Below are 205,577 nucleotides of genomic sequence, written 5' to 3'. Positions count from 1 at the left end.
CCCCCCCCCCCCCCCCCCCCCGCGGCGCGGGGGCGGCCCCGCGCGCGGCCGCCCCCCCCCCGGGCCCCCCCCCCCCCCCCCCCCCCCCCCCCCCCCCCCCCCCCCCGTCGCGCCTATTCAAGAAGCCCCGGCCCAACGGCCAGGGCTTCATGCTCACGCCTCAGCGTGTGCGTCCGCGTGGACCTCCGAATCGGTGCTGCCACTTGTATCGACGCTGCCATCGGCATCACCCCCGACCTCGCGCCCCGCCTCCGCTTCGACTTCGACAGCCGATTCCTTCCCCCTGAACATTACCGGCAGCCACCCCGTCCCCGCAGCCAGCCGCTCGGCCTCGCTCGCAATCTCGGCCTTCCTGAGCTTGCCCAGCCGGTTCACCTGATCGGGCGCAAACACCTGCACCGCTTCCAGCGCTTTGGCTTTCGAGACATGCTCGAAGTAGCCTGCGGCGGTCGGGGTCCACCAGTCGTGCATGTCGAGGTCCACCGCCTGAGCCAGCGCGGTGGCGGGGACTTCTCCTTCTTGCGACGCCAGCGCGCTGACCGTGGAAGCCACACAAACCGCCAGCAGTGACAGCAACTCCTGCTGCGGGAAAGCCAGCAGTTCCACGAACAGCGCGTCCGAATCGTTGGGCAGGCGATGGGCCCAGGCGTCCCGCACCTTGCGCATGCCCACGGCTGCTGGGGCACCTGCCATGTCGGGCGCATGCAGTCCAAGCCCATCCTGTGGTGTCGCAGAAATGTTGACTGCCGAGTCTCCCACCCCGTAGCTCTCCACGACCACCCGCAGCGCAAGGCGATGCACCAGGGCGACCAGTGCAACGTGGGGACGCCGCGCCACCTCGGCCTGCAGCGCTGCCGTGCGGTGCGCACTGAGGCGCTTGGCCAGCTTCTCCGAGATTCCTGACTTGGCGGGCTCGTCGGTGTCGGTATCCGGGTTGCCGCCCGCCCCGCCCTCCTCCTGCCGCTCCTGATCCCGCAGGGCCTTGGCCTGATCCTCCCGCAGCAGGCCACGGTGCACCACGACCCCGCCCATGGAATCGACCGACACGATGGCACCGGCCAGCGCCACCACGGCGGGCGGGTACTCGACCAGTTGGCGCTCCATGGCCTCCAATTCATTGCCAAGTGCGTCCATGGCGTCGTGCAGCGCCTGTGCCTGCTCGTCGGACATGTCTTCGTTGTCGTCGTCCAGTTGCTCCTGCAGCTTCACCTGCTGGTCTTCGAGCTTGGCGATGCGCTTGGCCTCGGTCTTGGTGGGTTCCCGCCGTGTGCTGCGCGCCCGCTGGAACTGGTAGAGGTCAGATGCCGAGGCACGCGGAGCGGCATCTATCCAGGCCCAGCCTTCGGCGCGCACCTGCTCAGCCACAGGGGCGAGCTTGTCCCGCGCCAGGGAGTCCAGCAGTGCACCATCGGTCAGGAAGATGCCGTTGTGATCATCCGCGAACAGGTCGCGGCGCACGCCGCCGCCCGCCTGTTCGTAGGCCTCCAGTCCGACAAATCGCGCCACCGCATCGCGACTGGCGTCCACCTCTTCACTGGTCAGGTGATCGCGTAGCGCATCCGGGCTGCGCTGCCATTGCGGCGATTCGTAGAACGCGGCCTCCTGCGCCGCGTGGTCGTCGGTGATGGCCAGCGCCATCAACTGCTCCAGCGTCACGGCCTGCGTACCGAAGTCAGCCAGCAGCCGGGGCGATACATTGGCAAGCTTCAGGCGCCGCTGCACCACCAAGGGTGTCACACCGAAATCTGCAGCAATGTCCTCCACGGGCCGCCCCTCGGCCACAAGTTCTTTCCAGGCAAACAGCTCTTCAATGGGGGACATGGCCTCGCGCTGGACGTTCTCCGTCAGGCTCACGGTGCGTGCCGCATCATCCTGCACCAGCAGGCAATGGACCACGGTGTCGCCGCACACCAGTCCGTTCTGGCAGACGAAGCGGAACATGCCCGCCAGCATCTGGTAGCTGCTGGTCCCGTCATGGGAGTTGAGCAGGATGATTTCGTTGGCCTCACGGCCATTGATCTGGCTGGCATGGCGCAGGCGGATCATGTGTTTGGTGAAGTCGCGCCGCCCCTCCTGGCGCACACGGGTCTGGCAGACCATGAAGGGTTGGAAGCCCTCCCCTCTCAGCTCCTGCAGTACGGTGGCCGTGGGGATGTAGCTGTAGCGCTCGGAGCGGCTGCCGTGCGGGGCCTGCGCAAAGATGGACGGGGCCACGGCCCTGATCTGGTCATCCGACAAGGGATGTTCAGAGCGAAGCACCGGCGATTGCGGCGCGAAACGGGATGCGAGTTGCATGGTGATTTCTCCAGACGAAGTTGGCTGTTGAAGAAAATCCTCACCGGATTCCTAGATTCAGAGCCCTCTTCGGGCTTCCGGTGGGGTCGGCACGAAGAACCCGGTTGGCCTCGTTGCCACCGTCTTTCCTGAGTTCATCGCCCGCGGCCAAAGGAGCGCACGCCGGGGTGCCGTCAAGGAAGAAGCGCCAGGAGTGGTGCGGCCCGCAGCCGAAGGCGAGGACACGGCCTGGCGCGCCTTGACGGCACCCCGGCGCGGGCTACGGTCGCGAAAAAGGTGATGAGGGAAGGAAAGACGGCTGAACAGGCACAGGCCCGCCATGCACGCCGACCTCACGCAAGCGAGAGCGCGCAGCGCCGAAGGCGCGAAGGGGCCGATCCGGCGCAGCCGGTTCGGCGGTATTCAAAGGGGCGCCAAGCGCAGTGCGGCGGGGATGGGCTGACCAGCCGATCCCCTGGAGGCAAGCGCAGCGCGCAGGCCTGGCTCAACGGTCGGGCCGAAGGCGTCAGCCGAGCGAGGCGAGTGAACGATGGAAGCCCGTAGGGGCGAGACGCCATAGGTGGCTCGATGCGCAAGCACGACAGCGCGGCCGGCCATTTTCAGATGGCTGGAGACGCCCGGAATCGGCTACCTTCGGGGCTACATCAAACCAGCATGGAACACCGGATGAGCGCAACTCCACCGACCAGCGAAACACGCGTTGCCGTCCTTGTCGACTGCGACAACGTCCCACCCGATATCCTCGATCACGCGCTGCGCATGGTGGCCCAGTTTGGCCGCGTGGTGCTGCGCCGCGGCTACGGCAACCAGGGCACGCTGGGCAACAAGTGGCAGGACGCCCTGGTACGCTTGGCATTTACCCCTTGCCTGCAGTACCAGTACGCGGCAGGCAAGAACACTGCCGACATCGCTCTGGCTCTGGATGCACTGGAAGCACTCTTCGACCACAGGGCCGACACCTTCTGCCTCGTCACCAGCGATTCCGATTTCGCATACCTGTGCCGCAAGTTGCGCGAGCGCGGCGCCACCGTCTGCATCGTCGGGGAGCCCAAGACACCCGACGCCCTTCGCAATGCAAGCGACCAGTTTTTTGAATGGGTGCGTCCCGAGCCTTCTGCGGATGCAACCATCGAGATCGCCCCAAAAGCATCTGCGAAGGCAGATCCGGTGAAGGCCGATCCACCAAAGCAGGAACAGCCCAAGCCGACAGTGAAGCGTCGGCCACGATTTCTCGTTGAGGCCGTGGCGCTACTCGTCAGCGACACGGCCGAAGGCAAGGTGGGGCTTGGTGGTCTGGGCCAGTACCTCAAGCGCATGGACCCTGCGTTCTCACCCGAGACCTATGGCCACTCAGGGCTGCTCAACATGGTCAAGACCTATGACCTATTGGCCCCCCAACAAGAACAGGGTGGCCACTGGTCGGTGAGCCTGCGACCCAAGACCGAGGGGGCGGCTGAAGCCGAAACGCCTCGTGCATAGGTGCTGAATTGCCGCCGAAGTCGAATGCAGCCGGCGTTTTAGAAGCCCCGTTCGGCGCTCAGCGGGAACGTGAAGAGAGCAGCAAACGGCCAGATACGCCCTGGTGCGCCTGACAACGCTTGAGCAGGTTCACCATTCCCACAAGAGCTAGCACTCTTGCGGCATCAGTAACGCTCACAAAGTGCAGCCCATGTCGCATTCTCAGGACACCACAACCGCCCCATCCGAAACTGAACCGGCCTTCTACCGCTTGGCCGACGTCATCCGCATCACCGCCCTGAGCCGGTCCAGCATCTACCGCCGCGTCGCAGCCGGTGAGTTCCCGCCGCAGGTATCGCTCGGCGGGCGGGCAACGGGCTGGCGACGTGCTGCCCTTGAAGAATGGATCAGTGACCCTTCAGGCTTTCGCCTACTGGTCAAGTGCGATGTAAAGCGTACATCGTCCGGCGCTCGTGTCCGCCACGTTTCCTCAGACCCGGGCAACCGGCATGCCAGGTGCGACTGACGGTAGCATGGGCAAAGCTGAATGCACTCCGGCACACCATCCTTGATCGCTCCAGCGCAATCATTGAGTATGGGGTTTCAATTTACGCACTAGAAGCTGTAAAATCAATTTACTGCCTACAATGCGTAAATTACCAATACAGCCTGAGGTTTGTATGTCTGGGTTTACGGTACGCACAGCCGATCAGTTGCCCTCCCTGCTGCAGGGCTTTCGCAAGGAGACTGGCCTCACGCAAAGTGAGGTGGCCCTGCGCCTGGGTGTGACCCAGCAGACCTATTCAGCATTGGAGCGCAACGCCGAGAATATTGGGGCGGCCCGACTGTTGAAGCTGTTGGGCATCCTCGGCGTGGAAATGGTGCTCGACAAGCCGGGACCGCTACGCACTACAGTAGGTCAGTCTGACACAGACCTGCCAAGCTGGTGAGCCATGGGACGCCGCTCACACAAGCGCGCTTTGGGACTCTGGATGAACGGCGCTTTCGTCGGCACCTGGAGCCTGGCACCGAACGCGCCGGACATGTTGCAGTACGACCCCACATGGGCCCACTCAGAGCAAGGACGTGCACTGTCATTGTCCTTGCCCTTTACCCCTGGCAACGTCCCTCATCGCGGAAACAAGGTTCGCGCCTACTTCGAGAACCTGCTCCCGGACAGCAAGGACATCCGTGAACGGGTCGCTCGCCGCTACCGCACCGGTTCCACCGACGCATTCGATCTGCTGGCCGAAATCGGCCGAGACTGCGTGGGTGCGCTGGAAATCCTGCCCGAAGGCCAAGCCTCGACGGGAATCGCGCCCCTGCAAGCTGAGCCCCTGAGCGATGCGCAGCTAGCCGAGGTTTTGCGTGGGACCACGACCCCGAACACCCTAGGACTGGCGGGCAGCGACGACGACTTCCGGATCTCCATCGCCGGCGCCCAAGAAAAGACAGCGCTGCTGCATCACAACGGGCAGTGGCACCTGCCTCGCGGGAGCACGCCCACCACATACATCCTCAAGTTGCCCCTGGGCCTGATCGGCGGCATGAAGATCGACATGCGCGACTCCGTCGAGAACGAGTGGCTGTGCTCGCTGATCCTGCGGGAGTTCGGCCTGCCCGTAGCAGAGTGTGAGCCCGTGCAGTTCGAAGACGTGAAGGCGCTGGCGGTCGAACGCTTCGACCGCGCATGGTGGGACAGTCCTGCAGGTGACCGCCGCCTCGTTCGCCTTCCGCAGGAAGACCTGTGCCAAGCCACCGGCACCCCTCCAGGAGCAAAGTACGAAGCCGATGGCGGCCCAGGCATGGATCGCATCCTAAACGTGCTGGAGGGCTCGATGGCGCGGGAGCAGGACCGCCGCACTTTCTTCCAGGCGCAGGTGCTGTTCTGGATGCTGTGCGCCACGGACGGCCACGCCAAGAATTTCAGCCTATTTCTACGCCCGGGCGGGCGCTACCAGCTAACGCCACTTTACGACGTGCTGTCGGCCTATCCAGTGCTAGGTGAGGGACCGGGGAAGATTTCACCGTTCAAGGCCAAGATGGCTATGGCGGTGCGCTCGAAGAATGCGCACTGGAAGATGCGGGACATCCTGCGCCGGCACTGGCTCGCATTGGGCACGCGCCACGGCATCGTGAGCGATAACGGCCGGCAAGTCCAGTTCATCCTCGAAGACTTGATCGCGCGAACGCCGGCGGTGGTGAATGCGGTGCGGGCAAAGCTGCCGGCGGACTTTCCTGAGCAGATGGCCGACAGCATCCTGAGCGGCTTGCGAAACGCCGCAAAAAGGCTCACACAGCTAGGTTCACTGAACGACTCATACAACTAGACTTACCCTCCAGTCACGAGCCAGGACCACTTTGCTTCTCGACGGAAGAGGCAGATTCAGCCCAGCTAGCTGGGTGAATTCCTTGTAGAGACTACGAACTTAGGCGGAAAAAAATGAGATCAGATGAAGCCGGTAAGGCGGCCCTTGAGCACTTGGGATTTTCAGTACGAAAGCTGCCCGAGATGGAGGAACAAAAGAGAGCCGACTTTATTGCGACGCTCGGTGACGTTACCCTGTTGGTGGAGGCAAAGTTACGCCGGGACAACCCGACCGAGCTCAAGCGCATGAATGCCGTGCTTGCTGAAGGTGAGGTATACGGGTCCACGCACAAACTCGGACGAAACAACTCCCACAGCAAGAACATCCGGGATGGCTTCGAGCAACTGATGCAGGAGCGGGAAGAGCAACACGACTACAAAGTGCTTTTGTACGTGGCCGACTGCGAGAACATCTCAGTGGTGTGTGAGCAGATCGTAGACACCCTATACGGTGCGACTAGTGCCTTCGTTACCACGAACGGCGGCGTGAAAGAGACCAGATGCTACTTCTACGATCCGAGTGAGTTCTTCGACAATAAGGAGGTAGATGCTGCGATCGTGGGATATCGCTACGACGACAACTGGCATCTTGTGCTGTGCTTAAATTCTTTCTCCGACCGATTTATCAATCTCCGCAGATCCGCACTTGGTCAACTCTTCCTGGGAAGCACCATTGATCCGCTTGCCGACGAGGCTCGAGGTGATGCGTTTATCGTAGGCAACGACGCCCCGCGCCTCGCCGGTGGCGATAAGGCGTTCGCACGGCACTTCCCCTCTATGGACCCGGTGCTTCGCCATTTGGAATCGAAGTATGACCTCCCGCCTAACACGGTGGTGCAGGGCAACATGAATGCGCCGCTTTTCATCGTACGACGTGCTGGGGATTCTGGTTGAATGCAGTCCGTGAACTCCACTGAATATTGACCTTATGGGATGCCACGCTGGCTTCCCGAGTTAGGCGCGGCCCCCAGCGTCAGCGGGGGCGGAAACCGGTCTTCGGCGATCCGTCGGTAGATCGTCGAACAGCTCAGGCGGAAATGTGTATGACGTTACGCAGCCGGTAGAACGCGGGTACCCTTCGCACCGCGTGCTGCATGGTGCTGTAGTGGTGGTACTTGAGCACCATAGACGCTGGAGCGTCGCGCAGCCGTGCCAGCTTTTTGCGCAGCTTCTCGCTGGGCACGGGCATCGGAATGCGGATTCCCATGAACTCTTCTTCGAAGCCCATGCAGGTCGAGTAGTCCTGTTCGTCCTCAAGCTTCTTTTCTGCCTCCACCACCATCAGGTGCGGAGCGGCCTGCGCGGGGCTGGCAAAAGTCTGCGTGAAGGCTTGACCACCACCGATCGACAAGCGAATCTCAATGGGGCCGAACGGTGCAGGCGCCAGGGCCGGCGCCGTGGGCGTGCCCTCTGATGGTTTCACCATAAGCTCGTCGTGCACCTTCGGCACCGGCGCAGTCTTGAAGGGGCGGCTATCGCTATACGCCGGGCTGTTGAATACGTTGATCAATGGATGCAGGGCGACAGTGCTGGCAGGGGAGCGAAGGTACGCAAGTATGGTGCTGATGCGAATTCCGCGATTGCTCAGCCAGACGATCCGGGCTTCTTCGATTTGCCCGTGCTCGACGGGGATGATCTGTTCATCCTTGTCCAGGTAGTTGCCCTGCCCATCCTTCTTCGCGACGCCTGCGCTGTGCAGTGCAATTACTTGCCATTCGTTGTTGAAGACGGGCGCTCCGCTGCTGCCGGGGGCAGTGTCGCTCTTGTATATCAAGACATCTGCCAAGTCATTGGCCAGAATCTCATTGTTGCGCAACGCCACTTGTTTATCTTCTCCGTCGGCATGCTGAATGATGGTTGCGAAGTCTGCGGTGCCTGCCTTTCCGATCCTGCCATTGAGGATCAAATAGCCTTGATCGCTCAGCTGGCGATTTCCCGACATGTCGATTTGGCGAACGGCGACCAACGCCAGGTCGAGTGCCTTCGACGTGTGAAGAAACGTCTCGGGGTCCAGCGCATGCGCCACCGGTTCCCCGCGCTTGCCCCTTAGGTCGAATTCGTAGCCGAACTCGATGACAGCATCGTCGGCGAACGCAGCGAACTCCGCTGCGTTCGCTACGGGGAAGACGTGGTGATTGGTCATCATCAGGTCAGGAGTGACCATGAAACCTGTTGCGTAGGCGGTTTTGTGTTTGACTCTGTCGAAGTACTTGATGCGCCCTACTGAGCGAGATCGCATGAATCCTGTCAGCAGATAGTTCACCGGCAGGAGGTCATTTGTCCCGAGATAGCGTTCGAATGCAGGATCGAAATCCTCCCTGGCGGACATCGCGATCATGGATCGACGCAATTCAAAATGCGCCAGGCCATCCAGATCCACCGCCGCAGTTGACGCATGGGTGGTACGAATGTTCGAAATATCCGCTGTGGTCTTCGGAAACTCCGCTTCGGCGGCTTGGAGCAGTTCGACTGGCAGCTTCACGATCGCACCTCCGTCATTTGGTGAGCTTCACCGGACCGGCGCCATCCAGTTCAGGCGCGTCCTTCTCGGCGAAAGCAACCGACACGTCAACGGCCTTCTTGACAGCCGATGTCCAGCCACGCGCACCTTGCAACTCAAAGCTGCAGCTGTCGCGATCGCCCGCTTTGCGCCGACCCTTGACTGCCGCGATCTTGCAGGTGCCCTCCATCTGAGCGGGCTTATCCTTTACATCATCAATGACCACGCTAGCGGTGATCTTGGCCGCACCGCCGGCGAATGCGGTGAACGCCTGGCCGGCATTGAGAGGAAGGTCGATCTTGAACTTCAGCACCTGGGCTAGCTTGTTGGGAGCTACCAGCCTTGCCTTCAATTCATCAGCCTTCTTGTAGAAGACCACCGGCTTCCGCACGTCGAAAATCTCGGTCCCGCCCGACTTGCCGTGCTTGACTGCGAGCGAAATTGCAATTAGGTCGCCACTGATCAGATTCGGCACGGTCTTTTCCGGCAGGGTGAACAGAATGTTTTTGCGGTCTGCGGCGACTTGCGTGGTTGCGGTGAGTTGTACGTTGAGCGAAGTGTCTTGCGGCGACGTCACCTGGAGAATGGCCTCGTCAGTCACGGCCAGTGCATTGTTCAGTTCAATAGCTTGCTGGGCCTCGGCGACGATACGCGCAGGCATGCCGCTGATCTTGAGCGGGGCGGGATCATCCTTCGCGGCAGCGGTCTTGGATTTGACCGTGACGGCGCCGGCTAAAACGTCGCCTTCGGAGGTTTGAAGCGTTAACTTGACGCGGCCATTCTTCATTTCACTGCCAGCACCCGAGGCAATCTTGTCAAAGTTTGCCGTGATGCCCCGCCGGTCCGGATGGATGGTAATGAGATCAGCACGCTGGGCGCCGATGTGCACTGCGGTTGAGCGCCAGAGATCGCGCCCGCGGATGTTGACGGCCGCTGGAGCATCCTCGGTGACCTGAATATCTTGGAACTCGTCCACGCGAGGCTCGCGTTCGTGATGGTCACCGACGCCGGCAAAGACGTCGCCATAGCGGGAGGGCAGTGGCACGCGGTAGTGAGTTGGCGATATCCCGGTAGGGACTGACTGGAGATCAGCCTCGCGAATCCAATGCGTGTTAACTTCCACCGCCATCCCGTCCACCCAGGCCGGCAGCGAGAGGGAAGCTGCGACAGTCTTGCGAGCGGTGGCATGGCGGAAACGGGTGCTTTTGCCATCGCTAGACAGCACAAACGATGGGCCGAAGATCCACCCAAATTCGAGCGCTTCTGCGCAGCTCGTATTGCTGCAGGTGTTCCCGCGGCGCGTGAATGCAACGACAAGAGGTTGGCGGCGAAGCGCCTCATACTGGGCTGTGTTGGACTTGATGCTTTGAAGCGCAGCGTTTAGCCCAACGTTGCCTTTGCTAGCCGCCAGCCCTAATAACAGTTCGGCCGACTTACGGTTGGAGGACACTTCCGAAAGCTGCTGGACAGTCTCCTTCGGCACTACCTCGTAGACCGATGCCTTGAGATTGGCCAGCAGCTTCGTCTTGAGTTGCTCACCTATCGGCCCGCGACGCGCCTGCAAGACATAGGGAAAGTGGCCTGGTTGGGAAGAGTCCACGACGAGCGTCGCGTACTGCGACGCGGGAGATGCCTGAAACTCTGCTTTCGTCTGCGCGTCAAAAATCTGGGCGACACGGATTGCCCACTCTGAAAACTTTGCTTCGGCTTCCGGGGTATCGTTCTTTTCGAGATATAGCGAGCCGATGCTCGTGCGTCTCGCCTTAAGCCAGTTGCAGTCTGGGCCACAACTCAGGACTTGGGTGTTGGCGATGACTCCAGCACTGAGGTGCCGTTCCAATGCTGCGCGGAAGTTGCTCCCTAGATCACTGGTCGCGCATCTGAACGCCTTCGCGAACACGCCGAAGTCGTCGCCCCCCTTTGCGGCGGTTGCCGCCTTGCTTGCGCCGGCCCAACACTCTTTGCCGAGCGCGCGCATCGTCACGCGGTAGGACCTCTCGTTCGTTTGCGTGATGAGTGCCGCCTGCCGTAGAAGCGAGTTGGCCAGCAGCTTGGTGTAGTCGATGCCATCAAGCTGGGGACGAAGTTTGATGGTGACGACTGCCCAAGCGCTAGTGTCGTTCGTTGGAAGGACAGTCGTGTCGAACGCCAGGCGGTAGAGCGTGTTGCCATCGAGGTCGTGCACGTCGTCCCCGCGCGTTGCAAAGATCTCGCTGTCAATTGTGTCGTAGGCTGCGAGGCGATCATAGAAGTCTTGCACCGGCGTCGAGGACAGTTGCGTGGGAGCGGCAGGTGCTGCTGGCGCTGTAAGCACATCCTTGTTGGCCGTGATCAGTGTGCTGCTGGGCGCTGAGGCCGCCGGGTTCGATGTCGTTGCAGTGGGAGTATCTCGTGGCGTGGCCGCGGCGGTCAGACCGATTTCCTTGAGCTGCTCGTCTAACTGTTTGGCGGTGATTTCCTTTTTGTTGTATTTCGCGATGATGTCATCGCGCACAGTCGCACGAACGGCGTCCAGCGCCTTTTGATCGTTGGCTTGGCTTTGCGCGGCTTGGATGTCGCGCGCGATGTCGATGTTTTGCAGCCCTCGTAGCGGGTCAATACTCACGTTCGCCTGCGCGCCAATGAAGGACATGCTGGTCAGAGACGTCAAGCCGCTGACCCCCAATTTCGCGTCCCTGACTTCATTGCGGCGCAACGTAAGCCAATGCTCCTTCTCTCGGCGGTCGTTGATTAACCGGTCGCTTGTTTCCACGCGAGGGCTGTCCACCGTGATTTCCCCAAAGCCAGTTCCAGGCTCGTTTCGGGGAAAGCTGGTGCATCCCGCCGCCACGGCGGTGCAGCCAAGCGCGACCAACTTAAAAACGCGACGCGTGCCATTCCATCGAGCTGACATAACGGATCCCTCCTTGTACAAGCCCGTGGCGCGCTTACGTGGCACCGCCACTGGATCAAATTGAATGTAGCAATCTGTTTTGGCCTTTGCTATCCCCAAAATTGACTATGCCGATGGTCGGCTTTATCTGATATCAGGCGAACCCCTCTTTGGCTTCACCATCCGTCAACCCTCATCGACGGAGATGTGGGTCATGGAACCCAACGGATGCCATTTGGGAATCAAGGATTCCATTTGCCCATCCTCGCGAAGAAAGTGATGCGCCGCACCAGGCAGCATCATGGGATGTAGCGGCACCGTGGCCTTTGGGTTGTGATAGACGTCCATGCCCTCAATCCAACTCTCATGGTACTCGGCCGCATTGATGTTGAAGGAGAATTGGACCGGTTCGGCGGCGTCTGCCTCGTTGCTCGTGGCGATGCCCATTCTGCGCAGCGCGACCCGCTTGGAGCCGAATCCCGCAAGAACGCCCATGCGGTTGAACTTGGAAATTGTCGCGCTCGGATTCGACAGGACCGCGCTGATGTTCTCCGAGTCCGGCAGGTTGAAAAAGCCCGACGGCACTGTCTTGGAACCCCATACATGCTGGTCTACGGCGACAACCTCAATGGACATAGCGCCTGACGCGTTTTGTTTGAGAGTCCAGCAGCGGCCATACAAATAAATGGGCAGGGCAGAGCTACTTATGGCCATTGAGCCAGGGGCATGAAAGTCTTGGATCGCAAACACGAGCGGGCGCCCTCGGACGTGTTCTCTCTCCCAATACTTCTTCTTCAATTTCGTGGTTAGCGGTCCTGCATAGCGGATGGGCATGTAGTGCCGATCAAAGGCTACGAATTGCTCCATAGTCTCTACCACGGGCGGCGGAACCATGACGCCTGCAGCGTCGCGACTGGGGTTCACCGTCGTCGCTTCAATACACAACTCCGCGAAAGCGCTGCGAGCGCAGAAGTCGGGCATCGGCATCGACTTGTCAAAGACGTACCCAGACTCCACGAGCGCCGCAAACAGGTACAGCTCCCACAGCCGCGTATCGAACCCGGTGGTCTGGAACTGTTCGACGAAATTCCCATCGGCATCCTCGTACCACCGCATCATGGGCTTGATGATCTCAACCGCAGGGGAATAGCCTTCCAAAGTTGCGATGGTGACGAAATCGGCATTGATCTTCTCACCACCAACGATTGGGGTGAAGAAGTCAACCGGCTTGCCTTTTTCGTCGCCTTGAGCGCGTTCCGCGTCCAAGTTGTCGTGAACTGCTTTAACTGCAACTGGCACCTCGGCCATTACTTCTTCGACGCTCTCGAAGAATGGTGTGTCTCCAACCCATCGATAGCGCTCCTTAAGATCTTTGGCGAGCAGGAGCGCACTGTAGTCGCCATCGGTCACGTCTTGAATGATGACGATCAGAATGTCCTCGTCATGGGCTTGCAGCCAGCGCACCTCGTGAGCGGCAACAAGGGCATACGGCTGCCTGCAGTAGCCGGCGAGGGCGTTGAACCGAATCTCACTGATGTCCTTCATCACTTTGCCCCGGTGTTTGGTTCTTGGCGCGGCGTTCCGCAATCGCCAGCATCGCTCTTTTCGCGTTGGCAAGCAGTTTTTCCACGTCCCGCATCTGCGCCACTTCTCCGCTATACGTCAGCGAAATTGTCCAAGAGATGAAGTACGGCATCATTTCGTTGTACAACCTTTCCATGTGCTCCGAAGCAGGCCGGGAGCTGCTGCTCTTCATCAGACCTTCAACGAGCGGTTGATTGGTCTCCCATCCAAGGTAGGTGACAAATCCGAACTTGCGTGTCGCCAGATTCCTCTTCGCAATGCGTACGTGGTCTTTGATAAGGCGATGGAATAGCCACGCCATTGTTGGTTCAGCGCAGTCATCCAACGTCCACTGCATGACGGGTGGCCCAATCTTGACTCGCTCGTCATCAGCTGACATCAAATCGATCCAGTTTCCCTTATCGGAGAAATCGATAGTGACCTTCTTGCGCGCGTGATTCATGATGTACGCCTCAGACAGCTCATGCGCGCAGAAAAAGCGAAGAATGCCTGCCTTGCGGTCCACCGACGCGTAGAAGAGCGGAAGGTCAAGCTCGAAGAGCCACTTGACCTGATCGCCTTCGTATACAACCTCTGTAACGCTCTCAGACTTGATCTGCACGAAGAGCGAGTCTTCGGCGATAACCCGCTTGCCATCGTAGTCCCGCAATAGCGTGACTACGGCATCGGTTCCCACATCCTCGGTCCTGGGAACAGGTGCGACAAGCGCGAACGACTGCAACATCATCAAGGCAAGCGATTCTGCGAGGTCGCCGACCTGAGGTTTTTAGAACGAAAGGACGGCATACAGTCTCCCTATTTTGTCTTTCGCAATTCTGCCGGTGAGAAGGGACGTATCCACTGAACGCCTGACCCTGGCTTGCTCCCGGCGTTTCTCCGCCGGGCTCGCAGGGTGCCGCCCAATGCCTGGAGCAGCAATCGACAATCAAACAACCTATGTGCCCGAAAACTTGACCAGGACAAGATCCTGCAGCGTTTGACGGCAGCTTGCGGGGATAGGGGTCCCAAACAAAACGGGCTGCTATTGGGGAATTACGGCCTCTCAACGTACGTCTGTGTCGCAATTCGCGTCAACACTAGGCATGACGAGTATCTCGGGAGCGCGGCCTCACGAATCGCAGTACGCTATCGCCGCCCTGCGAAGGCAACTTGCCAGCCTCCAGGTCGTCCAAGAAATCCGCCCATTGCTGCACCATTTTCTTGCGCTGGGCCAGGAAAGTCGTGCGGTCGTAGCTACCGCCAAGCTCCTCGTCGGACACATGCGCCAAATGACGCTCGATCACATCAGGATCCCAGCCTAAGTACTCCCGGATCATGGTTCGAGCAGTGGCTCGAAAGCCATGGCCGGTGATCTGCTCCTTCGTGTCGTAGCCCATCGTACGCAACGCCGCGTTGATGGTGTTGTCGCTGATGTATCGGCTCTTTTCAGAACGTCGCGACATGCTGCGGAAAATCGGCCCCGCCGGGCCAGTCAATGGATACAGGTCCCGAAGAATTCCCATCGCTTGTCGCGGAAGCGGAACCAGGTGTGCAGGCGTGCGGCTGTCCCGCTTTTGCCATTCGCGCAGCTTCATCTTTTCGGGCGGGCAACGCCAAAGCTCATCATCGAGATGTATGTCCTCCCATTCAGCAAGCCTCAACTGACCAGGTCGCTGGAAAATCACCGGCGCAAGCCGCAATGCGCAACGAGTGATGAACGCCCCGTTGTAGTCCCGGATGTCACGCAGCAACTGCCCAAGCTCCGCAGGATCGGTGATGGCTGCGTAATGCCGGGTACGTGGTGCCGGCAGGCCGCCGGTATTCTTGTTGACGAAATTTTTGGACGGCTCCAGAGCGCCGACGTCCACCGCGTACTGGTACACGTGCTGCACCGCCTCCCGCACGCGCTGAGCAGTCTCCAGGTTGCCGCGGTCCTTGATCCGGTGCAGGCATCGCACAATCTCGGTTGGCGCGATCTTCTCGACAGGCCGATCACCGACCCAGGGAAAAATGTGAATTTCCAGGTGTCGGATGACCTTGTCGGCGTAGCCACTCGACCATTGCCGGTCTTTCCTGGCATTGGCGACCCAAGCTCGGGAGAGCAACTCGAAGGTATTCAGCGCAGCGACGCGCTCCTGCTCTTCACGCTGCCGTCGGACCTCCTTGAGGTCATGTCCGCCTGCACGCAGGCTGGTGGCCTCATAGGCCTTAGAACGCGCCTGTGCAAGCGTGACCGCAGGGTAAGGCCCCAGCCCAAGCTTTATGGTCTTCCCGTCCTTGTCATAGCGATAGATCCACGTCTTCCCGCTGGTGCGCACGCGCAGGAACAGGTTGTCGCCATCGTTGAGAAAGAACTCCCTCAATGCAGGCTTGGTCGCCTTGATTTGCGTCTCGCTTAACAGTCCCATTTCGTATCCCGTACCCTCGAAGGGCGTTTTTCATGGGATTACTCTAGGGTACGGCTTGGGGTACGTGCAAACGCGGGATGTAACGGTACAACCTGGGACGTAATGAGCCACATTTCGCAGCTAAGTCCTTGTTGCACAAAGAAAAACGCCTAGTCTGGAGGGACTAGGCGTTGAATAAGTGGTGGCCTGGCGCGGAATCGAACCACGGACACGCGGATTTTCAATCCGCTGCTCTACCAACTGAGCTACCGGGCCCACGAGTTGAATTATAGCCCGAAAAAAAGGGCGCTTTTTCAAAAAACTGAAATCAGTTCTTTTTATTGCGGCTCAGGTCCACGCCCAGCTGGCGCAGCTTGCGGTAGAGGTGGGTGCGCTCCAGGCCGGTCTTCTCGGCCACGCGGGTCATCGAGCCGCCTTCGCGCGCCAGGTGAAACTCGAAGTAGGCCTTCTCGAAGCCGTCCCGTGCCTCGCGCAGCGGCCGGTCCAGGTCAAAGCCCTGGTGGGCATTGGGCGCGGCGTCCGCTGCAGCTGCGGTGGCGACCGAGGCAACCACCGGCGCGCTGTAGCCGCTGGGGCTGAAGGATGGCACCGCCTTGCCCGGTACGGCAGCCGCTGGCGCCGCAGCGGGTGCGGGCACATTGCGCTGCAAGCCCTGCTCGACTGCCTTGAGCAGCTTTTGCATCGTGATGGGCTTTTCCAAAAAAGAGAACGCGCCAATGCGCGTTGCTTCGACGGCGGTATCAATGGTGGCGTGGCCACTCATCATGATCACGGGCATCGTGAGCAGGCCGGTCATCGACCACTCTTTGAGCAGCGACACACCATCGGTGTCGGGCATCCAGATGTCGAGCAGCACCAGGTCGTAGCCGCTTTCGTTGCGGGCCAAGCGCGCCTGTGTGGCGTTCTCCGCAACGTCCACGCTGTGGCCTTCATCGTTCAAGATCTCCGACAGGAGATCCCGAATTCCCAATTCGTCATCGACAACCAGAATATTTGCCATATTTTTTGAAAATCCAGTGCAGCAGGTGTGAGAGTTATTTCAAATCATCAACTCTTTTTCGATAGAGAATGATAACGACACTTGGGCACCTAAGATTTTTTCCCCCTCGACTCGATTAGAGATTTCTACGCGAGCGCCATGCTCGTCCGCAATTTTCTTGACGACGGCCAGGCCCAGGCCGGTACCTCGGGGCTTGGTCGTCACGTAGGGCTCAAATGCCTTTTGTAATATATGTTCTGGAAAACCGCAACCGCAGTCAGCAATTGTCAAACGCACGCGTTTGCTGTTGCCACTGAACCGGGTGGAGATCCGCACCGCCGGTGCTGATGCCTCCTGGCCCACCCAGGCCTGTTGCGTTGCATCCTGCGCATTTTGCAGCAAGTTATGGATGACCTGCCGCAACTGCTGCGCATCGCCCATGATACGTGGGGCCGCATTGTCCAGCTCTGCCTCCACCGGTATCACAGCATTTTCCGCGCCATATAAATGCAGCACGTCCATCACCAGTGCATTGAGGTCCACGGCCTGCAGCTCGGCGGCCGGCAGGCGGGCATAGTCGCGGAACTCGTTGACCAGGCGCTTCATCGCATCGACCTGGTCGACGATGGTGGTGACAGACTTTTTCAAAATCGCCTGGTCCTGGCCTTCGAGCTTGTTGCCCAGCTTGATCTCCAGCCGCTCAGCCGACAGCTGTATCGGTGTCAGCGGGTTCTTGATCTCATGGGCCAGGCGCCTGGCCACCTCGCCCCAGGCCTGGGCGCGCTGCGCCGAGACGATTTCGGAGATGTCGTCGAACACCAGCAGGCGGCGGTTGTCGGGCAAGGTGGCACCGCGCGCCACCAGGTTGATGCTGTTCTGGTTGGGCAGCTGGCTGTCGCCATGCAGCTCATAGGGCTGCTGCCAGTGGTCCAGGTAGTGCTCGTCGGTCACATCGTGCAGGCGGGCAAACTGGCGGTCCACCTCTTGCGCAAAGGCCTGCAGCCCGGGCAGATCGCGCAGCGGGCGGCCTTCAAACGCGGCCAGCGGCGCACGCAGAATGCGGGTGGCCCCGGGGTTGCTGGAGTGGATGACGCCCTCTCCATCAAGCACGATGACGCCGGCGGTGAGGTTGTCCAGGATGGTCTGCAGGCTCTGGCGCGCCTCATCGGTCTGGCGCATGCCGCGCTCGACGGCACGGCGCGCGTCGAGCAGCTGCTGGGTCATCTCGGCAAAGGAGCGGGTCAGGCCGCTTAACTCGTCCTTGCTGGGCAGCACCGGTTTGGGTCGCAGATTGCCCGATGCCACCTCGCGCACGCCTTCGGCCAGCACCAAAAGCGGGCGCACCAGCTGGTTGCCCAGCAAGGCGGCCAGCACCACGGCGCCAAAGACGGCCAGGAACAGGCTCAAGGTGAGCGTGCCGATGTACATGCGGCGCAGGCCGTCCCGCGCCAGCGCGCGCTCCTGGTATTCGCGGTTGGCCTCCTGCACCTTGAGGGCGTTGACCACCAAGGCCGCTGGCAGCGGCATGGTGGCCTGCAAAAAGCGGCCATCGGGGATCACCCCCACATCGCCATTGGCGACCTGCACCAGGGTTTTGACGCGCACCTTGGACGGGTCGCCGGTGATGGCGCCGTTGATGTCGGACACCTCTTCGAGGCCATCGATCTGATAGGCGCGCTGCTGCTGGGTGGCGGTGCGCAGCAAGGCGGCCGAGGGCTTGTCGGGGTTGAGCACAAAGCGCGACTGGCCGGTGCTGGCAATGGCCTGGGAGCTGGCCGACCACAGCACCACGTCATCGGCGCCGAGCTGGTCCTTGATGCGCTCGAGCACGAGGCCCGATGCGGCATCCGATATCTGGGACAGCTGGCTGCTGGCCGTGCGGGTGCGCTCGGCCATCGCCGTGGAGGTGGTGTCGAGCGTGATGCGCGCGAGGTTGACCCCGGCGTCCAGCGCGCCTTCGACCTTGACATCGAACCAGCTCTCGATCGAGCGCGAGACGAACTGGTAGGAGACGAAATAGATCACCACGCCGGGCAGCACGCCCACCAGCGCAAAGGTGGCGGCCAGCTTGAGCAGCAGCTTGCTGCCAAAGCGCCGGGCCACAAGGCGCCGCACCAGGATGGCTACGCCCCACAGCACCACCATGCTGAGCACACAGGCCACGCCGATGTTCACACCCAGCAGCACGCCGTAGTAGCGCTCGTAGAGCACGCGGTTGTTGGTGGCGAAAGACAGCAAGAAGAGCAGCACCAGGCCGATGCCGATCATCGCCGACAGGCCCACGATCACCGACCAGCGCGCACGGCTGGGCGTGTAGGCCACGCGCATCGACGATGATTTTTCGATTTTCACTGCGCGCTCGCCTCGGGCAGCGGCAGCTGGCTTCTGAGCTGCAGGTTCAGGCCGCCATTGCTGAACGGCGCGAACTGGAAGATGCGCGGCAGCTGGCTGCTGTCGAGCCGGAAGCTGAACTTGACCAGGTAGTCCCCATCGCTTGCGAGCTCATCGGCGCTGGCGATCTTCCAGTTGCGCACGCGCTTGACCACGAGCATCACTTCTTCGAGGCTGTCAAAGCTCTGGCCCAGCGAGGTCACCGCGCCGGCATCGGTCAGCGGCATGCTCGAGACATGCAGGCGCCAGCGCCGGGTCAGCGGCTGGTAGCTCACGCGCAGGTAGCGGGCGGTTTTCTTGACGGTCTTGTCGCGCCAGTACCAGCGCTCGGAGATGATCTCAGCCTCTTGCACAAAGTACAGCGCCACGCCTTTATTGAGGGCATCTTCGATCTGGTCGGGCAGCGCAAACTGCAGCGCCACCGAGGCAAAGGCACCATCGGCATTGCGCACCAGCTGCAGCTCGACCTTTTTCTCATTCTCCGACGCCATGGCCGGTGCCGCTGCGGCACAGCACAGCATCAGCGCAAGGAGGAAATGGTGGATCAATCGCATACGGACGGGCTCAACGAAGCGGCTTGTGCAGCAGCGCGTAGTAAAAACCGTCATGGTCGCGCGCCAGGCTGCCCAGGCTATTGTGACCGGCCTCGCGCAACTGTGGCAACAAATGCCCTGGCGCAGGCAGGCGTTGGGCATCGGCATGGCGGCTGAGGAACTGCGCCACCTGGCCCTCGCCCTCTTCATGGAAGACCGAGCAGGTGCAGTACAGCAGCCGGCCACCGGGCACGACCAGGGGCCACAGGGCTTCGAGCAGCTGGCGCTGGATGGCGGCGAGCTGCGCGATGTCGGTCGCGCGGCGCAGCCAGCGCACATCGGGCTGGCGGCGCACGATGCCCGAGGCCGAGCAAGGCGCATCCAACAAAATTGCATCAAATTGCTGCATTCCGTGGCGCGCTTGCACCGCCGGCAGCCAGCTGGCCACTTCGCTGCCGCTGGCCACCACCACATCGGCCTGCAGCGACAGCCGCGCCAAGGTATCGCCAATGCGTTCAGCACGCTTGGCATCGATCTCCAGCGCCACCATGTCGATGGGGCGCTGGGGCGTGGCGGCTTCCAACAGATGCGCGGTCTTGCCGCCGGGCGCGGCGCAGGCATCGAGCACATGCAGCGCGCGGCCATCGTGCGGCTGCAAGCCATCGAGCAGCAGCGGCGCGGCCATCTGCGCGGCGCTGTCCTGCACCGAGACCCAGCCCTGCGCAAACTGCGGCAGCTGGTCCACCGGCACGCCACGCGTCAGCACCAGGCCGGCCTCGCCCACGCCCACCACGGCCTCGATTCCTGCTTCATCCAGCAGCGCCAAATAATCGGCGCGGCTGCAGCGCTGCAGGTTCACGCGCAAGGCCATCGGCGCCTGCGCATTGTTGGCCGCCACAATGGCTTGCCAATCCTGCGGATAGTCCTGCTGCAAGCGTTTGAGCCACCACTGCGGGTGGTTGTACTGCGCCACCGGCTCCTGGGCCACAGCGCGCAGCAGGTCTTCGCGCTCACGCAAAAAGCTGCGCAGGCAGCCGTTGATGAAGGCCGATTGCGACTTGGTGGCCGAGCGCTTCTTGGCCGCATCCACCGCCTGGTTCACCACGGTGAAGGCGTCGTAGCGCGGCACCTCGGGCAGCAGCAAGGCCAGCGCCGTGCACAGCAAGGCATCGACCGCGCTGGCGGGCTTGCGCGGGGCCAGCTCGGCACGCAGCGCCTCTGCGGTGCCCAGCACGCGCAGCACATCCATCAACAGGGCCTGCACGCCGGCGCGCAGCGCGGGCTCCACCCCGCCCAACACGGCGCGGGCAGATTGGCCCTGGCGCACGTCCTGCAAGGCGCGCGCCACCGCCAGCAGCTGGGCGGACAGGCTGGGGCCCTGGTTGGTGGTGGGCGCTGTGGCGGCCCGGGAGGGTTGTCGTGGACGGGAAGGGAGGTTCATGCCAAAGGAGTGCAAAGGCCTGGGTGCCTCTGCGGATCAAAAGGAATACTAATCGATATGCCCCAGGAGGCCTCTGCACGTGCAGAGCCTGCCTGGTAAAGACGCTGTGCAAAGCGCCCTGCCCGGCTCCAAAGGTGGAACCGGAAGGAAGCTTGGCACAGAGCCATCTCCATCCTGCGGGACATTAAAAAACCCGTAATTCCGCGGCGCGAAATTACGGGTCTTGCTCATCCCAACCTGACCGGCTTGCACCGGTCAGGGATTGGCGGCTTAGTCAGCAGCAGGGTCTGCAGCGCTATCGGCAGCGGCCACCGCTTCTTCCGACACACCGGCCAGATCGGCCGCTTCTGCATCGGCGATGGCGCGGCGCTCGGCCTCGTCCATCTCGTCCTTGGCCTTGCGTGCCTGGTGGTAAGCCAGACCGGTACCAGCGGGGATCAGACGACCCACGATGACGTTTTCCTTCAGGCCACGCAGCTCGTCGCGCTTGCCCATGATGGCAGCCTCGGTCAGCACGCGGGTCGTTTCCTGGAAGGAAGCGGCCGAGATGAAGGAGTCGGTCGACAGCGAAGCCTTGGTGATACCCAGCAACACGTTGGAGTAGACCGCGGGGATCTTGCCATCGCGCTGTGCAGCTTCGTTGGTGTTGAGCACTTCGGAGCGCTCGACCTGCTCACCCTGGATGTAGGAGGTATCACCTGGGGCTTCGATGACCACGCGGCGCAGCATCTGGCGAACGATCACCTCGATGTGCTTGTCGTTGATCTTCACGCCTTGCAAGCGGTACACGTCCTGCACTTCGTCGACGATGTAGCGCGACAGCTCTTCGATACCCAGCAGGCGCAGGATGTCCTGCGGATCGGCTGGGCCGTCGACGATCAGCTCGCCCTTGTTGACCACCTGGCCTTCGTGCACCAGGATGTTGCGTTCCTTTGGAACCAGCTCTTCCCAGACCTTGCCTTCCAGATCGGTGATCTGCAGGCGCACCTTGCCCTTGGTTTCCTTACCGTAGGACACGGTACCGGTCATCTCGGCCAGCGCACCCTTGTCCTTCGGCGTACGGGCTTCGAACAGTTCGGCCACACGTGGCAGACCACCGGTAATGTCGCGGGTCTTCTGGCCTTCCATTGGAATACGGGCCAGCACTTCGCCGGGGCCCACTTCCTGGCCATCACGCACCTGCAGCAGAGCGCCGACCTGGAAGCCGATCGTCACCGCGTGGTCGGTACCAGGAATCTTGACTTCCTGGCCGTTGGCATCAGCCAGCTTGACCTGCGGACGCACCACCTTGGCAGAACCACGGTGCTTCGGATCGATCACCACCAGGGTGGACAGACCGGTCACTTCGTCGACCTGCTTGGCCACGGTCAGACCTTCTTCCACATTCTCGAACTTCACCTGACCGGCGTATTCGGTAATGATGGGTCGGGTCAGCGGATCCCAGTTGGCCAGCACGGTACCTGCCTTGATCTGTTGATCAGGCTTGATCGACAAGATAGCGCCGTAAGGCATCTTGTGACGCTCGCGCTCGCGGCCGTACTCGTCCTGGATCACGATTTCGCCGGAGCGGGAAATCACGACCAGTTCGCCCTTGTTGTTGGTCACATAGCGCATCTGTGGGTTGAAGCCCACGATACCGTTGGACTTGGCTTCCACGCTGGAGGCCACAGCCGCACGCGAAGCCGCACCACCGATGTGGAACGTACGCATAGTCAGCTGCGTGCCAGGCTCACCGATCGACTGGGCAGCGATCACACCGACGGCTTCGCCGAGGTTGATCATGCCGCCACGGCCCAAGTCGCGGCCGTAGCAGGTCGCGCACAGACCAAAGCGGGTTTCGCAGGTCAGTGCGGTGCGCACCTTCACTTCGTCCACGCCAGCCGCTTCCAGATCTTCGATCAGGTCTTCGTCCAGCAGGTCGCCGGCCTTGGCCAGCACCGCGCGGGTCTCAGGGTGCAGCACTTCGTCCGCAGCGGTACGGCCGAGGATACGGTCGCGCAGCGATTCGATCACTTCACCACCTTCGACCACAGCGCGCATCAGGGTGCCGTTGTGCGTGCCGCAGTCGAGCTCGGTGATCACCAAGTCCTGCGTCACATCCACCAGACGACGCGTCAGGTAACCGGAGTTAGCCGTCTTCAGCGCCGTGTCGGCCAGACCCTTACGGGCACCGTGGGTGGAGATGAAGTACTGCAACACGTTGAGGCCTTCGCGGAAGTTCGCGGTAATAGGCGTCTCAATGATCGAGCCATCGGGCTTGGCCATCAGACCACGCATACCTGCCAGCTGGCGGATCTGCGCGGCCGAGCCACGGGCGCCGGAGTCGGCCATCATGTAAATCGCGTTGAACGATTCCTGATCGACTTCGTTGCCATGGCGGTCAATGACCTTTTCCTTGGCCAGCTGGGCCATCATGACCTTGGAGACTTCGTCACCGGCCTTGCCCCAGATGTCCACCACCTTGTTGTAGCGCTCGCCAGCCGTGACCAGACCGGAGACGTATTGCTGCTCGATTTCCTTCACTTCGGATTCGGAGCGGGCAATGATCTCGGCCTTTTGCGGCGGCACCAGCATGTCGCCAATGGCGATCGAGATACCGGAGCGGGTTGCCAGACGGAAGCCGTTTTGCAGCAGCTTGTCGGCGAACACCACGGTTTCCTTCAAGCCACACTTGCGGAACGAGATGTTGATCAGCTTGGAGATTTCCTTCTTCTTCAACGTCTTGTTGATCGAAGAGAAAGGCATACCCTTGGGCAGAATCTCGGACAGCAGCGCGCGGCCCACGGTGGTTTCCACCAGCTTGGTCGTAGGCTCGAACTCACCCGAGGCCTTGTTCTTGTTCCACTCGGTCAGACGCACGCTGATCTTGGTGGCGCGCTCGACCTGCTCGGCATCCAGTGCGCGTTGCACTTCGCCGATGTCGGAGAACACCATGCCTTCGCCCTTGCCGTTGATCCGCTCGCGGGTGGCCTGGTACAAGCCCAGCACCACGTCCTGAGAAGGAACGATCGAGGGTTCGCCCGAAGCGGGGAACAGCACGTTGTTGGAGGCCAGCATCAAGGTGCGGGCTTCCATCTGTGCTTCCACCGACAGCGGCACGTGAACAGCCATCTGGTCACCGTCGAAGTCAGCGTTGAATGCCGCGCAAACCAGCGGGTGCAGTTGCAGGGCCTTGCCTTCGATCAGGATAGGCTCGAACGCCTGGATACCCAGACGGTGCAGCGTAGGCGCACGGTTGAGCATGATCGGATGCTCGCGGATCACCTCTTCCAGGATGTCCCACACCACGGGGGTGCCGGTTTCGACTTCCTTCTTGGCGGCCTTGATGGTCGTGGCGATGCCACGCGCTTCGAGCTGCGCGAAGATGAAAGGCTTGAACAGCTCCAGCGCCATCAGCTTGGGCAGACCGCACTGGTGCAGCTTGAGCGTTGGGCCCACGGTAATCACGGAACGACCGGAGTAGTCGACGCGCTTACCCAGCAAGTTCTGACGGAAACGACCGCTCTTACCCTTGATCATGTCGGCCAGCGACTTGAGGGCACGCTTGTTCGCGCCGGTCATGGCCTTGCCACGGCGGCCGTTGTCCAGCAGCGAGTCGACCGCTTCTTGCAGCATGCGCTTTTCATTGCGGGCAATGATCTCTGGGGCCTTGAGCTCCAGCAGGCGGCGCAGACGCGAGTTACGGTTGATGACGCGGCGGTACAGGTCGTTCAGGTCGGAGGTCGCAAAGCGGCCGCCGTCCAGCGGCACCAGAGGACGCAGATCGGGAGGCAGCACGGGCAGCACTTCCATCACCATCCAACCGGGCTTGATGCCGGACTTCTTGAACGCTTCGAGGAGCTTCAGACGCTTTGCGTTCTTCTTGACCTTGACTTCGGAGCCGGTCAGGTCGTTGCGCAGGCGCTCGATTTCCGAGTCGATCTCTATGCCTTCGAGCAGGTCCTTGATGCCTTCGGCGCCCATCTTGGCCACGAATTCATCACCGTACTCTTCGACGTTCTTGTCGTACTCGTCTTCCGACATGATGCTGAACTTCTTCAGCGGGGTCATGCCGGGGTCGGTCACCACATAGGCTTCGAAGTACAGCACGCGCTCGATGTCGCGCAGGGTCATGTCCAGCACCAGGCCCAGGCGCGAAGGCAGGGACTTCAGGAACCAGATATGGGCGCAAGGCGCGGCCAGGTCGATGTGACCCATGCGCTCGCGGCGCACCTTGGTCTGCGTGACTTCAACGCCGCACTTCTCGCAGATCACACCGCGGTGCTTCAAGCGCTTGTACTTGCCGCACAGGCATTCGTAGTCCTTGATCGGGCCAAAGATCTTGGCGCAGAACAGACCATCGCGCTCGGGCTTGAAGGTACGGTAGTTGATGGTCTCGGGCTTCTTCACTTCACCGAAAGACCACGAACGGATCTTTTCGGGCGAAGCCAGGCCGATTTTGATGGCATCGAAATGCTCATCAGGCGTGAATTGTTTGAACAGGTCGAGTAGCGATTTCATAGACTCTTTCCCCCTTCAATTAAGAACGTTCCAGTTCGATGTCCAGGCCCAGGGAACGGATTTCCTTGACCAGCACATTGAACGACTCCGGCATGCCGGCTTCGATAGCGTGTTCGCCCTTGACGATGGATTCGTACACCTTGGTACGGCCCACCACGTCATCGGACTTCACGGTCAGCATTTCCTGCAGCACATAAGCGGCGCCATAAGCTTCCAGCGCCCACACTTCCATTTCACCGAAACGCTGACCACCGAACTGGGCCTTACCGCCCAGAGGTTGTTGCGTCACCAGCGAGTAAGGACCGGTGGAGCGGGCGTGCATCTTGTCATCGACCAAGTGGTGCAGCTTGAGGTAGTGCATGTAGCCGATGGTGGTGGGACGCTCGAAGCGCTCACCGGTGCGGCCGTCATACAGGTAGGCCTGCGTGCGTGGCTCGGTCAGACCCTTGCGTGCCTGGATGTCATCCGGGTACGCCAGCTTGAGCATGTCCTTGATTTCCTGCTCGGAAGCACCGTCGAACACCGGCGTTGCGAAAGGCACGCCGTTCTTCAGGTTCTCCGCCATGAACATGATCTGGTCATCGGACAGTTGCTTGAGGTCTTCCTTGCGACCGCGGCTGTTGTACACCTCTTCGAGGAAGGAGCGCACTTCAGCGGCACGGGCTTCGGCCTGCAGCATGTCACCGATACGCTGGCCCAGGCCCTTGCCGGCCCAGCCCAGGTGGACTTCGAGCACCTGACCGATGTTCATGCGCGAAGGCACGCCCAGCGGGTTCAGCACGATGTCGGCGGTGGTGCCATCAGCCATGAAAGGCATGTCTTCCACCGGGACGATCTTGGAGACCACACCCTTGTTACCGTGACGGCCGGCCATCTTGTCGCCAGGCTGCAGACGGCGCTTGACAGCCAGGTAGACCTTGACCATCTTGAGCACGCCAGCGGGCAGCTCGTCGCCTTGGGTCAACTTCTTGCGCTTTTCTTCAAAAGCCAGGTCAAAGTTGTGGCGCTGCTGCTCGATGGAGTTCTTGATGGACTCCAGCTGGGCGGCGACGTCGTCTTCGGCAGGGCGGATATCGAACCAGTGGAACTTCTCCACGCCGTCCAGATAGGCCTTGTCGATCTTGGTGCCCTTGGCCAGCTTTTGCGGGCCGCCATTGGCCACACGGCCGTTGAGCAGCTTGGCGATACGGTCGAACGCATCGGCTTCCACAATACGCAGCTGGTCGTTCAGGTCCAGACGGAAGCGCTTGAGCTCGTCGTCGATGATCTGCTGGGCGCGCTTGTCGCGCGTGATGCCTTCACGGGTGAAGACCTGCACATCGATCACGGTACCTTGCGAGCCCTGGTCCACGCGCAGCGAAGTGTCCTTGACGTCGGACGCCTTCTCACCGAAGATGGCGCGCAGCAGCTTTTCTTCTGGGGTCAAGGTGGTCTCGCCCTTTGGCGTGACCTTGCCCACCAGCACATCGCCGGGTTGCACTTCTGCACCCACGTAGATGATGCCGGACTCGTCCAGACGGTTGAGTTGCTGCTCGGACAGGTTCGGGATGTCGCGCGTGATTTCCTCGGCACCCAGCTTGGTGTCACGGGCCATCACCACCAGCTCCTCGATGTGGATCGAGGTGTAGCGGTCTTCCGCGACCACGCGTTCGGAGATCAGGATCGAGTCTTCGAAGTTGTAGCCGTTCCAGGTCATGAAGGCGATCAGCATGTTCTGACCAATGGCGATTTCGCCCAGGTCGGTCGATGCACCGTCGGCAATCACGTCACCCTTGGCCAGCTTGTCGCCGCGGCGAACCACAGGACGCTGGTGGATGTTGGTGTTCTGGTTGGAACGCTGGTACTTGATGAGGTTGTAGATGTCCACACCCACTTCACCGGCCACCGCTTCTTCGTCGTTCACACGGATCACGATACGGGTCGCGTCCACGTAGTCGACGATACCGCCACGGGTAGCCGTCACGACGGTGCCCGAGTCGACAGCAGCAACGCGCTCGATACCGGTACCGACCATGGGCTTTTCAGGGCGCAGCACAGGCACGGCCTGGCGCGACATGTTGGCACCCATCAATGCGCGGTTCGCGTCATCGTGCTCGAGGAACGGAATCAGCGACGCAGCCACCGACACGATCTGTGCGGGCGACACGTCCATGTACTGCACGCGCTCGGCGGACAGCAGGGTCGATTCACCGTTTTCACGGGCAGAGACCAGGTCACCGGTCAGGCGGCCTTCGGCGTCGAGCTCGGCATTGGCCTGCGCGATCACGTACTTGCCTTCTTCGATGGCCGAGAGGTAGTCCATCTGGTCGGTCACCTTGCCATCGATCACGCGACGGTAAGGGGTTTCGATGAAACCGTACTCGTTCAGACGCGCGTACAGAGCCAGCGAGTTGATCAGACCAATGTTGGGACCTTCAGGCGTTTCGATCGGGCAGACGCGGCCGTAGTGGGTCACGTGCACGTCACGCACTTCGAAGCCTGCGCGTTCGCGGGTCAGACCGCCTGGGCCCAGAGCGGAAACACGGCGCTTGTGCGTGATTTCAGCCAGCGGGTTGGTCTGGTCCATGAACTGCGACAGCTGCGAGGCGCCGAAGAATTCCTTCAGCGCAGCCGAGATCGGCTTGCTGTTGATCAGGTCGTGCGGCATCAGGGGCTCTTGCTCAGCCTGGCCCAGACGCTCCTTCACAGCCTTTTCGATACGTGCCAGACCGGTGCGGTACTGGTTTTCGGCCAGCTCGCCCACGCAACGCACGCGGCGGTTACCCAAGTGGTCGATGTCATCGACTTCACCCTTGCCGTTGCGCAGATCGACCAGGATCTTCACGACTTCGAGGATGTCTTCGTTGGACAGCACCATGGGGCCGATCGCGGTGTCGCGGCCGATCTTGGCGTTGAACTTCATACGGCCGACACGCGACAGATCGTAGGTGTCTTCGTTGTAGAACAAACGCTGGAACAGTGCCTGCACGGCGTCCTCGGTGGGAGGCTCACCAGGGCGCATCATGCGGTAGATGGCAACGCGTGCAGCGAACTCGTCAGCGGTTTCATCGGTGCGCAGGGTCTGCGAGATGTAGGCGCCGTGGCTCAGCTCGTTCGTGTAGATGCAAGCCAGATCCTGGATGCCGGCAGAGCGCAGCTTCTTGAGCAGCGCTTCGGTCATCTCTTCGTTGGCCTTGGCGATGATTTCACCGGTGTCAGGGTCAACGATATTCTTGGCAGCGACGCGGCCGAGCAGGAAGTCTTCAGGCACGCTGATGAACTTGGTGCCCGATTGCTCCATCTCGCGGGTGTGGCGCGCGGTGATGCGCTTGTCCTTGGCGACGACGACCTTGCCCGACTTGTCGGTGATGTCAAAGCGCGCAACTTCACCCTTGAGGCGGTCAGCCACAAATTCCATTTGCGCGCCGCTGTCCATCAGGCGGAAGTTGTCGTTCTCGTAGAACGTCGCCAGGATGGACTCGGGCGTCATGCCGATGGCCTTGAGCAGAATCGACACCGGCATCTTGCGGCGGCGGTCCACACGGAAGAACAGCAGGTCCTTGGGGTCGAACTCGAAGTCCAGCCAGGAGCCGCGGTAAGGGATGATGCGTGCCGAGAACAGCAGCTTGCCCGAGCTGTGCGTCTTGCCCTTGTCGTGTTCAAAGAACACGCCTGGCGAGCGGTGCAGCTGCGAGACGATCACACGCTCGGTGCCGTTGACGATGAATGAACCTTTGTCCGTCATCAGGGGCACTTCGCCCATGTAGACTTCCTGTTCCTTCACTTCCTTGACCACCTTGGATTGGGGCGTGGAGGATTCACGGTCATAGATAATCAACTGCACCTTGGCGCGCACAGCGGACGAGAAGGTCAGACCACGGGTCTGGCATTCGCGCACGTCGAAAGCGGGCCTGGCGAGGTTGTACTCGACAAACTTCATCTCCACAAAACCGTTGTGCGAGACGATGGGGAAAGCCGAGTTGAAGGCAGCTTGCAAGCCTTCATCAGTACGCTTTTTGGGGGCCGAGTCTGCTTGCAAAAATGCGGTGTAAGCATCTTTTTGCATTTGCAGCAGGTAAGGCACTTCGAGCACGCTATCGCGGCTGCCGAAACTTTTGCGGATTCGCTTGCGTTCGGTGTAAGAATAGGCCATGAGATCTCCGGGCAAAGACATGAGTCCTGGGTCTTCGACGACACCCCCGCGAGGGGGTTGCAGCTTGGTGGGTTGGCCACTACCAACCATGGCAGACGGTGGTGCATTGCACACCACCCGAACCAAGGGGTTTTCTAGTGTCGGATGTTAGAAAACACTAAAAATCAGCCATCAACGGCCAGTTTTTGGTGTGCTCTAGCGAACGATATTCCAGAAGCGCCAAAGGCTGGAGCACCTTTTCGGGTACTCCAGCCTTGAAAAAGCCCTCAATTACTTGAGTTCGGCCTTTGCACCAGCGTCCACCAGCTTCTTAGCAGCGGCTTCAGCGTCAGCCTTAGGCATAGCTTCCTTCAGAACCTTAGGAGCGCCGTCGACCATGTCCTTGGCTTCCTTCAGACCCAGACCGGTGATTTCACGCACGGCCTTGATCACGCCAACCTTGTTAGCGCCGGCTTCCAGCAGCACCAGGTTGAACTCGGTCTTTTCTTCAGCAGCAGCAGCGGCACCGCCACCACCAGCAGCAGGAGCGGCCATAGCAGCAGCGCTCACGCCAAACTTCTCTTCAATTGCCTTGACCAGGTCGTTCAGTTCCAGAACAGTCATGCTGTCCAGGGAGGTCAAGAATGCGTCTTTATCGAATGCCATTTTGATTTCCTAAATATATCGGTTGGTTTTGCCGCGCTTAAGCTGCAGCGACTTCGGCGACTTCCGCGCCTTCGCCCTTTTTGGCCGCCAGTGCGCCCAGCACAACGGCCGTACGCGAGATTGGCGACATGAGCAAGCCACACAATTGGGCCAGCAGCACTTCCTTGGAAGGCACGCTTGCCAGTTGCTTAACGCTGTTAGCGTCCAACGCCTTTCCTTCGAATGCACCACCGCGAATCACCAACTTGTCGTTGGTCTTCGCGAAATCGGCCACTACCTTGGCAGCGGCGATTGCATCTTCAGAGAAACCGTAGATCAGCGGGCCGGTCATCTGGTCAGCGACCACTTCAAAGCTGCTACCAGCAACAGCGCGACGAGCCAGGGTGTTCTTCAGAACACTCAGCGTCACGCCTTGCTTGCGTGCTTCCACACGCAGCTTCGTCATGTCAGCGACCGTGATGCCGCGGTATTCCGCGAACACAAGCGTTTGAGCTTTAGCGGCGAGGCTGGTCACTTCATTGATGACCGCTTCTTTCTCACTGCGATTCAGACTCAAGGTCTACTCCTTCAAATGCGCATTAGGAGCGAACTCCACCTGCGCGCTCTTGTTGCAGCGACCAACTGTTTTGGAAATTCATCCATCTGCAGCGGGATCGCCATCTGCGTTGGCAAAAAGATTTAAGTGATCGAATCACACCAACGGTCTTGGATGGCCTGGCATGGCGTTTTTTTCAAAACCCCTTGCCAGCCCACCACACCAGACAGGTGCAAGCACCTGCCTGACGATTTTTTAGCAATTACGCTGCGATGGTCTGTGCATCGACGCGCACGCCGATACCCATCGTCGACGACACCGCCACCTTGCGCAGGTACAGACCCTTGCTGGTAGCTGGCTTTGCCTTGTTCAGAGCGTCGATCAGGGCTGCCAGGTTGCCTTGCAGCTTGTCGTTCTCGAACGAGCGGCGGCCGATGGTCGAGTGAACGATACCAGCCTTGTCAACGCGGAACTGCACCTGACCTGCCTTGGCGTTCTTCACAGCCGTAGCGACGTCGGGAGTCACGGTGCCCACCTTGGGGTTAGGCATCAGACCACGTGGGCCCAGGATTTGACCCAGGGTACCAACGATACGCATGGCATCAGGCGCAGCGATCACGATGTCGAAAGGCATGTCACCAGCCTTGACCATCGCGGCCAGCTCGTCCATACCCACGATATCGGCACCAGCGGCCTTGGCTTCTTCAGCCTTGGCGCCTTGTGCGAACACGGCCACGCGGGTGGTCTTGCCGGTGCCGTTAGGCAGCACGACAGCGCCACGAACCACTTGGTCCGACTTCTTCGCATCCACGCCCAGCTGGATAGCCACATCGATGGATTCGTCGAACTTGGCCGTTGCTGCGTCCTTGACGATTGCAACTGCATCAGCGAATGCGTACAGCTTGGTGGTGTCCACCTTGCCTTGCAGGGCCTTTTGCTTCTTGGTCAACTTTGCCATCTTAGAGGCCCTCCACCGTAACGCCCATCGAACGGGCGGAACCAGCCAGCGTGCGCACAGCGGCGTCAACGTCAGCAGCGTTCATGTCCTTCAGCTTGGTCTTGGCGATCTCTTCCAGCTGAGCGCGGGTGATCTTGCCGACCTTCGTGGCCAGAGGGTTCGAAGAACCCTTGTCCAGCTTGATCGCCTTCTTGATCAGCACCGTTGCGGGTGGGGTCTTGATGACGAACGTGAAGCTCTTGTCCGCAAATGCGGTGATCACCACAGGCAGTGGCAGACCTGGCTCGACACCTTGGGTCTGGGCGTTGAACGCCTTGCAGAATTCCATGATGTTGAGACCACGTTGACCCAGCGCTGGACCAATGGGTGGCGATGGATTGGCTTTACCAGCTGGCACTTGCAGCTTGATGAAGCCGACAATTTTCTTTGCCATTTATAGCTCCTTACGGGTAAAAACGCCCGCACTGCATAGCGCGGGCTCCCCGGGGGTTAAGACTCTGTTTAGGCACCGAGTCCGTAAGTGCATGAAAATGAATCAGGTTTTTTCGACCTGCGCAAATTCCAGCTCAACCGGAGTTGAACGGCCAAAGATCATAACAGAAACGCGAAGTCGACTCTTTTCGTAGTTTACTTCTTCGACAGATCCGTTGAAGTCCGTGAACGGACCTTCCTTGACGCGGATGAATTCGCCCACGGTGAATTCGATCTTGTGGCGCGGCTTGTCCGAGCCTTCTTCCATCTGCAGAACGATCTTCTGAACTTCTGCTTCGGAGATGGGAGCCGGACGGTTCTTGGCACCGCCCACAAAACCCGTCACCTTGCTGGTGTGCTTGACCAAGTGCCAGGTGTCGTCGTCCATGACCATCTCGACGAACACATAACCGGGGAACAGGCGGCGCTCGGTGGTCTTCTTCTGACCATTGCGCACTTCCACCACTTCCTCGGTAGGCACCAGGATGCGACCGAACTTGCTTTGCATGTCCGAGCGGTGAATGCGCTCCAGGATATTGCGCTCGACGGCCTTCTCCATGCCCGAGTAGGCATGCACGATGTACCAGCGCAGATCGGGATTAGCAGCACTCATAGGCGCCTCAGCGCCTGTGTTGGTTGTTTCGTCCGTGTTCGACATTACTTCCTCCAGCCCAGAACCAGGTCATACAAGACCCATTCCAGCGTTTTATCAGTCATCCACAAGAACAAAGACATGATGACCACAAACGCGAACACGTAGGCGGTCATCTGCAGCGTCTCTTTACGCGAAGGCCAAACAACCTTCTTGACTTCACGCCAGGAGTCCTTGGCAAAACCAACAAATTGCTTACCTGGTTCAGACACCAGAAAAACGGTGACAGCCGCAATGAGAGCCACAATCAGTACGGCCCACTGGGCAATCGCACCTTGTTTGGCCAACAGGTAAAAGCCGGCGATACCGGCGATAACCAATGCAGCTACGGCGAACAGCTTGAGCTTGTCCGCACCAGAACTAACAGTTTCAACTTGTGTAGCAGCCATGTCGACAATTCAGAGATGAAAATAGGCATCACTCAAGACGCCGAAGCCCGCCTTGTAATCAGGCGGGCTTGGTTGACCACTTATTCAGTGGCAGGGGCAGTAGGAATCGAACCTACAACCTTCGGTTTTGGAGACCGACGCTCTGCCAATTGAGCTATACCCCTACGAAATCAATACTTACGCAATGATCTTGGCAACCACGCCAGCGCCCACGGTACGGCCGCCTTCGCGAATAGCGAAACGCAGACCTTCTTCCATAGCGATGGGGTTGATCAGCTTGACGGTGATCGACACGTTATCGCCAGGCATAACCATTTCCTTGTCAGCTGGCAGCTCGATAGCGCCGGTCACGTCCGTGGTACGGAAGTAGAACTGAGGACGGTAGTTGTTGAAGAAGGGGGTGTGGCGGCCGCCTTCGTCCTTGCTCAGCACATACACTTCAGCGGTGAAGTGGGTGTGTGGCTTGATCGAGTTAGGCTTGCACAGCACTTGGCCACGCTCCACGTCTTCACGCTTGGTGCCGCGCAGCAGCAGGCCAACGTTGTCACCAGCTTGACCTTGGTCCAGCAGCTTGCGGAACATTTCCACGCCGGTCACGGTGGTCTTGACGGTGTCCTTGATACCGACGATTTCGATTTCTTCGCCGACCTTGATGATACCGCGCTCGATACGGCCGGTCACCACGGTACCACGACCGGAGATGGAGAACACGTCTTCCACGGGCATCAGGAAAGCACCGTCCACAGCGCGCTCTGGCGTTGGGATGTAGGTGTCCAGCGCTTCAGCCAGACGCAGGATAGCGGGTTCACCCTTGTCGGATTGGTCGCCTTCCAGAGCCAGCTTGGCCGAGCCGCGGATGATGGGGGTGTCGTCACCTGGGAAATCGTACTTGTCCAGCAGTTCGCGGACTTCCATTTCCACCAGCTCCAGCAGCTCTTCGTCATCGACCATGTCGCACTTGTTCAGGAACACGATGATGTAAGGCACGCCCACCTGGCGAGCCAGCAGGATGTGTTCACGGGTCTGGGGCATGGGGCCGTCAGCAGCCGAGCAAACCAAGATAGCGCCGTCCATCTGGGCAGCGCCGGTGATCATGTTCTTCACATAGTCGGCGTGGCCAGGGCAGTCCACGTGAGCGTAGTGGCGGTTAGCCGTTTCGTACTCAACGTGTGCGGTATTGATGGTGATGCCGCGAGCCTTTTCTTCAGGAGCAGCGTCGATTTCGTCGTACTTCTTGGCTTCGCCGCCGAACTTGGCAGACAGCACGGTTGCGATAGCAGCCGTCAGCGTGGTCTTGCCATGGTCCACGTGACCAATGGTGCCCACGTTCACGTGCGGCTTGGTGCGCTCGAATTTTCCTTTTGCCATTCTAGACTCCGAAAAAACCTAAACCTAATGGGATATAGCGCAACAAGAACCGTGCGCACTTAAATATGGTGCCCATGGGCAGGATCGAACTGCCGACCTCCCCCTTACCAAGGGGGTGCTCTACCACTGAGCCACATGGGCAATTTTTTCAAATTGCAACAGGATCGCTTTACTGCAGACTGGAGCGGGAGACGGGAATCGAACCCGCGTCATTAGCTTGGAAGGCTAGGGTTCTACCATTGAACTACTCCCGCATCAACCGCGCCAGAAGCGCAATTGCTGCAAAGCTTTCTTCTTCAACCATTTCTGGTGGAGGGGACTGGATTCGAACCAGTGTAGGCGTAAGCCAACAGATTTACAGTCTGCCCCCTTTAGCCACTCGGGCACCCCTCCGAAGAAGAACTAGATTGTAGCATCATTTTTGGCTGTTTTTAGAAACTTCCGATTTCTCGCAAATTTCTTCAAGGGACGCAACCCGAACAAACCCGAAAACAATGCTTCACTCTATATAAAAAGCCCCGAGACCTGAATCTCGAGGCTCTTAACTGGTGCGGCTGGCAGGAATCGAACCCACGACCCCTTGGTTCGTAGCCAAGTACTCTATCCAGCTGAGCTACAGCCGCTAAGCTGCGTATTGTAGGCGGTTTTTGGGCACCTCGGACGAATCGGCCAGGTTTTTTCAAAAAATCGTGCGGAAAGCGGGCGATCCGTCGCAACGATGGCGCATATGGGGCCTCTTTGGCGCCTGCAGAGACACATCGCAACACCCGACCAGCGGAACGCAAAGGCCTGGTAGCCACTGCTGCGCAACACCCCTCCGGAGAACGCAGCCCGATCTGCAGCGGCGCAAGCCAACAGCTGCACGCCAGGCAGCACCCAACAGGCACCAGACAGCAAGCCACAGGCACCAGGCAACAAAAAACCCGCGCTGCGACTCCACAGGCGGGTTGGTGCTGCTCTGGCAGAGCACAAAAAAGGCGTTGGTGCTGGCGGGGATCGAAAAAACAACAAAACACCGCATGGAAAATAGGCTTCAGAAATCCATTTTCAAAAGGTGCCAACAAAAGTACCAACAAAATAAAAAGTGACCTTCAATCCTTGCGTCCGCCCCAGTCGGCGGATCCAGCCTTCAGATCGATGCCCCTAGACCTTTTCAGGTCATGATCTTCAGCTCGTTGGAATCATACCGACCTATATCTTCGGTAGATGCCCTGCACCGCAAACTCCCTCAACGTCATCCACCTAGAACCACCTTCCAGACTGTTCAACTTGCCATTCACTTCCTGAAGTCAATTTCTTTCGTCCAAGATCATCTATAGGCGGTCGTTCCAACCGCCTTCCCTGTCTCATTGTCGATGTCTGGTTTCCCGTCCCCCGATACGTCGATACGACGGCACCGAGGCGAATTCCGGCAGGCAATTAAACAGCGCCTGCAACTGTACTTATGGAAGGGGAGTTTCAGAAGAACGACAAAGGCGCTGGCAGCTTGAAACGGTGCATCGCATCTTCATTGAAGTGAATGATGTCCAGAAGAATCGAGTCTTCTATGTCTTCCTTCGTGCGGCCTTTCAGGAGGTATTCGATCCAGCCAGCATCCCTGTACTTCGTGAAGTCGTGGTTCTTGGGGTCAGCCCATGGAAGGCTGACCCATTCGGTTTCGCATATTTCAGCCCAATGATCAGCACGTATGCCATTGGGAACTTCGATCACGCCATGAAGGTGAAATTGGGTTGCCGTATGGTCGTGACGACTGATCTTGCCTTCCTTGACCACCACCTGTTGAAGTTTGACCCGATTCCTACGGGCAATGGCCTTCGCGCCGAACGCCTTACGGCATAGGCCGTTGTACCACCGCAGATACGTCGCAATCGCCTGTTTTACGGTCAAACCCTCCGAATTGCAATATGTCGGAATTCCCGTATGTTCATCTAGCAGCCACTTCCCCGGCTGGCGCTGCCTGAAGTTCAGTGTGAAGGCGATAGTTTTCCTACCTTCAAACGCACCAGCGAACCAGATTTCAAACTCTTTCTTGATTTCACGCTTCATAAATTTCTCCGAAGTTGGTTTTCGGAGGTACTTACGAAAGTTGATGTATAAAATGTAATCCAATCAATAATTACAATTTATATTTCATGAAATTTGTCGCCTATTACCGCGTGTCTGAAATGCATGGGCTTGCGTTGAATTCCTTGAGAAATTCGGTAGAAAGGCATGTCACGCAAGAAGGCGGAAAACTGATCCGCGAATTCGTCGAAACCGTGACGGACTTTGGGCAGGTTGGGGAAGTGTTTGAAGCTGCTGTTCGGCAGTGCCGCCGCGACAAGGCCGTGCTCGTCTTGGCGGAATCAGACCCACTGTCGCGTCAACTGGGCATGCTGGCGAGACTGGTACAGCAACACGTATCGCTGTCTGCCGCTGGTCATTCGGATGTGAACAAGGTACTGGAACCGTTGTTCACTGATGCAAGGGCGGATGGTGGCTCCGGCGCCACACAATCGAAGGCGAAAAAGAAGTCTTCATGCAATGCGATGCGCGGTAACCCAGACCTCGAATGCGCCCGAACCACCTCCTCTGAAGTAAGGCGGAAAAAGGCGGATGAATTTGCCGTGAAGTACTACGATGATGTTTTGCAACTACGAACTCATGGACACTCGTTTGCAGCAATCGCAGAGTTATTCAATGCAGCGGGAAGACAAGGGCCAAGGGGAGGGGCTTGGCATGCAACCTCAATCTCCAATTTAATGAAGCGATGCCAAGGCGATTCACAAAAGAGACCTACAGACTGAAGTCGTCCGTGCCAGCACCCTTGCCGACTTCATACTTTTACAAGCTTTGCCGCGTGGCGATCATAGATGTAGTTAGTGATGCTACCGTCCTTGATACGTTCAACGGCTTCATCGATGACAAACAGGGGAACCAAGAACCATTCTTCTGGCTGAACCGGATGCCCGAAGCGATCATTGATCGTAATGTTCAGACGAGCAGGTGCAAAAAGCCTGTGGAATAGACCTTCCATGCGCGTTCGGTTGATGCCTGCAAGTTTGTATGTAGCGACAACTTCAACCTTCGCCAATAGATAGGTAGCCTGGTTCTCCGCATTGGCGATACGTGTCTCCACTCTGCCGCCGGTTACGCCCAATTTGTGAAGAATTTTGCGGTTTTCTACTACATAGGGATGATCCGATAGAGACCGGAGCACATAGATGGTGCCACTTTCGACATCATCCGCATCAAGTTCCCCGCCAAAGGAAAGCTGACCACTTTCGGGCGAAACCAACTTGCGCGCAGATTGGTCGTCGTAAAACGCTCGCTGGAGTGAACGCAGGAGCAAATTGCTTTCTGTTCCGTTGGAAAAAATTAGGCGCAACCGACGATCTACTTCCCTTGCTGTGGTCTTCAGCGGATCGCCGACTTCAGCGACATACACCATGATGCCATCCAGAATGAAGAAATCACCGACTTCAATTCTCCGGTTGCTTGCGGTAATAGGCTGCGATTGACGAAGTCCCGTCGACATTTCCGTTTGCACCTGTTCAAACAACGGACGGAAAGACTCATAGTCCTCACAAGGCTTGCGATCCGCAATCTCTTCAGCAGCGCGTTTTTCCGCGTTGGTACGGACATGACGCAACACCGTGATGTCTTCAGCGCCATCGACACCGGCTAGCTCGGCAGCCAAGTCCTCGATATTCAATTCCGATTCTGCGTTCACGGCAGTGCCCAGCAACCCTTGGTGGTCTATGGACTCAAGTAAGGCGCGGTAGTCTGGCAAAGCGCGCAATCGGTCGAGACGCACGGCATACAGTCGTTCAAAAATGTCTCGGTCTTCGCCGTGCTGAGGCAGTCGCCCGTGTTGCTCCACATATCGTTGGATTTCTTCAAAACCCGCAATAACTCGCTCCTCGCTAGCCGAGCGTCCAGCTTTCTTCTCAGCTGGCGCGAACTCTGAAAGTTCTGACGCAAGCTCATCAAGGTCAGAGTCACGCATACTTTCCCTCCGCTTTGAAGCGCATAAAGGCCGCAGCCCCTTCCGCAAGGTGCTTCTCCCAGCTGTCTGATGCGGTTACCAAAGGAACTCTTCCACGTTCACGCTTGAATTCAACCGCTCGAATAGCAATGACTTTGGCCTCGTCCGGCGTGAGGTTCGTACGCTTTCCAGAAATGGTCGCTGCCACTTGCTTCAGACTTTCCTCGCTCATAGATTTCGCGAGAATCGCGTAGGCTTCTCCAAATGGATTGATGCGGTCGATCAGGTCAATATCCAACTCGCGCACGTCCATTGCGAAACGGCGAACACCGTCAATCATCGCGGTATTGGGCGAGCCTTCAGTACTCTCTTGGGTCACGGCACGCTTGGCCTCTTGAGTCAGGTTCAGTGCCGCAATGGCGTGTTGGCGCACCGCCTCTTGGTCTTCTACATCCAAATCAGGGTATTTGTCTTTGATGATCTTGCCCATTCGAACCTGCGTCAGTTCCTCCGGCACCAGTTCTTCATCAAATAGCCCACGTTCGATGTTTCGTTTGTCTTGAACGAATGCTGCGATGACTTCGTTCAAGTCTTCTTGGCAAATTCGAGTGGCTTCCCGACTCTTGGGTTCTGCAAGGCCACTGATTTCAATCTGATAAGCCCCCGTTTGTTCATTGACCCCATAGTTGCAACGCTCGGAGTCATATCCGCTATCTCCGTAGTGATAGCCCGGTGTTGGAGTGTTATCGGGATTTTTGGCCCTGAACTCAAAACGTGGGGCAAGCACTTGCTCCATCAATAGGCTCGCCGCAATCGCTTTCAACGTATCGTTCACGGCCTCTGTAACCGCATCTTCACTGGCGTCAGGTTGGGCAATCAAGTTGGTGAAACGGGCTCGGGATTTCCCCGGTGCGTCGCGGGTTGCGCGACCGATGATTTGTACGATTTCTGTCAGGCTGGCGCGGTAACCCACCGTCAGTGCGTGCTCGCACCATATCCAATCGAATCCCTCTTTCGCCATACCCAAGGCGATGATGATGTCAACGTGGTCTCGGTTGTTCTTCTGCGTTGGATTCTTCAACGCTGCAGAGACGCGGTCACGCTTGGCGACATCGTCGTCTACAAGATCCGCAATGCGCAGGATACAGCCATCTGGACGTTTGACCAATTGGAAGCCCGTTGCAGAGTCTATACCTTGCCATTCGCCTAGTGCTTCAATGATGTGTTCCACCTCCCGCACTTTGTCTTTCGTACTTTCGCGCGAATTAACGTTGGGGATGTGAATGATGGTCTTCTGGGCTGGATCGAGAACATTCAGAATGTCATCGGCGTACGAACCGCTGTAGAAGAAATAGCCGATATCGAGTTGTTTAAGGTGTTCGTAACCATTGAGTTGTTCGTAGTAGGTATACGTTACGGTATCGAACTTAGCTTCATCTTGAGGGGCAAGAACGGCCTCAGCGTCTCCACGGAAGTAGGAGCCTGTCATGGCGACGATATGCACCTTACCGCGCCCGATGAACTCCCCGAGATGTGCTCCCAACTTGTTATCAGGGTTGGCAGAGACATGGTGAAATTCATCGACTGCAATCAAGCGGTCATCGAATGCTTCAATGCCGTAGGCATCGACAGCGAAACGGAATGTCGCATGGGTGCAGACCAGTACCTTATCGCTACTTTCGAGGAAAACGCCCAATGACCTCACCTTGCCGCCATTGTCGTTGCCGGGGGCGTTGCAAAGGTTCCATTTGGGTTCGACTATCCAATCGGCCGAAAAACCGTACTTTGTCAACGGCTCGTCATTGAAACTGGAACCGATGGATTTTTCCGGCACCACAATAATGGCTTGCTTCACGCCTTGGCTGTTCAGCTTGTCCAGCGCAATATACATCAGGGCGCGGCTTTTGCCGGAAGCCGGAGGCGATTTGATCAGCAGATATTGCTCTCCACGCTTCTCATAAGCCCGCTCCTGCATAGGGCGCATTCCAAGGGCATTGGCCTTGGTCGATACGCCGCTGCGAGCGTAGGTGACGGAAACGGAAGGAACGGATTTGATTTGTTCACTCATGCGTTGGCTTTCACGTTGCGCTTTCCAGCCAAGGCTGGAGAAACTTCGGCGGTCATCTTGGAATAAAAGTCAAACAGCTTTTCCAGCCGTTCTGTATCATTTTTGAAGCGTCGTCCGATGTAGATCCGCTCCAGCACTTCGTCATTGCGTTCATGCGCTGCGACTAGGTCGGCAGGCATGGTTTCGGGACCATAAAGATCTGCAATACTGGCCGGGAAATGGCGCTCCCGCTCCAGCAAGATCTCCTCCGCGCAGCGCGTCAAATCAGCTTTATTTTTTTCCGTCAAAAGTGGAATTGGGAATGCGTTGTAAGTAAGAAGAGATGAATATCGAATACCTGAACCGAGGCCGCCAGATACGGCTTCTGCCCATACGCGATGCAAGGTAGATGACAGTATGGCTAATACCCAAACTTCACTAGTGAATGTTACAAACGCAAGATCAGTTGTAATCGTGTTGCTTGATACAAAGTCCGGCGTTAAATAGGGGAGTCCTTCCGTTGTATTTTTTGGAACTACTATCGAACTCGACTCTTTATGACAACGCTGCGCAAATCGATGTGGAATGCGCGAATAACCAATGGTTGTTGGCGCACTGGATTGCGCTCTAAAAACGCGAGTTGCCTCAATTCGATTTCTTACGGCCTCAATCGACATCGCGAAATCAATTTCATTGTCGTCTACCCAAATGCACCAGCGACGAATACCCTGTCTGATTTCAGTTGTACCAATTAACGGCCGAAGTATTGGTCGTGCATTCGGTGAATCCACAAGCAGCGCTCGCTTTTCTTCCTCAGTAAAGATTAGATTGCCGCCATCTCTTGCCATGTTTCCTGAAACCAGCTTTGGAAGCTGCGTTGCCAGTGCCCGACTTGCCTGTCGAATGTAATCTTCTTTACCCGATATCAAGTATGGAGAAATTGACGTAACTTGTCGGACCACATCTACTTCAAAGATACGCCGAACTTTAGATTTATCTCGCGAGACACCGACGATGACACACCATACACCTGCATTCAACTTTGCATTATTCGACCACCTGAACTGGGTATGGCCAAAAAAAATCGAGTCGCCATTTGAATATAGCCGAGACCATAAATGTTCGACCTGCTCACCTCTGGAAATAGAGTTTGTAGATACGAATGCAAAGTCAGTTGGCGCGACATTCGAAAAATTCGATGCTTTGATGTACCACGCCGTCACATAATCACAATCCTTGTAGGCATTCCCTCCGCCAAATACCAACTCTAAATCAGATTTTTGAGCAGCGGTCTGCTTTCTAGCTCCTTTAAAAGGAGGATTCCCACAGATGTAAGTTTCGCCACCTTCGTTTTCGAAATCGATTTCACTTGAGTTGATCGGTGTATCGAAGAGGCCTTCACCCTGAATTTTTACGCTTCGCCCTGTTGGAGGGCAGACACTTATCCAGTCTAAACGTAGCGCATTTCCTGAGATAATCCAGTTCTCATGCCGTAATGGAAGGAACTCGGCAAGCGCCAGTCTTTGACCACGATATAGCACGTCACATTGATATTCAGCAATAACCAAAGCCAAGCGTGCAATTTCTGCAGGAAAATCACGCAGTTCGATACCACGGAAATTGGTAAGTGGAATTCCAGAAGGTCGATCTGGCTCGTGACGTCTTCTGTTTATTTCAGCCTCGATAGCTCGCATTTCCTTGTACGCGATGACTAAAAAATTCCCTGAGCCACAGGCTGGATCAAAAATTCTTACTCGGGAAATTCGCTTGCGAAGGTTAAGCAGGACTCGAGCGTTATCGCCAGCTTCTGCCAATTTGTCTCGCAATTCGTCGAGAAACAATGGATTCAACACCTTCAGAATATTCGGCACGCTGGTGTAATGCATTCCCAGCTCTCCACGCTCCTCGTCGTCAGCAACCGCTTGAATCATGGAGCCGAAAATATCTGGATTGATTTGGGTCCAGTCCAACCCACCTACGTGTAGCAGATAGGATCGAGCGATCCTGCTGAAAATTGGCACGTCATTCGCGCCAGAAAACAATGCACCGTTAACGTAGGGGAAATTTGCGGCCCATCGAGGCGTTTGACTTACCACCCGATCTTCGGGCCTTGTGTTCATGACTCGAAACAGTGTTGCAAGCACTTCATGCGTGTTGGATGAGTCCTTCGCACTCATCCGAGCAACGGTATCAGTAAAACGTCCTTGGCCGACAAAGATATCCGTATCTTCCGCAAAGAAACAGAAGATCAGTCGGGCCATCAACTTGTTCATGTCGTGGCGCCGTTCTGCAGCTCCCCACGCGGGGTTGTCCTTTAATAGTTCGACATACAGTCGGTTCAGGCGGCTAGTTGCCCGGATATCGAAGGCGTTTTCACTGATCTGACGGACAGTACTGATACCCGCCAAAGGTAGGAAGAACCCGAAATAGTCAGGAAAATCTTTGAAGGCGCAGGCGATGGTGTCGCCACTGGTCAGGTCTTCGGCCTCAAAGTCTGTGCCGTCTGTTGCCAGGACGAATTTGGCCTTGGCCTTAGTGGTAGCGGGGCTTTCTTTGAGTGCTTGGAGCGACGCTGTCACCTGACCCACATCACAGGCAAGAAGGTGAATGTGGTTAGTCTGTAGAACGCCGTTCAGATCAGACTTGTTGGAGGCACCAGCCCGCAGGCGCTTGATCGTAGTTGCCTTGTTGCCAAAGGCCTCCAAAAAGGCATAGGGAAACTCAGCGGGGTCAAAAGGCCGCTCCGCAAGGTCGGTGATAGCTTGTTCAATTTCTACGGCGTTCATTGGCTGGACTCTTTACGGGCAAGCCCGTCAGCTTACTATCTTTCTTATGACCGTTTGGCGTTGCCCTGACCCTCGCGGGCAGCGTCGTTCCCTGCCGAGTTATCGATGGACATTCGAGATTTCATTGACGATGGCATCGAGACGATTGCTGTCAGTACCTGACATCAGGCAGTCTTCCCAGAACCACTTTTCGAACACCTGGACTATGGCTGGTCGTAGTGGTGTTCCGGCGGCTACTAGGGACGCAATTTCTTCAGCTTGAAATTCGTATTCATCGCGCATGTTTTCGTCGCCAGCGCACCCGGTTCGCATGGGGTCAAGCTGCCAAAGAACGTTGGATATCTTGTTTGTGTTCATGTGTTTTTTGGGTCAAATTTATTCCTGCTGTAAGGCTTATGGGCGACACCAAAACAACCTGCTTTCTCATCTTCGGATCGTCTGGCATTGATATCTTGTGCAAATTTTTCAGCGGCCTCCTCGCTGGAAAATTCACTAGTGCCTTCAAAACGATCCCCCCATCCCACTTCACACTCATAAACATCAACACACCAAACCAGCGGCCCTGCTGGCGGGGAGACTGCTTTGGGCTTTTTCCCAAATTTCGACTTCATTTTGGACATCGCTGACTCCTTCTCGACATGTTCTAAGCGAACTCTCACGCAGGCAGTCAACAATTCCGGATAGCGACCGAGGACATATCAGTCATTGCTGTTTCGGCGCAGCATGTCTGTTGGATTGGGCATATCCGTGACCTCGTCCCTTTGTGATAAATTCATGACATCAACCCACTTTCCTAGGTACGAGAAAGCCCGGTGACAGTGCGGCACTACCCGCGTCATTCAATTCACTGGGGGCGGCTAGCCGTAAGCGGATTTCATGCCCCCGCATGCTAGCGTCTGGACTGCAATCCACCTGCCATTGACGCATAACATAGCCTGCAACAGCGCTGCGTAGCGAGACTTTTAACTTCCCGTCTTGCATCCCGAAGTCTTTCGCTATGGCCTCGGGATGCGGGCGTGATGGATGGGGGATCAGGGTCAGCGCGAGCATGCGATTCCAATGTGTATCTGCGCCGATCAGTTCCTGCTGTGTAGGGGGACTGCAATCCGCGAAGGCGTGTACATCCTCCATGCGCGTCAGTACCAGATCACGGAAATGCCCCTTTGTCCGGTCAAAAGCCCTGACATGCCAACGTAAACCAGAATCCACCAGCGAATGCGGCACGATGACTCGTGGACTTGGGCCTTTTTTCATGGACAGGTAGGTCAACGCCAACACCTGACCCGAATGGATGGCTCGGGTGACCGTCGCCAAAGTGTTCAGGTCTGGCTGATTCAAGCGTTTGGGCGCAGCGTGGGAAATGGTTTCACTGCTGGTTCCAGCATCAGCCGCCGCTGTGCCTGTGGTCAACGCAGCGAGCACTTTTTCGGGATCGTGCTGGAATAGGGGCTGGAAGGTCTGCATGTAGCGATAGTGCTTTTGCTCGTAGCTAGCATTTTGGGGCGCCAGTTGTTTGTAGAGCATCAGATCGCGGGTTCCGGCCGCCGTTGCCACTTCAAAGCGTTCAAGCACATGCTTGCGCGCTACGTCGCCATAAAACCAGATGCGAAATTCAATGAATGCCAGCCTCTGGCGTTGCGCTGCGGACAGTGTGGCGGGTAGGTTGTCTTGTTCCATGACTGGAAATTTTTCAGATGTTTCCGGCAGCCAGCAACAAGGCCAGCACTCGCTCGTACTCACGGCATCGCGCGTAGTCCTTTTCAGTAGGATTCCGGATGCGCGACAAGTCCATATTTTCGGCATTGTCCGCCAGCTTGACTACTCGCGCGATTGGGTCGGCTGCGGCACGCAGTGCAGCTTCAAGGCGTGTTTCACCGGGTCGCTTCGTCAGCGCATCAATGGCTTGTAGAACTACATCGGGAAAGCCTTCGCGCTCAAGGTTTTCAAGGGTGATGGCCGTGTCCTCCACGACATCATGCAGAACCGCGGCCATCTTTTCGTATTCGTCACGAACACGATTCATGACTTGAATTGGATGGAAGATGTAAGGCCTGCCAGCCTTGTCCAATTGTCCTTCATGGGCGGCAATTGCAATTTCGATGGCTCGCGCCAAAGTTGACATGAGGCTCCTTGAATCTGTTGTGACAAGGGCATCATACAACATAAGATCAAAATGATCTTATTTTTCGGATCATTTTGATCCTATGTTGCTTTTTGATGTACTAGTGCAAACTCTTTGACCCGTGAACTGGCGGCGCGGCATCACGCCAGTTCTGTAGTTCGATGATACTGAAGACCGTACAGCGCGGGCCGAGCTTTCGGGCCTTCGGAAAGTCACTTCTGTCCTTTGACCACCGCCACAGCGTGCTGACCCCGATACCCAAGAATTCGGCGGCGGCTTTGGGGCGAATGGATGAATTAATTTGATGCATTGATGAGCTCCATATTGATGTCCGCCATAACTCGTGTTGGGCGGTATGAAGCAATTTCAGCATGCAATTCCTGAATTCGAACTGGCACCATGCTGGCATCGTCATGACGCTGCAGGCGGGGTCATGATGTTGCTGGCGGACTCATCTTGCCATTCGCGGCACCAGCGCCGAATGACATCTGGATTCTCCAAGTCTTCGTACTTGGACAGCATGTCCCGGGCGAAGGCCGTAGCACTTTTGTAGTTCTGCGGCGCGGCCTGCCACATCTCCCAGCATTCTTTAACTTGTTGCTTCGCGATGGCTTTCGGATCATTGATCCATCTGGCTTCCGCAGCGGATTTAGCCATGACGCGTCTTGCGTCCTTCAGGACTTCCGCTTCAATCTCGCGTATCCGATCTGTTGTAGCGGTCGGGAGCCGCGCCAGCATCTGTTCTCGCTCGGCGATGCAGACCATTTCCATGGCCTCGGTGGCAAGCATGGACGCTTGAAACATGGATTGATCTGTGGATCGTCCATTCTTGCTCCGTTCGGAAAATAAGACATCAACCATGAACACCTTTTCCAGCGCAATCAGGGCGTAGCACTGGGCGTCTGTCGGTTGGCCGTCCTGTGGACTCCGGCGCCGTTGATGAAGAATTTCTTCCAGGATTTCGATGTCTGAAAACTGCTGATCAGGGCATCCATCGGGCAACCACGTCGGATCGGGCCAGTTTCCCAGTAGCGCCGCCGCATCGTCGGCGGTGAAGTTCCATGTACCGTTTTCGTCGCGCATGTAGTCAGGAAAGAATTGAAGTTCCCAGCCCCCATCCTGAATCAGACGACGCGCGAATTCACCGCTGAACTCTTCCAATTCTTTGCTATGCAGGCTGACCTTCAACGCGTCCATTTCTGTTCGCAGTGTGTTCGTGCTGGCTTGCCATTGATTGCGATTGCAATTCTTCAGAACATGGCTTGCGCGTTGATAAATTGCGTCCGTCAGCGGAAACCGCTTGTGCGGGTGTTGACTCATAGGATTGCCATCCAACTTCATCAACGCTGGCCGACTGACTTGAATGGAGTCACGTCAGCGCCAGCCTTCAATTTGTCCAAGTAATCCGCCCATGTCCGCATCATTGTTCGGCGCTGATCCATGAACTCGGCCCTGTCATATGCGGCACCTAGCGGGCCAGACTTGCCGTGCGCAAGCTGGGCTTCAATAACGTCGGTATGAATTCCGGGCAACCGTTCAATGATCAATGTGCGCGCCATCGCACGGAAACCATGGGCAGTCATTTCATCGCCGGAATAACCAAGACGGCGCAGCGCGGCGTTAATCGTCATGTCGGACATCGGGCGGCCCTCCCCCCGAGTGGAAGGGAAGACAAATGTTCGATACCCGGTAAGTGGTTGAATCTCGCGCAGCACCTCCACGGCTTGCGGAGCCAGCGGAACAAAGTGCGGTCTGCCATTCAACTTCTGTGCGACAGTGCGCTTCATGGATGCTGAAGGAATGGTCAGCATTCCAGCGTCAAGGTCGATCCAAGACCATTCCATCTTGCGAATGTTGGCTGGGCGCTGGAATAAAAGTGCCGACAGTTGCAGCGCCGCCTTGGTGATGGGCTGACCACTGTAGGTGTCGAAGGCCCGCAGTAGCTCTCCAACCTTCAATGGTTCCAAAACGGCAGGCATGTGTTTCACGACTACTGGTTCCAACGCGCCGCGCAAGTCTGGCATAGGGTTGTGCGTACAGCGGCCAGTCTGGATGCCATACCGAAACACTTGCCCTGAATTCTGGGTCAAGGTATGTGCTGCGTCGCGGTTGCCCCGCTTCTCGACCTTTCGCACTGCGTTCAGCATCATCGGCGCGGTGATGCCAGATAACGGCAACGGACCGACATAGGGAAAGATGTCCTTCTCAAGCCCTCGGAGCCACTTCTCGGCGTACTTTTCACTCCATCCCGATTTTTTGACGCCATGGTATTCACGGGCTACCGCTTCGAACGTACTTTCTCCGGCAACAACACGGGCAGCTTTTTCTGCCTGTTTAACGATGCCGGGGTCAAGACCTTCAGCGATTTGGGCCTTGGCCTCATCCCTGCGCTTTCTGGCCTGCGCCAGAGTGACGGCAGGGTAGACCCCAAGCGCCAATGTCTTTTGCTTGCCCCCGAACCGGTAGGCCATCCGCCAATACTTGCTTGCGGCCTTGATGTGAAGGTACAGGCCACCGCCATCACTATGTTTGTCGCCTGCGGGCTTGCCCGAATGTTTGGCCTGCTTGATGAAGGTGTCGTTCAGTGACATTGTTGGTATCTAGGGCTGTTGGTACGTCAGATACCAACAAAAATACCAAGAAAATGTTGGTATGTCCATAGACCAAATGAGACTACCTTAGACAACAAAAAACCCGCAATGCTAGAAAACATGCGGGTTTCGAGATGATTCGAGACAATCTGAAGTGACTCGTTGGTGCGGCTGGCGGGGATCGAACCCACGACCCTTGGCTTCGGAGGCCAATACTCTATCCACTGAGCTACAGCCGCACAAGCTGCAGACGCCATGCGCTGCAGATCAACCCGCAGATTATGGCATGGCTTGGATGCCCTGGCCGTTCAGTTGTCGCCCGGGCATCGCGCCAGGGGCAGCCCATCAAAAACCTTTAGCGGCCTGCAGCCAGCTTGCCGGGGCCAAAGCCCAGGCCGGCCAGATAGGCCTCGACCGCTTTTTCACCCATGCTGCGCAGTGGAAAGTTGCCCTCATTGAGCACCCAGCCATGGATCAGCCCAACAAACAGGGAGTGCAAGCCCAGCGCCGCCTCCTGGGGCGTCATCTGCATCTGCACCTGGTCCCGGCTGGCGGCCTCTTCCAGATCTGCGGCAAATTTGCGCTGCGAGCAGGCAAAACTCTCGACATGGCCTTCGCGCACACTCTCGAGCTCACCGACGTATTCGAGCTTGAACAGCGCCGTGTCAAACACCTTGCGGCGGCGTTCATCCCCATCCATACTGTCAAACACCGCATAGATGGACCGGCGAATGCGGTCCAGCGGCGCGAGGTCACCGTATTTGTCGTCACAAATTTCCTCGAAGGGCATGCAAATGCGATCGAGCATCGATGAAAACACATCGACCTTGTCTTTGAAATGCCAGTACACCGCCCCGCGGGTCGCACCTGCCCGCTGGGCGATTTCGTTGAGCGAGGCGCGCGCAACGCCCTTCTCAAAGAACACCTGTTCTGCCGCATCCAGCAGCTTGATGCGGGTCTCATCTGCCTCTGCTTTAGTACGTCGGGCCATCGCTTGTATTCCGTTCTTGCAATCACATGACCCCTGTTTGTCAACCCAAAGGCCGTGCGTTATTTATCAAATTTCGACAATTATACATTTGCGCATGTATGTATAATCGCGCAGCAATTTCATGGGAATTGAGGATCATCCGCGCCCGGATGTGAGACAAGCCCTAGAGGGACCTCCGGGTTCTCCATCTTTACCATTTCTCATCTACCGAAGGGACTTTCATGCAGCAGATGTATGAAGCAAACCAATCTACCGGGAACCGCCCAGCCGCTACCAGCCCACGCCGTACAACCGGTGTGCTGGCTCTGACGCTGGTGGCTGCCCTGGTCTTGACCGCCTGCGGCAACAAGAAAGACGAACACGCAGCCCAGCAAGGAGGCGCACCCAAGCCGCCTGAGGTCAGCGTTCTGACGGTGAAGCTCGAGAGCATCCCCGTGGTCTCCGACCTGCCCGGTCGCCTGGAGCCCGTGCGGGTGGCCCAAGTGGGTGCACGCGTAGCCGGCATCTTGCAAAAGCGCCTGTTCACCGAAGGCTCGGACGTCAAGGCCGGCCAGGTGCTGTTCCAGATCGATAATGCGCCCTACCGGGCCAACTTGGAAAGCGCACAGGCGACTCTGGCCCAGGCCCAGGCAACGTTGGCCCAGGCCGCATCCACCGCCCGCCGCTACAAGCCCCTGGTCGAAGCCAACGCCATCAGCAAGCAGGAATACGACGTTGCCGTCGCCAACGAAAAGGCCGCACTGGCCCAGGTCGCGGCCGGCAAAGCCGCTGTCACCAACGCCAACATCAACCTGGGCTATGCCTCGGTGACGGCACCGATCTCCGGCCGCATTGGCCGCTCTTTGGTGACCGAAGGCGCGCTGGTGGGCCAAAGCGGTGTGACCGAGCTGGCCGTGATCCAGCAGATCAACCCGCTGTATGTGAACGTGACGCAGTCCTCGTCCGACATCCTGCGCATGCGGGAGGCGCTCAAGTCCGGCAAGCTGGCCAAGGCTGGTGACAACGCCGCCAAGGTCATCGTCTACACCGACGACGGCAAGCCCTATGCCCACCCCGGCAAGCTGCTGTTCACCGATCTGACGGTGGACCCAGCCACCGGCCAGGTGAGCGTGCGCGCCGAGCTGCCCAACCCCGAAAACCTGCTGCTGCCGGGCATGTATGTGCGTGTGCACATCCAGGAAGCCCAAGTGGACAACGCCGTGCTGGTGCCCCAGCAGGCCGTGACCCGCAATGAAAAGGGCAACACCGTGATGATCGTCGCCGCCGACGGCTCGGTCAGCCCACGGCCCGTGCAGATCAGCCAGTCCAAGGGTACGAACTGGGTGGTGAGCGAAGGCCTCAAGGCGGGCGACCAGGTCATGGTCGATGGCTTTATCAAGCTGGGCATGGGCGCGACACACGTCACGCCAGTGCCATGGAAGAACCCGAGCGACAAGGCGGCAGCGCCAGCGGCTCCCGCAGCGGGGGCAGCGCCCCAGGCTGAGGCACCCGCTGCGGACAAGCCCGCCGCCTCGCCAGAAGCTGCAGGCAACACCGCCGCCAGCAAATAAACAGGACACAGCGGAATGTCAAAGTTCTTTATTCACAGACCGATTTTTGCCTGGGTGATCGCGATCTTCGTGGTCCTCGCAGGTATCGTGTCCATTACCCGACTGCCGGTGGCGCAGTTCCCGAGCGTGGCGCCGCCCACTATCACGGTGACGGCGACCTACCCTGGCGCAACCGCGCAGACCCTGACCGACTCGGTGCTGCAGCTGATCGAGCGGGAAATCAACGGCGCCGAAGGCCTGATGTACATGTCGTCGTCTGCCTCTGCCACCGGCAGCGGCGAGTTGACCGTGACCTTCGAGCCCGGCACCAACCCCGACCTGGCCCAGGTGGATGTGCAAAACCGGCTGGCCCGCGCCACGCCGCGCCTGCCCAGCATCGTGCAATCGCTGGGGGTGCGCGTCGACAAGTCGATGAGCAACTTCCTGATGATTCTGACTTTCCAGTCGGACACTGGCGAAACCTCGCGTGACGAAATCTCCGATTACGTCAACCGCAATGTGGTGCCGGAAATCCAGCGTCTGAACGGCGTGGGCAAGGCCCAGCTGTTTGCGGCCGGCCGCGCGATGCGCGTCTGGGTCGATCCTGCCAAGCTGCAGGGCTACAGCATGTCGATCGCACAGATCAATGCCGCCATTGCCGCGCAGAACCAGCAGATCTCCGGTGGCGCGCTGGGCGATACGCCGAGCCTGCCGGGCACCATGATGAACGCCACCATCGTCGTGCCGGGCCAGCTGTCCACGCCCGAAGAGTTTGGCGAGGTGGTGCTGCGCTCCAACTCGGACGGCTCGACCGTGCGCCTCAAGGACGTGGCGCGCGTGGAGCTGGGCTCCGAGAGCTATGCCACCAACTCGCGCCTGGATGGCAAGCCCGCCGTGGCGCTGGCCGTGCAGCTGACCTCGACCGCAAACGCGATGGCCACCGCCAAAGAGGTCTACAGCAAGATGGACGAGCTCGAACCCTTCCTGCCAGCCGGTGTGAAGTGGGCCGCGCCGTATGACACCTCGAAGTTCGTCAAGATCTCGATCGAAAAAGTGCTGCACACCCTGCTCGAAGCCATCGTGCTGGTGTTCATCGTGATGCTGATCTTCCTGCAGAACATCCGCTACACCCTGATCCCGACCATCGTCGTGCCCATTGCGCTGCTCGGGGCCTTTGCGGTGATGTACAGCGTGGGGCTGACCATCAATATTCTGTCGATGTTCGCGATGGTGCTGGTGATCGGTATCGTCGTGGACGATGCGATCGTGGTGGTCGAGAACGTCGAGCGGATCATGTCCGAAGAGGGCTTATCGCCCAAGGAGGCAACGATCAAGGCCATGGGCCAGATCCAGGGTGCCGTGGTCGGTATTACCGTGATTCTGGTGACCGTGTTCATCCCGCTGGCCATGTTCTCGGGCGCGACCGGCAATATCTACCGCCAGTTCTCGCTGGTGATGGCGATCTCGATCTTCTTCTCGGGCTTCTTCGCACTGACCCTGACGCCTGCGCTGTGCGCCACCATGCTCAAGCCCATTCCCAAGGGCCATGCGCATGACAAGAAGACCGGCCTGCTGGGCCCCTTCTACAACTGGTTCAACCGCATGTTCGGCAAGGCCACCAAGGGCTACCAAAAGACCCTGGTCGGCGTCGTCAAGCGCACGTTCATGGCCTTCCTGGTCTATGCAGCGGTGATCGTTGGTGTGGTGTTTGGCTTCAAGGCACTGCCCACTGCGTTCCTGCCGGTGGAAGACCAGGGCTATGTGATCTCCCTGGTGCAGCTGCCCCCGGGCGCCACCCAGGAGCGCACCAGCGAGACCATGAAGCAGCTCGAAGACTTTGCCCTGGCGCAACCCGAGACGGCCAACATCGTGAGCATTCTGGGCTTCAGTTTTGCCGGTCAAGCGCAGAACATGGGTCTGGCCTTCACGGTGTTCAAGGACTGGTCCGAGCGCACCGCGCCGGGCTCGGACGCCTCGTCGTTCGCAGGCCGTGCCATGGGCGCGATGATGAGCCTGCGTGACGGCTTCATCTACACCCTGGTGCCACCGTCGATCTCCGAGCTGGGCAACAGCGATGGCTTTACCTTCCGTCTGCAGGACCGGGGCAACCATGGACACGCCGAGCTGCTCAAGGCCCGCAATGACCTGATCGCCAAGGCGAGCAAGAGCCCCATCCTGACCGGTATGCGCTTTGACGGTGTGGACGACGCGCCGCAGTGGCAGGTCGATATCAACCGCAATGCGGTATCGGCACAAAAGGTCAGCATGGGCGATATCGCCACCACCTTGTCGACGGCACTGGGCTCGAGCAACTCGACCGACTTCCCGAACAAGGGCTATATGCAGCGCGTGACCATCCAGGCCGACGCCGCCACCCGCATGCAGCCCGAGGACGTGCTGAAGCTGACCGTGCCCAATGCGGATGGCAAGCTGGTCGAGCTCTCGACCCTGGTGACCGCCAAGTGGATCACCGGCCCGATGCAGATGTCGCGCTACAACGGCTATCCGTCGATGAGCATCACCGGCCAGGCCAAGCCCGGCTACACCACCGGTGACGCGATGGCAGAGATGGAAAAGCTCTCGGCCGAGCTGCCCCAAGGCTTTGGCTACGAGTGGACCGGCCAGTCGCTGGACGAAAAGAAAGCCGGCTCGTCGGCGATGATCCTGTACGCGTTCTCGATCCTGGCGGTGTTCCTCTGCCTGGCAGCGCTGTATGAGAGCTGGAGCATTCCGCTGGCCGTGCTGCTGGTGGTGCCACTGGGCGTGCTGGGCGCCGTTGCCGGTATGCACCTGCGTGGCATGCCCAACGACATCTACTTCCAGGTGGCGCTGATCACCGTGATCGGCTTGTCCGCGAAGAACGCCATCTTGATTGTGGAGTTCGCCAAGGACCTGCACGACCAGGGCATGAGCGCGCTCGATGCAGCGCTCGAAGCCGGCCACCTGCGCTTCCGCCCGATCCTGATGACCTCGCTCGCCTTCATCCTGGGTGTGGTGCCGCTGTACATCGCCTCGGGCGCCAGCGCCGTGAGTCAGCACGAGATCGGCACCGGCGTGTTCTGGGGCATGATCATCGGCACCTTCCTGGCCGTGTTCCTGGTGCCGGTGTTCTTTGTCGAGGTCTTCCGTCTGTTTGGCCGCAAGGGCGAGCAGGACAAGGGACCGCAAGGCAGCCCGCCCGCGCCGCATTCGCCCGATAGCGGACACGACGCCGTTCTGTCTGCCAATGTGGGGAAAGGAACCCACCATGAATAAGAAACTGATACCAACCGTTCTGGCTGCGGCCCTGCTGGCCTCGGGCTGCTCGCTGATTCCATCACTGGATAAGCCTGCCACCCCGGTGGCTGCGCAGTACCCGGTGGCCACGGAAGAGACGCAGCAGGCCGCTGCCGATATTCCCTGGCAGAACTTCTTCACCGATACGCGCCTGCAGCAGCTGATCCAGACCGCGCTGGACAACAACCGTGACCTGCGCGTGGCGGTGCTCAACATCGCCCAGGCCCGTGCGCAATACCAGATCCAGGACGCCCAGCGCTTTCCGGAAGTGGGCGTCTCGGGTGCAGCCTCGCGCCAGCGCAGCCAGATCACGGGCGGCTATGCGAATGCCTTCAGCGTAGGTGTCGGCATCCAGAGCTGGGAGATTGACTTCTTTGGCCGCATCAGCAGCCTCAAGGAGCAGGCTCTGGCCCAGTACCTGGCCACCGAAGAAGGCCGCAAGTCGGCCCAGATCAGCCTGGTGGCCTCGGTCGCCAATGCCTGGCTGACCCTGCAGGCCGACGAGGAGCTGATCGACATTTCGCGCCGCACGCTGGAGACGCGGGAAGAGTCGATCAAGCTGTCCAAGCTGCGCCTCGACGCCGGCGTGGCCTCGGAGCTGGACTACCGCCAGGCCCAGTCGCTGACGGAAAACGCCAAGGCCACCCTGGCCCAGCAACTGCGCCAGCGCGCGCTGGATGTCAACGCCCTGACCTTGCTGCTGGGCCAGACGCCACCGGCCGAGCTGCTGACCAGCCTGCAGGGCAAGCGCCTGACCGATCTGCCGGTGATGGCCGATGTGCCAGCGGGCCTGCCCTCGGACCTGATGCTGCGCCGCCCCGACCTGCGCCAGGCCGAGCAGACCATGATCGCCGCCAATGCCAACATTGGCGCGGCGCGCGCGCTGTTCTACCCGGCGATCTCGCTGACGGCCAGCGCCGGCTTTGCCAGCTCCGAGCTGTCCGACCTGTTCGACTCCAAATCCAAGGGCTTCACGATCGCGCCTTCGCTGTACCTACCGATCTTCAATGCCGGCCGCAACCAGGCCAACCTGGAAGTGGCGCAGGTGCAGACGCAGATTGCTGCAGCGCAGTATGAGAAAGCCATCCAGACGGCGTTCCGCGAAGTGTCGGATGCCCTGGTCAGCCGCCAGACGCTGTCCGACCAGCTGCAGTCGCAGCAAGCCCAGGTCGAGGCCGAGTCGGCACGCCTGAAGCTATCGGACCTGCGCTACAAGAACGGCGTGGCCAGCTACCTGGACCTGCTCGATGCGCAGCGCTCGCTGTTCACCTTGCAGCAAGCGGTGGTGCAAGTGCGCCTGACCCAGCTGCAAAACCAGGTCGGCCTGTACAAGGCGCTGGGCGGCGGCTGGACCGATCCGGCACCGGCCGACACTGTCGCACAGGCGGCGCCCACTGCTGGCAAACCATAGGTTAACGCCCGCAGTTGCGGCCCCACAATGGCTTGCCAGCCCCCTGGCAAGCCATTTTTTTATGCGCCGGCGCCGCAAGTGTGGCGGTTTGCCTGCAGGTATTAGCCCGGAGGCCATGCCAAAAAACCCGTCGATATAATGATTTTGGCCTCTGCACGATGAACAACAAGCCCCCAAAGAATTTGAGGAAGCCATGAGCGACATCCAGCAAGAAGAAGCACACACGGGCCCGGTCAGAACACCCAAGCAGTTTTTGTGGACGGTGATCTTTGCTTTTGTGATTCCGGTTTTTGCCATCATCGGTCTGGTGACCTATGTGACCTCTGCCAACAAATCCGGCCCCGGCGCCGCCGATAACGCGGGCTCCATCGAAAGCCGGCTGCAGAAAGTGGGCTCGGTCGAAATACGCGACGCCAACCGCCCCCTCAAATCCGGCCAGGAGGTCTACCAGGCCCAGTGCGCCACCTGCCATGCCACCGGCACCGCCGGCGCCCCAAAGTTTGAAGATGCCGCTGCCTGGGCGCCGCGCATCAAGACCGGCCTCGAAGCGCTGCTGCACTCGGCCCTGGCCGGCAAGGGCGCCATGGCCCCGCAAGGCGGGGGTGACTTTGAAGACGCCGAAATCGCGCGTGGCGTGGTCTACATGGCCAATGCCGCAGGCGCCAAATTTGACGAACCCCAGCGCCCTGCCGCGGCCAGCGCCGATGCGGGCAGTGCCGCCCCCGCCGCTGCTTCTGCTGCGGCTGCACCGGCCGCCACCAGTGCCCCTGCTGCGGCAAGCGCCGAGCCTGCAGCCGCTGCAGCCGCTGCCCCTGCCGCCGCTGCTCCCACAGCCAACGCCGCCGTCAATGGCAAGGCGCTGTATGACAAGGCCTGCTTTGTCTGCCATGCCGCTGGTGTGGCGGGCGCGCCCAAGTTCGGTGACAAGGCCGCCTGGGCACCCTATATCGCCCAGGGCATCGACAGCATGGTGAAGATCGCCATCAGCGGCAAGGGCGCGATGCCCCCACGCGGCGGCTCCAGCGCATCGGATGAAGAGATCCATGCGGCGGTGCAGTACATGGTGGAGCAAGCGCAATAAGCAGGCTGTCCACTGCGCCCGCTAAAAGATCAAGCCTGGCCCGCCGCCTTCAGCGCAGCGGGAGAGCGCACAAAGCCATAGCGCTTTTCCAGCAGCACGCTGGCTACCTCGGTCGGCTCGGGCAGCAGGCCCTGCTCCAGGGCCTGCGACACATCCAGCACATCCTGCGTATGCACAATGCCCAGCCCCTGGTCCATGTGCAGGTAGACGGCGCCTTGCTCATCAGCCAGCACCGCCTGCACCTGCGCAGGCGCCAGCACCGCGCCAGTATGGGCATGCAGCAGCAGGGCTTCATCGCGCCACTGCGCGCGCCAGACCCAAGGGGTGGCCTCCAGCTCCACAAACACCTGCTGCGGGCCATTTTGGAAATACCAGCAGCCCTGGGCATCGGCGAGGTAATTGCGGGCAATGAACTGCGCGAGCTTGTCATGCTCCACCCGCGAGCCCTTGGCGCCTGGCAGGCCACTGGCAAAAGCGCCGGCGGCCTGGGCCTGCGCATCGCGCAGCCACCAGTTGCCGCGCGCATCCAGCGCCAGCCAGCCCCAGCAGGCGGGCACGTTGGGCCATTTGGCCATGGCTTGTTTCACGATATCGTCCATCTGGCGATCCTACTGCATGCGCCGACGCAGGCATGCCGGTCATGCACCCCTCAGACCGTCAATAATCGCTGACAATGGACCGCTGCCAGATCGGTAACAATGGCGGCTCTGAACATGGCGAGGAGCCCTCATGAACGCATGGAAACGATTTCTGGTGGTAGCAGCCGCAGCGCTGGCACTGACGGGCTGCGGCTATAACGATTTTCAGCGCCTGGACGAAGAATCCACGGCCGCCTGGAGCGAGGTGCTGAGCCAGTACCAGCGCCGTGCGGACCTGGTGCCCAACATCGTGGCCTCCGTCAAGGGCGAGGCCAACTTCGAGCAGGATACGCTGACCAAGGTGATCGAGGCACGGGCCAAGGCCACCTCGATCCAGGCCACGCCCGAGCTGGTGAACAACCCCGAGGCTTTCAACAAGTTCCAGCAGGCCCAGGGCGAGCTGTCGAGCGCGCTGTCGCGCCTGATGGTGGTCTCGGAGCGCTACCCCGAGCTCAAGGCGAACCAGGCTTTCCGCGATCTGCGCGTGACGCTGGAAGGTACAGAAAACCGCATTGCCGTGGCGCGGGACCGCTACATCGGCACCGTCAAGGCCTACAACATCAAGGCCCGCGTGTTCCCCACCAACCTGACGGCCAAGGTCTTTGGCTACCAGCCCAAGGCCAATTTCACGGTGCAGAACGAGGCCCAGATTTCCCAGCCGCCTAGCGTCGACTTCTCGTCCGAGCGGAAGTAAGCGCATGGCCCGGATGCCCGCTTGGCGCCCGCCGCTGGCCTGGGTGCTGGCCCTGGCAGTGGCCGTGCTGCTGCCCTGGCTCAGCGCGCCAGCGCGCGCTGCCGTGCAGCCGGTGCCGGCGCTCAGCGCCCATGTGATCGACCAGACCGCCACCTTGAGCGCGCAGGACCAGGCCCAGCTCGAAGCCCAGTTGACGGCGCTGGAGCGCGACACCGGCGCGCAGGTCGTGGTGCTGATGGTCGCCAGCACCAGCCCCGAAGACATTGCCGCCTATGCCCAGCGTGTGGCCAGCACCTGGAAGATTGGCCGCAAGGACGTGGGCGATGGCCTGCTGGTGCTGGTGGCCAAGGACGACCGGCGCATGCGCATCGAGGTCGCCAAGACCTTGGAAGGCGCGATTCCCGATCTGCGCGCTGCGCGCATCATTGACCAGACGATGGCGCCGGCTTTCCGCGCCGGCTACTTTGCCGCCGGCATTGGCGACAGCCTGGCCCAGATCAGCGCGCTGATCAAGGGCGAGGCGCTGCCGCCGCCCCGAACCACAGCGCCCAGCCGCAACCAGGCGTCGTCGGCCTTGCCCGATGACCCGGCGCAGCTGCTGCTGTTCTTCTTTATCTTTGTGATGGTGGGCGGCAGCGTGTTGCGCAGCATGCTGGGCCGCGCGCTGGGCTCGCTGGCCACCGGCGGCGCAGCAGGCCTGGTAGCGGCCTGGCTCACCTCCAGCGTGCTGCTGGGCATTGGCGCGGGCGTCGCTGCGCTCTTTGTGGTCTTGCTGGCCGGCACCATGCGCGGGGGCAGCTCAATCGGCGGGGGCGGCGGTGGCTTTGGCGGCGGAGGCGGCTTTGGCGGGGGTGGATTTGGCGGCGGCGGCGGATTCAGCTCCGGCGGCGGCGGCAATTTTGGGGGCGGTGGCGCCTCGGGGAGTTGGTGATGGGCCATTGGTTGCAACGCTGGGGCAGGCAACTGCGCCACCGCTTTCTGGAGCGCGATGCCTCCCATGCCTTGCCCGATGACGCCCGGCAGCGCCTGGCGCAGGCCATCGCGGCTTCAGAGGCCAGGCACAGCGGCCAGATCCGCGTCTATGTGGAAAGCGCCCTGCCCTGGAGCTATATCCGCCGTGATGCGCCTGCGCGCGAGCGCGCGGTGATGCAGTTTGGCAAGCAGCGCGTCTGGGATACCGAACACAACAATGGCGTGCTCATCTACCTGCTGCTGACCGACCATGCGATCGAGATCGTCGCCGACCGGGCGGTATCGCGCTGCGTCAGCGGCCCGCAGTGGCAGGCGATGGTCGACAGCCTGGCCAGCGACCTGCGCAGTGGCCAGTACGAAAAGGCCTTGCTGGCGGCCATTGGCCAGGTTTCGCACCATCTGGAGCAGCAGTTCCCACGCGGCGCCGCACCCTCGGCGGCAGGTAACGAACTCGATGACCAGCCGCTGATCGGCTGAGCACGGCGCACGGGCGGCGAATTTCTGCCTCCCAGCCCAACCGGGCAGTCGATATAAATGATAATGCGCAATCAATATCATTTGATACACCTTTCGCCCGCCCTTCTCGCCTGCCTTCTCCATGTCCTCCGACACCCCCATCCTCTCCCGCAGCCCTGCTGCCGGTCTGCCGGGCGCCAGCCGCCTGCAATCGATTGACGCCCTGCGCGGCCTGGTCATCCTCTTCATGCTGATCGACCATGTGCGCGAGACCTTCTACCTGCACCACCAGGTGCCCGATCCGATGGATGTCTCGGCGACGGCCCCGGAGCTGTTTTTCAGCCGCTTGCTCGCCCACCTGTGCGCGCCGGTGTTTGTGCTGCTCACGGGCCTGTCAGCCTTTTTGTACGGCAGCAAGTACGAAGACGGGCGCGCGGCGGCCTCGGGCTTTCTGTTCAAGCGTGGGCTGTTTCTGGTGCTGCTGGAGGTGACCGTGGTCAACTTTGCCTGGACCTTCCAGTTCCCGCCCACCAAGATCTTCCTGCAGGTGATCTGGGCCATTGGCCTGTCGATGCTGATGCTGTCGGCCCTCGTGTGGCTGCCGCGCCGCCTGATCATTCCGCTGGGCCTGCTGCTGGTCGCCGGCCACAACCTGCTCGACCACCTGCACTTTGCGCCCGACCATGCGCTGCACACGCTCTGGGCCGTGCTGCATGACCGGGGCTGGATCGATGTGAGCAGCAGCCTGCGCCTGCGCACCTCCTACCCGCTGCTGCCCTGGATCGGCGTGATCGCGCTGGGCTACGCGATGGGCCCCTGGTTTGCCAAGGGGGCCGATGCACTGCAGCGCCAGCGCCGCCTGCTGACCTGGGGCCTGGGCCTGTTGGTGGGCTTTGTGCTGCTGCGTGCCGCCAACGTCTATGGCGACAAGCCTTGGGTCGTGGCCGATTCGTTCCTCGTCAGCGCCATGGGCTTTTTGAACATCACCAAGTACCCGCCATCCCTCTTGTTTCTGGCGCTGACCCTGGGCATCGGCCTGCTGCTGCTGTGCGCCTTTGAGCGCCGGCCACAGATGCGCTGGCTGGCACCGCTGACCGTGTTTGGCGCCGCGCCGATGTTCTTCTATGTGCTGCACCTCTATGTGCTCAAGTTCCTCTACCTGGGCGCGCAGGCGATCTGGGGCAACAACCAGGGCGAGGTGTTTGGCTTTGATGCGATCTGGATGGTGTGGATCACCACGGTGGCCATGGGCTTTGCGCTGTACCCGGCGGTGAAGGCCTTTGCCGCCTTCAAGGCCCGCAGGCGCGATATCACCTGGCTCAAGTACCTCTAAGCCGCTTTTTACGCTGCCTCAGGCTGCAGGCCCTGCACCGCTGAGGCAGTCCTTGCACTGGCCGTACAAGGTGATCTCATGGCCCTCGACCAGAAAGCCCGGCGGCGCCATGCCCTTGAGGTCGCCCGGGCAGGCCTGGATATCAAACACCCGGCGGCAGCTGTTGCACTGGAAGTGGTGGTGGTGGTCGTGCGTCGCCGGCTCATAGAGCGGCAGGCCACCGGGCAAGGTGACCACGCGCAGCAGGCCCTCTTCCGTCATCAACTTGAGGTTGCGGTAGACGGTCGCAATGCCCAAGGCCGGCAGCGCAGCACCCGCAATCTCCAGCACCTCTTGGGGTGAGAGTGGACGGCCTTGCGATGCAAAGGCATCGGCGATGGCGGCGCGCTGGCGGGTAGGACGTTGCATGGTCTGACAGGGACGTTCCGAAGAACGGATGGGCAATCGGGGGAGCGCCCATCATAGCCGCTTGGGCTGCGGCCTGCAGCCAGGCAGCGCTGGCCGCCATTGCCCTCCTTTGCCGCGCTACTACCTCAGAAAATCTGCAAGGGCATCTCCGCCAGCAGCCGCACCTGGTTCACATTCAGCTCGCCCTGGGTTTGGTTGGCCCGGTGCACGCCGTAGCGCAACTGCAGCGCCAGCCCCTTGGCCTGGCCTTGCTGCACGGTGTAGCGCAGCAGCATGTCGCGCTCCCAGTGTCGGCCGCCACGGCCGCTGGCGCCCAGGTAGTTGGCATACACGCTGCCGGCACGGCTGTAGTCAATGCCCGAGCCGCGTGTATAGGCGACGCCCGCGCGCAGGCCCGGCGTCAGCCACTGGCCCAGATCGGCCTCGTACTTGAGCTGCCAGGACGCCTCATGCGGCGCATTGAAGTCCGACAGCTGCATCGCGTTGTCCAGCCAGATGGAGCCCCGGTTGACATAGTCGAATGGCGTATCGCCATCGACCTTCTGGTAACCCAGGCCCAGCTGGTGCATGCCGGCCGCATAGGTCGCCATCAGGCTCCAGGTCAGGTTGTCCACCCGGCCAGCCTTGGCCGCGCCGGTGTCCTTGTTGCGGTACAGGTTCAGGCTCAGCGAGAGGCTTTGCTTCTCGGCCAGCGCCTTTTTGTAGACGCCGCCCAGGTACCAGGTGTTCCAGACATCCTCGTATTGGCCGACGTAGCTTGACAGGCTCAGCCCGCTCCAGGGCGTGGCCCAGCTGCCACCGGCAAAGCTGAAGGCATCGCCTTGCACGCCTGAGTAATTGGCCAGCAGGGGCTGGCCGTTCTTGCGCGCATTGCGGTCGGCCCAGCGGGTAAAGCGGCCGGCCTGCAGCGTCAGTTGCGCAATATCGTTGCTGCTGATCTGCCAGCCCCGGTTGGTCTCGGGCAGCAGGCGGGTGTCGGAGGAGTGAAAGATCGGGTTCTTGCTGCGCATCTCGCCCACTTTCAGCTCGGTCGACGACCAGCGCAGCTTGAGCGCCGCCCCTGCGCGGCCAAAGCTGTCCTGCAGGTCCGTGCCGTCTTTGGCGATATAGCGCGGGTTGCTGCGCACCTTGTCGGCGTCCGAGCCCAGGTTGATGCCGCCATAGGCATGCGCATCGAGCCCCAGGCCGACCACCCCTTGCGTGTAGCCCGAGCTGAAGTTCAGCATCAGCCCATAGCCGGCTTCGGCGGCCTTGTCCGAGCGCGCGCCGCCAGACACCACGCGGGTGCTGTCGCCACGCCGGTAGTCCAGCTGCTCATAGACCATGCGGTTGACCATGCCCAGGCTCGCGCCTTCGATCAAGCCCTTGGCCTCGTCCTGCGCGCCGGCCTGCGCATGGCCTGCCGCCAGGGCCAGCGCCGCCAGGCCGCTGCTGCGCGCCATCCATTTGAAATAAGTCATTGTCTGGTGTTGCCCAAAATTGCGATAGCGGTTCAGCGCGGCACCGAGGCGCGGCTGACGATGTCCTTGAAGCGCTGCTGCGCGCGCTCGGGCACCTCGGCAGGTACCTGCAGGCCGGGCAGCGGCGCATCGCCCACCTGCACCAGCATCACCATGCCCATCGCGTAATGGGGCAGGCACTGCACGCCATAGAGGCCCGGGGCATCAAAGCTGACCTCGATCTCCTCGTTGATCTTGCCCTTGAAGGGCTTGGCACCAGCGGGCGCCATGCCCGGGATGCTGACCGCGTCGTGCCCGCTGCTGCTGGCCAGGAACTTGATCTTGTCGCCCGGCTTGATCTGCAGGAACTCGGGTTCATAGGTCATCGGACCGGTGGCACTGCGGTTGCGCATCTTGACTTCAAAAGTCTCGGCACCCGCCTGGCTGCACAGCAAGGCGCTCAACACAACAGGTAGCCAGGTTCGGTGGTTCAGGGTGGGCATATCGGCTCACAGTCAGGAAGAAGAAAGCGGACGAAAACGCAGCACGCGGCTGCCGTCCCAGGGGTCGACCAGCGCGCTGGCCTCGACGCGAAAAACCTGCGCCAGCAGCGCGGCATCAAGCACCTGCTCGGGCCGGCCCAGTGCGACGAGCCGGCCTTGCTGCATGACGGCCAGCCGGTCGCAGGCCAGCGCCTGGTTCAGGTCATGCAGGGCCACGACCTTGGTGACGGGCAGGCTGCGGATCAAGGCCATCAGCGACAGCTGCTGGTGGATATCGAGGTGGTTGCAGGGCTCATCGAGCAGCAGCACACCGGGCTGCTGCGCCAACGCGCGTGCGATATGCACACGCTGGCGCTCGCCACCCGAGAGGCTGTGCCAGGCGCTGTGGCGGCGCTCCGCCATGCCCACGGCATCCAGGGCCTGCTGCACGGCCTCCCAGTCCTGCGCGGCAAAAGGCTGCAGCGCCGAGAGCCAGGGCGTGCGCCCCAGCGCCACCGCGTCTTCAACGCTGATGGCATCCTGCGTCTCGGCCATCTGCGCCACCAGGGCCAGCTCGCGCGCAATGGCGCGGCGCCCCATCTTGTGCAGCGGCTGGCCCTGCAGCAGCACCTGGCCCTCGTTGGGCCGGATCACACCGGCCAGCAAGCGCAGCAGGCTGGACTTGCCCGAGCCGTTGGGGCCAATCAGCCCCAGCATCTCCTGGCGCTGCACCGGCAGGCTGAGCTGCTCGACAACCGGCCGGCCCTGCAGGCGCAGGCCCAGCGCGCAGGCCTGCAACACCGGTTGATCCGCCGTGACCAGAGCTGCCGCCGTCATCCGCGCCTCCGCTGGCTTTTGAGCAGAATGCAGGCAAATACTGGCGCGCCGACCAGGGCGGTGATCACGCCAATCGGCAGCACCTGGCCCCGGATCAGGGTGCGCGAGAGCACATCGGCGGCGATCAAAAAAACGGCACCCATCATCGCGCTGGCAGGCACCAGGCGGCCGTGGCTGACGCCGACCAGCATGCGCGCGGCATGCGGAATGACCAGGCCGACAAAGCCGATCGCGCCGACGATGGAGACCATGACGGCCGTCATCAGCGCAGCGGCCAGCAGCAGCACCAGTTGCACCCGGCGCACCGGCACGCCCAGCGCGGCCGCCGATTCGCTGCCAAAGCTGAAGGCATCGAGCGCGCGCGTATGCAGCAGGCACAGCAGCAGGCCGGTGATCGCAATGCAGGCGGTCAGCACGGTATCGGGCCAGCGCACGCCGCTCAGGCTACCCAGCAGCCAGAACATGATGCCCCGGGCCTGCTCGGCACTGCCCGACTTGGTGATGATCAGCGAGGTCAGTGCATTGAACAGCTGCGAGCCCGCAATGCCGGCCAGCACAATCTGGCCGCTGTTGCGCAGGCCACCGCTGCCGGCGGCATGGGCCAGCAGGGCCACCAGTGCAAACGCGCAGAGCGCACCAAAAAAGGCGCCCACGGTCATCGATATGGCGCCCGCACCGATGCCGACGACAGTCACCAGCACTGCGCCGGTGGAGGCCCCGGCCGAGATGCCGAGCAAATAGGGCTCGGCCAGCGCATTGCGCAGCAGCGATTGCAAAATGACGCCGGACACCGCCAGACCCGCGCCGCAGCTGGCCGCCACCAGCGCGCGGGGCAGGCGGTAGTTCCAGACAATGCCCTGGCTGATGGGATCGATGGCATAGCTGGCACCTGCCAGCTTGTTGGCCAGCACCTGCAGCACCAGGCTGGGCGACAGCGCCGTCTCGCCAACGGCGATGCCCAGCGCCACGCTCAGCAGCAGCGCCAGTGCCGCGCCCAGGCACCAGGCGGCCCCATGCAGCGGCCGGCGCAGCGCCGATGGGCGCGCGGATGCCGTTGCCACCATCATGCAAGGCCTTGCATCAGCGGCTGATCAACGCGCGGCCGCCGGGCCGAGCTTGCGTACCGCATCGCTGATCTGCTCCATGCCATCGACCAGGCGGATCGAGCCTTGCAGCGCATCGGCATCGACGATGACGATGCGGTTGTTCTTGACGGCATCCATGTGCTGGGTGACCGGGTCCTTCTTCAAGAACTCCAGCTTCTTCTGGTAGTCATCCGCAGGGAAGCGGCGGCGGTCCATGCGGGCGATCACCAGGATCGATGGATTGGCCTTGGCAATGGTCTCCCAGCCCACGGTGGGCCACTCTTCGGACGAGTCGACGATATTGCGCAGGCCCAAGGTCTGCAGCATGTAGCCGGCAACCCCGTTCTTGCCCGCCATGTAGGGGTCGATGGCCAGATCGGCGCTGGAGAACCACAGCGCAGCCGTCAGATGGGGCTGCTGCGCGGCCTGGACCTTGGCGACCGCCTTGGCCTGGCGCTCGCGCAGGTCCTTGACCAGGCGCTCGCCCTGGGGCTGCACATCAAAGAGCTGTGCCAGTTGGGTGATGCTCTTGTAGAGCGCCTGCACATCGTAGGCCGCGGTGCGGGTGCCATCGGCGCCCTTGAGGTTGTTCTTGCCTTCGCAGTCGGAGGGCATCGCATAGGTGGCAATGCCCAGGTCATGGAACTGCTCGCGCGTGCCCACGACGCCGTCCTTGCCGACCATCCATTCAAACTGCGACACCACCAGCGCCGGGCGCTTGCCGATCACCGACTCAAAGCTCGGGTCGTTGTCCGCCAGGCGCGGCACCTTGTCATTGATGGCCTTGAACTGGGGCAGCACGGCATTGAACCACAGCGAGGTGCCCACCAGCTTGTCGCCCAGGCCCAGCGCATACAGCATCTCGGTGCCGGCCTGGCCGATGGTGACGACCGACGCGGGCGCCTGCTTGAGGGACACCTCGTAGCCGCAGTTGTGCAGCTGCATCGGATAAGGGGCGGCCCAGGCGGACAGCGGCATGAATACACAGGCAGCCAACAGGGCAGGCAGCGCAAAACGGCGAACAGGCATCGGAATCGTCTCTCCAGGTAGAGGCTGGGCATGCGGGCCGTGCGAGCCGATCCGGTGCTGGGCGCTGCCCGGTGGAGCCAGGACAGCCTTGCGCAGACGAGACGCTGCTCACCGCCCGGACACCCCGCCGGTCATGATCAAAACACACGCACATCCGCCATGAATGGGTTTGCCGCACCGGCGCTTGCGTCGTTCGCCTTGCAGCGCGCACAACCGGTGGCATGCCTGTTTCTCTGTGCAAACCGGGGGCTTGCCAGTGGATTGTGAATGCATGACCTTGGCAGGTCTCCTGACTGGCCGGTCTGCGCAGACCATCGCCTTCCCGAACCGCAGTTCAGTGGCGCATGGATGGCCTGCTCGCGGCCTACAGTTGCGGGGGCAGTTCCGTTTGGGGCGCTGGCTGCCGGCTCGCGCTCCCTGGATTCCCTCATGCCCCGGCACCCTGCCGTGCGCATGTTCTTGCGAAACCAAAGTGGCTGTACTGTAGCCGATTTACAGGGCCTGCATGCTAAGCTGCAGGCCGTTTGATGGCCATGAACCACCCACCCACTACACCCAGCGCATACGGCATCCGCCGCGTTCAGCATCTCGCGCCGGTGGCGGCCTTTTTGCAGGCGGCGCGCCAGGCCATGTTTGGCGATCGGGTCGATACCAGCACGCCGCAGGCCGATCTGCGCGACTTTGCCTCGGTCTATGCACCGCCCGGCGGCTGCATGCTGGCGGCCTGGCAGGGCGACCGCATCATCGGCAGCATTGCCTACCGCGCCTATAACGGGCGCTTTGCCCACCTGGCCGTGCCCAGCGCAGGCACCGCCGAGGTGGTGCGCCTGTATGTGGACCCGGCCTGGCGCCGCCAAGGCCTGGCTGGCGCGTTGTTCGCGCAGCTGCGGCAGCGGGCGCTGCAGCAGGGTGTGCAGCGGCTCTACCTGCACACGCATCCTTTTTTGCCGGGCGCACAGGCCTTTTGGCAGCGCCAGGGCTTTGTCAGCCTGCACCAGGATGCCGACCCGCTGTGGCAAACCATTCATATGCAGCAGGTGCTGCAGGCCGGTCCCACTCCGACCCATCCGCTACGGGCGTAAAAAAACCACCGCATGCGGTGGTTTTCCTGTGGCAGTTGCGCAAACAGCGGATCAGCGCTTCTTGCGGTATTTTTGCAGGGCGGCAATCTGGGCGGCCATGACGGACAGCTCGGATTGGGCCTTGGCCAGGTCAAGCTCGCCCTTGGCGTTCTTGAGGGCTTCTTCAGCCTTTTGCTTGGCTTCAACCGCTTTTTGCTCGTCCAGGTCCTTGCCGCGCACAGCGGTGTCGGACAGCACGGTCACGCAGTCGGGTTGCACTTCGAGAATGCCACCAGCCACGAAGATGAACTCTTCGCCGCCGTCGGCCTTCTCAATGCGCACCGAACCCGGCTTGATGCGGGTGATCAACGGCGTGTGGCGGGCGTAGATACCGAGTTCGCCCATTTCACCAGGCAAAGCCACAAAGCGGGCTTCGCCGGAGAAAATGGATTCTTCAGCACTGACCACATCAACGTGGAAGGTGTTCATCTTTGATCCTCAGAGTGAAAAAGAAACTAGTTCGCGAGAGGGGCTGCGTGCGGCAGCCCGTTCTGCAAAGCTTAGATCTTCTTCGCCTTCTCGATGGCTTCGTCGATCGTGCCAACCATGTAGAAGGCTTGCTCGGGCAGGTGGTCGCACTCGCCGTTGACGATCATCTTGAAGCCGCGGATGGTTTCCGACAGCGGCACGTACTTGCCTGGAGCGCCCGTGAACACTTCAGCAACGTGGAAAGGCTGCGACAGGAAACGCTGGATCTTGCGAGCGCGGGCCACGACGAGCTTGTCTTCGGGAGCCAGTTCGTCCATACCCAGAATCGCAATGATGTCGCGCAGTTCGGTGTAGCGCTGCAGGGTACCCTGCACTTGGCGGGCTACCGAGTAGTGCTCTTCACCCACCACTTGGGGGTCCAGCTGGCGGCTGGTCGAAGCCAGTGGGTCCACCGCAGGGTAGATACCCAGCGAAGCGATGTCACGCGACAGCGCCACGGTGGAGTCCAAGTGGGCGAAGGTCGTTGCTGGCGATGGATCGGTGTAATCGTCCGCTGGCACGTAGACGGCCTGGATCGAGGTGATCGAACCCACCTTGGTCGAGGTGATACGCTCTTGCAGACGGCCCATTTCTTCGGCCAGCGTAGGCTGGTAGCCCACGGCCGAAGGCATACGGCCCAGCAGCGCGGACACTTCGGTACCGGCCAGCGTGTAGCGGTAGATGTTGTCCACGAAGAACAGCACGTCCTTGCCTTCGTCACGGAACGCTTCAGCCATGGTCAGGCCGGTCAGCGCCACGCGCAGACGGTTTCCTGGTGGCTCGTTCATCTGGCCGTACACCATGGCAACCTTCGAGTCGTTGAGCGACTCCTGGTTCACCACACCGGCGTCCGACATTTCGTGGTAGAAGTCGTTACCTTCACGGGTACGCTCACCCACGCCGGCGAACACGGACAGACCGCTGTGCGCCTTGGCGATGTTGTTGATGAGCTCCATCATGTTCACGGTCTTGCCCACACCGGCACCACCGAACAGACCGACCTTACCGCCCTTGGCGAACGGGCACACCAGGTCAATCACCTTGATGCCGGTTTCCAGCAGTTCCTGTGCAGGGGCCAGCTCGTCATAAGCGGGGGCCTTGCGGTGGATGGAAGCGGTCAACGACTGGTCCACAGGACCGCGTTCGTCGATGGGGTTACCCAGCACGTCCATGATGCGGCCAAGGGTTGCCTTGCCCACGGGCACGGTGATCGCCTTGCCGGTGTTGGTGACCATCAGGCCACGCTTGATACCGTCCGACGAGCCCAGCGCAATGGTACGCACCACGCCGTCGCCCAGCTGCTGCTGCACTTCCAGCGTCAGGGCAGTGCCTTCGAGCTTCAGTGCGTCATACACGTTAGGCACGCTGCCGTGGGGGAACTCAACGTCCACCACCGCACCGATACATTGAACAATCTTGCCTTGTACTTGAGCCATTTGTTGCTCCAATATTGATTTCAGTCGAGCTGTATTACACAGCCGCGGCGCCTGCGACGATTTCCGACAACTCGGTCGTAATCGCAGCCTGACGCGTCTTGTTGTAGATCAGCTTCAACTCGTTGATGACGTTGCCGGCGTTGTCGGTAGCGGCCTTCATGGCCACCATGCGTGCAGACTGCTCGGAAGCCATGTTGTCTGCAACGGCCGAATAGATCAGCGACTCCGCATAACGCACGAGCAGCTCGTCGATCACACTTTGCGCATCGGGCTCGTAGATATAGTCCCAGCCGTGGGATGCAGCCGGTGCCGAGCCCTGGATCGCTTCTTGCGACAGGGGCAGCAACTGCTCCACAACCGAGTCCTGCTTCATCGTATTGATGAACTTGGTGTAGCACAAATAGACCGCGCTCAGCTTGCCCTCAGCGTACTGGTCGAGCAAAACCTTGGCCGGGCCGATCAGCGCATCCAGATGCGGCGTATCGCCCAGGGCGGTAGCGTTGGCCACCACCTTGACACCGACGCGCGTCAGAAAGCCCAGACCCTTGCTGCCAATGGCCACGGCTTCCGTGCTGACACCCGCAGATTGCAGTTCCTTGAGCTTGTTCGTCACGGCACGCAGCACATTGGTGTTCATGCCGCCGCACAGGCCCTTGTCAGTCGTCACCACGATCACGCCCACCTTCTTGACGTCATTCGACACCATGAAGGGGTGGACATATTCGGGGTTTGCCTGGCTCAGGTGAGCTGCAATTGCGCGAATCTTCTCGCTGTATGGACGGGCTGCCTGCATCCGCTCCTGCGCCTTGCGCATTTTGGATGCGGCAACCATTTCCATGGCCTTGGTGATCTTCTTGGTGTTTTCCACCGATTTGATCTTGCCGCGTATTTCCTTGCCTGCTGCCATGATGACTCCTCGACCGGATTAAGCGAAGGACTTCTTGAATGCAGTGATGGCTGCAGTCAGTTCAGCTTCGTCCTTGCCTTCCTTGTCGAAAGCCTTCTTCTCGTTCAGACGGTCCACCAAGGCGCCGTAGCTGGTCTTGAGGAACTGGTGCAGACCCGATTCAAAGGACAGAACCTTCTTGACTTCGATGTCGTCCATGAAACCCTTGTTCACGGCAAACAGCGACGAAGCCATCAGAGCGACAGGCAGAGGGCTGTACTGGGCTTGCTTGAGCAGCTCGGTCACGCGGGCACCGCGGTCCAGTTGCTTGCGGGTTGCATCGTCCAGGTCAGAAGCGAACTGTGCGAAAGCAGCCAGTTCACGGTACTGCGCCAGATCGGTACGGATACCGCCGGACAGGCCCTTGATCAGCTTGGTCTGAGCGGAACCACCCACGCGGGACACCGAGATACCGGCGTTGATAGCGGGACGGATACCGGCGTTGAACAGGCTGGTTTCCAGGAAGATCTGGCCGTCGGTGATCGAGATCACGTTGGTAGGCACGAAGGCCGACACGTCACCCGCTTGGGTTTCGATGATAGGCAGAGCCGTCAGCGAACCCGTCTTGCCCTTGACTTCACCCTTGGTGAAGGCTTCCACGTAGTCCGCGTTCACGCGGGCTGCGCGCTCGAGCAGGCGGCTGTGGAGATAGAACACGTCGCCAGGGAACGCTTCGCGGCCTGGTGGACGGCGCAGCAGCAGCGACACTTGGCGGTAAGCCACCGCTTGCTTGGACAGGTCGTCATACACGATCAGGGCGTCTTGGCCACGGTCGCGGAAGTACTCACCCATCGTGCAACCCGAGTAGGCCGACACGTACTGCATGGCAGCGGATTCAGAAGCGGTAGCGGCCACGACGATGGTGTATTCCATCGCGCCGGCTTGCTCCAGCGCACGCACCACGTTCTTGACCGACGAAGCCTTCTGACCAATGGCCACGTACACGCAGGTAACGCCTTGGCCCTTTTGGTTGATGATGGCGTCGATCGCGACAGCGGTCTTGCCGGTCTGGCGGTCACCAATGATCAGCTCGCGCTGGCCACGGCCCACGGGCACCATCGCGTCGATGGACTTGATACCCGATTGCAGGGGCTGGTCCACGGATTGACGGGCGATAACACCAGGCGCAACCTTTTCGATCACGTCGGTCATCTTGGCGTTGATAGGACCCTTGCCGTCGATTGGCTGGCCCAGTGCGTTCACCACGCGACCGACCAGTTCTGGGCCCACGGGCACTTCCAGAATACGGCCGGTGCACTTGACGATGTCGCCTTCCGAGATGTGGGTGTACTCACCCAGAATCACGGCGCCAACAGAGTCACGCTCCAGGTTCAGAGCCAGACCGTAGGAAGGTTGACCGTCGGCGGTGGCTGGGAATTCCAGCATTTCGCCGGCCATCACATCGGACAGGCCGTGCACGCGCACGATACCGTCGGTCACCGACACCACCGTACCTTGGTTACGGATATCGGAATTGCCTGACAGACCCTCAATGCGGCTCTTGATCAGTTCAGAAATTTCTGCGGGATTGAGTTGCATTACTCACTCCTTTTCATGGTTTAGCCGAATCCTCGAACTGCATTACGCAGTGAGGGTTGCTTTCATTTGTTCCAGACGGGCCTTGACCGAGGTGTCAAGCACCTCGTCACCCACCACAACGCGAACGCCGCCAATCAGCGACTCGTCCACGGTGGTGCTCAGATTCAGTGGGCGGCCAAAGCGTTTTTCCAGCACGGTGCCCAGCGCATTCAATGCGGAGTCATCCATGGGGAAGGCGCTGTACACCAGCGCATCCGACGAACCGTTGTTACGGTTCACCAGCGCGCGAAATTGCGAGGCCACTTCAGGCAGCGCATCCAGACGGCGGTTTTCCACCACCGTACGCAGGAAGTTGCGCGCCAGGTCTGACAAGGCCCAACCGCGTGCCAGCGTCACACCGGCCATCACATCGATCACCTGTTCGTTGGTGACGTTGGGATTGTCGGCCAGCAGGCGCATTTCCGGATCGGCGGCAATCGCCGCCAGTTCGTCCGTCCAAGACAGGGCGTCGCTCAAGCCGGCACCTTTGTCGGTGCAGGCCTTGAACAAGGCTTCAGCGTAAGGACGGGCAATGGTGGCGAGTTCTGCCATTTCGTTGCTTCCTTACAGCTCAGTCTTCAGGCGATTGAGCAAATCACTGTGTACCGCAGGATTGACTTCCTTGCGGAGAATCTGCTCAGCACCCTTGACAGCCAAAGCTGCAACTTGCTCGCGCAGCGATTCGCGCGCCTGGATCACTTGCTGCTCGGCATCTGCACGAGCGGCGGCAATGATCTTGTTGCCTTCTTCGGTAGCACGGGCCTTGGCCTCTTCTACGATTGCTTGGGCACGACGGTCTGCGTCCGCGATACGCGACGCTGTCTCATTGCGGGTTGCGGAAAGTTCTTCCTCAACGCGCTTGTTCACAGCTGTCAACTCGGACTTTGCCTTATCGGCAGCAGCAAGACCATCGGCGATTTTCTTTGCTCGCTCATCCAACGCCTTGGCAATAGGTGGCCACACGAATTTCATCGTGAAGAGCACCAGAATCAAGAAGACAATGGCCTGAACGAACAGGGTCGCGTTAATACTCACGGCAACACCTTTCTATCTACGGCGTTGATCGGAGCTTAGGCCAGTTGGAATGGGTTGGCGAAAGCGAACAGCAGAGCGATAGCAACACCGATCAGGAATGCAGCGTCGATCAGACCAGCCAAGATGAACATCTTGGTTTGCAGTTCGTTGATCAGCTCAGGCTGACGTGCCGACGATTCCAGGAACTTGCCGCCCATCAGAGCAATACCGATCGAAGCGCCGATAGCGCCCAGACCAACAATCAGACCACAAGCCAGAGCGACGAGACCGAGAACGTTTTCCATGATGACTCCTGAGAAAAAAAAGAAAGGTTAAGAGAAAAAGGAAAGGGAACAGTTAGTGAGCTTCATGTGCCTGGCCGAGGTAAATCAGCGTCAGCATCATGAAAATGAAGGCCTGCAGAGTAATCACCAGAATGTGGAAGATCGCCCAGATCGTGCCTGCAATGATGTGCCCCACGGGGAGCAACACACCAGAGAGCGACATAGCGGCTGCGCCACCCATCAGGGCAATCAGCATGAACACCAACTCACCAGCGTACATGTTGCCGAACAGTCGCATACCGTGCGACACCGTCTTGGCAACGTATTCAATAATCTGCATCAGCAGGTTGACGATGCCGAGGATCACGGCAAAGACAGGATTCTTGCTGGTACCAAAGGGTGCGGACACCAGTTCGTGCGCCCAGCCGCCCAGACCCTTGATCTTGACGCTGTAATACAGGCACAGGATCAGCACGGCCGTCGACAGACCCAGGGTGGTCGACAGATCGGCGGTAGGCACGACACGCAGATAAGCGTGGTGGTCACCGGTGGCGCCTTGCCACAGCAGAGGCAGCAGGTCGACCGGCAGCATGTCCATCGCGTTCATCAGGAAAATCCAGACGAAGACGGTGAGCGCCAGAGGAGCGATGAACTTGCGCGATTGGGCATTGTGGATATTGGCCTTGGCCTGGTTATCCACCATCTCGACCAGCATCTCGACTGCGGCCTGGAAACGACCAGGCACGCCGGAGGTGGCTGTGCGCGCGGCCAGCCACATCACGAAGATGCCCAGCACGCCCAAGATCACGCTCACTGAGATCGAATCAAGGTTGACCACCGAGAAATCGATGATCGACTTTTGCTTGATATTCTGAAGATGCTGCAAGTGGTGAACGATGTATTCACTTGCAGTGGGTGCATTCGCTTCTGCGGCCATCGGACAACTCTTCTTCTCAATTACAAAATTTTTGCAGATCTGGTCAGCAGCCAAAGCGCCAACCAGTACGTCTTCATCACTACAACCAGACCCAACACCAGCGCCAACCAGTTGAGTCCCGGCACCACCAGTGGCGCCAGCAGTAGCAGCACCACGGTCAGCACCAATTTTGCGATCTCCAAACCAAAGAACCGGACCATCGCAAGATTCTCTTGCCCAGCCCCCAGATGCAGCCGCAATCCACGTGCAAAAAAGGCAGCAGGAATCACCACCGCCGCCGCACCGTATGCCACCGACCACATCCATCCGGCCCGCTGCGTCACCAGACCCACCAGCACGGTGAGCACCACCCCGACGACCAGCTGCCACTTCACCACACGCACCACCGATACCGGCGGATGGCGCTGGCGCCACTCTGCTGCTTCTTGTGCAGTCAGGGGCTTGAAGTCCGATTCTTCGGCCACATGTTCTTCTTGTGGAGCATTTGTTGTCATAGTGTTGGCTCCCGGGCAGAACAACCTAGCCAAAGCCTGCGATTATAAGGATAAACCCGTTGCAAACGGGAAGCGTTTTGTTGCGCGTCTGTTTTTTTGCGGCACACAAGCCTCCCTACAGCCCCTTTTGGCGTCAGTTGTATCCGACAAATTCCACACCAGGAAGATGGCTTATCGTCTGATGGCACATCACTTGCAAGCTTCTGTTTTAATAGCAAAATGAGCACCAATACACCTGCTGCAGACCCCAGCGATTCCGGCACCGATCCTCGCAAAGATTCCCTGATCGAATACCCCTCAGACTTTCCGATTAAAGTGATGGGGCTCAATCAGGACGGCTTTGTCCACGCGGTCACCGCCATCGCCAAGGAACACGACCCCTTCTTTGATGCCAGCAAGATAGAGTTGCGCCCCAGCAGCGGCGACAAGTACCTGGGCGTCACCATCACCGTGACGGCCACCAGCCGCGAACAGCTCGACAACCTCTACCGTGCGCTCACCTCCAGCCCCCTGGTCAAGGTCGTACTGTAAGCGGGCCTTGTTGTCACCTTTGTGAACCTTGCCGGCCCTTGGTGGCCGCTTTTCGCCATGCAGACCCGCTTTCTTGGCCAGGCCGATTACGAGCCCACGCTGCAAGCCATGCAGCAATTCACTGCGCAGCGCACGCCGCAAACGCCCGATGAGCTATGGATTTGTGAGCATGCGGCCACTTTCACCCAGGGCATTGCGGGCCTGCCCAGCCATCTGTTGCATACAGGCGACATTCCGGTGGTGCAAACCAACCGGGGCGGCCAGGTCACCTACCATGGCCCGGGGCAAGTGGTCGCTTACCCGCTGATCGATCTGCAGCGCGCCGGCTACTTCGTCAAAGAATATGTGTTCCGCATTGAAGAAGCCGTGATCCGCACCCTGGCCTCCCTGGGCGTGACCGGCCACCGCGTGGCAGGGGCCCCGGGCATCTATGTGCGCCTCGATGACCCCTTCTCCCACGCGATGCTGGCCCAGCGCCCGGTGCAGCGCGATGGCGCCAGCCCCGCAGCCGAGCCGGTGTTTGACGGCCTGGGCAAGATTGCCGCGCTGGGCATCAAGATCAGCCGCCACTGCAGCTACCATGGTGTGGCCCTGAATGTAAAGATGGACCTGGAACCCTACCACCGCATCAACCCTTGCGGTTATGCCGGGCTGCAAACCGTCGATCTTTCTACAATTGGGGTTAACGCCGACTGGGAGGACGTGGCCAAGACCTTGGCGCGCGAGTTGTCCTCCCGCTTGGCGACTGCCGGTTCTGCATAAGCGGGTGCCGCAGCGCACGCCCTATTCCCCACTAAGGGGCGGCGCAGCAGCCTCGGGCCGTTCTTGCTCAGAGCCTACGGCCCCTCCGGGTTTGTGCGTGCCTCTCGCACAGAACGCGGTGAAACAACTAAAGTGAGCATCATGAGCACCAATGAAGTCGTGCGCGAAGCACAGTCCGCTGCCACCTACAACCCGCTGGCCAAGCAAAAGGCGGCCGCCAAACTGGCGCGCATCCCCGTCAAGGTCCAGCAAGCCGAGGTGCTGAAAAAGCCCGATTGGATCCGCGTCAAGGCCGGCAGCCCCACGACCCGTTTCTACGAGATCAAGGACATCCTGCGCCAGAACAATCTGCACACCGTCTGTGAAGAGGCCAGCTGCCCCAACATTGGCGAGTGCTTTGGCAAGGGCACGGCGACCTTCATGATCATGGGTGACAAGTGCACGCGCCGCTGCCCATTCTGCGACGTGGGCCATGGCCGCCCTGACCCCCTTGATCTGAACGAGCCGCTGAACCTGGCACGCACCATTGCCGCGCTGCGCCTCAAGTACGTGGTGATCACCAGCGTCGACCGCGATGACCTGCGCGACGGTGGCTCGGGCCACTTTGTCGAGTGCATCAAGAACATCCGCGAGCTCTCGCCCACGACCCAGATCGAGATCCTGGTGCCGGACTTCCGCGGCCGCGATGACCGCGCGCTGGAAATCCTCAAGGCCGCCCCGCCCGATGTGATGAACCACAACCTGGAAACCGCACCGCGCCTGTACAAAGAGGCCCGTCCCGGCTCCGACTACCAGTTCAGCCTGAACCTGCTCAAGAAGTTCAAGGATCTGCACCCTACCGTGCCAACCAAGAGCGGCATCATGGTGGGCCTGGGCGAAACGGACGAGGAAATCCTGCAGGTGATGCGCGACATGCGCGCCCACAACATCGACATGCTGACGATTGGCCAGTACCTGGCGCCCTCGAACAGCCACCTGCCTGTGCGCCGCTATGTGCACCCCGACACCTTCAAGATGTTTGAAGAAGAAGCCTACAAGATGGGCTTCACCCACGCCGCCGTGGGTGCGATGGTGCGCTCGAGCTACCACGCTGACCAGCAGGCACACGCTGCAGGCGTCTAAACACTGAGCGCCCTCGACAAAAAGGCTGCCCCTGACGAACAGGAGCAGCCTTTTTGCTTGGGCGTGTGCGACGGAAGGACAGTTTTATCCCAGCGCCGCGCTGCTGCCCACCACCACCGCATACAGATCACCAATTGTGGCCATCGCGCTTTGGTGCAACTGCGCGGCAGAGACCGCGCCGGCGGCCGATTGCAGTGGACGGGTAGCGCAGGCATTGGCCACGACGGTGGCACGTTTGCCGCGCAGGAAGGCGCCTTCGGCAGTGAAGGTCACGCACATATGGCTCATGAAGCCGATGATCACCAGCTGCTCGTTGCCCGCAGCCTCGACCTGCTGGGCCAGGTCGGTGTTGTGGAAGGAGTTGGGGGCCGTCTTGACAACGACGGGCTCCCCGGCTTGCGGCGCCACGCTGGCATGGATCTGGCCGATCTCGGCGCGGATGTCATAGGGTGAGCCCTCGCCACCATCGTGCTGCACATGGATCACCTTGGCGCCCACAGCGCGGGCCTGGGCCAGCAGGCGGGATGCGGCGTCCAGTGCCGGCTCCCAGCCTTCGAGCGCCATCACGCCCCGGGTGTAGGTGTTCTGGTAGTCCACCAGAATCAGGGTCGACTGGGCCAGGACGGCGGTCTTGGCGTCGAGTTGGTTGAGTTCGCGTAAAGTGCGGGTATGCATGGTGCTTGCCTTGTTAGGAGGTTGCTGCCACCGGCAGTGGTGGCGGCATGGAGGCATCTTAGGGACAGCCCCCGCAGCGGACAATGCCGTCTTTGCCGCAGAAACCGACACCGGCCTCGAATGAAAGAACGCATGCCGCACCCTGAACGCCTGATGGTGATCGTGTTGTTTGACCGGGTTGACCTGCTCGACATCAGCGGCCCGCCCGAGGTGTTTGCGCTGCTGCAGCGCGAGATGGACGCGCCCTGCGGCTACCAGGTGCTGCTGGCGGCCGAGTCGCTCGAGCCCGTCACCACGGCTGCGGGCGTGCGCGTGCTGCCCGACATACGCCTCTCCAGCCTGCAGCACCAGGCGATCGATACCTTGATCGTGCCGGGCTCGGTCGACACCGATGCCCAGGGCCGCGTGCAGGCGCTGGCCGATCCGGCCGTCGTGCAGTGGGTGCAGACGCTGGCGGGCCAGTCCCGGCGCGTGGCCTCGGTCTGCGTCGGCGCGCATATCCTGGCAGCCGCCGGCCTGCTCAGCGGCAAGGAGGCCACGACGCACTGGTCCACCGCCGCGCAGCTGGCCCAGGACCACCCGGACATCCACGTGGATGCCGACCGCATCTACATCCAGCAGGGCCGCATCTGGACCGGAGCGGGCCTGACCACCTGCCTGGACCTGGCGCTGGCCCTGGTGGCCGAGGATTTTGGCAATACGCTGGCGACGCGTGTGGCGCGCCAGCTGGTGATGTTCCTGAGGCGCCCCGGCGGCCAGAGCCAGTTCAGCGTGATGCTCGAGCCGCTGTCGAGCACGCGCCGCATGGACAAGCTGCGCCAGTACATCGCCGAGCACCTGGGCCAGCCGCTGTCGATGCCCGACCTGGCCGAGCAGATGCATGTGAGCGACCGGCAGCTGGCCCGCATCTTCAAGACCGAGCTGGGCATGACGCCGGCCGCCTACCTGGAAGCGGCGCGGGTGGAGGCGGCCCGCCAGCAGCTCGAAGCCACCGATGCCCCGCTGGAGCGGGTAGCCCAGACCTGCGGCTTCAACACCTCCGACACGCTGCAGCGCGCGTTTCGCCGCCAGCTGGGCACCACGCCGGGCCAGTACCGCAGCCGCTTTCGCACGCCCACAGAATGAGTCGGGGCCGAGGCCTTTAACTCTCCAGCACGCCAGCCGGATCTTCTGACGCAATCACCTGCTGGGCCCAGCCGACCAGGCGCCGCGTGTCGGCCCGCAGCACCTGCTGCTTGATGGCCAGGATCTGCGCGGGCTGCATCGAAAAGCTGCGCAGGCCCAGGCCCAGCAGCAAGCGGGTCATCGCGGTATCGCCGGCCATCTCGCCGCAGACGCAGACATCCTTGCCGGCGGCATTCGCCGCCTGGATGACCTCGGCCACCAGGCGCAGCACGGCGGGGTGGAAGGGGTCGTAGAGCTGCGACACCGCCTCATCGGCCCGGTCGATCGCCAAGGTGTACTGGATCAGGTCGTTGGTGCCGATCGAGAGGAAATCGAAGTACTTCAAAAAGGTGCGCACCGTCAGCGCTGCGGCCGGTATCTCGACCATCGCGCCGAGCTTGACCAGGCCCTGGGGCACATTGCGCTCGCGCAGCTCCTGCGAGGCTTGCTCGACCAGTGCCAGGGTCTGCTTGATCTCGCTGACATGGGCGAGCATCGGAAACAGCAATTGCACCGGGCCATGCGCTGCTGCGCGCAAGATGGCGCGCAGCTGGGTGCGGAACATGTCCGGATCAGCCAGGCTGAAGCGGATGGCGCGCAAACCCAGCGCCGGGTTGAGGTAGTAGTCCTTGGGCTGGGCCTTGTCCAGCGGCTTGTCGGCGCCCACGTCGAGCGTGCGGATCGTCACCGGCATGCCCTGCATGCCTTCGAGCGCCTCGCGGTAGGCGCGGTACTGCTCTTCTTCATCGGGTACCTTGCCGCCCCGGCCCATGAAGAGAAACTCGGTGCGGAACAGGCCCACGCCCACGGCACCGGCTTTCACCGCCGCCGGGCCATCGCCGGGCTGCTCGATATTGGCCAGCAGCTCGATGCGCTCGCCATCGATGGTGATGGACGGCGTATCGCGCAGGCGCGAGAGGCGCTCGCGTTCCAGGCGCATCTGGCGCTGCTTGAAGCGGTACTCCTCCAGCAGGATCGGCGAGGGGTCGACAATCACCTCGCCGGCATCGCCGTCGATGATGACCCAGTCATCGGCGCGGATCAGCTGGCTGGCCGTGCGGGCACCCACGACGGCCGGAATATCCATGCTGCGCGCGACGATGGCGGTGTGGCTGGTCTTGCCGCCCACCGCCGTGACAAAGCCGGCAAACACGCTTTGCTTGAACTGCAGCATGTCGGCGGGCGAGAGGTCATTGGCGATCAGCACCATCGGCGCATCGCGCTCATCGGCCACCCAGTCGTGCTGCCCCTCCTGCACGCCCAGCGGCGTGCTGACCGGCGCCGCCACCGGGCTGGAGACGCCGCGCATATGGCGCAGCACGCGCTCGACCACCTGCTCGAGGTCGCCTTTGCGCTCACGCAGGTACTCGTCGTCCATCTCGTCGAACTGGCGGCACAGCAGCTCCAGCTGCGCGGTCAGCGCCCATTCGGCGTTGTAGAGGCGCTCGCTGATCAGCTGGCGCACACCCGAGGACAGCATGTCGTCCTGCACCAGCATCAGGTGCACATCCAAGAGCGGCTCGAGCTCCTGCGGCGCATCGACCCCCAGGTCGCCACGCAGGCGCTGCAGCTCTTCGATCACCGCCAGCCGGCCTTTGCGCACACGCTCTATCTCACGCGCCACCTGGTCGGGCTCGATCAGGTAATGGGTCACCTCCAGGTGGCTGGACGCCGCCATGACGGCCCGGCCAATGGCAATCCCCCGGGCCACTGCGATTCCATGGATGGCAAATGTCATGCGGAACTTCCTCTTCGCTGGCGCGCTGTTGCGCCAAGCTGATTTATACGCCTGTCTCAGAAGACTGTACAAGCTCGGGGGCTGGTAAAGCGCGGGGAAAGGCGGGCAGTCAGGTAAAGCGCAGCGCATGCCAGTGCCCGCATGGGCAACCCTCTAGCACCGGCCGGCAGCGACGTGCCGGGTGCTTGGTCCGTGGTGCTGGTGTGCGGCTCCTGATCCGAAAAGCGAGCCCGCGCCGCTGCAGACGCCAGGCCGCGCCTTACTCGCCTTCGCCGAACTTGTCGTTGATGAGGGCCAGCAAGGCGTCCATCGCCTGCTGTTCATCGGCGCCGTCGGTCTCGATGCTGACCTCGGTGCCAATGCCGGCGGCCAGCATCATCACGCCCATGATGCTTTTGGCATTGACGCGGCGCTCACCCCGCGTGATCCAGACCTCGCAGGCAAAGCTGCCAGCGAGCTTGGTGAGTTTGGCCGACGCGCGGGCATGCAGGCCCAATTTATTGCTGATGGTGACTGCGGTCTTGATCATGTGCTCGGATATTTTGGTTCTGTGGCGTGTTCTGCGTCACCTGCATGATGCCCTGGCTGCCCCCTGCAATGGCCCGGGCCACGAGGCTGTCCAGCGTCTCTTGGCGATAGCACAGCGCACGCAGCAGCATCGGCAGGTTGACACCGGCCACCAGCCGGGTGGATGCACGGCGCTTGGCCAGCTCCTGGGCAATATTATGCGGGGTCGCGCCAAACACGTCGCTCAGCACCAGCACCGGGCCGCTGTGGCTGTGGTCGAGCATGGCCTGCGCCTCCTGCAGGCAGGCCACCGGATCGGCGCTGGCAGGCACATCCAGCGCCATCAGGTGCTCTCCGCTGTCGGGGAACACATGCGCAGCGCATTGCGCCAGCGCCTGGGCCAGCGGTGCATGGGCGATCAACAATATCCGGTTGCTCATCAAATCAAAAACCAAGAAGTTCTGTGAAGGGCGCGCGGCTGGCCGCCTTCCTGGCCCAGCCGCACCCTGTCCCAGTGTAGCGATTTTGCGGCACTGCAACATTGGTAGTGTTGCTTAGCCGAGGGTCAGGGTGGGTCCGCACCCTAGCGCAACTGCAGTCCTTTGACAAAGCTCTGCAGCGCCTCAGCAGCCAATGGCCCAGGTGACAGCACCAGCGCCTGGTACACGCGCACCTGCGGCCCTTCGCTGCGCGCAAACCAGCGCGCATTGGCATACACCGTCTGGCCTTGGCCATCGCGGCCCTGCCACTGCAGCTGGCGCGCCTGGGGTAGCTCCAGCGTACCGGGCAAGACAAAGGCCTGCCCGGGCAGCGGCTGCCAGGCATCGGTCCTCTGCAACTGCTGGTGCAGTGCCTTTTGCCAGTCCGTCAGTACCGTGGCCGCGTCCTGCGGCTGCGCCAGGGCCACATGGGCCAGCGCATAGGTGGCGCCACCTGCCTGGCAACCCACCATCGATACGGCCAGGGTCTGCGCGCCCCAGGCCACATCACGCACCGCACGGTCGGGCTTGCAGGGCAGCATCAGGTCCAGTGGCGCATCGGCCAGGGCCACCACGCGCCAGTTCAGCGCCGGGCTGCAGGCGGCCAGCAACAAGGCAGTGGGGAGGATCAGGCGGGGGGCCAGGGGCATCCGGCCATTATGGGCACGGCACTGCGATGGTCAAGCGGGACGCGCAGGTATGGCCGCTGCGCTGCGCCCGCCAGCAGCCCTGGTCGCATAATGGCCACAGCGCCGAACTTTCGGCACCGCTTTGACTCCGAGCACCATGTCCCGAAAAACCACCACCACCGTCCTCACCACGCTGGCCATCGCTGCGGCGATTGGCATCGGTGCCTTTGTCTACCAGGGCACGGGGCAGGCGGCCGCGCCCGAGAGCCGGTTTGTGCTGCTCAACGGCAGCACCCAGACGACGGCCGACATGAAGGGCAAGGTCACCCTGGTGAACTTTTGGGCCACCAGCTGCACCACCTGCGTGGCGGAAATGCCCGAGATCATCAAGACCTACGACAAGTACAAGGACCGGGGCTACGACACCATGGCGGTCGCCATGCACTACGACCCGCCCAGCTATGTCGTCAACTTTGCCGAGTCGCGCAAGCTGCCCTTCAAGGTGGCGATCGACAACACCGGCCAGATTGCCAAGGACTGGGGCGACATCCAGCTCACCCCGACCACCTTTGTCGTGAACAAGCAGGGCCAGGTGGTCAAGCGCTATGTAGGCGCCCCCAATTTTGAGGAGCTGCACAAGCTGATCGACAAGCTGCTGGCAGAGACCTGAGCCTTTGCAACACCCCCCCAAGAAAACCGCCCTCGATAGGCGGTTTTTCGATGGCGCCTGCGATGGTGCGGGCGCTACACTGCACATTCCTTGACTAAGCGCCGCCGCTGTGGACCGACCTGAGATAACGTTCCTGCACCCCACCACACCGGAAGAGCTCGCCGTGACCCGCGAGATCTTTCGGGAATATGCCCAATCACTGGATATTGATCTGGGCTTCCAGGGTTTTGAGGATGAGCTGGCCGAGCTGCCCGGCGAATATGGCGACCCGCGCGGCGACCTGGTGCTGGCGCTGGTGGAAGGCTCGGTCGCCGGCTGCTGCGCGCTGCGGCCCATGGACGATGTGGACTACAGCAACGCCTGCGAGATGAAGCGCCTCTATGTGCGCAAGGCCTTCCGGGGCTTTGGCCTGGGCCGCCAGCTGGTGGACTACACCATGGCCAGCGCCATCCGCCTGGGCTATGACTGCATCCTGCTGGACACGCTGGACAGCATGGAATCGGCCCGCGCGCTCTATGCCGATTTTGGCTTTGAAGAGATTCCGCCCTACTACCACAACCCCGTCGCTGGCACGCACTACCTCAAGGCAGACGTCCATCCCTGACCGCTGTGCATGACGCTCAGCCCGCAAAAAAGCACGCCTAGGCGTGCTTTGTGCATTCAGGCCAGGCCCTGCGATGCCTTACGGCACCACAGCAGCCCGGTGTGGCCTTAACCCTGCTTGGCTTGGGCCAGGATGGTGTCGGCATCGCTGACCGTGAACTGGCCAGGGGCTTCCACGTTCAGCTGCACCACCTTGCCATCCTTGACCAGCATGGAGTAGCGGTTGCTGCGCAGGCCCAGGCCCTTGCCGTTGAGGTCCAGCGTCAGGCCGGTGGCCTTGGCAAAGGCGGCGTCGCCATCACCAATCATGCGCACCTTGCCTTCGGTGTGCTGGTCCTTGCCCCAGGCGCCCATCACAAAGGCGTCATTGACGGACAGGCACCAGATTTCGTCCACACCGGCGGCCTTGAAGGCTTCTGCCTTTTCCACGTAGCCAGGCAGGTGCTTGGCCGAGCAGGTCGGCGTGAAAGCGCCGGGCACCGCAAACAAAGCGATGGTCTTGCCAGCCGCTTCCTTGCTCACATCAAAGGCGTTGGGGCCCAGGCTGCAGCCATTGCCCTCGACCGCCACAAACTCGCTCAGGGTTGCAGAGGGAAGCGAATCGCCAACTTTGATCATGGTGTACTCCTTGTAAATTGCCCATCAGGCAGTGATCCCGCCGGCCGGAGGGCCAAAACGGGCATAAAAAAACGACCCACAGATTGTGGGTCGTTTTTGAAGTTACGTTGGTGCAAGTCGCAAAAGACTTAAACCAAAGCAGCCTTTTGCACCAAGCGGGTAGCCACCCAGTTCTTGGTCTTGGAGAGCGGACGGCTCTCGGTGATCTCGATCGTATCGCCGGTGTTGTACTCGCCCTTTTCGTCGTGGGCGTGGTACTTGCTGGACTTGATCATGATCTTGTCGTAGATGGGGTGCTTCACGCGACGTTCTACCAGAACGGTCACGGTCTTTTCACGCTTATCGCTGACCACCTTGCCAATCAAGGTGCGCTTGAGGGATTTTTTAGCTTCCGTCATGTCGGCTCCTATTACTTGGCGGCTTGCTTTTCAGCAAGAATGGTCTTGGCACGTGCCACATCGCGGCGGGTAGCCTTGATGGTAGCGGTGTTGCCCAGTTGTTGCGTTGCCTTTTGCATGCGCAGACCAAAGTGAGCCTTTTGCAAGGACTTGATCTCGGCTTCCAGGCCAGCAACGTCTTTTTGGCGCAGTTCAGCAGCTTTCGTCATATCGATTTCTCCTGAATTTAAGCGCCAAGCTGACGGGTAACGAACGTGGTGCGCAGCGGCAGCTTGGCAGCAGCCAGGCGGAACGCTTCGCGGGCCAGTTCTTCGGGCACGCCAACGATTTCGAACACCATCTTACCGGGCTGAATTTCAGCCACGTAGTACTCTGGGTTGCCCTTACCGTTACCCATACGGACTTCGGCTGGCTTGGTCGAGATTGGCTTGTCAGGGAACACGCGGATCCAGATACGGCCACCACGCTTGACGTGACGGGAGATTGCACGACGTGCAGCCTCGATCTGGCGGGCCGTCAGGCGGCCACGGTCCGTGCATTTCAGGCCGAAATCACCGAACGCTACCGTGTTACCACGGGTTGCGATACCAGTGTTGCGACCCTTTTGCTCCTTGCGGTATTTGCGGCGAGCAGGTTGCAGCATAGTTATTCTCCTTTACCGTCCGCTGCTGTAGCGGGCGCGTCAGTCTTGCGAACGCGCTTAACGGAATCAGCACCAGCGCCGGCGGGCTTGTCGCTGCCGTCTGCAGGAGCCGTGTTACCACCAGCGGGGCGACGAGGGCCACGCGATGGACGATCGCCATTGCGGTTGTCACGACGAGGACCACGTGGACGACGCTCTTCTTCAGGACGTGGCGTTTCTGCGGCTGGCAGATCGTTACGACCCAGAGTGTCACCCTTGTAGACCCACACCTTCACGCCGATCACACCGTAGGTGGTCTTGGCTTCGGAGGTGCCGTAATCGATGTCGGCGCGCAGGGTGTGCAGTGGCACACGACCTTCGCGGTACCACTCGGTACGTGCGATTTCGATACCGTTCAGACGGCCCGACGACATGATCTTGATACCTTGAGCGCCCAGACGCATCGCGTTCTGCATCGCACGCTTCATGGCGCGACGGAACTGGATACGCTTTTCGAGCTGCTGGGTGATCGAGTCAGCGATCAGCTGGGCATCGATTTCAGGCTTGCGCACTTCTTCGATGTTCACAGCGACTGGCACGCCCAGGCGAGCAGCGAGTTCCTTCTTCAGGGCCTCGATGTCTTCACCCTTCTTGCCGATCACCACACCAGGACGAGCCGAGTAAATGGTGATGCGGGCGTTCTTGGCAGGACGCTCGATCAGAACGCGTGCCACGGCAGCGTTCTTCAGCTTCTCTTTCAGGTACTCACGAACCTTGATGTCTTCGGCCAGCATGCCGGCGAAATCACGGTTGCTTGCGTACCAGCGGCTAGACCAGTTACGGCTGACCGCCAGACGGAAGCCGGTAGGATGGATTTTTTGTCCCATGTTCTTCCTTTAGGCCTCAGTTACCCACGGTCACATAAATGTGGCAGGTAGGCTTGCTGATGCGGTTGCCGCGGCCCTTGGCGCGAGCGGTAAAACGCTTGAGCGTGGTGCCTTGCTCGACGAAGATGGTCTTGACCTTCAATTCGTCGATGTCAGCGCCGTCGTTGTGCTCAGCGTTGGCGATAGCGGACTCCAGAACCTTCTTGACGATCACAGCAGCTTTTTTCTGCGTGAATTCGAGAATGTTCAGAGCTTGGTCAACCTTCTTGCCGCGAATCAGATCCGCAACCAGACGGCCTTTGTCAACCGACAGGCGAACGCCGCGGAGGACTGCACGTGTTTCAGACATGGTCTACTCCTTATCGTTTCGCTTTTTTATCAGCGGGGTGACCCTTGAAGGTGCGCGTCAGGGCGAATTCGCCGAGCTTGTGGCCCACCATCTGGTCGGTTACATATACCGGTACGTGTTGCTTGCCATTGTGCACGGCGATGGTCAGACCGATGAAATCGGGCAGAACCATGGAGCGACGCGACCAGGTCTTCACTGGTTTCTTGTCCTTGGTGGCGATGGCCTTTTCGACCTTTGCCAGCAAGTGATGGTCAACAAACGGACCCTTTTTAAGAGAACGAGTCATTTGCTACCCCTTACTTCTTACGGCGCGACACGATCATGGTCTGTGTGCGCTTGTTGTTACGGGTACGGTAGCCCTTCGTCAGATTGCCCCATGGGTCAACTGCGTGACGGCCTTCACCGGTCTTGCCTTCACCACCACCGTGTGGGTGATCGACAGGGTTCATCACCACACCGCGAACGGTAGGACGAATACCCATCCAACGCTTGACACCGGCCTTGCCCAGTTGGCGCAGGCTGTGTTCTTCGTTGGCGACTTCACCGATGGTTGCACGGCATTCGATATGGATCTTGCGAACTTCGCCCGAACGCATACGCACTTGGGCGTAGACGCCTTCGCGAGCCAGCAGGGTAGCCGAGGTACCAGCGGAACGGGCGATTTGTGCGCCAGCGCCGATCTTCAGCTCGATGCAGTGAATGGTCGAACCCACAGGGATGTTGCGGATCGGCAGGGTGTTACCCACGCGGATCGGTGCTTCAGAGCCACTGATGATGGTTGCGCCCACTTCCAGGTTACGCGGAGCGATCACATAACGACGCTCGCCGTCTGCGTAGCACACCAGAGCGATGTGAGCGGTACGGTTTGGATCGTATTCAATGCGTTCCACCTTGGCGGGGATGCCGTCCTTGGTGCGCTTGAAGTCCACCACACGGTAGTGGTGCTTGTGACCACCGCCCTTGTGACGGGTAGTGATGTGACCGTTGTTGTTGCGGCCTGCCTTTTGGAACTGAGGTTCCAGCAGAGGAGCGAAACCTTCGCCCTTGTGCAGATGGCCACGGGTCACCTTCACCACATGGCGTTGGCCGGGCGAAGTTGGTTTGAGCTTAATAACAGCCATGATTACGCAGCCTCCCCAGAGAGGTTCAGCTCTTGACCTGGCTTGAGCAGCACATAAGCCTTGCGCACGTTGTCGCGGCGGCCGATGGTCTTGCCAAAGCGCTTGGTCTTGCCCTTGGTGTTCACCACAGACACGCCCTTCACTTCGACCTTGAACAGCAGCTCAACAGCGGCCTTGATCTCGGGCTTGGTGGCGTTCTGCAGCACCTTGAATGTCACAGCGTTGGACTTTTCAGCAACCAGCGTGGCCTTTTCGGACACGATAGGAGCAACCAGCACTTGCATCAGACGACCTTCGTCGAACTTGCGTTCGGCGGGAGTAGGGTTCACACGGCTCATGCGAACATCTCCTTGAGTTTGTCGAGAGCGCCCTTGGTAACGAGCACTTTCTTGAATTGCACCAGCGACACTGGATCAGCGTAACGTGGCTCAACCACGAACACATTCTTCAGATTGCGCGAAGCGAGGTACAGGTTTTCGTCCACTTCGTCGGCGATCACCATCACCGAGTCCAGGTTCATGGACTTGAACTTGTCAGCCAGTACCTTGGTCTTGGGCGAATCAACCGTCAGCGAATCAACCACAGCCAGGCGGCCTTCACGGGCCAGCTGCGAGAAGATGGATGCCATACCGGCACGGTACATCTTCTTGTTGATCTTCTGCGTGAAGTTTTCATCAGGCAGATTCGGAAAGATGCGACCGCCGCCACGCCACAGAGGCGAAGACGACATACCAGCACGTGCACGGCCAGTACCCTTTTGTTTGAAAGGCTTGGCGGTGGTGTGACGGACTTGTTCGCGGTCCTTTTGAGCGCGTGTGCCTTGACGGCCGTTGGCGCGGTAAGCAACGATGATCTGGTGAATCAGGTCTTCATTGAAATCGCGACCAAACACGGTCTCAGGAGCGTCCACTTGGGAGGCTGCCTTACCTTGTTCGTTCAGGAGTTCGAGCTTCATTAGTTCGCTCCTTTAGCAGCTGCCTTGACAGCAGGACGCACGGTCACGAAGCCATTCTTCGAACCGGGGATTGCGCCCTTGATCAGCAGCAGTTGACGGGCTTCGTCGATGCGAACCACGTCGAGATTCTGGGTAGTCACGGTCTCATCGCCCATGTGACCGGTCATGCGCTTACCGGGGAACACGCGACCTGGGTCTTGTGCCATACCGATCGAGCCGGGAACATTGTGCGAACGGCTGTTACCGTGAGAAGCACGTTGCGACTTGAAGTTGTGACGCTTGATGGTACCGGCGTAGCCCTTACCGATCGAGGTACCTTGCACGTCGACCTTTTGGCCCACTGCGAAGATCTCGGTCACTGGCAAGGATGCACCTGCGGCGTACTTGCCGGCGGTGTCAGCTTCAACGCGGAATTCCTGGGTGATTTCACCAGCTTCCACGCCTGCCTTGGCCAGGTGGCCAGCGGCTGGCTTGGTCACGCGCGAAGCGCGGCGTTGACCAAAGGTGACCTGCAGGGCCACGTAGCCGTCGTTCTCTTGGGTTTTGACCTGGGTCACGCGGTTGTTAGACACATCCACCACGGTGACAGGCACTGCATCGCCGTCATCCGTGAACAGGCGCATCATGCCTACCTTACGGCCCAGCAACCCGAGGGAGTTGCTTTGACTCATTTGTTGCTCCAAAACTTCCGCCACCGAAACTGCAATTGGCTCGGTGTTGCCCCTGGGTTTGACGCCACAGGCACGAAAGAAGGTTAATAAAAACTTCGTCTCTTACCACCAAAATGCCAGGCAAATTGGATGTATAGATCACGAAGCCATAAATTCTAACGCGAACTTCCCAAATAGGCAAGTTCGCGTTAGAAAGGACAAGCAGCCACACCGGCAGGTGTGGCTTTCAGGCCTTATTGCAGTTTGATTTCGACGTCCACGCCGGCAGCCAGGTCCAGCTTCATCAGCGCGTCAACGGTCTTGTCGGTAGGATCGACAATGTCCATCAGGCGTTGGTGGGTGCGGATTTCCAGCTGGTCACGCGAAGTCTTGTTCACGTGGGGCGAGCGCAGAATGTCAAAACGCTTCATGCGGGTTGGCAGGGGCACTGGACCCTTGACAATCGCGCCGGTGCGCTTGGCGGTTTCAACGATTTCAGCAGCGGACTGGTCGATCAACTTGTAATCGAAAGCCTTCAGGCGGATGCGGATTTTTTGCTTGGACATGGTTAATTCCCAGTTGTGCTAAGAATTAAGCAATGATCTTGGCAACCACGCCAGCGCCCACGGTACGGCCGCCTTCGCGAATAGCGAAACGCAGACCTTCTTCCATAGCGATGGGGTTGATCAGCTTGACGGTGATCGACACGTTATCGCCAGGCATCACCATTTCCTTGTCAGCTGGCAGCTCGATGGCGCCGGTCACGTCCGTGGTACGGAAGTAGAACTGAGGACGGTAGTTGTTGAAGAAGGGGGTGTGGCGGCCGCCTTCGTCCTTGCTCAGCACATACACTTCAGCGGTGAAGTGAGTGTGTGGCTTGATCGAGTTAGGCTTGCACAGCACTTGGCCACGCTCCACGTCTTCACGCTTGGTGCCGCGCAGCAGCAGGCCAACGTTGTCGCCAGCTTGACCTTGGTCCAGCAGCTTGCGGAACATTTCCACGCCGGTCACGGTGGTCTTGACGGTGTCCTTGATACCGACGATTTCGATTTCTTCGCCGACCTTGATGATACCGCGCTCGATACGGCCGGTCACCACGGTACCACGACCGGAGATGGAGAACACGTCTTCCACGGGCATCAGGAAAGCACCGTCCACAGCGCGCTCTGGCGTTGGGATGTAGGTGTCCAGCGCTTCAGCCAGACGCAGGATAGCGGGTTCACCCTTGTCGGATTGGTCGCCTTCCAGAGCCAGCTTAGCCGAGCCGCGGATGATGGGGGTGTCGTCACCTGGGAAATCGTACTTGTCCAGCAGTTCGCGGACTTCCATTTCCACCAGCTCCAGCAGCTCTTCGTCATCCACCATGTCGCACTTGTTCAGGAACACGATGATGTAAGGCACGCCCACCTGGCGAGCCAGCAGGATGTGTTCACGGGTCTGGGGCATGGGGCCGTCAGCAGCCGAGCAAACCAAGATAGCGCCGTCCATCTGGGCAGCGCCGGTGATCATGTTCTTCACATAGTCGGCGTGACCTGGGCAGTCCACGTGAGCGTAGTGGCGGTTAGCCGTTTCGTACTCAACGTGTGCGGTATTGATGGTGATGCCGCGAGCCTTTTCTTCAGGAGCAGCGTCGATTTCGTCGTACTTCTTGGCTTCGCCGCCGAACTTGGCAGACAGCACGGTTGCGATAGCAGCCGTCAGCGTGGTCTTGCCGTGGTCCACGTGACCAATGGTGCCCACGTTCACGTGCGGCTTGGTCCGTTCGAATTTACCTTTTGCCATGAGAATTCTCCAAATAAAGAGCAAAACCTGTGTTGGGTTTAACGTCTACACCGAATTGCTGGGTCGCTTCGCACAGGAAACAAAGCGGCACCCGGTCGTAGACAAAAAGCGATCCGCACCTGGCAAGCCAGGTGCGGGCGCATATTTTAGGCCTTTGCGCGGGAAGCGACAATAGCCTCGGCCACGTTGCGTGGGGCTTCAGCGTAGTGCTTGAACTCCATCGTGTACGTAGCGCGGCCTTGCGTTTGCGAACGCAGCGACGTGGCGTAGCCGAACATTTCGGACAGTGGCACTTCTGCCTTGATGGCCTTGCCGCCACCAACCATGTCGTCCATGCCCTGCACCATACCGCGGCGGGAAGACAAGTCACCCATCACGGTACCGGCGTAGTCTTCAGGCGTTTCCACTTCCACGGCCATCATGGGCTCGAGGATCACGGGGCTGGCCTTGCGAGCAGCTTCCTTGAAACCGAAGATAGCGGCCATCTTGAACGCCATTTCGTTCGAGTCCACGTCGTGGTACGAACCGAAGGTCAGCGTCACTTTGACGTCCACCACAGGGTAGCCAGCCAGCACGCCGGAGGTCAGCGCTTCGATCACACCCTTTTCCACCGCAGGGATGTATTCGCGAGGAACCACACCGCCCTTGATGGCGTCGACGAACTCAAAGCCCTTGCCTGGCTCTTGCGGCTCAACCGTGAACACCACGTGACCGTACTGGCCCTTACCGCCGGACTGGCGAACGAACTTACCGTCCACGTCCACCACCTTTTGGCGAATCGTTTCGCGGTAGGCCACTTGGGGCTTGCCCACGTTGGCTTCCACGTTGAATTCACGCTTCATGCGGTCAACGATAATTTCCAGGTGCAGCTCGCCCATACCGGCGATGATGGTCTGACCCGATTCTTCGTCGGAGCGCACGCGGAACGATGGATCTTCTGCAGCCAGACGCGACAGAGCGATACCCATCTTTTCCTGGTCGGCCTTCGACTTGGGTTCCACAGCCTGTGCAATCACGGGCTCTGGGAACACCATGCGCTCGAGCACGATAGGCGAAGCCACGTCACACAGGGTTTCACCGGTGGTCACGTCCTTCAGGCCCACGCAAGCGGCGATGTCACCGGCGCGGATTTCGTCCACTTCGATACGGTCGTTCGCCATCATCTGCACGATACGGCCGATACGCTCTTTCTTGCCCTTGACCGAGTTGTACACGGTGTCGCCCTTGGACAGAACGCCGGAGTACACACGCACGAAGGTCAACTGGCCCACGAACGGGTCGGTCATCAGCTTGAACGCCAGAGCGGAGAACTTCTCGCCGTCGTCCGCCTTGCGGGTCAGCTTCTTTTCTTCGTCTTCTGGGTCGGTACCAGCCACGTCAGGGATGTCCACTGGCGAAGGCAGGTAGTCGATCACGGCGTCCAGCATGCGCTGCACACCCTTGTTCTTGAACGCGGTGCCGCACAGCATTGGCTGGATTTCGGTCGACAGCGTGCGGGCGCGGATACCGGCCTTCACGTCTTCTTCGGACAAGGTACCTTCTTCCAGGTACTTGTTCATCAGGTCTTCCGAGGCTTCGGCAGCCGATTCCACCAGGTTTTCACGCCACTTGTTGGCGGTCTCGACCAGGTCGGCAGGAATGTCAGCGTATTCGAACTTCATGCCCTGGGACGCTTCGTCCCAGATGATGGCCTTCATCTTGACCAGATCGACCACGCCGGTGAAGTTGTCTTCAGCGCCGATTGGGATCACCACGGGCACGGGGTTGGCCTTCAGGCGCAGCTTCATCTGGTCGTAGACCTTGTAGAAGTTGGCACCGGTACGGTCCATCTTGTTCACAAAGGCCAGACGTGGCACCTTGTACTTGTTGGCTTGACGCCAAACGGTTTCGGACTGGGGCTGCACGCCACCCACAGCGCAGTACACCATGCAAGCACCGTCGAGCACGCGCATGGAACGTTCCACTTCAATCGTGAAGTCCACGTGGCCGGGGGTGTCGATGATGTTGAAGCGGTGTTCTGGGTAGGACATGTCCATACCCTTCCAGAAGCAGGTCACTGCAGCGGAAGTGATGGTAATGCCACGCTCTTGCTCTTGCTCCATCCAGTCGGTGGTAGCAGCGCCGTCGTGCACTTCGCCCAGCTTGTGGGTCACGCCGGTGTAAAACAGGATACGTTCGGTCGTGGTGGTTTTACCTGCGTCGATGTGCGCAGAAATACCGATATTGCGGTAGCGCTCGATGGGGGTCTTGCGAGCCATGGTTGATCCTTTGTTGATCAGTAAGTGTGGAGGCGATGCGGACTGGCGGATTGCGCAGGCATCAGCCTACGATGTGAGGGCAGTCTCAATCCGAGCAAGGCCGCAGGCAAAAATTGTTGCATGCGGCCTTTGCAATATCGAGACAGATCTCGCGCAGCTTAGAAGCGGAAGTGGCTGAATGCCTTGTTGGCTTCGGCCATACGGTGCACTTCGTCACGACGCTTCATCGCGCCGCCACGGCCTTCCGTAGCTTCCAGCAGTTCATTGGCCAGGCGTTGGGCCATGGACTTTTCACCGCGCTTGCGAGCAGCTTCCTTGATCCAGCGCATGGACAGAGCCAGACGACGGACAGGACGCACTTCCACTGGCACCTGGTAGTTGGCACCGCCAACACGGCGGGACTTCACTTCGACCATGGGCTTGACGTTGTTGATGGCAACAACGAAAGCTTCCAGTGGGTCTTTATCAGGGTGCTTCTTCTCGATCAGTTCCAGAGCGCCGTAAATGATGCGCTCAGCAACTGCCTTCTTGCCGCCTTCCATGATCACGTTCATGAATTTGGACAGCTCTACATTGCCGAACTTTGGATCCGGCAGAATTTCACGTTTGGGGACTTCGCGACGACGTGGCATTTCTTTACCTCTATCTTTGCTTCAGTTGGCATCTTTTCAGACACCGCGAGAGCCAATCAAGGACTCCCACTTACTCGACCCACACAAAACACTTGCGCTTGGGGTCACTACGCTGAATCTCGCGCCACGCGGGACACAGCACCTTTGTATTCGTTCAAAAAACCAGGGCTTACTTGGCCTTAGGCTTCTTGGCACCGTACTTCGAACGGGACTGCTTACGGTCCTTGACGCCTTGCAGGTCAAGCGAACCGCGCACGATGTGGTAACGCACACCTGGCAAGTCCTTCACACGGCCACCGCGCACCAGCACAACGCTGTGCTCTTGCAGGTTGTGGCCTTCACCGCCGATGTACGAAATGACTTCGAAACCGTTGGTCAGACGAACCTTGGCCACCTTACGCAAAGCCGAGTTAGGCTTCTTAGGCGTCGTGGTGTACACACGGGTGCACACGCCGCGGCGCTGGGGGCAGTTTTCCATAGCAGGGCTCTTGGATTTAACAACTTCTACCGTGCGGCCCTGACGCACGAGTTGGTTAATGGTTGGCATTAATAAACGTCCCTAAACGTGAAATTACCGTGAACTTACCGTGATTTGCTGCCAGCCCCTTGCCCCAAAGGCAAAGACGGCAGCCCCTTCGGAAATTCCGAAAAGCCCTCTAATGTACCACCTGACTCCAAATTGAGCAAATGGTTTGGACCCAAGCCCGCCGCCCGGTGGCCGCCATCCAGGCACTTTCCCGGCACAACGCCCAGCAGCCCTGCGCCAGGCGCTCTCATTTTTGCGAGCACAGAAACCACAAAGCGTGCCAGGGGCACGCTTTGCAGAGGGGTGGACTGGGCGTCTGCCGGGCCTTAGAACCTGTTCAAAGTCTCTACGCAGCCGCGTTGGAGTGCAATCGGGATGAGTTCGAAGGGATGGAACGCAGCTTGCACCGGGGTGCAAGCAAGGGCCAGCGCGCAGAAATCGCCCGATTTCACTCCAACCCGTAGGGACAGTGGCTTTGCGGGCGGTCTGCGTCGTTGCAAATCCTCGCAATAGCTGGGCTATTGCTGCGGTATTGCGCCTAGCATCCCATCCCGCAAAGACGCTGTCGCGGCGCGAGGAGACTTTGAACAGGTTCTTATAGGGCCCGCATCAGCGCCGCTTTACTTGATCCACAGACGGATCGCATCCCAGGCGCGGCCAAAGATGCCCGCTTCTGCGACATCATCGAGCGCCACCAGCGGCACCTCGGCCACTTGCTGGCCGCCTGCCATCACCTTCAAGGTGCCCAGCTTCTGGCCCTTGGTGAAAGGCGCAATCAGCGGCTCCTGGCTCACCACCTGGGTTTCGAGCTTGCCGCCGGTGCCCGCTGGCACATTCACGACGATGGGCGCCACGCTGCCGATCTTGACGGTGTCTTGCGCGCCCTTCCAGGCCTTGGGGGTCGCCACGGCCTGGCCGCCGTCAAACAGCTTGACGGTGTCGAACGCGGTATAGCCCCAGTTCAACAGCTTCTGGCTTTCGTTGGCGCGGTCTTTGTCGCTGGCAGCACCCAGCAGGATGGAGATCAGGCGGCGCTCGCCCGCATTGGGCACCTGGCGCTTGGCGGTGGACACCAGGCAGTAGCCGGCGGCATTGGTGTGGCCGGTCTTGAGGCCGTCCACCGTCGGGTCGCGGAACAACAAAGTATTACGATTGGTGCCGTTGGACTTGGGCGTGCCGGGGTAGAACCACTGCTTGGTCGCGTAGTAGTGCATGTACTCCGGGAAATCCTTGATCAGGCGGTTGGCCAGAATGCTCAGGTCCTTGGCCGTCGTCGTGTGGCCGGGCTCGGTCAGGCCTTCGGGGTTCTTGTAGGCCGTGTTGGTCATGCCCAGCGCCTTGGCCTGCTCGTTCATCAGGCGCACAAAGTTCTCGGCGGTGCCGCCCACGGCTTCAGCCAGTGCCATCGTCGCGTCGTTGCCCGATTGCACGATCATGCCGTGCAGCAGGTCATCCACCTTCACCTGCATCTTGGGGTCGATGAACATGCGCGAGCCGGGCATCTTCCAGGCGCGCTCGCTCACCGGCATGGTCTGCTCCAGGCTGATCTTCTTGTTGCGCAGCGCATCGAACACCACATAGCCGGTCATCAGCTTGGTCAGCGATGCCTGCTCGACCGGCGCATCCACATCCTTGGCCGCCAGGATCTGGCCGGTGGTCACGTCAAACAGCAGGTAGTTGCGCGCCGCGATCTCGGGCGGCTGGGGCGCTGCCAATTGGGCAAAGGCCAGGGTGGGCGCCAGCAGCGCTGCTGCAGCCCAGTTACGCAGGGTGGGCATCAAGCTCGATTTCATGTCGTTCAACTCTTAGAAACAAGTGCCTGCAGCGCATGAAGACTGGCCGCAGGATATCAAAAACAATAGCAATACTACACCACCGTCACAAGGCGGGGGCCAGCAGGTGCCGCGTGACCAAGCCTTTGAGAAGCGGTAATTGTCCGTGGAAAAAATGCCCACCTCCGGGCACAACCGTAACCGGTAGTATCTGAGGCCGTGCCCAGTCCATCACCGCAGCGAGCGGCACCGTGTCATCGGCTTCGCCATGTACCACCAAGGTGCGCTCATGGGCTTCGGGAGGCAAGGTCGCCACCGTAAAGCGCGATGCGGCCGTGCCCACGAACACCGCCTTGTCGATCTGGCGTTGGGGCCAAAGTTCCGCCAAGGCATGGCTCATCACAAAGGAGCCAAAAGAAAAACCGGCCAGCGCCAGATTCCCCTGGGGCGCGAGCTGCTCGACAACGGCCAGAAAATCCTCGCGCTCGCCCCGGCCTTCGTCATAGCTGCCTGCCGATTGGCCGACACCACGAAAGTTAAAGCGCAGCGCCGTCCAGCCGCTGGCCACAAAGGCGCGCGCCAGGGTCTGCACCACCTTGTTGTCCATCGTGCCGGCAAACAGCGGATGGGGGTGGGCAATGATGGCCGTGCCGCGCTGCGCGCCATCGGAGCTGGCGGCCAGATCGCGGGCCACTTCCAGAATGCCGGCCGGCCCGTGGATGGTGAAACGTACGGTTTGCGCGTTCATGCTGCGGTCTACTCCATGGCGGGCCAGCCAGCGCCTGCAGCGGCAGTGGCGCCCTGTGTCTATGCGGGAAAAAGTCGGGGGAGGAAGCAGGCGCGCGTTCAGCGGCCCACGTCGGGCGGGGTCAGCAAGCGCTCGACCACCTTGCCGTTCTTCAGGTGCGACTCGACGATCTCGTCGATATCGTCATTGTCGATATAGGTGTACCAGACGCCTTCGGGGTAGACCGCCATGATGGGCCCGCCTGCGCAGCGGTCCAGGCAGCCGGCCTTGTTGACGCGCACCTTGCCCGGTCCGCTCAGGCCCTCGGCTTTGACGCGGGCCTTGCAGTGGTCAAACATGTCCTTGGCGCCATGGTGGGCACAGCTGTCTTCGCCATTGACGCGGTCATTGAGGCAGAAGAACACATGGTGCTGGTAGTACTGGCCGTCGTTGCCAGGTTTTTGCTCGCTCATGCCAAGCTCTCTTCGAATGCGATCCCCCATTGTGGCAGCTTGGCGCCCGCCTGGCGCCCAGAGGCCGCAATACTGCCACGGGCTACTGCGTTTAGCCTTGCTCGGGCGGGGTGCCGGAGGCCGCGTGCTGGTGCAGCCGTTGGCGCCGGCGCGCCGCCACCACGGCCGGCAGCCGGCCCAGGCGCAGCAGCACATAGGCGATCACCGCAAACGGCCACAGCCAGCTGAGCCACTGGCCCAGCCCAAAAAAGCGGATAAAGCGCCCCTGCTCCCAGGACTGCAAGGCATCGGCGTAGTAAGGATTGGGCGGCGACTGGTTGAGCAGGTTGACATCGATCATCAGCCCCATCAGCAGCAGCAGCACGCAGTAGCGGCGCGGCAGGCCCACCTGCAGCAGCGCCAGCGACACGGCCAGCGCGATGCCCAGGCGCGTGGTCTGGTCCAGCCAGTCCCAGGCATAGGTCGGCCCGTAGCTCAGCGAGGACGACAGCGCCGAGACGGCAATGCCGCTCAGCACCACCAGCGCCACCATGGCCATGCGCCGCGTCACGCTGCCCATCACGCTGAAGGCCAGCCAGCAGGGAATCAGCAGCCCCAGCAGCACGGCCATCAGCTGGCCGATGGGCGACAGCGGCTCGGTGGCCTGCATGAAGTTGGGCATCCAGTGCTCGAAGGCCGAGTTCTCCAGCATATCGACCAGCCACATCTCCAGCCGGTCAAACACCTGGCCCAGGCCAAAGGGCTGCGCGGCCGGGAACAGCAAGGCCAGCGGCCACAGCATCAGCAGCACGATGGCGCCCCGCGCATCGGCATCGAACCAGCGTGCCCGTACATCGCGCCAGCGCCGCAAGATACCCAGCCAAGCCAGCAAGGGCACGGCCAGCGCGCCCAGCAAGGTGCCGATGCTGTTGAGCAGCCAGTCCATGTTGCTGGACACCCGCAGCGGCAGAAAAATCTGCAGGAACTCCATCGCAAGCGACAGCAGGCTGCCCACGCACAAGGCCCAGAACCAGCCCGTCCTGACCCAGCCATGGCGCCACCAACCCAGGCTCAGCAGCAAGCCCAGCGGCGCGTAGCCGGCCACATTGATCCAGACATCGAACCAGGTCCAGTACGGCGGCGGGATGCGGGCGAGCAAGAACTCCGCCGGCGAGATGCCCTGGGTGCGCCAGCCGGCAAAGGGAAAGAGGCTGGCAAAGACGATCAGCGCCACATACACCGGCACCAGCGGCCAGGCGATGGTGCGGTGTTCGCCGGCCGGGGCAGGCTCTTGCAGGCTGAGGGGTGCGGAGCGGCTGTCAGGCATGGTGCGTAGGCCCTGGTGCGCAGATCGTTGTCCGTGATGGGCTACCCAAGTGTGCGCGAATTAAAAGGGTTTGACGACGACCAGCACCACGATGATGACCATGGCAACCACCGGTACCTCGTTGAACCAGCGGTACCAGACATGCGAATGCAGGTCCGTGCCATTGGCGATCTTGCGCAGCAGCACGGCGCAGGCATGGTGGTAGCCAATGACCAGCAGCACAAAGAACAGCTTGGCATGCAGCCAGCCGCCAGCACCGCGCCACCAACCCAGCCACAGCCACAGGCCCAGGCCCAGCGCCAGCACCGCAATCATCGTCATGAAGCGCAGGAGCTTGCGCGCCATCAGCAGCAGGCGCTCGCGCTCGGCCTGCGAGTCGGCCGGCACCATGGCTAGGTTCACGAAGATCCGGGGCAGGTAGAACAGGCCCGCAAACCAGCTGGCCACAAACACGATATGAAAGGCTTTGATCCACAGCATGAGCATGCGCCACAGTGTAGTGGCTGGCACGATGGCCCAGCGCTGGACCCCGGCTTAAAAGCGGTCCGATGCCGCGCGCAAGCCCGGCCTTGATCTGGCGCAAGCCCGGCACAAGCCCAGCGTCCATTCCTCCATGCCCAGCGCAGTCTCTCGGGTCCGCGCTGTGCAGCCTGCCGTTGATCTGGCGCACAATTGATGCATGCATCTGTCCAGCCCCACCCCCTTTCCCCACAACCGTCCGCGCCGTCTGCGCCGCGACGCCTTCACCCGCAACCTGGTCCGCGAGAACGTGCTCACCCCGCACGACTTCATCTACCCGGTCTTTGTGCATGAAGGACAAGGCAAGCGCGAGCCCGTGCTGTCCATGCCCGGCGTCGACCGCCTGAGCCTGGACCTGTTGCTGCCGGTGGCCGAGCAGTGCGTGGCGCTGGGCATTCCGGTGATGGCCCTCTTCCCCCAGATCGATACGGCGCTCAAGACCCCCGACGGCAAGGAGGCGCTCAACCCCGATGGCCTGATCCCGCGCGTGGTGCGGGCGCTGAAAAAGGAATTCCCCCAGCTGGGCGTGATGACCGATGTGGCGCTCGACCCCTACACCAGCCACGGCCAGGACGGCCTGCTCGACGAGACCGGCTACATCCTCAATGACGAGACCGTCGAGATCCTCGTGGGCCAGGCGCTCAACCATGCCGAGGCCGGTGTCGACATCGTCGCCCCCAGCGACATGATGGACGGCCGCATCGGCGCGATCCGCGAGGCTTTCGAATCCCAGGGCCACATCTACACCCGCATCATGGCCTACAGCGCCAAGTACGCCAGCGCCTTCTACGGCCCCTTCCGCGATGCGGTGGGCACACGCGGCGCGCTGGGCAAGGCCGACAAGAATGTCTACCAGATGGACCCGGCCAACACCGACGAGGCGCTGCGCGAAGTGGCCCAGGACCTGGCCGAAGGCGCCGACATGGTGATGGTCAAGCCCGGCATGCCCTACCTGGATGTGGTGCGCCGCGTCAAGGACGAGTTCAAGGTGCCCACCTTTGCCTACCAGGTCAGCGGAGAGTACGCGATGCTCAAGGCCGCCGCGCAAAACGGCTGGCTGGACCATGACCAGGTGATGATGGAGTCGCTGCTGGCCTTCAAGCGGGCCGGCGCCGATGGCATCCTGACCTATTTCTCGCTGGACGCCGCGCGCTGGCTCAAAGAGAAAAACTGATAGCAAAAATACCAGCACGGGCTTGCACAGGCCCGTTTTTTTTGCCATGCTGCGCCTGAACCGATCGAGGAATTCCGGTGAGTACACCCAGCAGCATCCGCATCTTTCACATCATCGGCAACGAGGCCAGCGAGCTGGCCGCCGTGCCCTATGAACTCCCCGCCAAGGGCTTTTTGTGGCTGGCCTGCACGCGCGGTTATTTCAGCGAGCAGCTGGGCAGCCTGCAGCTGGCGCTGCAAAAGCTCAGCGGCGCGCCGCTGGTCGATCTGCATGTCTCCGACCTGCTCAATGCCCAGCTCCCCTCCCACTACGACTACACCTCGCAGTACGACCTGCTGGTGATACGGCGCCTGGCCAGCACCCCCTCGCAGGCGGGCACCGCCGCCTTGGCCGCCGCCCGGCGCACCGCCGCTGCCAAGCCCATCAATGAGGCTCCCCACATCAGCACCATCCCGGTGGGCTTTGCCGCCTGGGAGCGGGTGCTGCTGTCGGTGCACCCCGAGGACTGCACCGTGCGCGACGCCTATGCCCGGCGCCTGCTGCAGTTTGCCAAGGCCGGCGCGCCCGCCCCGCAGGATGCCAATGCGCCCGACCTGGGCCAGATATCGCATGCCACGCAAGAGCGCCTGGCACGCGAGGACAAGGCCTTTCGCAACCCCGGCAGCAGCCCCACACCGGGCGGCCTGCAGCCCATCCGCCTGCCCATGTCCCCGGCCGATCTGATGATGCGCGTGGTCAACATCATTGTGGACAACTACCTGGACCTGCGCCGCGAACTCTCGCGCCACCTGGACCAGTGGCAAAGCGCGCTGCTGTCGCCGCGCAAGCGCATTGCCAACTGGCAGGCGCTGCTCGAAGCGCGCCTGTCCCTGCACCAGCTCGACGAGATCTGCGAGGACCAGCGCGCGGCCGTGCAGGACTGGGTCGATGCGCTGGAGACCTGGCCCCAGCCCGAGGCGCCCAGCGCCCAGCGCGAGCTGGAAGCGCTGAAGGTGCGCAGCCGCGATGTGCTCGAACACATAGAGCGCGTGGTGCACCATGTGCGCCGGCTGGAGCAAAGCACCGAGACCGCCGTGCAGATGCATTTCTCGGTCCAGAGCAACCGTGCCAACGACATCATGCGCACGCTCACCACCATCACCGCCATCTTCCTGCCGCTCAACCTGATTGCCGCGATCTTTGGCATGAACTTCGAATTCATCCCGCTCATCCACAAGGAAGACGGCTTCTGGTGGGCGATGGGCGTGATGGCCTGCATCACCGTGGCGCTGATCGGCTTTTTCTCGTACAAGCGCTACCTGACCCGCACGGGCAGATAGCGCTTGCACCGCTGCTGGACGGCTTACTGGCCCAGATCAATGCGGTAGACCGCGCGCTGTGTGCCCGTGCCGTCATCGGCCTTGTCCAGCGAGACATTAGCCAGGCCCGCTGCCTGCGCCACCGACAGCGCATTGGCCGCCGACGTGAACAGAACCTTGCCGGCCGTTGGCGTCTTGGCAAAGCGCCAGCTGTGGGCAGCGCCGTTGGCTGCGCGGGTCACCTGCGGGTGGTCCTTGATGTACGAGATCACCACATCGCGGTTGGCATCGGGCGAGGCATAGATCGTGGCGCGGCCATCGAGCTCCGGCAGAAAGCTTTTGCCGCTGGTGGCGCGGTAGTTGTTGGTGGCAATCACAAAGTCCTGCGCCGGGTCGATCGGCGCGCCCTTGTACTGCAGATCCACGATGCGGCTGCCAACGGGCTGGGTCACATCGATCTGGTAGCGCATATCGGCGGTGGTGAACATGTCGAAGTTGTAGCCGGGGAAGCTGCTGATCAGCCACTGGTCTGCGGTGGCAGCCGGGTCGATGCGGTTGAAGCGCTGGGCAGCGGCCTCGAGCCAGCGCTTGATCTGCGCGCCGTTCACCTTGACCGCGTAGACGGTGTTGGGGTAGAGGTAGAGGTCAGCCGCGTTGTAGATCGCCAGCGGGCCGGCGGCCACATCGGTGTAATCGCCACCGCCCTGGAAGCCCGACTTGAACGGCGCGCTCACCGACAGCACCGGCAGCTGCGCATACTGCGGCAGGTTGGCCTGCACATAGCGCTGCACATAGTCCTGCTGCGCCTGGTTGACCAGCTGGATCGCGCCGGGGTCGCCCACATCGGCAAACTGCGTGCCCATGCGAAAGTCCGTCTGGCCCACCGGCGTTTTCACATAGCTGATCGCCGCCTGGTGGTGGCTCTCCACCACCGGTGCAATGCTGCTGTCAACGGCCACATAGCTGGTCTTGCCGGCGGCATCCTTGCCGGTGGTCGTGCTGCGCAGCTCCGACTTGCTCTGCGTCTTGTCCACGCTCCAGGCCTTGCCGTCCCACTTCAGGGCCAGCGCCACCACGCCCAGCGCCTTGCCCCAGCTGCTGGCCATCACCGCCGGCACGCCGTTGATGGTGCCGGCCTTATTGTCGACCCCCGCCATGCTGAAGGCCGGTTGCGCGGCCGTGTCGGGGAACACGCTGTGCTGGTGGCCCATCACCATCGCGTCGACGCCTGCCACCTTGCTCAGGTAGAGGCCCGGGTTCTCCATGTCGGCGCGGTATTCCGAGGCGTCCAGGCCGCCGTGCAGCAGCGCCACGACCACGTCGGCACCCTTGCTGCGCAGCTCGGGCACATACTTTTGCGCCGCCTCGACGGCGCCGGTCACCTGCACCTTGCCTTCCAGATGGCGCTTGTCCCAGCCCAGGATGCCGGGCGTGGTAAATCCGATCACGCCGATCTTGATGGGCAGCTTGACGGCCTTGCCGTCGCTGTCGGTGCCGCTGATCTCGCGCTCCAGCACCACATAGGGCGACACCAGCGGGGCCTTGGTCTGGCTGCTGAGCACATTGGCCAGCGCCATCGGGTAGCCATTGCCCGCGCACTTCTTGCTGGCATCGACGCCATCGACCTGGAGGCCGCCACCGAGCACCTGGTTGAGGAAGGGCAGGCCATAGTTGAACTCATGGTTGCCCAAGGTGCCGGCATCGAACTTGAACACGGCCATGGCCTTGTACATCGACAGCTGCTGGTCGCAGGCAATCGGCGCCACCTGCGCCTCGTAGTCGGCCAAGGCGGTGCCCTGGATGGTGTCGCCGTTGTCCACCAGCAAGGTATTGGCAAAGTCGCTGCGCGCCTGGCGGATCAGGGTGGCCGTGCGCTCAAAGCCATACGAGGGGTCATCGGCCAGTTTGAAGTAGTCGTAGCTGCGGATGTTGAAGTGCAGGTCCGTGGTCTCCAGCACCGCCAAGGTGGCGGTCGCCGCTTTGGTGCTGCTGGAGCCGCCACCGCCGCAGGCCGTCAGCATGGCGGCAGCGGCCAGCGCGGCCAAGGGAAGCGGTGCCATCCGCAGGTCGGCGGCACGGAAAAAGGGGGTGCGCATGGTGTTTGTCGTTGAAAGTGAGCAATGCGCGCATCATCTGCAGCCCCTATGACGACGGTGTTACGAGCGGCCCCCGAAAATGCAACAAAGCCTTGCAGGCTCAGAACCTGCAAGGCTTGGTGCGGCGCTAGGCGGGAGTGACCGCTCAGCCTACATGCTTGGCAAAAAAGGCCATGCTGCGCGCCCGTGCGGCGGCCGATGCCGCTGCATCGTACGAGCCGCGCTGGTCACAATTAAAGCCGTGGTCGGCCGCGTAGACATAGACCTCGGCCTCCGGGTGGGCGCTGCGGAAGGCATCCACCGACGCCAGCGAGATCCAGTGGTCCTTGTCGCCAAAATGGGCCATCACCGGGCAATGCGGCGTGCGCGCGATCTCGTCGCCGGTGGTCATGCCGCCGCCGTAGTAGGGCACCGAAGCCGACAGGCCCTGGAGCTCGCAGGCCGCGCGCCAGGCCAGCAGACCGCCCCAGCAAAAGCCGGTGATGCCGACCTTGCCGCCGCTGCGGCGTGCGCCTTCGTCAATCGCGGCCTGCAGGTCCAGCAGCACGCCAGGGGCCACGGTGGGCGCTTCGGCAGCGGCCTTCAGGGCCACACCGGCTTGCATGTCGGCCTCGCTGTAGCCCAGGTCCACACCGGGCTTGACGCGGGCAAACGTGGCGGGCGCAATCGCTACATAGCCGCTTTGGGCAATGCGGTCCGCCACCGAGCGGATGTGCGAATTGACGCCAAAGATCTCCTGCACCACCACGATGGCGCCGCGCGCTTTGCCTTCAGGCTCGGCGATGTAGGCGGGAAACACCAGGCCGTCGGCCGAGGTCAGATCTACAAAATGTCCCATAGCGATCACTCCTTGCTAAACAGATTCGACAGATGCGAGATGCGGGGGCCTGGTCGATTATGGCGTTGCGCAGGCCGCTGCCGGTGCCGGACGCGCCAGCATCGTCAGCCAGGCGGCCACCAGCAACAAGGCCAGCCCGCCATAGACCGCCGCCAGGCCCAAGCCGGTCTGCGGGTTCACCAGGTGGATGCCCAAGGACGCGAGCAGCGAGGTCAGCAAAAAGGCCAGACCGCCGGCAATACCGCCCGACAAGGCAGCGTGTTTGGGGAACATCGACAGCACATTGGCAAAGTGGATATTGAACACCAGGCCTGCTGCCACATGGATGCAAAAGGCGACGGCCGCCATCACTTCCAGCGATGGCCAGGACGCGGGCAGCCAGGTTGTCAGCGCCAGCAGTGCGATGAAACCGGCCATCGCCAACAGCGCGGCCTGGTGTTTGGCCGCCAGCGAGCGCGCCATTGCCGCGCGGGCGATCAGGCCGCCGCCCATCCAGGCCAGGCCCATCAGCAGCGCGAGCGACCCTGTCGTCGTGGGCGGGCGGTGGTAGACGGTCTCGACGATAAAGGGCGAGGCCATGCTCCAGCCCATCACCATCGCATACGCAGCGCTGACGCAGAGCACGCCACGCGCAAAGGCGCGGTTGCGCATGATCTCCCAGGCCCGGCTGGCCACTTCACGCGGCCGGATGGGCTGGGGCTGGGCGAGGGTTTCGCCGCCGCCCAGCAGCTCCAGCACCAGCGCAATCACCGAGAACACAGCCAGCACCACAAAATTGGCGCGCCAGCCCCAGTGGGTCTGCACAAAGCCGCCAATAAAAGGCGCGCAGATGGGCCCCAGCGACCAGACCACGGTCATCCAGGTGAGGTAGCGCTGCAGCGCCGGGCCCCGGAACACATCGACAAAAAAGGTGCGCTTGCCGACCACGGCGACCGCGCCCAGCAGGCCTTGCAGCAGGCGCAGCGCGCAGATGACCACGATGTCGTCGCTGACGGCAATGGCCGCGCTCGACAGCGCAAACAGGGCCAGCGCCACCATCGTGGGCCGCCAGCGGCCAAAGCGGTCCAGCAGCACGCCCACCACCAGCTGGCCCAGGCCATAGCCGGCGATGAACAAGGTCAAGGTCAGCTGGATCTGGGACGCGGTGCCGCCCAGGCTCTGGGCCATGGCGGGCATCGAGGGCAGGTAGATATCGGTGCCGATGCCCGACAGGGGGATCAGCAAAAAGGCCAGAAAAACGCCGAAAGTGGCGTTGTCAGCAGTGATTCTTCGCATGGGAGTCTGCGCCTGAAAATAAACAGGGCGCCAGTGTGTTATGTTTTTTAGACTGGTACAAGATTCTGCGTAGCCTAGGCTTGGAAGGCCTATACTGCACTGCACCATTGCCGCTACCCTAACCGCCCATGACCATGCTTGCAGCCACTCCCACCCATGCCCCGCCTGCCGTTGCGGCCTCTGTCCCCTCGCAGGAGCTGGGCCACTTTCTGCGTGCCCGGCGCGAGAGCCTGTCGGCCGCGGCCATGGGCCTGGCGCGCCATGGCCGGGTGCGCACCCCGGGCCTGCGGCGCGAAGAGGTCGCCCAGCTCGCCGGCATTGGCGTGACCTGGTACACCAAGCTCGAACAAGGCCGCGAGGTCCAGCCCTCGCGCCAGGCGGTGGAGGCCATCGCCCGCGCGCTGCAATGCAATGACGACGAACTGCGCCACCTGCTGGTGCTGGCGGGCATCAAGCTCGACCAGCCCGCCGCCAGCGTGCTCGACGCACCGGGCTGCCTGCACCGGCAGCTGCTCGACAAGATGCTGCCCTACCCCGCCCAGATGCAAAGCGCTGCCTTTGACCTGCTCGACGCCAATGCCGCCTATGAGCGGCTGATGGGCGTATCGCTGCAGCAGCTGCCCGCGCTCGAGCGCAACTGCCTGCACATGAACCTGTTCAACCCGCAGTGGCAGCGCGTGATGCGCCATGAGCCCCAGGCCATCGAGCGCATGGTGGCCATGTTCCGTGCGGCCTACACCCAGCAAAGTGGCGACCCGGCGATTGCCCAGCGGCTGGACTACTTTCTGGCGCAGTCGCCCGTCTTCCGCAACGCCTGGGAGCGCTACCAGGTGCGCAGCCCGGAGAACAACGAAAAGACCTTTGACCACCCTGTTGTCGGCATCCTCCACCTGCGCCAGACCTACTGGTGGTCGGCCCCGCGCAACGGCATGCGCATGGTGGTCTACCTGCCCGTCAGCGACCAGGACGCCGAGGCGCTGGACCGGCTGGCCGCGCTGCCCGCGCCTTGAATGCCGCCTGGGCATGCGGCGCAAGCTCGCCTAAGATAGGGCCTCTTTTGTGAGCCTCCATGCCATGACCTCAATCGTCCTTATCACCGGTGCCAGCCGTGGCATCGGTGCCGCCACTGCCGTCCTGGTCGCCCAGCATGGCTGGGATGTGGCCGTGAACTACAGCAGCAATGAAGCAGCGGCCCAGGCCGTGGTGCAGGCGGTGCAGGCCCTGGGCCGCCGCGCCATCGCCGTACAGGCCGATGTGGCCGATGAGGGCCAGGTGTTGGCGATGTTTGCGCGCGTGGACAGCGAGCTGGGGCGCATCACGGGGCTGGTCAACAACGCCGGCGTGGTGGACCGCGCCCAGCGCCTGCAGGACATGGACATGGCGCGCTGGCGCCGCATGTTCGATACCAATGTGCTGGGCAGCTTTCTCTGCGCCCGCGAAGCGGTACGCCGCATGAGCACCGCCGAAGGCGGCGCGGGCGGCAGCATCGTCAATGTCTCGAGCCGGGCTGCCTGCCTGGGCTCGGCCCACCAGTATGTGGACTATGCGGCGTCCAAAGCCGCCATCGACACCATGACCCTGGGCCTCGCCCAGGAGGTGGCCGCGCAAGGCATCCGCGTCAACGGCGTGCGCCCGGGCCTGATCGAGACCGATATCCACGCCAGCGGCGGCCAGCCCGACCGCGTGCAGCGGCTGTCGGCCGGCGTGCCGCTGGGGCGCGGCGGCACCGCAGACGAAATCGCCCAGGCCATCTACTGGCTGATGTCCGAGCACAGCAGCTACTGCACCGGCTCCTTCATCGATGCCGGCGGCGGCCGCTAGGCCACCCGTTCTGACGGAACCCACCATGCGCCCTGCTCCCCATGTTCTGCTGCTGGAAGACGATCCAGCCATTGCCCGCACCGTCTGCTATGCGCTGGAGCGCGATGGCATCCGCTGCACCCACAGCCTCCTGATGGCCGATGCCCGCGCACAGTGGGCCAGCGGCCGCTTTGATGCGCTGCTGCTGGATGTGGGCCTGCCCGATGGCAATGGCCTGGACTGGTGCCGCCAGCTGCGCGCCAACGGTTCGCCCGCGCCCATCCTGGTGCTCAGCGCCCGGGGCGAAGAAGTGGACCGCGTGCTGGGCCTGGAGCTGGGCGCCGATGACTACCTGAGCAAGCCCTTCAGCCCGCGCGAGCTGGTGGCCCGTACCCGCGCGCTGCTGCGCCGTGCCCAGCAATTTGCGCCGGCAACCAGCCATGCCAACAGCGCCCCGGCCACCGCCGCCAGCACCGCCTTCCAGGTCGACGAGGCCGGCCAGTGCGTGCGCCTGCAAGGCGTGCTGCTGGATCTGACGCGGCGCGAATTCCAGCTGCTCAGCAGCCTGCTGGCCGCGCAGGGCCGCATCCTCAGCCGCAACCATCTGCTCGATGCCGTCTGGGGCCTGCACAGCGACAGCACCGACCGCACGGTGGACACCCACATCAAGACCCTGCGCGCCAAGCTGCGCACCGTGGTGGCCGACCGCGACTTCATCACCACGCACCGCGGCATGGGCTACAGCCTGCGCGACAGCGACTGAGGACCGGCCATGCGTCTGGGGATCCGCCTGCTGTTTGCCTTCTTCCTGATCAACGGGCTGGCGGCCTTTTTTGTGCTGCGCGTGTTCATGGCCGAGATCAAGCCCAGCGTGCGCAAGGTGACCGAAGACACCCTGGTCGAGACCGCCTACCTGCTGGCCGCGCAGGCCAGCGATGATCTGGCCGATGGAAAGCTGGGCAGCGACAGCAGCAACAGCCGCTTTGCCCAGCAGGTGCAGGCCGCCTTCCAGCAGCCGCTGCGGGTGTGGATCTGGGACACACGCAAGGCCGCGCTGGACCTGCGCGTGACCGTGACCAATGCCCAGGGCCGGGTGCTGTTCGATTCCGCCGGCCAGGATGTGGGGGCCGACTACGCGCGCTGGCGCAATGTGGCGCTCACCTTGCGCGGCGAATACGGCGCCCGCACCTCGCGCGAAGTGGCCACCGACGAGGCCACCAGCGTCATGTATGTCTCCGCGCCCATCGTGCGGGATGGCGCCATCGTCGGCGTGCTCACCGTCTCCAAGCCAGCCAATGCGGTGCAAAGCATCATCGACAGCAGCGAAAGCAAGATGTTGCGCGGCGGTGTGCTGTTTTTGCTGCTGTCGGCGGCCGTCGGCTTTGCCATCACCTGGTGGCTGGTGGTACAGGTGCGCAAGCTGCGCAGCTATGCCCAGCAGGTGCAGGGCCCCACCTTGCAGGAGGCCCAAGGCAGCCGCATCACCCGCGCGCCCAAGACACCCGAGGTGCCCGATGTCCCCGGTGAGCTGGGTGACCTGGCCCAGGCCATGGATTCGATGCGCCGGCGCCTGGAAGGGCGCGACTACATCGAAGGCTATGTGCGCGCGCTCACGCATGAGCTCAAGAGCCCGGTCGCCGCCATCCGGGGCGCGGGTGAGCTGCTGCAGGACGAGCTACCCGCCGCCGACCGCGCGATGTTTGCCCAGCAGGTGGTGGACCAGAGCCTGCGCCTGCAAAACCTGATCGACCAGCTGATGCAGCTGAGCCAGCTGGAGCAGCGCAGCGCGCTCGCTACGGCCAGCCAGCACACCAGCCTGCGCGCCTGCGCCGAGCAGGCCATCGCGCAGCTGCAGGCCACCGCCGCGCAAAAAGGCATACCGCTGCTGCTGCAAGGCGATGACAGCCAGGGCGCCTGGGATGCGGCCCTGGTCACGCTGGCGATCAGCAACCTGCTGGCCAATGCGCTGGATTTCTCGCCCGCGCACAGCCAGATCGTGTTGACCTTGGCGCCCCAGCGCCTGAGCGTGCAGGACAGCGGCCCGGGCGTGCCGGCCAGCCTGCTGCCCCGCCTGGGCGAGCGCTTCTTCACCACACCGCGCCCCAACGGCGAGCGCAGCGGCAGCGGGCTGGGCCTGTCCATCGTGCAGCGCATCATGCTGCTCCATGGCGGCCGGCTGCAGTTTGCCAACACCCAGCCCGGCCTGCGCGCCAGCCTTGATTTCTCGGCCCAGGACTGAGCCCTTCAGCCGCAAGCCGCTGCACTTCACACTGCCTTCACAGACTTCATGCTCGGCTCACCGGGGCCGCCGACACTCGCCGCACCGATACACAGAGCAACGAGGAATGCATGAAAAACAGACTGGTGCAAAAGGCCCTGAGCCTGGCCATCACCATGGCGCTTTTGCTGGTGGCGCTGATGATGATCAGCGACGTGGTGCGCGACCGCATCTACAACCGCGACCGCGCGGTACAAAGCGTGGTCAACAGCACCGCAGGGTCGCAGACCCTGTTTGGTCCGGTGCTGGCCCAGCGCTGCAGCCGTGAAGTCAGCGGCAAGGACAGCGAGGGGCGTGTGGAGACCCGCCTGGTCAGCTTTCAGCGCTATGCGCTGCCCGATGAGATCAGCCACCAGACGCGGGCCGAGATGCAGCCGCGCGCGCGCGGCCTCTACCAGGTCAACACCTTCCTCATGCACGACAAGCTGGTCGCCCGCTTTGCGCCCGGCAACCAGCTGCAAGGCAAGCCCGAGGGCAGCGCCGTGCGCCACTGCGATGCGCCGCGCCTGGTCCTGCCGCTCAGCGATCCGCGCGGCATCCGCAGTGCGACTTTGCAGGTCGATGGCAAGCCGCTGCCACTGGAGCCGGGCACCGGCCACGGCGTCTACACCCGGGGCCTGCAGACCAAGCCCCTGACGGCCGCCAGTGGCAACGACAGCAGCGCCATGGAAGTGGTCGTGCTGCTGCAGCTGATGGGCACCGAGCGCCTGGCCTTTGTGCCACTGGGCGGCACCAACCAGGTCAGCATGCAGGCCGACTGGCCCCATCCCTCGTTTGGTGGCAACTTTCTGCCGCTCAGCCGCGAGATCAGCGACCAGGGCTTCAACGCCAGCTGGAGCATCCCGGCGCTGGCCTCATCGGCGCGCCAGGCCTTTGTGCAGGAGCGCTCGCTGTGCAGCCTGGGCACGGCCGACACCAGCTATCCCTACGCGACCGAAGAAAGCCAGTGCCTGGAGCAGTTCGGCACCAGCTTCATCGACCCGGTCAACCCCTATAGCCTGAGCGACCGCGCCACCAAGTACGGCCTGCTCTTTGTGGTGCTGACCTTTGTCGCCGTGGCCATGTTCGAGGTGCTCAAAAAGCTGCGCGTACACCCGGTGCAGTACCTGCTGGTGGGCTCGGCGCTGTGCATTTTCTTCCTACTCCTGATCAGCCTGTCCGAGCATGTGGGTTTCAGCCAGGCCTATGCCATCGGCGCGGGCGCCTGCGTGCTGCTGCTGGGCTACTACGCCAGCCACATCCTGGGCAGCCTGCGGCGCGGCCTGCCGTTTGCAGCGCTGATTGCGCTGATGTATGGCCTGTTGTTTGTGCTGCTGCAGCTCGAACAAACCGCGCTGGCTGTTGGCTCGCTCGCGCTGTTTGCCGTGCTGGCGATCGTGATGGTGGCCACGCGCAAGGTCGACTGGTATGCCTTTGGCAAAGGCGACGCCCCCGAGCCAATTCCCACCCCCGCCCCCAAGACCTTTGCCCCACGCACCCAGGAGAGCGCATGAACACCGACACCCGCATGGAACAGCAGCGCCAGCAATGGTGCCAGGCCCAGCACCAGATGAGCCGCAGCCAGTTGCGCACGCTCCGTGACCAGTGGCTGGAGCGTGGCAGCCAGCTGCCGCTGCAGGCCAATGCCCGGCGCCTGATGTGGCTGCGGCTGCGCTGCTCGCTGTTGCTGGCGCAGCAGCGGTTCTAAACGTCTCTTCAGCACCCCAAGCAACAAGGCAGCCCGAGGGCTGCCTTGTTGCTTTCTTAAAAATGAGGGCCTACTTGGTAGGCGATGCGCCGCTGCCCCGGCTGATGGCGCGCAAGCGAGCTTCCGGCGACAGGCCGCGCACGCACTGCACATTGGCATCGCCCAGCAGGCTGTCGCACTTGCGGATGGCGGTGTCCAGATCGGCTTCGCGCTGGCGCTCGGCCTCGCTCTTGGGCGGCGTGAAGATGGACACCTCGCTGGCCGCCTGCTGGTGCGCATCCTGGATGCCGGCTGCGCGCTTTTGCTTGGCCTCGCGCAGGCAGTCCTGCTGCGCGCTCTTGCTGTCCTTGTCGTTGCCGGCATGGCGGGTCTTGCAGTCCTCGACCGCCAGCGCGTGGCGCCGGTCTACCTGGGCGGCCAGGGCCTTGAAGCGGTTGTTGCCGCTGGGGTGGCGCTGCGCCTGCAGTTGGGCAGCGTCCACCGCGTGCTGGCTGTCGGCTTCGACCGTGCAGCGGCGCTGCGCAGCTGATCCAGCGGCCAGGCGCTTGCAATGGGCCAGGGCTTTTTCAGCGCGTGCGTCCAGCTGGGCTACGGCCTCGCGGTAGGCATCGTCGTCCATCTCGGCGGCCAGCAGCGGCACCACCGCCATGGCGCCCAGCACCCAGGCGGCCGACCCGCGCCACAGCGAGCGCCTCCATCCCCCGGGCATCAGCGCTTCTGTTGGCGCAGCCAGGTATCGAGCTGCTGGGCCACCTGGTCGGTGGCCGATGCCAGTGCGGCGGCGGCACCGGCCGCGTCGGGGCTGGCGGCGGGCTGCTGGGCCTGGAACACCTGCTGGGCCAGCCAACGCTCACCCTTGGGAGTGATTTCGCTCAGCGTCGCGCGGATGCGCAGCACGCCCTGGCTGGACTGGGCCGAATCGAAGACCTGGCTGAAATCCACCACCTCGAGGCGCAGCATCGCCGGGTAGCCTGTCTTGCGCAGCAGCTGGGTGGCGCCATCGTCATCGAGCACCACGGCACGCTGGCCGCTGAGCACATCGCGCATGCGCTGCTGGATCAGCTGCATCGCCGGCAGCACCCAGCTGGCCTGGGTATAGGGCCGCAGCTCGCGCACATCGGCATAGGCCAGGCGGTAGTAGATGGCAGCGCTGGCATCGGGCACGCCAGCGGCGCGCACATTGGCCAGCACCAGCGGCTCGGCACCGGCGGCCGCCGCGCTGGGCGAGACCGGCGCGGCCGCCGGGCCAAAGTCATAACGGGCGACGGGTTGGGGCTTTTGCGGCAGGGCCGAGCAAGCGGCCAGCACCGCCACCGACGCAGCCACCAGGGCTGCGCGGCCCGCGCCTTGCAGGCGGCGGACCCAGGGCGCACGCAGGGAAGTAGAAATCATGGCATCCATCCTATCGGCCGCTGCCTGCGGCGGCAGGGGCTACAAAACCTGGCTCGCCAGGGCCCGGCAGCGCATTGGAGCTGCCATAAATCAGAGACTGCGGGTTGTTCTTGAACGCATCGGCCGTATCGCCCATGCGGCGTGCGGCCGAGCCCACGTCATGCATGGTGCGGCCCATCGCCGGCAAGGTGCTGCGGTTGAAGTTGTCGGCCGCATCGCTCACCTTCTCGACCGCCTGGCCCATCTGGTCGACCACGCCGCCCTTGGCCGCCAGGCTGCCCACTGCCGTGCTCACGTCATTGGAGGTCTTCTGGATACCCGCCAGTGTCTTGCGCGTATCCTGCGCGATGGCAGGAAGGCTGGCGAGGGCCGGGTCGAGCTTGGTATCGACCGTCACCATCAGGCGCTTGCTCAGCTGCTCCATGCTCTGCGCTGCCTGGCCCAGGCTCTTCATGCTGTCCACCAGCACCTGCTGGTTGTCCTCGCTGAGCAGGTCGTTGACCTTGCGCGTCGCGTCTTCCACCTGCTGCAAGATGATGGGCCCCTGCTCGGCAATCTGGCCAAACGGTGAGGGCTTGACGCGCAGGCGCGGAATGCCGTCGGGGCCGGGGGGCAGCGGCGTGGTCTCGGTGTTGTCGTCATCGAGCTGGATATGGGCGAGGCCCGTGACACCCTGGTAGCCCAGCATCGCGTAGGTGGTTTGCGTGATGGGCGCTTCCGCGTTGACCGCAATGATGATCAGCACCGTGCCGTCGCGGGCCGGGTCGAACTCGATCTTGGTCACGCGGCCCACGGCCACGCCCTTGTAGCGCACCGCCGCCTGCGGCTGCAGGCCGCTGACGGTCTCGCGGGTGGACAGTTCATAGCGGATGTAGTTCGTGTTGTCCCGGCCCATCCACAGGCTCAGGAAGATGACCAGCGCCGTGAGCAAGACCACAAACAATCCAGCCGCCAGTGCGTGTGATTTGTTTTCCATAGCTATTCCTTCACCCCACCAAGCGCCACTGGAGCCATTGCACGGCGTCCACGCTCACCCAGGAAGAAATGTTCAATAAAGGGGTGCTTGAACTGCACCACATCGGCCGGTGTGCCCGAGACAATCACCTTTTTCTCGGCCAGCACCGCCACGCGGGTGGACAGAGCAAACAAGGTATCGAGGTCGTGGGTGACCATGACCACGGTCAGCCCCAGCTCGGCATGCAGGTCCTTGAGAAGCGCGCAGAACTCGTCCGAGCTGTTGGGGTCGAGCCCGGCCGTGGGCTCGTCGAGCAGCAAGAGGGGCGGGTCCATGATCAGCGACCGGGCCAGCGCCACGCGCTTGATCATGCCGCCCGACAGGTCAGAGGGCATGCGGGTGGCATGCTCGGGCTTGAGGCCCACCATCTGCAGCTTGACCATGGCCGCATCATGCACCACGGATTTGGGCAGCGTGCCCTGCTCGCTGAGCGGGAACGCGATGTTCTCGAGCACATTGAAGGCCGAGAACAGCGCGCCTTGCTGGAACAGCATGCCGATGCGCGAGGCCGCGCCGCGCAGGCTCAGCTCCTTGACGGGCTGGCCCATCACCAGCACCTCGCCCTTGGCCGGGTGCAGCAGCCCCAGCATCTGGCGCAGCAGCACCGATTTGCCGGTGCCCGAGCCGCCCACCAGGGTCAGGATCTCGCCCCGGTAGACGGACATGTCCAGGTCCTGGTGGATCGCAAAGGCCCGGTCGCCCTGGCCGAACACGGTCCAGAGCTTGCGGATCTCGACCACTTTCTCATCGCTGGTCGGCGCGCTGGGGGGTTGGGAGATGGGATGGCTCATCGCTAGAACCCCACCTTGCGGAACGCGATCGCAAAGATCGCATCGAGCACGATCACCGCGGTGATCGAGATCACCACCGACGAGGTCGTGCCCCGGCCCAGGCTCTGGGTGTTGGGCTCGACCTCCAGCCCCCAGTGGCAGGCAATCAGCGCGATCGCCACCCCAAAGGTGACCGACTTGGCCAGCGCCAGGTAGAGGTTGGCGATATCGACCGCGCCGGGCATGGCCTGCAGAAAATAGGCGGGCGATACGCCCATGGCGGCATCGGCGGCCATCATGCCGCCGACCAGCGCGCAGACCGTGGTCCACATCGACACCAGCGGCATCGCCAGCGCCAGCGCCAGCGCGCGCGGCATCACCAGGCGGTAGCCCTGCGCAATGCCCATGACCTGCATCGCATCGAGTTCTTCGTTGACGCGCATCACGCCGATCTGCGCGGTAATGGCCGAGCCGGTACGGCCGGCTACCAGGATGGCGCCCAGCAAGGGCCCCAGCTCGCGCACCAGCGAGATGCCCAGAATATTGACGATAAAGGCATCGGCACCGAACTGGCGCAGCTGCAGCGACATCAGGTAGGCAAGCACCACGCCAATCAAGAAGCCCACCAGGGCCGTGATCGGCAGCGCGGTGGCACCCATCGCATACAGATGGCCCGATACATCGCGCCAGGGGCCACGCAGCGGGTTCTTGATGAGGCGCAGCACATCGAGCAGCAGCTGCCCCACCATCTCGACCATGCTGCGCACATGGGCCATGAAGCCCAGCAGCACCAGGCCCAGCTGGATCAGCCAGCCCCACCAGTTGACCTTGGTCTCGGGCGGGCAGCCCATCGTCAGCGACGCGACCCGTTCGAGCATCTGGCGCTGCAGCTCGGTGGTGCGCAGCTGCGCGGGCCACTGCTGGCCCCAGTGGTCCCACAGGAGCTGCGCGCCCACATGGTCGAGCCACTGCACCTCGCTCAGGTCCCAGCCCTGCTGGGCGCTGGGCGCGGCGCCATCGAGCTGGCGGCGCAGCTCACGCCACAGCGGGCGCTGGCCCAGCTCTGCCGCACCCCAGCGCCCACGCAGCTGCGCCCAGCGCTGCGTGCCGTCCTGAAGTTGCTGTAGATGAGGGGCTGTATCGTCCATGGGTCCAAAAACAAAGCGTGTCGCCCTGCGCGCACGCCATTCGCACTATAGCCGGTCTGTCACCCAGGCGCACCCAGCGGGCTGGCGATCACAGCGCGTGCCGCTGTAGGAAGGCATCGCCGAGCCGCGCTTGTGCGGCATCTACACCACGCTGGGCGGCCACGGGCAGGCAGTAGGCGCGATGGGTGACAGGGCATTGGTTTTCCCGCTTGGCAAGCCCGGCATACTGCTCACAAACTTGCCGATTCGATGGACCGAGGGAGCCCCATACTCCCAATGAGAAAAAGACCGCACATGCAATCTGGAGACAACACAAGTTTCGACTACATCGTCATCGGGGGAGGCACGGCGGGCGCACTGCTGTGCAACCGCCTCAGCGCCAAGACCCATAACCGGGTGCTGCTGATCGAGGCGGGCCGGCGCGATGACTACCACTGGATCCACATCCCCGTGGGCTACCTGTACTGTATCGGCAACCCGCGCACCGACTGGCTGTACAAGACCGAGCCCGATGCCGGGCTCAACGGCCGCAGCCTGCTCTACCCGCGCGGCAAGACCTTGGGCGGCTGCTCCAGCATCAACGGCATGATCTATATGCGCGGCCAGTCGCGCGACTACGACCACTGGGCCGAGCTGACCGGCGACGCCCGCTGGCGCTGGAACGACACGGTCAACTACTTCAAGCGCCATGAAGACCACTGGCGCCTGGACCAGGAAGGCGAGACCAGTCCCAGCTTTGCGCAGTGGCATGGCAACCGCCGCACCGGCAGCACCGGCGAGTGGCGCGTCGAGAAGCAGCGCCTGCGCTGGGACATTCTGGACGCCTTTGCGCAAGCCGCCCAGCAAGCGGGCATCCCCGCCACCGATGACTTCAACCGGGGCAGCAACGAAGGGGTGGGCTATTTCGAGGTCAACCAGAAAAACGGCTGGCGCTGGAACACCGCCAAGGCCTTTTTGCGCCCCACCTGCTATGGGCGTTCCAACTTCGAGATGTGGACCAATGCCCAAGTCTCGCGCCTGGTGCTCGAGCGCCAGGCCGACGGCCAGCTCGCCTGCACCGGGGTGGAGGTCTGGACCGGCACCGAGATGACCATCGTCAAGGCCGACAAGGAAGTGGTGCTGAGCGCGGGCGCCATCAACTCGCCGCAGATTCTGCAGCTCTCAGGCATTGGGCCTGGTGACTTGCTGCAGCAGCATGGCATTGCCGTGCAGCATGACCTGCCCGGCGTCGGCGCCAATCTGCAGGACCATCTGCAGATCCGCTCGGTCTTCAAGATCGATGGCGCGCCCACCTTGAACGTGTTGGCCAGCAACCTCTGGGGCAAGGCCCAGATCGGACTGGAATACCTGCTCAAGCGCAGCGGCCCGATGAGCATGGCGCCCTCGCAACTGGGCGCCTTCACCCGCAGCAGCGCCAACCAGCCCCACCCCAATATCCAGTACCACGTGCAGCCGCTGTCGCTCGACGCCTTTGGCCAGCCGCTGCACAGCTTTCCGGCCTTCACCGCCAGCGTCTGCAACCTCAACCCCACGAGCCGTGGCACGGTGCAGATCAAGAGCGCGGATTTCCGCACTGCCCCCGCGATTGCGCCCAACTACCTGTCCACCGCCGAGGACCGCCAGGTGGCAGCCGACAGCCTGCGCGTGACCCGCCGCATCGCCGCCCAGCCGGCGCTGGCCAAGTACCAGCCGGTGGAGTGGAAGCCCGGCGCGCAGTACCAAAGCGATGAGGACCTGGCGCGCCTGGCCGGCGATATCGCCACCACCATCTTCCACCCGGTGGGCACCACCAAGATGGGCGCCGACCACGACCCGATGGCCGTGCTCGACAGCGAGCTGCGCGTGCGCGGCGTGCGCGGTTTGCGCGTGGTCGATGCCGGCGCCATGCCCACGATCACCAGCGGCAACACCAATTCGCCCACCCTGATGCTCGCCGAGCGGGCCTCGGAGTGGATACGCGCCAGCCATGGGCCATGATGGTGCGCCGCAGAGTTTCAGCGCGGTTACAGCGCCCGCTGCGCTGACCCTGCCCTCTTCAAGGGCAATCGACCGCCCAGCACGCCCTGAAACGGCAGTTTTGTCTCATTTTTTGCCGTTATGGGGCGGCTGGGCGCAGGAAAGGGGCAGAAATCGGTTGCATCCTGCAATCTGCACCAAATCAGTTACCTTTGGGGTAAATCCCAATGCACCATGCAGGTGCGATGACCTATAGTAGAGGCACTCGAGGCACTGAAACAGTGCTCTGCGAGAGGACCGAGGAGACATCTCTACAATTCGAACATTTATAAAAAGCATCAATAAAAATGAGATGCTCCTTCAAAGCGCCTTCGGGCGCTTTTGTTTTTCTGGCGCCGCATTCGCCCCCGCCCGCCTCCCCACCCACCGGCCAGCCCATCACGGCCTGGCAGCACCGCCCCCTTCTGTTCCGCTGACAGCGCTGCATGTAGCGGCCCTGGTACGGTGCTGCACCCCACGCGGCGGTGCGACAATCTCGCCCCATGGAATGGATCTTCGTTACCTTCGCGTCGATGTTCGCGGGCTTTGTGGATGCGGTCGTCGGTGGTGGCGGCCTCATTTTGGTGCCCGCACTGTTTGGCGCTTTCCCCTCTGCGCCGCCGGCCACCTTGCTGGGCACCAACAAGAGTGCAGGCGTCTGGGGCACCTTGATCTCGGCGCGCCAGTACGCCAAGCGCGTGGACATGCGCTGGGCCGCCATTGCACCGGCCGCAGGCGCGGGTTTTGTCGCCTCGCTGCTGGGGGCCTGGGCGGTGACCGTGGTCGACCCCAGCATGCTGCGCAAGGCCTTGCCGGTCATCCTGGTCGCCGTGCTGGCCTACACCTTGTACAAAAAGCAGCTGGGCCAGACCCATGCGCCGCGCTACAGCGGCCGCACCGAAGCCTGGGTGGCCTCGGCCATTGGGGCCACCATCGGCTTCTACGACGGCTTCTTTGGCCCGGGCACCGGCAGCTTCTTCGTCTTCCTGATGGTGCGCTGGCTGGGCTACGACTTCCTGAATGCCTCGGCGAGCGCCAAGATCCTCAACATCGCCACCAATATCGCGGCGCTGATCCTGTTCACCGCCAAGGGCCATGTCTGGTGGCACTTTGCCATTCCGCTGGCCGCAGCCAACATCCTGGGCAGCATGCTGGGCACCTGGATGGCCTTGAAAAAAGGCTCGGGCTTTGTGCGCGGCATGTTCATCGTCGTCGTGGCGGCGCTGATCCTCAAGACCGGCTACGACGCGTTCTTGCGCTAGAACCCGGCACTCAGCGCGAAGGCCGCCCTCGTTATTGCCCAGGCTCGGCGGCCGGCTTGAGCTGGATATCTTCGACCCTGCGCGGCGTGCCCATCGGCGCGCGGCCGTCGCCGCGCTGCATCGCAGCCATGTCGGCCTCGCTCGGGTACTCGCCCATCAACCAGTAATCGATGATGCGTCGTGCAATGGGCGCGGCCGAGCCGGCACCAAAACCGGCATTCTCGACAATCACGCCGACAGCGATCTTGGGGTCTTCGGCCGGTGCAAAGGCGATGTACAGCGCATGGTCGCGCTGGCGCTCGGCCAGGCGCGCGGCGTTGTACTTTTCCTTTTGGCCGATGCTGATGGCCTGGGCCGTGCCGGTCTTGCCGCCCGCCGTGTAGCGGGCCGTGCCAAAGGAGCCGCGCCCGGTGCCGCCCGTCACCACCGACACCATGCCACGCTTGACGGCCTCGATATTGCTTTGCTTGTAGCCCAGGTTCACGGGCGGGGGCTGCTCGATGGGGCGGCGCTCGCCGGTGACCGGGTCAATCAGCGAGCGGCCCACATGCGGCACCCGGCTGTTGCCGTTGTCCAGGATCGTCGCCAGCGCATGGGTCAGCTGCAGGATGGTGAAGTTGTTGTAGCCCTGGCCAATGCCCAGCGAAATGGTCTCGCCCGCATACCAGCGCTTTTGCTCGGGGCGCTTGTAGGTGTCGCGCTTCCAGGTGGTGCTGGGCAGCACGCCGCGCACCTCACCGGGCAGGTCGATGCCGGTGATCTGGCCAAAGCCCAGCGGCTTCATGAAATCATGGATCGCGTCGACCCCCATCTCATTGGCCAGCGTGTAGAAATACACATTGCTCGAATGCTGGATCGCGCGGTTCAGATCGACCGGGCCCAGCGCATGGCCGGAGCGGAAGGTGTGGCCGCCAAAGGTCCAGCTGCCGCCGTCCTGGATGATGGTCGAGGGCGTGCGCTTGCCCGTCTCCAGCCCTGCCAGGCCCATGAAGGGCTTGTAGGTGGAGCCGGTGGGGTAGGTGCCGCGCATCGCGCGGTTGAGCAGCGGCCGGTCGATGGATTCGTTGAGCGCCTTCCAGCTTTCCTGGTCAATGCCTTCGACAAAGATATTGGGGTCGTAGGTGGGCTTGCTGACCATGGCCAGCAGCTCGCCGCTGCGCGGGTCGATCGCCACGGCCACGCCCCGGCGCTCGCCATACAGATCCTCGACCATCTTCTGCAGCTTGATGTCCACCGACAGCACGACGCTCTCGCCGGGAGTGGCCGGGGAGCTGTCGAGCTTGCGCACCGCATGGCCGCCGGCCGAGGTCTCCATGCGCTCCACACCGGTGTGGCCATGCAGCTCTTTTTCGTAGCTGGCTTCGACACCGGTCTTGCCGATGTACTCGGTGCCCCGGTAGTTGGCCGCTTCGTCGGAGTCGTCGATGCGCTCCTTCTCGCGCTGGTTGATGCGGCCGATATAGCCGATCAGGTGGGCACCGGTCTCGCCCATCGGGTAGGAGCGAAACAGCCGCGCCTTCACATCCACACCGGGAAAGCGGTAGCGCTGGGCGGCAAACTTGGCCACTTCCTGGTCGGTCAGGCGCGAGCGGATCGGCAGCGAGTCGAAGTTGCGCGAATCCTCGCGCAGGCGCTTGAAGCGGCGCCGGTCACGCGGCGTGATCTCGATCAGCTGGGACAGTGCATCGATGGTCTCTTCGACATCGCCCACCTTGTAGGGCGTGATCTCCAGCGTGTAGGCCGAGTAGTTGGTGGCCAGCAGCACGCCATTGCGGTCATAGATCTGGCCCCGGTTGGGCACGATGGGCACCACCGCCGTGCGGTTGCTCTCGGCCTGCGCCAGCAGGTCATCATGGCGCTCGACCTGCAGCACATACAGGCGCGAGAGCAGAATGCCAAAGCACAGCACCACCACCAGACCGATGACGACCACCCGCAGCCGAAAGCGGCTGAAGGCGCGGTCTGAATTCTGGATCTCGGTCATGGTCTGCGCACAGGCCCCCGCTTACAAAGGGCGGTTCTCATCATCGTCGGGCGGCTGGCGCTGGGGCAGCTGCAGCAGCCAGCTCACCAGCGGCCACAGCACCACGCACCACAGCCCGGGCGTCAAAAAGCCCCAGCCCGGAAAACTGCCGCGCAGCAACATGCGCAGCAGCATCAACACCACATCGGAGGCGAGGAACAGCGGCATCACCTGCACCGCCTGGGCCATCACGCTCAGCCAGGTGATGCGCTGGCGCAGCAGCGCCACGCCATACAGCACGGCCGAATACACCAGCGCATGCAGGCCCAGCAGGGACGACTGGTGCACATCCATGCACAGGCCCAGCACAAAGGCCCAGCCCATGCCGATCTTGCCGGGCTCGTGCACGCCCCAGTAGACCAGCACCAGCAGCAGCACATCGGGCAGCCACAGCGCGCGGCCCAGCGGCAGCATGTTGATCATCAGCGCCAGCACCAGGGTCAGCGCAATAAAGCCCGGGGGGACAGGCAGCAGCAAGGGCTGCCCACGCGGCATGATCATGGCTGCACTCCTGGGGGTTGGTTCATCGTAGCGGGCATCATCCGCGCTTGCCCTTGCGGGGGGTCGATGCCGGGCCTTCCTGGGTCTTGGTCTCCACCGGCGGGCGCGGGGGCAGCGCGTCTTCGGGCAGCGGGTTGATGACCATCACAAACTGTGTGCCGAACATCTGCGCCAGCGGCTCGCAGTAAACGCGCGAGAACGGCGAATCGGCACGGCGCTCGATCTTGACGATGCGCGCCACCGGCAGGCCCGGCGCATAGACGCCGTCCACACCGCTGGTGGTCAGCAGATCGCCTTCCTGGATATCGGCATTGCTGGGCATGAAGCGCAGCTCCATGCCGCCGCCGTAGGCATTGGTCGGGTCGCCATAGGCCACGGCCCGGGCACCCGTGCGCGGGTTGAGCACGGGGATGGCCTGCTCGCGGTCGGTCAGCAAGGTCACCTCGGCCGACATCGGAAACACCCGGGTCACCTGGCCGAGCACGCCCAGCTCGTCCATCACCGGCGAGCCGCGTGCAATGCCGGCGACCTCGCCCTTGTCGATCACGACGCGGCGGTTGAAGGCATCGGCCGTCTCGTACACCACCTGGGCAGCGCGCCCCTCGGTCTTGAGGCGGGGCACCAGGTTGAGCAGCTGGCGCAGGCGCTGGTTCTCATGGTCCAGGGTCTCGACCAGGTTGGCGCGGTGCGTCAGTGCGATGGCGTTTTTCTCGGCCACCACGGCCGCTGCCTGCGCGGTGTGCAGGTCTTCAAAATACCTGGCGCCGCCCTGGGCCAGCAGCACCGGCTGCAGCATCACCCATTGCATCGGGAACAGCACCGTGGCGACGGCCTTGCGCAGCGGCTCGGTGAGCTTGAAGCGAACGTCGGCCACCATCAGGAACACGGCCAGCGCCACGCACAGCGCCAGGCGCACATTGGCGCTGGGCCCCTGGGGTCGGAAGGTCGGTATACCGCCGGAGAAGACGTTGCGTGCCATGCGGTGGCCTCAGCAGAACCGGGCCCTGCGCCCTGCGCCTGGTCCGGGCGCGTGCCGCCCCGCCGCTCGGCGGTCAGCACGGTGGACAGGGGACAGGAGCAGGGACATCAGAGAAAAGCGAAAAAGCAGAAGCGGGCGCATGGCGGCGGCGGGCCCATCAGCCAGACCTTGTGCACACCGCCAGGGGCAAGCGGGCCGCAAAGCGCAATGGCGGGCCGGCAGCGGGCTATGGGTTGCATAGTCGCTGACGCTCGCCATTATTGCGTATCCGCGCGGAGGGCGCCCGGGTTATTCGCTGGTGAAGATGGTCACGCCCTTGCGGTCGAGCGTATCGAGGGCGATACCGCAGCCGCGCACCACGCAGGTCAGTGGCTCCTCGGCAACCAGCACCGGCAAGCCGGTTTCTTCGGCCAGCAGGCGGTCCAGGTCGCGCAGCAAGGCGCCGCCACCGGTCAGCATCATGCCGCGGTCGGCGATGTCGGCACCCAGCTCGGGCGGGGTTTGCTCCAGCGCGTTCTTCACGGCAGAGACGATCTGGTTGAGCGGCTCGGTCAGGGCTTCCAGCACCTCGTTGGAGCTGATGGTGAAGCTGCGTGGCACGCCTTCGGAGAGGTTGCGGCCCTTGACTTCGATTTCCTTGACTTCGGAGCCTGGGAACGCCGAACCAATGCTCTTCTTGATCAGCTCGGCCGTGGGTTCGCCGATCATCATGCCGTAGTTGCGGCGGATGTAGTTGATGATGGATTCGTCGAACTTGTCACCGCCCACGCGCACACTGCCCTTGTAGACCATGCCGCCCAGCGAGATCACGCCCACCTCGGTGGTACCGCCACCAATGTCGACCACCATCGAGCCCGAGGCCTCGGACACCGGCAGGCCCGCGCCGATACCGGCAGCCATCGGCTCTTCGATCAGCTCCACCTGGGTGGCGCCAGCCTTGAGCGCGGCATCCTTGATCGCGCGGCGCTCGACCTGGGTCGAGCCGCAGGGCACGCAGATGATGATGCGGGGGCTGGGCGAGAGCAAGGTGCGGGGGTGCACCATCTTGATGAACTGCTTGATCATCTGCTCGGTGATCAGGAAGTCGGCGATCACACCGTCCTTCATCGGGCGGATGGCTTCGATATTGCCGGGCACCTTGCCCAGCATGGCCTTGGCTTCGCGGCCTACGGCCTGGATGACCTTGCGGCCATGGGTGCCACCTTCATGGCGAATCGCAACCACGGAGGGCTCATCGAGCACAATCCCTTTGTCGCGTGCAAAAATCAAGGTGTTGGCCGTGCCCAGGTCGATGGCCAGGTCGGTGGAAAAGTAGCGACGGAACGCTCCGAACATGCAAGTTTCCTCTAGGGCATGGGTCGCACTTCGGCGCTCCATCGCCCTTCATTGGTGTGTGGTGAGATGACAGAAGGGTTTTTGATGCGCAATGACCGACGTTGCCGCCTTATTGCGTCAAAGACGGGATAATACCCCATCCCCTGTGAATAACTTACAGGGCAACGCTTTCCGGCCCCGTTTTTTTACGACTGGTTTACATACGACTATCTATGGCCCTGACAAAAGATGACATTGCCCGCATCGCCAACCTGGCGCGGCTCGAATTATCCGGCTCCGAGAGTGAGCGCATGCTCTCGCAGATGAATAACTTTTTCGGCATTGTGGAGAAGATGCAGGCTGTGGATACCTCCGGTGTCATGCCCCTGTCACACCCCGTGGCCGCGATCCAGGAAATCAGCCTGCGCCTGCGCGATGACGTCATCAGCGAACCCAATAACCGGGAGGCCAACCAGCGCAGTGCCCCTGCCGTGGAAAAAGGCTATTTCCTGGTGCCCAAGGTGATTGAGTAATTCACAGCATCTTCAGGCCTGGCGGGCCCTGGCAACAACCGGCCCCCGGCCGTGGTGGCAGCAGCACGCAGCACCACGCCCCTGAGACCGGCGCGCAGCGCCCTTTCCCATTCACCGAGATCGCCAAGATCGCGAGATTTGCATGAGCATCCCTACCGAATTGCATGACTTGAGCGTGGCCCAATTGGCCGCCAAGCTCAAAAGCCGCGAAGTGTCCTCCGTCGAGGCCGCGCAACATTTCCTGACCCGCGCCCAGGCCCACCAGGATCTGGGTGCCTACATCCACATCAACGAAGAAGTGACGCTGGCCCAGGCCCGCGCCGCCGATGCCGCCATTGCAGCGGGCACGGCCGGCAAGCTCGCTGGTGTGCCGATGGGCCACAAGGACCTGTTCGTCACGCAGGACTTCCCGACCACCGCAGGCAGCAAGATGCTGGCCGGCTACCAGTCGCCGTTTGACGCCACCATGGTGAGCAAGCTGGCAGCTGCTGGCGCCGTCACGCTGGGCAAGCTGAACATGGACGAGTTCGCGATGGGCTCGGCCAACGAGAACAGCGCCATCAGCCCGGTGCGCAACCCCTGGGACACCAGCCGCGTGCCCGGCGGTTCCTCCGGCGGCTCGGCAGCGGCCGTGGCCGCGCGCCTGGCGCCCGCAGCCACCGGCAGCGATACCGGCGGCTCGATCCGCCAGCCCGCGTCGTTCTGCGGCATCACCGGCATCAAGCCCACCTATGGGCGCGCCAGCCGCTACGGCATGATCGCCTTCGCCTCCAGCCTGGACCAGGCCGGCCCGATGGCGCGCACCGCCGAAGACTGCGCGCTGCTGCTGAGCGAAATGTGCGGCCCCGACCTGGACCGCGACTCCACCAGCCTCGACCACCCGGCCGAGGACTTCACGCTGCACCTGAACGACTCGCTGGCCGGCCTGCGCATTGGCGTGCCCGCCGAGTTCTTTGGCGATGGCCTGAGCAGCGATGTGCGCGCCGCCGTCGATGCGGCGTTGAAGGAGTACGAAAAGCTGGGCGCCAAGCTGGTGCCGATCAGCCTGCCGCGCACCGAGCTGTCCATCCCCGTCTACTACATCATCGCCCCGGCCGAGGCCTCGTCCAACCTCTCGCGCTTTGACGGCGTGAAGTTTGGCCACCGCGCCAAGGACTACAGCGACCTGGTGGACATGTACAAGAAGACCCGCGCCGAAGGCTTTGGCGACGAGGTCAAGCGCCGCATCATGACCGGCGCCTATGTGCTCTCGCACGGCTACTACGACGCCTACTACCTGCAGGCGCAAAAGATCCGCCGCATGATTGCCGACGACTTCCAGGCCGCCTTCCAGGACTGCGACCTGATCGCCGGCCCTGCCGCGCCCACCGTGGCCTGGGCGCTGGGTGGCAAGAGCGACCCGCTCGCCAACTACCTGGCCGACATCTACACCTTGCCCGCGTCGCTGGCCGGCCTGCCTGGCCTGTCCGTGCCCGCCGGCTTTGGCGAAGGCGGCATGCCCGTGGGCCTGCAGCTGATCGGCAACTACTTTGCCGAAGCCAAGCTCCTGAACGCCGCCCACCAGCTGCAGCAAGCCACCGACCACCACCTGCGCCAGCCCACCGGCATCGCGAAGTAACGCAGGGAGGAACACAGAACATGACCGAAACAAGCATCAAGCTCATCAACGGCTACGAAGTGGTGATTGGCTTTGAAACCCACACCCAGCTGGCCGCCAACAGCAAGATCTTCAGCCGCGCCAGCACCGCCTTTGGCGCCGAGCCCAACACCCAGGCCTGCGCCGTGGACCTGGCCCTGCCCGGCACCCTGCCGGTGATGAACAAGAAGGCCGTCGAATGCGCCATCAAGCTTGGCCTGGCGCTGGGCAGCACGATTGCGCCCGTCAGCATCTTTGCGCGCAAGAACTACTTCTACCCCGACCTGCCCAAGGGCTACCAGATCTCGCAGTTCGAGATCCCGGTGGTGCAAGGCGGTGAGGTGAGCTTCTTTGTCGGCGACCAGAAAAAGACCGTGCGCCTGGTGCGCGCCCACCTCGAAGAAGACGCGGGCAAATCGGTGCACGACGAGTTCATCGGCCAATCGGGCATTGACCTGAACCGCGCCGGCACGCCGCTGTTGGAGATCGTCACCGAGCCCGACATGGGCAGCACCGCCGAGGCCGTGGCCTATGCCAAGGAACTGCACAAGATCGTTACCTGGATCGGCATCTGCGACGGCAATATGCAAGAAGGCTCGTTCCGCTGCGATGCCAACGTGTCCGTGCGCAAGCCGGGCCAGCCGCTGGGCACCCGCCGCGAGATCAAGAACCTGAACTCGTTCAAGAACATGCAGATCGCCATCGATTACGAAATCCGCTGGCAGATCGAAGAGATCGAAGACGGCCGCGCGATCCAGCAGGCCACCGTGCTGTTCAACCCCGATACCGGCGAGACCCGCGCGATGCGCACCAAGGAAGACGCGGCCGATTACCGCTATTTCCCCGATCCGGACCTGCCGCCGCTGGTGGTCGCCGACAGCTGGGTGCAGGCCGTCAAGGCCGAGATGCCCGAGCTGCCGCGCCAGCGCGCCGACCGCTTTGTGGCCGACTACGGCCTGCCCGAGTACGACGCCACCACCCTGACCCAAAGCCAGGCGATGGCCGACTACTTTGAAGCCGCCGCTCAAGCCAGCAGCCAGCCCAAGCTGGCCAGCAACTGGGTGATGGGCGAGATCTCGCGCCGCCTGAACATGGAAGAGATCGGCATGGACCAGGTCAAGGTCAGCGCCGCGCAGCTGGGCACCTTGATCGCCCGCATCCACGGCAATGTCATCAGCAACAACAGCGCCAAGCAGGTGTTCGAGGCGCTCTGGAGCGGCGAAGGCACCGACGTCGACGCCGTCATCGACGCCAAGGACCTCAAGCAGTCCAACGACACGGGCGCGCTCGAAGCCATCATCGACGAGGTGATCGCCGCCAACCCCGGCAATGTCGAGCAGTACAAGGCCGGCAAGGACAAGGCCTTCAACGCCCTGGTCGGCCAGGTGATGAAGGCCTCCAAGGGCAAGGCCAATCCGGGCCAGGTCAATGAGCTGCTAAAGGCCAAACTGGCGTAAAAGGCCCCTATACCCATTGACAAAGGCCTCCATCGCGAGGCCTTTTATCTAGCCATGGAGTTATTTATGCCAGATATATCAGCCATTTCTTCCGAACACTGGGATTGGATAACGAAAGGCCTCGGATGGACCATATTTCTATTGACAATCTTGTACACATGGACAAGGGCTGGCTCGCTACATTTTTTAAGAGATAAGATATGGCTGATCTTAAGCTTTAAAAGAAAATTCTCAGATGCCGAACTAAATAAACATTGGGATGAAATAAGAGACATCGAAATGCTGAGATTCAAAACCGGCTTACCCTTTTCCTACAGAGAAGAGCTAGATGATCTAAAAACGCATATAGAAAAGAAAAATATTAATATTTACGAAATATTATCTTTGTCAAATTACTTCAATTTAAAAGAGAAAAATTTTAGAGATATTGCTTATAAAAAATGGGCAAACTTCTTTTTCACTTTCGCCATCTTACTTCTATTAACGGGATACGCATGCTTCCTATTCTCGCTCTCCGATAAGGTTTGGCTGAAAATAAATAAATCAGACACCTTATTTTCCTATAACGGAGAAGTTATTAAAATGGAAAAAGGAATTATTAGCAAAAGCACATGCATTAGTCCCTCAGCGAATTTCACAGCCAATAGCGATCAAGCAATTGCGTGCCGACTATTAGAAACAGAAAATTCCGTATATAAGACATTTTTAAACAAACAAAAAATAACCCTTATATTTCTAGGATTTATATTATTCTCAATTGGCCTATTAATACTGCGAAAGGGAATTCAATATATGAAAGTTTTAAATATTTCGAAACGCTTGAGTTATTAGAATAATTTATTAGAATCCAAATATCAAGGCTTGAGAATTAAAAATATGACCCGCTATGCGGGCCATATATCTACACAGCTATATCGCCGCCACCTTTGGAAATTTTTTAGAGTTCACATTAGGGCGGATGGAAAGAATGAGTAAGTATCCCTGCTGAAACCAACGCGGCTTCAGCGCTGCAGCTGGGACCGGTCTTGCTGACCAGGCTGCTTCTGCTGCGGCGACTGCTGCTGGTGTTACTGCTCTTTTTGCGAGCCGGGTTTCTGGCCCGATTGCTGCTGGTTCACCTGGTTGGGATTGCGTTGGCTGTTTTGCTGATTCATAGCGTTAGCTCCTTCACGATGATGACGGGGCGACATTGCCCTGCCATGGCTCTATAGTCGCGCCGCCGCCCAGGCGCCGGTGTAGGAATTGACGCGCCGCCTGCATCGAGACGTTTCTCGCCGCACATTTTGCAAAGCCTCTGCGGCGCCTTGCCCCTGCCACGGCACGGCACGGCACGGCACGGCACGGCACGGCATGGCATGGCATGGCAGCGCATACATCCCTTTTCCATCCTTCACAGAAGTACAAGTGAGGGATGCGCTGCGAACCCCTCGCCAAGCGGGATGGACGCGGATCGGGATGAGCCGAAAGGCGTCATTTGTAGTCAATAGCGATTGACAAGGAAGACAACGCAGCGGATCGCCCGAGCCCGCGTTCTGACCACGGCAGGGAGTTTTGCAGCAGATCCCTATCCCCTACTCCCAGCGGTCGGCCATGTCGTCGGTATAGCCCATGACCAGGATGCGTTGGGTTTGCAGCACCGCCGGCAAGGCTTGCCAGCCCGCATGGGCCAGCAGCGCCTCATTGCCCTGGGCATAGAGCGCCCGCAGGTCCTCCACCAGCGCCTGGGCCTGCGCCGCACCGGGCGGCTGCACGCGGGCCAGCGCCATCCAGGCGGCGCCCATGGCCAACAGCTGGTAGCCATGCTGCTCGGCCAGATGCTGGTGGATGGCGTGGTTTTGAAAGCTGTCCCAGTCGGCGCTGAAATAGCCATTGGGTTGGCCGGCAATCAGCGGATCGCCTTCGGCCAGCGGCAGGCGCTGGATGTAGACGACGTCATCGAGCAGCAGATCGGGCGCGCGGTTGGCGGCCAGCAGTGCGTCGATATCGCTGGCGCTTACCGCCAGGCTGCCGCAGACATCGGCCCAGGGTTGCGGGCCCTGGGCCTGGCGCAACTGGCGCGCGCGGTGCTGCAGCGCCTGCAGATCCCAGGCAGCCTCCTGCGCTGGGTCGTCCCAGTCCATGTCCGGCGGGCTGGCCAGGTAGAGCCGGTCATCCTGGCTGGCATGGCCGCTGGTGTAGCTGCCCTGCTGGATATCGTCCAAGGTGCACAGATAACGGTGCACGGGGTCTGCGGCGCGCAGCGCTTCGACATGCGCCAGCAAGGCAGCCAGGCTGCCAACTTCTTCGATCCATTGGTAGGCAAAGCTGTAGTTGGCGCGGCGGTAGGGTGGGTTGGGCTGCGCGAAGAATCCGGTGTTCATCGATATCGGCTGGCGAGGTGGTCGAGAGCGCCAGTATCGCCGCGCATGGGCTGCAGCGCCCACGAAAAAGCCCGCATCGTGCGGGCTCGGACGCAGGGGCTCAGAAGATCAGCACATCTGTGCGTTGTCCGGTGTCTTGGGCTCGGTGCCCAGTTGGCGCCGGTTGCACTTGCACTGCTGCTGCGAGTACTTGGCCTCGCGCAACGGCTGGCCCTGCTGCAGCGGCCAAGGCTGCTGCTTGGTCATCGGCAAAGGCAGTTGTTGCATGGGGTGCTCCGTGTGGTCTTCGTGGGCCGCGCAGTCGCAGACTACTTCTGCGATGGCTGCTTGCGGTCCTGCTGGCCCGGTTGCTGCTGCTTCGGGGATTGTTGCTGTTGCTGCTGCTCCTTTTTCTGGGCAGGCTGCTGTCCGGACTGTTGGTGGTTCTGCTGGCTCATGGCGCTTACTCCTTCAGTGTCAGGTTGGCGGCAGGAGCAAACGCCTGCCGTGAGGACATGGTGCCGCTGCAGGGTGGCGCTGGCTGTAGGAGTTTTGGAGATTCGTTTGCCTTTACGTAAACAGGCCGGTGGATTTGCAAAATTTCTTTACAAAACAGCGCTGTAGACCGCTAAATAACTATCGGATTGCGCTGCACTTTTATCGTCCACTATCCACGTTGACCATGGCCTGCCCGGGCCACGCGTGCATGCGCTGATGCCTCAGTCTTCGCTGGCTGCCTCAAGCCGCTTTTGGGGCTGAAAGTCGACCAAGGTCTGGCCCTGGTTGTCGATCACCAGGGCCGGCAGGTTCAAGCCGGTGCTCAGGTAAAAACCACCGGGCCAGGCCTGGGCCGCCAGGTGCTCGCCGTCAAACAGCAACTGCGGCATCTCGCGCGTGGACTTGCGCCACACCACTTGCAGGCTGCGCGCATCGACGATCTGCAGCACCACCTCGGCGGCGGTGGTAGGGGTCTCGTCGTAGCGCATCAGCACCCGGCCCGCATTGCGGGCCAGCACCTCGCCGCTGAACTGCACCGGCACGCTGGCCACCGCTGCAATCTGGGTAATGCCCGCCTCGCGCAGCGCCTGGTGGCTGACCACAAAACCATCGCTGACCGGCTGGTAGCGCTTGGGGGCGGCGCGCACCTGCTTGTCGGCGCTGGAATGCACGCTCAGCCGTGGCCAGCGCTCAAACTCGCCAGGCCGCACCTTTTGCGCAAACTGCAGCAAGATCATCGGCATGCCGTACTGGGCCACGTCGGTATCAAAGTCGGCGTAATCGATGCGCGAGGCCGTCTGCGGGTACTGTGCCCAGGGGCGCTGCAGCCAGCGCTGCAGCCGCTCGGCCCAGGGGTAGAGCTCGCCACTGGCCCAGTACAGCGCATAGCGGTCGCCGGTATTGCTGGTCACATCCAAGAGCCCCGGCTCGCGCAGCTCGCCAAACGCATATTTGGACACGCCTGTGCCCAGCTCGGCCGCAAAGCGCTGGCGCAGCGCGGCATCCATCGGCGCAAACGCGGTCTGCGCCGGCAGGCGCAGCCACCAGTGCCGGTCATTGAGCAGCAGCGACAGCTGGCCATTGGCCTCGCTGCGCAGGCGGGCCGGCTGGCGCAGCTGGGCACGGGGCAGCACAATGCGCTGGGGCTCGCCCAGCAGCTGCTTGGCCTGCAGGTCGTTGTCCAGCAGCACAAACACATCGTCCTGCGCGGTGCTGTGCTTCATCACCCGCAGCATGCGCAGGCTGCCGTCCTCTCCTTGGTAGACGGCCGAGGCCGCCACATCGCCCAGCTCCTCGGCCTTGTCTGCACCCGATTGCAGCAGCTTGACCGTCGCGGGCACCAGCAGCGGCAGCACAAAAAAGAACAGAAAGCCCAGGCCCAGCGGAAGATAAAAACGCCGAGGAATGCTCACTGCGCGGCTCCTTGGGCCGCAGCCCCAAAGTCCTGCAGCACCTCGCCGTTATCGCCAATCAGCAGCGCGGGCTGGCGCATGTCATCGAGCAGCAAAAAGCCGCCGCTGACGGCCTGGCCGGTGACATACATGCCGCCTTCGCGCTGGCCCAGCGGGGGCAACTGGTCGATGGTGCGGCTCCACACCACCTGCTCGCTGGCCTTGTCCAGCAGCTGGATCACGCGCCCCTCCTGCCGCAGCGGCGTCGGGTTGTAGGCCAGCAGCAGGCGGCGCGCGTTCTCGGCCATCACATCGGCATGGAAGCGCGGCACCGCCGGCTGCACCACCTTGATGCGCAGCAGGCCCCGGTCCTCGATCGCATAGGGGCGGGTGGAGAAACCATCGCCAATGGCCACATAGCTGCGCGGCGAAGTCTGCACCTCGCGGCTGTCGCTGGGCTGCAGGTCGTAATAGCCAAAGTAGGCGGGCTGGCCGGGCTCGTGCCGCCACCAGGACTGCACCAGCAACGCGCGGCCTTCCTCACCGGTGGGGCGGGGCAGCGATTCATAGCGGTAGAAGGCGATCTCTTGGCGGTAGCCGGCCTGGGCCTTTTCGTAGAGGCTGCTGCTGTCGGCCACCGGCCAGATCTGGCCGAGCAGCCAGTACACCAGGTATTTGCTGCCGCTGCGGCTGGTGACCTCCAGGCTGTCCGGCCGGTCGCGGCCCTTGGGCGCTACGCCGACAATGCCCTCGCCCAGCTGCGCGGCAAATTTCTCGCTGAGCTGGGGCAGCAGATCGACAAAGCGCAGGCTCGCCAGATCCAGCCGCCACAAGCCGCGCTCCCGCAAAAAGAGGTAGAGCTGGCCGTCCGAGAAAAACTGCAGCTCGGCCCGACCGGCGCTGCCAGCCCAGGGCATGGCCATGCGTTGGGGCTCGCCCAGGCTGGCGCCGGTGGCGGCATCACGGACCAGCACGCGGTAGACCACATCGCCCTGCTCGCGGTTTTCAAACAGCTGCACCAGCAGGCGCTGGCCGTTGCGCTCGACCAGCGTGGTCGCCTCGCTGCGGCCCAGCGCCAGCGGCGCCTTGTCTTTCCAGGCAGCGGGCAGCTTCAGCTGGAGCCCGGGTTGCAGCCGGGGCAGCCACCAGGGGATGGACAGCAGCATGGCCAGCAGCACTGCCAGCCAGGGCAGATGCCGGCGCAGCCGCGCTCCGCTGGCTGCGTCTGCCGTCGTGGACATGCCAGCAAATGCCTGGCCCTGCAGCTGCTCCAGCCGGAACTGTGCGCCGCACTGCAGGCAGGCAAAGCGGTCGCGCGCACCTGCGCTGCGGCAGTTCGCTGCGCCGCAGCGCGGGCAATACGGGGATGACAAAGAGGATGCTGAGGACCAGACGGGCATAAGCCAGCGATGATAAACCGTGCCCCCAGAAGCCAAGCCCCCGCTTTGCAAACGAAGCTGGGCGCCGCTGGAGCGGCGACTCCCAGGTGTCAGCCATGCGGGGCGGCTTGGGGCTCCTGCCGCTAACATCCAAGGTTTTGAACCTGCTGCGTCCTGCCCCATGACCACCACTGCACCCTCCGCTGTTGCCAACGACATCCCCGCCTACACCGTGAATGAGCCCGCCAACCAGATTTTCGGCCTCAGCATGGCCATGGCCGAGGCCTTCCTGCTCAAGGGCGAGGCGATCGGCAATGAGCGCGCCCGGGTGCGCATGCCCTACCAGAAGCAATACACCAACAGCCGGGGCGATATGCATGGCGGCGCCATCGCCACCTTGCTGGATGTGGGCCTGTCCTGCGCCGCACGCGCGCATGATCCGTTGCGCTATGGCGTCATCACCGTGGACCTGACCATTCATTACATTGCACCGGGTAGCGGCGATGTGGTCTGCACGGCCGTTTGCGAAAAGCGCGGCAAGAGCCTGTCGTTTGTGCGCGGCGAGCTGCATGACGATGCCGGCAATCTTTTGGGCCTGGCCACCGGCACCTTCAAGCTGGTCGACAAACAAAAAATCTAAGCCTGCAAAAAACCGGCGAATATGGCATGCTGGCGGTCTTATTGCTCACTTTTTGACCATGACGACGCGCCAATCCACCCATGCCATCCATCCCCAGTTTCTGGACCGTTTCTCGCCCCGCGCCTTCTCGGGCAAGGCGCTGACCGCCAAGGACATCGAGACCATTGTGGAAGGCGCACGCTGGGCCCCTTCGGCCAGCAACAAGCAGCCTTGGCACTTTGCCTATTCGATCAACGGCGATGCCAACTGGCAGGCGTTTTCCACCATCCCCAACGAGTTCAACCGCCGCTGGTGCCTGAACGCCGGTGCGCTGCTGGTGGTGCTGTCGAACAAGGACGAGTCTCCCGCGCCCAGCTTTGACACCGGTTGCGCCTGGGGCTACCTGGCCCTGCAAGCCCATGCGATGGGCCTGGCCACCCACGCCATGGGCGGCATCGAGCGCGATGCTGCACGCGCCGTGCTCAAGCTCGGTGACAACTGGCAGGTCGAATGCCTGGTCGCCATTGGCGAGCGCGGTGACAAGTCCAGCCTGCCCGCCGACCTGGCCGAGCGCGAGACGCCCTCGCCGCGCAAGGCGCTGTCGGAGATCTTGAGCGCAGGCCCCCTGGCTTAAACGGCTGCATCCAGCAACGCAAAGGCTCCCGACTGGGAGCCTTTGTGCATTAGGGGCTTGGTATTAAGCGACGTTGAGCCGCTCACCGCTTTGCCGGTCAAACACATGCCAATGCTGCGGCGCCGTGTGCCAATGCAGCGCCTGGCCCGGGGCCAGCGCCAGGCGCTCCTTGACGGTCGAAATGAGAGGCTGCTGGCCAAAGCGGCTGACCACCTGGGTTTCGGCGCCGGTGGGCTCCACCACCTCGACGGTCGCAGCGCTGGTGGCGACACCGCTCAGGGGCGCCACTGCCAGCTGCACATGTTCGGGCCGCACGCCCAGCCACAGCGCACGCTCGCCTTGCGCCTGCAGGCCGGGCAGCAGCGGCAAGCGCAGGCCATCGTCGGTCACCAGCTGCCAGCCATCCTGCGCCTGCTGGCTGCGGGCGGCAATCAGGTTCATCGAGGGCGAGCCAATGAACTGCGCGACAAAGGCGTTGCGCGGCCGGTCGTACAGCTCCAGCGGCGTGCCCACCTGCTCGATCAGGCCATCGCGCATCACCACAATGCGGTCGGCCATGGTCATGGCCTCGATCTGGTCATGGGTCACATAGACCGTGGTGGTGCGCAGGCGCTGGTGCAAGGCCTTGATCTCGGTGCGCATCTGCACACGCAGCTTGGCATCCAGGTTGGACAGCGGCTCGTCAAACAAAAAGGCCAGTGGCTCGCGCACAATGGCGCGGCCCATGGCCACGCGCTGGCGCTGGCCGCCCGACAGCTGGGCAGGCAGGCGGGCCAGCAGCGGCTCCAGGCCCAGGATCTCGGCCACCTGCTGCACGCGCTGCGCAATGGCCGCCGGCGCCTGGCGCTGCAGCTTGAGCGCAAAGCCCAGGTTCTCGGCCACCGTCATATGCGGGTAGAGCGCATAGTTCTGGAACACCATCGCGATATTGCGCTCGCGCGGCGGCACACCGTTGATGACATTCCCTCCCAGCACGATCTGGCCGCTGCTGACCTCTTCGAGCCCGGCGAGCATGCGCAGCAAGGTGGATTTACCGCAGCCAGACGGGCCAACCAGCGCGACAAACTCGCCCTCGGCAATATCGAGCGATATGCCCTTGAGCACATCGTGCCCTTCAAAGTGCTTGCGCAGCTGTCTCAATGCAATCGAAGCCATCTCAGTCCTTGACGCCACCGGCGGTGAGGCCGTGAACGAGGTATTTGCGCACCAGCACCGTGAACAGCAGCACCGGCAGCATCACCAAGGTGCCGGCCGCTGCAATCTTGGTCCACTCCCAGCCGTCGTACTGCAGAAAATTGACGATGGCGACCGGCGCCGTCACCGCCTGGGTGCGGGTCAGAATCAGTGCGAAGAAAAAGTCGCTCCACGAGAAGATGAAGCACAGCACGGCGGTGGCCACCAGGCCCGGCCGGGTCAGCGGCAAGGTCACATGCCAGAAGGCCGACCAGATGCTGCAGCCGTCCATCCAGGCCGCCTCTTCGAGCGCCGTGGGAATGGCCTCAAAAAAGCCCTGCATCATCCAGATCACGATGGCCAGGTTGAAGGTCAGGTAGACCAGCACCAAGCCCCAGACCGAGTCGAGCAGGCCCAGCCAGCGAAAGGCCAGAAAGAACGGAATCGTGAACGCAATGGGTGGCGCCATGCGCGTGCACAGCACCCACAGCGCCACCTGGCGCCGCTGCTTGAAGCGCCAGCGCGACAGCGCATAGGCAGCGGGCACCCCCAAGAGCAGCGACAGCCCGGTGGACAGCACGCTCACCAGCAGGCTGTTGCCAAAGGAGCGCGCAAAGTTGTCCTGCCACAGGCCGGCAAAGGCCTCTAGCGTTGGACTGAAGAGCAGATCCAGCGACAGCGCATCGCCCGCCGGGCGAAAGGCCATCTGCAGCATCCACAAAAAGGGCAACAGCACCACCATCAGCACCAGCACGGCGGCGGTGCTGCGCAGATGGCGCTGCAGGCCTTGCACGGCGCGTTGCCATACGGGCAGCGCAGGTGCTGCGTGGTGCCAGGTCTCAGCGTGCATGGGCATCTCCCTTGGCCCGGCCCAGGCGGCTGACCAGTGCGCTCAGCACAAAGATGATGGCCAGCATCACCACCGCAATGGCGCTGCCGTAGCCCCAGTACGAGAAGTTGAAGGCCTGGATAAAGCCGTAGAAATTGGTCACCTCGGTCACGGTGCCCGGCCCGCCATTGGTCAGCACATACAGCAGCGGAAAGGCCTTGAAGCTGTCGATCAGGCGGAACAGCGCGCAGACCACCAGGGTGCGCTGCAGATAGGGCAGCACGATGTAGACAAACACCTGCCAGCGGTTGGCGCCATCGATGCGGGCGGCATCGACCGGGTCGCGCGGCACCATCTGCAGCTGCGCCAGCACCATCAGCATCGTGAACGGGAACCACTGCCAGACATCGGCGGCCACAATGGCCCACAGCGCGGTGTCGGGGTTGGCGATCAGCGAACGCAGCGGCCAGCCCCATTGCTCGAGCAGCGCATGCATGGGGCTGATGTCGGGCGTGTAGATGATCTTCCAGACCAGGGCCACCACAATCGGCGGCAGCACCATCGGGATCAGAAAGAACGTACGCAGGCCCGCCACCATACGGCTGGTGCTGTGCAGCAGCAAGGCCAGGCCCAGGCCGACGAGCAGCTGCAGCAGCACGCTGACCGACGAGAGCTTGGCCTGCACCCAGAGCGAATCGACAAAGCGCTGGTCCTGCAGCAGCTGCGCATAGTTGCCGGCAGGCTGGTCAAAGTGGAAGGTGGCTGCCGGGTCGGTCAGGCTCAGCGGCGTCAGGCTCACCACCACCAGCGTGATGAGCGGCAGCAGGGTGATGGCGGCCAGCACCACCAGTGCCGGTGCCAGGCCCAGGCCATAGGCCCGTGCCGATTCGCGCTGCCAGTTGCGCTGCCAGTTGCGCGACGCTGCAGCCGCAGCGGGCTTGCCGCGTGCCTGGCTGGGCAGCGGGCGCGCGGCTCCGGTGTCGAGCGCCTGCGGCGCGAGAGATGCAGTGGGCGGCATGGGAGCGCTCCCTCGCTGCTCAGACCGAGACGCCAGCGCGGCGCAGCTCGGCAATCGACGCGGTCTGCGCCTGCTTCATCGCCTGCTCGGGCGTGCGCTGGCCGGTCACGATCAGCTCGATGGCCTTGTTGATCTGCTGGTCCACCTGCGGGTAGGCAGCCACGGTGCGGTACTTCATATGGCCTTGCTTGGCCGACAGCTCCACCGACGATGTCACGAGCGACGCGATGTCATAGCCGTTGACGCGCTGGCGCTCACGGTAGGCGGGCGAGTCGATGTCCGAGCGCCGCGTGGGCGAGCCGTAACCTGCAGCGACGGCACGCTGCAAGGTTTCCTTGGACGTGGCCCAGCGGATGAACTGCCAGGCCGCATCCTTGTTCTTGCTGCCCACCGGAATGCCCCAGCCATGGATGGCAGTGCCCGGAAAGCGCCCGGCCACACCCTTGGGCACCTGGCCCCAGGCCGCCGATGCCGCCACCTTGCTGCTGGATTTGTCGGCCAGCTGCGAGAGGTTGATCTGGCCTTGCACGCTCAAATGGCTGCGCCCGGCCTTGAGCGACTGCACGGCCTGGTCCGAGGTATAGGAGACCACACCGTCGGGCCCGTACTCGCGCAGCAGGCGGGCAAAGTAGTCGGCCGCTGCTATCGCCTCGGGGCTGTCCAGGGTGGGGAACAGGTCATCGGGGGCCTTGCGGAACACATCGCCGCCAAAGGCCTGCAAGAACGGGATAAAGGTCCAGCCATAGTGGTTGTCGGTGACAAAGCCGGCCGCGCGCTCCTTGCGGTTGAGCAGCTTGGCCGCTTCCAGCCAGGCGTCTGTCGTATCGGGAAAGGCCAGGCCTGACTGCTGGAGCACATCAAAGCGCGAGGCCGCCGCAATCGTGACCTCGGCCTGCCAGGGGATGCCATAGAGCTGGCCGTCACGGCCCCGCTCGGGCGCGAGCGCGCCTTCGAGAAAGTCGCGGATGTCAAAACTTGCCGGCGTCTTGTTGGGGTCGTTGATATAGCCATCGAGCGGCGTCAGCCAGCCCGAGTTGATCCAGCGGCTCGAATAGATGAAGGTGACATTGACCGCATCAAAGGCCGCGCCCTTGGTGGACAGCTCCAGGTCAGCGCGCTGGTTGTAGACCGGAAAGCCGGGTGTGTCGAAGTTCACCTTGGCGCCGGTCGCCTCCTCGAACTCGGGAATCCAGGGCCGCAGCAGCTTGGAATACGGCGAGCTGTACAGCGAGGTATTGAGCGTTACGCCCTTGAGCGGCTTGCTGTCCAGCGCCAGCGCCGGAAAGCCCAGCACGCTGCCGGCGCCGGCCGCCAGCGCAGAGACCAGCAGCTTGCGGCGCGGCACCAGCAGGCCGCCTTCGTAGTGGTAGGTGGTTCGGGTCATGGAAACTCTCTGTGGTGCGCGCAGGCGGCCATCGCCATCTGCGATCTGTGTGTTGCTGTTGGGGAGGGCGCTGCGCCCAGGCGGTGCGCCTGGCCGCCGCTCAGGCTACTCAGGCCGCTGCCGGCTCGCGCACGGTCAGGTCGACGCTGCTGCGGCCATCGACCGAGGTCGCCACGTCGCCCGTAACCGTCACGCGCCGCATCACGCGGTGGGCATCGGCATAGTCATTGATCGCGTAGTGCTGGGTGGCGCGGTTGTCCCAGATGGCGACATCGCCCGGCTGCCAGTGCCAGCGCACGGTGTTTTCCAGGCGCACGATGCGCTCATGGAAGAGCTGCAGCAAGGCGGCAGACTCATTGCTGCGCAGGCCCTTGATGCGCTTGGCAAAGTGGCCCAGCAGCAGCGCCTTCTCGCCCGTCTCGGCATGCACATGCACCAGCGGCTGCTCGGACTCGATGGTCTTGCTGGTGAACACCTTGCGGTAGCTGGCGCGGCCCTGCGTCTCGGTCTGGCTGGCGGCTGTGTTCTGGCGGAAGTTCTCCGCATAGTCATAGTCATTGCCATGCACGGCCCAGAGCTGCTCGGCCAGCTGCTGCAGCGGCGCGGGCAGGCCTTCATAGGCGGCCACGGTATTGGCCCAGACGGTGTCGCCACCATGGCCGGGCAAGGTCACCGCGCGCAACACGCAGACCTTGGGGAAGACCGCTTTGAAGGTCACATCGGTGTGCCAGGAGTCGGCCCGGCCGCCGTGCTGCGAGTTGAGCTCCAGAAAAGCCGTGCCATCGGGTGCGGGCACGGTGGGGTGGGCCTCGATCTCACCAAACAGGCGGCCAAAGGCTTGGTGGCTGGCGTCATCGAGGTGCTGCTGGCCCCGGAAGAAAATCACCCGGTGCTGCAGCAGCGCTGCCTTGATCTGGGCAAATAGCGCCGGCTCCAGCGCACCCGACAGCGCCACCCCATGCACCACCGCGCCGATGCGGCCCGCCAGAGGCTCGACGTGCAGGGCAGTGGCTGCAGCGGCATCGGCCGCTGGGCTCAGGTGGCGAACATTGGTGATGGCATTCATGGGCGCTCCTCGTGGTCTGGCAATCGGGTGGAAGCCTTCATGCTAGGCAGCGGGGTGCGCCTCCACAACGACGCATTTCATGCATCGATATGCCAACAGCAGCTAAGAAAAAAGAGGCATAAGCCTCTTTCCTGGGTGTCTAAAGCCGCCCACTGCACCGATGCCGATGGGCGCGGTGCGGTGGGCGCGGCATCAGAACAGCACGCGGCAGCGGATGGTGCCGGCGATCTGGGCCAGCTTCTCCAGCGCCAGCGCCGACGATTCCTGGTCGATATCGATCACCACATAGCCGACCTTTTCATCGGTGCGCAGGTACTGGCCGGCGATGTTGATGCCGTTGTCGGCCAGCACCTGGTTGATGGCGGACAGGATGCCGGGGCGGTTCTCATGCACGTGCAGGATACGGTTCTTGCCAGGGTGCTCGGGCAGGGCCACTTCGGGGAAGTTCACGGCCGAGGTGGTGGTGCCGTTGTCGCTGTACTTGACCAGCTTTTCTGCCACTTCCAGGCCAATATTGGCCTGGGCTTCCATCGTCGAGCCGCCGATGTGCGGGGTCAGGATCACGTTGTCCATGCCGCGCAGCGGCGACTGGAACTCGTCCTTGTTGCTCTTGGGCTCGACCGGGAACACGTCGATGGCGGCGCCCAGCAGCTTCTTGGCTTGCAACGCCTGGGCCAGCGCGTCGAGGTCCACCACGGTGCCGCGCGAGGCATTGATCAAAATGCTGCCGGGCTTCATCGCCGCGATCTGGGCCGCGCCAATCATGTTGTGGGTCGAGGCCAGCTCGGGCACGTGCAGGGTCACGATGTCGGACTGCTCCAGCAAGGCGTTGAGGTTGGCGGCCTGGTGGGCATTGCCCAGCGGCAGCTTGGTGACCACATCATGGAACACAACCTTCATGCCCAGGCCTTCGGCCAGCACCGACAGCTGGGTGCCGATCGAGCCGTAGCCGACGATGCCCAAGGTCTTGCCACGGATCTCGAAGGAGTTGTCGGCGCTTTTCTTCCAGCCGCCCCGGTGCGATACCGCATTCTTCTCAGGAATGCCGCGCAGCAGCAGGATGGCTTCGGCCAGCACCAGCTCCGCCACGGAGCGGGTGTTGGAGAAGGGCGCATTGAAGACCGCAATACCACGCTCGCGCGCCGCATTCAGATCGACCTGGTTGGTGCCGATGCAAAAACAGCCCACTGCCACCAGCTTGTTGGCCGCGGCAAACACATCGGCCGTCAGCTGCGTGCGGGAGCGGATGCCGACAAAGTGCACGTCGGCAATCTTGCGCTTGAGCTCTTCCCCCTCCAAGGCACCGGTCAGCGCCTCAACCTGGGTATAGCCCGCCGCCTGCAACACCTTGAGCGCGGAAGGGTGGATGCCCTCGAGCAGCAAGAACTTGATCTTCGATTTATCCAGCGATGTTTTGGTCATGAATGCGCGCTTTCTCTTTCACAAACGACAGCGGTCTGCCCACCAGGCTGCGATCGGCAGCTGGCAGACCCGGGTCGATCATGGCGCAGAACCTTTGCCATTACGCGTTGTCGGGTTGACCCTAGTACCCGGGCGGCCGACACCATCCACCGGCAAATGCTGCTTTGCAGCATTGAACCCCTTGATTTGCTTGGGTTTGCGCCCGCCGGGCGCTTGGCCGACAGGGTCCGGGCTTCAACCCTGGCCTGCAAAGGGCTGGGCTGCGTGGTACAAAAAGCGGGTAAGCCCGTGATCCAACCACAAGGAGTTTTGCATGACAAGCACCGCAACCCATAACCTGTTTGAACCTGTGCAGGTGGGTGATTTGGAATTGGCCAACCGCATTGCGATGGCACCGCTGACCCGCAACCGCTCGCCCAAGGCGGTGCCCCAGCCGATGACTGCCACCTACTATGCGCAGCGCGCCAGCGCCGGGCTGCTGATCACCGAGGCCACCGCCATCAGCCACCAGGGCCAGGGTTACGCCGATGTGCCGGGCCTGTACGAGCAGGACCAGCTCGATGGCTGGAGCCAGGTGACCCGCGCCGTGCATGCCAAGGGCGGCAAGATTGTCTGCCAGCTGTGGCATGTGGGCCGTGTCTCGCACCGCCTGCTGCAGCCGGACCAGCAGGCCCCGGTGGCGCCCTCGGCCATCACCGCCAAGACCAAGACCTTCCTGATCGACCCTGCGACCGGCACAGGCCGCTTCGAGCCGACCTCCGAGCCGCGCGCGCTGGATGCCGAGGAGATCCCCGGCATCGTGCACAGCTTTGCTGCGGCCGCCCGCAATGCGGTCAAGACCGCCGGCTTCGATGGCGTCGAGATCCACGGCGCCAACGGCTACCTGCTCGACCAGTTCTTGAAGACCGGCGCCAATGCCCGCCGCGACGACTACGGCGGCTCGATCGAAAACCGCGCCCGCCTGACCTTGGAAGTCACCCGCGCGGTGATCGACGCGGTCGGCCGTGGCAAGGTCGGCATCCGGCTCTCGCCCGTCACCCCCGCCAATGGCATTGACGATGCCGATCCGCAAAGCCTGTTCACCTACCTGGCCCACCAGCTGGCGCCGCTGGGCCTGGCCTATATCCATGTGATCGAAGGCGCCACCGGCGGCCCGCGTGAAGTCGAAGGCCGGCCCTTCGACTACGAAGCCTTCAAGGCGGAATACCGCCGCGCTGGCGGCAAGGCCGCCTGGATGGTGAACAACGGCTATGACCGTGCACTGGCCGAGCAAGCCGTCGCCAGCGGCCAGGCCGATATCGTCGCCTTTGGCCGCCCCTATATCGCCAACCCCGACCTGGTCGAGCGCCTGCGCAGCGGCGCGGCACTGAACGAGGGTGATAACAGCACCTACTATGGCGGCGGCGAGAAGGGGTATACCGACTACCCGACGCTGGCGGGCTAAAACGGCTGGCACACGAGCGGCCTGGGCCTACAAAGACCTGGGCCGCCGCTTCACCGGATTTTGGTAGAGTGCGCAGATGCCATTGACTCCCCTCTTCCGCACCACGTTCTGCCTGCTGCTGCTCCCCGGCCTGGCCGCCTGCTCCAGCCTCTGGCCCTCCAAAAAAGAGGCCGAACCCGCGCCCCGCGCGCCCCAGCAGGCGGCGCCCTCCGACAAACCGGCACCGCAGGCCCCGGCGCCAGCGGCGGCCAGCATCAGCGAGGCCGACCTGGCAGGGGTCTGGGAATGCCAGTTCCAGATCAGCATGGGCAAGGACAGCGCCAGCTTTACCTATACCAACCAGTTCAACCCCGACCACAGCCTGCGCTCCCAGGCCTTTTTGGCCTATGACATGCCCAGCAGCGAGCAGCAGTACCGCTTTGTGCTGCAAGGCACGGGCCAGTGGCGCATGGACGGCAGCACCATCACGATGATCGTGCCCGAGGTGGTCAAGCAGGACCGCTCCGAGCACAAAAAGCCCGAGCTGATGCAAGACAAGGACCTGGTGCCCGAGGATTTGAGCGACACCTGGGCGGTGCAGGCCCACAAGGGCAAGAACCTACGGGTGACCGTGGGCAGCCTGGCTGACTCCATGCTCTGCAACAAGGAATAAAGGCCGGACGCGCATGGATTCGCTGACCCTGGCCTTTTTGCCGCTGGCCCTGTGGTGGCCGGTGGCGGCAGGCCTGTCCTTGCTGCTGGTGCTCGCCGCCGTGCTGTGGATGTTTGTGCAAAACCGCCCTGCTAGGCAGCGCCCAGCCGCTGGCCGCCCCGCCTGGCTGCCCTGGGCCTTTGCGCTGTTTGCGCTGGCCTGGTGGGGCTTTGGCCTGGGCCTGGCCTTGTGGCCGCTGCGGGAGCTGGACGAGCTGGGCCAGTGGGCGCGCGCCAGCAGCTATGTGCTGGTGCCGCTGTGGATCGGCGGCGTTGCCTGGGTGGGCGCGCTCCTGGTGCAGCGCCTGCTGCGCAGCACGGCGGCCATGCGCGGTTAACACCGGTTTGGCGGCGATTGCCGATTGACAGCCGCCCCATTTGCGCCAAACTGGGGCCATGTTTGCACCGGAGGCCTGCCATGACCGATATCGACAGCATCAACCTCGACAAGCTGCGCAATATTGTGCAGAAGTTCACGCACCGTGACTTCACCGCCGCCCAGATTGCCGATGACTACTGGGATGGCGCGACCGAACAGATCGGTGCCAGCGGCGCGCAGTTTGAAGCCGTATTGCAGCGCAATGCGGCGCTGCTGGGTATACAGACCGTTGGCAGTCACCAGCCCGCCCGCTGGCATGTAGCGGCTTAACAGCTGTTTCACCCCCCCTCTTCCCTATCGCACAGCACCGCCGCCCAGCGGTGCTAGGCTTGCACCATGCTGCAGCCCGCCCGCCTCCATTTCCGCGATTTCTCCCCCGCTGACCTGTTCGTCGTCGCCCATGCGATGGGGGATGCGCGGCTGACCGCGTTCTACGGGCTGGAAACAGAACACAGCGATGCCCGCGCAATTGCGCAGGAACAGCTCGATTGGTATGCGTCCGTCGCCAGCGAGGGCAGCGGCTGGTGGCAGGCCGTGCTCCTCGATGGCGCCGTGATCGCGGCGGTTGGCCTCTACGACCATGACGACGAGGCCGACAGTGCCGACCTGGGCTACTGGCTGCTGCCCGACCACTGGGGCCATGGCTGGATGGACCAGGCGCTGCGCCAGTGGCTGCCCAGCGCCTTTGCGCGGCTGGGCTTGCACAGCGTGGTGGCCTATGTGGAACCGGAGAACGCGGCATCGAGCCGGCTGCTGGCGCGGCTGGGCTTTTGCCATGAAGGCCTGCTGCGCGACTGCAGCAAGCGCGATGGGCAATACATATCGCTGCAGCGCTATTCGCTGCTGGTCAGCGAGCTATCGGCGCTGTAGCAGCAGACTCAAGCCGGCCGGCCATCCCGCACATGGCAGCCCTGCAGATGGTCATTGACCATGCCCATGGCCTGCATGAAAGCGTAGACCGTGGTCGGGCCGACAAACTTCCAGCCGCGTTTTTTCAGGTCCTTGGACAGCGCCACCGCCTCGGGCGGCACACCCATCTGGCGCACGGCGTCCAAGGTGATGTGCTCGGGCCGGCTGCCGGGCGCCGGCGCAAAGCGCCAGAGATAGGCGTCAAAACTGCCAAACTCGCGCTGCACCTCAGCCAGGCGCTGGGCATTGTTGATCACCGCCTCGATCTTGCCCCGGTGGCGCACGATACCGGCATCGGCCAGCAGGCGCTGCACATCGTCGGCGCCAAACTGCGCGATCTGCGGGGCATCAAACTGTGCAAAGGCGGCTCTGAAGGACGCACGCTTGTTCAGGATCGTCAGCCAGCTCAGGCCCGCCTGAAAGCCTTCGAGGCAGATCTTCTCGAACAGGCGCCGGTCGTCATGCACGGGAAAGCCCCATTCATGGTCGTGGTAGTGCTGGTAGAGGGGCGAGGCCATGCACCAGCTGCAGCGCGCGCGCTGGTCATCGGCCAGCGCCAGGCCTGGGGCGAGGGAGTCAAGAGGCATGGGGCGTGCGCGCGGCTACCTGGAAGCGGCCGGGGTCCAGTAGGGTTTGAGGCTTTGGGCCTCTTCGTCAAAGCGCAGGTTGGTGGCCTTGATCTCGTCGTTGATCGTGGCGATCTGCTCGTCCACTTCCTTCAGGTCATGGCGGTTGCCATCGAGGCGCGCCTGCAACGGGGCGGGCGCCTTGCTCGGGTCCTTCTTGTAGAACTCCATGTCCTGGTCGATCTTCTTGCGGTCTTCCAGCAAGAAGCTACGGCGCTCCTGGACGATGCGGATCTGGGCGCGCAGCACATCGACGGCCTCGCCCCGTTCGGCATCGTGCGCGGCCTTGGTCGGAAAGCGCGTTGCCAGTGCCCGCTCACGGCGCTTGCCGTCGTTGGCGCGGTAGCGCTCTTCGGCCTCACGGCGCTGCTGGGCGGCCTGCTCGGCGCGCTCGCGCTCGGAGTAGGTAGGCCCGACCGTGCGCACCGCACCGCCGGGCATGGTGACCTGCTGCTCACGGTCCGCGCAGGCGGCAATGGGCCGGTCCGCCGTCAGGCGGCGCCCACCCGCATCCACGCAGCTGTAGACCATGGTCGTAGACGGGGACTTTTGGGCATGGCTGGCGCCAGCGAGCATCAGCATCGCCATGGCCAAAGCAGCGGCACACCGGTCCTTGCGCATCGTCAGATCCTTATCATCCAAAACTATCGAATTCTAATAATCAATTGCCAACGCCATAACGTTCCCGGTACGCCAGCACCTGACTGTGGTGTTCACGCATCGAATCGGCTGCCGCGCCCTGGGCCAGAAAGGCCAGCAGGTCCTCCAGCTTGGCGATGGTGCAGACCTGCATGCCCAGCTGGTCACGCACATATTGCACCGCACTATGCGCCACATCCTTGCCATTCTCAGTGGCTTTTTCCTGTCTGTCCAATGCAATGGCCATGGCGTGGGGGATGGCGCCCGCGCCCTTGATCAGCGCAATCGATTCGCGCGCGGCAGTGCCGGCCGACATCACATCGTCAATGATCAGCACCCGGCCCTTGAGCGGGGCGCCCACCAGGCTGCCGCCTTCGCCATGGTCCTTGGCCTCTTTGCGGTTATAGGCAAAGGGCACGTTCTTGCCCTGGCGCGCCAGCTCCACGGCCACGGTCGCAGCCAGCGGAATGCCCTTGTAGGCCGGGCCGAACACCATGTCGAATGCCACACCGCTGGCCAGAATCGCTTTTGCATAGAATTCGGACAGACGCGCCATCTTGGCGCCATCATCGAACAGGCCTGCATTGAAGAAATACGGGCTGATGCGGCCGGCCTTGGTGGTGAACTGCCCAAAGCGCAGCACGCCAGCGTCCACGGCAAACTCTACAAAATCCTGCGCCAGCTGCGCATCCGCGCCTGACTGTGGGAGACTAACGACCATGACCCAATCCTTGTTCAAATTAACCAGCCTCAACCTCAACGGCATCCGCTCCGCTGCCACCAAGGGCGTGATCCCCTGGATTGAGACAACCCGGCCCGATTGTATTTGTGTGCAGGAAATCAAGGCACAGCAAGCGGATATGCTGGACAAGTTCGACGTCATCGATGAGATGAACGGGTATTTCCAGTTTGCCGAGAAAAAAGGCTACTCGGGCGTGGGCGTCTACACCCGCCATGCGCCCAGCGATGTGGTGATCGGCTTCTCGCCCAACGAGTTCGATGCCGAAGGCCGCTACGTGGAGCTGCGCTTTGACACGCCCACGCGCAAGTTCTCCATCATCAGCTGCTACTTCCCCAGCGGCAGCTCCGGCGAGATCCGCCAGGCCGCCAAGTACCGCTTTCTGGCCGAGCTGCACCCGCACCTGATGCGCCTGCGCGCCGAGCGCGACTTCATTCTCTGCGGCGACGTGAACATTGCCCACACCAATGCCGATATCAAGAACTGGCGCAGCAACCAGAAAAACAGCGGCTTTCTGCCCGAAGAGCGCAGCTGGATGACCCAGCTGCTGGAGAAAGAGACCGAGACCGGCGGCCTGGTCGATGTGTACCGCGTGCTCCAGCCCGATACCACCGATGCCTGCTACACCTGGTGGAGCAACCGGGGCCAGGCCTATGCCAACAACGTGGGCTGGCGCCTGGACTACCACCTGGCCACGCCCGCGATTGCCGCGCTGGCCCGCAAGGAGCATATCTACAAGGATGTGAAGTTCTCGGACCACGCCCCGATCACCATCGATTACGACTTCCAGCTGTAACCCATCGTCCGGTCCCTGCGGCCTCCGTCCCGGGAGCCGCAACCGCCATTCGGGAGCCTTCCATGCGCATCACTGCAGCCTCTCTTCTTCTGGCCGGCCTGCTGGCCAGCACCGCCGCATGCGCCAAGGATGCATCGGATTACAGCGCGCAGGAGCTGGTGGAGGCGCTGACCCAGCGCCTGTCCAAGGTGCTGCTGGCAGGCCCTACGCGGGATTCACCAGACAATACCGCCGCCATCATCGTGCTCGAAGGCAAGGCCCTGGCACTGGCACCCCGGCTGCAGTCCACCCCCACGATGCGGGTGCTAAGCCGGGAGCAGCTGGTGGCCGAGCAGCGCGCCAACTTTCTGATCATCTCGCAGCTGGGCCAGCAGGGCGCGGACATGCTGGTCGACTACGAGACGCCCAACAATGCCTCGTTCGGCACCTTGCGCATCCAGGACAAGGACGGCAAGCTGGTCTTCAAGGCCGAAGACACCTACCGCAGCAGCAGCGGTGCGCGCGCGACCTATGCGCGCCTCTACGGCGGCCTGCCCTGCCGCCATGGCAGCGAGATGGCCTACCGCTTCAACTATGCCGACCGCTATGCACGCAGCGGCGAGTGCCCGGTAGCGCGCTTTCCCAGCAGCGATTCGGCTTTCGAGTGGTAGGCGCTAGCTGCTGTTCTTGAGCGTCGCCAGCACCTCATCGAGCATCTGCTTGGCATCGCCAAACAGCATGCGGTTGTTGTCCTTGTAGAAAAGCGGGTTGTCCACGCCGGCATAACCGGTCGCCATCGAGCGCTTCATCACGATGGACTGGCGCGCCTTCCAGACCTCCAGCACCGGCATGCCGGCAATGGGGCTCGTAGGATCATCCTGGGCCGCCGGGTTCACGATGTCGTTGGCGCCAATGACCATGGCCACATCGGTGTCGGGAAAGTCGTCGTTGATCTCGTCCATCTCCAGCACGATGTCATAGGGCAGCTTGGCCTCGGCCAGCAGCACATTCATGTGGCCCGGCATGCGGCCAGCGACCGGGTGGATCGCAAAGCGCACCTCGACGCCGCGCTCGCGCAAGGTGCGGGTGATCTCGTTGACGGTGTGCTGGGCCTGGGCAACCGCCATGCCGTAGCCCGGCACGATGACCACGCGCTTGGCCTCGCGCAGCATCTCGGCGGTTTCGGCTGCGCTGATGGCCACCACCTCACCCTGGGGCACCGCGCCCACCTGCCCCGCCGGCGTGGGCGCGCCACTGCCAAAGCCGCCGGCAATCACGCTGATAAAGCTGCGGTTCATCGCCTGGCACATGATGTAGCTCAGGATCGCGCCGGACGAACCCACCAGCGCGCCGGTGACGATCAACAAGTCGTTGCCGAGCATAAAGCCCGTGGCCGCTGCGGCCCAGCCCGAATAGCTATTGAGCATGGACACCACCACCGGCATGTCAGCCCCGCCAATGGCCATCACCATGTGCAGGCCAAACAGCAGTGCGATGGCGGTCATCACCAGCAGCGCCAGCATGCCCAGGCCCAGCGATGCGCTCTGCACAAACCAGCAGCCCAGCGCGACCACCACGACCAACCCCAGCAGGTTGAGCAGATGCCGCCCCGGCAGCAAGAGCGGCTTGCCACCGATGCGGCCATTGAGCTTGCCAAAGGCCACCAGGGAGCCCGAGAAGGTGACTGCGCCGATGAGAATGCCGATATAGATCTCGGCCGCATGGATGGCCTTCTCGGCCCCCTGCAACGGGTGCGAGGTATCGACATAGCTGGCAAAACCCACCAGGCAGGCGGCCAGGCCGACGAGGCTGTGCATCAGCGCCACCAGCTCGGGCATCTGGGTCATCTTGACCCGCTTGGCGGCATACAGGCCGATGCCGCCGCCCAGCACCAGCGCGATGACAATGGCCACGACGCCGGACTGCGAGACGCGCGGACCAAAAATGGTCACCAGCACCGCCAGGCCCATGCCCAGCATGCCCAGCAGATTGCCGCGCCGTGCGGTCTCGGGGTGTGACAGCCCGCCCAGGCTGAGGATGAACAAGATGGCAGCGCCCAGGTAGGCGACGGTGGCAAGGCTTTCGGTCATGCGGTTCTACCTCGGTGGCCTATTTGCGGAACATGGCCAGCATGCGGCGCGTGACCGCAAAACCACCAAACATATTGATCGCCGTGAGCACCAGGGCCACAAAGGCCAGTGCCCCGATCAGCAGCCCCGGCCGGTCCGTGCCCACCACGCCCGGCGGCGCCATCTGCACCAGCGCGCCAATGGCGATGATGCTGGAGATCGCATTGGTCACGCTCATCAGCGGCGTGTGCAGCGCGGGCGTCACGTTCCAGACGACCATGTAGCCGATAAAGCAGGCCAGCACAAACACCGTGAGGTGGCCCAGGAAGGCCGCTGGTGCATGCGAGCCAATGAGCCAGAAGAGCAGCGCCAGCACCGCAAAAATGATGGCCAAGGTACGCGCAGGCAAGGGGCTGCCGGCACCATGGCCGTGCCCGTGGCCCCGTTTTTTGGCGGCAGCCGGGCTGGCTGCTGCAGTGCCCGCAGCCCCCGCAGTGGCCGCTGCCGGTTTGGCCACGGGGGCGGCCGCCAGCGCAGGCGCGGGCCAGCTGATGCTGCCCTGGTACACCACCGTCAGGCCCCGGATCGCATCGTCCTCCATGTTCACCAGCGCATGCCCATCCTTGGCCTTGCACAGCTCCTCGGTCAGGCGCAGCAGGTTGTTGGCATACAGGGTGGAGGATTGCGCGGCCAGGCGCGAGGCCAGGTCGGTGTAGCCCACAATCGTCACGCCATGGCGCACCACGGCCTCACCGGGCACCGTCAGCGCACAGTTGCCGCCCTGCTCGGCGGCCATGTCCACAATCACGCTGCCGGGCTTCATCGCCTGCACCATCTCGGCGGTAATCAGCCGGGGCGCGGGCTTGCCGGGGATCAGGGCGGTGGTGATGATGATGTCGGCCCACGCCGCCTGCTGCGCATACATCTGGCGCTGCGCCGCCTGAAAGCCCTCGCTCATCACCTTGGCATAGCCGCCGCCACCACCGCCCTCTTCGGCATAGTCCACCGGCACAAAGGTGCCGCCCAGCGACACCACCTGGTCGGCCGCCTCGGCCCGCGTATCGTTGGCGCGCACCACGGCGCCCAGGCTGACCGCTGTGCCAATCGCCGACAAACCAGCCACCCCTGCTCCCGCAATAAACACCTGCGCCGGCGGCACCTTGCCCGCCGCCGTGATCTGGCCGTTGAAAAAGCGCCCAAAGGCATGGGCCGCTTCGACCACCGCCCGGTAGCCGCTGACGCCCGCCATCGAGGTCAGCGCATCCATCTTCTGCGCGCGGCTCAGGGTGCGCGGCAGCGCATCCATCGCCAGCACCGTCAGCCCCTTGGCCGCCAGCTGCGCCATCAACGCGGGGTTTTGCGCAGGCCAGACAAAGCCGACCAGGATCTGGCCGGCATGCATCCATTCGACCTCTTCGGGCGTCGGTGGCCGCACCTTGAAGAGAATGTCAGCCCCCGCCCAGATCGCTGCGCTGGGCAGCACCTGGGCGCCCGCTGCGCGGTAGGCCTCGTCGTCAAAACTGGCCGCCGCGCCAGCGCCTGCCGCCACGCTGACACGAAAGCCCAGCTTAACCAGCTTGTCGACCACCGCAGGCACGGTGGCCACGCGCTTTTCACCGGGAAATATCTCGCGCGGCACCCCTATGCATTGCGGGTTGGCTGGCGCTGGCTGTGGCGCCGCTGCTACCGAGGTCGGCGGTGAGATGCTGGACATGGATGCGCGCTCCTGGTTCAGGGATCAACTCGCTTGCAGAGCGCCGGTATGCCCGGCCACGGCTGCAGCGCTGAACACCTTGTATCACGGGGCAGCGGTTTGGGCTACGCGCATTTTTGCCTAGGGCCTTGCATATCTACTATGCAAGTCATGACCCTGGCTGGGCCGCGATCAGATCCAGAGATCATTCGCCACCGTACGCTCCCCCGCCTCCCCATCCCCCGTATTCGCCACCCCGCGCGGCTCGATCAGCAGCAGCTGGACCTCGGCCTGTGCAAAGGGTTTGTGCTCCAGGCCCTGGGGGATGACGGCCATCTGGCCGGCCTGCAGGTGGATGGCGCGGAGGCTGCCGCTGGCATCGCGCAGATCGATGCGCAACTCGCCGTCCAGGACGATAAAGGTTTCATCGGTGTGGCGGTGCTGGTGCCAAAGAAATTCGCCGGCGATCTTGACGAGCTTGAACTGGTAGTCGTTCATCTCTGCGACCACGCGCGGCTGCCAGTGGCCCTGCAGCAATGCGATCTTGCCCAGCAGATCGATGGACTGGCCTTGGCCACGGTGGCTTGGAGTGGGAAATGTTTCGGTAGCTGCTGACATGGTGGTGCTGTAGGTGTTGAAAACAGCAGCCAGCTTAAGAATGCACCGCCCAAAAGTATTGAACGTTTGTGGGCAAGCGTTCAGCGGCGCGATGCCTGGCGCATGACCTGCAGCCAGCGCCCTGGCGTGATGCCAAAGGTTTTCAGAAAATGCCGCGTCATATGGCTTTGGTCGGCAAAGCCGGCGTCCTGGGCAGCATCGGCCAGCGACAGGCCCGCCAGCAACCCGCGCCGCACCGCATCGAGCCGGCGCATCGTCAGGTAGCGGTAGGGGCTGGTGCCATAGAACATGCGGAAATCATGCGACAGGCTCCAGCGGTCGCGGCCGGTAGCCGCTTCCAGCGCATCGAGTGCCACCCCGCTGCTGGCATGGGCCAACAGGTAGTCACGCGCACGGCGTGCGGCCTGGTAGTCGCCCTTGGCTTTGGCGCGCCGCGTGCCGGGCCCGCCGGTGGCAGCGGCCAGCGCATGGGCCAGTTGCGCCAGCGCATCGCTTTGCTCCAGCGGCTCGACCGTATCGTCCACGCCTTGCAGCAGGGCCTCGGCAGCGGCCGATATCGCCGGGTCGTTGGTGATACCGCCCTCCAGAAATGGCAGCGCGCTGCCGCCCAGAATGTCCTGGATCAGCGCGGGCTCCACGTAGACCATGCGGTAGCGAAAGCCCTCGTCCGTGCCGGCCTGCCCGTCATGCGCCTCGTCGGGATGGAGCACCAGGGTGCTGCCGGCCAGGCTGTCACGGCGCCCGCGCCGGTAGTGAAAGCTTTGCACGCCCGCCAGGGTGCGCCCTATCGCATAGGTGTCGTGGCGGTGCATCGCGTAGGCATTGCCCTGGAACCAGGCCTCGATGCGCTCCATGCGGTCGGAAGGCGGGCTGCGCAGCACCCAATCCGAACGTGGCAAGGCAGGGGGGCGGGGCATCAAGAATCCAGACAGATGGTGAAAGCAGGGGGCGAAGTGCTGATTCTACAAACCATCCTCCAAGCGGCACCCACTTGCAGCGCCGAACCCCGCCCAGCTCCAAGCCCACCACAGCTTGCCGCACAATAGCCGTATTGCGCCCTGCACACGCCAGCCCTGTGCGTGGCCGCCAGCCCCCACACCAACCATGCTCCACTACCACACGATTCCCGTCACCGCATTTCAGCAAAACTGCTCCCTGGTCTGGTGCGACCAGCAGATGGAGGCCGCCGTCATTGACCCCGGCGGCGATCTGGAGCGAATCGAGGCAGAGATCGCGCGCCTGGGTCTGCAGCTCCAGGCCATCTGGCTCACCCATGCGCATATCGACCATGCCGGCGGCGCAGGGGCGCTGGCCGAGCAGCGCGGCCTGCCGATCATTGGCCCGCACCCCGGCGACCAGTTCTGGATTGATGGCCTGCCCCAGCAAAGCCAGATGTTTGGCTTTCCGCCCGCGCAAAGCTTTACGCCCACGCGCTGGCTGCAGGATGGCGATACGGTCAGCATCGGGCAGGAAACCCTGCAGGTACGCCACTGCCCCGGCCACACCCCCGGCCATGTGGTCTTCCATGCGCCGCAGATCACGCGCTGCTTTGTGGGCGATGTGCTGTTTGCCGGCAGCATTGGCCGCACCGATTTCCCCCAGGGCAACCACCAGCAGCTGATCGACTCGATCACCCAGCGGCTGTGGCCCATGGGCGATGCAACGGTGTTCATCCCCGGCCATGGCCCCGAGAGCAGCTTTGGCCGTGAGCGCCAAAGCAACCCCTATGTGGGCGGAACCTGATCCCAGATCAGCACTTGAACGCCAAAGGCCAGCGGCATGCCGCTGGCCTTTTTTACATGGCGCGCCGATCAGAACTTGGCCGTGAGCGAGGCGTAGAACGAGCGGCCTGGCTCGTTGTAGGTTGCGGCCCCAGCGCCGTAGATGGTGCGCGGGTTGTTCACACCCACGGCATTGCCCATGCGGTAGAGGCGCTTGTCAAACAGGTTCTTGATGCCGGCGGTCAGGGTGACATCCTTGGTAAAGCTGTAGCGCGCGCCCACGCCCACCAGCGCATAGGGGGCCAGGCGGCGGGTTTCCTCGCCGGTCAGCGGCAGGCCCTGGTAGTCGAGCTTGTTGGGCTTTTGCCCGCCGTACCAGGTCACCGAGCCGAGCAGCTGCAAGGCATTGGTGGTCTGCCACTCCACGCGTGAATTGAGCGTGTACTTGGGGATGATGGACAGCTGCTCGCCAGTGGTCTTGTTCTTGCTCTGCACCATGTAGGTGAGGTTGTTGCTCAGGCGCACTGCGGGGCTGAGCTTGACGTTGAACGTGCCCTCCACGCCAGAGACCACCGCCTTGGGGATATTGGTCCAGGTGAACACATCGGCATTGGCATAGGCGCCGGTGCCGCCGGTCGCGGTGCCCACCGGGGTCATGCCCGCATCGATCTTGTTGCGGTAGTCGTTGTGGAACAGGGTGACGCCGGCGAGCAGGCCCTCGTCGGCATACTCGATGCCCAGCTCCTTGTTGATGCTGGTCTCGGGCTTGAGGTCGGCATTGCCCATCAGATAGCAGGCCCCACCCGCGCCCCAGCAGCCAATGCCACGGCTGTAGAGCAGGTAGTTGGGGTTCATCTGGTAGAGGTTGGGGGCCTTGTAGGCCCGTGCCACGCCGGCCTTCAACGTGACCTTGTCCGTCAGGTAGTGCGACAGGTTCAGCGACGGGCTCCAGTTGGTGCCCACCTCGCTGTGCTGGTCCAGGCGCAGGCCGGGGGTCAGCAGGGTTCTGGCATTGAGCTCGATGTTGTCTTCGACAAAGAGCGAGGCAATGCGCGAGGAGATCTTGCCGCTGCGGCCGGTGTTGTCCACCCCGGGCACGCTGCCAGCCTCGGTCGTGGTTTGCGAGACGGAGTTGCTGTCTTCGAGCTTTTGCTCCACCCACTCGGCGCCCACGGTCATCACATGGGGCAGGCTGCCCCATTTACCCCGGGCGCTGATCTCGCCATGGGCGGTCAGGATGTCGAGCTTGGAGGTGCCATAGGCATCGCTGGAGAACAGGCCTTCGGTGCCGCCGGCCAGGCCTTCGTTCATGCGGGTGTTGCGCGTGGTTTCGTACTGCAGGTAGGCGGTGGAGCTGCCAAAGTCGTACTCGCCCTTGTGCGTGACGGCATAGGTCGAGCGGTACATGCGGTTGGTCTCGGTGCCCAGCGCATCGAGCACGCGCTGCGAGGTGGCGACCAGGTTGCCGCTCGCATCGACGGTGTAGTTGTTGGTGTTTTGCGTATCACCCGCATAGATGTTGCCCTGGCGCGCAAAGCTGGCATCCAAGTCGATGCGGTGGCCCGCTGCGGGCTTGAGGCTCAGGCGCCCCGAGAGGTTGCGGTCACGCACCCCTTCGCGGCCCGCAGGGAAGGTGCCGGCATAAATGCCGGTGCGGGTCGAGGCATGGCCTTGGTTGATGTCCCAGGCGTCCGCATCGGTCTTGTCCACATTGCCGCTCAGACGAAAGCCCAGCTGCTCGGAGATCGGCCCGGCCAGCGAGAAGCTGGTGCGGCTGCTGCTGCCGTCGCGCGAATCTTCTGGCTGGTTGTAGTACGCCGTCGCGCTGCCACTCAGCTTGTCGGGGATGCCCTTGGTGATGATGTTGACCACGCCGCCGGCTGCGCCATTGCCGTAGCGGGCAGCTGCGGGGCCGCGCAGCACCTCGATCTGCTCGACGGCCTCCTGCGGCACCCAGTTCATGTCGCCTCGCGTGTCGCGCTCACCGCGCCAGCCGTAGCGCACCGATCCGCGGCTGTTGACGGGTTTGCCATCGACCAGGATCAAGGTGTTTTCCGGGCCCATGCCGCGCAGGTCGATCTGGCGGTTGTTGCCGCGCTGGCCGCTGCTGGAGTTGCTGGTCAGGTTCACACCGGGCTGCTGGCGCAGCACATCGGCGAGGTCATTGCTCGGCTGGCTGTCCAGGTCCTCGCGCGTGACGGTCGAGACGCCCGGTGCCTGCTTCCAGGCACTTTCTGCCGTGCCCAGCACCTGCACCGTCTCCAAGGTCGGATCCTGCTCCGACGGTGTGGTTGCCGGTGCCGGGGTTTGTGCCTGCGCCGCCGCCTGCACCCCCAACACCAGCACCGCTGCTGCCACAGCGCGCAAGCGCCACCCCTGTTCCCCTGCCTGGATCGCCATACCGCCCCTTTTGTAAAGATGAATGATTTTCATTACCAAGTACGGAATTCTTCCATCTGGGGGGTGGTCCGTGGTTTGCGCGGCCAACAAAGATGTTTGCGCCAGCGGCAAAGCCGCCCGTTCGAGGAACAGGCGATGCATGCGGAGAGAAGTGGGAAGCTTTTAGACCCGGACCCGAGCCAGCTTGGGCGCCAGGCCAAAGCGCCGGCGGTAGGCGGTGGCAAAGTTGGCGGCGCTGGTGTAGCCGGCCAGCAGCGCGGCCTGGCCCACGGTGATGCCATCGCGCTCGAGCGCCTGGCGGGCGCGCTGCAGACGGCATTCGCGCAAAAACTCAAACACCGTGGTGCCGTAGACGCTGCGGAACTGGCGCTGCAAGGTGCTGGCATTGACGCCCGCCTGGCGCGCAATCGCATCCATCGACAAAGTATCGGCCTGGCCCGAGGCGAGAAATGCATGCAGTTCGCGCAGCCGCTGGTGCTCGCGCGGCAGAAGGCCCGCCGCACTGCCGCTCGGCGCTGCGGCCTCGCCATCGCCCACGGTGGCCAGTGCCTCGCCCAAGAGCTCCAGCGCATGGCTCTCCAGGTACATATGCTGCAGCAGCGGCGTCAGCCCCGGCGGGTGCACGATCTGCTCGGCAATCACGGCAGCGCGCGGCGACAGCTGCCAGTGGCGCGTGGCCAGGTGCTCGTGCATGAAGCGCTGCAGATCGGGCCAGGCGGCGCCATCGCCACCCCCGGCCTGGGCCAGCCAGGCGGGGGTGAGCCCCAGGCTGACGCGGCGCGAGTACACGCCCGAGCGCGCCCGCCGCTCAAAGCGCTCGCGCTCGGCCACCGACACCAGCGCGGCGCTGGCGCCTGCGCCTTGGTGGCTCAGCGCCACCCGGGTCAAACCGTAAGAGACATCGATACGCCCTTCCAGCAACACCACCAGGCGCAACCCGGCGTCGATCTCGGCCTGCGCGGTCTGGTCGCGCGGGTCGCAGCCGTCTTCGCTGTGCAGGTGCAGGCCCGGGCGCAGCTCGCGCAGCCGCGAGACATGGGCGCGCAGATCCGCCTGGTCCGGGTCTGGGCTGGATGCGGGATCAGCGCTGTGCATAGGCCGAGCTGGTAGAGCGTGGAAGGGATGCCCAGCATGCGCAAACATCTTTCTTGCTGCAGCAAACATGGGCCAAGCGGGTTTGTGCCATGCTTGCCATGATAATTTCTTAATGCAAATCATTCTCAAGCCCATGGTTGATTTGCCGCAAGCCCAGCCCCTATGCAACTCGCCCTGCCTCCTTTCCCCACCCTGCCCTTGGCCCAATTGGCCGATGTGACCCGGCGCCGCCTGTTGGGCCTGGGCGCCGCGCTTGCGCTGCCCGGCTGCGCCTGGCAAAGCAGCCTGCAGGACGCCCCGCCCGTGACCCTGCCCGGCACGCGGCAGCTGGACCTGCGCGCCCCCGGCATGCCGGGCCCGGGCGCGCCCGAGCGCGTGCACCGCATCATGGTGGCCGTGCCACCCGCACCGCCGCCGCCCCAGGGCTACCCGGTGCTCTATCTGCTGGACGGCAACCTGCTGTTCACACCCACCGCGCAGCTGATGCGCAACCGCTTTGCGCGCGGGCCCTCGGTGCCCACGCAAGGCGCCGTGGTCGTCGGCCTGGGCTATGACGACAGCCAGGTGCTGGACCTTGCCGCGCGCAGCTATGACTACACACCGCCGGCCCCTGGTCCGGCCACCGATGCGCGCGGGCGTGCCGAAGGCGGCGCCGACCATTTCCTCGACTTTATCGACCAGCAGGTGCGCCCGCTGGTGGAAGCGAGTGTGCCGATCGACACCACGCGCCAGACCTTTTTTGGCCATTCGTATGGCGGCCTGTGTGTGCTGCATGCGCTGCTGACCCGCCCCGGTAGCTTTCAGCGCTATGTCGCCGCCAGCCCCTCGATCTGGTGGCGCGATGGCTTGGTGCTGCAAGCCTTGCCCGGATTTTTGGCGCATGCCGCCAGCCAGGCGAAGGATGCACCGCCGCTACGGCTGCTGGTCACGCAAGGCGAGCGCGAAGCGCGGCCTGCAGCGCCATCCACGCAGGCATCGCCGCCCGCGCCATCCGCCCCCGCGAGCGACCCGGCCCGCGATGCGATACGGCGCCAGCGCCAGAGCGCCCCGGGCATCCCCGCGCTGATGGAGGGCCTGCGCGGCGCGCCAGGCCTGGCGCTGCGCTATGCCAGCTTTCCCGGTGCCGACCATGGCAGCGCCATGCTGCCAGCGGCACAGCAGGCGCTGGCAATGGCGATCGAGGACTGAGTGCCATGTCCGAGCCCGCGCTGACAAGCCTCAGCACCCAAGGCCAGGTCGCCACCCCGGAGGCCAGCCGCTATCTGCAGCGCCTGTGCTACCACTTCAGCCGCAAGATCAGCGTGCAGTACGACAGCCACCAGGGCGAGGCCCAGTTCCCCTGGGGCCACTGCAGCCTGCGGGCCGAGGGCGACATGCTGTCCTTTGTCTGCAGCGCTGACAATGCCGAGGCACTGGCCAGGGTACGCCATGCAATCGACGCGCATGTGGCGCTGTTCTCGCGCAAGAACCCGATGGTGGTGGCCTGGGTGTAAGACCGTTTAGCGCTTGGCTTGCTCGTACAGGCCTTGCACCTTGGGCACATTGGCCTGCAGGCTGGCGATGCGGTTGGGCCCGGTCGGGTGGGTGGACAGAAAGCCAATGCCGCCCTTGCCGGTGGCCGCGCCCATCTTCTCCCACAAGCTGACGGCGGCCTGCGGTGCATAGCCGGCACGTGCAGCGATCTCCAGCCCCACCAGATCGGCATCGGATTCATCGGAGCGGCTGAACTTGAGCGTCAGCAGCTGCCCGCCCAGGTTGGCGGCGGCGGTGCCCATATCGCCCAGGCCAAAAATCGCCGCGCCCAGGCGAATGCCCAGCCCGGTGGCCTGGGTCTTGGCCAGCTGTTCGCGCGAATGCTCGCGCAGCGCATGCGCCATCTCGTGGCCCATCACCATCGCAATCTCGTCGTCACTCAGCTGGAGCTGGTCAATGAGCCCGGTGTAGAACACGATCTTGCCGCCGGGCATGCAAAAGGCGTTGACCTGCTTGCTGCCGATCAGGTTCACCTGCCACTTCCAGTCCTTGGCGCGCGGGTTCCAGGGCAGGGCCTGTGCAATCAGGCGCTGGGCAATCGTCTGCAGGCGCTGCAGCTGGGCATTGTCCGGCCCCGCCAATGCGCCCTGCTGCTTGGCCTGCGCCAGCAGCTCCCCGTACTGCTGCTGCGCCGCCTGCTCCAGCGCTTCGGCCGGAACCAGGTTGCGCAGCGCCGACGACTTGCCTACATCCACCTGCGCCCAGGCACTGCCCGCGCTACCGGCACCCACCACGGCAGCCCCTGCGACCAGGGTCTGCAGCCAGGCGCGGCGCCCATGGCAGGCGCAGCTGAACAATGGTGAGGGATGGGGCAGGTCAGGCATTCCAGTTCCAATCATGAAAACACGATGTTTGCACAAGTTTTTAACCAGCTTGTGGCTAAAACTATCGCCCTGGCCCAACAAGCAGATCACCGAAGCAAGAGTGTCACCTAATGGCCAAATCCCACTTCGTTGTCTGAACAAATCAAGCCCGCATCTCGGCTTTCACCACCACCCACAGCCCCAGCAGCACCGCCGCCAAGCCCACCCAGGCCACCCAGGGCTGGTGTTCGCCGACGATCCACACGGCCAGCACAAAGGCAGCCACCGGCTCGATGAGGCTGAGCGCCACACCGGTGGGCCCGGAGATATGGCGCAGACCCATCGAGAACAGCAAGTGTGCAATGCCCGAGACAACGGCGCCCAGATAGACGACCACCAGCACGGCAGACAGGCTCCACTGCGGCATGCCCGCATACAGCGCGGCCACCGGCAGCGCCAGCAGGGCCGCGCCGCTGAACACATAGAAGTTCACCACCTTGGGAGACATATGGCTGACCAGACGCTTATTGACCAGCGCATAGCCGGCATAGGACAGGCCGGCCAGCAGGCACAGCGCCAAGCCGGGCCAGGAGACCTGGCTGCTGCCGCCCTCGCCCATCACCATGGCCACGCCGCCGGCCACGCTGACCAAGGTGCCCAACCACCACAGCGGCGACAGCGGCGCGCGCAGCACGACGGCCTGCAGCAGGCCCGCCCAGATGGGGCTGCTGCCAATGGCCACTGCCGTTCCCACGCCTACACCGGCCATCTGCAGGCCGGCATAAAAGAACACGCTGTAGCCGCCAATGCCCAGCGATGCCCAGAAGAACGACGACAGCCGCAGCCCCGCCTGGCTGGGCCGCAGCACCAGGCTGCCGGTGTTGCCACGCCGGGCCCACAGCAGGCTCAGGCCCAAAAATGCCGCAGCCACCGCCAGCTGCGCCGCACCCACCCAGAACGGCGACAGCCCCGCCGCCCCCAGGTACTGGGCCGTGCCGCTGGTGCCCCAGAGCACGCCGGCAATGGCGACGAGCGCAATGCCTTGCGCAGAGGCGCTGAAAAATGAAGAAGGGGCGGGGGATACCATGCCGCTGGAAGTCTGTGTCATGCCGCTATGGTGCCGCGACGGGGCCGGGGCAAATGTCGAGAAACGCTTGTGCCTGTGCTGGCCAACGTACCCAAAGTGCCCAGAGCATCAAGCGCCTGCGCCCTTGCGCAGGCTGCGGCTGCCCACGCCGCGATCGCGCCGCAGCGCATAGGCCAGCGCGCTGGCCGTGCTGTAGCCGCAGCGCAGCGCCGTGGTCTCCAGCGGCTGGCCGGCGGCCAGCGCCTGGCTGGCCTCGGTCAGGCGCAGGTCGCGCAGCCATTGCTGGGGGGTGCTGCCAGTCAGCTCCTGCCAGCGCACATGAAAGCGCTGGGCGCTCAGGTGCGCCAGCGCCGCCAGCTGGGGGGTGCGCCAGTCGCCGGCCAGGTCGGCGCGTACGGCAGCGGTGATGGCCTGCACATCCAGCGCACGGCGCAGCAGCAGTGCGGGCGACTGCTGCACCCAGGCCACATGGGCCTGGGCCACCGTCAAGGCGGAGGCATGGGTGGCCAGCCAGTCGCGCGGTGGCGCGGCAAAGCGGCGCATCTGCGCCCAGTCGGCGCCATCGGGCACATCCACCACGGCCAGCGCGCTGCCCTTTTGTGCCAGGTAGGCGTGGGTGGCGCCTGCCGGTATCACCACGCCGCTGGCAGTGTCGACATAGGCGGCCTTGCCATCGACCTCCAGCTCCATGCGGCCGGCCAGCGCATACAAGAGCTGCACATGGTCATGGCTGTGCGCCTGCTGCTCGCCTTCATAGTGGCGAACAGAGTAGTCAGGAGCCAGCAAGCGGTGGTGGTGGTGGTCGGCCATGGCAGCAGCGGTGCATCAGTGCATAGCGCACAGTGTAGCCAAGCGCGGGCGCTGGCCCCTTGTTCCGCCGCTTGCCCCGCTTACCCCGGTCAGCAGCACGGATCAGCGTATATTGGCGCCATTGCCCGGGCCTGGCCTGGCCCGCCCCTTTTTACTGCACGCCTCGTCCGCATGGCCGACACCTCTTCGCCCGCTACCGCCTCCTCCCCCGCCGCCCGCCGTTCTTGGGCGGACACGTTTCGCGTCTATACCGAGCCGGCCAGCCTGCGCATGCTGGCGCTGGGCTTTTCTGCCGGCCTGCCGCTGCTGCTGGTGCTGGGCACCTTGTCGTTCTGGCTGCGCAAGGCAGGGATTGACCGCAGCACCATTGGCTACCTCAGCTGGGTGGGCCTGGCCTATGCCTTCAAATGGGTCTGGTCGCCGCTGGTTGACCGGCTGCCGCTGCCGGGCCTCACCCGCCTGCTGGGGCGCCGGCGCAGCTGGCTGCTGCTGGCCCAGGGCCTGGTGATTGCCGGCCTGCTGGGCATGGCCTGGGTCGATCCGCAGCTGCACCTCAAGCATGTGGTCTGGTGCGCGCTGGCGGTGGCCTTTGGCTCGGCGACGCAGGATATTGCGCTCGATGCCTACCGCATCGAATCGGCCGATGCCGATCGCCAGGCGGCGCTAGCCGCCACCTACCAGACCGGCTACCGCATCGCGATGATCTGGGCCGGCGCCGGCGTGCTGTGGCTGGTGGCCCTGGGCCTGCAAGAGGGTGCGGGCGACTACCAACGCCAGGCCTGGGGCTTTGCCTATATGGTGATGGCCGCCTCGATGCTGGTGGGCGTGGTCACCGTGCTGCTGTCGCCCGAGCCGGCGGCCAAGCCCATGACCCCCGCCCGCAATGCTGCCCAATGGCTGCAGGAGGCGCTGGTCGCCCCCTTTGCCGACTTTGTTGGCCGCTACGGCTGGCACGCGGTGCTGATCCTGGCGCTGATTGCGATCTACCGCATCTCGGACGTGGTGATGGGCATCATGGCCAACCCTTTCTATGTCGACATGGGCTACACCGAGGCCGAGGTCGCCTCGGTCAGCAAGATCTTCGGCGTCATCATGACCCTGGTCGGCGCCTTTATTGGCGGCGTGATCTCGATGCGCATCGGCGTGATGCGGGTGCTGATGCTGGGCGCGGTGCTGTCAGCCGGCAGCAACCTGCTGTTTGCCTGGCTGGCCACGCGCGGCCATGACCTGGCGGGCCTGATTGCCGTGGTCTCGGCCGACAACCTGGCCGGCGGCATTGCGTCGGCCGCCTTTATCGCCTACCTGTCGAGCCTGACGAACGTGAACTACTCGGCCACCCAGTACGCGCTGTTCAGCTCGATGATGATGCTGCTGCCCAAGTGGATTGCCGGCTTCTCGGGCGTGTACGTGGACCATTTTGGCTATGCGCAGTTCTTTGTGTCGACGGCGCTTTTGGGGCTGCCAGTGCTGGTGCTGGTCTGGCTGGCGTCGCGCATCAGACCGGTCACTGGCGAGTTCTGAGAACGTTGACAGGAGCTAGGCGCGGTTTACCAAACTTTACGGCAGGGACAATCCGGCGCGACCCCAGCGTGCCACCATGGCCCTCTATAGCAAAATCTGCGGGTTCACCCGCCCATAACCATGACTGCCATGCATACCCACCAACTGTTGATGATCGAAGATGACGAGCGTCTGGCCAATATGGTGAGCGAGTATCTGGCCCAGTCAGGGCTGCAGGTCAGCCACATGGCCGATGGCGCCAGCGGCCTGTCGGCCCTGCAGGACCCGGCCAGCGGCCAGTCGCCCGACCTGGTCATCCTCGACCTGATGCTGCCCGATCTGGACGGCCTGGAGGTCTGCCGCCGCATCCGTACCTTGAGCGGCCCCGCAGCCCAGGTGCCTATCCTGATGCTCACCGCCAAGGGCGACCCGATGGACCGCGTCATCGGCCTCGAAGTAGGCGCCGATGACTACCTGCCCAAGCCTTTTGAGCCGCGTGAGCTGCTCGCCCGCATCCGCGCCATTCTGCGCCGCCGCGTCGATGGCGGCAGCGCCGCGGCCCCCGCCAGCCAGGTGCTGCGCTTTGGCAGCCTGGAGATCGACCGCGATGCCCGGGCCGTCACCATCAGCGGCAAGCCTGCCGACCTGACCAGCTACCAGTTTGACCTGCTGGTCACCCTGGCCGAGCGCGCCGGCCGCGTGCTCAGCCGCGACCAGATCATGGAAGCCGTGCGCGGCCGCGAGCTCGAGGCCTTTGACCGCTCCATCGATGTGCACATGGGCCGCATCCGCGCCGCCATCGAGGCCGATGCCAAAAACCCGCGCCGTATTCTGACCGTGCGCGGCGTGGGCTATGTGTTTGCCAAACAGCAGGACTGAGCCCCGGCGCTAGCGCCCCTTTGCACGTTTGCACGCATGCATCTCTACAAATACTTCGCCGAGCGGCTTTATCTGCGCATCTGGCTCACCGTGGTGGGCGGCGTGGCCGTGCTGATCCTGGTAATTGGCTGGGCCTGGCAGGCGGCGGCGGAGAAAAACGCCACGCCGCTGCAGCCGCCGGCGCGCGAGCTGCTGATCCGCAGTGCCGATGGCGGAGTGCTGCTGCATGGCGAGGCGGTGCGCCAGCCTGGCGACCCGAGCGAATTGGTGCTCTACCTGATTGAAGACGACCAGGGCCGCACCTACGAGATGGAGCTGCAGCGCCGCTCCGGCCGGGGCGAAGGCCACCGCCCACCGCCGCCCAACTTGGGCCCCTGGTGGTTCTGGGTCAAGCCGCCGTTTGGCTTTTTCTGGATGCTGGGGCTCATCGGTGTCGTCGTCGTGGTCGGCGTGTTCCCCATCATCCGCCGCCTGATGGGCCGGCTCGAGGCGCTGCGCAAAGGCGTCAAGCAGTTTGGCGATGGCGACCTGTCGGTGCGCGTCGATGTACGCGGCAATGACGAGGTCAGCGACCTGGCCGAGCAGTTCAATGCCGCCGCTGCCCGTATCGAGGCGCTGGTGCAGGCGCACAAATCGCTGCTGGCCAACTCCTCACATGAGCTGCGCAGCCCGCTGACCCGCATCCGCATGGGGGTGGAGCTGATGGGCGAGAAGCCCTCGCCCACCTTCAAGCAGGAGATCCAGCGCAATATCGCCGAGCTCGATCAGCTGGTTGACGAGATCCTGCTGGCCAGCCGCCTGGGCGCGCGCGAGGCCGATGTCGGCAGCTCCGAGATGATCGACATCATTGGCCTCTGCGCCGAAGAGTGCGCGCGGGTCGAGGCCGACCTGGAAGTCGCCGACATGCATGGCGATGCCATCGAGGTGCGCGGCATTGCCAAGCTGCTGCGCCGCGCGGTGCGCAACCTGCTGGAAAACGCCCGCCGCTACTCCCAGGGCCCGATCACCTTGTTCCTGGACAAGCAAGGCGCCTATGCCGAGATCCGCGTGGCCGACCGGGGCCCCGGCGTGCCGCCCGACCAGCGCGAGCGCATTTTTGAATCCTTTTACCGCATGCCCGGCGCCAGCGAGCGCCATGGCGGCGTGGGCCTGGGCCTGGCCCTGGTGCGCTCGATTGCCGAACGCCACGAAGGCAGCGTGCACTGCGAGGGGCGTGAGGGTGGCGGCGCAGTCTTTGTGCTGCGCCTGCCTCTGGCGCCGCTGGCACGCAGCACGCCGGCGCAAACGTTGCCTCCGGCTAGCGTCTAAGCCACCACCGAACGCTTGTTCAAAGGGCCTCTTGCTTTGCAGCAGAGGCCCTTGTTGATGGCACGTTGGATGTCAGCTTAGAATGCCACGCCGGAGCGCAGCGCAATATTGGCATAGGGCGTGCATTCGCCGGTACGCACCACGGCCACGGCCTGGCGGCTCATCGCCTTGAACGCCTCATGCGGCACGCACTGCGGCGCGCTGGGCAGGCCATCGGCCTGGCGCTGCTGGTACCAGGCCGGCAGTTGCTGTCCGTCCAGGCACTCATTGGCGACGATGGCCGCTTCCACCTGCAGCTCGCTCAGGATGGCCTGCAGCACCTGGTCCAGGCTGGGCACGCCACGCGCCACCGCCAGGTCCACGCGGCGCACGCCGGGGGGCACCGGCAGGCCGGCATCGCCAATCACCAGCATGTCGCCATGGCCCATGCTGGCGATGATCTGCGACAACTCGATATTCAACAGCGCAGCACGCTTCATACGGGGCTCCAGGGGCTGGCTTCGGTGCGGGTGGCGACCTCGGCGTGAAAAGGGATGGAAGGCTGCGCGCCGGCGCGGGTCACGCAGATGCCCGCCGCGCGGATGGCCCACTGGGTGGCCTCATCCAGGCTGGCGCCGGAGGCCAGCTGCACGGTCAGCGCACCCAGAAAGGTGTCGCCGGCGGCCGTGGTGTCCACCGCCTGCACCTGGGGCGCGCGGTGCCAATGGGCAGGGGCCTCTGCGGTGCTGGCGCTGCGCGCATCGCAGCAAACGGCGCCCTGGCTGCCCAGGGTCACCACCACCTGGCCGGCGCCCTTGGCCTGCAGCCAGCGCGCGGCGCGGGCGGCGCTCTCGGGGCTGTCGACCGGGCTGCCACTCAGCTGCGCGGCCTCGGCTTCGTTCACCACCAGCACATCGATGGTCGGCCACCAGGCATCGGGCAGCGGCTGCACCGGCGAGGGGTTGAGCACCGTCTTGCAGCCCACGGCGCGCGCGCTGCGCAAGGCCTGGTCCACTTCTTCCAGCGGCGTCTCGAACTGCAGCACCACATAGGCGGCGTCCTGCAGCAGCGGGCGCAGCACCGGCTCGGTCACCTGCAAGCGCAGGTTGGCACCGGGCACCACCACGATCTGGTTCTGGGCACTGTCATCGACGCTGATGACAGCCACGCCGGTGGCATCGCGCGCGCTGCGCTGCACATGCTGCACATCGATATGGTCGGCGACGAGGCCGGCGAGCAGCTGGTCGGCATAGGCGTCCTCGCCCACGCAGGACAGCAGGCTGACGGCCGCCCCCTGGCGCGCGCAGCTGACGGCCTGGTTGCCGCCCTTGCCGCCAGGCACCTGGCTGAGCGACTGGCCCAGCATGGTCTCGCCCGCGCGCGGCATATGCGGCACGCGCAGCACCAGGTCCATGTTCAAACTGCCTAGCACCACGATACGTGGGGCCTGGCTCAAGATAGGCACATTCACAGGGTTTCTCCAATCGCAATCGGCACGGCGGCCCGGGCCAGGGCCCGGCTGCTCTCGCGGGTCACCAGCGCCGGCACCAGCAGCTGCGTGGCCGCCGCGACAGGCTCGGCGCTACGGCCCGCCTGGATGCGTTCTAGCAGCCAGGCCAGCGCTTGCTCGGCCATGGCCTGGGTGGGCTGGGCCACCGTGGTCAGCGCCGGCTGGGTGTAGCCCGCCAGCTCGATATCGTCATAGCCCACCACGGCCACATCGCGCGGCACCTGCAGGCCCGCCTCATGCACGGCGCGCAGCGCGCCCATGGCCATCAGGTCGTTGCAGGCAAACACAGCCGTGGGCCGGTCGGCAGCACGGTCGCGCAGCAGGCGCCGCATCGCCACATAGCCGCCATTGGCGGTGAAATCGCCATGCACCAGCAAATCGCTGGGCAGGCCCACCAGCTGCAGTGCCTGGCGCCAGCCCTGTACCCGCTGCTCGCTGGACTGCAGATCCTGCGGGCCGCCCACGCAGGCGATGCGCTTGCGGCCCAGCGCCATCAGGTGCTGGGTGGCCAGCATGCCGCCTTGCACATGGTCGGTCTGCACGCAAGGCCGCTCCAGGCCGGCAATGGCCCGGTCGATCAGCACCATGGGCAGCGCCGTCTGCGCCAGGTGCTGGGACATCAGCGCGTCATCGCTGGTCGAGGCCACGATCAGGCCATCGACCCGCTTTTGCGACAGCACATCCAGGTAGACCTGCTGGCGCCCGGCATGGTTGTCGGTATTGCACAGCAGCAGCGCATAGCCGGCGGCAAAGCAGGCGTCTTCGACGGCGCGCACCAGCTCGGCAAAATAGGGATTGGAGTTGTCCGGCACCAGCATGCCGATGGTGTGCGTGGCGTTGATCTTGAGGCTGCGCGCCACCGCGCTGGGCACATAGCCGAGGGTCTGCACGGCTTCGAGCACGCGCTCTTGCGTGGCCGGCAGCACCGAACGCGTCTTGTTCAGCACATGCGAGACCGTGGTGACGGACACGCCCGCCAGGCGCGCCACATCCTTGATACTGCTCATTGCCACCGTCAGGCTCGGCGTGCGGCACGGCGCTGGCGCACCGTGTCGATGATCACGGCCACGACGATCACGGCGCCGGTGATGATGCGCTTGGCAGGCTCGCTGGCGCCAATCTGGGCCAGGCCCGCTTCCAGCACCGCGATGATCAGCACGCCAAAGAAGGTCGCGATCACCGAGCCGCGTCCGCCCATCAGGCTGGTGCCGCCAATCACGACGGCGGCAATCACCTGCAGCTCCATGCCGCTGCCGGCATTGGGGTCGGCCGCTTCGAGGCGCGCCGACTGCATAAGCCCTGCCAGGCCGGCGAGCAGGCCGGTCAGCGCAAACACCAGGATGCGGATGGGTCGCGGGTCGATACCGGCCAGGCGCATGGCCTCTTCATTGGTGCCGATGCCCACCACATAGCGGCCAAACACGGTGCGGGTCAGCACAATCTGGCCCAGCGCCACCACGACGATGGCGATGACAAAGGCGGCCGAGACGCCATAGGCAATGGGCGCGGCCAGGCCCGAGATCGCGTCGCCCACATACTGGGTGCGCGAGTCGGTCACCAGGTAGGCTGCGCCCCGCAGCGCTTCGAGCATGCCCAGCGACACGATAAAGGTCGGCAGGCGCCAAACCACCGAGATCGAGCCCAGCACCGCGCCACACAGCAGGCCGCAGAGCAGGCCCAGTGCGCCGGCGGCCCAGGGGTTGAGGCCCCAGACCAGAATCGCCTGGGCCGCCACCGCCGCCGACAGCGCCAGCACCGAGCCCACCGACAGGTCAATGCCCGCCAGGATCAGCACAAAGGTCATGCCCACGGCCATCACCGCCAGCGCGGGGATCTCGTTGGCGATGGTGACAAAGGTCTCGGCGCTCCAGAAATACTCGCTCAGGAAGCTGAACAGCGCGACCATCGCGGCCAGCACCAGGAACAGGCCCACATAGGTGCCCCAGGCCTGCATGCGGCCCGAAGAGGCCTTGGCAGCCGACGGCGTAGGCGCGCTGGCGCGCGCGGAAAGGGGGGTGGTCATGGCTTGGTCCTCTTGCCTGCTTTTTTATTCGGGGGTTGCAGCCTGGGCTGCGGCGTGGGCCGATGGGGCTTCATCCACATTGCCAAAGGCGGCGGCCAGCAGCTGCTGGTCGCTCCACTGGCCGCGCTCGAACACGGCCACCAGCTCGCCGTCATGCATCACGCCAATGCGGTCGCACATGGCCATCAACTCGCGCAGATCGCTGGAGACCATCAAGACGGCCTTGCCGTCATCGCACATGCGGTCGATCTCGTGGTAGATGTCGGCGCGCGCGCCCACATCGACGCCGCGCGTGGGCTCGTCGAGCAGCAGCACATCGCAGGGCTGGTGCAGCCAGCGGGCAAACACCACCTTTTGCTGGTTGCCGCCGCTCAGGGTCGATACCGCCTGCTCGGCGCTGCGCGAGCGGATGCGCAGGCGTTCGACAAAATGGCGCGCCACTTCGCTCTCTTGGGCGCGCTGCAGCCAGCCGCCGCGTGCAATCTTGTGCATGCCCGCCAAGGTGGTGTTGGCGCGGATGGATTGCGACAGCAGCAGGCCTTGCGACTTGCGGTCTTCGGTCACCAGGCCGATGCCGGCGCGGATGGCCTGCACGGGGCTGCTCCAGTTGGGTGCCACCGTATGCGTGGCGGCGCTGCTGCCAGCGGCATGCAGGCTGATTTCGCCCTGCTCGGCGCGGTCTGCACCAAACAGTAGGCGCACCAGCTCGGTACGGCCCGAGCCGACCAGGCCCGCCAGGCCCATGATCTCGCCCGCATAGAGCGACAGACTCACGCCGCGCACCTGCGCGCCGCGTTGCAAATTTTTCGCAGACAGGCGCAGCGCGCCACGCGTGCGGCGCGGCCGGCCTTCGTTGTCCTGCACCGCATGGCCGACCATGCGCTCGACCAGCTCATGCTCCTGCACGCCCTGCATGGGCCGCACATCGACGAGGCGCCCATCGCGCAGCACGGCCACCCGGTCGGCAATGCGCTGCAGCTCTTCGAGCCGGTGCGACACATAGACCAGGGCCACACCGCGCGCCTTGAGCAGCGCAATCTGCGTGAACAGGTGCTCGGTTTCCTTGAGCGTCAGCATGGCGGTGGGCTCATCGAGCACCAGCACCCGCGTGCCATCCTGCAGATTGCGGGCGATCTCCACCATCTGCTGCTGGCCAATGCCCAGCTGCGAGACGGGGGTGTCCGGGTCGATATGCTCCATGCCGATCTTGGCCAGCTGGGTGCGGGCCAGCGCCCGCATCGCTGCATGGTCCAGCCAGCCCATCTTGTGGGGGAGCTGGCCCAGCAGCAGGTTTTCGGCCACAGTCAAGGTGGCCACCAGGCCCAGCTCCTGCATCACCATGCGCACGCCCTGGCGCTCGGCATCGCGGCGCGATGTGGGGGCAAAGGGCTTGCCATCGAGCTGCATCTGGCCCTGCGATGGATCCACCAACCCGCACAGAATCTTGGACAAGGTGCTCTTGCCCGCGCCGTTTTCTCCGGTCAGCGCCATCACCTCGCCCGCATGCAGATCCAGGCTCACGCCCTCGAGCACCAAGGTGCCGGAGTAGGCCTTGCCCATCTGCTGCAGACGCACGCGTGGCGTGCCGGCGCCTTGCGCCTCAGTCGTTGCCATGGTGTACGCCGTTTTTTACTTGCTGTCCTTGGTCACCAAGGCCACATCGGTCTTGACCTCAGCGGGCAGCTCGCTCTGCTTTTTCTTCTCGGCCAGGGCCTTGAGCGCGATCTCGATACCGAACACGGCCTGCTTGGCGGCGTACTGGTCAGCAGTCGCCAGCACGCGGCCGTCCTTGAGCATGGGCTTGATGGCGGCGATGTTGTCATAACCCACCACCTGCACCTTGCCGGTGCGGCCCGAGGCCTTGACCGCCGCGACCACGCCCAGCGCCATGCTGTCGTTGCCGGCCATGATCGCCTTCAGATCGGGGTGCTCGCGCAGCATGCCGGCGGCCACTGTGTTGCCCTTGTCGATTTCCCACTGGCCCGATTGCAGGCTGACCACATTGGCGCCAGCGGCCTTCATCGCATCCTGGAAGCCCAGGGTGCGCTGCTGGGCATTGAACGTGGTCGAGACGCCTTCGACGATACCGACCTTGTCACCGGCCTGCAGCTGCTTGCCCAGGAAATCGCCCACCAGCTTGGCGCCGGCACGGTTGTCCGGGCCGACAAACGGCACGTTCAGGTCCTTGCTCTTGAGCGCATCGGCATCGAGCTTGTTGTCAATATTGACGATCAGCACGCCCTTGTCGGCGGCATTCTTCAGCACCGACACCAGGGCCTTGGAATCTGCCGGCGCAATCACGATGGCCTGCACGCGCTGGGCCACCATCTGCTCGACCATCTTGATCTGCGCGGCCGTATCGGTCTCGTCCTTGATGCCGTTCGCCACCAGCGTGTACTGGGCGGCATTGGCCTTCTGGTGCGCCTTGGCGCCGTCTTCCATCGTGCGGAAGAACTCGTTGGCCAGCGATTTCATCACCAGCGCCACCTTGGGCTTGTCAGCCGCGACGGCTTGGTGGGAAAAACCAGCCACGGTGGCCAAAGCCAGCGCAGCAGTCAGGGTACGGCGGGTAAAGCGCATGAGATAAGTCTCCGAAGGATTGTTGTGCATCACGCGGCGCTATCCACAGCAGTAGCCGCGAGATGCCGCATGTTTGCATAGGCGCAAACGTTTGCGCCCCGGAGTTTACCCCAAGGTCAAACAATGTTTCACGAGTTGGACATGCGGCGCAGATGCGGCCCCGGCATCCGCTTTGGCAGCCCCTGGGCGGCTGGCTACCAGCGGCCTTTCAGCCGCTCAGCCCTGGTGCGGATGGCGCCAGACCATGCCGGCCAGAACCACCATGCCCAGCACCAGCGCGCCGCCCGCCGCCGCCAGGCCATAGGCAAAGCCCTGCTGGGTACTGGCGCTGTGGGCCAGCATCCAGGCGACCATGGGAGGGCCCACGATCTGGCCCAACCCATAGGCGGCAGTCAGCAGGCCCGGAAAGCTGCTGAGTGCGCTGGGCCAGATGCGGCGCGCCTCTTGCAGCGCAAAAAAAGTCAGCGCGGTAAACGGCAGGCCCAGCAGCAGGCTGCCCAGCGAAAAGCCCAGCGGGGTGGGCCACAGCGCGCTGATGGCGATGGACACGGCCTGGATGCCGTAGCCGGCCATTAGCAGACGGCGCCGGTCCCAACGGGCGGGCAAATGGGTCGAGAGGTAGGCGCCCAGCGCCACGCCGCCACCAAACATGGGCCAGAACAGGTCAGGCCAGATCGAATCGGCCGGCAGCGCGCCGCGCGCAATCACCGGCAAATAGGTGGCGGTAACGATATAGCCCAGGCCGGCCAGGCTGTAGGCCAGGGTCAGCAGCAGCCGGTCCACCGGGCCCTCGGGCGCAACGGCCACGGCTGCGCCCGCCTGCGTGGGGGCGGGCGGCGGCGCCAGCGGGCCACGCACCACCGTCATCACCATCAGCCACAACACCAGCGCCAGCAGCGCAAAGGCCAGCCAGGCGCTGACCGCATGCCAGCCGGCCGCCACCATGGCGCTGGTGGCCAGGCCCGTGAGCGCAATGCCGATGCCCGGGCCGCAAAACAGCAGACCGCCCATTTGCGGCCGCCCCAGATGCGCCAGCTGCGACATGCACCACAGGGTGATATTGAGAAACACCACCGCGCTGGCGACGCCCGAGACAAAGCGCAGGCTGGCCCAGGCGCCGGGCCAGTTCAGCGCCATCGCCGCCGTCAGCACTGCGGTGATGAACAGCCACCAGTGCACCATGCGCGAGGGGTGCAGGCGCTGCATCAGGCCCGGGGCCACCCAGGGCAGCACCATGCAGACCAGCGAACCCACAAAGTAGCCCAGGTAGTTGCTCATCGCCAGCCAGCTGCCTTGGGCCAGGTCGATGCTGCCGTCGTGCAGCATCATCGGCATCAGGGGGGTAAAGGCAAAGCGCCCCACGCCCATGGCCGAGGCCAGCGCCAGCATGCCGGCCACCGCCACCCACCAGGGGCGCTGGCCCCAGCGCAGGGAGGGGGTGGGGGTGGAGGGGGAAACCGAGGAGCTGACCGAGGGTGGCATGGTGCGGACCTAGTGCTTATGTATCTTTTTTGGAGATGCTATGTTAAATTAACATCTTCAAAAAAGATAGATACCGCCGTGTTGGATCTCGCCACCCTCGCCATTTTTCAGCAGGTCATTGCCAGCGGCAGCATCACCCGTGCTGCGCAGCAGCTGGGCCGCGCCCAGTCCAATATCACCACCCGTATCCAGCAGCTGGAGGAGTCGCTGGGCGTCGCGCTTTTTGTACGCGAAGCCCGGCGCATGGTGCTGACACCCGAGGGACAGCAGCTGCAGCGCTATGCCGACCAGCTGCTGACCCTGGCCGAAGAGGCCACGCAAAGCCTGCGCGGCCAGCAGCCCAGCGGGCGGCTGCGCCTGGGCTCGATGGAGAGCACGGCCGCCGCGCGCCTGCCGCTGCCGCTGGCCACTTTCCACCGCACGCATCCCCAGGTGCAACTGGAGCTGTCCACGGCCGCCTCGCTGCAGCTGATGGAGCAGGTGCTGGACCACCAGCTCGATGCCGCGCTGGTGGCCTGGCCGCCTCCGGATGTGGATGCGCCGCTGCCGCTCGATCTGGTGCCGCTGTACGAAGAATCGCTGCTGCTGCTGCGCCCCGCCCAAACCGAGGAAGGGGAGCTGCCGCGCACCCTGGCCGGTTTCAGCGATGGCTGCACCTACCGCCGCATTGGCGAGCAGTGGATGGCCCAGGCCCATGGCCCGGCGCCCACGCGCGTGCTGCAGCTGTCCTCGTACCATGCGATCGTGGCGGCCGTGGCCGCAGGCAGCGCGGTCGCCGTGGTGCCGCAGACCGTGCTGGATCTGCAGCGCGATGCGCTGCCGGTGCGCAGCGAGCCCTTGGGCGCCTGCACCACGATGTTCGTCACCCGCCAGGGCTATGCCACGCCCGCGGTGCAGCAGCTGCTGGCCGTGTTGCAGGCAGCGGCCCCCACCCCGACCCCCACCCCTTTCCCCACCGCGATGGAGACCGTATGACCCGCAACCTGACACAAGAACTGGGCCTGCAGCTGCCCGTGGTGCAAGGCCCGATGACCGGCTCGGACAGCCCGGCGCTGGCCGCTGCCGTCAGCGCCGGCGGCGGCCTGGGCTCGCTGGGCTGCGGCATGCGCTCGCCCCAGGCGATGGCGGAAGCCGCCGCTGCGGTGCGCGCGCAGACCGACCGGCCCTTTGCGATGAATCTGTTTGTGCAGGCCACCCCCGCGCCCGATGCCGCCACCGTGCAGCAGGCCTTGCAGCGCCTGGCCCCGCTCTATGCCCGCTTTGGCGCCGAGCCGGCCGTGCCCAGCCAGTGGTGCGAAGACTTTGCGCAGCAACTCGATGCGCTGGTCGCCTGCCGCCCGGCCGTGGCCAGCTTTACCTTCGGCATTCTCAGCGCCGCCCAGGTGCAGCGCCTGCAGGGCGCAGGCAGCCAGGTCTGGGGCACGGCCACCACGGTGGCCGAGGCGCTGGCCTGGCAGGCCGTGGGGGCCGATGCCGTCATCGCCAGCGGCAGCGAGGCCGGCGGCCACCGGGGTACCTTCTTGGCAGACTATGCCTCGTCGATGGTCTCCACCCTGCCGCTGGTGCGCGACTGCGTGCGCCAGCTGCAGCTGCCGGTGATTGCGGCCGGCGGCATCATGGATGGTGCCGGCATTGCCGCCGCCCAGGCGCTGGGCGCGCAGGCGGTGCAAATGGGCACGGCCTTTCTGGTCTGCCCCGAATCGGCCATCAACACGGCCTACCGCGCCGCGCTGGCGGCCGCCCAGGCCACCGACACGGTCACCACCCGCACCATCTCGGGCCGGCCTGCACGCGGCATCCGCAATGCGATGATCGATGCGCTCGAAGCCGAGGAGGCCGCCATTCCGCCCTACCCGGTGCAAAACGCACTGACCGGCGCGCTGCGCAAGCTCGCTGGCGCGGCGGGCGATGCGCAGTACCTGTCACTCTGGGCCGGCCAGGGCGTGGCCCAGGCCCGAGCCCTGCCCGCTGCGCAACTATTGCAGCAGCTCAAGGCGGAGTGGCAGGCCGCGGGCGCACAATAGCAGCCAACGCCCGGCAGCCTGGTCCGGGCCCTCGCCCGCAAAGACTGCCTACCGTGAACACTGCTGCACCCTCTGCCACTGCGCAAGCCTCCCGCCCCGTCATCCTGTCCATCCAATCCCATGTGGCCTGGGGCTATGTCGGCAACTCGGCGGCGGTGTTTGCGCTGCAGCGCCTGGGTTTTGAGGTGCTGCAGGTGCATACGGTGCTGTTCAGCAACCACACGGGCTACGGGCAGTTCCGGGGCCAGATCCTGAGCGCCGAACATATCCGCGAAATCCTCGCCGGCCTGCGCGAGCGCGGCGCGCTGCACAAAGTGGGCGCCGTGCTCTCCGGTTACCTGGGCAATGCCGATACCGGCGCAGCCATTCTCGACGCCGTCAACGACATCCGCCAGGCCAACCCGCAGCTGCGCTACCTCTGCGACCCGGTGATGGGCGATGTGGGCCGGGGGCTCTTCGTGAACCCCGCCATCCCCGATTTTCTGCGCGACCAGGCCATCCCGTTTGCCAACATCATCACGCCCAACCAGTTCGAGTTCGAGTTGCTGAGCGGCACCAAGCTGGCCAGCACCGAGGAGGCCGTCGCCGTCGCGCGCCAGATGCGCGGCCGGGGGCCGGACACCATTGTCATCACCAGCCTGGCCACGCCCGATATCGCGGCCGACCAACTGGGCACCCTGGCCGTCAATGGCCAAGGCGCCTGGCTGGTGACCACGCCGCGCATCGACCTGCACCCGCTCCCCAACGGCATGGGCGATGTGTTTGCCGCGACCTTGCTGGGCCGTTTGATGGAGGGCCGCCCCTTGCCCCAAGCGCTGGAGCTGGCCACGGCCACCTTGTATTCGCTGGTCAAGGGCACGGTAGCGGGCTCACGCGATCTGCCGCTGGTGGCAGCGCAGGCCCAGCTGATCGAGCCGGCGGCGCGCTTTGCGGCGCGCCAGCTGGCCTGAGCCAGGGCCCGCGCCGGGCCGCTGGTGCTGCATGGCACAGCTCAGGACTGCGGCTGCAAAGCCAAGAGTGCGCGCTCACGTCCAATCAGCGCACCCAGCAGCAGTACCAGCAGGTAGACGTAGAACAGATGCCCGCTGTTATGGGCAAAGAACACCTGGGTCAGGCCAAAGCCCATGTAGCACAGCGGCACCATGATGCCCAGCATGCGCAGGTAGAGGATCTGGCGGTCCATAGGCGCGCCGGGGCACTGGGCCATGCGCTTTTGCGTGGGCCAGAAGATCAGCAGCGGCACGGCATAAAAGGCCAGCAGCAGCGCCACCCCCACCAGCCCGCGCTTGGCAAACATGTCGAGCAGCTCGTTGTGGGCATGGTCGTAGGGGAGGACCGAGGCACTGGCCTCGCCCGCTTCCACGCGGCGGGCCTTCTCGGCGATATAGCCTTTGAGGCCCCAGCCGGTCAGCGGCTTGTCCAGCCCCATGTGCCAGGCCAGGTGCCAGTGGGCCAGGCGCTGGCCGACCGAGGTTTCGGCCGCATCGCGGTCCTGCACCTCGTAGCTCTGCACCTCGTGCACGGCGGTGTGGTAGCGCTGGGCCATCTCGTCGCCTTTGAGTGAGACCAAGCCGCCAATGCCCAGCACGGCGGCCAGCAGGCCCAGGCCCACCGGTTTGCGCAGGCCGCAGCGCCACAGCAGTACCGCGCCAATCAGCAGCACAAAGGGCAGCACGATCCAGCTGCCGCGCGTATCGGACAGGATGACGGCGAGCAAGCCGAACAGGCTGCACACCAAGCCCAAGGCGCGCTGCCAGGCCGACAGCGAGCGCCACAGCAGCAGCACGCCAAAGCAGCAGGCCAGCGCCAGCACCAGCGCAATGCCGCTGAACTGGATCGCATTGGTAAAGCCATTGGCGCGGTGGGCATCGGTCCAGCCCGTCTGGTAGACGGCGACCAGGCCTGCGCCCAGCGCGCCCGCCAGCATGCCCCAGCCCAGCGGCCGCACCCGGGGCGCACAGCTTTGCAAAAAACCCAGGCCGGTGATGGCCAGCGCATATTTGACGAACTGGTCGCTGCGCGAGCGCAGGTGCCAGTCATCAAAGCTCATGGTCCACAACACCGCCATGGCGGCGAGCATCAGCGCCCAGGCGATCGCACGGCGGTCCCAGCGGCGGCCCCACCACTGGCGCACAAATACGAGGCTGGCCAGCGCCAGCACCGCAGCGCCAAAGGAGTAGCCCGAGGGCAGGGTCAGCGCCACACCGGGCACCAAAAAGGCCGCCAGCTGGCTGGCCCGCATCGCGGGCGTGGGCGCAGCGGACGCTGCCGCAGCCAGGCTCATCGGCGCACGTCTCCGCTCAGATACGGGCGGTCATAGGCCAGGGCCACATAGCGGAAGAAGCTCTCCAGCGCGACGAACACGCAGTACAAAAAGCCCGCGCCCCCACACAGAAAGCCGAAATGGAAGAAGTAAAGACGCACAAACATCGCGAACGACGAGGCCATGCCGCGCAAAATGCCGCCGCGCACGCCCTCTTCGGCACGCTTGGCCGCGCCCAGCATCGCGTACTGGGTGAGCTTTTCCAGGCTGGAATGCACGGTGCTGCGCGAATGGTGCAGCAGCGGCGTGCGCATCAGGTGGCGCGTCACATTGGCCCGGCTCAGCTGCGCCTCTTCGTGCACCACGCCGGTGTACTCGCGCAGCAAACCGCGCCAGAACAGGCGCTCGACCTTGGCGGTGGAGCGCAGGTACTTGAGCTCCTTGCCGAAAGCGACCATGCGCCAGCGCACCATCCAGATCGCCTCCTCGCCGGACTGGACAATGGCCTCCAGCTCCTCGCGGAAAGCGGGAGAGATGGTCTCATCGGCGTCGAGGAAGAACACATAGTCTCCCTTGGCGTGGCTGAGCAGCCGGTTGCGCTGCAGCGCAAAGCCCTGCCAGTCTTCGTAGCGAAACACCTGGGCACCGAGGCCGCAGGCAATGGCCGTGGTGCGGTCCACACTGCCACTGTCCACCACCACCACCTGGTCGGCAAACGAGGCGCTGCGCAAGCAGGCCTCGATGTTGTCTTCTTCGTTGAGGGTGAGGATGCCAATGGTCAGCGTCAGCCTGCGCGAAGCTGCAGCGCCGCCCAATGGGGAATCAGTCACTCAATGGCCACCGTGGAAGGTTTCGCCCGCCTTGAGGCGGTACACCGTACCGCAGTAGGGGCACTTGGCCTCACCGCTGTGGCCCACGTCCAGAAAGACGCGGGGGTGGCCACTCCACAATTTCATATCTGCCTTGGGGTTGGGACAAAACACGCCGCCTTGGGCGTTCAGGTCTTTGGCCAGCAACTCAACAACTGCCTGCGTCATGGTTTTCAACTTTCCTGCGCCAGCCCTGCACCTCTGGGGCGAGCCGGCTATCGATGATTCTGTGGGCACGGGCAAATGGTGGGGACCAGCCCCAAGGGGCTCCCATGCTGGGCAGTGATTTTACGTGGACGGCGCCCGCCTTGGCAGAAGATAGAGAGCGCGCGCCTCAGAATTGAGCGCCAACCCCCTCTAAAGGGCCGGTGCAAGCGGCCGGCGGGTCGCCCTTGTTACAAGTAAGCCGGCCTCAAGGCTGAGGGTGGGCGGGGCTGTCCGCGCCATCCTGCGGGTCGCTGGGGCGCTGCAGTGTCCATTTCTGCAGGCGTCCGTGCACAAATTCGCAGGTGACGCTGGAGTCCGTGTTGTCGCGCCATACAAACACCTCGGGCTGCTCCAAAGCCTGCGACTGGCGCAGGCCCAGCGAGCGCGTCATGGCCACCACATGCACCAGCGGCACATTGGCTTTGAGCTTGGCATTGAGCATGACGGCACTGGCCACATAGCCCAAAGGGCGCTCCGAAGCGCGTTTCATGATGGTCATCAGACGGGTGAAATGCAGCATCAGCCACAGCACAATGCCGCCGCTGACGGCCAGCACGCCCATCCATTTGTAATTTTGGTAAGCAGCCCCCAGCAGCACCAGCAAGCCGACGGGGATCAGTATGTTTCTCCAGTTCATGGCGCTATTGTCCACTGCCTGCGCAGATGCCCTTGTCGCCAGGGGCCAATTGTTTGCGCCCGCAGCCCGCCAGTTTTCGCGGCGGCAGGCGTACCTTTGGCCCAACACCGGCCGCCACAGGCCCTAGCGCAAGCCCGCTTTGGCTGGCATGCTAGCGCGCCAGATCCTCCTATTGCCTGGTGCCCTTTCATGAGTTTTGCCATTGCCTTTGCCGCCTTCAGCAAGAGCTTTTTGCTGGTGGTCGCCACCATGCTGCCGATCCTGAACCCCGTGAGTGTCTCGGCCATCTTCCTGACGCTGACCGAAGGGGCCTCCAACGCCACCCGCCGCAGCATCGCGACCCGCATCGCCGTCAATGTCACCTTGCTGCTGATCTTTTTCATGCTGGTGGGCTCCTACATGCTGGAGATGTTCGGCCTGTCCATCGATGTGGTCCGGCTCGGCGGCGGCCTGCTGGTCTCCGTCATTGGCTGGAACATGATCAACACCAACTCCACCGAAGGGCGCACCGAGAAGCTGGCCGAAGCCTTCACGCCCGAGATGGCGCGGCGCCGCGCGTTCTACCCGCTGACCTTTCCCCTCACCTACGGCCCGGGCAGCCTGGCCGCCACGATCACGATCGGCGTGAGCCTGCTCGACCGCAGCTCGCCAGCCATCACCGTGGTCAACGTCATGGGTGCGGCCGTGGGCAGCCTGGTGGTGGGTGTCATTTTGCTGCTGTGCAACCGCTATGCCGACAAGCTGCTCAAACCGCTGGGCGAGACCGGCACGATCGTGTTTCTGCGCATCTCCGCCTTCATCCTGCTGTGCCTGGGGATACAGATCGCCTGGAGCGGGCTGAGCAACCTGATCAGCGATGCCATCGCCCATGGCGTGACCCAGGCCTATGAGTAGCGGCACTGAGGCACGCCTGGCCCGCATCCACCCTCAGCCCCCGCCATGCATTGCGCACCCGTCAGGCGCCACAACTGCAAATGCTTACCTGCTATGACGTCTGCCGCTGGTGCAGTGGCACTTTTATTTTGATAGCATGCCAGGCTACTGGCTTGCCCGCTCCTGCGTCTGCGGCTTCCTCCCCGGCGCACACCCCAACACCATGACCCATTGCTCATCTTCCCCTTTGTGGCGCAACGGCCTGGCACTTGCGCTGGCGGCCTTGCTGGCAGCGCCCGCCCTGGCCCAGGCCCCGTTGCTGCAGGCGGCCAGCCCGCTTGCAGCCGAGGCCGCCGTGCCTGCACCGACGGCGCCATTAACGAATGCCGCGCCCACCACGCCCGCCGCACCGCCTGCATCAGGATCGCCTGCAGCCGCCAGCCAGCCCGCAGCCGCTGCTGCGGCCGAGGCCCCGCCCCCCTCGCCCGATGCCCAGCAGGCCTATATGGCCGCACGCGACAAGCTGGTGCAGATCCGCACCTTGCGCCGCCAGACCAATACGCAAAGCAGCACCGGTTCGGGCTTTTTTGTCTCCGAGGATGGCCTGCTGATCACCAACTACCACGTCGTCAGCCAGCTGGCGCTGGAGCCCGAACGCCACCGTGCGGTGCTGGTCTCGGTCAGCGGCCAGGAGGCGCCGGTGCAGCTGCTGGCCATCGATGTGCTGCATGACCTGGCGCTGCTGCGCGTGGCCCCGGCCAAGGACAGCAGCGCAGGCGCAGAAGGCGCCTCGGAGCGCCGCTACAGCGCACTGCCACTGCGCCCCAGCAGCCGGCCACTGAGCGGGGGCGAGCGCATCTTCTCGCTGGGCAACCCGCTCGATGTGGGCTTTGCGATCACCGAGGGCACCTACAACGGCCTGGTGCAGCGCAGCTTCTACCCGCGCATCTTCTTTGGCGGCACCTTGAACCCGGGCATGAGCGGTGGCCCGGCCATCGACACCCAGGGCCGCGTGGTCGGCGTCAATGTGGCCAAGCAGCTGGGCGCCGAGCAACTGAGCTTTCTGGTGCCGGTGGAGTTTGTCGAGCAGTTGCTCGCCCAGGGCCGCGAGGCCGCCCCGGTCAAGGGCGCCATGCATGCCGAAGTCACGCGCCAGCTGATGGCACACCAGAAGGACCTGGTCGACCGGGTGCTGAGCGGCAGCAGCCGCACAGAGCGCTATGGCCCCTACCGCGTGCCCGTGCCGTCCGAGACGCTGGCGCGCTGCTGGGGTGATGGCCGCGAGCGGCGCAGCGAATCGCTGTTTGATTTTGAGCGCAGCCAATGCCGCATCGATAGCGAAGTCTTCACCGGCGACGGCGATGTCGGCGGCCTGGGCATGCGCTACGAGGCCTATGACGCGCCGCGCCTGAGCCCCTGGCAGTTTGCGCACACCTATGGCGCCAGCTTTGCCAATGAGCCCATGCGCAAGCGCGGCAACCGCGTGCGCACCGGCTATGAATGCCGCGAGGATTTTGTCGCGGGAGACGCCAAGCTGCCGCTGCGCGCCGTCGTCTGCATGGCCGCCTACCGCAAGTTCAGCGGCCTCTATGACCTGACCGTGCTGGCCGTCTCGGTGGACCAGCCGCGCCAGGGCGTGCTCGGCCGCCTCAACGTCAGTGCCGTGAGTTTTGACAATGCCCAGCGCCTGGCCCGCCAGTACCTGCAAGGCTTCTCCAGCGAGGCCGCCCAATGAGCCAGCACGATTACCCCGAATTGACCGACATCGCCCCCGACCACGAAGAAGCCAGCACCCAGGCACCACCCCTGGCGCAGGAGCCCGAAGGCGCGGTGCTGGAGCTGGTTGAGCGCGGCCACCGCCTGGCCATGGCCCTGCCGGTGTATGCCTGGCCCTGCACGATTGGCCGCGCCGCCACCAATGACCTGGTGCTGACCGACCCCAGCATCGGCCCCAGCCATGTGCGCCTGCACCAACCCAATGCGGGGCAATACGAGGTCGAGGTGCTCGATAGCACCAATGGCGTCTGGCACGGCCGGCGCCACTACAGCGCAGGCGAGCGCTTTGTCTGGCAGCCCGGCCAGCGCCTGACCCTGGGCCGGGGCGTGCAGCTGAACCTGCGCAGCACCGCCCTGCCGCTGCCCGCCACCCAGCGCTGGCGCCCGTTCTCGCGCGCCCAAGGGCTGCTGACGGCCATGGCCCTGGTGCTGCTGGTGCTGCTGTCGGCCTGGACCACCTGGCTGGGTGCCACCGAAACCGGGGCTCTCGCCCGCCAGCTGCCCGCCATCCTGCTGTGGATGCTGGGCGGCCTGCTGGTCTGGACCCTGGGCTGGTCGATGATGGGCAAGCTGTTCACCGGGGTGACGGGCTTTTGGCGCCATGTCTGCATCGCCTCGGTCGGCATGGTCGCCATGGCCTTGCTCGATGTGCTGCTGTCGGTGACGGGCTTTGCGCTGTCCTGGCCGCTGCTCAGCCGCTTTGCCAGCCTGGCGTCCTTCAGCTTGATGGCTGTGGTCATCTGGTTCCACCTGCGCGCGGCCACCCTGGTGTCGGCCCGTACCCTGGCGCTGGCCGTTGGCGGCCTGCTGGTGCTGGGCGTGGGCGCCAAGCTGGGTCTGCAGTGGCAGACGCAAAAGCGCCTGGGCGACAACCTGTACATGTCCACCATGCTGCCGCCGGAGTGGCGCTGGGCGCCCACCACCTCGGTGGACCAGTTCATGCAAGGCACTGACAACATGCGCGAGCAGCTGCAAAACCGCAGCCAGCTGGAGAAGGACGACGACGAGGAAGGCGACGACAGCGGTCTCGATTGAGCATGGATGCGGCGGGGCAAGCCGCAGCCCGTGACTGACAAACCGGCGGCGGCCCGCTAGCATCGAGGGACTCGACCTGATTCCCGAAGGACCAAGATGCAGTACCGCCAGCTGGGCGCCAGCCCCCTCCAAGTCTCCGCCCTGTGCCTGGGCACGATGATGTTCGCCGACCAGACCGACCTCCAGGAGGCGGCCGCCATCGTGGCCGATGCGCGCGCCCAGGGCGTCAACTTCATCGACACCGCCGATATCTACAGCAAGGGCGAGTCCGAGCGCATGGTCGGCCAGCTGCTGCAAGGCCAGCGCGATGACTGGGTGCTGGCCACCAAGCTGGGCAACGCCATGGGCAGCGGGCCCAACCAAGGCTATTACTCGCGCGCCTGGATGCTGCGCGAGGTCGAGGCCAGCCTGCGCCGCCTGCAGACCGACCGCATCGACATCCTCTACCTGCACCGCGACCGCGCCGGCCTGCAGTTGCATGAGCCGCTGTATGCCCTCAAGCAGCTGATCGACAGCGGCAAGATTCTGTACTGGGGCCTGTCCAACTTTCGCGGCTGGCGCATTGTCGAAGCGGTCTACACCGCGCGCGAGATCGGCCTGCCACCGCCCATCGTCTGCCAGCCCTACTACAACCTGCTCAACCGCATGCCCGAGACCGATATCCTGCCCGCCTGCGCGCAGTTCGGCATCGGCGTTGTGCCCTTCAGTCCCATTGCACGCGGCGTTCTCAGCGGCAAGTACCAGCCTGGCATGGAGCCGCCCAAGGACAGCCGCGCCGGCCGCCAGGATGCCCGCATCCTGCAGACCGAGTTCCGCCCAGAATCCCTCGTGATCGCCCAGCAGGTGCAGCAGCACGCCGAGCAGCAAGGCATCAGCGCCGCGCAGTTCGCCACCGCCTGGGTGCTGGCCCACAACGCCATCAGCGCGGTCATCGCCGGCCCGCGCACCTTGAAGCAATGGCAGGACTACCAGCCCGCGCTGAACTACCAGATCACCGTGGACGACGAGCGCCTGGTCAACGGCCTGGTCAGCCCCGGCCACCCCTCGACGCCCGGGTACAACGATCCGGCGCATCTGTGGCCACAGGGGCGGCTGGTTTAAAGGCAGCTACACGGCGGCAGCCCAAGCCAGCCCATAAGGCAGCTGCGCAGGGCCAAACAGAAAATGCAGCACGCGCCGACGGCTGCTGCCGCTCGCTTTGGACGAGGCGTGCAGCAGCAAGGGCCGCATCACCAGCGCGGCGCCTTGGGCAGCCGGGCATGCGAGCTCTCCCCGTTCATCACGCAGCTGCAGAGCAGCTGCGCTGTCGATGACGCCCATGGCGTGCGAGCCCGGCACCACGCGCAAGGGGCCGTCATCGGGACCGCAGTCCTCCAGATGCACACGCACCGCCACCAGCTGCTCCAGCACCTGCGGGGGGGCCTGCACAAAATGGGTCGCGTCCTTGAGCGCCCAGCCCTTGAGCGCGGGGTGTTCCAGCTTGCGCTGCACGGGTATCGCCAGATCCTGGTGCAGCGCCACCAGCCAGTTGGTGTCGCGCGACTTTTCGAAATAGGTGCATTGCACCGCCAGATGGCCCTGAGGAATCAGATCGGCCAATGCCTGGGCTGCACGCAACTGCCCGGCCATGCGCTCACACCATGGCAGAGTCAGCAGATGGCGTGCGCCGGGCCCCTGCCCTGTGCGCCCTTGCAGCTCCGCCAGCACCGATGCGCAGCCATCGGCAGCCAGCACACCGGGAACCAACGCAAAGCCGTCACGCGCAAAGGCATCTGCCAGCATGCGCTCAGTCCAATCCCCGCACCAGCGATATCGCCTCGTCCACCCGGTCCACCGCGTGGATGGTGATGCCCTCGATGGGCTTTTTGGGCGCATTGGCCTTGGGCACGACGGCGACGCTAAAGCCCAGCTTGGCGGCTTCCTTCAGGCGCTCCTGGCCGCGTGGGGCGGGGCGCACTTCACCGGCCAGGCCCACCTCGCCAAAGGTGATAAAGCCCTTGGGCAGCGCCTTGCCGCGCAGGCTGCTGGTGATGGACAGCATGACAGCCAGGTCAGCGGCTGGCTCGCCGATGCGCACGCCGCCCACGGCATTGACGAACACATCCTGGTCAGCGCAGGCCACGCCGGCATGGCGGTTGAGCACGGCCAGCAGCATGGCCAGGCGGTCGCGGTCCAGGCCCACCGACAGGCGGCGCGGGCTGGGGCCGCCGTCATCCACCAGCGCCTGGATCTCGACCAAAAGCGGGCGCGAGCCTTCCAGGGTGACGAGCACGCAGCTGCCAGGCACCGGCTCGCTGTGCTGGCTCAGAAAGATCGCGCTGGGGTTGTTCACGCCCTTGAGGCCTTTTTCCGTCATCGCGAAGACGCCAATCTCGTTGACGGCGCCAAAGCGGTTCTTGATGGCGCGCACCAGGCGGAAGCTGCTGTGCGTGTCGCCTTCAAAGTACAGCACGGTATCGACCATGTGCTCGAGCACGCGCGGGCCGGCCAGCGCGCCTTCCTTGGTCACATGGCCGACCAGCACCACCGCAATGCCGGTGCTCTTGGCCATGCGTGTCAGGTGGGCCGCGCATTCGCGCACCTGGGCCACCGAGCCGGGGGCCGAGCTCAGCTGGTCCGAGTACATGGTCTGGATCGAGTCGATGACGACAATGGCCGGCTGCGTGCTCTCGCAGGTGGCCAGAATCTTCTCCAGCTGGATCTCGCTCAGCACATTGACCTGGCTGTTGTCCAGCCCCAGCCGGCGCGAGCGCAGCGCCACCTGCGCGCCACTTTCCTCACCAGTCACATACAGCGCTGGCAGCCCCTGGTGCTGCAGTGCATCCACCGCCTGCAGCAACAAGGTCGATTTGCCGATGCCCGGGTCACCGCCGATCAGCACCACCCCGCCTTCGACAATGCCGCCGCCCAGCACCCGGTCCAGCTCGGCAATGCCGCTGGGCGTGCGGGCCACTTCGGTGGCCTCGATGGCGGCCAGCGGCGTGACGGCCTGGGCCTGGCCGGCGTAGCCGGTGCGGCCGGTCTGGCTCAGGCGGTTCTTGCCGCCGCCTGCGGCCTCGGCCGTGCTCTCCACCAAGGTGTTCCAGGCATTGCAAGCGGGGCATTTGCCCAGCCAGCGCGGGCTGGTGCCGCCGCATTCGCTGCAGATGTAAACGGATTTTTCTTTGGCCATGGGGTGGACGTTTCGGAACAGACACCCATGGTAACGGCGAGCGCAGCACATGGCCGGCAAATCGATTAGCATCCCCAGGCGATGCGGCAGGCGCCATGCGCTGGCACCGCCGCCAACCCCCATCCAAGGAGCCCCATGAGCCAAGACCTGACCCTGTACTACGCCCCCGGAACCTGCGCGCAGGCCGTGCTGATTGCCTTGCATGAGGCGGGCGCTGCCTTTGATGCCCAGCGCCTGAACATGGCCGAAGGGGCGCAGCGCACGCCGGCCTACCTGGCCATCAACCCCAAGGGCCGCGTGCCCGCCTTGGTCACGCCGCAAGGCGTGCTGACCGAGACGGCCGCGCTGCTGCTGTATGTGGCGCAAACCCACCCCGACAAACAACTGGCGCCGCTGGACGACCCGTTCCAACTTGCCCGTCTGCAGGAGTTCAACAGCTACCTGGCATCGACCGTGCACATCAGCCATGCCCACCGCCCACGCGCTGCGCGCTGGGCCGACGACGAGGCGGCCCAGAAAGCCATGCAGGCCAAGGTGCCGCAGAACATGCGCGATGCCTTTGCGCTGATCGAGCAGCACTACCTGGGCGATAAGACCTGGGTGATGGGCGAGCAGTACACGGTGGCCGACGGCTACCTGTTCACGATGGCCGGCTGGCTCAAGAGCGATGGCGTGGATATCAACGAGTTTCCGCGCGTGGCCGCCCATTACGCCCGCGTGGGCGCGCGCCCTGCGGTGCAGGCAGCGCTGGCCCAGGCCTGAGACATTGAACAGGTTCTCAAGGCTGGTACTCAGCCGGGTCCAGGTGCTCGGCCGGCGGTGGTGGCGGCCGGGATACCCCTGCCACCGGCTCCCAGCCTGAGCCGTTCCAGTCATGCATGGCCGCTTCGCGCTGGTAGAAGCGGGCCAGCAGCTGGGCCCCTGCGGTGCTGCAGGCCTGGCGAACAATGCCGGCGCTATAGACCGCCTCGTAGGCCAGGGGGGGCGGTATCTTGCCCACCACCTGCAGCTCGGCAGAGCGCGGCAGCTCGCTGCGCAGCAGCAGGCCCAGCTCCGCATCGCCCCGCGCCACCAACTGGGCCACCTGCGGGCCAAACACCTTGATGCTCTTGGGCAGAGCCTGGGCAGTCAAATCCAGCTCACGAAACAGCTTTTGCTCGATAAAGTCGCTGCCATCGGCCGACGGGTAGGCGATGCTGCGCATCGCCTCCAGCATCTTCTTGGCGTCTTCCGTGTCCTGGAGCTCGGGCACGGGGCGGCCGGCCTGCACGATGGCAATCAGCGGTGAGCGCACCACATCGTAGAGGCGCCCCGGCCGCACCAGGCCCTGGGCCTGCAACAGCTGCAACACCGCGCGCGGCGCCAGCACCAGATCGACGCAACCCGCCTGCTGCAGGTACTGGGCCAGCGCCTGCGCCACCGCAGGCGACGCGCCGTAGCCGGACTCGGCGCGGATCTGGGTGGGGATCATCAGCTGCCCGGCCAGTGCCCGGTGCACAGGCACAAAGCCCTCGGTCATCAGCAGCTGCACCGGCAGGCTGGCCTGGTCCAGCGCGGGTTCCGCATCGGGCTGCGGCGGCTCGGAGGCGCAGCCCAGCAGCGCCGCAGCGGCACAGCTGAGCAGGAAGGAGCGGCGAAGAGGCATCAGGCGCATGCAGGCATTATCAGACAGCGGCGCCTTGGCCCTCTCACCCGCCCGTCAATTGGCCACGTTCAGCAGACGCCAGTCGATGTAGTTGTCCGCGCGGGTCGGGATGCTGACCTTCTTGCTGGTCGCCCAGGGGGTAATCAGGTTGAACAGCGGGATATGCGAGATGGCCTTGTGCTCGTTGAGCAGCACCTTCTCGATCAGCTGGTTGCGCAGCTTGAGGTCCGTCTCGGTCTTGACGCGCTCGATCATGGCATCTTGCTGCGGGTCGGAGAAGCGGCCCAGGTTGAAGTTGCCGTCGCCACTGCCGCCGGGCGAGCGCAGCAGCGCCTGCAGGCTGTAGTAGGCGTCAAACGTGGGCACCGACCAGCCCAGCAGGTAGACACTGGCTTCGTAGCGCTGGATCATCGGGAAGTAGGTCGCGAACGGGTAGGTGCGCAGCTTGGCCTTGATGCCCACCTTGGCCCACTGGGCGCTGATGGCCTGGCACAGCTGCTCGTCGCTCGGGTAGCGGCCGGCCGGGCAGGAGAACTCGAACTCAAAGCCATCGGGGTAGCCCGCCTGGGCCAGCAGCTTCTTGGCGCCTTCCGCATCAAAGGCCAGGCGCTGGTCGGCCTGCTTGGTCCAGCCATTCACATGGTGGGCAATCAGGGTGCCAGTGGGCTGGGCCAGGCCGCGCATCACCACGCGCTGGATGGTGCCCATGTCAATCGACTGGTAGAGCGCCTGGCGCACGCGCACATCCTTGAAGGGGTTCTTGCCCTTGACGCTGGACTGGGGCAGCTCGTCGCGGTACTGGTCCATGCCCAGGAACAGGGTGCGGTCAGCCGCGGATTCGAGCACCTGCAGGTTGGGCGCCTGCTTGATGCGCTGCAGGTCGTTCATGCTCGGGTCGATGATGAAATCGACCTCGCCCGACAGCAGCGCGGCCGTGCGCGTGGCGTCCGACTTGATCGGCGTGTAGACCGCCTGCGTGATGTTGCTGGGGTACTGGGCCTTGCCCCACCACTGCGGGTTGCGCTTGAGCACCAGGCGCGAATCCTGCGACCAGCTGTCGAGCACATAGGGGCCGGTGCCCAGCGCATGGCGGTGGGCATAGTTCTCGTCCTTGGCCTTGATGTCCTTGGGCACCTCGGACTGGTGCTGCACCGCCCAGGGCTTGCTCATGATGCGCAGCTCGGTCAGCTGGTTGACCAGCACCGGGTTGGGCACGTCGGAGAAGATATCCAGCGTGCGGGCATTGACCACCTCGATGCGGTCGATGCCCTGGGTGTAGACGACAAAGCCGGAGCTCTTGGCCTTGGCGCGCTCCAGCGAGAACTTCACGTCATCGGGGGTCAACGGCGAGCCATCGCTGAAGGTCACGCCTTCGCGCAAGGTGATGCGCAGCTGCTTGGGGTTGATGCGCTCCCACTTGGTGGCCAGCGAAGGCTCGGGTTTTTGCGTCTGGCTGTTGTACTCGACCAGCGCCTCATACACCGCGCGGTGCACCGAGTTGTTGACCCCAACATTTTGCGCATGGATATCCCAGGACGACAGATCGGCCGAACGGGTCCAGCGGAAGTTCGATGCCTGGGCAGAAAATGCCATGCCGGCCACTGCGCCGGCGATGGCCAGGGTGCAGACGCTGCGCGCCCAGCCGTTGCGGCCTTGCAGATAAGTGGTGGGTTGCATCACAGATTCCTTCATTCCATGCAAAAAATCAAAACGCCGCACTATGGCAGTGCAGCCCGGCCGCGCCAACGATTTATTCGTTGTATCGATATGGGCCTGGCGCAGTGCAGATTCTGCTAGTGGCGGGCGGGCAGGCCAGTGTAACGGCCCCGCCAAAAACCAGATGCGGCCTAGGCCGAGGCGCGCCAGGCCAGCGCGACCGCGCCCGCAGCACTGTCCAGATCCCAGAGCGCGATGCCGGCATTCCAGCCCTTTTGCCGCTGATCGGCTTCAGCCAGTGCCAGCCCGGCGCATTTGAGCTGGGCTTCCAGCCGCGCCCATTGCCGCGCAAAACCACGCTGCCAAGCCATCCCCCGCAAGCCAGCCAGCGCAGCGGCGGCATCGGGCTCCAGGTAGAGGGCAGCCACCGCCGGCCAGCCAGCGGCATCGATATCGGTCTGCGCATCACCGGGCGGCCCTTGCACATCAATGCCAACGGTGCCCTCTTGCGTGCAGGCCCAGACCGCCAGCGCATCGGCATAGCTGATGGACAGCTGCCACCCTGGCAGCACCTGCCCGTTGCGCAGCAGCTGCGGGGCCTGGCCAGCCCGGCGCTGCACGGCCAGTTGCGCTGGCTCGCAGCCCAGCTGTGGCGCCAAGGCCTGGCAGATCGCCAGGTAGACGGCCTCGCGCATGCTCTCGCGCGGCAGCGCGCCGGGTGGCGGTGCACCCGCCATCACCACCGCCTGGGCCTGTACCCGGCCCTGCAGCGCTGGCGGCAGGGCCAGCGGCTGCCTGGTCCAGTGAAGTGCTAGGCCCGCCATGGCGCGGCCGGCGCGCCCTGCCAGCGGGTGCCGGCGGGCAGGCGCTCGCCCTTCATCACCAGGGTCATGGGGCCCAGCTGCACGCCATCGCCCAGCTCGGCGCTGTAGAGCACGGTGCAGCGCGCGCCCACCGTGACCCGCGCGCCAATCACCACGTCATCGACCTTCATCACCCGGTCCTCAAACAAATGGGTTTGCGGGCAAGACAGCGCATTGAGCTCGCTGTGCGCGCCAATGGTCACGCAGTCATGCTCGGTGATGTCGGTGGTGTCCAGGTAGGCGCTGCTGGCAATCTTGCTGCCCAGCAGGTTCATCGCCAGATTGAGCCAGGGCGTGCCGCGCAGGTAGCGCAAGAAGTTGGGCACCGCAATGCCTTCGTACATGCTGGTCGTCGCCTCGGACAGCCAGACAAAGGGCGTCCACATCGGCGCAGCCTTTTTGCGGTAGCGCCCCACCAGCAGCCACTTGAACAGCGCCACCGCCCAGAAGGCGCCCAGGCCAAAGACCATGCCGGCGACGGCCAGATCCAGCACCACCGCACCCCAGCGGCCGGCAGCTGCCAGCGGCATCGCGTCGAGCACAATCGCATAACCGGCGGCAATCACCAGCGCATGGGGCGCGCCAATGCGGAAGGCCTCGACCAGGCCCCGGCCCAGCACGCGGCGGCGTGACGGCGCAAAGGTCAGGTGGTCGGGGTAGCCCTGCACGACTTCGCGCGCAGGCAGGTTGATGGCCGGCGAGCCAATCCAGGTCTGGCCGGCCTGCATGTCGGCATTGCGCGGCACGGCCGACATCACGCCGATCAGCACCCCTTCGGGAATGGTCGAGCCATCGGGCACATAGGCGCCATTGCCGATAAAGCTGCGGCGCGAGACCACCGTGGGCTGCACCGTCATGTAGCCGCCATCGATGCGCTCGTCGCCCAGCATCACCGCATCGGCCACAAAGCACTCGTCGCCCAGGGTCAGCATATCGGGCACCACGCCCAGCGCGGTCGACAGCTCGGTGCGCTTGCCCACCTTGGCGCCCAGCATGCGGTACCAGCTGGCTGAAAACACCGTCGCATAGATGCCGTGCAAGGTCGCCAGGCTCCCTTCCTGGATCTGGTTGGTGAGCCACTTGCCCAGGTAACGGCCGCTGTGCACCGACCAGGTGCCCGGCTGCAGCCGGGGCAGGAACAGGTAGCGGATCAAGGCGGCCACCAGCATGGTGCAGACCACCAGCACCAGGCTGGCGGGCAGCGCCAGCACAAAGAACTTGAAAAAGCGCAGGATAAAGGCACCCAGCGCATCGACCGTGCCGTCTTCGAGCAAAGGCCGCACCGAGATCGCGTCCACATCCAGCCAGTCGATCAGCAAGAACGCGGGGAACACCGGCATGAAGAACAGGGTCGCGATGCTCAGGCCGCCCACCGCATAGACCAGCATCTCCCAGGCGCGCCAGGCAGCGCTGGGCCGCACGCGCTCGGGCATGCAGCTGGTGTCAAAGTCCGAGACGGGCTGGGCCGGCGAGCCGGTCCAGACGCTGCGCGCGGGCTGCACCTGGCCGTCACTCAGGCTCGACTGCCCTTCCAGATGGGCCCAGTCGCCCAGGCGGGTATTGCCCTCCAGCACCACATAGGAGCCAATGCAGGCATCGGCGCCGATATCGACCGTGCCCAGCAGCAGCCAGCCGCCTTCGACGCGGGCATTCTCCAGGCTCACCACATTGCCCACGCTCGCTCCGGCGCCAATGCGCAGCAGATCGGGGGCGCGCACCGTCATCGAGCCCAGCAGCACATCGTTGCCGATCTTGGCGCCCAGCGCGCGCAGCCACAGCGGAAACAGCGACGAGCCAGTGATCATGCCCACCGGCACCGCCTCCACGAGCCGGTCGGCCAGCCACCAGCGGAAATAGGTGAGGCCCCAGAGCGGGTAGCGCCCGGGCTTGAGGCGGCCGGCAATCAGCCACTTGCCGGCCCAGGCCACGACAAACTCCAGCACCGTGGCCAGCGCAAAGGCGAGCACCGACACCGCAATGGCCACGGCCACCGAGTCGTTCTCGTCACCGGTAAAGAAGTGGTAGGTGAAGAACGGCGCCAGCCATTGCGCCATCTTGACCAGCACCAGCAAAGGAATCGCCACCGCCTGCGCAGCGCCACAGCGCCAGCGGCGCAGCGCCGAATGCTCGCGGAACGCGCGCGGCGCCGCAGCCGGCGCATCGTCTGCCACCATGCTGGCCTGCAAGGCCTGGGCAATCGCGCCCACGCGGCGCTGCTGGTAGATGGTGCTGACGGTGGCCTGCGCAAAGCGGGCATCGGCGCGCAGCACCGAGGTCAGCCGCGCAGCAAACAGCGAGTGGCCGCCCAGGTCGCTGAAGAAATCGAGCGAGCGGCGGATGGGCTGGCTCGGGAACATCTGCGCCAGCGCGGCAAACAGCAGCGCCTCGGCCGGGGTCTCGGCGGTGTCCGAATCACCGCTGTCCACCGCGGCACTGAGCGCGGCGGCACGCAGCGCCTTGCGGTCGATCTTGCCCGAGGTCAGGCGCGGCATCAGCGCCAGCGCCTCAAAGCGGGCCGGCACCATATAGGGCGGCAGGCGCTCGGCCAGCGCGCTGCGCAGCGCGGCGTGGCTAGGGCTGGCGGACGCATCCAGCGGCACATAAAAGGCCACCAGCTGGTCGATACCGTCGTCCTTGCGCAGCAGCACCGCCGTGGTGCCCACACCGGGCTGCTGGGCCAGCACGGCCTCGATCTCGCCCAGCTCCACGCGAAAGCCCCGGATCTTCACCTGGTCATCGGCCCGGCCCAGGCACTGCATCTGGCCTTTTTCATCGATGCGCGCCAGGTCGCCGGTGCGGTAGAGGCGCGTGTCGTGCGGCCCTGCCGGCCAGGGGTTGTCCAAGAACTTTTCGGCCGTCAGCTCGGGCCGGCCCAGGTAGCCAGCGGCCACGCCGGGGCCGGTAATGCACAGCTCACCCACTTCGCCCGCTGGCAGCCCCACCAAGCGGGGCGCGGTGCCGGCGGGAAAGCTGTCCGCCTCGATCACCTGCACCACCACCATGCTGTAGTTGGGCAGCGGCGTGCCGATGGTGACGGGCTCGCCCGCCTGCAGCTCAGCCAGGCTCGCCGATACCGTGGCCTCGGTCGGCCCATAGGTGTTGAACAGCTGGCGCGGCGCGCCGGTGCCCGAACGCGCCCAGCGATCGACCAGCGCTTCGGGGCACATCTCGCCGCCCAGGTTGATGATGCGCAGGCTGGGCACATCCTGGGCAAACAGCGCCAGCAACGTGGGCACGGCATGCAGCACGGTGACCTGCTGCTCCAGCAAGGCCTGGGGCAGCGCCTCGGGGTCGCCGGCAATCTCGCGCGGCGCAATCCACAAGGTGGCACCCACCAGGTAGCTGATCCAGATCTCCTCGAAGGACATGTCAAAGGCCACCGAGAAGCCCTGGTAGACCTTGTCACCCAGGCGCACGCCCAGGCGCGCATTCTCACTGCGCAAAAAGTGGCAGATGCTGCCCTGGTTGATGGCAATGCCCTTGGGCTTGCCGGTCGAGCCGCTGGTGTAGATCACATAGGCCGGATCGCTGGGCTGCGCATTGCTGCGCCGGCGCAGCGGGGTGCCTGCGGGCAGCTCGGCCAGCAGGTCCAGATCGGTCAGCAGCGGACACAGCACCTGGGCATCGCGCAGGCCCTGCTGAGGCGTGGCAGCGGCCATCAGCAGCGCCTTGGCGCTGGCGTCTTCGAGGCAGGTGGCGATGCGCTCGGGCGGTGTCTCGCTGTCAAAGGGCAGCCAGGCGGCGCCCGTCTTGGCAATGGCCAGCTGCAGGCTGAGCAGCGCGATGCCGCGCGGCAGCCACAGGCCCACCATATCGCCCGGGCCAATGCCCGCTTCCATCAGCCGGTGTGCCGCGCGGCTGGCGTCGGCATCGAGCTGGGCATAGGTCAGCTGCCGCGCCCCGGCCATCAGCGCCACCTGCTCGGGGTGGGCATAGGCGGTGGCCTCGAACACATCGGCCAGCACCTCGTGGCGCAACAGATCGGGGCGCTCAGGCCCCCGCAAAACAACAGTCTCAGACATGGCAGCAATACCCGGCAGCTGCAGAAGGCGCAGGCGCACCGCCTTTCTGCACAAAACGCCCCAGAATGGGGCATTCGCGCATTATGCGGCGGCGCCAGGGCCTGCCACGCCGGGATCCCCCCTGGCAAGGCCTGTCTGAGGGCTGAGCGCAACGCTTTGCGCCCGGCTTAAGCCCCGCCTAATCTGCGGCGGCGGGTTGCACTGCGGCGCTCGGCAACACCGCATCGGCCGACCAGCCCCCGCCCAGCGCGCGGTACAGCGCAATCTGGTTGTCCAGCCGGCTTTGGCGCAGGTTGACCAGCTCGGTCTCGGCCTGGAACAGGTTGCGCTGGGCGTCGATCTGCTCCAGGTAGGACGCATAGCCCGCCTCGTAGCGGTCCTTGGCATAACCCAGGGTCTGGGCCAGCACGGCGCGGCGGCGCTCGGCCGCCTGCTCTTGTTCGGCCAGGCGCTGCACGCCGACCAGCGCGTTTTCCACATCGCCCAGGGCCGACAGCACCGCGCCCCGGTAGGCGTAGGCGGCCTGGTCGCGCTGGGCCGTGGCGCTGTCGTACTGCGCGTCGAGCCGGCCACCATCGAACAGCGGCGCCAGCACGCTCGCGCCCAGGCTCCAGACATTGATCGGGTTGTACTGCAGCGCATTGACAAACAGCCGCCCCGCACTGGCGCTGAGGTTGAGCTGGGGCAGGTAGGCGGCGCGGCTGGCGCGCAGGCTGGCATCGCTGGCGGCCAGGTTCAGCTCGGCTTGCACCAGGTCGGGCCGGCGCCGCAGCAGGGCCGAGGGCAGCGCAGCGGGCACCACCGGCATCTGCAGCCGGGCAAAGCCCTGGCCGTCGGCCGCAGCGGTATCGCGCACGGCGGGCACATCACCGGCCAGCAATTGCAGCGCGTTGTACTGGCGCGCAATCGCCAGCTCCAAGGGCGGGATCTGGCCCTGGATGGCCTCGTACTCGGCCTGCGCTTGCGTCACCTGCAGGCGCGAGATATAGCCCACCGATTCCTGGTCCCGCGCCAGCTGCAGCGCGGTGCTGCGCGTCTGCAGGGTCTGGCGCGTCTGGGCCAGCTGCGCCTCGCGGCCCAGCAGATCGACATAGGCCTGGGCCGTGGTGGCCGCCACCGTCAGCGCCACCGCATCGCGGTCGGCCTGGCTGGCGCGGTACTGCAGATCGGCGGCCGTGCTGCGCTCGCCCAGGCGGCCCCAGAGATCGGGCTCCCAGCTGGCCTGCAGCTGGGGCTGGACGGAGCGGCTGGTGGTGATACCCGAGGTGGTCAAGGTGTGGGTGGCGCCCACATTGGTGCCCAGCGACAGGCTGGGCTGCAGCGCAGCATCGGCAGCGGCGAGCTGGGCGCGGGCAGCGGCCACGCGGGTGCCGGCCACCTGCAGGTTGGCGTTGCGCGCCAGCGCGGCCTGCACATAGCCGTTGAGCTGTTCATCGCCAAAGGCCTGCCACCAGGCCACCGGCACGGCTGCCTCAGGCCCGCTGGAGGTAGCGGCACCCGTCTGCGCCCAGGCGCTGGGCACGGTCACGGCCGCATCGGCGGGCGCCTGGCGCAGTGCCGGTGCGCAACCGGCCAGCAGCATCGCCATGCCCAGGGCCGTCAGTGTGGTGGCGGCCGAGCCTTGCAAAAACCGGCTGCGGGTCATGGCCGGGCTCCTTGCGCTGCGGCCTTGGCCGCGCGCGTGTCCACATGCACTTCAACCGACATGCCCGGGCGCAGGCGGGCGGCGAGCGGCTGGTTCGGGTCAATCGCAATGCGGATCGGCAGGCGCTGCACGATCTTGATGAAGTTGCCCGAGGCATTGTCGGCCTTGATGACGCTGAACTCCGAGCCGGTGGCCGGTGCCATCTGCTCGATATGGCCAGTCAGCTCGGCGCCTTCGAGCGCATCGACATAGAAGCTCGCCGCCTGGCCCTGCTGCATGTGGGCGATCTGGGTTTCCTTGAAATTGGCCACCACCCACAGCTGCTCGGGCACCAGGAACAGCAGCTGCGTGCCCGAGGCCACATACTGGCCCAAGCGCACCGAGGCCTCGCTGATCTGGCCATCGCGCGGCGCCCGCACCACGGTGTTGTCCAGGTCGATCTGGGCCAGGCCCAGCTGGGCCTCAGCGGCCTTCACCTGGGCTTCCAGGCTGGCACGTGCCACCTGGGTGGATTTGATGCTCTGCTCGCCAATGCGGATATCGGCCTGCGCCTTTTGCACATTGGCCTTGGCCAGCTGGCTGGTGGCACGCGACTGGTCGCGCTCGCGCAGCGACACCGAACCGCGCGCGGCCAGGTCCTCGACCCGCTGCAGATCGGCTGCGGCGCGGCGCGCTTCGGCATCCACCGCCGACAGGCTGGCCTGACGCGCGCCCAGGTTGGCGCGGTTTTGCGCCTGGGTCTGGTCCGAGTTGGCCAGCTGCGCGCGGGCATTGTCGAGCTGCGCCTGGGCCTGGGCCACTTTTTCGGCATAGATGCGGTCATCGATGCGCAGCAGCACATCGCCGCGCGTGACATGCGCATAGTCCTGCACGTTCACCTCCGTCACATAGCCGCTGACCTGCGGCGCCAGCACGGTGATCTGGCCACGCACATAGGCGTTGTCGGTGCGCATCATGTCGGAGGCAAAGGGCGGCAGCTTCCAGGCCCAGAGCACCAGCAGCACGCCGGCCAAGGCGACGACCGCCATGGTCAGCACCGCGCGGCGGCTGGGCCGGATCAGCTTGGCCGTTGGCGATGCGGCGGGTGCCGGAGTGGCTGCCGTTGCAGCAGCTGCCGACGCTTGGGCAGCCGATGCGGCGGCGGCAGCCGCCGTGGCTTGGGGGGCAGCGGGCTGCGCTGCGGGAGCGGGGGCAGCTTGGGGAGTGGGTTTTTCAGTATCAGCCATTGTTGTTGCTTTGTAGATAGGGATCGAAAAAGGGGATGGAGGTCAGACGGGCGCCGGCAGCTCGCCCCGGCGCCGCGCGAGCCAGGCCAAAATGCGCTGGCGCAGCACGCGGTAGAACGCCCAGGCCAGAAAGGCCAACGCCATCGCGCCAATCACGCGGAACACATCGTTGAAGGCGCGCACCGCCGCCTCGCGCCGGATCACCTGCACCAGCTGGGCCTGGCTTTGGGCGCCGCGCTGCACCGGGTCGGTGATGGTGCGGCCGAGCGACTGCGACTGCTGGGCCAGGCGCTGCGCGACCAGCGGGTTGGTCACCGGCATATCGGCCGCAATCGCCTGCGTGTAGAGCTGGGCACGCTGCTGCTGGATGCTGCCCAGCAGCGCGGGGCCGAGCAGGCCGCCCAGGCTTTGGGTGACCGAGAACAGCACGACAAAGGTGACCATGTGGTCCAACCCCTTGCCCAGCGCACGCTGGATGCCGATCATCATCACCGGCCCCATGAACAGCGCCGCCGAGAACGCGATCAGGAACTGGCTGAAGAAAAAGTCATGCGGGCGGCTCAGGCTGGTGGAGTGCAGGTCCAGCCAGCCGCCCACGCCGATCAGCAGGATCGAGGTCAGGATCTGCGGCAGGATGGCCTGGGGGCTGAAGGTGGCAGCACCGACGATCACGCCCAGCAGCATGCCGACAAAAATGACGCCGTACAGCGCCTGCAGCTGCTCGGGCACCACACCCATCGCGCGCAGCAGGCCGACCACGCCATAGTTCTGCTCCGAGATCATGAAACGCATCATGATGGCGCCGGCCATGAAGGTCAGCGTCGTGGGGTGCATCAGCCAGCGCAGCTGGATCAGCGGCGTGCGCCGGCTGTATTCCAGCAGGGCGGCCAGCGCAAACAGCACCAGCGACGCGATCAACGCATAGGCCAGCCAGGGGGCGTTGAACCACCAGGCGTTCACGCCCTGGGCCAGCACCGCGCACAGCAGGCCCACCGCAGGCGCGACCAGCAGAAAGGTCACAAAATCCAGCGGCTCGAACACATGGATCTGCAGCCCGCGCGGCAGCTTGAGCACCACCACGGCGGCAAAGGCCATCAGCGCGAGACCCGCCTCGAACGCATACAGATGGGGCCAGGGGTTGACGTTGACCAGCGAAGGCGACAGCACCCAGGCCAGCGGCACGGCGATCGAGGACATGTTCATGCCCAGGATGAAGGCCGAGGGCACCTTGGAGGCAGGAAAGCCCTGCATCACATACATGACGGCCAGCGAGGTGGTGGTGGCACCGGCAAAACCGGCGACGGCCCGCACCACGATGGACATGGTGTAGCCCTCGACAAACACGTGCAGCAGCGCCAAGAGCGCATAGATGCCCAGGCCCCATTCGGCAAACACCCGCAGACCCAGCTGCTGGCGGCTTTTGAAGACCAGCAGGTTGGCCGTCACATTGACCATCACATAGGCCGCAGGCAGCCAGGCGGCCTCGACCGCCGTCAGGCCCAGCTGGCCCTGAATCGAGGTGAGGTTGGCCGTGACCAGGCCATTGCCCAGACCCCCAACCAGCCCGACAAACAGACCCACCATGATGTAGGCGATGCGCCGGGGCAGCGTGTGCTGCAGCCGCGCAGGCGAGCCCGGCAGCACGGGACGCTCATGCGTCTCCCAATCCGGGGGTTGCTCGACATAGCGAAAGGCAGGCGCGTTCATACCGTCTCCCTGGCATCCATGCGCAGGCCCTCGGTGATCAGCTGCCAGGCGCGGTCGCTCAGCTGCAGGCGCTCGGCCGGCGTGCGGCCCCGCCGCGCCGCGCTGAACATGCCCACGATCAGCAGCAAATCTGCCCCCTGCAGATCCTCCCGGCAGCGCCCTGCCGCCTTGGCCTGCAGCAACAAGGGCGTCACCAGCGCCAACAGGCGCGCGCGCAGGTCAACGACCAAGGGGTCATCGAGCGGCAGCGAGCGCCAGTAATCGGTCAGCGGCACGGTCAGCACCGAGTCATGCGCCCAGAGGCGCAGAAACTCGAACAGCGCATCGGCATCGCCCGTCTCGCTCAAGGCATGGGCCTTGGCGGCCAGCCGCTCCAGGATATGGATCAGAAGGGCCCGCAGCAACTCGGAGCGGTCCGCAAAATTGCGATACAGCGTCGTGCGACTCACCCCCGCCCGCTCGGCCACCACATCCAAAGCCACCGTCACCCCCTGCTCGGTAAACACATGCAGGGCCGCATCGAGCAACTGGCTGCGATGGGCCAGCGCATCACTGCGGGGTTGGCGTTCTTTGGAGGTCATGGGGTAGAGGCAAAAGCATTAAACGTACAAAACTGTACGCTAATTTTTTCAGGCCTGCACAAACCCTGAGGACATCAGGGTAAACCCGTGGGTTAACGGAGGTCTGTTTTTGGTCAGTTCACCGGCTACGCCGGCGAGGAGGAGGAGGAGGAGGAGATGCTGGATGCTCCCAAAGATCACGCTGTTTGCTGTTGAAGAGTGATGAGGAATGGCACCATTAGCCTTAAATATTCATAGATGAATGAAATACGTAGAAATGATGATATCTATGTTGTTTTAAGCTCAGTGCAAGCAGCGATTGGTATTTTTTCGTCAGCATAGAAGACGAAATAATTCATAGATTTGCTTTTTTCAGACAAAAGACTAATATCTATGAATGCCTCGTCAAAACACATCGCCTTCCGACTACCCGCAAGCCGTCCTGCAGCAGATCGAAAAGCTGGCGCAGAACATTGCTATCGCCCGTAAGCGGCGAGGAGAGTCGCAGGCGCAATGGGCCAAACGCCTGGGCATTTCACAGCCCACGATGGCCCGCATCGAACGGGGTGACCCGTCGGTCGCGATGGCCTCCTATGTGATGTGCATGTGGCTGATCAATCCAAGGGGCGATTTGGCCGGGCTGATTGCACCGCAGAACGACCATGCTGCGCTGGAGCGAGAGGTCGCCAAGGCAAAAAGCCAGCGCAAGCCCAAAACTCAAGAGCCAGCCCATCCCCTGCCATCAGCGGCACAAACAGAGCGCCGCAAAGCCGGGACTGAGGCAGGTACCTTGTCAGAGATAGATCGTCTCACTTCCGAATCTTTAGAAAAATCCCGGAAATCCTTGTTCAGCCCTGCTTACCTGCCCGAGCTGGCTCGGATCGTTGCGGAACCATCAGAGAAGACTCTCAAGGAATGGACAAGTGCAGCCCCAGGACTTGCCGCGCTCATGGCCAAGAAGCCTCCCCAAAAGCCATGACCGCCGACGCCTTCCCCTCCGTCTCTGCACGCACTTATGTGCCGCAAGACCAGCTCTATGTCTGGGCCATGGTCAACCCGGCGGCGCCCACCTTGGCGGGCACGGTCAGCCTTTCGCAGTTGGTGGCAGATTGCGCCACGTTCAGCTATGCGCCAGATTGGTGGAACTTTGCGCTCAGCCAGGACCTGCCCTTGGTACAAGGCCAGCTTTTCAGCAATGAGGAAAAACATACGGCGCCTGGCGCGATCGACGACGCCCGGCCTGACCGCTGGGGCGAGCGCATCATCCGCCACATCGACCGGCCTGCACGCCTGTCTATTCTGGAGATGCTGCTCTTTGCCGGAGACGACCGCTTTGGCGCACTGGGCATTTCCACCTCTGCTGAGCATTACCTGCCGCGCTATATCGGGCCCTATCCGCAGCTGAAGGACTTGGCGCAACTCGCGGCCGCAGTGGAAGATGTGCAGACCCAGGCCCCAATCACCCCCGAGATACAGCGCCTGGTCCAGCCCGGCGTCACCTTGGGTGGCGCCCGGCCCAAGGCCTTGCTGCAGACCGACAACGGCCCCTGCGTCATCAAATTCAGCGAGTTGGATGATGCCGTGGATACCCCGCTGATTGAACACGCGACGATGAGGCTGGCCGCACAGGCCGGCATATACACCGCCAACACTGCGGTGCTGCCACTGCCACCGCGCTATGGCAAGGCGCGGCATGCACTCACCATTGCGCGCTTTGACCGCATCGGCCCTTTCCGCGTGCACTGCCAATCGGCTCACACTGCCTTGCGCGCTGCGGGGTTGGAGCTGAGCTACAGCGCCTTGGCAAGCATCCTGCTGCGCCTGGGCCATCCCGAGCGGCAGGCCACCATGCGCGAGGAGCTATTCAAGCGCATGGTCTTCAACATCCTCATGGACAACACCGACGACCATGAGCGCAACCACAGCATCAGCCTGAACGTGGACGGTTACTACGACCTCAGCCCCGCCTACGATGTGGTGCCCAGTCTGCAGAACCTGGGCTACCAGGCACTCAGCGTGGGCACCATGGGGGCTGAGTCCAGCCTGGAGAATGCGCTCACCCAGATCAAGGAATACGGGCTCAAAAGGCCACGCGCCATCGCGCTGGTGCAGCAGGTGGCTGCGGCCGTGGACCAGTGGGCTGCGCATTTTCAGGCACTGGGGGTCAGCCCGGTGGATATGGAGCAGCTCGCAGCCAGCATCGACCGCGACGCGCTCAGACGGCAAAGGCAGGCTTTTCTTTAAAGCCTGCGGAGCTGGCTAAATCCTTCTGCAAAGCCGGCGCAGCACCAACCCAGCACTTGGAAGATCTGCCTATTTTTAAGGCAGATCAGTGCCCATCCACCACCACCGGCACCCGTGGCGCCACCGCGCACATCAGCTCATAGCCCACGGTGCCAGCGGCCTGGGCCACTTCGTCGATGGAGAGCACGGTGCCGTTGGCGGCGCGGCCCCAGAGGGTGACCTCGCTGCCCCAGCCCGCTTGGGGGACGTCGGTGAGGTCGACGGTGACCATGTCCATGCTGACCCGGCCTATCAGGCGCGAGCGCTGGCCGTCGACCAGCACGGGGGTGCCGTTGCCGCAGTGGCGCGGGTAGCCGTCGGCATAGCCGCAGGCGACGACGCCGATGCGCATGGGCTTGTCGGCGGTGAACGCCGAGCCATAGCCGACGGTGTCGCCGGGCTGCAGCTCCTGCACACCGATGACCTTGGCCGACAAGCTCATCGTCGGCTGCAGGCCCCAGTCGTCCGCGGTTTGCAGCGGGTAATCGGGCGCGCTGCCGTAGAGCAGGATGCCGCCGCGCACCCAGTCGCCGCGCTCGCTGGCCGACATACCGGGGTTGCGCAGCATCGCGGCGCTGTTGCAGATGCTGCGCTCGCCGGGCAGGTCCAAGGTGGTCTGGTTGAACAGCGCCATGGCCGCGCCGATGCCCTTGGCGGTGTCGGCATCGCTGAAATGGGTGATGAAGGAGATCTCGTCGACCTGGGGCAGCGCATTGAGCCGGGCCCAGGCCGAGCGGTAGCGCTCGGCGGTGAAGCCCAGGCGGTTCATGCCGGAGTTCATCTTCAGGAACACGCGGTGGGGCTGCTGGGTCTTGTGGGCCGCCAGCCAGTCGATCTGCTGGTCGCAGTGCACCGTGTGCCAGAGGTTCAGGCGCGAGCACAGCTCCAGGTCACGGGCATCGAAAACGCCTTCGAGCAGCAGGATGGGGCCGCGCCAGCCCAGATCGCGGATGCGCTGCGCCTCGGACGGCTCCAGCAGCGCAAAGCCGTCAGCGGCGCGCATGCCGTCAAACACCTGCTCGATGCCATGGCCGTAAGCGTTTGCTTTCACCACACACCACAGCTTGGCGTCTTGGGCCGCCAGACGGGCGCGTGCCAGGTTATGTTGCAAGGCAGCAGTGTGAATGGTGGCTAGAATGGGGCGCGGCATGGCAAATACTCACAACAAGATTATGAAAACCCCTAGTATTCTGGCACCGTGCTTTCGCCCCTGCGTGCTATAACCTCGACTCCCTACACGCAGCTTACAAATTTCTCGCGCCATTAGCATCCCTTATCAGCCTCCCAACGAATGAAGCGCGGTTTCTACACCATCATGTCGGCGCAGTTTTTCAGCTCGCTGGCTGACAACGCCCTGTTTGTCGTTGCCGTCGATCTGTTGATCAGCGCAGGCGCTGCGGAGTGGCAGCGTGCCGCCCTGGTGCCCATGTTCGCGCTGTTCTACGTGATCCTGGCACCGTTTGTGGGCGCCTTTGCCGATGCCTACCCCAAGGGGCAGGTGATGTTCATCAGCAATGCGATCAAGGTGATCGGCTGCCTGCTGATGCTGTTTGGCCACCACCCGCTGCTCGCCTATGCCGTCGTCGGCCTGGGCGCTGCCGCCTACTCACCGGCCAAGTACGGCATCCTCACCGAGCTGCTGCCGGCCAGCCAGCTGGTGCGGGCCAATGGCTGGATCGAGGGGCTGACGATCACCTCGATCATCCTGGGTGTGCTGCTGGGCGGCCAGCTGGTGGGCCCCCAGGTCTCGGGCTGGCTGCTGTCCTTTGATCTGCCCCTGATCGACACCCCCATCGATACCCCTTCCGAGGCGGCAATCTGCGTGATCGGTCTCTTGTACGCAGGTGCGGCTTGGTTCAACACCCGCATCCCGCGCACCAGCACCCAGCTGGTGCCACTGCGCCAGGACACGAGTCGCAGCATGTTCTCCAACGTGATGGACCTGCTGCCCGACTTCTGGCGCTGCAACAGCCGCCTGTGGCGCGACAAGCTCGGCCAGATCTCGCTGTCGACCACCACCTTGTTCTGGGGCGTCTCGGGCAACCTGCGCTATATCGTGCTGGCCTGGAGTGCGGTTGCGCTGGGCTACAGCACCACCAAGGCCTCGGCGCTGGTCGGCGTGGTCGCCATCGGCACAGCAGTCGGTGCCATCCTCGCCTCGATGCGCATGAAGCTCGACGGCGCCACGCGCGTGATCCCGCTGGGCATTGCGATGGGCCTCTTGGTAGTGTGCATGAACTTTATCCACAGCATCTGGCTGGCGGTCCCTTTTCTGGTGGTGCTGGGCGGTCTGGGTGGCTTTTTGGTGGTGCCGATGAACGCCCTGCTGCAGCACCGGGGCCACAACCTGATGGGCTCGGGCCGCTCGATTGCGGTGCAGAACTTCAACGAGCAGGCCTGCATCCTGGGCCTGGGTGTCGTCTACAGCATGTTCACCCGCTTTGGCATGTCGGCCTATGGCGCCATCACCTGCTTTGGCCTGCTGGTGGCCGGCATCATGTGGTGCATCCTGCTGTGGCACCGGCATAATTGCAAGCAGCATCCGCAGGAAGTCCAACGGCTGCTGGACATTGCCCGCCACGACCACCACCACTGAGTGACCCGCCGGTGGGCCACGCGCCAAGCCCACCCGCCCTCCTGCACCCCTTAGAAAAATAGAAAGCTGACAGCGCCTGTTGATCGCAGGCGCTGTTTCCCCTCGCCCCATGCTCACCGCGCTGCCCTTTTTAGCCCTGATGACCAACGCCCTGATCTGGGGCACGATCTGGTGGCCGTTCCGCCAGCTGCAGGCCCTGGGGGTGCACCCGGTACTGGGCACGGCCCTGGTCTACCTGATCCTGTTTTGCGGTCTGCTGCTGGTCAAGCCGGCAGCGGCGGCCATTGCCCGGCGCCACCCGCTGCTGCTGCTGCTGGCCTTTACCTCGGGCAGCACCAATGTGCTGTTCAACTGGGCCGCCACCACCGGCGATGTGGTGCGTGTGGTGCTGCTGTTCTATCTGATGCCCGCCTGGTCGGTGCTGCTGGCCTGGTACTTTCTGGGTGAAAAGCCCAACAAGTACTCCATCCTGCGCCTGGTGCTGGCCTTCAGCGGTGTGCTGATCGTGATGATTCCAGCCGGCGCCACCTGGCAGAGCCTGACAGCCAACCTCTCGCTGCCCGATGCGCTGGCCATTGTCGGGGGCTTTACCTTTGCCGGCACCAATGTGGTGTTGCGCAGCCAGTACCGCGTGCCGGGTGAGGCGCGCATGCTGGCCATGTTCTTTGGCGGCCTGGTGGCCGCCGGTGCCATGTCGGTGCTGGGCATCTACCTGGGCCGCATGCCGGCCGTGCCCGATATCGCCTGGGGCTGGCCGCTGATGGTGCTGGTCGTCGCCGTGCTGATCATGCTGAGCAACTGGACCTTGCAATACGGCGCCTCGCGCCTGGCCGCCACCACCGCTGCGGTGGTGATGCTGTCCGAGGTGGTCTTTGCCAGCGCCTCCAATGTGCTGATTGAGGGCACCGTGCTCTCGGGCCGCCTGCTGCTGGGCGGCGCGCTGGTGCTGTCGGCCTCGCTGATTGCGGCGCTGGAGTCGCGCCTGCCCTGAGTGGCGCTGAACGCGGCTAACTTGAGGCGGGTTAGCGACTAAGATAGCCGCCATGCCCGCAACACCGCACACCATCCAGGACTTTGTTCTCCACGACGCCAGCGCCCAGCCGCTGCCGCTGTCGCGCTATGCCGGCCAGGTGGTGCTGGTGGTCAACACGGCCACCGCCTGCGGCTTTACGCCGCAGCTCAAGGGGCTCGAAGCTTTGCAGCAGCAGTACGGCCCCCAGGGCCTGCAGGTGCTGGGCCTGCCCTGCAACCAGTTTGGTGCGCAGGCCCCCGGCAGCAATACCGAGATTGCGCAGTTTTGCGAGCTGAACTACCAGACCAGCTTTCCCAGCCTGGCCAAGGTAGAGGTCAACGGCCCGCACACCGACCCGCTGTTTGCCTGGCTCAAGGCGCAGGCGCCAGGCCTCTTGGGCGGGCGGATTCTGTGGAACTTCACCAAGTTTCTGGTCGGGCGCGATGGCCGCACGGTGCAGCGCTTTGCCCCGATGACCAAGCCGGCCAAGCTGGAAGCGGCCATCGAGAAGGCCTTGGCTGCTTCTTAAACGCCAAGCGGCGCTCAGTCCATCAACGCCGTCTCCAGCCCGGCGGCAATGCTGGCCAGGCCCGCAATCACGCAGACCGCACCCCAGAACTTGCGCAGCCAGCGGCGATTGCGGTTGGCTTGGGGGGTATCGGGCTTCATGGCGTACTCCTTGCGCAGATGGTGACCATCCGCAGGTCTCAGGAACTCAGTGTAAGCAGCGGCGGGTCAGCGATCAAGCCAGGGGCATAAAAAAAGCTGTCCACGCTCCAGGAGCGTGGGCAGCTTTTTGCTGGGCGAATGCCGGGTTTATTCAGCAGCAGCAGCGTTGTCGTCGGCCTTGGCAGCGGCCGGCTCGGCCGCATCGCCTTCGTCCGCCGCTTCTGGAGGCGCGGCTGCAGGGCGTGCAGCAATCGCCTGGGTCTGGGCAGCGCGGTGCAGGTGGCGCTCCACCGCAGCGGGGTGCATGCCGTACATGTCGGCAAACTCGGCCACGCTCTTGCCGCTGGCGGCATGGGCGGTGGCCAGCGCTTCGGCCTTGGCGTCGAACTCGGCCACTTCCTGCATGGCGGCTGCCAGCAGGGCCTGGGTCGCTTCATCCTTGACCTGGACCTTGGCCAGGAAGTCGTCGCGGCTCAGGTCGGACGCGATATAGGCCATGCCGATGCGGCGGCGCAGCTTGAGCTGCAGGTCTTCGCCGTCGCGCGGCTTGCGGCGGCGGAAGGACTCCACCAGCGCATGGAACACATGCTCAGGCGCCATCGCCTCGACGACCTGGCCTTGCAGGTCATGGCGGGGCTGGCCCATGGCCACGGCGTTGAGGTAGCGGGTCGAGCGGGTATGCAGGCCCAGGGCCACCTTCAGCTCGTTCTTCTCGAAGGCATCGGGGTGGGCGGCCATCAGGTCCTGGAACACACCGCGCTTGAGCGGCAGCGGCTGGTCGCCAAACAGTGCAGGGTACAGACCAGCGAGCTTTTCCACCACGGGGTGGCGTGGGCGGGCAGGCGCCTTGGGCGCAGCGGGGGCCGCCTGGCCACCGTCACGGCGTGGGCCACGGCCGCCGGCGCCCTGGCCTTCGCGGCGTGCGCCATTGCCGGGCT

195 protein-coding genes, 7 tRNA genes and 1 riboswitch are annotated in these 205,577 nt (G+C 63.3%); of the genes, 63 read left to right on the top strand and 139 right to left on the bottom strand.

What is annotated here, in order from left to right; genetic code table 11:
• Nucleotides 1–153: 153 nt before the first annotated feature.
• The gene (locus WH367_RS10775) at nucleotides 154–2,295 is read right to left on the bottom strand and encodes a DUF932 domain-containing protein (protein ID WP_339535982.1); all 2,142 of its coding nucleotides are present in this window, start codon (nucleotides 2,293–2,295) and stop codon (nucleotides 154–156) included.
• Nucleotides 2,296–2,961: 666 nt separating this feature from the next.
• On the opposite strand from WH367_RS10775, the gene WH367_RS10770 reads away from it, so the two are divergent.
• From WH367_RS10770 to WH367_RS10750, 5 genes are all read left to right on the top strand, one after another.
• Nucleotides 2,962–3,774 carry an NYN domain-containing protein gene (locus tag WH367_RS10770; RefSeq protein ID WP_339536127.1) on the top strand — a complete coding sequence of 271 codons (813 nt, stop codon included), beginning with the start codon at nucleotides 2,962–2,964 and terminating at the stop codon, nucleotides 3,772–3,774.
• 190 nt (nucleotides 3,775–3,964) lie between these two features.
• Nucleotides 3,965–4,279: a helix-turn-helix transcriptional regulator gene (locus tag WH367_RS10765; protein ID WP_339535980.1), complete on the top strand. Its 315-nt coding sequence runs from the start codon at nucleotides 3,965–3,967 to the stop codon at nucleotides 4,277–4,279.
• Nucleotides 4,280–4,433: 154 nt separating this feature from the next.
• Nucleotides 4,434–4,703: a helix-turn-helix domain-containing protein gene (locus WH367_RS10760; protein ID WP_339535978.1), complete on the top strand. Its 270-nt coding sequence runs from the start codon at nucleotides 4,434–4,436 to the stop codon at nucleotides 4,701–4,703.
• 3 nt (nucleotides 4,704–4,706) lie between these two features.
• Nucleotides 4,707–6,083, top strand: coding sequence for a type II toxin-antitoxin system HipA family toxin (locus tag WH367_RS10755; protein WP_445228098.1), 1,377 nt, complete (start codon nucleotides 4,707–4,709; stop codon nucleotides 6,081–6,083).
• A 113-nt stretch (nucleotides 6,084–6,196) separates the two neighbouring features.
• A complete protein-coding gene (locus WH367_RS10750; RefSeq protein ID WP_339535974.1) occupies nucleotides 6,197–7,015 on the top strand; it encodes a hypothetical protein in 819 nt (272 codons plus the stop codon).
• A 133-nt stretch (nucleotides 7,016–7,148) separates the two neighbouring features.
• Here WH367_RS10750 and WH367_RS10740 read toward each other — a convergent pair whose 3' ends face one another.
• The 25 genes from WH367_RS10740 to WH367_RS10620 all read right to left on the bottom strand — a co-directional run bounded on the left by WH367_RS10740 (nucleotide 7,149) and on the right by WH367_RS10620 (nucleotide 36,504).
• A complete protein-coding gene (locus WH367_RS10740) occupies nucleotides 7,149–8,603 on the bottom strand; it encodes a trypsin-like serine peptidase (RefSeq protein WP_339535972.1) in 1,455 nt (484 codons plus the stop codon).
• A gap of 13 nt (nucleotides 8,604–8,616) precedes the next feature.
• Nucleotides 8,617–11,514, bottom strand: a complete 2,898-nt coding sequence (locus WH367_RS10735) for a hypothetical protein (RefSeq protein ID WP_339535971.1) — start codon at nucleotides 11,512–11,514, stop codon at nucleotides 8,617–8,619.
• 165 nt (nucleotides 11,515–11,679) lie between these two features.
• On the bottom strand, nucleotides 11,680–13,038 hold the full coding sequence (locus tag WH367_RS10730) for a hypothetical protein (RefSeq protein ID WP_339535969.1): 1,359 nt from the start codon (nucleotides 13,036–13,038) through the stop codon (nucleotides 11,680–11,682).
• Nucleotides 13,022–13,807, bottom strand: a complete 786-nt coding sequence (locus WH367_RS10725; protein ID WP_339535967.1) for a hypothetical protein — start codon at nucleotides 13,805–13,807, stop codon at nucleotides 13,022–13,024. Before WH367_RS10725 ends, WH367_RS10730 begins: the two co-directional genes overlap by 17 nt.
• Before the next feature lie 346 nt (nucleotides 13,808–14,153).
• Entirely contained in the window at nucleotides 14,154–15,464 is a 1,311-nt protein-coding gene (locus WH367_RS10720) for a tyrosine-type recombinase/integrase (RefSeq protein ID WP_339535965.1), read from the bottom strand.
• Between the two features lie 179 nt (nucleotides 15,465–15,643).
• Nucleotides 15,644–15,719: transfer RNA gene (locus tag WH367_RS10715), tRNA-Phe, on the bottom strand.
• A 52-nt stretch (nucleotides 15,720–15,771) separates the two neighbouring features.
• Entirely contained in the window at nucleotides 15,772–16,464 is a 693-nt protein-coding gene (locus WH367_RS10710; RefSeq protein WP_339521033.1) for a response regulator, read from the bottom strand.
• Between the two features lie 39 nt (nucleotides 16,465–16,503).
• Nucleotides 16,504–18,771 (bottom strand): sensor histidine kinase, encoded by a 2,268-nt coding sequence (locus WH367_RS10705; RefSeq protein ID WP_339536123.1) that lies wholly within the window; start codon nucleotides 18,769–18,771, stop codon nucleotides 16,504–16,506.
• Nucleotides 18,772–18,791: 20 nt separating this feature from the next.
• The gene (locus WH367_RS10700) at nucleotides 18,792–19,388 is read right to left on the bottom strand and encodes a DUF4390 domain-containing protein (protein ID WP_339535963.1); all 597 of its coding nucleotides are present in this window, start codon (nucleotides 19,386–19,388) and stop codon (nucleotides 18,792–18,794) included.
• A gap of 10 nt (nucleotides 19,389–19,398) precedes the next feature.
• Entirely contained in the window at nucleotides 19,399–20,808 is a 1,410-nt protein-coding gene (rsmB, locus tag WH367_RS10695) for a 16S rRNA (cytosine(967)-C(5))-methyltransferase RsmB (protein ID WP_339521032.1), read from the bottom strand.
• A 270-nt stretch (nucleotides 20,809–21,078) separates the two neighbouring features.
• A complete protein-coding gene (gene rpoC / locus WH367_RS10690; protein ID WP_021025384.1) occupies nucleotides 21,079–25,308 on the bottom strand; it encodes a DNA-directed RNA polymerase subunit beta' in 4,230 nt (1,409 codons plus the stop codon).
• A 19-nt stretch (nucleotides 25,309–25,327) separates the two neighbouring features.
• Nucleotides 25,328–29,440, bottom strand: a complete 4,113-nt coding sequence (gene rpoB, locus WH367_RS10685) for a DNA-directed RNA polymerase subunit beta (protein ID WP_021025385.1) — start codon at nucleotides 29,438–29,440, stop codon at nucleotides 25,328–25,330.
• A gap of 270 nt (nucleotides 29,441–29,710) precedes the next feature.
• Nucleotides 29,711–30,085, bottom strand: coding sequence for a 50S ribosomal protein L7/L12 (gene rplL, locus WH367_RS10680; RefSeq protein WP_021025386.1), 375 nt, complete (start codon nucleotides 30,083–30,085; stop codon nucleotides 29,711–29,713).
• 37 nt (nucleotides 30,086–30,122) lie between these two features.
• A complete protein-coding gene (gene rplJ, locus WH367_RS10675) occupies nucleotides 30,123–30,641 on the bottom strand; it encodes a 50S ribosomal protein L10 (protein ID WP_021025387.1) in 519 nt (172 codons plus the stop codon).
• Between the two features lie 241 nt (nucleotides 30,642–30,882).
• Nucleotides 30,883–31,578, bottom strand: coding sequence for a 50S ribosomal protein L1 (rplA, locus tag WH367_RS10670; protein ID WP_021025388.1), 696 nt, complete (start codon nucleotides 31,576–31,578; stop codon nucleotides 30,883–30,885).
• A 1-nt stretch (nucleotide 31,579) separates the two neighbouring features.
• Nucleotides 31,580–32,011: a 50S ribosomal protein L11 gene (gene rplK / locus WH367_RS10665; protein ID WP_021025389.1), complete on the bottom strand. Its 432-nt coding sequence runs from the start codon at nucleotides 32,009–32,011 to the stop codon at nucleotides 31,580–31,582.
• A gap of 102 nt (nucleotides 32,012–32,113) precedes the next feature.
• Nucleotides 32,114–32,707: a transcription termination/antitermination protein NusG gene (nusG, locus tag WH367_RS10660; protein ID WP_021025390.1), complete on the bottom strand. Its 594-nt coding sequence runs from the start codon at nucleotides 32,705–32,707 to the stop codon at nucleotides 32,114–32,116.
• Entirely contained in the window at nucleotides 32,707–33,090 is a 384-nt protein-coding gene (gene secE / locus WH367_RS10655; protein ID WP_021025391.1) for a preprotein translocase subunit SecE, read from the bottom strand. Before secE ends, nusG begins: the two co-directional genes overlap by 1 nt.
• An 88-nt stretch (nucleotides 33,091–33,178) precedes the next feature.
• Nucleotides 33,179–33,254: transfer RNA gene (locus WH367_RS10650), tRNA-Trp, on the bottom strand.
• Between the two features lie 13 nt (nucleotides 33,255–33,267).
• Nucleotides 33,268–34,458, bottom strand: a complete 1,191-nt coding sequence (tuf, locus tag WH367_RS10645; RefSeq protein WP_116926819.1) for an elongation factor Tu — start codon at nucleotides 34,456–34,458, stop codon at nucleotides 33,268–33,270.
• 66 nt (nucleotides 34,459–34,524) lie between these two features.
• Nucleotides 34,525–34,599: transfer RNA gene (locus tag WH367_RS10640), tRNA-Thr, on the bottom strand.
• A 39-nt stretch (nucleotides 34,600–34,638) separates the two neighbouring features.
• Nucleotides 34,639–34,712, bottom strand: a tRNA-Gly gene (locus WH367_RS10635).
• Nucleotides 34,713–34,765: 53 nt separating this feature from the next.
• Nucleotides 34,766–34,851, bottom strand: a tRNA-Tyr gene (locus WH367_RS10630).
• A 153-nt stretch (nucleotides 34,852–35,004) separates the two neighbouring features.
• Nucleotides 35,005–35,081, bottom strand: a tRNA-Arg gene (locus WH367_RS10625).
• An 835-nt stretch (nucleotides 35,082–35,916) separates the two neighbouring features.
• A complete protein-coding gene (locus WH367_RS10620; protein ID WP_339535962.1) occupies nucleotides 35,917–36,504 on the bottom strand; it encodes a hypothetical protein in 588 nt (195 codons plus the stop codon).
• 86 nt (nucleotides 36,505–36,590) lie between these two features.
• On the opposite strand from WH367_RS10620, the gene WH367_RS10615 reads away from it, so the two are divergent.
• On the top strand, nucleotides 36,591–37,244 hold the full coding sequence (locus tag WH367_RS10615) for a hypothetical protein (protein ID WP_339535961.1): 654 nt from the start codon (nucleotides 36,591–36,593) through the stop codon (nucleotides 37,242–37,244).
• Between the two features lie 29 nt (nucleotides 37,245–37,273).
• On the opposite strand, the gene WH367_RS10610 is transcribed toward WH367_RS10615, so the two are convergent.
• The 12 genes from WH367_RS10610 to WH367_RS10555 all read right to left on the bottom strand — a co-directional run bounded on the left by WH367_RS10610 (nucleotide 37,274) and on the right by WH367_RS10555 (nucleotide 48,962).
• Nucleotides 37,274–38,446 (bottom strand): GIY-YIG nuclease family protein, encoded by a 1,173-nt coding sequence (locus WH367_RS10610; protein WP_339535960.1) that lies wholly within the window; start codon nucleotides 38,444–38,446, stop codon nucleotides 37,274–37,276.
• A complete protein-coding gene (locus tag WH367_RS10605) occupies nucleotides 38,439–40,493 on the bottom strand; it encodes a DEAD/DEAH box helicase (RefSeq protein ID WP_339535959.1) in 2,055 nt (684 codons plus the stop codon). The genes WH367_RS10610 and WH367_RS10605 overlap by 8 nt, the downstream gene beginning before the upstream one ends.
• Nucleotides 40,490–43,258 (bottom strand): class I SAM-dependent DNA methyltransferase, encoded by a 2,769-nt coding sequence (locus WH367_RS10600; RefSeq protein ID WP_339535958.1) that lies wholly within the window; start codon nucleotides 43,256–43,258, stop codon nucleotides 40,490–40,492. The genes WH367_RS10605 and WH367_RS10600 overlap by 4 nt, the downstream gene beginning before the upstream one ends.
• Before the next feature lie 99 nt (nucleotides 43,259–43,357).
• Complete coding sequence (locus tag WH367_RS10595) at nucleotides 43,358–43,615, bottom strand: hypothetical protein (RefSeq protein ID WP_339535957.1); 258 nt, start codon at nucleotides 43,613–43,615, stop codon at nucleotides 43,358–43,360.
• Nucleotides 43,612–43,878, bottom strand: coding sequence for a hypothetical protein (locus WH367_RS10590; RefSeq protein WP_339535955.1), 267 nt, complete (start codon nucleotides 43,876–43,878; stop codon nucleotides 43,612–43,614). The genes WH367_RS10595 and WH367_RS10590 overlap by 4 nt, the downstream gene beginning before the upstream one ends.
• Nucleotides 43,879–44,038: 160 nt before the next feature.
• Nucleotides 44,039–44,935 carry a WYL domain-containing protein gene (locus WH367_RS10585; RefSeq protein ID WP_339535954.1) on the bottom strand — a complete coding sequence of 299 codons (897 nt, stop codon included), beginning with the start codon at nucleotides 44,933–44,935 and terminating at the stop codon, nucleotides 44,039–44,041.
• Between the two features lie 13 nt (nucleotides 44,936–44,948).
• Complete coding sequence (locus WH367_RS10580) at nucleotides 44,949–45,380, bottom strand: guanosine-3',5'-bis(diphosphate) 3'-pyrophosphohydrolase (RefSeq protein WP_339535952.1); 432 nt, start codon at nucleotides 45,378–45,380, stop codon at nucleotides 44,949–44,951.
• Between the two features lie 100 nt (nucleotides 45,381–45,480).
• Complete coding sequence (locus WH367_RS10575) at nucleotides 45,481–45,690, bottom strand: helix-turn-helix transcriptional regulator (RefSeq protein ID WP_339536121.1); 210 nt, start codon at nucleotides 45,688–45,690, stop codon at nucleotides 45,481–45,483.
• A gap of 101 nt (nucleotides 45,691–45,791) precedes the next feature.
• The gene (locus WH367_RS10570; RefSeq protein ID WP_339535951.1) at nucleotides 45,792–46,700 is read right to left on the bottom strand and encodes a hypothetical protein; all 909 of its coding nucleotides are present in this window, start codon (nucleotides 46,698–46,700) and stop codon (nucleotides 45,792–45,794) included.
• A 20-nt stretch (nucleotides 46,701–46,720) separates the two neighbouring features.
• Nucleotides 46,721–47,971 carry a tyrosine-type recombinase/integrase gene (locus tag WH367_RS10565; protein ID WP_339535950.1) on the bottom strand — a complete coding sequence of 417 codons (1,251 nt, stop codon included), beginning with the start codon at nucleotides 47,969–47,971 and terminating at the stop codon, nucleotides 46,721–46,723.
• A gap of 163 nt (nucleotides 47,972–48,134) precedes the next feature.
• Nucleotides 48,135–48,210 (bottom strand) — tRNA-Arg (locus WH367_RS10560).
• A 116-nt stretch (nucleotides 48,211–48,326) separates the two neighbouring features.
• Nucleotides 48,327–48,962 carry a TetR family transcriptional regulator gene (locus WH367_RS10555; RefSeq protein ID WP_021027146.1) on the bottom strand — a complete coding sequence of 212 codons (636 nt, stop codon included), beginning with the start codon at nucleotides 48,960–48,962 and terminating at the stop codon, nucleotides 48,327–48,329.
• 230 nt (nucleotides 48,963–49,192) lie between these two features.
• On the opposite strand from WH367_RS10555, the gene WH367_RS10550 reads away from it, so the two are divergent.
• From WH367_RS10550 to WH367_RS10535, 4 genes are all read left to right on the top strand, one after another.
• Complete coding sequence (locus tag WH367_RS10550) at nucleotides 49,193–50,512, top strand: efflux RND transporter periplasmic adaptor subunit (protein ID WP_339535949.1); 1,320 nt, start codon at nucleotides 49,193–49,195, stop codon at nucleotides 50,510–50,512.
• 15 nt (nucleotides 50,513–50,527) lie between these two features.
• Nucleotides 50,528–53,746, top strand: coding sequence for an efflux RND transporter permease subunit (locus WH367_RS10545; protein ID WP_339521270.1), 3,219 nt, complete (start codon nucleotides 50,528–50,530; stop codon nucleotides 53,744–53,746).
• Nucleotides 53,739–55,178 carry an efflux transporter outer membrane subunit gene (locus WH367_RS10540; RefSeq protein ID WP_339535948.1) on the top strand — a complete coding sequence of 480 codons (1,440 nt, stop codon included), beginning with the start codon at nucleotides 53,739–53,741 and terminating at the stop codon, nucleotides 55,176–55,178. The genes WH367_RS10545 and WH367_RS10540 overlap by 8 nt, the downstream gene beginning before the upstream one ends.
• Before the next feature lie 193 nt (nucleotides 55,179–55,371).
• Entirely contained in the window at nucleotides 55,372–56,259 is an 888-nt protein-coding gene (locus WH367_RS10535) for a c-type cytochrome (RefSeq protein WP_339535947.1), read from the top strand.
• Nucleotides 56,260–56,288: 29 nt separating this feature from the next.
• Here the strand turns inward: WH367_RS10535 and WH367_RS10530 are convergent, their stop codons facing one another.
• Nucleotides 56,289–56,858, bottom strand: coding sequence for a DUF2946 family protein (locus tag WH367_RS10530; RefSeq protein WP_339535946.1), 570 nt, complete (start codon nucleotides 56,856–56,858; stop codon nucleotides 56,289–56,291).
• 130 nt (nucleotides 56,859–56,988) lie between these two features.
• Between WH367_RS10530 and WH367_RS10525 the strand changes: the two genes are divergently transcribed.
• From WH367_RS10525 to WH367_RS10510, 4 genes are all read left to right on the top strand, one after another.
• Nucleotides 56,989–57,591, top strand: coding sequence for a LemA family protein (locus tag WH367_RS10525; RefSeq protein WP_021027151.1), 603 nt, complete (start codon nucleotides 56,989–56,991; stop codon nucleotides 57,589–57,591).
• A 13-nt stretch (nucleotides 57,592–57,604) separates the two neighbouring features.
• On the top strand, nucleotides 57,605–58,522 hold the full coding sequence (locus WH367_RS10520; RefSeq protein WP_339535945.1) for a TPM domain-containing protein: 918 nt from the start codon (nucleotides 57,605–57,607) through the stop codon (nucleotides 58,520–58,522).
• Nucleotides 58,522–59,040, top strand: coding sequence for a TPM domain-containing protein (locus WH367_RS10515; RefSeq protein ID WP_339535944.1), 519 nt, complete (start codon nucleotides 58,522–58,524; stop codon nucleotides 59,038–59,040). The genes WH367_RS10520 and WH367_RS10515 overlap by 1 nt, the downstream gene beginning before the upstream one ends.
• 121 nt (nucleotides 59,041–59,161) lie before the next feature.
• Complete coding sequence (locus tag WH367_RS10510; protein WP_339535943.1) at nucleotides 59,162–60,352, top strand: DUF1624 domain-containing protein; 1,191 nt, start codon at nucleotides 59,162–59,164, stop codon at nucleotides 60,350–60,352.
• A gap of 18 nt (nucleotides 60,353–60,370) precedes the next feature.
• Here the strand turns inward: WH367_RS10510 and WH367_RS10505 are convergent, their stop codons facing one another.
• The 6 genes from WH367_RS10505 to WH367_RS10480 form a co-directional block, all read right to left on the bottom strand.
• Nucleotides 60,371–60,760: a Fur family transcriptional regulator gene (locus WH367_RS10505; RefSeq protein ID WP_021025628.1), complete on the bottom strand. Its 390-nt coding sequence runs from the start codon at nucleotides 60,758–60,760 to the stop codon at nucleotides 60,371–60,373.
• Between the two features lie 125 nt (nucleotides 60,761–60,885).
• On the bottom strand, nucleotides 60,886–62,220 hold the full coding sequence (locus tag WH367_RS10500; RefSeq protein ID WP_339535942.1) for an OprD family outer membrane porin: 1,335 nt from the start codon (nucleotides 62,218–62,220) through the stop codon (nucleotides 60,886–60,888).
• A 32-nt stretch (nucleotides 62,221–62,252) separates the two neighbouring features.
• A complete protein-coding gene (locus tag WH367_RS10495; protein WP_339535940.1) occupies nucleotides 62,253–62,702 on the bottom strand; it encodes a pseudoazurin in 450 nt (149 codons plus the stop codon).
• A 12-nt stretch (nucleotides 62,703–62,714) separates the two neighbouring features.
• Nucleotides 62,715–63,518, bottom strand: coding sequence for an ABC transporter ATP-binding protein (locus WH367_RS10490; protein ID WP_339535938.1), 804 nt, complete (start codon nucleotides 63,516–63,518; stop codon nucleotides 62,715–62,717).
• Nucleotides 63,515–64,585 (bottom strand): FecCD family ABC transporter permease, encoded by a 1,071-nt coding sequence (locus WH367_RS10485; RefSeq protein WP_339535936.1) that lies wholly within the window; start codon nucleotides 64,583–64,585, stop codon nucleotides 63,515–63,517. Before WH367_RS10485 ends, WH367_RS10490 begins: the two co-directional genes overlap by 4 nt.
• Before the next feature lie 24 nt (nucleotides 64,586–64,609).
• Nucleotides 64,610–65,632: an ABC transporter substrate-binding protein gene (locus WH367_RS10480; protein ID WP_021025623.1), complete on the bottom strand. Its 1,023-nt coding sequence runs from the start codon at nucleotides 65,630–65,632 to the stop codon at nucleotides 64,610–64,612.
• 262 nt (nucleotides 65,633–65,894) lie between these two features.
• A riboswitch (cobalamin riboswitch) is annotated at nucleotides 65,895–66,119 on the bottom strand.
• A 46-nt stretch (nucleotides 66,120–66,165) separates the two neighbouring features.
• Here WH367_RS10480 and WH367_RS10475 point away from each other — a divergent pair.
• Nucleotides 66,166–66,714, top strand: a complete 549-nt coding sequence (locus tag WH367_RS10475; protein WP_339535934.1) for a GNAT family N-acetyltransferase — start codon at nucleotides 66,166–66,168, stop codon at nucleotides 66,712–66,714.
• A 51-nt stretch (nucleotides 66,715–66,765) separates the two neighbouring features.
• Here WH367_RS10475 and WH367_RS10470 read toward each other — a convergent pair whose 3' ends face one another.
• The 9 genes from WH367_RS10470 to WH367_RS10430 form a co-directional block, all read right to left on the bottom strand.
• A complete protein-coding gene (locus tag WH367_RS10470) occupies nucleotides 66,766–67,182 on the bottom strand; it encodes a F0F1 ATP synthase subunit epsilon (RefSeq protein WP_021025621.1) in 417 nt (138 codons plus the stop codon).
• Nucleotides 67,183–67,253: 71 nt separating this feature from the next.
• Nucleotides 67,254–68,657, bottom strand: a complete 1,404-nt coding sequence (atpD, locus tag WH367_RS10465) for a F0F1 ATP synthase subunit beta (RefSeq protein WP_021025620.1) — start codon at nucleotides 68,655–68,657, stop codon at nucleotides 67,254–67,256.
• Between the two features lie 34 nt (nucleotides 68,658–68,691).
• Nucleotides 68,692–69,564 carry a F0F1 ATP synthase subunit gamma gene (gene atpG, locus WH367_RS10460; RefSeq protein ID WP_021025619.1) on the bottom strand — a complete coding sequence of 291 codons (873 nt, stop codon included), beginning with the start codon at nucleotides 69,562–69,564 and terminating at the stop codon, nucleotides 68,692–68,694.
• Between the two features lie 18 nt (nucleotides 69,565–69,582).
• The gene (gene atpA, locus WH367_RS10455; protein WP_312988805.1) at nucleotides 69,583–71,142 is read right to left on the bottom strand and encodes a F0F1 ATP synthase subunit alpha; all 1,560 of its coding nucleotides are present in this window, start codon (nucleotides 71,140–71,142) and stop codon (nucleotides 69,583–69,585) included.
• 42 nt (nucleotides 71,143–71,184) lie between these two features.
• On the bottom strand, nucleotides 71,185–71,733 hold the full coding sequence (locus tag WH367_RS10450; RefSeq protein WP_312988806.1) for a F0F1 ATP synthase subunit delta: 549 nt from the start codon (nucleotides 71,731–71,733) through the stop codon (nucleotides 71,185–71,187).
• Between the two features lie 12 nt (nucleotides 71,734–71,745).
• Nucleotides 71,746–72,216, bottom strand: coding sequence for a F0F1 ATP synthase subunit B (locus WH367_RS10445; RefSeq protein ID WP_021025616.1), 471 nt, complete (start codon nucleotides 72,214–72,216; stop codon nucleotides 71,746–71,748).
• Nucleotides 72,217–72,251: 35 nt separating this feature from the next.
• Entirely contained in the window at nucleotides 72,252–72,500 is a 249-nt protein-coding gene (atpE, locus tag WH367_RS10440; RefSeq protein WP_021025615.1) for a F0F1 ATP synthase subunit C, read from the bottom strand.
• Nucleotides 72,501–72,552: 52 nt separating this feature from the next.
• Entirely contained in the window at nucleotides 72,553–73,416 is an 864-nt protein-coding gene (gene atpB, locus WH367_RS10435) for a F0F1 ATP synthase subunit A (protein ID WP_021025614.1), read from the bottom strand.
• A gap of 20 nt (nucleotides 73,417–73,436) precedes the next feature.
• The gene (locus tag WH367_RS10430) at nucleotides 73,437–73,910 is read right to left on the bottom strand and encodes an ATP synthase subunit I (protein ID WP_021025613.1); all 474 of its coding nucleotides are present in this window, start codon (nucleotides 73,908–73,910) and stop codon (nucleotides 73,437–73,439) included.
• 219 nt (nucleotides 73,911–74,129) lie between these two features.
• Here WH367_RS10430 and WH367_RS10425 point away from each other — a divergent pair, with 219 nt between their 5' ends.
• From WH367_RS10425 to lipA, 3 genes are all read left to right on the top strand, one after another.
• Complete coding sequence (locus WH367_RS10425; RefSeq protein WP_021025612.1) at nucleotides 74,130–74,441, top strand: YbeD family protein; 312 nt, start codon at nucleotides 74,130–74,132, stop codon at nucleotides 74,439–74,441.
• A gap of 57 nt (nucleotides 74,442–74,498) precedes the next feature.
• The gene (gene lipB, locus WH367_RS10420; protein ID WP_021025611.1) at nucleotides 74,499–75,203 is read left to right on the top strand and encodes a lipoyl(octanoyl) transferase LipB; all 705 of its coding nucleotides are present in this window, start codon (nucleotides 74,499–74,501) and stop codon (nucleotides 75,201–75,203) included.
• Between the two features lie 141 nt (nucleotides 75,204–75,344).
• A complete protein-coding gene (gene lipA, locus WH367_RS10415) occupies nucleotides 75,345–76,325 on the top strand; it encodes a lipoyl synthase (RefSeq protein WP_021025610.1) in 981 nt (326 codons plus the stop codon).
• 84 nt (nucleotides 76,326–76,409) lie between these two features.
• Here lipA and WH367_RS10410 read toward each other — a convergent pair whose 3' ends face one another.
• The gene (locus tag WH367_RS10410; RefSeq protein ID WP_339535930.1) at nucleotides 76,410–77,000 is read right to left on the bottom strand and encodes a cysteine hydrolase family protein; all 591 of its coding nucleotides are present in this window, start codon (nucleotides 76,998–77,000) and stop codon (nucleotides 76,410–76,412) included.
• Nucleotides 77,001–77,132: 132 nt separating this feature from the next.
• Here WH367_RS10410 and WH367_RS10405 point away from each other — a divergent pair, with 132 nt between their 5' ends.
• Entirely contained in the window at nucleotides 77,133–78,125 is a 993-nt protein-coding gene (locus tag WH367_RS10405; protein WP_339535928.1) for a GlxA family transcriptional regulator, read from the top strand.
• Between the two features lie 16 nt (nucleotides 78,126–78,141).
• Here the strand turns inward: WH367_RS10405 and ptsP are convergent, their stop codons facing one another.
• The 4 genes from ptsP to WH367_RS10385 all read right to left on the bottom strand — a co-directional run bounded on the left by ptsP (nucleotide 78,142) and on the right by WH367_RS10385 (nucleotide 81,538).
• Nucleotides 78,142–79,902, bottom strand: coding sequence for a phosphoenolpyruvate--protein phosphotransferase (gene ptsP, locus WH367_RS10400; protein WP_021025607.1), 1,761 nt, complete (start codon nucleotides 79,900–79,902; stop codon nucleotides 78,142–78,144).
• Nucleotides 79,903–80,161: 259 nt separating this feature from the next.
• On the bottom strand, nucleotides 80,162–80,431 hold the full coding sequence (locus WH367_RS10395) for an HPr family phosphocarrier protein (RefSeq protein ID WP_027010583.1): 270 nt from the start codon (nucleotides 80,429–80,431) through the stop codon (nucleotides 80,162–80,164).
• Complete coding sequence (locus WH367_RS10390) at nucleotides 80,400–80,849, bottom strand: PTS sugar transporter subunit IIA (RefSeq protein ID WP_021025605.1); 450 nt, start codon at nucleotides 80,847–80,849, stop codon at nucleotides 80,400–80,402. The genes WH367_RS10395 and WH367_RS10390 overlap by 32 nt, the downstream gene beginning before the upstream one ends.
• A 143-nt stretch (nucleotides 80,850–80,992) precedes the next feature.
• Nucleotides 80,993–81,538 carry a hypothetical protein gene (locus tag WH367_RS10385; protein ID WP_339521254.1) on the bottom strand — a complete coding sequence of 182 codons (546 nt, stop codon included), beginning with the start codon at nucleotides 81,536–81,538 and terminating at the stop codon, nucleotides 80,993–80,995.
• A gap of 136 nt (nucleotides 81,539–81,674) precedes the next feature.
• On the opposite strand from WH367_RS10385, the gene WH367_RS10380 reads away from it, so the two are divergent.
• Nucleotides 81,675–82,187 (top strand): TlpA family protein disulfide reductase, encoded by a 513-nt coding sequence (locus WH367_RS10380; RefSeq protein WP_052329777.1) that lies wholly within the window; start codon nucleotides 81,675–81,677, stop codon nucleotides 82,185–82,187.
• Between the two features lie 109 nt (nucleotides 82,188–82,296).
• Nucleotides 82,297–82,791: a GNAT family N-acetyltransferase gene (locus tag WH367_RS10375; RefSeq protein ID WP_021025603.1), complete on the top strand. Its 495-nt coding sequence runs from the start codon at nucleotides 82,297–82,299 to the stop codon at nucleotides 82,789–82,791.
• Nucleotides 82,792–82,898: 107 nt separating this feature from the next.
• Here WH367_RS10375 and WH367_RS10370 read toward each other — a convergent pair whose 3' ends face one another.
• From WH367_RS10370 to WH367_RS10270, 21 genes are all read right to left on the bottom strand, one after another.
• Nucleotides 82,899–83,408, bottom strand: coding sequence for a peroxiredoxin (locus tag WH367_RS10370; protein WP_339521253.1), 510 nt, complete (start codon nucleotides 83,406–83,408; stop codon nucleotides 82,899–82,901).
• 128 nt (nucleotides 83,409–83,536) lie between these two features.
• A complete protein-coding gene (gene rpsQ, locus WH367_RS10365; protein WP_021025601.1) occupies nucleotides 83,537–83,806 on the bottom strand; it encodes a 30S ribosomal protein S17 in 270 nt (89 codons plus the stop codon).
• 11 nt (nucleotides 83,807–83,817) lie between these two features.
• Entirely contained in the window at nucleotides 83,818–84,015 is a 198-nt protein-coding gene (rpmC, locus tag WH367_RS10360; RefSeq protein ID WP_021025600.1) for a 50S ribosomal protein L29, read from the bottom strand.
• A 17-nt stretch (nucleotides 84,016–84,032) separates the two neighbouring features.
• Nucleotides 84,033–84,449: a 50S ribosomal protein L16 gene (rplP, locus tag WH367_RS10355; RefSeq protein WP_021025599.1), complete on the bottom strand. Its 417-nt coding sequence runs from the start codon at nucleotides 84,447–84,449 to the stop codon at nucleotides 84,033–84,035.
• Nucleotides 84,450–84,451: 2 nt separating this feature from the next.
• Nucleotides 84,452–85,315, bottom strand: a complete 864-nt coding sequence (rpsC, locus tag WH367_RS10350) for a 30S ribosomal protein S3 (RefSeq protein ID WP_021025598.1) — start codon at nucleotides 85,313–85,315, stop codon at nucleotides 84,452–84,454.
• A 16-nt stretch (nucleotides 85,316–85,331) separates the two neighbouring features.
• Entirely contained in the window at nucleotides 85,332–85,664 is a 333-nt protein-coding gene (gene rplV, locus WH367_RS10345; protein WP_021025597.1) for a 50S ribosomal protein L22, read from the bottom strand.
• Between the two features lie 10 nt (nucleotides 85,665–85,674).
• Complete coding sequence (gene rpsS, locus WH367_RS10340) at nucleotides 85,675–85,950, bottom strand: 30S ribosomal protein S19 (protein WP_027010580.1); 276 nt, start codon at nucleotides 85,948–85,950, stop codon at nucleotides 85,675–85,677.
• A gap of 10 nt (nucleotides 85,951–85,960) precedes the next feature.
• Nucleotides 85,961–86,785: a 50S ribosomal protein L2 gene (gene rplB, locus WH367_RS10335; RefSeq protein WP_021025595.1), complete on the bottom strand. Its 825-nt coding sequence runs from the start codon at nucleotides 86,783–86,785 to the stop codon at nucleotides 85,961–85,963.
• A gap of 2 nt (nucleotides 86,786–86,787) precedes the next feature.
• Nucleotides 86,788–87,123 carry a 50S ribosomal protein L23 gene (rplW, locus tag WH367_RS10330; protein WP_021025594.1) on the bottom strand — a complete coding sequence of 112 codons (336 nt, stop codon included), beginning with the start codon at nucleotides 87,121–87,123 and terminating at the stop codon, nucleotides 86,788–86,790.
• On the bottom strand, nucleotides 87,120–87,740 hold the full coding sequence (gene rplD / locus WH367_RS10325) for a 50S ribosomal protein L4 (RefSeq protein ID WP_021025593.1): 621 nt from the start codon (nucleotides 87,738–87,740) through the stop codon (nucleotides 87,120–87,122). Before rplD ends, rplW begins: the two co-directional genes overlap by 4 nt.
• Entirely contained in the window at nucleotides 87,740–88,411 is a 672-nt protein-coding gene (gene rplC, locus WH367_RS10320) for a 50S ribosomal protein L3 (RefSeq protein ID WP_021025592.1), read from the bottom strand. Before rplC ends, rplD begins: the two co-directional genes overlap by 1 nt.
• A 233-nt stretch (nucleotides 88,412–88,644) precedes the next feature.
• Entirely contained in the window at nucleotides 88,645–88,956 is a 312-nt protein-coding gene (rpsJ, locus tag WH367_RS10315; RefSeq protein WP_021025591.1) for a 30S ribosomal protein S10, read from the bottom strand.
• Nucleotides 88,957–88,981: 25 nt separating this feature from the next.
• Nucleotides 88,982–90,172, bottom strand: coding sequence for an elongation factor Tu (tuf, locus tag WH367_RS10310; RefSeq protein WP_116926819.1), 1,191 nt, complete (start codon nucleotides 90,170–90,172; stop codon nucleotides 88,982–88,984).
• Nucleotides 90,173–90,318: 146 nt separating this feature from the next.
• Complete coding sequence (gene fusA / locus WH367_RS10305) at nucleotides 90,319–92,430, bottom strand: elongation factor G (protein WP_021026535.1); 2,112 nt, start codon at nucleotides 92,428–92,430, stop codon at nucleotides 90,319–90,321.
• Nucleotides 92,431–92,588: 158 nt separating this feature from the next.
• On the bottom strand, nucleotides 92,589–93,062 hold the full coding sequence (gene rpsG / locus WH367_RS10300; RefSeq protein WP_021026534.1) for a 30S ribosomal protein S7: 474 nt from the start codon (nucleotides 93,060–93,062) through the stop codon (nucleotides 92,589–92,591).
• A 169-nt stretch (nucleotides 93,063–93,231) separates the two neighbouring features.
• On the bottom strand, nucleotides 93,232–93,609 hold the full coding sequence (rpsL, locus tag WH367_RS10295) for a 30S ribosomal protein S12 (RefSeq protein ID WP_012202325.1): 378 nt from the start codon (nucleotides 93,607–93,609) through the stop codon (nucleotides 93,232–93,234).
• A 599-nt stretch (nucleotides 93,610–94,208) separates the two neighbouring features.
• A complete protein-coding gene (locus WH367_RS10290; RefSeq protein WP_021026533.1) occupies nucleotides 94,209–95,381 on the bottom strand; it encodes a D-alanyl-D-alanine carboxypeptidase family protein in 1,173 nt (390 codons plus the stop codon).
• Nucleotides 95,382–95,466: 85 nt separating this feature from the next.
• Nucleotides 95,467–96,108, bottom strand: coding sequence for an alpha/beta hydrolase (locus WH367_RS10285; RefSeq protein WP_339535926.1), 642 nt, complete (start codon nucleotides 96,106–96,108; stop codon nucleotides 95,467–95,469).
• A 98-nt stretch (nucleotides 96,109–96,206) separates the two neighbouring features.
• Nucleotides 96,207–96,560: a (2Fe-2S) ferredoxin domain-containing protein gene (locus WH367_RS10280; protein WP_021026531.1), complete on the bottom strand. Its 354-nt coding sequence runs from the start codon at nucleotides 96,558–96,560 to the stop codon at nucleotides 96,207–96,209.
• Between the two features lie 91 nt (nucleotides 96,561–96,651).
• Nucleotides 96,652–97,866, bottom strand: coding sequence for a VanZ family protein (locus WH367_RS10275; protein WP_339535925.1), 1,215 nt, complete (start codon nucleotides 97,864–97,866; stop codon nucleotides 96,652–96,654).
• Nucleotides 97,867–97,926: 60 nt separating this feature from the next.
• On the bottom strand, nucleotides 97,927–98,346 hold the full coding sequence (locus WH367_RS10270; protein ID WP_339535923.1) for a CopD family protein: 420 nt from the start codon (nucleotides 98,344–98,346) through the stop codon (nucleotides 97,927–97,929).
• A 199-nt stretch (nucleotides 98,347–98,545) separates the two neighbouring features.
• Here WH367_RS10270 and hemB point away from each other — a divergent pair, with 199 nt between their 5' ends.
• Both hemB and WH367_RS10260 read left to right on the top strand, forming a co-directional pair.
• The gene (hemB, locus tag WH367_RS10265) at nucleotides 98,546–99,559 is read left to right on the top strand and encodes a porphobilinogen synthase (protein WP_133857634.1); all 1,014 of its coding nucleotides are present in this window, start codon (nucleotides 98,546–98,548) and stop codon (nucleotides 99,557–99,559) included.
• Nucleotides 99,560–99,630: 71 nt separating this feature from the next.
• Nucleotides 99,631–100,878 carry a magnesium transporter CorA family protein gene (locus tag WH367_RS10260; protein ID WP_445228103.1) on the top strand — a complete coding sequence of 416 codons (1,248 nt, stop codon included), beginning with the start codon at nucleotides 99,631–99,633 and terminating at the stop codon, nucleotides 100,876–100,878.
• 23 nt (nucleotides 100,879–100,901) lie between these two features.
• On the opposite strand, the gene WH367_RS10255 is transcribed toward WH367_RS10260, so the two are convergent.
• From WH367_RS10255 to WH367_RS10245, 3 genes are all read right to left on the bottom strand, one after another.
• Nucleotides 100,902–102,953, bottom strand: a complete 2,052-nt coding sequence (locus WH367_RS10255) for a bifunctional 2',3'-cyclic-nucleotide 2'-phosphodiesterase/3'-nucleotidase (RefSeq protein ID WP_339535920.1) — start codon at nucleotides 102,951–102,953, stop codon at nucleotides 100,902–100,904.
• 145 nt (nucleotides 102,954–103,098) lie between these two features.
• A complete protein-coding gene (locus WH367_RS10250) occupies nucleotides 103,099–103,791 on the bottom strand; it encodes a dienelactone hydrolase family protein (RefSeq protein WP_339535918.1) in 693 nt (230 codons plus the stop codon).
• A 57-nt stretch (nucleotides 103,792–103,848) separates the two neighbouring features.
• On the bottom strand, nucleotides 103,849–105,066 hold the full coding sequence (locus WH367_RS10245; RefSeq protein ID WP_339535917.1) for an MFS transporter: 1,218 nt from the start codon (nucleotides 105,064–105,066) through the stop codon (nucleotides 103,849–103,851).
• Between the two features lie 128 nt (nucleotides 105,067–105,194).
• Between WH367_RS10245 and WH367_RS10240 the strand changes: the two genes are divergently transcribed.
• From WH367_RS10240 to WH367_RS10215, 6 genes are all read left to right on the top strand, one after another.
• Nucleotides 105,195–106,076: a helix-turn-helix transcriptional regulator gene (locus tag WH367_RS10240; protein WP_339535915.1), complete on the top strand. Its 882-nt coding sequence runs from the start codon at nucleotides 105,195–105,197 to the stop codon at nucleotides 106,074–106,076.
• Between the two features lie 64 nt (nucleotides 106,077–106,140).
• Nucleotides 106,141–106,887, top strand: a complete 747-nt coding sequence (locus tag WH367_RS10235) for an SDR family oxidoreductase (RefSeq protein WP_339535913.1) — start codon at nucleotides 106,141–106,143, stop codon at nucleotides 106,885–106,887.
• Nucleotides 106,888–106,912: 25 nt separating this feature from the next.
• The gene (gene creB / locus WH367_RS10230; protein ID WP_339535912.1) at nucleotides 106,913–107,629 is read left to right on the top strand and encodes a two-component system response regulator CreB; all 717 of its coding nucleotides are present in this window, start codon (nucleotides 106,913–106,915) and stop codon (nucleotides 107,627–107,629) included.
• 9 nt (nucleotides 107,630–107,638) lie between these two features.
• On the top strand, nucleotides 107,639–109,105 hold the full coding sequence (creC, locus tag WH367_RS10225) for a two-component system sensor histidine kinase CreC (protein ID WP_339535911.1): 1,467 nt from the start codon (nucleotides 107,639–107,641) through the stop codon (nucleotides 109,103–109,105).
• 110 nt (nucleotides 109,106–109,215) lie between these two features.
• Nucleotides 109,216–110,637 (top strand): cell envelope integrity protein CreD, encoded by a 1,422-nt coding sequence (creD, locus tag WH367_RS10220; protein ID WP_339535910.1) that lies wholly within the window; start codon nucleotides 109,216–109,218, stop codon nucleotides 110,635–110,637.
• Nucleotides 110,634–110,831: a hypothetical protein gene (locus WH367_RS10215; protein WP_339535908.1), complete on the top strand. Its 198-nt coding sequence runs from the start codon at nucleotides 110,634–110,636 to the stop codon at nucleotides 110,829–110,831. Before creD ends, WH367_RS10215 begins: the two co-directional genes overlap by 4 nt.
• A gap of 70 nt (nucleotides 110,832–110,901) precedes the next feature.
• Here the strand turns inward: WH367_RS10215 and WH367_RS10210 are convergent, their stop codons facing one another.
• The 5 genes from WH367_RS10210 to WH367_RS10190 are packed head-to-tail and all read right to left on the bottom strand — an operon-like array spanning nucleotide 110,902 to nucleotide 115,156.
• Nucleotides 110,902–111,540, bottom strand: a complete 639-nt coding sequence (locus WH367_RS10210) for a hypothetical protein (protein ID WP_339535906.1) — start codon at nucleotides 111,538–111,540, stop codon at nucleotides 110,902–110,904.
• A complete protein-coding gene (locus tag WH367_RS10205; protein ID WP_312988376.1) occupies nucleotides 111,540–112,223 on the bottom strand; it encodes an ABC-type transport auxiliary lipoprotein family protein in 684 nt (227 codons plus the stop codon). Before WH367_RS10205 ends, WH367_RS10210 begins: the two co-directional genes overlap by 1 nt.
• Before the next feature lie 10 nt (nucleotides 112,224–112,233).
• Nucleotides 112,234–113,199, bottom strand: a complete 966-nt coding sequence (locus tag WH367_RS10200; protein WP_182344031.1) for an MlaD family protein — start codon at nucleotides 113,197–113,199, stop codon at nucleotides 112,234–112,236.
• 2 nt (nucleotides 113,200–113,201) lie between these two features.
• Nucleotides 113,202–114,029, bottom strand: coding sequence for an ABC transporter ATP-binding protein (locus WH367_RS10195; RefSeq protein WP_339535903.1), 828 nt, complete (start codon nucleotides 114,027–114,029; stop codon nucleotides 113,202–113,204).
• 2 nt (nucleotides 114,030–114,031) lie between these two features.
• Nucleotides 114,032–115,156: an MlaE family ABC transporter permease gene (locus WH367_RS10190; RefSeq protein ID WP_021026795.1), complete on the bottom strand. Its 1,125-nt coding sequence runs from the start codon at nucleotides 115,154–115,156 to the stop codon at nucleotides 114,032–114,034.
• A gap of 294 nt (nucleotides 115,157–115,450) precedes the next feature.
• Between WH367_RS10190 and WH367_RS10185 the strand changes: the two genes are divergently transcribed.
• Both WH367_RS10185 and WH367_RS10180 read left to right on the top strand, forming a co-directional pair.
• A complete protein-coding gene (locus WH367_RS10185) occupies nucleotides 115,451–117,133 on the top strand; it encodes a GMC family oxidoreductase (protein ID WP_339535902.1) in 1,683 nt (560 codons plus the stop codon).
• A 521-nt stretch (nucleotides 117,134–117,654) separates the two neighbouring features.
• Nucleotides 117,655–118,413 carry a sulfite exporter TauE/SafE family protein gene (locus WH367_RS10180; protein ID WP_312988378.1) on the top strand — a complete coding sequence of 253 codons (759 nt, stop codon included), beginning with the start codon at nucleotides 117,655–117,657 and terminating at the stop codon, nucleotides 118,411–118,413.
• Between the two features lie 31 nt (nucleotides 118,414–118,444).
• Here the strand turns inward: WH367_RS10180 and mrdA are convergent, their stop codons facing one another.
• From mrdA to WH367_RS10160, 4 genes are all read right to left on the bottom strand, one after another.
• Complete coding sequence (gene mrdA, locus WH367_RS10175) at nucleotides 118,445–120,397, bottom strand: penicillin-binding protein 2 (protein ID WP_021026799.1); 1,953 nt, start codon at nucleotides 120,395–120,397, stop codon at nucleotides 118,445–118,447.
• Nucleotides 120,398–120,418: 21 nt separating this feature from the next.
• Nucleotides 120,419–120,937, bottom strand: coding sequence for a rod shape-determining protein MreD (gene mreD, locus WH367_RS10170; RefSeq protein ID WP_021026800.1), 519 nt, complete (start codon nucleotides 120,935–120,937; stop codon nucleotides 120,419–120,421).
• Between the two features lie 37 nt (nucleotides 120,938–120,974).
• Nucleotides 120,975–121,916, bottom strand: a complete 942-nt coding sequence (gene mreC, locus WH367_RS10165) for a rod shape-determining protein MreC (protein WP_021026801.1) — start codon at nucleotides 121,914–121,916, stop codon at nucleotides 120,975–120,977.
• 288 nt (nucleotides 121,917–122,204) lie between these two features.
• Nucleotides 122,205–123,251 (bottom strand): rod shape-determining protein, encoded by a 1,047-nt coding sequence (locus WH367_RS10160; RefSeq protein ID WP_021026802.1) that lies wholly within the window; start codon nucleotides 123,249–123,251, stop codon nucleotides 122,205–122,207.
• A gap of 212 nt (nucleotides 123,252–123,463) precedes the next feature.
• Here WH367_RS10160 and gatC point away from each other — a divergent pair, with 212 nt between their 5' ends.
• From gatC to WH367_RS10140, 4 genes are all read left to right on the top strand, one after another.
• Nucleotides 123,464–123,763 carry an Asp-tRNA(Asn)/Glu-tRNA(Gln) amidotransferase subunit GatC gene (gene gatC / locus WH367_RS10155; RefSeq protein WP_116926797.1) on the top strand — a complete coding sequence of 100 codons (300 nt, stop codon included), beginning with the start codon at nucleotides 123,464–123,466 and terminating at the stop codon, nucleotides 123,761–123,763.
• Between the two features lie 142 nt (nucleotides 123,764–123,905).
• Nucleotides 123,906–125,381 carry an Asp-tRNA(Asn)/Glu-tRNA(Gln) amidotransferase subunit GatA gene (gatA, locus tag WH367_RS10150; protein WP_339535900.1) on the top strand — a complete coding sequence of 492 codons (1,476 nt, stop codon included), beginning with the start codon at nucleotides 123,906–123,908 and terminating at the stop codon, nucleotides 125,379–125,381.
• 20 nt (nucleotides 125,382–125,401) lie between these two features.
• Nucleotides 125,402–126,856 (top strand): Asp-tRNA(Asn)/Glu-tRNA(Gln) amidotransferase subunit GatB, encoded by a 1,455-nt coding sequence (gatB, locus tag WH367_RS10145; RefSeq protein WP_339535898.1) that lies wholly within the window; start codon nucleotides 125,402–125,404, stop codon nucleotides 126,854–126,856.
• Between the two features lie 66 nt (nucleotides 126,857–126,922).
• Nucleotides 126,923–127,687, top strand: coding sequence for a DUF6216 family protein (locus WH367_RS10140; RefSeq protein WP_339535896.1), 765 nt, complete (start codon nucleotides 126,923–126,925; stop codon nucleotides 127,685–127,687).
• A 740-nt stretch (nucleotides 127,688–128,427) separates the two neighbouring features.
• Here the strand turns inward: WH367_RS10140 and WH367_RS10135 are convergent.
• The 5 genes from WH367_RS10135 to WH367_RS10115 all read right to left on the bottom strand — a co-directional run bounded on the left by WH367_RS10135 (nucleotide 128,428) and on the right by WH367_RS10115 (nucleotide 132,457).
• A complete protein-coding gene (locus WH367_RS10135) occupies nucleotides 128,428–129,216 on the bottom strand; it encodes a hypothetical protein (protein ID WP_339535894.1) in 789 nt (262 codons plus the stop codon).
• 108 nt (nucleotides 129,217–129,324) lie between these two features.
• Nucleotides 129,325–129,483, bottom strand: a complete 159-nt coding sequence (locus tag WH367_RS10130; protein ID WP_165841215.1) for a hypothetical protein — start codon at nucleotides 129,481–129,483, stop codon at nucleotides 129,325–129,327.
• Nucleotides 129,484–129,524: 41 nt separating this feature from the next.
• Complete coding sequence (locus tag WH367_RS10125) at nucleotides 129,525–129,653, bottom strand: hypothetical protein (protein ID WP_021026809.1); 129 nt, start codon at nucleotides 129,651–129,653, stop codon at nucleotides 129,525–129,527.
• A gap of 261 nt (nucleotides 129,654–129,914) precedes the next feature.
• Nucleotides 129,915–131,105 carry a hypothetical protein gene (locus WH367_RS10120; RefSeq protein WP_339535892.1) on the bottom strand — a complete coding sequence of 397 codons (1,191 nt, stop codon included), beginning with the start codon at nucleotides 131,103–131,105 and terminating at the stop codon, nucleotides 129,915–129,917.
• Nucleotides 131,102–132,457, bottom strand: coding sequence for a hypothetical protein (locus WH367_RS10115; RefSeq protein ID WP_339535890.1), 1,356 nt, complete (start codon nucleotides 132,455–132,457; stop codon nucleotides 131,102–131,104). Before WH367_RS10115 ends, WH367_RS10120 begins: the two co-directional genes overlap by 4 nt.
• A 187-nt stretch (nucleotides 132,458–132,644) precedes the next feature.
• Between WH367_RS10115 and WH367_RS10110 the strand changes: the two genes are divergently transcribed.
• Together WH367_RS10110 and WH367_RS10105 are read left to right on the top strand one after the other, a co-directional pair.
• Entirely contained in the window at nucleotides 132,645–133,103 is a 459-nt protein-coding gene (locus WH367_RS10110) for a PaaI family thioesterase (protein ID WP_339535888.1), read from the top strand.
• Nucleotides 133,104–133,161: 58 nt separating this feature from the next.
• Nucleotides 133,162–133,716, top strand: a complete 555-nt coding sequence (locus WH367_RS10105; RefSeq protein ID WP_021026813.1) for a nitroreductase family protein — start codon at nucleotides 133,162–133,164, stop codon at nucleotides 133,714–133,716.
• 63 nt (nucleotides 133,717–133,779) lie between these two features.
• On the opposite strand, the gene WH367_RS10100 is transcribed toward WH367_RS10105, so the two are convergent.
• From WH367_RS10100 to serA, 6 genes are all read right to left on the bottom strand, one after another.
• The gene (locus WH367_RS10100; RefSeq protein ID WP_339535886.1) at nucleotides 133,780–134,871 is read right to left on the bottom strand and encodes an ABC transporter ATP-binding protein; all 1,092 of its coding nucleotides are present in this window, start codon (nucleotides 134,869–134,871) and stop codon (nucleotides 133,780–133,782) included.
• 1 nt (nucleotide 134,872) lies between these two features.
• On the bottom strand, nucleotides 134,873–135,739 hold the full coding sequence (locus WH367_RS10095; RefSeq protein WP_239644950.1) for a carbohydrate ABC transporter permease: 867 nt from the start codon (nucleotides 135,737–135,739) through the stop codon (nucleotides 134,873–134,875).
• The gene (locus WH367_RS10090) at nucleotides 135,729–136,736 is read right to left on the bottom strand and encodes a carbohydrate ABC transporter permease (RefSeq protein WP_021026816.1); all 1,008 of its coding nucleotides are present in this window, start codon (nucleotides 136,734–136,736) and stop codon (nucleotides 135,729–135,731) included. Before WH367_RS10090 ends, WH367_RS10095 begins: the two co-directional genes overlap by 11 nt.
• 19 nt (nucleotides 136,737–136,755) lie before the next feature.
• On the bottom strand, nucleotides 136,756–138,120 hold the full coding sequence (locus WH367_RS10085) for an ABC transporter substrate-binding protein (RefSeq protein ID WP_021026817.1): 1,365 nt from the start codon (nucleotides 138,118–138,120) through the stop codon (nucleotides 136,756–136,758).
• A gap of 109 nt (nucleotides 138,121–138,229) precedes the next feature.
• Nucleotides 138,230–139,186, bottom strand: a complete 957-nt coding sequence (locus tag WH367_RS10080) for a TauD/TfdA dioxygenase family protein (RefSeq protein WP_021026818.1) — start codon at nucleotides 139,184–139,186, stop codon at nucleotides 138,230–138,232.
• A gap of 192 nt (nucleotides 139,187–139,378) precedes the next feature.
• Nucleotides 139,379–140,608, bottom strand: a complete 1,230-nt coding sequence (serA, locus tag WH367_RS10075) for a phosphoglycerate dehydrogenase (RefSeq protein ID WP_021026819.1) — start codon at nucleotides 140,606–140,608, stop codon at nucleotides 139,379–139,381.
• Nucleotides 140,609–140,921: 313 nt separating this feature from the next.
• Between serA and WH367_RS10070 the strand changes: the two genes are divergently transcribed.
• From WH367_RS10070 to WH367_RS10050, 5 genes are all read left to right on the top strand, one after another.
• On the top strand, nucleotides 140,922–142,052 hold the full coding sequence (locus WH367_RS10070; protein WP_021026820.1) for an alkene reductase: 1,131 nt from the start codon (nucleotides 140,922–140,924) through the stop codon (nucleotides 142,050–142,052).
• Between the two features lie 76 nt (nucleotides 142,053–142,128).
• A complete protein-coding gene (locus tag WH367_RS10065; RefSeq protein ID WP_312988398.1) occupies nucleotides 142,129–142,704 on the top strand; it encodes a hypothetical protein in 576 nt (191 codons plus the stop codon).
• 13 nt (nucleotides 142,705–142,717) lie between these two features.
• Nucleotides 142,718–143,080, top strand: a complete 363-nt coding sequence (locus WH367_RS10060) for a hypothetical protein (RefSeq protein WP_339535881.1) — start codon at nucleotides 142,718–142,720, stop codon at nucleotides 143,078–143,080.
• A gap of 80 nt (nucleotides 143,081–143,160) precedes the next feature.
• Complete coding sequence (locus WH367_RS10055) at nucleotides 143,161–143,391, top strand: hypothetical protein (protein WP_339535879.1); 231 nt, start codon at nucleotides 143,161–143,163, stop codon at nucleotides 143,389–143,391.
• A 66-nt stretch (nucleotides 143,392–143,457) separates the two neighbouring features.
• Nucleotides 143,458–143,991: a GNAT family N-acetyltransferase gene (locus WH367_RS10050; RefSeq protein WP_339535877.1), complete on the top strand. Its 534-nt coding sequence runs from the start codon at nucleotides 143,458–143,460 to the stop codon at nucleotides 143,989–143,991.
• An 8-nt stretch (nucleotides 143,992–143,999) separates the two neighbouring features.
• On the opposite strand, the gene WH367_RS10045 is transcribed toward WH367_RS10050, so the two are convergent.
• Genes WH367_RS10045 through pyrE form a run of 3 tightly spaced genes read right to left on the bottom strand, consistent with a single transcriptional unit; the run spans nucleotide 144,000 to nucleotide 146,016 of the window.
• A complete protein-coding gene (locus WH367_RS10045; RefSeq protein ID WP_021026824.1) occupies nucleotides 144,000–144,617 on the bottom strand; it encodes a DNA-3-methyladenine glycosylase I in 618 nt (205 codons plus the stop codon).
• 15 nt (nucleotides 144,618–144,632) lie between these two features.
• Nucleotides 144,633–145,298 carry a DUF4124 domain-containing protein gene (locus tag WH367_RS10040; protein ID WP_339535876.1) on the bottom strand — a complete coding sequence of 222 codons (666 nt, stop codon included), beginning with the start codon at nucleotides 145,296–145,298 and terminating at the stop codon, nucleotides 144,633–144,635.
• A 19-nt stretch (nucleotides 145,299–145,317) separates the two neighbouring features.
• Entirely contained in the window at nucleotides 145,318–146,016 is a 699-nt protein-coding gene (gene pyrE / locus WH367_RS10035; protein ID WP_312990435.1) for an orotate phosphoribosyltransferase, read from the bottom strand.
• A gap of 10 nt (nucleotides 146,017–146,026) precedes the next feature.
• Here pyrE and WH367_RS10030 point away from each other — a divergent pair, with 10 nt between their 5' ends.
• On the top strand, nucleotides 146,027–146,830 hold the full coding sequence (locus WH367_RS10030; protein WP_027010895.1) for an exodeoxyribonuclease III: 804 nt from the start codon (nucleotides 146,027–146,029) through the stop codon (nucleotides 146,828–146,830).
• 62 nt (nucleotides 146,831–146,892) lie between these two features.
• Complete coding sequence (locus WH367_RS10025) at nucleotides 146,893–147,480, top strand: hypothetical protein (protein ID WP_339535874.1); 588 nt, start codon at nucleotides 146,893–146,895, stop codon at nucleotides 147,478–147,480.
• A gap of 3 nt (nucleotides 147,481–147,483) precedes the next feature.
• Here the strand turns inward: WH367_RS10025 and pntB are convergent, their stop codons facing one another.
• The 4 genes from pntB to WH367_RS10005 form a co-directional block, all read right to left on the bottom strand.
• Complete coding sequence (pntB, locus tag WH367_RS10020; protein ID WP_339535872.1) at nucleotides 147,484–148,899, bottom strand: Re/Si-specific NAD(P)(+) transhydrogenase subunit beta; 1,416 nt, start codon at nucleotides 148,897–148,899, stop codon at nucleotides 147,484–147,486.
• A gap of 19 nt (nucleotides 148,900–148,918) precedes the next feature.
• Nucleotides 148,919–150,592 carry a Re/Si-specific NAD(P)(+) transhydrogenase subunit alpha gene (locus tag WH367_RS10015; RefSeq protein WP_339535870.1) on the bottom strand — a complete coding sequence of 558 codons (1,674 nt, stop codon included), beginning with the start codon at nucleotides 150,590–150,592 and terminating at the stop codon, nucleotides 148,919–148,921.
• Nucleotides 150,593–150,763: 171 nt separating this feature from the next.
• Nucleotides 150,764–151,189, bottom strand: a complete 426-nt coding sequence (locus WH367_RS10010; RefSeq protein WP_339535868.1) for a cupin domain-containing protein — start codon at nucleotides 151,187–151,189, stop codon at nucleotides 150,764–150,766.
• Nucleotides 151,190–151,269: 80 nt separating this feature from the next.
• Nucleotides 151,270–152,106, bottom strand: a complete 837-nt coding sequence (locus WH367_RS10005) for an AraC family transcriptional regulator (RefSeq protein ID WP_339535866.1) — start codon at nucleotides 152,104–152,106, stop codon at nucleotides 151,270–151,272.
• Between the two features lie 187 nt (nucleotides 152,107–152,293).
• Between WH367_RS10005 and WH367_RS10000 the strand changes: the two genes are divergently transcribed.
• The gene (locus WH367_RS10000) at nucleotides 152,294–152,932 is read left to right on the top strand and encodes an MBL fold metallo-hydrolase (RefSeq protein ID WP_339535864.1); all 639 of its coding nucleotides are present in this window, start codon (nucleotides 152,294–152,296) and stop codon (nucleotides 152,930–152,932) included.
• Between the two features lie 68 nt (nucleotides 152,933–153,000).
• On the opposite strand, the gene WH367_RS09995 is transcribed toward WH367_RS10000, so the two are convergent.
• Both WH367_RS09995 and WH367_RS09990 read right to left on the bottom strand, forming a co-directional pair.
• Nucleotides 153,001–155,268, bottom strand: a complete 2,268-nt coding sequence (locus tag WH367_RS09995) for a TonB-dependent siderophore receptor (protein WP_339536119.1) — start codon at nucleotides 155,266–155,268, stop codon at nucleotides 153,001–153,003.
• 204 nt (nucleotides 155,269–155,472) lie between these two features.
• Nucleotides 155,473–156,405: a helix-turn-helix transcriptional regulator gene (locus WH367_RS09990; RefSeq protein WP_339535863.1), complete on the bottom strand. Its 933-nt coding sequence runs from the start codon at nucleotides 156,403–156,405 to the stop codon at nucleotides 155,473–155,475.
• Nucleotides 156,406–156,567: 162 nt separating this feature from the next.
• Here WH367_RS09990 and WH367_RS09985 point away from each other — a divergent pair, with 162 nt between their 5' ends.
• Nucleotides 156,568–157,593 (top strand): alpha/beta hydrolase, encoded by a 1,026-nt coding sequence (locus WH367_RS09985; RefSeq protein WP_339535861.1) that lies wholly within the window; start codon nucleotides 156,568–156,570, stop codon nucleotides 157,591–157,593.
• Nucleotides 157,594–157,598: 5 nt separating this feature from the next.
• A complete protein-coding gene (locus tag WH367_RS09980) occupies nucleotides 157,599–157,898 on the top strand; it encodes a DUF2218 domain-containing protein (protein WP_339520964.1) in 300 nt (99 codons plus the stop codon).
• 6 nt (nucleotides 157,899–157,904) lie between these two features.
• Here the strand turns inward: WH367_RS09980 and WH367_RS09975 are convergent, their stop codons facing one another.
• The 3 genes from WH367_RS09975 to WH367_RS09965 all read right to left on the bottom strand — a co-directional run bounded on the left by WH367_RS09975 (nucleotide 157,905) and on the right by WH367_RS09965 (nucleotide 160,638).
• Nucleotides 157,905–158,762, bottom strand: a complete 858-nt coding sequence (locus tag WH367_RS09975; RefSeq protein ID WP_339535859.1) for a M48 family metallopeptidase — start codon at nucleotides 158,760–158,762, stop codon at nucleotides 157,905–157,907.
• Between the two features lie 142 nt (nucleotides 158,763–158,904).
• Nucleotides 158,905–159,849: a DMT family transporter gene (locus WH367_RS09970; RefSeq protein WP_339535857.1), complete on the bottom strand. Its 945-nt coding sequence runs from the start codon at nucleotides 159,847–159,849 to the stop codon at nucleotides 158,905–158,907.
• Between the two features lie 87 nt (nucleotides 159,850–159,936).
• Nucleotides 159,937–160,638, bottom strand: a complete 702-nt coding sequence (locus WH367_RS09965) for an AraC family transcriptional regulator (protein ID WP_339535855.1) — start codon at nucleotides 160,636–160,638, stop codon at nucleotides 159,937–159,939.
• Nucleotides 160,639–160,809: 171 nt separating this feature from the next.
• On the opposite strand from WH367_RS09965, the gene WH367_RS09960 reads away from it, so the two are divergent.
• The 3 genes from WH367_RS09960 to WH367_RS09950 all read left to right on the top strand — a co-directional run bounded on the left by WH367_RS09960 (nucleotide 160,810) and on the right by WH367_RS09950 (nucleotide 164,325).
• Entirely contained in the window at nucleotides 160,810–162,159 is a 1,350-nt protein-coding gene (locus WH367_RS09960) for an AmpG family muropeptide MFS transporter (RefSeq protein WP_339535854.1), read from the top strand.
• Between the two features lie 129 nt (nucleotides 162,160–162,288).
• Nucleotides 162,289–163,017: a response regulator transcription factor gene (locus WH367_RS09955; protein WP_043340843.1), complete on the top strand. Its 729-nt coding sequence runs from the start codon at nucleotides 162,289–162,291 to the stop codon at nucleotides 163,015–163,017.
• Nucleotides 163,018–163,053: 36 nt separating this feature from the next.
• A complete protein-coding gene (locus WH367_RS09950) occupies nucleotides 163,054–164,325 on the top strand; it encodes a sensor histidine kinase (protein WP_339535853.1) in 1,272 nt (423 codons plus the stop codon).
• A 77-nt stretch (nucleotides 164,326–164,402) separates the two neighbouring features.
• On the opposite strand, the gene rbsD is transcribed toward WH367_RS09950, so the two are convergent.
• The 7 genes from rbsD to WH367_RS09915 all read right to left on the bottom strand — a co-directional run bounded on the left by rbsD (nucleotide 164,403) and on the right by WH367_RS09915 (nucleotide 171,899).
• The gene (rbsD, locus tag WH367_RS09945) at nucleotides 164,403–164,804 is read right to left on the bottom strand and encodes a D-ribose pyranase (protein ID WP_339535852.1); all 402 of its coding nucleotides are present in this window, start codon (nucleotides 164,802–164,804) and stop codon (nucleotides 164,403–164,405) included.
• Nucleotides 164,801–165,775, bottom strand: a complete 975-nt coding sequence (rbsK, locus tag WH367_RS09940) for a ribokinase (protein WP_339535851.1) — start codon at nucleotides 165,773–165,775, stop codon at nucleotides 164,801–164,803. The genes rbsD and rbsK overlap by 4 nt, the downstream gene beginning before the upstream one ends.
• Nucleotides 165,772–166,821, bottom strand: coding sequence for a LacI family DNA-binding transcriptional regulator (locus tag WH367_RS09935; protein WP_021027460.1), 1,050 nt, complete (start codon nucleotides 166,819–166,821; stop codon nucleotides 165,772–165,774). The genes rbsK and WH367_RS09935 overlap by 4 nt, the downstream gene beginning before the upstream one ends.
• A gap of 8 nt (nucleotides 166,822–166,829) precedes the next feature.
• Entirely contained in the window at nucleotides 166,830–167,837 is a 1,008-nt protein-coding gene (locus tag WH367_RS09930; RefSeq protein ID WP_027011027.1) for an ABC transporter permease, read from the bottom strand.
• Between the two features lie 24 nt (nucleotides 167,838–167,861).
• On the bottom strand, nucleotides 167,862–169,451 hold the full coding sequence (locus WH367_RS09925) for a sugar ABC transporter ATP-binding protein (RefSeq protein WP_021027462.1): 1,590 nt from the start codon (nucleotides 169,449–169,451) through the stop codon (nucleotides 167,862–167,864).
• 15 nt (nucleotides 169,452–169,466) lie between these two features.
• Complete coding sequence (locus WH367_RS09920; RefSeq protein ID WP_116926749.1) at nucleotides 169,467–170,417, bottom strand: sugar ABC transporter substrate-binding protein; 951 nt, start codon at nucleotides 170,415–170,417, stop codon at nucleotides 169,467–169,469.
• Nucleotides 170,418–170,633: 216 nt separating this feature from the next.
• Entirely contained in the window at nucleotides 170,634–171,899 is a 1,266-nt protein-coding gene (locus WH367_RS09915) for a YbfB/YjiJ family MFS transporter (RefSeq protein ID WP_339535849.1), read from the bottom strand.
• A gap of 78 nt (nucleotides 171,900–171,977) precedes the next feature.
• On the opposite strand from WH367_RS09915, the gene WH367_RS09910 reads away from it, so the two are divergent.
• Genes WH367_RS09910 through pdxY form a run of 3 tightly spaced genes read left to right on the top strand, consistent with a single transcriptional unit; the run spans nucleotide 171,978 to nucleotide 174,873 of the window.
• Nucleotides 171,978–172,874 (top strand): LysR family transcriptional regulator, encoded by an 897-nt coding sequence (locus tag WH367_RS09910; RefSeq protein ID WP_339535847.1) that lies wholly within the window; start codon nucleotides 171,978–171,980, stop codon nucleotides 172,872–172,874.
• Nucleotides 172,871–173,923: an NAD(P)H-dependent flavin oxidoreductase gene (locus tag WH367_RS09905; protein WP_339535845.1), complete on the top strand. Its 1,053-nt coding sequence runs from the start codon at nucleotides 172,871–172,873 to the stop codon at nucleotides 173,921–173,923. The genes WH367_RS09910 and WH367_RS09905 overlap by 4 nt, the downstream gene beginning before the upstream one ends.
• Before the next feature lie 53 nt (nucleotides 173,924–173,976).
• Nucleotides 173,977–174,873: a pyridoxal kinase PdxY gene (gene pdxY / locus WH367_RS09900; protein WP_339535843.1), complete on the top strand. Its 897-nt coding sequence runs from the start codon at nucleotides 173,977–173,979 to the stop codon at nucleotides 174,871–174,873.
• 41 nt (nucleotides 174,874–174,914) lie between these two features.
• Here the strand turns inward: pdxY and WH367_RS09895 are convergent, their stop codons facing one another.
• The 4 genes from WH367_RS09895 to WH367_RS09880 form a co-directional block, all read right to left on the bottom strand.
• A complete protein-coding gene (locus WH367_RS09895; RefSeq protein WP_339535841.1) occupies nucleotides 174,915–176,207 on the bottom strand; it encodes an O-antigen ligase family protein in 1,293 nt (430 codons plus the stop codon).
• Nucleotides 176,204–177,016, bottom strand: coding sequence for a glycosyltransferase family 2 protein (locus tag WH367_RS09890; protein WP_239645061.1), 813 nt, complete (start codon nucleotides 177,014–177,016; stop codon nucleotides 176,204–176,206). The genes WH367_RS09895 and WH367_RS09890 overlap by 4 nt, the downstream gene beginning before the upstream one ends.
• Entirely contained in the window at nucleotides 177,017–177,223 is a 207-nt protein-coding gene (locus WH367_RS09885) for a zinc-finger domain-containing protein (RefSeq protein WP_021028650.1), read from the bottom strand.
• Nucleotides 177,224–177,467: 244 nt separating this feature from the next.
• Complete coding sequence (locus WH367_RS09880; protein ID WP_021028651.1) at nucleotides 177,468–177,899, bottom strand: hypothetical protein; 432 nt, start codon at nucleotides 177,897–177,899, stop codon at nucleotides 177,468–177,470.
• Between the two features lie 189 nt (nucleotides 177,900–178,088).
• Between WH367_RS09880 and WH367_RS09875 the strand changes: the two genes are divergently transcribed.
• From WH367_RS09875 to WH367_RS09860, 4 genes are all read left to right on the top strand, one after another.
• Nucleotides 178,089–178,793, top strand: coding sequence for a MarC family protein (locus tag WH367_RS09875; RefSeq protein ID WP_339535840.1), 705 nt, complete (start codon nucleotides 178,089–178,091; stop codon nucleotides 178,791–178,793).
• A gap of 202 nt (nucleotides 178,794–178,995) precedes the next feature.
• Nucleotides 178,996–180,507, top strand: coding sequence for a S1C family serine protease (locus tag WH367_RS09870; protein WP_339535838.1), 1,512 nt, complete (start codon nucleotides 178,996–178,998; stop codon nucleotides 180,505–180,507).
• On the top strand, nucleotides 180,504–181,583 hold the full coding sequence (locus WH367_RS09865; RefSeq protein WP_339535836.1) for an FHA domain-containing protein: 1,080 nt from the start codon (nucleotides 180,504–180,506) through the stop codon (nucleotides 181,581–181,583). The genes WH367_RS09870 and WH367_RS09865 overlap by 4 nt, the downstream gene beginning before the upstream one ends.
• Before the next feature lie 96 nt (nucleotides 181,584–181,679).
• Nucleotides 181,680–182,684 carry an aldo/keto reductase gene (locus WH367_RS09860; RefSeq protein WP_339520921.1) on the top strand — a complete coding sequence of 335 codons (1,005 nt, stop codon included), beginning with the start codon at nucleotides 181,680–181,682 and terminating at the stop codon, nucleotides 182,682–182,684.
• A gap of 6 nt (nucleotides 182,685–182,690) precedes the next feature.
• On the opposite strand, the gene WH367_RS09855 is transcribed toward WH367_RS09860, so the two are convergent.
• Both WH367_RS09855 and radA read right to left on the bottom strand, forming a co-directional pair.
• Nucleotides 182,691–183,365, bottom strand: coding sequence for a phytanoyl-CoA dioxygenase family protein (locus WH367_RS09855; protein ID WP_339520919.1), 675 nt, complete (start codon nucleotides 183,363–183,365; stop codon nucleotides 182,691–182,693).
• A 4-nt stretch (nucleotides 183,366–183,369) separates the two neighbouring features.
• A complete protein-coding gene (gene radA / locus WH367_RS09850) occupies nucleotides 183,370–184,755 on the bottom strand; it encodes a DNA repair protein RadA (protein ID WP_021025375.1) in 1,386 nt (461 codons plus the stop codon).
• 135 nt (nucleotides 184,756–184,890) lie between these two features.
• Between radA and WH367_RS09845 the strand changes: the two genes are divergently transcribed.
• Nucleotides 184,891–185,517 carry a glutathione S-transferase family protein gene (locus WH367_RS09845; RefSeq protein WP_339535834.1) on the top strand — a complete coding sequence of 209 codons (627 nt, stop codon included), beginning with the start codon at nucleotides 184,891–184,893 and terminating at the stop codon, nucleotides 185,515–185,517.
• Between the two features lie 16 nt (nucleotides 185,518–185,533).
• Here WH367_RS09845 and WH367_RS09840 read toward each other — a convergent pair whose 3' ends face one another.
• The 8 genes from WH367_RS09840 to WH367_RS09805 form a co-directional block, all read right to left on the bottom strand.
• Nucleotides 185,534–186,400: a substrate-binding domain-containing protein gene (locus WH367_RS09840; protein WP_339535832.1), complete on the bottom strand. Its 867-nt coding sequence runs from the start codon at nucleotides 186,398–186,400 to the stop codon at nucleotides 185,534–185,536.
• Nucleotides 186,401–186,454: 54 nt separating this feature from the next.
• A complete protein-coding gene (locus WH367_RS09835; protein WP_445228097.1) occupies nucleotides 186,455–188,077 on the bottom strand; it encodes an ABC transporter substrate-binding protein in 1,623 nt (540 codons plus the stop codon).
• A 170-nt stretch (nucleotides 188,078–188,247) separates the two neighbouring features.
• Nucleotides 188,248–188,880, bottom strand: a complete 633-nt coding sequence (locus WH367_RS09830; protein ID WP_339535830.1) for a hypothetical protein — start codon at nucleotides 188,878–188,880, stop codon at nucleotides 188,248–188,250.
• A complete protein-coding gene (locus WH367_RS09825; protein ID WP_339535829.1) occupies nucleotides 188,868–192,941 on the bottom strand; it encodes a Pls/PosA family non-ribosomal peptide synthetase in 4,074 nt (1,357 codons plus the stop codon). The genes WH367_RS09830 and WH367_RS09825 overlap by 13 nt, the downstream gene beginning before the upstream one ends.
• Before the next feature lie 178 nt (nucleotides 192,942–193,119).
• On the bottom strand, nucleotides 193,120–194,586 hold the full coding sequence (locus WH367_RS09820; protein ID WP_339535828.1) for an efflux transporter outer membrane subunit: 1,467 nt from the start codon (nucleotides 194,584–194,586) through the stop codon (nucleotides 193,120–193,122).
• Entirely contained in the window at nucleotides 194,583–195,812 is a 1,230-nt protein-coding gene (locus WH367_RS09815; RefSeq protein WP_339535826.1) for an HlyD family secretion protein, read from the bottom strand. Before WH367_RS09815 ends, WH367_RS09820 begins: the two co-directional genes overlap by 4 nt.
• A gap of 42 nt (nucleotides 195,813–195,854) precedes the next feature.
• Nucleotides 195,855–197,519 carry an MFS transporter gene (locus WH367_RS09810; protein ID WP_339520904.1) on the bottom strand — a complete coding sequence of 555 codons (1,665 nt, stop codon included), beginning with the start codon at nucleotides 197,517–197,519 and terminating at the stop codon, nucleotides 195,855–195,857.
• Nucleotides 197,516–198,100: a TetR/AcrR family transcriptional regulator gene (locus WH367_RS09805; protein WP_339535824.1), complete on the bottom strand. Its 585-nt coding sequence runs from the start codon at nucleotides 198,098–198,100 to the stop codon at nucleotides 197,516–197,518. The genes WH367_RS09810 and WH367_RS09805 overlap by 4 nt, the downstream gene beginning before the upstream one ends.
• A 376-nt stretch (nucleotides 198,101–198,476) precedes the next feature.
• Here WH367_RS09805 and WH367_RS09800 point away from each other — a divergent pair, with 376 nt between their 5' ends.
• Entirely contained in the window at nucleotides 198,477–199,058 is a 582-nt protein-coding gene (locus tag WH367_RS09800; protein WP_021027611.1) for a helix-turn-helix transcriptional regulator, read from the top strand.
• Nucleotides 199,055–200,323 carry a type II toxin-antitoxin system HipA family toxin gene (locus WH367_RS09795; RefSeq protein WP_339535822.1) on the top strand — a complete coding sequence of 423 codons (1,269 nt, stop codon included), beginning with the start codon at nucleotides 199,055–199,057 and terminating at the stop codon, nucleotides 200,321–200,323. Before WH367_RS09800 ends, WH367_RS09795 begins: the two co-directional genes overlap by 4 nt.
• A gap of 85 nt (nucleotides 200,324–200,408) precedes the next feature.
• Here the strand turns inward: WH367_RS09795 and alr are convergent, their stop codons facing one another.
• A complete protein-coding gene (alr, locus tag WH367_RS09790) occupies nucleotides 200,409–201,512 on the bottom strand; it encodes an alanine racemase (protein ID WP_339535820.1) in 1,104 nt (367 codons plus the stop codon).
• Between the two features lie 141 nt (nucleotides 201,513–201,653).
• On the opposite strand from alr, the gene lplT reads away from it, so the two are divergent.
• The 3 genes from lplT (at nucleotide 201,654) to WH367_RS09775 (ending at nucleotide 204,499) form a co-directional block, all read left to right on the top strand.
• Nucleotides 201,654–202,958 carry a lysophospholipid transporter LplT gene (gene lplT, locus WH367_RS09785; protein ID WP_021027614.1) on the top strand — a complete coding sequence of 435 codons (1,305 nt, stop codon included), beginning with the start codon at nucleotides 201,654–201,656 and terminating at the stop codon, nucleotides 202,956–202,958.
• Between the two features lie 139 nt (nucleotides 202,959–203,097).
• Entirely contained in the window at nucleotides 203,098–203,949 is an 852-nt protein-coding gene (locus WH367_RS09780; protein WP_306729949.1) for a DMT family transporter, read from the top strand.
• A 52-nt stretch (nucleotides 203,950–204,001) separates the two neighbouring features.
• Nucleotides 204,002–204,499: a glutathione peroxidase gene (locus WH367_RS09775; protein WP_339535818.1), complete on the top strand. Its 498-nt coding sequence runs from the start codon at nucleotides 204,002–204,004 to the stop codon at nucleotides 204,497–204,499.
• Nucleotides 204,500–204,513: 14 nt separating this feature from the next.
• Here the strand turns inward: WH367_RS09775 and WH367_RS09770 are convergent, their stop codons facing one another.
• Nucleotides 204,514–204,639, bottom strand: coding sequence for a hypothetical protein (locus WH367_RS09770; protein WP_021027617.1), 126 nt, complete (start codon nucleotides 204,637–204,639; stop codon nucleotides 204,514–204,516).
• Nucleotides 204,640–204,786: 147 nt separating this feature from the next.
• A partial coding sequence (locus WH367_RS09765; protein ID WP_339535816.1) for a ProQ/FINO family protein occupies nucleotides 204,787–205,577 on the bottom strand: 791 nt, incomplete at its 5' end.

Origin of the sequence: Comamonas sp. MYb21 (assembly GCF_037479395.1) — a bacterium.
Classification (GTDB): Bacteria; Pseudomonadota; Gammaproteobacteria; order Burkholderiales; family Burkholderiaceae_C; genus Comamonas.
The sequence above is the reverse complement of the archived record's forward strand: the minus strand, read 5'-3'. Positions and strand labels throughout refer to the sequence as shown.

What these genes read in the sequence shown, in the direction of transcription:
- WH367_RS09965 (WP_339535855.1), bottom strand. Translation starts at nt 160,638, where the DNA reads ATGGCCGACCACCACCACCACCGCTTGCTGGCTCCTGACTACTCTGTT.
- hemB (WP_133857634.1), top strand. Translation starts at nt 98,546, where the DNA reads ATGCATCTGTCCAGCCCCACCCCCTTTCCCCACAACCGTCCGCGCCGT.
- rplD (WP_021025593.1), bottom strand. Translation starts at nt 87,740, where the DNA reads ATGAAGCTCGAACTCCTGAACGAACAAGGTAAGGCAGCCTCCCAAGTG.
- WH367_RS10450 (WP_312988806.1), bottom strand. Translation starts at nt 71,733, where the DNA reads ATGGCAGAACTCGCCACCATTGCCCGTCCTTACGCTGAAGCCTTGTTC.
- mrdA (WP_021026799.1), bottom strand. Translation starts at nt 120,397, where the DNA reads ATGACCGAGATCCAGAATTCAGACCGCGCCTTCAGCCGCTTTCGGCTG.
- WH367_RS10720 (WP_339535965.1), bottom strand. Translation starts at nt 15,464, where the DNA reads ATGGGACTGTTAAGCGAGACGCAAATCAAGGCGACCAAGCCTGCATTG.
- WH367_RS10495 (WP_339535940.1), bottom strand. Translation starts at nt 62,702, where the DNA reads ATGCCCACCCTGAACCACCGAACCTGGCTACCTGTTGTGTTGAGCGCC.
- mreC (WP_021026801.1), bottom strand. Translation starts at nt 121,916, where the DNA reads ATGGCACGCAACGTCTTCTCCGGCGGTATACCGACCTTCCGACCCCAG.
- WH367_RS09830 (WP_339535830.1), bottom strand. Translation starts at nt 188,880, where the DNA reads ATGGCGGGCCTAGCACTTCACTGGACCAGGCAGCCGCTGGCCCTGCCG.
- WH367_RS10140 (WP_339535896.1), top strand. Translation starts at nt 126,923, where the DNA reads ATGCCAGATATATCAGCCATTTCTTCCGAACACTGGGATTGGATAACG.
- WH367_RS10125 (WP_021026809.1), bottom strand. Translation starts at nt 129,653, where the DNA reads ATGAGCCAGCAGAACCACCAACAGTCCGGACAGCAGCCTGCCCAGAAA.
- WH367_RS10190 (WP_021026795.1), bottom strand. Translation starts at nt 115,156, where the DNA reads ATGGACGATACAGCCCCTCATCTACAGCAACTTCAGGACGGCACGCAG.
- WH367_RS10595 (WP_339535957.1), bottom strand. Translation starts at nt 43,615, where the DNA reads ATGAACACAAACAAGATATCCAACGTTCTTTGGCAGCTTGACCCCATG.
- WH367_RS10070 (WP_021026820.1), top strand. Translation starts at nt 140,922, where the DNA reads ATGACAAGCACCGCAACCCATAACCTGTTTGAACCTGTGCAGGTGGGT.
- WH367_RS10270 (WP_339535923.1), bottom strand. Translation starts at nt 98,346, where the DNA reads ATGCTGTGGATCAAAGCCTTTCATATCGTGTTTGTGGCCAGCTGGTTT.
- WH367_RS10735 (WP_339535971.1), bottom strand. Translation starts at nt 11,514, where the DNA reads ATGTCAGCTCGATGGAATGGCACGCGTCGCGTTTTTAAGTTGGTCGCG.
- WH367_RS10545 (WP_339521270.1), top strand. Translation starts at nt 50,528, where the DNA reads ATGTCAAAGTTCTTTATTCACAGACCGATTTTTGCCTGGGTGATCGCG.
- WH367_RS10585 (WP_339535954.1), bottom strand. Translation starts at nt 44,935, where the DNA reads ATGGAACAAGACAACCTACCCGCCACACTGTCCGCAGCGCAACGCCAG.
- rplK (WP_021025389.1), bottom strand. Translation starts at nt 32,011, where the DNA reads ATGGCAAAGAAAATTGTCGGCTTCATCAAGCTGCAAGTGCCAGCTGGT.
- WH367_RS09775 (WP_339535818.1), top strand. Translation starts at nt 204,002, where the DNA reads ATGCCCGCAACACCGCACACCATCCAGGACTTTGTTCTCCACGACGCC.
- WH367_RS09990 (WP_339535863.1), bottom strand. Translation starts at nt 156,405, where the DNA reads ATGCACAGCGCTGATCCCGCATCCAGCCCAGACCCGGACCAGGCGGAT.
- WH367_RS10275 (WP_339535925.1), bottom strand. Translation starts at nt 97,866, where the DNA reads ATGCCTGACAGCCGCTCCGCACCCCTCAGCCTGCAAGAGCCTGCCCCG.
- WH367_RS09875 (WP_339535840.1), top strand. Translation starts at nt 178,089, where the DNA reads ATGAGTTTTGCCATTGCCTTTGCCGCCTTCAGCAAGAGCTTTTTGCTG.
- WH367_RS10505 (WP_021025628.1), bottom strand. Translation starts at nt 60,760, where the DNA reads ATGCAACGTCCTACCCGCCAGCGCGCCGCCATCGCCGATGCCTTTGCA.
- WH367_RS10105 (WP_021026813.1), top strand. Translation starts at nt 133,162, where the DNA reads ATGACGACGCGCCAATCCACCCATGCCATCCATCCCCAGTTTCTGGAC.
- atpG (WP_021025619.1), bottom strand. Translation starts at nt 69,564, where the DNA reads ATGGCAGCAGGCAAGGAAATACGCGGCAAGATCAAATCGGTGGAAAAC.
- rpsJ (WP_021025591.1), bottom strand. Translation starts at nt 88,956, where the DNA reads ATGTCCAAGCAAAAAATCCGCATCCGCCTGAAGGCTTTCGATTACAAG.
- WH367_RS09975 (WP_339535859.1), bottom strand. Translation starts at nt 158,762, where the DNA reads ATGCCTGACCTGCCCCATCCCTCACCATTGTTCAGCTGCGCCTGCCAT.
- WH367_RS10590 (WP_339535955.1), bottom strand. Translation starts at nt 43,878, where the DNA reads ATGTCCAAAATGAAGTCGAAATTTGGGAAAAAGCCCAAAGCAGTCTCC.
- WH367_RS10090 (WP_021026816.1), bottom strand. Translation starts at nt 136,736, where the DNA reads ATGCCGCCCACTGCATCTCTCGCGCCGCAGGCGCTCGACACCGGAGCC.
- WH367_RS09920 (WP_116926749.1), bottom strand. Translation starts at nt 170,417, where the DNA reads ATGCGCTTTACCCGCCGTACCCTGACTGCTGCGCTGGCTTTGGCCACC.
- WH367_RS10135 (WP_339535894.1), bottom strand. Translation starts at nt 129,216, where the DNA reads ATGAACACCGGATTCTTCGCGCAGCCCAACCCACCCTACCGCCGCGCC.
- WH367_RS09960 (WP_339535854.1), top strand. Translation starts at nt 160,810, where the DNA reads ATGGCCGACACCTCTTCGCCCGCTACCGCCTCCTCCCCCGCCGCCCGC.
- nusG (WP_021025390.1), bottom strand. Translation starts at nt 32,707, where the DNA reads ATGTCGAACACGGACGAAACAACCAACACAGGCGCTGAGGCGCCTATG.
- WH367_RS09860 (WP_339520921.1), top strand. Translation starts at nt 181,680, where the DNA reads ATGCAGTACCGCCAGCTGGGCGCCAGCCCCCTCCAAGTCTCCGCCCTG.
- WH367_RS09980 (WP_339520964.1), top strand. Translation starts at nt 157,599, where the DNA reads ATGTCCGAGCCCGCGCTGACAAGCCTCAGCACCCAAGGCCAGGTCGCC.
- WH367_RS09915 (WP_339535849.1), bottom strand. Translation starts at nt 171,899, where the DNA reads ATGCCACCCTCGGTCAGCTCCTCGGTTTCCCCCTCCACCCCCACCCCC.
- WH367_RS10080 (WP_021026818.1), bottom strand. Translation starts at nt 139,186, where the DNA reads ATGAATGCCATCACCAATGTTCGCCACCTGAGCCCAGCGGCCGATGCC.
- WH367_RS10245 (WP_339535917.1), bottom strand. Translation starts at nt 105,066, where the DNA reads ATGCGAAGAATCACTGCTGACAACGCCACTTTCGGCGTTTTTCTGGCC.
- WH367_RS09925 (WP_021027462.1), bottom strand. Translation starts at nt 169,451, where the DNA reads ATGGCAACGACTGAGGCGCAAGGCGCCGGCACGCCACGCGTGCGTCTG.
- ptsP (WP_021025607.1), bottom strand. Translation starts at nt 79,902, where the DNA reads ATGACATTTGCCATCCATGGAATCGCAGTGGCCCGGGGGATTGCCATT.
- WH367_RS10515 (WP_339535944.1), top strand. Translation starts at nt 58,522, where the DNA reads ATGGGCCATTGGTTGCAACGCTGGGGCAGGCAACTGCGCCACCGCTTT.
- WH367_RS10700 (WP_339535963.1), bottom strand. Translation starts at nt 19,388, where the DNA reads ATGCGATTGATCCACCATTTCCTCCTTGCGCTGATGCTGTGCTGTGCC.
- tuf (WP_116926819.1), bottom strand. Translation starts at nt 34,458, where the DNA reads ATGGCAAAAGGAAAATTCGAGCGCACCAAGCCGCACGTGAACGTGGGC.
- rpsS (WP_027010580.1), bottom strand. Translation starts at nt 85,950, where the DNA reads ATGACTCGTTCTCTTAAAAAGGGTCCGTTTGTTGACCATCACTTGCTG.
- atpD (WP_021025620.1), bottom strand. Translation starts at nt 68,657, where the DNA reads ATGGCTCAAGTACAAGGCAAGATTGTTCAATGTATCGGTGCGGTGGTG.
- WH367_RS09780 (WP_306729949.1), top strand. Translation starts at nt 203,098, where the DNA reads ATGACCAACGCCCTGATCTGGGGCACGATCTGGTGGCCGTTCCGCCAG.
- WH367_RS10390 (WP_021025605.1), bottom strand. Translation starts at nt 80,849, where the DNA reads ATGAGCAACCGGATATTGTTGATCGCCCATGCACCGCTGGCCCAGGCG.
- WH367_RS09820 (WP_339535828.1), bottom strand. Translation starts at nt 194,586, where the DNA reads ATGACCCGCAGCCGGTTTTTGCAAGGCTCGGCCGCCACCACACTGACG.
- WH367_RS10065 (WP_312988398.1), top strand. Translation starts at nt 142,129, where the DNA reads ATGCCATTGACTCCCCTCTTCCGCACCACGTTCTGCCTGCTGCTGCTC.
- WH367_RS10380 (WP_052329777.1), top strand. Translation starts at nt 81,675, where the DNA reads ATGTCCCGAAAAACCACCACCACCGTCCTCACCACGCTGGCCATCGCT.
- rplA (WP_021025388.1), bottom strand. Translation starts at nt 31,578, where the DNA reads ATGGCAAAGTTGACCAAGAAGCAAAAGGCCCTGCAAGGCAAGGTGGAC.
- WH367_RS10005 (WP_339535866.1), bottom strand. Translation starts at nt 152,106, where the DNA reads ATGCCCCGCCCCCCTGCCTTGCCACGTTCGGATTGGGTGCTGCGCAGC.
- WH367_RS09855 (WP_339520919.1), bottom strand. Translation starts at nt 183,365, where the DNA reads ATGCTGGCAGATGCCTTTGCGCGTGACGGCTTTGCGTTGGTTCCCGGT.
- WH367_RS10765 (WP_339535980.1), top strand. Translation starts at nt 3,965, where the DNA reads ATGTCGCATTCTCAGGACACCACAACCGCCCCATCCGAAACTGAACCG.
- rplB (WP_021025595.1), bottom strand. Translation starts at nt 86,785, where the DNA reads ATGGCTGTTATTAAGCTCAAACCAACTTCGCCCGGCCAACGCCATGTG.
- WH367_RS10250 (WP_339535918.1), bottom strand. Translation starts at nt 103,791, where the DNA reads ATGGGACATTTTGTAGATCTGACCTCGGCCGACGGCCTGGTGTTTCCC.
- atpA (WP_312988805.1), bottom strand. Translation starts at nt 71,142, where the DNA reads ATGCAACTCAATCCCGCAGAAATTTCTGAACTGATCAAGAGCCGCATT.
- WH367_RS10500 (WP_339535942.1), bottom strand. Translation starts at nt 62,220, where the DNA reads ATGACTTATTTCAAATGGATGGCGCGCAGCAGCGGCCTGGCGGCGCTG.
- WH367_RS10705 (WP_339536123.1), bottom strand. Translation starts at nt 18,771, where the DNA reads ATGCGCGTGGCCTACACGCCCAGCCGTGCGCGCTGGTCGGTGATCGTG.
- rpoC (WP_021025384.1), bottom strand. Translation starts at nt 25,308, where the DNA reads ATGAAATCGCTACTCGACCTGTTCAAACAATTCACGCCTGATGAGCAT.
- radA (WP_021025375.1), bottom strand. Translation starts at nt 184,755, where the DNA reads ATGGCCAAAGAAAAATCCGTTTACATCTGCAGCGAATGCGGCGGCACC.
- WH367_RS10240 (WP_339535915.1), top strand. Translation starts at nt 105,195, where the DNA reads ATGACCATGCTTGCAGCCACTCCCACCCATGCCCCGCCTGCCGTTGCG.
- WH367_RS10620 (WP_339535962.1), bottom strand. Translation starts at nt 36,504, where the DNA reads ATGAAGCGTGAAATCAAGAAAGAGTTTGAAATCTGGTTCGCTGGTGCG.
- WH367_RS10015 (WP_339535870.1), bottom strand. Translation starts at nt 150,592, where the DNA reads ATGTCCAGCATCTCACCGCCGACCTCGGTAGCAGCGGCGCCACAGCCA.
- WH367_RS10285 (WP_339535926.1), bottom strand. Translation starts at nt 96,108, where the DNA reads ATGAACGCGCAAACCGTACGTTTCACCATCCACGGGCCGGCCGGCATT.
- WH367_RS10050 (WP_339535877.1), top strand. Translation starts at nt 143,458, where the DNA reads ATGCTGCAGCCCGCCCGCCTCCATTTCCGCGATTTCTCCCCCGCTGAC.
- WH367_RS10210 (WP_339535906.1), bottom strand. Translation starts at nt 111,540, where the DNA reads ATGCCCGGGGGATGGAGGCGCTCGCTGTGGCGCGGGTCGGCCGCCTGG.
- rplV (WP_021025597.1), bottom strand. Translation starts at nt 85,664, where the DNA reads ATGTCTGAAACACGTGCAGTCCTCCGCGGCGTTCGCCTGTCGGTTGAC.
- WH367_RS10525 (WP_021027151.1), top strand. Translation starts at nt 56,989, where the DNA reads ATGAACGCATGGAAACGATTTCTGGTGGTAGCAGCCGCAGCGCTGGCA.
- WH367_RS10055 (WP_339535879.1), top strand. Translation starts at nt 143,161, where the DNA reads ATGACCGATATCGACAGCATCAACCTCGACAAGCTGCGCAATATTGTG.
- WH367_RS09895 (WP_339535841.1), bottom strand. Translation starts at nt 176,207, where the DNA reads ATGAGCCTGGCTGCGGCAGCGTCCGCTGCGCCCACGCCCGCGATGCGG.
- WH367_RS09950 (WP_339535853.1), top strand. Translation starts at nt 163,054, where the DNA reads ATGCATCTCTACAAATACTTCGCCGAGCGGCTTTATCTGCGCATCTGG.
- WH367_RS09800 (WP_021027611.1), top strand. Translation starts at nt 198,477, where the DNA reads ATGCCTCGTCAAAACACATCGCCTTCCGACTACCCGCAAGCCGTCCTG.
- rsmB (WP_339521032.1), bottom strand. Translation starts at nt 20,808, where the DNA reads ATGAACCTCCCTTCCCGTCCACGACAACCCTCCCGGGCCGCCACAGCG.
- WH367_RS10610 (WP_339535960.1), bottom strand. Translation starts at nt 38,446, where the DNA reads ATGCGTGACTCTGACCTTGATGAGCTTGCGTCAGAACTTTCAGAGTTC.
- WH367_RS10025 (WP_339535874.1), top strand. Translation starts at nt 146,893, where the DNA reads ATGCGCATCACTGCAGCCTCTCTTCTTCTGGCCGGCCTGCTGGCCAGC.
- WH367_RS10395 (WP_027010583.1), bottom strand. Translation starts at nt 80,431, where the DNA reads ATGATCAAGACCGCAGTCACCATCAGCAATAAATTGGGCCTGCATGCC.
- WH367_RS09805 (WP_339535824.1), bottom strand. Translation starts at nt 198,100, where the DNA reads ATGACCTCCAAAGAACGCCAACCCCGCAGTGATGCGCTGGCCCATCGC.
- WH367_RS09870 (WP_339535838.1), top strand. Translation starts at nt 178,996, where the DNA reads ATGACCCATTGCTCATCTTCCCCTTTGTGGCGCAACGGCCTGGCACTT.
- WH367_RS10570 (WP_339535951.1), bottom strand. Translation starts at nt 46,700, where the DNA reads ATGAGTCAACACCCGCACAAGCGGTTTCCGCTGACGGACGCAATTTAT.
- WH367_RS10615 (WP_339535961.1), top strand. Translation starts at nt 36,591, where the DNA reads ATGAAATTTGTCGCCTATTACCGCGTGTCTGAAATGCATGGGCTTGCG.
- WH367_RS10010 (WP_339535868.1), bottom strand. Translation starts at nt 151,189, where the DNA reads ATGTCAGCAGCTACCGAAACATTTCCCACTCCAAGCCACCGTGGCCAA.
- creC (WP_339535911.1), top strand. Translation starts at nt 107,639, where the DNA reads ATGCGTCTGGGGATCCGCCTGCTGTTTGCCTTCTTCCTGATCAACGGG.
- WH367_RS10200 (WP_182344031.1), bottom strand. Translation starts at nt 113,199, where the DNA reads ATGGAAAACAAATCACACGCACTGGCGGCTGGATTGTTTGTGGTCTTG.
- WH367_RS10760 (WP_339535978.1), top strand. Translation starts at nt 4,434, where the DNA reads ATGTCTGGGTTTACGGTACGCACAGCCGATCAGTTGCCCTCCCTGCTG.
- WH367_RS10160 (WP_021026802.1), bottom strand. Translation starts at nt 123,251, where the DNA reads ATGTTCGGAGCGTTCCGTCGCTACTTTTCCACCGACCTGGCCATCGAC.
- WH367_RS10085 (WP_021026817.1), bottom strand. Translation starts at nt 138,120, where the DNA reads ATGACCCGAACCACCTACCACTACGAAGGCGGCCTGCTGGTGCCGCGC.
- lplT (WP_021027614.1), top strand. Translation starts at nt 201,654, where the DNA reads ATGAAGCGCGGTTTCTACACCATCATGTCGGCGCAGTTTTTCAGCTCG.
- WH367_RS10095 (WP_239644950.1), bottom strand. Translation starts at nt 135,739, where the DNA reads ATGCACGCTGAGACCTGGCACCACGCAGCACCTGCGCTGCCCGTATGG.
- rpmC (WP_021025600.1), bottom strand. Translation starts at nt 84,015, where the DNA reads ATGACGAAAGCTGCTGAACTGCGCCAAAAAGACGTTGCTGGCCTGGAA.
- atpB (WP_021025614.1), bottom strand. Translation starts at nt 73,416, where the DNA reads ATGGCCGCAGAAGCGAATGCACCCACTGCAAGTGAATACATCGTTCAC.
- rplC (WP_021025592.1), bottom strand. Translation starts at nt 88,411, where the DNA reads ATGAGTCAAAGCAACTCCCTCGGGTTGCTGGGCCGTAAGGTAGGCATG.
- pntB (WP_339535872.1), bottom strand. Translation starts at nt 148,899, where the DNA reads ATGACCGAAAGCCTTGCCACCGTCGCCTACCTGGGCGCTGCCATCTTG.
- WH367_RS10180 (WP_312988378.1), top strand. Translation starts at nt 117,655, where the DNA reads ATGGAATGGATCTTCGTTACCTTCGCGTCGATGTTCGCGGGCTTTGTG.
- WH367_RS10600 (WP_339535958.1), bottom strand. Translation starts at nt 43,258, where the DNA reads ATGAACGCCGTAGAAATTGAACAAGCTATCACCGACCTTGCGGAGCGG.
- WH367_RS10535 (WP_339535947.1), top strand. Translation starts at nt 55,372, where the DNA reads ATGAGCGACATCCAGCAAGAAGAAGCACACACGGGCCCGGTCAGAACA.
- fusA (WP_021026535.1), bottom strand. Translation starts at nt 92,430, where the DNA reads ATGGCTCGCAAGACCCCCATCGAGCGCTACCGCAATATCGGTATTTCT.
- WH367_RS09930 (WP_027011027.1), bottom strand. Translation starts at nt 167,837, where the DNA reads ATGACCACCCCCCTTTCCGCGCGCGCCAGCGCGCCTACGCCGTCGGCT.
- serA (WP_021026819.1), bottom strand. Translation starts at nt 140,608, where the DNA reads ATGACCAAAACATCGCTGGATAAATCGAAGATCAAGTTCTTGCTGCTC.
- WH367_RS10730 (WP_339535969.1), bottom strand. Translation starts at nt 13,038, where the DNA reads ATGAAGGACATCAGTGAGATTCGGTTCAACGCCCTCGCCGGCTACTGC.
- gatA (WP_339535900.1), top strand. Translation starts at nt 123,906, where the DNA reads ATGAGCATCCCTACCGAATTGCATGACTTGAGCGTGGCCCAATTGGCC.
- WH367_RS10205 (WP_312988376.1), bottom strand. Translation starts at nt 112,223, where the DNA reads ATGATTTCTACTTCCCTGCGTGCGCCCTGGGTCCGCCGCCTGCAAGGC.
- WH367_RS10000 (WP_339535864.1), top strand. Translation starts at nt 152,294, where the DNA reads ATGCTCCACTACCACACGATTCCCGTCACCGCATTTCAGCAAAACTGC.
- WH367_RS09865 (WP_339535836.1), top strand. Translation starts at nt 180,504, where the DNA reads ATGAGCCAGCACGATTACCCCGAATTGACCGACATCGCCCCCGACCAC.
- gatB (WP_339535898.1), top strand. Translation starts at nt 125,402, where the DNA reads ATGACCGAAACAAGCATCAAGCTCATCAACGGCTACGAAGTGGTGATT.
- WH367_RS10235 (WP_339535913.1), top strand. Translation starts at nt 106,141, where the DNA reads ATGACCTCAATCGTCCTTATCACCGGTGCCAGCCGTGGCATCGGTGCC.
- WH367_RS10215 (WP_339535908.1), top strand. Translation starts at nt 110,634, where the DNA reads ATGAACACCGACACCCGCATGGAACAGCAGCGCCAGCAATGGTGCCAG.
- WH367_RS09935 (WP_021027460.1), bottom strand. Translation starts at nt 166,821, where the DNA reads ATGAGCAGTATCAAGGATGTGGCGCGCCTGGCGGGCGTGTCCGTCACC.
- WH367_RS10045 (WP_021026824.1), bottom strand. Translation starts at nt 144,617, where the DNA reads ATGCCTCTTGACTCCCTCGCCCCAGGCCTGGCGCTGGCCGATGACCAG.
- WH367_RS10530 (WP_339535946.1), bottom strand. Translation starts at nt 56,858, where the DNA reads ATGGACGATATCGTGAAACAAGCCATGGCCAAATGGCCCAACGTGCCC.
- WH367_RS09810 (WP_339520904.1), bottom strand. Translation starts at nt 197,519, where the DNA reads ATGAACGCGCCTGCCTTTCGCTATGTCGAGCAACCCCCGGATTGGGAG.
- secE (WP_021025391.1), bottom strand. Translation starts at nt 33,090, where the DNA reads ATGGCTGCTACACAAGTTGAAACTGTTAGTTCTGGTGCGGACAAGCTC.
- rpsQ (WP_021025601.1), bottom strand. Translation starts at nt 83,806, where the DNA reads ATGACGGAAGCTAAAAAATCCCTCAAGCGCACCTTGATTGGCAAGGTG.
- WH367_RS09880 (WP_021028651.1), bottom strand. Translation starts at nt 177,899, where the DNA reads ATGAACTGGAGAAACATACTGATCCCCGTCGGCTTGCTGGTGCTGCTG.
- WH367_RS10770 (WP_339536127.1), top strand. Translation starts at nt 2,962, where the DNA reads ATGAGCGCAACTCCACCGACCAGCGAAACACGCGTTGCCGTCCTTGTC.
- WH367_RS10385 (WP_339521254.1), bottom strand. Translation starts at nt 81,538, where the DNA reads ATGCCCCTGGCCCCCCGCCTGATCCTCCCCACTGCCTTGTTGCTGGCC.
- WH367_RS10470 (WP_021025621.1), bottom strand. Translation starts at nt 67,182, where the DNA reads ATGAACACCTTCCACGTTGATGTGGTCAGTGCTGAAGAATCCATTTTC.
- WH367_RS10480 (WP_021025623.1), bottom strand. Translation starts at nt 65,632, where the DNA reads ATGCCTGTTCGCCGTTTTGCGCTGCCTGCCCTGTTGGCTGCCTGTGTA.
- WH367_RS10775 (WP_339535982.1), bottom strand. Translation starts at nt 2,295, where the DNA reads ATGCAACTCGCATCCCGTTTCGCGCCGCAATCGCCGGTGCTTCGCTCT.
- rplW (WP_021025594.1), bottom strand. Translation starts at nt 87,123, where the DNA reads ATGAGCCGTGTGAACCCTACTCCCGCCGAACGCAAGTTCGACGAAGGT.
- WH367_RS10555 (WP_021027146.1), bottom strand. Translation starts at nt 48,962, where the DNA reads ATGGCCCGACGTACTAAAGCAGAGGCAGATGAGACCCGCATCAAGCTG.
- WH367_RS09835 (WP_445228097.1), bottom strand. Translation starts at nt 188,077, where the DNA reads ATGCAACCCACCACTTATCTGCAAGGCCGCAACGGCTGGGCGCGCAGC.
- WH367_RS10750 (WP_339535974.1), top strand. Translation starts at nt 6,197, where the DNA reads ATGAGATCAGATGAAGCCGGTAAGGCGGCCCTTGAGCACTTGGGATTT.
- WH367_RS10405 (WP_339535928.1), top strand. Translation starts at nt 77,133, where the DNA reads ATGCCGCACCCTGAACGCCTGATGGTGATCGTGTTGTTTGACCGGGTT.
- WH367_RS10510 (WP_339535943.1), top strand. Translation starts at nt 59,162, where the DNA reads ATGTCCTCCGACACCCCCATCCTCTCCCGCAGCCCTGCTGCCGGTCTG.
- WH367_RS10430 (WP_021025613.1), bottom strand. Translation starts at nt 73,910, where the DNA reads ATGACAACAAATGCTCCACAAGAAGAACATGTGGCCGAAGAATCGGAC.
- WH367_RS10130 (WP_165841215.1), bottom strand. Translation starts at nt 129,483, where the DNA reads ATGCAACAACTGCCTTTGCCGATGACCAAGCAGCAGCCTTGGCCGCTG.
- WH367_RS10195 (WP_339535903.1), bottom strand. Translation starts at nt 114,029, where the DNA reads ATGAGCCATCCCATCTCCCAACCCCCCAGCGCGCCGACCAGCGATGAG.
- rplL (WP_021025386.1), bottom strand. Translation starts at nt 30,085, where the DNA reads ATGGCATTCGATAAAGACGCATTCTTGACCTCCCTGGACAGCATGACT.
- WH367_RS09770 (WP_021027617.1), bottom strand. Translation starts at nt 204,639, where the DNA reads ATGAAGCCCGATACCCCCCAAGCCAACCGCAATCGCCGCTGGCTGCGC.
- rpsC (WP_021025598.1), bottom strand. Translation starts at nt 85,315, where the DNA reads ATGGGACAAAAAATCCATCCTACCGGCTTCCGTCTGGCGGTCAGCCGT.
- WH367_RS10565 (WP_339535950.1), bottom strand. Translation starts at nt 47,971, where the DNA reads ATGTCACTGAACGACACCTTCATCAAGCAGGCCAAACATTCGGGCAAG.
- WH367_RS09825 (WP_339535829.1), bottom strand. Translation starts at nt 192,941, where the DNA reads ATGTCTGAGACTGTTGTTTTGCGGGGGCCTGAGCGCCCCGATCTGTTG.
- rplP (WP_021025599.1), bottom strand. Translation starts at nt 84,449, where the DNA reads ATGCTGCAACCTGCTCGCCGCAAATACCGCAAGGAGCAAAAGGGTCGC.
- WH367_RS10485 (WP_339535936.1), bottom strand. Translation starts at nt 64,585, where the DNA reads ATGATGGTGGCAACGGCATCCGCGCGCCCATCGGCGCTGCGCCGGCCG.
- lipB (WP_021025611.1), top strand. Translation starts at nt 74,499, where the DNA reads ATGCAGACCCGCTTTCTTGGCCAGGCCGATTACGAGCCCACGCTGCAA.
- WH367_RS10100 (WP_339535886.1), bottom strand. Translation starts at nt 134,871, where the DNA reads ATGGCTTCGATTGCATTGAGACAGCTGCGCAAGCACTTTGAAGGGCAC.
- WH367_RS10255 (WP_339535920.1), bottom strand. Translation starts at nt 102,953, where the DNA reads ATGCGCACCCCCTTTTTCCGTGCCGCCGACCTGCGGATGGCACCGCTT.
- rbsD (WP_339535852.1), bottom strand. Translation starts at nt 164,804, where the DNA reads ATGAAGCGTGCTGCGCTGTTGAATATCGAGTTGTCGCAGATCATCGCC.
- lipA (WP_021025610.1), top strand. Translation starts at nt 75,345, where the DNA reads ATGAGCACCAATGAAGTCGTGCGCGAAGCACAGTCCGCTGCCACCTAC.
- WH367_RS09815 (WP_339535826.1), bottom strand. Translation starts at nt 195,812, where the DNA reads ATGGCTGATACTGAAAAACCCACTCCCCAAGCTGCCCCCGCTCCCGCA.
- rpoB (WP_021025385.1), bottom strand. Translation starts at nt 29,440, where the DNA reads ATGGCCTATTCTTACACCGAACGCAAGCGAATCCGCAAAAGTTTCGGC.
- rpsG (WP_021026534.1), bottom strand. Translation starts at nt 93,062, where the DNA reads ATGCCACGTCGTCGCGAAGTCCCCAAACGTGAAATTCTGCCGGATCCA.
- rpsL (WP_012202325.1), bottom strand. Translation starts at nt 93,609, where the DNA reads ATGCCAACCATTAACCAACTCGTGCGTCAGGGCCGCACGGTAGAAGTT.
- WH367_RS10185 (WP_339535902.1), top strand. Translation starts at nt 115,451, where the DNA reads ATGCAATCTGGAGACAACACAAGTTTCGACTACATCGTCATCGGGGGA.
- WH367_RS09985 (WP_339535861.1), top strand. Translation starts at nt 156,568, where the DNA reads ATGCAACTCGCCCTGCCTCCTTTCCCCACCCTGCCCTTGGCCCAATTG.
- WH367_RS10475 (WP_339535934.1), top strand. Translation starts at nt 66,166, where the DNA reads ATGAACCACCCACCCACTACACCCAGCGCATACGGCATCCGCCGCGTT.
- WH367_RS10710 (WP_339521033.1), bottom strand. Translation starts at nt 16,464, where the DNA reads ATGGCAAATATTCTGGTTGTCGATGACGAATTGGGAATTCGGGATCTC.
- WH367_RS10550 (WP_339535949.1), top strand. Translation starts at nt 49,193, where the DNA reads ATGTATGAAGCAAACCAATCTACCGGGAACCGCCCAGCCGCTACCAGC.
- WH367_RS09955 (WP_043340843.1), top strand. Translation starts at nt 162,289, where the DNA reads ATGCATACCCACCAACTGTTGATGATCGAAGATGACGAGCGTCTGGCC.
- WH367_RS09845 (WP_339535834.1), top strand. Translation starts at nt 184,891, where the DNA reads ATGAGCCAAGACCTGACCCTGTACTACGCCCCCGGAACCTGCGCGCAG.
- WH367_RS09885 (WP_021028650.1), bottom strand. Translation starts at nt 177,223, where the DNA reads ATGACGCAGGCAGTTGTTGAGTTGCTGGCCAAAGACCTGAACGCCCAA.
- WH367_RS10290 (WP_021026533.1), bottom strand. Translation starts at nt 95,381, where the DNA reads ATGAAATCGAGCTTGATGCCCACCCTGCGTAACTGGGCTGCAGCAGCG.
- WH367_RS10605 (WP_339535959.1), bottom strand. Translation starts at nt 40,493, where the DNA reads ATGAGTGAACAAATCAAATCCGTTCCTTCCGTTTCCGTCACCTACGCT.
- WH367_RS09840 (WP_339535832.1), bottom strand. Translation starts at nt 186,400, where the DNA reads ATGCCTCTTCGCCGCTCCTTCCTGCTCAGCTGTGCCGCTGCGGCGCTG.
- WH367_RS10410 (WP_339535930.1), bottom strand. Translation starts at nt 77,000, where the DNA reads ATGCATACCCGCACTTTACGCGAACTCAACCAACTCGACGCCAAGACC.
- WH367_RS10110 (WP_339535888.1), top strand. Translation starts at nt 132,645, where the DNA reads ATGACCACCACTGCACCCTCCGCTGTTGCCAACGACATCCCCGCCTAC.
- WH367_RS10580 (WP_339535952.1), bottom strand. Translation starts at nt 45,380, where the DNA reads ATGTCAACTTTGGCGCGAGCCATCGAAATTGCAATTGCCGCCCATGAA.
- WH367_RS10060 (WP_339535881.1), top strand. Translation starts at nt 142,718, where the DNA reads ATGGATTCGCTGACCCTGGCCTTTTTGCCGCTGGCCCTGTGGTGGCCG.
- WH367_RS10370 (WP_339521253.1), bottom strand. Translation starts at nt 83,408, where the DNA reads ATGATCAAAGTTGGCGATTCGCTTCCCTCTGCAACCCTGAGCGAGTTT.
- WH367_RS10425 (WP_021025612.1), top strand. Translation starts at nt 74,130, where the DNA reads ATGAGCACCAATACACCTGCTGCAGACCCCAGCGATTCCGGCACCGAT.
- pyrE (WP_312990435.1), bottom strand. Translation starts at nt 146,016, where the DNA reads ATGGTCGTTAGTCTCCCACAGTCAGGCGCGGATGCGCAGCTGGCGCAG.
- atpE (WP_021025615.1), bottom strand. Translation starts at nt 72,500, where the DNA reads ATGGAAAACGTTCTCGGTCTCGTCGCTCTGGCTTGTGGTCTGATTGTT.
- creD (WP_339535910.1), top strand. Translation starts at nt 109,216, where the DNA reads ATGAAAAACAGACTGGTGCAAAAGGCCCTGAGCCTGGCCATCACCATG.
- WH367_RS10540 (WP_339535948.1), top strand. Translation starts at nt 53,739, where the DNA reads ATGAATAAGAAACTGATACCAACCGTTCTGGCTGCGGCCCTGCTGGCC.
- WH367_RS09970 (WP_339535857.1), bottom strand. Translation starts at nt 159,849, where the DNA reads ATGACACAGACTTCCAGCGGCATGGTATCCCCCGCCCCTTCTTCATTT.
- WH367_RS10575 (WP_339536121.1), bottom strand. Translation starts at nt 45,690, where the DNA reads ATGCATCAAATTAATTCATCCATTCGCCCCAAAGCCGCCGCCGAATTC.
- WH367_RS10755 (WP_445228098.1), top strand. Translation starts at nt 4,707, where the DNA reads ATGGGACGCCGCTCACACAAGCGCGCTTTGGGACTCTGGATGAACGGC.
- WH367_RS09795 (WP_339535822.1), top strand. Translation starts at nt 199,055, where the DNA reads ATGACCGCCGACGCCTTCCCCTCCGTCTCTGCACGCACTTATGTGCCG.
- WH367_RS10280 (WP_021026531.1), bottom strand. Translation starts at nt 96,560, where the DNA reads ATGAGCGAGCAAAAACCTGGCAACGACGGCCAGTACTACCAGCACCAT.
- WH367_RS10490 (WP_339535938.1), bottom strand. Translation starts at nt 63,518, where the DNA reads ATGACGGCGGCAGCTCTGGTCACGGCGGATCAACCGGTGTTGCAGGCC.
- creB (WP_339535912.1), top strand. Translation starts at nt 106,913, where the DNA reads ATGCGCCCTGCTCCCCATGTTCTGCTGCTGGAAGACGATCCAGCCATT.
- tuf (WP_116926819.1), bottom strand. Translation starts at nt 90,172, where the DNA reads ATGGCAAAAGGTAAATTCGAACGGACCAAGCCGCACGTGAACGTGGGC.
- alr (WP_339535820.1), bottom strand. Translation starts at nt 201,512, where the DNA reads ATGCCGCGCCCCATTCTAGCCACCATTCACACTGCTGCCTTGCAACAT.
- mreD (WP_021026800.1), bottom strand. Translation starts at nt 120,937, where the DNA reads ATGATCATGCCGCGTGGGCAGCCCTTGCTGCTGCCTGTCCCCCCGGGC.
- WH367_RS10520 (WP_339535945.1), top strand. Translation starts at nt 57,605, where the DNA reads ATGCCCGCTTGGCGCCCGCCGCTGGCCTGGGTGCTGGCCCTGGCAGTG.
- WH367_RS09905 (WP_339535845.1), top strand. Translation starts at nt 172,871, where the DNA reads ATGACCCGCAACCTGACACAAGAACTGGGCCTGCAGCTGCCCGTGGTG.
- gatC (WP_116926797.1), top strand. Translation starts at nt 123,464, where the DNA reads ATGGCCCTGACAAAAGATGACATTGCCCGCATCGCCAACCTGGCGCGG.